Here is a 230,686-nt window from a genome sequence, read left to right as displayed (position 1 = left end):
TTTATTAGCTCATGAACAAAGCTATTTTGATCAGGCGGTAGCCAATATATTTGGCTATAATGCGATACAAATCGGATTACCTCAATTCAACTTCCTACGCTCAAATCGTATGCCCTTACAATTCTCGGCAGGAACTGATTGCGGTGCGTCTTTACGCGCTGCCGCTGATTTCATGCCCATTGAAAGTGGCAGCATGGATCTGGTTATTATGCCACATGTTCTTGAATTTAATGAAAATCCACATCAAATTCTGCGCGAAGTGCATCGAATATTAATTCCAGAAGGGCATGTCGTAATTTCCGGGTTTAATCCATTGAGCCTCTGGGGTGCAAATCGCTATTTTAAACCCGCAAGAAGTGATTTTCCTTGGTGCGGGAATTTTATTGCACTATCAAGACTTAAGGATTGGCTAAAATTGCTTGATTTCGAGATGACAGGCGGACGATTATGTTGCTATACCCCCCCATTCAAGCGAGAAAAATGGCGGGCGTATTTTAATTTTATGGAGGCAGCAGGGGATCGCTGGTGGCCAATATCTGGAGGGGTTTATTTTTTACAGGCTACAAAGCATATGCACGGAATGCATATTATTAAACCTGGATGGAAAAATGCACTGGCTGGAAAAAAAAGAATCGCATCAGCTGCACAAAGATTCAATGACAATAGCATTGAAAAAAAGCTGCACATAAATGGGTATAATCAAATTAACTCAGATAAGCAATGAAATTACAACATGCTAAAGTAGTAGAGATATTTACGGATGGCGCCTGCAAGAACAATCCTGGTATAGGTGGTTGGGGCGCATTATTAAAATATGCCGATTATGAGCAGGAAATTTTTGGTGGTGAGATGCTGACAACTAATAACAGGATGGAGCTGCTTGCAGCAATTCGTGCATTAGAAGCATTGAAATACCCATGCAGGGTGCAATTACATACTGACTCTCAATATGTACAAAAGGGCATTAGTGAGTGGATTAATTCCTGGAAAGAACGAGGGTGGCGTACAGCTAATAGAAAACCAGTTAAAAATGAGGATCTATGGAGGCAATTAGATCATTTAACACAGCAGCATGAAATCGAGTGGTTCTGGGTACGCGGCCACAATGGTCATGCGGGTAATGAACGCGCTGATCAACTGGCTAATCGTGGAGTAGAAGCATTACTACAAACAACGAATCACAGTATTGGTGAATTTGGATGATCTCTCTAGTGCATTCATATCATTCCAATGAATCCGACTCGGTTTCTTGTGACGCTATTATCCGCACGTTTCAAGCTGCATTATGAAACACTCAAATTAGAAATTTAGCTTATGCGTCAAGTATTCTTAGATACAGAAACAACAGGATTGGAACCCAAGCTTGGGCATCGTATTGTTGAAATCGCTGCTGTAGAAATGTGCAATCGGCAATTAACCGGCCGCCAACTTCATTACTATCTTAACCCTGAACGCGAGAGTGAGGCAGGTGCATTACAAATACACGGATTAACTCGCGAATTTCTTCAGGATAAACAGAAATTCTATGAGATTGCTACTGAATTCCTCGATTTTATTAATGATGCTGAATTGATTATACACAATGCACCTTTTGATATTGGTTTCCTTAATCATGAACTGGGATTAGCAAAATTACAAACAATAAATAAATATTCTCCACAGATTACTGACACCCTGAAGTTAGCCAAGGAACTACATCCAGGTAAACGTAATAATCTGGATGCACTGTGCGAACGCTATCAAATTGATAACTCTAGGCGCACATTGCACGGAGCATTACTCGATGCGGAGTTGTTAGCCGAAGTTTATCTTGCTATGACACGAGGGCAAGAAAGTTTACTCATTGAATTAGAAACTTCCGGTCCAGTATTTAATTCAACAGTAAACATGGATAATCTTGAATTAATCGTACTGACAGCGAGCCTTGATGAATTGGCACTACATACACAACAACTCGAAAATATAGAGCGCGAAAGTAATGGCAAATGTTTATGGAAAAATCTAATGTCGTAATTAGTAATTTTCATTAATGAAAATGAGTGGGCCTTCATGCTAAAAAATTTTGGAGCAATAATTAGCCAACAATCTATTACTGAACAAAAATTTAAGAAAAGAAAATAAATGGTTTCATTTCTTTCACTCAACATGATCCCACAGGGATATCAAGTTACGAGTGAATGGCGTGTATAAATAATAAATATAAGAATAGTTAGCGTTACAAGCCATCCCAGAATATATATGAGCATTACATATCGGGCTTTCTTTTTTTCTAACCAAGTACGAGGCCGAATCTTTTTAATAAAAAAAACGATAATAGTGGCCAAATTAATACACACTACATTAATGATCAGTAATAGGCCCGCACTAATAAAAAGATCAGGATTGTTATGCCCTAACATAAATCCCAATGTTGCGGCAGGTGGGAGTAAGGCCACCGCGACCATCACACCAACCAATACACTCGATAGCCCGGTCGTCAAAGAGAGTGCTGCTGCAGCACCTGATGCAAGCGCCAGAGCAATTGATTCAAATCCTGCTTCAGTTTGTGACATAAGCAGATAATTTGTTATATTTGAAGGCCAAATGATACCAAAGCCAGCGGAAAGCGCGATAACCAATAGAATTCCTGCAAAAAGTGTCCTCGCTGATTTCCATGCCAAAGAGATATCTGCTAAAGCTATTCCCAAACTCAGGGCAAGGTTCGGTCCAAGCAATGGTGCAATTACCATTGCACCGATTACGACAGCGATATTATTCTCAATGAGACCAATAGTAGCGACTATCGTTGAAAGTATAATTAACACAACAAAATTAAAATCAAATCGGGCACTTTTTGCAATTTCTTCATATAATGCTTCTCGTGCGGCAGTCGCTGAATCCTCTTGACTGCGCTCTTCTTCAGCCAGTTTAGGCAATGAGGTCTCAATAGGTAGAATCAATATCCGCGCAGTTGGTTGTGCACCCAAAACATTCTGTAAAGCATCCAGAGTTATTTGGAGCTTGTCGTCAGCCACTATCAGGCGCATCTGTTGCATACCATCTTCGCCAACAATTCCAAGACGAAAATCCTGCGCTTTAACTTTTTCCGCAATGGCCAAAACAGTAGCAGAACTTCCAGTATTGGCGACCACCTCGATATATTTCATGAGACCTTTGCAAAACCCCAATAGTTGAAAAACTAACCCTTTATAATCAATAGTAAAAAATCTCTAGCAAGGGCTTTTGCAAAAGTCTCTTCATATTTATTACTTATGATGTTCATCATCTCTATGGTGGCCAGGTAAATGATTTGAGGTAGGCTGTTGCACCGTTGTCCGAATTTGATAAGATGAATGGCACGCTACGCACTTACGCATAGAGTCACTTAACTGTCGCAGCGTATGCTTGGAATCTTTTAAGGATTCTGCATCACTGGCCATCTGATCAAAATCCTGATGAATAGACATACCCAGTTTCATAAACTCTTTGGGTAATATTTCTTTAAGATGGCCCTCCGCTTTATGAGTCATATTCATACCAAGAGGACGAGCGTGCTGAACCACTGCTGCCATATCATTTTCAGAAAGTGCAGCAAGAATATTCTGAGTTCCTGATAATAAGGCTCGCATTTCTTTACGAATATGATCTCGCTGCAGTTCAGTCATGACAAGTGACTGACGTTGATCAAGATCTTCAGCAAATACAGTGGCTGCAATCCATCCAAAAAAAAATAGAAATGCTTTATTCACATTAGCTCCAGTGAGATAATTTAAGATTCATACGCAAAAGTATCAATCGTAATAATAGCCTGCCTTGGCAGCCAAGTAAGATTAAATTACTATGCTTTATAAACCCATGTTCAAAGATATACGATACACAAGCAATGACATCAAGAGCGACTGCATGGCAGTGCAGAATAAGTCCCTACCCGCAATAATTATGATCACTATATTATCTATTCCATATCTGGAATCGAAATATCACACATCAACCTTCCATACGGTATTCCAACTGATTTGTTACAACAAAAATGCGATGACTCAGATAAAGAAGGTTCATTTCGTTTATGGCAGCGAAAACAGTCTCTCCACTTTATCGAAGCCTAGCGCTAAATAACGCGGAATTAGCACATTTATCTGAATAAATTGGCATAATGACTACCAATGTTTTTTTGCTTGATTCCATTTATATAATGCAGCAGCAAATAAATTATAAATTAGTCTTCCAATATGCTTAATAACCGGTAATCTCAATATGTTAGCTTTCCAGTTCTCGCTTGGCGAGTTTCCCCAGATTGCTATAAATGCATCGAGCCCAACATATAAATTGCCATTATCATCTATAACATGTAGACGTTCCCTCACAAATTTGAGGTCAGCATTAATTTCATTTACTAGAGCGTTATCAGAGTCAATATCCTTCCATTCAATCTCACATTTCTCCATTCTATTTTTCTGTTTCTCTATGCCGGCATTACACACCGGACATGCGGAGTTGTAATAAACTTTGATTTTACAATTATTTTTCATGGTTTTCTCATTACGGTATCACGACAATCTGACATCATACGTACCATAATATTATGCTATAAAATGAGATTCATTTTGTTGTAGTGTGATTCTATTAACTCTACTTAGTAGAATAGTCATTTTTGGAATAGCAATCAACCATCTGATGTTAATATAATATTTCTTTCCCTGAGTACTCGTTCCGGCTGGAGAGAATAAAATAATGTCATGCTTTCTGCTCGAACAATTGGAAAACCTGAGTAATGAGACCGTGCTGTACAGCAAAAACAATCCTACCAGGTTTTTGTGGCGTGAAAGAACATCCAAGAGAGTTGCCACGTTGCAATAGAAAGCGGTTATATTTTCTTAAATAGATTGCGGATTATTCGTTGGCAGATCGCGGTTATGACGGCAATGTAATTATTGAACAGGCAAGGAGGCAGGGTATGGAAATCGTAATCCCTTCAGAGAAGAATCGCACTGCACAGAGGTTTTACGACAAGGAGCGCTATAATTTACGGCATCTGGTTGAAAATGCCTTCCTCCATCTCAAGAGATGGCGCGGTATCGCCACAGGATGCGTCAAAAATACCGCCTCATTTCTCGCCGCTGTGTAAATCAGATGTATCGATCTTTGGGCAAGTATCCCATGACGACATCATCTAGTCTATGCAAAGACTTAAGATAAATTGGAAAAATCAGCTCAATATGAAATTCAGATAGAATGTCCTTCCTAGAGCACATAGCGTGCCAAATCTTCACTCTGAGATAGATCCTTCAAACGGCTATCTACATAGGCCGCATCAATGACAACGGTTTCATTACTGTACTTGGATGCATTAAATGAAATTTCTTCCAATAATTTCTCCATCACAGTATGTAAGCGTCTTGCGCCGATATTCTCAGTTTTACTATTAACCGAGAAAGCAATTTCTGCCAGACGTTTAATTGCGTCAACAGAAAACTCTAATCGAATATCTTCCGTTCTCATTAATGCTTCATATTGACGCGTCAGGCAGGCATCTGTATTAGTTAATATTTGCTCGAAATCATTTACACTGAGGCTAGACAGTTCAACTCGAATAGGAAAACGACCTTGTAGCTCCGGAATCAGATCGGAAGGTTTCGTAAGGTGAAATGCACCACTGGCAACAAATAAAATATGATCCGTTTTAATCATGCCGTATTTAGTGGAAACAGTTGTTCCTTCGACCAAAGGCAATAAATCACGTTGCACACCCTGGCGCGACACATCGCTTCCTGAAGTTCCGGAGCGACTGATAATCTTGTCTATTTCATCTAGGAACACAATACCATTCTGTTCGACGTTCTGTACTGCATTTAATTTCAGTTCTTCGTCGTTTACCAGCTTAGAAGCTTCTTCTTCAATGAGCAATTTCCTCGCTTCACGAATAGGTAGTTTTCGTGATTTCTTCTTGTCTCCAGTCATATTCTGGAACATACCCTGGATCTGGGAAGTAAGATCTTCCATTCCCGGGGGAGCAAAAATCTCCATATTAGCGCGCGGAGCGGCAACCTCAATCTCAATTTCTTTGTCATCAAGTTCGCCTTCACGTAGCTTTTTACGGAATTTTTGTCGTGTGCTATTATCCCGTTCTTCAACCAGCTTTGATGAATCCGAATCCCTTGCGGGTGGCAATAGCGCATCAAGAATACGATCTTCTGCACGATCTTCTGCATGAGGCTGCTTTTTCCTGGTTTCTTTATCACGCGATTGCTTAATAGCCGTTTCCATCAAATCACGAATAATCGAGTCGACATCACGTCCAACATAACCGACTTCGGTAAATTTTGTAGCTTCCACTTTAATAAACGGTGCATCAGCAAGTTTTGCCAAACGACGCGCAATTTCAGTCTTACCAACACCGGTTGGGCCAATCATCAGAATATTTTTGGGTGTAATTTCATGTCGCAGTGGTTCAGGAATTTGCTGTCTACGCCAACGATTTCTAAGTGCAATGGCTACAGCACATTTGGCAGTATTCTGCCCAATAATATGTTTATCCAGTTCGTGAACAATTTCCTGTGGGGTCATTTGAGACATAATTAAGATATCTTGAAATTTAAGTAGTTGACAGATGTAAAGGAAGGTATTATTTAAAACCAAAGCCTTATGCAAATTTGGATTTCTCTAAAATGAGAATGCCTCGAATACTTTTATTTTTTGCCACATTTAATCAATTGACTCGATTGCATGATCTTGGTTAGTGTAAATACATAGATCACCCGCAATAGCGAGTGACTTACTAACAATTTCCCTGGGTGTCAACGTAGTATTTTCTAGTAGTGCGCGCGCAGCGGCGTGTGCATAAGCACCACCACTACCAATAGCCGCAAGACCTAATTCGGGCTCAATAACATCTCCCGCACCGGTAATAATAAGCGTAGTCTGCTGATCAGCCACTACCATCATCGCTTCCAGTTTACGTAAGATACGGTCCGTACGCCAGTCTTTTGCTAATTCAACGGCAGATCGCATGAGATGTCCATGATGTGCTTCAAGCTTACCTTCAAAACGCTCGAATAAGGTAAAAGCATCAGCAGTTCCTCCGGCAAATCCAGTTAAAATTTTATCATGATACAGCCTGCGTACTTTACGGGCACTGGATTTAGCAACAACGGCACCCAACGTTACCTGGCCATCGCCACCCAAGGCAACCTGTGTGCCACGTCGTGCTGAAACTATTGTTGTCATGATTTATTTTAAATTTCGTTGCAAAGGGGAGATTATAACGCCGATTCACATATAAAATGTAATCTATGTTGACCCATAATATGGATTGAAGGATTCCTTCGCTTTTTTACGTAAGGTAGCTAGGTCATCAATAGAATATGATATTAAGAATTTAAATAAACGGTATAAACCCTGATAGCACCGATATCAGCATATTCAGGCATTCTTTGAATCACTTACATATCATTTCATCATGACACGATAGGAACAATACAATTACTCATAGGATGAATTATTTCTTGAGGATACCTGTTTTCAGGTCAAAACGAGCAAATGCAGCACTGGTGAGCTCACCTAGTCGCTTCAGATAAAGTGTTCCCATTTCGGAATAAAATCGTTTTGCTTCGGGGCTCCCCAATACCAATAAACCGATAGGATGGAGCACCTTAAGCGGAATCATTGAAAATGACTGCAGATCCGATGCATCTTTACCAAACCAATTCTTGATTTCATCCGCTATATGAGTGCCGCAATATGGATACGTCAAACTTTCAGAGATGGTGTGAATATCTTCACTTGTTACTGTAAACTCAATTCGCTCCATATCATTACAGGATATATCCCACAGGCGTAATGCGACATGGGGAATCGAGAAATCTTCACGTAAGTCGTTATTTAACCCTTCTAATAGCTCATCAATACTGGAAACGGTGAGTAATTTAATTGATAAGCGGTGCATTTTTTCACCAATAGCATCATTCTCTTCGCCAAAATTAATTAGCTCCAATAATCTATCTTGTAAAGCACGATTTTTATCTCTTAATGTAATAATTTGTCGCTCATTAATCGATATAACTTTACTGTCATAAGGGTGTGGCACATGAATATTAGCCAATATGTCAGCATATTCGCTAAAAAACTGTGGGTTATCTTGTAAATATTGTATGACTTCTTCCGATTTCATCTTTATCCCTTGGTTATTACAAGCTAATTTCACCCTGAAATACGGTCACAGCCGGGCCTGTCATCCAGACTGGTTGGTTATCGCCATCCCAACGTATGAGTAGCTCACCGCCCCGAGTACTAACCGTTACATTCGCTTCCAGCAAATTCTGACTGATTCCAGCCACGACGGCAGCGCAGGCACCCGTTCCACACGCAAGCGTTTCGCCAGCGCCGCGCTCGTATACCCGTAATTTAATATAGTTACGATTTATTATTTGCATATATCCAACATTAACCCGTTTCGGGAAACGCGGATGGCATTCAATCAAAGCACCTTCGCTCCGTACTGGCGCTTGTTCGATATTCTGAATGATCCGTACGGCATGAGGATTTCCCATGGAAATAACACTGGCTTCTATCTGCCTATCTTCTATATCAAGCAAATAGGATAAAGCACGTGCCTCAGCAACAAAAGGAATTTCTGATGGTTCAAATCTGGGCACCCCCATATTCACGCTTACCTCTCCATTTGCTTCCAATCTAGGTGTTATTAATCCACTCAATGTTTCTACCCGAATCTCATTTTTATGGATTATTCCATGCTCGTGTACATATCGAACGAAGCAACGAGCTCCATTGCCACATTGCTCTACTTCGCCACCATCTGCATTAAAAATACGATAGCGAAAATCAGCATCACCGATGGCTTTCTCTACTAATAAAACCTGATCGCAGCCAATGCCGAAATGACGATCCGCGAGTAAACGCACTTGCTCTAGACTCAGCGATACGGATTGGCTAATTCCATCAATAACAACAAAATCATTGCCAAGGCCCTGCATTTTAGTAAATTTTAATTTCATTCAGATAATCGTACGGTTCTGAGATCCGCCATTGATATAACAAAATCACTCATCATAATAAAATTACTGTCAATTTTTATGCGTTTTTCTAATTGTAATTGCGCTTGTAATGGACATGTATCGTAGTGTCAAACTGATAACCACTTTTATACACAAACAGCTTATCCAGCTTCAGCTTATCTAATGTATTTCCGCGTATACAGCAGGGGGAGCAGATAACCGTTTCATCCAAAGTTAGTTTATTTCACTATAGTCCTGACTTATTAATCATGTTGTAACAATCATTTAATCTTTCTGCAAGTAAGGATACATAAAACAAAAATTTAGTAGCGCGACAGTATACAGAGTTCATAGCCTTATATGCTGGACGATTATAATTAACGGAAGCAACGGTTATATCTGTCTAATCAAAACGATGAAGATGTGATCAACATATCTTTATGCTAAGAGATAAACAATAAAGATTGCAATACGGACTATAATTTTCGATATTGGATATTCTTCACAAATATTCCGAAACAAGCTAAAAAAATCAAAAATAAACCAGATTTTTGATAAATAAGGGGTTATCACTTGTTGGCCTTCTTAAGTAAGGCATAGTTTGCTATATGCTATACTTTGCTACTCCCAAAACAACATTTAGTTAAAATATGAGTGAATACCTCTTTACTTCCGAATCGGTTTCTGAAGGTCATCCTGATAAAGTATCGGATCAAATTTCAGATGCGGTTTTGGATGCTATTCTGAGTCAGGACGTGAATGCACGCGTGGCTTGTGAAACATTATGCAGCACTGGATTAATTGTTCTGTCTGGCGAAATCACCACACACGCTTCAGTTGACTACAATATCATTGCACGAGAAACAGTCAAAAATATTGGTTATACCAGCTCAGAAATTGGTTTTGATTCGAGCACCTGTGCCGTATTAACTGCTTTTAATAAACAATCACCAGATATTGCACAAGGTGTTAATCGTAGCAAAGAAGAAGAAATGGATCAGGGCGCAGGTGACCAAGGCCTTATGTTTGGATATGCTTGCGATGAAACACCTCAATTGATGCCGATGCCCATTTTTTATGCGCATCGTTTAGTTGAGCGACAAGCCGAGCTCAGAAAAAAAGGCCAGCTTGCATGGTTGCGTCCCGATGCTAAATCGCAGGTATCCGTACGTTATCAGGATGGTAAACCGCAACGGATAGAAACGGTCGTTATTTCTACGCAGCATGACCCGGATATTTCTCAAGCTGCACTTACTGAAGCAGTAATTGAAGAGATCATAAAACCCGTGCTCCCAAAAGAGATGCTATCCGAACAGATTCAATATCTGGTCAATCCGACGGGACGCTTCGTAGTCGGCGGACCAATGGGCGACTGCGGTTTAACCGGACGTAAAATTATTGTTGACACCTACGGAGGAGCTGCACATCATGGTGGGGGCGCTTTTTCCGGCAAGGATCCATCCAAAGTAGATCGCTCAGCAACCTATGCTGGACGCTATGTCGCCAAAAATATTGTGGCGGCAGGAATCGCAAATAAATGTGAGATACAGGTAGCCTATGCGATTGGCGTAGCACGACCCGTTTCACTGTTGGTTAATACCTTCGGCACAGGAAAAATCTCTGATGAAGCCATTGCTAAACTGATTGAACAGCATTTTGATTTACGTCCGCGCGCTATCATCCACACACTTAACTTATTGCGCCCAATCTATGCTAAAACTGCAGCATATGGACATTTTGGACGTGATGACACGGACTTCACCTGGGAAGCAACAGATAAAGTAGCACAACTTCGAGCTGATGCAGGAATTTGAAATAGACGGTAAATTGTTGTCTATTATTCAATAACATAAGAATTTTAAGTTTTACCCTCCAAACTGAGGAGCGCTGCAACGGATAATTCCGTGAGGCTCGGTATGCGAGGACATTGTAACAACGGCGCTCGTTCATACTTAAAAGGATATTCTATGAACGCTGTGCTTAGTCCTAATAGCACTGACTATAAAATTGCCGACATGTCGTTAGCTGAGTGGGGGTGCAAAGAAATTGCTATAGCTGAAACTGAAATGCCTGGTTTAATGGCCTTGCGAAAAGAATATGCGGGCCAGAAGCCTTTAGCAGGCGCCCGTATCGCAGGTTCTCTACACATGACCATACAAACCGCAGTTCTGATTGAAACTTTGGTCACACTTGGCGCAGAGGTACGCTGGGCTTCGTGCAATATTTATTCTACACAAGATCATGCCGCCGCTGCCATTGCAGCTAAAAATATTCCTGTATTTGCCTATAAGGGAGAATCACTGGAAGACTACTGGGAATATGCTCACCAAATATTTGAGTGGTCAATTGATGGAAAACCAAGCTCCGCAAATATGATTCTGGACGATGGTGGTGATGCAACGCTATTACTTATTCTTGGTAGCAAAGCAGAGAAAGACCTGTCAGTTATTGCAGAACCCACAAATGAAGAAGAGGAAGCGCTATTTGCCTCAATCAAAAACAAATTAGCAAAACAACCTGACTGGTATTCAAAAAATCTTGCTAATATTCAAGGAGTTACAGAAGAAACAACTACGGGCGTACACCGTTTATATGAAATGCAAAAGAAAGGTGAATTACCTTTTCCGGCATTCAATGTGAATGATTCCGTCACTAAATCTAAGTTTGATAATCTTTATGGTTGCCGTGAATCACTGGTAGATGGTATCAAGCGCGCGACTGACGTAATGATCGCAGGTAAAATCACCGTCGTATGTGGTTATGGTGACGTGGGAAAGGGTTGTGCTCAGTCTTTACGTGGTCTGGGCGCGACTATCTGGGTCACTGAAATAGACCCTATTTGTGCACTTCAAGCAGCGATGGAAGGTTATCGTGTTGTGACTATGGAAGAAGCCTGTGAGCAAGCTGATATTTTTGTTACTGCGACGGGTAATTTACGAGTAATTACTCATGACCACATGCAGAGAATGAAAGATCAGGCTATTGTATGTAATATTGGTCACTTTGATTCTGAAATTGATATTGCTTCAGTTCAGAAATATCAATGGGAGAATATTAAACCACAGGTTGATCATGTTATTTTTCCATCCGGCCGTCGTATCATTGTGTTAGCACAGGGAAGACTTGTAAATCTGGGTTGTGCTACGGGACATCCCTCATTTGTGATGTCTAGTTCATTCACTAACCAAGTATTGGCACAGATGGAACTCTGGCAAAATGGAGAAAAATACCAGAATAATGTTTACGTTCTGCCTAAACAATTGGATGAAAAAGTCGCTCGACTTCATCTTGGAAAGCTGGGCGTAAAACTTACAGAGCTCACTGATGAACAAGCGCAATATCTCAATCTGGATAAGAATGGACCTTACAAACCAGAAATGTATCGATATTAATTGCAATACTAAAGCATAGATAAGAATAGAATAGCAAAAATGCATATTAGTAGTTTTTTGATTCTTATCTGCTTAGCACCTGGATCAGGCACTCATAATAGTATCAACTGATAACGAAGTTAAGCTCAATCAAAACGGCAGATTTAACCGAGTCTGCCGTAAACTTCCATGACAAACCTAATCAGGAGAGAAATCATCTAGTTGGTAAGCGGTTGATACTATCTTCTTGCTTGTAATATTTTGAGCACAATTTTCTAAACTCGGTGCGACTGTAATCGGAAAAATGGAATCACAAAAACAATTTACACCCACTTTCAGTTTCGAACTCTTTCCCCCGCAAACACCAGAGGGAGTAGAAAAATTGCGAGCTACCCGTAAACAACTGGCACAGTTTAATCCTAAGTTTTTTTCTGTAACTTTTGGAGCGGGCGGATCTACTCGTGATCGTACGCTTGAAACGGTATTGGAAATCCAAGCGGAAGGGCATGTGGCTGCACCTCATCTTTCTTGCATTGGCTCAACCCAGCAAAATATTCGAGCCGTACTGGAAAAATACCGCCTTAGTGGCATTCAGCACATTGTTGCACTTCGTGGCGATTTACCCTCAGGTATGGCACAAGCAGGCGAGTTTCGCTATGCAAGCGAACTGGTGGCATTTATTCGTAAGGAATTCGGTAGTACATTTCACATTGATGTCGCCGCTTATCCAGAATATCATCCGCAAGCGCGCTCAGCACAGGAAGATATAAAAAACTTCAAGCGGAAAATAGAAGCGGGAGCCGATTCGGTAATTACCCAATATTTTTATAATGCGGATGCATATTTTCATTTTGTAAAAACATGCGAAGCGGCGGGTATAAAAATTCCCATAGTGCCCGGTATTATGCCCATTAATAAATTTTTACAGTTGGTTAGATTCTCCGATTCCTGTGGTGCAGAAATCCCTCGGTGGATTCGAAAAAAGCTGGAAGGCTATGGAGATGATAGTGCTTCAATACATGCTTTTGGATTGGATGTTGTAACTGATCTCTGTGAACGTTTACTTAAGGCTGGCGCACCTGGCCTGCATTTTTATACCTTGAATTCAGCAAAATTCGTAGCCACTATTTGGCAACGTTTGAATATCAAGTAACATAATGGTTGATTTCAGTATCATCCACATCTGATAATCAGTTTGTATACGATCATTTTTTCAAGAGAGCAGAAGCCAAGCCAGTATATAATAATCGTTCCTGAAAGAAATTAGCATAAACAAAATATAGCAGAAGGTTGCAATAATGGATGATATAAAAATTGATTCAGAAACAGCGAAAATTGATGCTTGCATTCAGCACGGCAGAGAAATTTTAGCGACACAACTCGCACTTATAAAAGATAAAGGTTATGACTTTGCTCCTGAATTCAAGGAAATGACTATTCATCTCTATTTACTCGGTGTTATGTGGCGCTTTGCTGAAAGCCTAAACGCTTCAGAAGATGCGCGTGAAATGGCTTTCTCGGCGATGCGCTCCATATTGATTTATGATGGCGTACATAAGAAAAACGCACAGAAACGAATTGAGTTTCTAAGAAAGATGTCTCAGATCCCAGATGGTAGCAGCGCACTGGCTGTTGCGATTGGCTATGAATCTGTACTTGGAGATCATAGCCTAGCTGAAGTATTCGATCATTATACTGATGAGGTTCAGGTTTCCGGATCTTTCTGGCGACTCTATGATCGTGGAAAGAAAACAATGCTTTATGGAGGCTTATTTGTCGCCTTTTTGGTAATCTGGTTTATAACTCTCTTCTTGCCAGGAAATAGTGCGATTGCTATTCTTGCAGCTGGGCTTATTTCAGCTATGCTATTCATTATTCCAACGTTCTTAATTGGACTTTTGATCTATCGAATAAAAATTAAAAAATCGAAGCATTCGGATTTACCCTCATCTTAACCATATAGATTGAGTTTGTTATATTATCTGAATTCACTAGATTTTATTCGAACACGACGAAATAAATTTTAGTATTATTAACAAGGCCTGTTTCACGAATGTGATCAATCAGACTTTCTTTTTGATACACATCTCAATTAGGTAGATTAACCTCTAACGTATAATGAGTGCTCAAATCTTAGATGGGACGTTGATAGCAAGAACAGTACGTGCTGAATGGAAGATTCGTGCTGAAAATTTATCAAAAAAGGGCAAAAAACCGGGCTTGGCAGTCATAGTCGTAGGTGACGACCCTGCTTCGAGTATTTATGTACGTAATAAAGTAAAAGCCTGTAATGAAGTAGGGATATACTCAGAGACACATAGTTTTCCAAGCCATGCTAAGCAGGATGAAGTGTTACACTGCATTCAGGAATTAAATAAGGATGCACGAATTCATGGAATTCTTGTGCAATTACCACTGCCGCGACACTTTGAAAGTAATAAGGTGATTATGGCAATCGCTGTAGAAAAGGATGTCGATGGTTTTCACCTTTATAATGTGGGTGCACTGGTAACGGGAAATACTATATTTCCACCTTGCACACCTTTTGGTGTGATGGTAATGCTGGAAAAAAGCAATATCGTCATTGAAGGCAAGCATGCAGTTGTAATAGGACGCAGCAATATTGTAGGTAAACCCATGGCATTAATGCTATTGGAAAAAGGCGCCACCGTCACCATTTGCACATCAAAAACACGTGATTTATCAATATTTACACGCAGTGCAGATATCCTAGTGGTCGCAACCGGGAAGCCGCGCATGATTACGGCTGACATGGTGAAGCCAGGTGTTATAGTAATCGATGTCGGCATCAATCGATTACCTGATGGAAGACTTACAGGTGATGTAGACTTTGAATCACTTAAGGATAAAGCTGGATACATTACACCGGTACCGGGCGGAGTAGGCCCCATGACAATTACGATGTTGTTATGCAATACTATCACAGCGGCCGAAAGAGCAGGAATCGCTAGTTAGATATCAATTTTAGAAAATTATTTAAGTCTAGAAAATGGAATTACAACCTGATATTGATCCACAGGAAACACAAGAATGGCTTGAGGCACTGGAATCTGTATTAACCAGAGAGGGTGCTGAGCGCGCTCATTTTCTACTAGAAAAACTGGTGGAGAAAGCACGGCGTTCTGGCGCATATCTTCCCTATAGTGCTAATACCGCTTACATTAATACTATTCCACCCGGTCTGGAAGAACGCTCGCAAGGCGATAATGCAATTGAGCATCGCATTCGTTCTTATGTTCGCTGGAATGCCATGGCAATGGTACTGCGTGCTAACAAAGCCACCAATGTCGGGGGGCACATAGCAAGCTTTGCATCTGCCGCAACACTCTATGATGTGGGCTATAATCATTTCTGGCATGCGCCTAGTGAAAACCATGGTGGTGACTTGGTTTATGTTCAAGGGCATTCTTCGCCTGGTATCTATGCTTATGCTTTTCTATCAGGACAATTGACACAAGAACAACTGAATAATTTTCGCCAAGAAGCGGGCGGGAAAGGCCTGTCCTCTTATCCACATCCATGGCTAATGCCGACTTTCTGGAAATTTCCGACCGTATCGATGGGGTTGGGACCGCTCATGGCAATTTACCAAGCACGCTTCATGAAATATCTCGGGAGCCGAGGATTAGTCAATACCGAGGGGCGTAAAATATGGGCCTTCATGGGTGATGGCGAAATGGATGAACCGGAGTCATTAGGTGCCATCACGCTGGCATCACGTGAACATTTGGATAATCTGATATTTGTTATTAATTGTAACCTCCAACGTCTAGATGGACCAGTTAGAGGGAATGGAAAGATCATCCAGGAATTGGAAGGCGCATTTCGTGGTGCTGGCTGGAATGTCATCAAGGTCATATGGGGATCCTACTGGGATCCCTTATTAGCAAAAGATACTAAAGGATTGCTGCAGAAACGCATGATGGAATGTGTAGACGGCGAATATCAAACATTTAAATCTAGAGATGGCGCTTATGTGCGCAAACACTTCTTTGGTAAATATCCTGAATTACTGGAGATGGTTGCTAGTATGTCTGACGATGATATCTGGCGACTGAATCGCGGCGGCCATGATCCTCATAAGGTCTATGCTGCATATGCTTCAGCAGTAAAACACAAAGGACAAGCCACTGTAATACTTGCCAAGACAATTAAAGGTTATGGTATGGGTGAGGCTGGAGAGGCGCAGAATATTACCCATCAACAAAAGAAAATGGGTACGACTTCATTGAAAGCCTTCCGTAATCGCTTTGGGTTGGCAATACCGGATGATAAAATAGACGATATTCCGTATCTTACGCTGGATGAAGACTCGCCTGAATATACCTATATGCATGCACGACGACAAGCACTGGGAGGGTTTCTACATCGTCGTAAACAGAAAGCTGAAGCACTACAGATCCCACCTTTATCAGCTTTTGAATCATTGCTAAAAGCAAGTGGCGAAGGCCGTGAATCTTCCACGACCATGGCATTTGTACGCATTTTGAATATTTTGGTAAAAGATAAAGAGATTGGTAAGCGTGTTGTACCGATTGTTGCTGATGAATCTCGAACTTTTGGCATGGAAGGCATGTTCCGACAACTGGGTATTTGGTCTTCGATAGGCCAGCTTTATACTCCACAGGATTCTGAACAGCTAATGTATTATAAAGAAGATAAGCACGGGCAAATTCTACAAGAAGGAATCAATGAGGCCGGTGCCATGTCGTCATGGATTGCAGCGGCAACTGCTTATAGTACACATGGCATACAGATGATTCCTTTTTTTATATTTTATTCTATGTTTGGTTTTCAGCGCATAGGAGATTTAGCTTGGGCAGCAGGAGATATGCGATCCCGTGGTTTCTTGCTAGGTGGCACCGCTGGTCGTACCACATTGAATGGTGAGGGTCTACAGCATGAAGATGGGCATAGTCATGTGACTGCTTCTACTATTCCAAACTGTGTTTCCTATGACCCAACATTTGCTTATGAACTGGCGGTTATTATCCAGGATGGCTTACGCCGCATGTATCAGGAGCAAGAGGATATATATTATTACATTACCGTAATGAATGAAAATTATTCTCAGCCAGAGATTCCGAAAGGAATGGAACAGAATATATTAAAAGGAATGTATTTATTTCAGGAAGGTAACAAGCGGAGTAAAAGCCCACGTGTACAGCTACTCGGTTCTGGCACAATTTTGCGCGAAGTGATTGCTGCGGCAGAAATACTTAAGAAAGAATATAATGTGAATGCCGATATCTGGAGTGTTACCAGTTTTAATGAATTACGACGTGAGGCAATGAGTGTGTCTCGCTGGAACATGTTACATCCGACTGAACCAGCTAGATCATCCCATGTGACTAAATGCTTAAAAGATCGAGAAGGCCCTGTGGTGGCATCGACTGATTATATGAAGATTTATGCAGATCAGATACGTGAATTTGTTCCTGGATGCTACCGTGTGTTGGGAACGGATGGTTTTGGGCGATCTGATACACGCGAAAAACTACGACAATTTTTTGAGGTAGATCGTTATTATGTAACAGTCGCAGCACTTAAAGCACTAGCTGAAGCGGGGAGTATTCCTGATAAACAGGTTGTTCAAGCGATACAAAAATTTGGTATTGATCCGAATAAGCCTGATCCAGTTACACTTTAAGGCCAGTTAACCTCATAATAAAACTAACCATAATTATAATTATCCAATGACCGAATGGAGTTATTCGGTAGTTATCTATATATCTGTAATATATGATTTAAGGAAAATCTGTGGCTGAAGTTAAGCAAATATTAATTCCTGATATAGGCGATTTTAAGGATGTACCTGTTATAGAGCTGCTCGTCAAAGTAGGCGATAAAATTGTAACTGAAGATCCGTTAATCTCATTAGAATCAGACAAAGCTACAATAGAAATACCGGCCCCTCTCTCTGGCATCGTTAAAGAAATATATGTCAAACCAGGAGATAAAGTTTCCGAGAGTACACCCGTTTTATCGCTGGAAATACTCGATACCGAAAATACGAACACAAAAGAATCTGCGCCTGTAGATTCAACTGATATATCCACAGCTTCAATAGAGAGCGAGTTAAAGGAAGTAATACCGCAGCCGGCACAGAAAAGGGAAACAAGGCAGCCATCGCAATTTAACAATAGAGATCTATTGACAAATGATACTGCCTTACATAAAGCACATGCAGGTCCTGCGGTAAGACGTTTTGCACGTGAGCTCGGCGTGAATCTAGCCTTAATTACAGGCAGCGGCCCCAAACAACGTATCCTTAAGGAAGACATTCAGGCGTATGTAAAAACAAGTCTTCTGGAATCCCAGAATAATATCGATACAGGGACGGCACTGAATCTATTACCATGGCCACGAGTTGACTTTGCTAAATTTGGCCCGATAGAGCAAAAACCGCTCACACGCATAAAACAGATCTCTGGCGCCAATTTGCACCGTAACTGGGTCATGATTCCACATGTTACTCAGTTTGATGAAGCCGATATCACTGACCTGGAAATATTACGAAAAAGATCTAATGAAGCTATAGAAAAGAACAAGGTTAAGCTCACTCTATTAGCCTTCTTAATGAAGGGATTAATCACAACACTAAAGATATTCCCAGAATTTAATGCTTCATTGAGCAGCGAAGGCGAAGAAACAAATCTAATTATCAAGCATTATTATCATTTAGGCTTTGCAGTAGACACACCAAATGGGCTGGTCGTGCCTGTAATTAAAGATATCGACCAAAAAGGGGTGGTTGCTATTGCTGAAGAATTAAGCAAACTTTCAGAATTGGCTCGTGAAGGAAAATTAAAACCGACAGAAATGCAAGGTGCAAGTTTTACTATCTCAAGCCTTGGCGGTATTGGTGGTACTGCTTTTACGCCCATTATCAATGCACCAGAGGTTGCTATTCTTGGTGTTTCCCGGGCAAGCTTGAAACCCGTTTACCGTGATAATCAATTTATCCCGCGCTTAATACTGCCACTGTCATTATCCTACGATCATCGAGTGATCGATGGTGCATCAGCCGCACGTTTCACTGCACATCTGACTGAGATGCTAGCAGATATGCGTTTAGCCTTATTATAAAAATATAATTAAGATGGAGCTTTCTCTATACTGTGATACACATAATACCCCATGAGTAATGTCTGAACTGAAATTTTCTCTGACTGGTATTTATGGTGGAACGTTTGATCCTATTCACTATGGTCATTTACGAATAGCAGAGGAGCTTACCGATATTATTGGCTTTCAGACAATACATTTTATTCCCTCAGGTTCGCCTCGTTTACGCTGCGATCCATTCGCATCAAGATATCATCGCCTCATGATGACTCACCTAGCGATACAAAATAATTCCAAATTTATACTTGATGCACGCGAAATTAATCGTGAAGGAAAAAGTTCGAGCGTGGAATCATTACGCGAATATAAATATGAATCTGGAGATGACAAAACTGCTTTATGCTTTATCATAGGGATCGATGCCTTTATGAAATTACCCCTATGGTATTGTTGGCGTGAGTTATTTACTCTTTGCCATTTTATCATTGTGCATCGTCCAGGACGAATCTCCATGATGAATCAAGATACACTGCCACAAGATTTGAAAAAAGAATGTGCATCACGTTGGGTAACCAACTCCAATGATTTGAAGCGCCAATCCAGTGGACTAGTTTTTGTGGCATCCACTTCGTTATTAGATATTTCCGCCACAGCTATTCGTTCATTTTTCAGTGCTGAAAAAAGTACGCGCTATTTACTTCCTGATGCGGTTCTTGACTATATTAATATCCATCACTTGTATTCCGGAGAAGAATGAAAGCAGATACGCTGGTGAAAACAACTATTGCCGCTCTAGAAGACATTAAAGCTTATGATATTGAGATACTGAATGTGACAAAAATAACCTCGTTGTTTGATTATATGATCATTGCGAGCGCTGACTCAACCCGTCAAGTCAAGGCATTAGCTAATAATGTGCAAGAAAAAGCAAAGGCAGCAAATGAGACGGTTTATAGTGTAGAAGGGGAGCAATCCGGAGAATGGATACTCGTTGATTTAGGTAATGTTATTGTGCACATCATGCAACCTGCCACCCGCCAATATTACAACATTAAAGCGCTATGGACAGACCAAAGCAAAGATAATTAGAAAATAAACTACCAACTCGATATTCGGATCAAATATCGTACGATCTCATATCAACAATCCTAAACTATCATTTATTAGGTATAAAATTGAAATTGGAGGTTATTCAATTTCAATTATAAATTTTTACATACAGTTACTAAATAGAGGCACGGTAATTGGTGGCTTAAATTTATATTATATTTATATAGATACTTCATATTATGAAATTCTACATTCTGGCGGTCGGTAATAAAATGCCAGACTGGATCAAGGCCGGTTATATTGAATATATCAAGCGTATGCCTCATGAGATAACCGTCGAATTAGTCGAAATCAAGCCTGAAAAGCGGGTTGATGGAAAGCAAAGTGAACAATTACTATATGCTGAAAGTGTGCGTATACGGGCTGCAATAACATCCGGGTGCCGTTTGATAATTTTAGATGAGCGGGGCAAGCGTTGGTCGACAACCAAATTAGCCGATGTGATAAGCGACTGGATGAGGGTTGGTGGAGATACTGCCTTTATTATCGGTAGCGCAGATGGACTGCATGATAATATCAAAAATTTGAAGAGTGAAACTTTATCACTTTCTACATTAACGCTACCACATGGCCTGGCACGAATAATATTGGCCGAACAGCTATATCGTGCGATATCCATTATCAAGAATCACCCGTATCACCGCAGGTAATTCTGGCATGATAGAAATGGACGATAATACTTTCCTCTTTGATAAAGAGAACATATTATAAGAACTTTCGAATCATAATATACGCGCTGCTTTTTTATAAAGATTATATTCGTCATGACCTTTCTGGAAAATCATATATATCTTGCTTCTCATAGCCTTCGCAGACGAGAATTACTAAAACAAATTGGAGTAAAATATAAAGTATTATTATTGCGTGAAACACTGTGTCGTCCTCCTGACATTGATGAAACACCCTTATCGAATGAGGCACCGATAGACTATGTTTACCGTATTACTCATATCAAGGCTGAAGAAGGATGGAAACGATTAATGCAGCGTAAATTACCCTTATTACCTATGTTAGTAGCGGATACGGTAATAGCGCTTGACGGATATATTCTTGGCAAGCCAAGGAATATGGCTCATGCAGAAGAAATGTTGTGGGCACTTTCTGGACGCACTCACCAGGTACTGACTGCAATAGCCGTCATAATTAAAAATGAATTACAAGTTCGTTTATCAACCACTACAGTACGATTTCGTGAAATTGGAAAACGTGAGATTCGCAGCTGTCTTGCCAATAACAAAATATATGACATGGCCGGTGCTTATGCAATTCAAGGTATAGCATCTGCATTTATAGTTGAAATATCGGGTAGTTATAGCGGGGTAATGGGATTGCCATTATTTGAAACTGCACAACTATTAGAAGAATCCGGAATAGAAATATTTCCATAAACCAGTACTCGTTAAGTCTTGAACTATACTTTTTATGAGTAATGAAATTCTTGTCAATATCACACCACAGGAAACACGCGTTGCCATCATCGAGCAAGGTGTAACACAAGAGTTACATATTGAACGCATCAGTGGCCAAGGTATTGTCGGTAATATATATAATGGCCGAGTCAGCCGTGTACTGCCTGGAATGCAGTCAGCATTTGTGGATATTGGCTTGGATCGTGCAGCTTTTTTACATATTGCGGATATCTGGGGATCAGATCAAAACAAGCAGTCTATAAAATCAATTGAAAAGTTGCTACACGCAGGAAGCAATATTCTTGTTCAGGTGATCAAAGATGCCATTAGTACTAAAGGTGCACGACTTTCTACTCAAATTAGTCTAGCCGGACGCATGCTGGTTTATCTTCCGCAGGAATCTCATATCGGTATCTCCCAGCGTATAGAAAATGATGATGAACGCGAATTATTACGAGAAAAGCTAGAACATGTACTGCCTCGTGATGAGAAAGGTGGTTATATCATTCGGACAATGGCCGAGGCAGCAAATGAGAGTGATCTGCGTGCAGATATTGAGTATCTGCATAAGCTGTGGCACGATATCCAACGGAAATCCTTAATTGTTACCGCACCAGTATTGCTTTACCAGGACCTAGATCTCAGCCACCGTGTGTTACGTGATTTTGTAAATGATGATACTAAGCGGATTTACGTGGATTCCCGTGAAAATCATCAAAAGCTGGTTATATTTGCCCGAAGTTATATGATTAATTTAGCGGAGCGCATCGCCCTTTATACTGGAGAAAGGCCGTTATTTGACTTATATGGCGTAGAAGATGAAATTGAAAAATCTTTAGCAAAACGCGTAAACTTAAAATCGGGTGGATACCTTATTATTGACCAGACCGAGGCCTTGACCACCATGGATGTCAATACTGGCGGTTTTGTCGGGGTACGAAGTTTTGATGACACAATCTTCAAAACGAATCTAGAGGCAGCCCAGGTCATTGCTCGCCAACTACGTCTACGTAATCTGGGTGGGATTATCATTATCGATTTTATCGATATGGATAATGAGGAACATAAAAATGCGGTGTTAAGCGAGTTCAATAAGGCTTTAATGAAAGACCGAACACGCATGACTATAAACGGATTTACTACGCTCGGTTTAATTGAAATGACCCGAAAACGTATTCGCGAAAGTTTGAATCAGGTCCTGTGCGAATCTTGTCCAACCTGCCAGGGACGAGGGAAAATTAGAACAGCGCAAACCATTTGTTACGAGATCCTACGTGAATTACTGCGTGAATCGCGTCAATTTGATGCAAATGAATTTCGTATTCTCGCTTCTCAGCAAGTCATTGATTTATTTCTTGATGAAGAATCTCAAAGCCTGGCTCAGCTCGGTGATTTTATCGCGAAACCGATCAGTCTACAGGTAGAAGAATCTTATACACAAGAGCAATATGATGTCATCCTCATGTAATATAACAGCAATTAGCTAAAGCGTTATATCACGCACATATATTTAACATGATAATTATTTCTGTAAGCAATATCAAAAAAGTAGTGAATAAATTTCATTAAATCGTATTTTAAGTCGGCTCTATCTAGAATCTGAAAGAGGCCTTTGCAAAACCCCAATAGTTGGAAAGACAATCCTTTATAATCAATGAGTTGAAATTTCTAGCAAGGGCTTTTGCAAAAGTTTTTGAAAATATAGCACCTGACCAAGGTGGCTTGGGTGAAAAAAATTAACTCAGTTGAAATGATTGCTCCTACTTGCAATAACCATTCTTCTTGAACCAGAGTATCGCATCTCTAAGAGCTTCAATCGCGGGCCGATGTTGATAGCCTAATTCACGCTCAGCCTTTTTACTAGTGAAAAACATAATTTTTTTGGCCATACGAATACTGTCTACTGTAGCACGTGGCTCAGTATGCGTAATCATTGAAATTCTTTCCATTATCCAGGCGGTGGGTAACATGAAATTTAATGGTAAATTAATTCGCTTTAAGCGTTTATCATTAATCTCATCTATTGCTTGCAATATCTGTAGCAATGTCATGTTATCTCCCCCTAGAATATAACGTTCGCCGGGTTTTCCATATTTAAAGGCTAACAGATGTCCATATGCAATATCATCAGCATGGGCAACATTTAAACCGGTATTTACATAGGCAGGCATCTTGCCAAGCAGTGTATCCAGCACAATGCGTCCAGTTGGTGTGGGTCTAACATCTCGTGGCCCTATCGGCGTAGATGGATTTACAATAACCAAAGATAATGCCAGTTCATCCGTAAGTTGTTTGACAGCTTGTTCAGCCAGAAACTTTGAGCGTTTGTAATGTCCCGCTATCATTGCAAGACTAGAAGGCGTTTCTTCATTCGCCGGTACCCCCCCGTGATTCAGTCCTAATACAGCTACACTGCTAGTATAGACGATACGTTTTACACCGGCTTCAACAGCCGCTAATATTAATGCGCGAGTTCCTTTGACATTGATGTCATACATGATCTCGGGATCAGGTACCCAGAGTCGATAATCCGCAGCAACATGAAATAGGTTATCGCAACCCACAGTAGCGCGTTTTAACGATACAGAATCACGTAGGTCTCCTTCAACGATTTCAATCGGTAGTTTCCCAAGATTACGCCGATCACTCTTTGGTCTAACTAATACTCTAACTTCATGACCCGCTGCCAGCAAACAATGCATGACAGCTGAGCCAAGGAAACCAGTTGCCCCAGTAACCAATGATTTCATAATAAGGTAATATCCTCATGTTTCATTATACTAATTGGCTCCTGAGTTATTAGCATCAAAAGGCTAACTGGATTTAACGCTTTTCGAATATCTAAATAGTAAAAACAAGCATATTTCCAAAGTATGATGATCAATAGTAGAATATTTCTGGCGAGGGATTTTTCAAAAACCTCTCTTAATGAATTTGTACTTAAAAAAACAAACTTTCTCTGTTTAATTTCTTCAATACAGTAACATTCTAATCATGCATTTTTATAATCGCTTAGAAAGCTCAATCAAACTCGTATCAGGTAAATTTCTAGACATTATATTAAAAAGCATATTTAAAATTAGATTATAATTTGCAAATAAGCTTGTAGTTAAGATTGTTGCTTTAACACTACCACGCGTAATCTTAACTTGTCTTGCCTCATTGAAGTCACGGTGTTGATTAATCTTGTTCAGCGTTAGAATCGCCATTCCCAACGCCCATAGACAAAATCGCCGCACTCCCTTTTCCTCTGGGGGAATCATGCAGGTATAAGCAAGCGCATTCTGTAAGTGTTGCCTGGCTACACCAAGCAATACACCTAACCCAGCCTGGAATCTTTCATCAGAGCTGCCGGGTCGTAATTGGCTCAAATCAAATCCTTCCTTAAGGAAAATATCTTGCGGTAGCCAGCATGCACCCCGTCTTCTATCATCCCATATATCCTTAAGAATATTGGTCATTTGCAGACCCTGGCCAAATGATACAGCCAACTCCATTAAAGCCGGTTTATTTCGGTTTATTTTTTCTGAATAATCACAAAATAATTCCGTGAGCATTTCTCCCACAACGCCAGCAACATAATAACAATATTGATTTAACGCCGATAAATCCTTTAATCCTGCTAGCGTTTCCGTATCCTGATAATCAGCCATGCCGCGTCCCATAATACGAATACAGCGCTCTAATGCCACGCGCTGGCTGGCATTAAAACTATGTGTAACACGAATAATAGCGGGCGTATTTTTTATTAATTCGTGTTCAGCCGGAATAGTGTGGTCAGAAAGAAGTGGAAATAATTCTTCAACAAATTCTTCCGCTGCAATATTTCCACAAACAACCTCAATAAATACATTTGAAAGCCTGCGAGTTTGTTCCGGCGTTAATGCATTATCATCCTCTATCGTATCTGCAATGCGGCACAACAGATAAGCGTTTCCGATCACTCGACTCAGTGCTTCTGGCAATTGTGGAATGGTTAAAGCAAATGTGCGTGAGACACCCTGCAGAATGTAATCCTGATATTGTTCATCTTTAAAACTAGAATAGCTTGTCATTTACAGATATGAGCGTCAATCAATATCGCATGTTACTATAACTAAAGACACCGAGACACTCTCTTTCTGTATATCAGCGTGTAATCCTAGTGAGTAACAGCTATTCTTCGTTATTCCATTATTACTCGATGGAAATATCGGATTAAGGGAGTATTTTCTCAGCAGCCATTAACTGATCTACCGATTCACGTTCACGAATAAGATAAATATTATTATCGTCCACCATCACTTCAGCAGCGCGAGGGCGAGTATTGTAATTTGAGCTCATGCTCATGCCGTAGGCACCTGCGGACATGACAGCAAGTAAATCTCCGCTTGCCAGAGTCAGTTTCCGGTTATGTCCAAGAAAATCACCTGTCTCACAGACTGGACCCACTATTTGATAATTAGAGACAGTTCCTTTACCCTTAATAACCGGTAATATCTCATGATAAGCATTATAGAAAGCTGGACGCATGAGATCATTCATGGCAGCATCAACGATAGCAAAATTACGTTCTGGGGTATGTTTAAGGTATTCTACCCGAGTAAGCAACAAGCCAGAATTACCTACCAGCGAACGTCCTGGCTCAATTAGGATACGTTTCTTACGCTGACCGATACTGGCGCATAAAGCTGAAACATAGTCCTTTATGGACGGTGGGGTTTCATCAGCATAACGAATACCCAATCCACCGCCAAGATCCAGATGATTAATTTGTAAACCCTGCTTCTCCAGGCGATCCACTAAATCAAACATTTTTTTACGTGCCTGAACGAATGGATCCAGATCGGTTAGCTGAGACCCAATATGACAATCCAGTCCCATAAAATTTATATGAGAGAATTGCTTGGCAGAACTATAGAGTCTTTCCGCTTCATTGATCGGTATTCCAAACTTGTTTTCTTTTAAACCGGTAGAAATATAGGGATGTGTTTTCGCATCAACATCAGGATTGACTCGTAAACTCACGGGTGCAGTTTTATGCATTTCACTGGCTACCTGATTCAATAACAATAACTCTGCTTCAGACTCCACATTGAAACAAAGAATATCAGCAGTCAGTGCCATACGCATTTCATCAATCTTCTTACCGACACCTGAAAACACAACTTTCCGTGGATCTCCGCCTGCTTTAAGAACGCGCTGTAATTCTCCACCAGAAACAATATCGAAGCCGCTGCCTAAACGGGCAAACAAGTTAAGAACGGCAATATTGGAATTCGCTTTGACCGCATAACAAATAAGATGCGCATGTGAAGTAAACGCAGAATCAAATTCTTGATAAGCCCTCGTTAATGCTGAGCGCGAATAAATATAACAAGGCGTTCCATACTCATGGGCAATCTGTTGCAAAGAAATCGATTCGGCATAAAGCTCATTATTACGATAAATAAAAGATGAGAAACCACTCATTAATTTTCCTTCGGATCCTGTGAAACATGAGACAACGCGTTATCTTGCGGTAGATAAAGTGGCGCTTTCAAGCCACAGGCACTCAGTAATAATATTAATAAAAAAACGGTACAGAACATGCGCATAAAAGGATCGTCAAATCTATAAATATCAGGATATTAACATAAGTGCATCTCGCCGCAGCGATACATAAAACTAATTATCTGTAACAGATTGGGCAGATAGTTTTCGATTAGCTACTTCCTTAGTAAGCCAGTCTAGCAAATTATCGAGCAACTCATTCGTTCCTTCAGTCAAGGCCGTTACAGCTCCTGTGGCATCCGGAGTAAGCGCGGTTATATTTATATGAAAACGGTGTTGAGCCAGTATTAAACGGGTACGCTGCTCAATCAGATGGGCACGCAGGCTAATTACAACATGACTGTTATCAGCAGCATCAAAAACCTGAGAGAATTCTTCAAGTTCGGTGTACAGCCCATAATCAGCCTTTGCGCTATTCTTATCCCTTATGACTTTATTATCAGTGTCAGTAACAATACGACTTCTCATTCTCTCTGTGAGTAAAACCGCAGGCGCAGCAATCCAGCGACTATAAGCATATGCATATGATTGTGAGGAATTATGATAAGCAAAACGATATCGTATTGCCTGACTATCAAGCCATATCGGCGATATCACTTCTGCTACTAGCAAGTTTACTGTTTCTACACGTGATGATTTGACTGCATCAGCAACATGCGGCGAATGGACCAATCCAAGATCATAAATCGCGACAGGAACTTCCGATCGGGGCCCCACAGCGCATCCTGAAAGCAGCAACATAATCAATATAAGAATTTTTCTCATTAGCTGTCGCTTAGGGTGATATAAAGCCATATTCTCCCGGACCTGGCAGCGGCGGGGGGCTACCAAATAATAAGCTTTGTGGGTTTTCCTCCACCTGGCGAAGAACGCGATCTAAATTATAAGTGCTGCGTGTCACTCCATCACTTATTTTATGAAGCTCTGGAATGGCAGCAGCAAGCTCTTCAGTACTTTGAGACAGGTTATCCATAATTCCTCCCTGCTGATTAACTCTCGCTGTAATATGACGAATCTCAAGCAACAATTGATCAAGATGGCCTACAACCGACTCTGTTTCTGTAGTTAAGCCTGAAAATGACTTAAATACAGGCTGTAATTGCTTAGCAGTCTCATCAAACTGGCCCGTTGCTTTTTCTATATTTTTCAAAATATTCGAAAATTGCGCTTGATTTTTTTCGCTCAATAACAGATGCATTTTTTTTACCAATTCGTTTACATTACTCAGTAAGTCTTGCCCAGAGCCCGCGACTTCCTCAAATAATGAGCGGCGCATTGGAATCTGTGCATCATGTTGTAATCGTTCAGGTTCGCTCCCGTCATCATTCAATTGGACATAAGCTAATCCAGTCACACCTTGATAGCCAAGCTGGGCATATACACTCTTGGTAAGCATAATATTTTCATCTACTGAGATATTAATCAGAATCTGGTTTAAATTATCCGGATTAAAACGAATACTTTCTACTTTACCAATATTGACCCCGCGATAATGTACTGCTGCCTGGGAATTAAGTCCTGTGACTGATTCATTTGTTACCACAAGATAATCACTCCGCTTGATAACATCTCCATTGAACCATGTAGCAACGAACATTGCAGCTACACTTAGGGAAATCACAAATAAGCCCGCTACCAGGGCGTGCGCACGATTTTCCATGATATCTCTCTTTTTGTTTACTATTTTCTATTGTGAGTCTACTCTATACAGTCTTAAAGAAGCTATTAATGAATGGATGTTGATGGTGGCGTATGTCCTGTAGATTGCCTATTGCCACGATTTGTTGATCAGCTAATACTGCTATACGATTCGATAAGGCAGATAATGTTTCCAGATCGTGTGTCACCATGACAATAGTCAGATTCATTTCGGCACGTAAAGCAAGTATCAGCTTCACAAAACCTTCGCTAAGCTCAGGATCTAACCCTGCAGTTGGCTCATCAAGAAATAACAACTCTGGATCTAATGCCAAAGCGCGTGCCAACGCGACTCGTTTAACCATCCCGCCGGAAAGATTTGCAGGCATTTTATTTGCATGCTGTGACCCAATGGCAACCATATCAAGTTTGAACATAACCAGGTCACGTATCATTCGTTCATCTAAAGTGCGAAGTTCACGCAATGGCAGTGCAACATTATCAAACACAGATAAGGCACTAAATAGAGCACCTTGTTGGAATAACACTCCCGATCGATTACGGATATTTCTCAGCAGGTCAAAATCACAATCACATCTGGAGGCACCAAAAACCCTTATATTGCCCTTACTTGGCCTTTCTAAACCCAGCATCTGTCGTAGTAATGTTGTTTTCCCACTACCAGAACCGCCAACCAATGTCAGTACCTCGTGATAATGCACGCATAGATTAATATCCCGATGAACTACCAGTTGACCAAAGCGAGTATGTAATGCTTCAATTTCAATGATACAGTTTTGAGCAATCATCTCCTTATAGAAGCCCGACATCTGAAAATACAATAGCAAAAATTGCATCAATAATGATAACAACAGTGATTGCTGTGACGACTGAATTAGTCGTACCCTCACCCAAGCTCTCGGTATTAGGTTTGATTCTTAAGCCGAAATGACAAGCTATCAATGCAATTACCATACCGCAAACAGCTCCTTTTCCTAATCCTAGCCATAAATTAGCTGTTGGCACTGCATCTGGTAATGCTGTTAAGAAATATTGATAGCTCAATCCTAGTTGTAATTCCGCCGCCACTATGCCACCCATTAGTGCAACAGCGCTGGTCCATAATACTAACAATGGCATTGCAATACCTAATCCTAATACTTTTGGCAATACCAAGCGTTGGCTATGAGAAATACCCATCACCGTCAGTGCATCCAATTCCTCGGTTACTCTCATAACGCCTAATTGTGCGGTCATAGAAGAGCCGGAACGCCCTGCTACCAGAATTGCGGCAAGCAAAGGACCTAGTTCTCGGATAATACTGATACCCAGAATATTAATAATAAAGATATCTGCTCCAAACATTTGTAATTGCTTGGAAGAAAGATAACTCAAGACGATACCAATAAGAAATCCTACCAATGCGGTAATACCCAATGCCTGTGCACCAGTGCGATATAAATTTGCAGAAATTTCACGCCAAGGAATATAGCGCGGATATTTGATCAGAAGCTTGGCACTCAGCAATAACTGACCGATTAGAATAACGATTCCAATCAGATGTTCCCATAGCAGTAGCGCGATTCTCCCTGATATCATGATGGGCCATAACAAATCATGAGATTTTGGTTTGTCGAAAGAAGCGGCCTGTTTCTCAAGTCGCTCAAACATTTTTTCCTGCTCTGGTCGCAATAATATGTGCATCGGACGCTGTGAATTCCAAGCGCGCCATAATAATATTACGCCCGCAGCGTCCATTTGTTTGATTTCAGTTAAATCCCAATATAAATCAGGATCATCAGCGTAATTACCAAGATCAATAATTAGTGTTTGTAGTTGTTTTCCAAGAGTAACTAAAGTAAAGTCCCCCGTGAGTATCAGGCGATTTACGCCGTCATCAGAAATGAATCGATACCAATGTGTGAAGGACTTATCAAGGCGAGTTGGCATCAATATCTTTTCCCGGCACTTTATGAGTTGATACCAAGGATTCCTTTTATCATTAAACAGATTGAACAGCTCGTATCATAAAAATGACTATAATTAACTTATTGCTGTTTAACACTACCTGAAATACCTATTTATCAGATAACTAGCCAATTAAGTGACTGTCAACTCATAGTCATACATTGCATTATCGGTAATCCCTTACCACTTAATCTGCTTGGGCCATTTTTTCCCGCGCTAACGCCGGACCCGTAGCAAAATAGCGTTTGATACCTGCGAACATAGCATCGGCCATCTTGTTTTGATAGGCGGCAGTTCTTAATTTTTCTTCTTCGTTCGGATTACTGAGAAAGGCTGTTTCAACTAAAATCGATGGAATGTCTGGCGATTTTAGTACGGCAAATCCAGCCTGCTCAACGTTTTTCTTATGCAGGTGATTAATACCACTAATTTCTTCAAGAACATGATCCGCAAGTTTAGCACTATCATTAATAGTAGCGTTTAACGATAAATCAATTAATAATTTTTGTATATCGGCAGGCTTAGAAGCGATATCAACACCACCCATTAAATCACCATCAACACTGTTTTCCTTTCTCGCTAACCAGCTAGCAGCGGTGGAAGTCGCACCATTCTGAGATAGCGTAAATACAGAAGAACCCCGTGCATGTGTTTTATGGAAAGCATCAGCATGAACCGATACAAATAGATCAGCATTAAAGCTACGTGCTTTATCACGTCGCATAGGCAATGAAATATAATAATCACTATCGCGTGTGAGGACTGCTCGCATATTCGGCTCTTTATCAATCCTGGCTTTAAGCTTTTTAGCAATCGCCAGGGTAATATCCTTTTCGTGCGTACCCTTATGACCAATTGCGCCCGGATCTTTACCACCATGGCCCGGATCAATAGCAACAATGATGGTTCGCGGCGAAGCTGGCTTACGGTTACTGACGACATAAGGCTTACGATGATTAATAATATCAGGTTTATGTTGATTGATGGTTTTAACGGTTTTATGCTGTCTTGATTCAGGGCTTTCCAAACTTTCCGATTCATTTGATCGAGTCAGCAAAACGATTAAATCATCCAGCGAATCCGTTTGAGCTACCTGTTGAGCTGCCTGATAAACATCAAGCACTAGTCTGTGACCAAAATTATCTATCGGCTCAAGTGTAAATGCTTGTGGCACAACATCTGTTTTAACATCGAGTACTAGCCGTAATATATGCGGTTTAAAACGCCCGATACGCGCCTTTTGAATAAGGGGGTCAGTTGCGTTAACTTGCCCCGGCAAGCTTTTCAGTACAGCTGTCAGTTCAATATCTTTTAAATCAATAACCACACGCTTTGGATTATCCAAGGTGAGGAGGGAATACTGGATCGGCAGGTTCGATTCCAATGTAAAGCGGGTACGTTCTGATGATTCCGACCAAACACGCACGGAATGAACTTCAGTAGCCGCAAATACGGTCTTACTGAATAAAAAAAACGACAATGCAACTGCAATTAGTAAATATGTTAGAAAAAAAGATGCTGCAGAAGGGAAATGATCAGCACGTGCCATTTTGATCAGAGATGCTCTGAATTCCGCCATTGTACCAAACATCGATTTCCTGCCTCCGTCCCTGTTTGAATTTTAATACTTCGGCCTGGCTCAGCAATACAGATAGAAAACTGTAAATCTGCAGTGGGCAACAGTTTACCTGCTTTTTCTGGCCATTCCACCAGACAAATTGAATTCGCATTAAAATATTCACGAAAACCCGCTTCTTCCCACTCTATTGGATCATTGAAACGATAAAAATCAAAGTGATAGAAGTATAACCGAGAAAATTTATAAATTTCAACTAAATTATATGTAGGACTCTTAACTATATCTTCGTAACCGAGTCCATGTAGAATACCACGTGCTAATGTTGTTTTACCCGCGCCAAGATTGCCATTTAGAAAAATAGTTAAACCTGCATGCAGAACTTTGGCAATTGCTGCGCCAAATTCCAGAGTTGCCATTTCATCAACAAGGTGGCATGTAGAATTCCGAGTCGAACTATAGTCGAACCCAATACGCTGAAAATTATGCAAGAAAACACCCCTTTAAATGTGTCATATGATTTTATATCTTTAGCAACCATTATTAAAGCCTGGGGTAGGGAACTGGGCTTCCAGGATATTCGAATTGCAGACGCTAATACAGATATGTCGCCTGTTGAATCGAATCTTTTAGAATGGTTAGACAAGGGTTATCACGGCGACATGGATTATATGGCAAAACATGGCGTTAAACGTACTCGCCCGTCAGAACTTGTGCCGGGAACACAACGTGTCATTTCCGTATGCATGAATTACACACCACCATTAGCAGAAAATAGTTGGGCTGTGATCAAATCAGGTGATCAGGCATTTATCTCTCGTTATGCATTGGGGCGCGATTATCATAAAGTATTGCGCGCACGATTACAAAAACTAGCCGATAAAATCGCGCAGGAAGTAACTCCATTTAATTATCGTGTATTTTCTGATAGTGCACCGGTCATGGAAGTAGAATGGGCCCAAAAATCTGGCCTGGGTTGGCGCGGAAAACACACCTTGTTACTTTCACGGGAAGCAGGTTCAATGTTCTTTTTAGGCGAGATATATACCGATTTGCCGCTACCTGTAGATGAAGCCATTGGAAGTTATTGCGGCACTTGCTCAAAATGTATTGATATTTGCCCGACACAAGCAATTATCGCACCTTATCAACTGGATGCCAGGCGCTGCATTTCCTATTTAACCATTGAGCTTAAAGGAAGTATTCCAGAAACACTACGTCCTTTAATTGGTAACCGAGTATATGGGTGTGATGATTGCCAATTAGTCTGTCCCTGGAATAAATTTGCCAAAATAACAAACGAAAATGACTTTTCCGTGCGGCACGGTTTAGATAATGCATCCCTGGTCGAATTATTCTCATGGAGCAAAGAAGAATTCGACCTGCGGCTCGCTGGTAGTCCGATTCGTCGTATTGGTCATAAACAGTGGTTACGGAATCTAGCAGTGGGCTTAGGCAATGCAGCCTCATCTCCAAAGATAATTAATGCATTGCGGGCCCGTCATGATGATGATTCGCCATTAGTCCGAGAGCACGTGCAGTGGGCATTACGACAACACAAATGAAAACAACTGCTCCGATATTTCTCATCAAATAGTATGAGGCACCGAAATAAACTATTTCCATCATTCACCACCCACGCAAATGAATCAGTTTGCATTTAAGGGGTACTATTGGCAATGCTGATTTCTATTGCTATACACGATATAGGCGGCGCGATCAAAAGATCGTGTCATCAATAACAGCGGTGCTATATAAGTACACTTTACATCCGCCATCAATTAATTGGCGTTTTTTTACTATAATCGTGATTCGAATTAACACAAAAAATAAATAGATTAAAAATACATGCAATGCTCTTTAACTCGGCAACCATCTCAAATTAACAATCATCCAAACAGGATAGGTATCATGAATATTGAACATCTTAACGCCAAGTACGGAATATCTGGTCAACTAAAATTTATCGAAGGTAAGGGTAGATTACCTATGATACGGGTCAGTAGTAGCAAAGCCAGCGCACTCATTTCTATCCATGCCGGTCAAGTTTTGTCCTTTCAGCCTGCCGGTGAACCTGATGATTTAATGTTCTTGAGTGAAAAGGCTTATTATCAGGTGGGAAAGGCCATTAAAGGCGGGGCGCCTATCTGCTGGCCGTGGTTTGGCTCGGATCCGGAAGAATTGGGGCGCCCGGGACATGGTTTTGTACGTAATCGACTCTGGAATGTTGTGAAAACTGAGATAACCACAAATGGCGATCTGAGTATAACGCTCGGCTTAGTGGACACACCTGAAACCCAGGTTATCTGGCCACATGCTTTTTCCTTAACACAAGAAATTACGATTGGAGATACTCTAAATTTAGAGCTAGTCACGCGCAACACAGGGACAGAGTCATTCTTTATTACACAGGCATTTCATACTTATTTCAGGGTTGGAAATATACACCAGGCAGTCGTATTGGGCCTGGAAGGCCATGAGTATATCGATAAGGTTGATAGCAGCAGGCAAAAAAAACAAGTAGGGGCTGTCGCAATTAATACCGAGGTGGATCGCATCTATCTTGATGTTCTCAATAAACTGGTTATTGAAGATATTGCCTTAAAACGTCGTATACAGATTACATCAAGCGGCAATAAAACAGCAGTAGTATGGAACCCATGGAAAGAAATAGCCGTTGAGATGGCCGATTTACAAGATATGGATTACCAACATCTGCTGTGCGTCGAGACTACCAATGCTGCCACTGATGTGATAACAGTTACGCCCAATAATGAGTGCCGACTTGTTGCAAACTATCGCATCATACGGGATTAACTAAAGTGATCAAAACACTGCTTAGAGAAACCACAATACTTGATTGATAATATAAGAAAGACCGCTGCATAACTGTGTTTTTAAGCTGTTCTGATTACTTGCAGCATTGATAAATCAAACACTTAAAACCTTGCCCAGCCCGAGATAACCAGTTATGCAGCGGTCTTTAAGAGAAAATCCTGCATAACCAGTAAATAGGCTGCGAGTACGAGGCGTTTTCACCTCGTAGTCTATTTGAGACTTTTACAAAAGCCCTCGACAGAAGTTTTTTACTATTGATTATAAAGGGTTAATTTTTCAACTACTGGGGTTTTGTAAAGATCTCGATAAAATAGTTGCACCAACTGTGAATAATGAACAAATAAAAATAAACCCAAACAAGTTCCTGATAGGGAACTCAGTCACTGATTGATTCATGGCGTTTTCTCCCAATGACGGCCTGTTAAAACGGCAGGTTAAATTCTCATCCAGGGTTTTGAGCCGATATTCAAGTCAGATGGGATGTATTTCTTGAGGATAATTATTCCTTCAGATTATCTGCGCCACATTTTGTTCCAGAAAGACTTGTCGAATAGAGTACGGCACGATAATCTTGCCAGTTAAAATAGGGGCCCGGGTCCGTTTTACGACCAGGTGCAATATCAGCATGCCCGACAATATCTTTAATAGGATAGCGCTTGCACAAAGCATGCGTAAGAGTAACCAATCTTGTATACTGGACTTCAGTAAAGATAATTGTGTCACTCCCTTCAAGTTCTATGCCGATAGAAAAGTCATTGCAGCGATTTCTTCCTTGCCAGCATGATACACCTGCGTGCCAAGCCCGTTGAGTACAAGCAACAAACTGTATAATTAAGCCGTTACGGCGAATAAAGAAATGAGCTGAAACTCGGAGATCACACAAGCTCTGATAATAAGGATGTGTATCTGGGTTAATTTGATTGGTAAATAGCTCAATAACACCTTGACCTCCGAATTCATTAGGTGGCAGGCTGATGTTATGTATCACCAATAAACTAATATCACATCCTTCAGGTCGTTCATCGAAGTTAGGTGAAACAATAAGGCAAGCTTCATCCAAATAACCTGATGTGTCAATTTTCATTTATTAATTTTGAATTTTTCAGCATATTAACTTATACAGATAAGATTCGGAAATAGATAAATCGGTTGAGAAATTTTTATAGGATCATTTGCAGTATGAATCAAGGTCAGCTGATCACTCTTGAAGGCATAGATGGTGCAGGTAAAAGTACACAATTAACCTGGATAAAAGAGTTCTTACAACGCAGAGGAATAACTGTAATCACTACACGGGAACCCGGAGGAACCTCTCTTGGTGAAGAACTACGTGCTATTCTGCTTGATAATAATTTAACCATACATCCTGAAACGGAGACATTATTGATGTTTGCAGCACGACGCGAACATCTGGACAAAGTTATACTCCCCGCTCTGGAACGAGGCGATTGGGTAGTGTCAGATCGATTTACCGATGCCAGTTTTGCCTATCAGGGCGGGGGAAGACAGGTAAAAAAAATCAAGCTAGAGGTATTGGAACAGTGGATACAAGGCAGGATGCAACCCGATTTAACGTTATACTTTGATGTGCCAGTCGAATTAGGTAGACAGCGAATCGGTGCTATCAATTCAACTGATCGTTTTGAAAAAGAACAGGGAGATTTCTTCAATCGTGTACGAGCAGTCTACCTTCAAAGGGCTCATGAGTTTCCTGACCGCATATACCGTATCGATGCAAGTCAATCGTTTAATGAAGTACAAGCCGCTATAAGGCGAATTCTGGAAACAACTCTATTTTCTGAGCCTAATGCATAATATCTATATCTGGCAGCAAGCGATTTGGCAGCGCCTGATGCAGAATCATAGTTTTCGGAATCAGGCATTATTACTCAAAGGAAAAAAAGGAATTGGCAAATTTAGATTTGCTCATAACCTGGCTAAATCATTATTGTGCAGAAACCTATCTGCTCATAATGGAGCCTGCCAAAAATGTATTAGTTGTAACTGGTTTGAGCAAAGTGAGCACCCGAACTTTTATCAGATAGCACCAGAATCAATTTCAGAATCATCTGAGGGCAACATAGAAAAGATAGAAACTGAAAATATAACCAACAGCAAAAAACTCAAGAAAAAAAATAGCCAGCAAATTGGTGTCGAACAGATTCGTATGCTGACCGATTTTGTATATATGACAGGCCATCAGAGTGGTTTCAAAATTATTTTGATTTATCCAGCAGAAACAATGAATCTCGCAGCGGCCAGCGCTTTATTAAAAAAACTGGAAGAGCCGCCTCCACAAATACTATTTATTTTGGTGACACACCGTCCACAATATTTATTGCCGACTATACGCAGCCGTTGCCAGCAGATTGCAATGCCTAGCCCTGACATTGCAACCGCAACGGCATGGCTCAAACAACAAGGAGTTAATGAACCTGCCGCTTGCCTTGCCGCCGCTAGTTTTGCGCCTCTGTCGGCATTAGCATTTAATACAGATGATTACGTTATACAACATGAACAATTTATCGAACAAATCAGCACACCCAGGCATCTAAATCCAGTCCTGCTGGCAGAAACAATGCAACAATTGGAGCTATCAACAGTCGTCGGCTGGTTACAAAAATGGTGCTACGATTTAATGAATTTTCATACAACCGGAGAAGTTCGCTACTATTTAAACCACTGTCCTGTTGTTAAGGAATTATCTTCTACAGTGGATCCAAAAAAACTGATGGCTTATTCACGACGTTTAATTACAGCTCAACGCTTATCTCGTCATCCACTTAACTTTCGATTATTCTTGGAAGAAATATTAATCACTTATGCCATGTTATGGCATAAGTGATTAAAGTAGCATTTTCTACATGGTTGTAGAGTGGTCCAGTAAATTGATACGCGGTATTCAATCAAACTGAAGTGTATAAAATATATCTATAGCACTATCTACCCCGGCTTGAGTAACAATTGATATCCTGGGAGTTAGGCTATACGTCAGTTTTGTTGCACCAACTGTCGCCGCGGTCAGGCTTCGTTCATAACTGATATACGCGCGCGAGGAAAGACGCTTACCAATGGTACCAATCTGATGGGTTAGAGGATTACCATTTCCAGTCTGCCTGACTGATATTTCATCAACACCCAGTGCCTGGCTGATTTGGTCCGTAATTCCACCGCCTGGCTGGCCACTCAGGATGGAGCTGGCAGCAGTCAACAATAATGAAGTATCGACGCCCCCTGCGTGTGGCGGACGACCCAATACTATCCAGGAAAGTTTTTCCGAATCCGGCACATTAGGAGTCGATATCAGGCGTATTCTGGGCCGGCGAACTGTTCCAATAACCTCAATGCCCGCTTCTACCGGTAGTTTCTCACGTACAGCCAATACATTTAATCCCGGATTATCTAATGGTCCATAAAAATTTACGATTCCTCGCTTTACTTTTAAGCGTTGACCATAAGCTTCAAAGATTGCCTTGTGGGTAGCAATAGAGCCCTTGGCACTCAACCCCCGTTTTGCATCATTTTGTAGTCGTAATTGGCCAGCTAGACGACCTTCCAACCCAGAGGCCCGAATATAAAATTGCTTGCCTAAGTCCAGCATAACATTAAGATTCAGTAGTGACTTATCTGGAGTAGATTCCGGTTCTTTGCCAATCAGAATATCATCCGCCAATTGTGGACGGCCAGTCGGTGGCTCGGCTAGCAGGCCTGCGTCCGCAATCATTTCGCCACCGATATCCAGCATTTTTTTATTAAATCTAGCATGGCCATTCCCAGAAACAATAATCCAATAATTGGACTGACGCGCCAAAGGCAAATGATCAAGCTCAATTTTCATATTGCTATCATTGCCTGATAGTCCTATAACACCCGAGATGGTCAGACTCCCGGTTTTCTTTGCTAATTTTAAACGACTTAACAGGCGATCACGCGGTGGTGATTCAATCGGGGCCGTAAAATTTAACTTATCAATACGCAGAGACGATTGATCAAAATCTGCTGCCAATCTACCTTGCTCCAATCGTACACCCTGATCAAGTAACGCAAGAGCCAGGTTCTCACCAGAAATTCTTCCTTGAATTCCCGGTTTGCCGAAAGTACCGTTAATACCCGCCTGTAGACTAAACTGACCGCTACTGCTTATATTATCGTCGAGAATATTTCCAATCCATGCAATATCATCGACATTCATTAAGATCTGTCCATTAAGTAATGCATCAGGAGCTATTGTCCAACCTGTATTTGATTGTGTCAGTGGCAAGGTAATATTGGCTTTCGTTTTTCCAATCCGTTCACCCTCTAAAAGTAATTCACCACTCAATTTTCCATTTGTCGCATTAGCGCTAAGCTGTAAAACCTGCAATCCTAATGATAACGGTGTTTCACCAGGCAAAACCCAGTCACCCTTCTCGCGAACTATTTGTAAGTTGCTTGTCAAGTGCATAGCCGATGTGATATCCCAGTTGCCACCTAAATGTAAAACCTTCTGTTTTTTTGTGCTGTCATTTTTTGCATTCAAAGCGATGCCGGTAAAATCGCCTTGACTAAACCATTTATCAGGTGTCCACTGCGCCATTTTAATATGGGCCTGCCCGCCGGCCAGAGCAAACTTTGACACACCAAGAGAAACATACTCTGCGCTAAGCTCAAGAGAGGTAGGCATCAATAATCGAAAGGGAAGTGGGCCCGTAGCTGAAAATTGCGATATTTTTCCAATCCATCTTAGAACAGAATGAGTCTGTGTTGGATTTGCCAATTCGCCAGTTGCATTTAACTCAATTGCGAAGTCATCATTTATTTGAGCACTGGCCGCTAATGTATGCGCAGATTGAGTACCCGTTACATCAATATTCAAATGCTGTAAATGAGTCTCATTTTCCGTTTGATAATCATCTGCTTCTATTTTAACTACAATAATCTGATCATTAAAATTGCCACTTGCAATTAAACTAGTCAGCTGATGTTTACCAGGCAGACTCAGATCCTTCCCATTAATTTCAAAACCAATCTTCGGTGATACAAAACTACCACTTAGTCTGGCTCGGGCATTTAAAGCACCATTGAGATCAAATCCAATTTGTGACAATGCCGGAGCAACAATATCCAATTGCATAGATTCACCAGGTCGACCAAAACCGCCAAGAGCATGTACATGGTTAGAACCTATACTTAGCTCCAGCATACCTTTAACTTGTTTGAGATCATTAAATGCAATCCGGCCATTGCCTGCTACAGGCTGCTTTTCCAATTTGCTATTTTCTATCTCGAAATTTACTAAACCACTAATTCGAGGCGTTAAATTACCGGTCAAATTTATTGTCGCATTCAGATCAGAGGAGGGCAATTGCAAAAAATCAGAAAGATTAAAATGCTTCACTCCTCCTTTGAACTCAAATCGCTGAGGATTGTTTAAATCTAATTTTCCCTTCCCCGTTAATAGCGACCGATTACGACTCAGATCAAGCTTTTCCAGCATGAGCACATCGGCAGAATGTGATATTTTCGCATCCAGATTAAACGCACTATCTTTAAGTGCAATAATGCCTTGTTGCGTTCTGGCATCGCCAATCAACTTAATACTGCCATTAATATGAGCGGAACGTAAGCGTGTGTCTAATGAGCGTGGATTAAGCTGTTTAACCGCCAGATCGACCCATCCTGATGATTCCTTGATTTGCCAAGAAAAATTTCCTGAGACGACACCGTTATCGACAAAACGTATGAATAAATCATTCAATTCCAGTGACTCAGTGGATAATATCGCCTGGGAATGTGCTTCGAGCAAAGGCAAGCCACCCCTATCCAATGAAGCCACGGTCTTGTTTTTCACCCCCATCTTTCCGGCGAGTTGTCCACTGGTGTTTTTATGTAGTTCAGCGTGTAGTGCTAAATCAGCATCCGGCGCTTGAGGTAAAAAGATATTTGGATTAAAACCAGTTATGGATAAGCGTAAAACCGAAACCGGAAATAGATCATAAGGAAGCAATTGCATATCAGCATCAGCATTTACTCCAGCACTAGATCCATTAATTTTCAGATTCACTTGCTCCAGATTTCCCGTAATCCGCGTATGCAGATCTATTTTGGATGATTCAGCTCCTGCCGAATCCATAGCGCTAATCAAATTCGCTTGAGCTGATAAATCAAAAGGTCGATCCCCATTTATCTGGGCTGAAGCTTTAAATGTGCCGAATTCTAAATTGACGACCAGGTCAGATAAATGATGTCGTTGGCCATCACTTTCTAAGCGTACTGAGAATTCCGTCGCAGAGAAATCGGGGGTATCATTTTCTTTTGTCAATACGCGTAAAGCTACGACACTTAATTTATGTATGTGCACCGATAATGGTAAACGCAAACTTTCTGGTAACGATGCTGATGTTGAAGTTGAAGATGGAAATGAGCGGACTTCAACATCTTGTGCTGATAAGAGATTGATCAATAATTTCCCAGATAACAGCTTGTCAGGTTGCCAAGCTAATTCGGTTCCTTGCAGGGTAAGATGCAAATCGCTGCTAGTGAAGCGAATCAAATTGATACGCATAGAACTCAAAGAACCTTGAATGCCTTCAAATACGACACTACCTGCACTGACGCGCGATACCGTGGACAAAAGCCATTGAAGGCCGGATGGACTGGTTAATAACCAGCGACCACTCATTATCAAAGTTATGCAAATAAACAGCAGGGCGATAAATAACCATCTGTTATTTCTTCCGGCAGTCTGCCTGATTTGATTTGAATTCCCTGGATTTCGCATGATTAGAAAGCGACAGCCATCGAGAAATGCAAGCGCACAGTACCTGTTTCATGCGCTCTAGCCAAATCAAGCGCAAGTGGGCCAGCGGGGCTACGCCAGCGTACACCAGCACCATAGCCAATAGAGGGGTCGAATTTCTGCCAACTATCGGCAGCACTGCCGATATCAGCAAACAGAGCAGCGCCCCAATTCTGCGTAAACCATCGATTGTACTCCAAGGTACCTGTTGCCAGTGCGCGTCCTCCCACTACGGCATTGCCTTCGCGTATACCCAGACTCAGAAAATTATAACCTCGCACAGAATGGATACCCCCCGCCCGGAACAAATATTCCTGAGGGATGCCAAAACGGGACTCAGCCAACGTAAATCCGGCTTCGCCACGCAAGAAAAACACATCACGTTTACCAATTGGCCACCAGCTCTGGTGACTTGCATAAGTTCGTATAAAATCTTGCCCAGATGATACATGCTGGCTTCCGCCGCCAATTCGCACTTCCGTTACATTACCTCTGCGAATATGAAGTGGATCATCAACCTGATGATAACGCCACTGCCAGTCCAACACGAGTGCCTGGTTAGTTTGATTGATTCCGCCCGATGGCTGCTTTTCTTCTCTTTGCCAGTTGAGACTTAGTTGTCTTTGAACCTTCCTGGTCTTATAACTACGGGTAAAACTAATCTTCTGATTGCGCGTCTTCAAATTTTCAATATCAGTCATCTGAAAACTACCTCTCAATGAATACTGAAAATTATTTTTATTTGGTAACGTATCAATTCCGGTAAGAAAAGTTTGGCGTTTTTGTTCCAAACGCAGCGTACTATACATATCCCATGCGCGATCGAGGAAGTTATAGTTACGGAAATTTATTTCGCCCCTAGCCCCATTATTAGAACTAAAACCCGCGCCAAACGCGATACGTTGTGATTTTGTCTCGGTGATAACCACTTGCACAGGTGCCGCTTTATGCAACAGGATATCTGGATTGATGCTCACAGAAATAGAATTAAAATGAGGGACGTTCTGTAGCGCCAATTGAAACGCGTGTAACAAATCTCGACGATAAGGTTCACCAGTGCGAAACGGAGTAAAATTACTGATCAAGGATGAATCATAACGCTCTAGTCCAGTGATCTCTAATTCTCCAAAATAAAAAACAGGCCCAGAATCAAGAGTTATTGCAAGCTTCGCACTTTTGTTAGTCGGATCTACGACCGCTTGGCTCTCGACAATATATGCCGCAGCATAATCCCGATCCGTTATATCCGACAATAATGCTGCTTTAGCCTCTTCCCAGTCTGATGAACGAAAAGGCTGACCGATTTTAAGTGACCAATTAGCGCGCAACTGTTTCATCCGTTTACGCTGCTTTGGCTGATCGTTTACGAGATCGCCTTGGAATACTATATTCACTTCAGTCACTTGTGTTCGCGGCCCTGGATCAACCTTTACCTGTATATCGCCTTGCTTTTGTGAACGGCGATCTAATAACGTAACCGCCGGTGTAAAATAAGCTTCTGTCGCCAATAATTCACTTATTTCCTGTCGCGCCCGATGTAAAAAAGCACTCACAGCCATTTCATCTACCAAGGGCTCGTCAGGTAGTTTAAAGTATGTCGTTAATAGCTCTTGTACAGCTTCGGGTGCAGATAATTTTACAGCCGGTAAATTTTTCTTGTTCTTAGCAGAAATAGATTGCGCCTCCGCAAAATTATTATTTGCTGTAAAAATGATTAACATCGGCCACAATATTAATAAGTGCAATAGACAGCCATGGCGCGCTGGCGGTTTAATATCGTACATAGCAGGCAATCTAATTCGATTTCATCAAGTAATAGAATAGATCTATTTTGAAATCAGGCAATTAAAACTGTTACTGATGCGCACGCCACTCATTAGGCAGACAGAGTATTTCAGTAATACTTTTTTATTTTTCCTTAATATGTTGGGCATTATTCGTTTTGAAGTTTTTAATTTATTGTACGATTAATGTGATGACGGTCACAGGTAGAATTAGGTCATGAAATATTTTCAACAAGATGATTTGAATAAAGGTAAAGTTGCATGGACACGAACTGAAGATTTATCCTGATTTTTAATAAAATTCTCAGCTAAAATTAATGACCTGCAGCCTTCCTATTCATGAGGATATCATGATTCATTTTGTGATAAGGATAGTCCTGTTTTGTCGTTTGGCAGAAATACAAAAATAATTGGTGTGTTCGTGGGAATTTATTAAAAAATTTTAGAATTTATTTTAATATACTCTATTACTAATTGAATTAAAACGAGATTATAGCTTCCAACCCGCGCATAGTAACATCCAATTGCTACAAGATAATGACTGTATTAAAGCAAATTCCGACATGAATCCCAGCTATCCTCAGTTAGTAACTCGCTTGTTATTTCACTAATTAAGATGGCTCTATTCTACTATAAAACAAAAGGATGTTATTCTTTGAAATCCAAACAACCAGAAAATTGTCGCAAATGTCTGCGATTAGCAGAATTTCTAGATGCCGTGAAAATTCAATATCCAGGTTATCATGCACGCCCAGTTACTGCTTTCGGTGACGCAAACCCTAAGCTTCTTATTATTGGTCTCGCACCGGGCATGCATGGTGCAAATCGTACCGGAAGACCTTTCACAGGAGATTTCGCGGGCATCTTACTTTATCAAACATTACATAAATTTGGTTTTGCCAGTCATGATGTATCGACATCTGTTAATGATAGCCTACACCTTACTGACTGCCGCATTACTAACGCAGTGAAGTGCCTGCCACCCAATAACAAACCAGAACCAAAAGAGATTCGCCAGTGCAACGTCTACCTTACATCCGAAATTGTAGACTTCATGTCAGGTAAAGGTGTCGCATTACTCGCGCTGGGTACGATTGCTCATCAAGCCATACTAATGGCCTTAAAGCTTAAAATAAAAGCGTTTCCCTTTCATCATGGTATGGTGCATACATTACCTAATGGGTTGATACTTTATGACAGCTACCACTGTAGTCGCTACAATACTCAAACGAAACGTTTAACAACAGAAATGTTTGAAGAAATCTTTAAAAAAATTAGTGCTGATATTAGCGCTCAGTAAAAATAACTGAATTGTTGGAGAATTATCTATGCCTTATGTCAATATTCGTATTGCCGGTTCGCTTACCCGCGAACAAAAAACAAAAATTGCTGAGGAAATAACCGATACGCTTGAGCGTGTTGCACAAAAACCAAAACCCTACACTTATATCTCTTTTGATGAGATACCACATGAAAATTGGGCTATCGGGGGTAATCTTCTGGTAAAAAAGGAATAAATAAGTTTGTCAGAAACTGCATTTGATGCCAAAAGTTTTTGCTCCAGCCTGCCACTTCAGCCGGGTATTTATCGTATGCTGAATAGGGCAGGTGAGGTTATCTATGTAGGTAAAGCTATTGACCTCAAGAAACGCGTTTCCTCTTATTTCCAAAAAACCAGCCTAGCTCCGCGTACACAGCTAATGGTATCCAAAATTGCCAGTATTGAAATCACAATAACGCGCTCTGAGGCCGAGGCCTTGCTATTGGAAAATAATCTAATAAAAAGCCTGAAACCTCGATATAACATTCTGTTTAAGGATGACAAATCATATCCCTATCTCATGTTAAGCAAGCACAGTTACCCTCGGTTAGGATTTCATCGCGGCATGTTAGACAAGCAGCACCAGTATTTTGGACCCTATCCAAATGCAGGTATCGTCAGAGAAAGCGTTCAATTGTTACAAAAAATATTTCGTATCCGAACCTGCGAGGATAGTGTATTCAATCATCGTACGCGACCTTGTTTGTTATATCAAATAAAACGATGTAGCGGTCCTTGCGTAAACTTAATTACACAACGAGCTTACCTTGAAGATATTAGAAATACTGAATTATTCTTACAGGGCAAGCAGACAGAAGTCGTCAATAATCTTATTGAAAAAATGCAACGAGCATCAGATCGCATGGAGTATGAACAAGCTGCGTTATTCCGTGATCAGATTCAATCACTACGAAAAATTAGAGAAAAACAAGTTATTGATAGCGGCAAAGCTCTGGATGCCGATGTAATCGCCTGTGCCACATTAGAAGACAGCAATGGGAAGATCTGTGTCAATCTAGCTATGATCAGGGGAGGGCGGCATTTGGGAGACAAAAGCTTTTTTCCACAAAATGCAGAAGGACATAATCCTGCTACTATAGTAGAAGCTTTTCTTGCTCAACACTACCTTAATCGTAGTGTGCCGCATCTCATTATCATTGGAGAGAAAATCCGAAAGGAAGCATTACAGACATTATTAGACAGTCAAGCGGGCCATAAAGTGCTTATCAGCCTCAATTCTATTGGTGAGCGACGAGCATGGCTAGATATGGCAGCTGAAAATGCGCGACTGGCATTGAAACAAATGATAAACCAACAGGCCAGTCAGAAAGAGCGGGTGCGCGCACTGCAACAAGCACTCAATCTCTCTAACCTGACCCGTATTGAATGCTTTGATATCAGCCATACATCGGGTGAAGCTACTGTTGCATCTTGTGTCATTTATGACAATTTCTCTATGCGTAACAATGAATATCGACGGTATAACATTGATAATATTACACCAGGAGATGATTATGCGGCCATGCGTGAGGCACTATCACGACGTTATTATAAAGCGATCAAGGATGAAAGCAGGCCACCGGATTTGATTCTAATTGATGGCGGTAAGGGGCAGATCAGTGTTGCTCAAGAAGCATTAACAGAACTGGGGTTAAGTAATGTAAACCTATTAGGTGTTGCTAAAGGCGAGGGACGAAAACCCGGCTTAGAGCAATTAATTTTTCCCGTCACAAAAGCGAAAAAGCCGTTACAATTAATGAGCGATCATGCTGGTTTGCATCTCATCCAGCAAATCCGTGATGAGGCACATCGTTTTGCGATTCAAGGGCATCGTAATAGGCGTGGAAAAGCCAGAACTAGTTCAAGCTTAGAACGGATTAGTGGTATTGGTGTCAAGCGACGCCAAGGCCTATTAAGTCGATTTGGAGGGTTAAAAGGTGTATTAACCGCCAGTATCGAAGAATTACAACAAACGGAAGGCATTAGTCGCAAGCTGGCAGAAAAAATTTATAAGGAACTTCATTAGCTCTTGTTTATTCGACATACTCTAAACCTGTCTCGAAATAGCCAAAAATTGAGATATTTATCGCATTTATTTGTTAATAATTAATAGATTCTATAGTAAAAAAACGGATAAATCGTATATTACGAGACAGTCCCACTCTATAGAGATCAATCTTTTCTTACACAGATAAAACTAACAGAATTTATTTTTTAACATTACAATCAATTCGGTTTAATAATAACCAAATCTGCTTAGTCCTTCGATTGTTGATTGTTTTAGCCTATAGCCGTTAAATCTTATGCCTTCAAACCTCCCTAATCTACTTACTTGGCTGCGAATACTTGCGATTCCATTGTTTGTAGGTATTTTCTATTTACCACACACATGGTTATCACAAATCAATCAGAACCTGGTTGCCACTATCATTTTTTCTGGCGCCGCTATTACAGATTGGTTGGATGGTTATCTTGCCAGGATATTAAATCAGACATCCGCATTCGGCGCATTTTTGGATCCGGTCGCAGATAAGCTAATGGTTGCAGCCGCATTGATTGTATTAGTATATCTGGATAGACTAGATGCTCCAATTGCTCTAATTATCATTGGTCGGGAGATTACCGTTTCCGCATTACGTGAATGGATGGCACAAATTGGTAAATCTAAAAGTGTCGCGGTTTCATTTTTAGGAAAAATAAAAACCACTTCACAGATGGTCGCCATTCCATTGTTGTTATACCATGATAATATTGGTGGTAGCTTTAATTCTCAGCTCATCGGAACATGGCTCATTTATCTGGCAGCTATTCTGACATTATGGTCAATGATCTATTATTTAAAGGCAGCTATTCCACAAGCAATCAGACACAGCTAATAATTTTCACTTTTATTCACTTTTGCTTGCACTTTCCTTGACAAAACAATCAGCATGTCTATAATTCCACTTTTGCTTCTAAAGCATCTTCAGTAGCACAGAGTTTCTTAGTGCGGGAATAGCTCAGTGGTAGAGCACAACCTTGCCAAGGTTGGGGTCGCGAGTTCGAGCCTCGTTTCCCGCTCCATTTTTTGATATGGATAACTATTTTAACAGCTGGATATATCTCTTGTTGTCAAGAATCTATTTATTACCGTCAAATTTTATTATACTGTGCGCTATATAACTGATTATGTAACTATGTAAAAATGGCGGGGTGGCAGAGTGGTTATGCAGCGGCCTGCAAAGCCGTCTACGCCGGTTCGATTCCGACCCCCGCCTCCACCGATCTATAACTTCAATTGCCCGGATGGTGAAATTGGTAGACACAAGGGACTTAAAATCCCTCGGGCTTAATCGCCCATGCCGGTTCGATTCCGGCTCCGGGCACCAGCCAAAATTCTTTAAATTATTAAATCGGCGCACGATCTTGACAAAACCAAGTAGTCTGAGGATATGGTTAGCACCAATCTGAATGCAGTACGTTTTCTGGGTTGGTACCAGAAGATGATGTTCTCAGCTATTCGGCACCATTATATTTCAGAATGACGTGATGAAAGTGATATCGGTCACTCATTTCAGATTAAGATTGTCAGCTATAAAGTCTCTTCTCAGGTGATTTAAAATTAGTACGGGACGTGTATTCGATTTGCGCCGCTTATGCCATTACCGAGCCACAGAAATACCAAGGTTCCTGGCGGCTTCGGAAACGAAAATATTGGACTGCCGCACCCATACCCAAGATGAAATAGTTCGAACCACTTAGCCAATTAAAGGAGATCCCCTCATCCTGCTCTATCAGTAGAGAACTATCATAATTCACTATATTATTTTAGGATAACCCACCTAATTACGCTGATTAATCATTTCATTTGATCAATATACTCAACCCTTACTTTACCAAGGCCGTCCAGATTAATCTTTTTGGCTGCACCTTGAGACAAATCAATCAATCTATTCTTTTTGAAAGGACCACGATCATTGACCAATACATCTACAAAGCGTCCGTTACTTAGATTCGTTACTCTAACCCAAGTTGGCAAAGGCAGTGTTTTATGCGCAGCGGTTAGATTATATGGTTTAAACCGAGTACCCATAGCAGTGCGGTTACCCGATTCGAATCCATACCAGGAAGCTATTCCTTCTTCACTATAGTCAGTTGCCGAGCGTAATGGATAGTAGATATTACCTTTTATTCTATAAGGCTTGTTATAGGATGCTCCAAGGTCAGGCGCACGATAATCGTATAGCACTTCTGGGCGAAGTGGTGCATGCGACGACTTGAGGGTACAGCCACCCAATATGCCAATTATTATGGACATTAGTCCAATAAGCCTGGCATAAAATAATTGCTGCCTTTCGCATAAACAAAACAGCTCTGATTCACGCATAGGAACTATCTCAATGAATTATTCAATATTCTCCGTGGGATTATTGTTATCACTTCTGCATCCTGGATATCTTATCAAGGCCATTTTTCTGGCCTCCTAAAATAGCGCGCTTTTATATAAAACTATCATATCTTGCAGCAATCTCGAAAAGTATAGTGATCATCAAATTAGAATTTATTTTACGGCTGCTTGAAAACAGAAAAATCTAGTCGATGCCTTTGAAGTAATTTATAAAATTCTGTTCTATTACGCTTAGCTATGCGCGCAGCTTGAGTTACATTACCAGCCGTAATTTTCAATACGCGTACCAAGTAATCTCTTTCGAAATGTTTTCTGGCTTCTTCAAATGATGTTAGTTGGGTTTCTTCCTTCTGCATGGCATCATATACCAAAGTAGGTGAGATTAGCGATATGGTACTTAATACAACACATTGTTCAACAATATTCATGAGCTGCCGAACATTTCCTGGCCAGGGTGCGCTAATTAGCATGTGCATCGCTTCTGGTGAGAACCCATTAATATCCTTTGTATATTTTTCAGAAAATAGCTGGAGAAAATAATTTGCTAATAGAGGAATATCTTCGCGGCGTTGTGACAATGTGGGGATTATCAAAGCGACAACATCCAGCCGATAGTAAAGATCTTCACGGAAATTACCTGTAGCGATTTCCGCTTTGAGATTACGATGAGTTGCTGAGATAATTCGTACATCAACTGGAATCGTTTGCGTAGATCCAACAGAACGGATTTGTTTTTCTTGTAGAGCACGAAGTAATTTTACCTGGAGCAAAAGTGGCATATCCCCAATCTCGTCGAGAAATAGTGTACCTTTCTCTGCCAACTGGAATAATCCTTTATGATTATTAACTGCCCCAGTAAAAGCTCCCTTGACGTGCCCAAAAAGCTCTGATTCCAGTAACTGCTCTGGGATTGCTGCACAATTAACCGCAACAAATGGCTCATTACAGCGATTAGACGCCCGGTGAATAGCACGCGCAAACAATTCCTTTCCAACACCACTCTCGCCATAAAGCAATACACTGGCATCACCTCTAGCAACCAGCTCTGCCTTAGTCAGCGCATCTTCCATCACCGCACTTTGTGTAATAATTTCTTTACGCCACAGTGCTTGCGATGCATCAGTTTTAATGGCGCTAAATGAAGTATGCTTAAGAGCCTGACTAATCTGAGCCATTAAGGTTTTGCTATCAAATGGCTTGGCAAGATAACCGAATACTCCGCGTTGTACAGCAGCAACAGCATCCGGGATGGTCCCATATGCTGTAAGAATAATTACAGGTAACGTTGGAATCATTCGATGAATATGCTCAAATAATGCCATACCATCCATACCACTCATTTGCATATCGCTAATAACTAGCTGTGGACGCGCAATATCTAAATAATTAAGTGCAACTTCAGCACTTTCTGCTGCACTTGTTTCATAGCCAACAGCCATCAAGCGAATTGAAAGTAGTTCCAGTAAATCTGCATCATCATCGACAAGAAGTATTTTTGGTTTAGGAGCCATAATTCTTTACCTTTTGCACCTAATATACATCTCTTCTGATAAGATTCTTCTCCATATCTTTAATATCATTAACCTTTTTCTCTAGTGCAGTAGCGCGTTGACGCTCTGTCTTGAGTTTATGAAATAAATTACCGATAGTACCACTCATGCGTTGTTGTTCATTAAATAACATTACCAATAAATTCTTAAAGCTATTCAAATTCGATGACTGCTCTGAGCTTTCCGGCCATTCATTCAATAATTTAAGTGCTCTGCCTACATCATGGAAGGCCGTATTTGGGAAAGAAAGCAATAATATGTATTTAATTTGGTTTTCATCACTTTTACTATTTACAACATCTTGTTTTACAGTACCATACTCTCTAGTGAGTTCCGGTAGTGTTTGATTATGCAAAAAATCGTAATACTCCATAATTTGATCCAGGTGATTAGAAGTTATCACCTGATGCGACAATGCATCAGGAATACACGCTGAATTAGTTTGTGCACTTATTTCCCCATTCCCTCCAGTCAACATTGAACATCCAGATAATATAAACTGTATTAACAGTAGAACTGGCAGTAAAACGAATAGCTTATAATAAATAATACTCATGCTTCCCCCTCCGTGTCATTCAGAGGCAAGGTAAGACGAAAATGTGCACCAACTTCAGACTGTTGGATCAGTTCAATATTACCCCCATGCGCAAATGCGTATTCCCGAGCAATGGATAACCCGAGTCCTGTTCCTCTAACATGCGTATTTGCCACACTGCGTCCCTGATAGAAAGGTTCGAATATCTTCTCCTGGTCAACTTTATGTATACCGACACCCATATCAACTATATCTAATTGAACTAATTTATTTGTTTGAACTACCTTTATTTGAATAACACCACAAGGTGGAGAAAATTTCACAGCATTGGAAAGCAGATTATCCAAAATGATCTTAATCTTTTCGCTATCGCATTCGAGCATCAAGCCTGGACAATCGCGAATAATTTCTAGTCTCTTACTCATTATAGAAAGATTCTGGTTCTGTAATACTTCATCTAGAATTTTTGCCAATTTCACTTGGTGCTTTACAAGTGCGGTTTTGTCTGTTTCAAGAGCACTATAACTTAATAAATCTTCAATTCTCTTTTGTAACTGCAAGCTACTACTGTGCAGTATATTAGCAATCAACTGCTGCTTTTTGGTTAATTGGCCCGTTATGCCTTCAGCAAGTAAATCTGCACCTTCACGTATAGCAGCAAGGGGGGTTTTAAGTTCATGAGAAACATGCCTAAGAAACTGGATTTTTTGATCTTCCAATTTTAATAAACGACGCCGCATCCAGTCTAAACGTATTCCAATATATTTTAAATTCTGAGGCCCCTCAACACATACTGGTTTTGACAGCTCTCCCTGACCCATTTTATAAATAGCTTCATCAATCTGCCGAATAGGACGTGTAATTAGGACTGAAAAGATAAGCGCTAGTAGTATTACAAATGGAATCAAAGCAAGTAACTGCCACTCAACAACTGTGCGGGCATGGCTAGCCATATCCAACATTTCACTGACGTCAACCCCGATCAAATTCTGCCCCATTATAGAAAAATTATTTGCTGATTCCATTAAACCCGTGAAGTTCTCCACCAAGCCGCGTAAATCTTCTGGAGAATCATCGATAGCAGTTAATATTTCCATAAAGATAGTCGTCTCTGATAAACGTATTTTTTCTAATAATAATCGCTGTTCAATATGTGATGAGTGCTCCCATAGTTTCTCTGCAGTCATCTCAAACTTTGAGTGAGCGCGAAAATATCCTTCAAGTAGTGACATATCCCCCAGAATCAGGGCTTGTCGTATACTTCTCTCCATTGTTCGAATTTCATCGATCAAAACACGATTACCAAGTGTAACCTGTGTTGCTTGATGTACAGTTTTACGGCTTTGTTCAGCAAGTCGATCAATAGACATCGCACTGTTTATTAACGCCCCGATCAGAGGTAATCCTATGATTGAAAATCCAAATAGCATTAACTTTAAAAACGATTTGGGATAGCGCTGTTTCTGCATTGGAATCGTATTATGAGATTCAGAACCAGGTTCAACAGAATCTATACGAGTGCTCATAATACTTAACCCTTTAACCTATAATGATCCAATCATTTTTCTTAAATATGTAACTAGAATCTTGAGAAAGACCGAAGCATTCTATTCAACTCAATAGAATGATCTGTATTTTTTGCTTAGATGGCTGATTATTGTCTAAAATAATGCTTAGCTTTGTGGTAGATTCAAAGATTGCTTATTTCCTCGCGAATATCATATCAAGCAGCTATATCAGAAGGGGGACGCATATTCATGAGACGTGCTAGTTCAAAATGAATGAAAGCCAATGCAGCAAATACTGGTGCAAATAGATTTAAAAATGGCACGAACTGAACCATGCCAGTTAGCAGACCTAAACTCCATAATGATAACTGATGCGTAGCAAGCAGCACCCTCATTTCTTCATGGCTGGCATGCTCCGACAGCGCATCATAGCGAAATAATTGTTGATTTAAATAAGCTGCTGCGACAAACGGAACGATGATACCCAATCCAATTAACCATAAAGGAAGCGTAATTAGCCACATTAGAGCAAAAATACTCATGGCAAGTAATGCATTAATTAAGCTTCCTCTGATGCTACCGCCATACTCACGCTTAAGAGACGGATAATGACGATTAGCAACAACATTAATCAATGCAGGCATGGCGAATATAGCGGTAATGAATAACGTAGTAACGGTTACAAGTGAAATGAATAAAATCATATGGGTTATACTCTGAATTCCATGCACAATCCATTCTGGTTCCAAGGCCCCAAGCCAACTTTGAATACCAAGATTAGAAAAGCCTTGAGTTACCCACCCTGAAAAGATATCCCAAAAAATCACGCTTAGGACTAGCCATAGCGAACCAGCCACTAGTACTGGCCAAACCATAATCCACAATACTTTAGGTTGGAATAGATCCCCCAATGCACGCAAAAGTGCACTAAAAATATGAGACATGTAATGCTTCTCCTCGGCTGTCTATCATAGTCTATCCCTAAATGAACACTAAATTCTGAGACTCATTTAGGGTATGTTCATAATTAATAACTTATCTAAATCCAATTATAGGTGTTCAATTAATTACATAATGAGCTAATAAAGTAATTAATAAACCCCTTCCTCTTATGTGCCATGAGGTATAGTAGGCATTTAATTACAAGCTATTATAAGCAGACTGATTCTGATAAAAAGACACCATATATCGTAATTTGTTTAGTTACATCAAATAGTACACAATATGTTCATCTAAAATCTTAAAGACCTATGACAACTGATACAGTATCAATCATATAAATATCCAGACTCAAGTTTTTTTACCAAAATGTCGATAACACGCCCATAAACACTGATTATAAGGGAATTAAATTGAAAGTAGATAATTCAGTCCCGTCTTTGACAAATGTTTCTGCCAGTATTGAAAAGAAACGTACTGACACTACTCCAAACACAAACCAAGAATACTTGGATACAACTGCACATTTAAATCCACGTATTACACAACAAAAAACAATTGGCAGCAACTTAGCGACTAGCCCCGTTATAGACACTGCTCGTGTGCAAGAGATAAAGCAAGCAATCAGTGAAGGCAACTTCAAAATTAATCCAGAAGTAATCGCTGATCGTTTATTGGAAACAGCGAAAGAATTAATTCAATCCAAGAAAGGTGGCTCCTAATGCATCAAATTCGGCATCTGACCGACTTTGTTACCACTCTGAAGAATGAACGCGACACCTTCAGGATATTTATTAAAATTCTTCAAAAAGAACAAAGTGCTTTAGTTCAAGAAAGAATCGAAGATACCGATTCTCTTACATTAAATAAAGTTCATATAATAAAGATGCTGACTCGTTTTGATGAGAAGCAATGCCAATATTTAGTCTCTCAAGGGTTTTCACCTGATAATCAAGGTATAAATGCATGGTTAGCAACACAAAAATCAAGCGAAAATATAAATGTCATCTGGACTGAATTATTGCAATTAGCACAAGATGCTCAACAACTAAATAAAACCAACGGAATACTCATTTCAACACGATTACAATATATTCAACGAACGCTTTCTGCGCTACAGGGTGCTGCGGGCAACATTGCGTTATATGGGCCCCAAGGTCAGACATTCGGATTAGGTATTCCATATTGAGCAACCACGAAACTCTACTGACTTTTATCGTAAAGTAGTTCATTGAGCGTTGTGTACCGCTTGCTCGTTTAGTAATTTTTATATATTTAACTGATTGATTATGTATAGCAAATCAAGTTTCTTTACTAATTTTATTAATGAGCTAATTACTTGGCTAGATACAACCAGATCAATCCTAAATTAATAAAGCAGCGGCAACGCGGCGCCCTTCCTCTATCAATATATTATAAGTACGACAAGTAGCCTTGGTATCCATTACTTCAATACCAATTCCAGATTTGACCAAATGATTTATTAAAGAGTGATGAGGAAAATTAAAGTTGCTACCAGTACCAAGCAGCACAATCTCAGGTCGAAAAGGCAATATGCATTCAAAGTGCTCCGATTCTAGCTGCCCCAGCGCTTTAACCGGCCAATTTTCAATCACTTTATCAGGAAGGACAATCAGACTATGCTCATAGCGTGTCTGGTTAACCATGACATATCCCTCACCATACCCAGAAAATATATTCGTATCTGAAAATTTAGAAAGATGCAGCTTCAACTATTACCCCTATTATATTTTAGAATAGAAAATCCGATTTCATTGCAACCAGTTACCTCCCATAATTGAAAAAACGAGCTCCAAGCCAGAATATTCTTTCTGTTAGAGCAACATAAAACTTGGCGACATATAAATACGGTTAAATAGACCCAATCTGATTGAGTAAAATTCAATTTCTCGTATTAGCTAATTATTTTTCCTATCCCGCAGCTCGTTTAAATCAAACCAGTTTACTCTACGCGCAGCGCCCTAGTACCTATCCATAGAACCAGCCTGAAAATATTTTGTCATTCAAACTCACGTCAAATATTTAAAAATATCGAAAAATAATTTTATTTGCATAAAATATTCTGGTGAGCAGAAACACGCTTAAACCAACTTAATATCTATAAAAGCATTATTTTTTATGTTTAAGTCTGCTTTAATTTTCCAAAATCTCCAAATGAATATGAACAATCTAAATTTGAGCTATATGAGTTAAGCTGCTTCTATTTTGGAAAATTATTTCTTCAAAATTGTATTCTTTGCATAAGGTAAAGTATGCGGGTAATCCTTGCTGAAATGTAATCCACGGCTTTCATGACGCAGCATGGCGCTTTGAATAATTAAATCCGCTGTATCCACTAGATTACGTAATTCTAACAAGTCACTAGTTACACGAAAATTAGCATAATATTCATTAATTTCTTCATGTAATAATTTAATTCTATGTTGTGCGCGTTGCAGGCGTTTTGTAGTCCGCACGATGCCCACATAGCTCCACATAAAATGACGCAACTCATCCCAATTATGTGAGATAACAATTTCCTCATCAGCATCAGTAACACGGCTTTCATCCCATTTCGGCAACTTAACAGCAGGGATAGGAGGCTGATTAAGAATATCTTTACTAGCTGCCTGTGCAAATACCAGACATTCAAGCAAAGAATTACTGGCTAATCGGTTAGCACCATGTAAGCCCGTATGCGCAGTCTCTCCAATTGCATAAAGATTATCCAAATCAGTTTTGCCATTTTGATTTGTAACAATGCCGCCACAAGTATAATGTGCAGCGGGAACAACCGGAATAGGTTCCCGAGTAATATCTATACCAAATTTCAGACATTGAGAATATATAGTGGGAAAATGCTTGATTAAAAAATCGGCCGGCTTATGCGAAATGTCCAAATAAACACAATCAAGACCTCTTTTTTTCATTTCAAAATCGATAGCCCGTGCAACAACATCACGTGGCGCCAGTTCAGCACGTTTATCATGTCGAGACATAAAGCACTCCCCACTGGGGAGCTTTAAGAGCCCCCCTTCACCGCGGACCGCTTCGCTGATTAGAAATGACTTTGCATGGGGGTGATAAAGACAGGTAGGATGAAACTGAATAAACTCCATATTAGCTACTCGGCAGCCAGCACGCCATCCCATAGCGATACCACCACCTGTAGCAGTATCAGGACTAGTAGTGTAAAGATAAACCTTGTTAGCACCACCTGTTGCTAATACTGTATTGTGGGCGGTAAACGTATGAATCTTATCATTTTTCTTGTCCAAGATATAGGCACCAAGACAACACTTATTCTTTGTGTCATGATGGCCTGGTAGTTTATCACTCGTGATAAGATCAATAGCAATATGCTGTTCAAATACAGTGATGTTAGGGTGAGCAGCAATATTCTCAATCAAGGTTTGCTGTATCGCTTTTCCTGTCGCATCCTCATTATGAATGACTCGCCGTACACTATGTCCGCCTTCCTGCGTAAGATGGTAGCCTGTTTCACTGTTTTGGTCTCGAGTAAAGGATACCCCTTGATCAATCAACCATTGTATTGCCCGCGGCGCATTCTCGGCCACATACCGAGTAATCGTTTCGTCGCATAAACCCGCACCGGCTATCAATGTGTCATGAATATGCTTAGTAGGTGAGTCTTCTCTTGATAACGCTGCTGCAATACCACCCTGAGCCCACCCACTGGCACTATCGTATAAGGTTTGTTTAGTAATCAAACCTATTTTCTTGTGCGGTGCCAAGTGCAGTGCAAGCGTAAACCCAGCTAAACCACTACCAATAATTAGTGTATCAAAATAGAAATGTTGCATCCTGACTGGAATTGTTTCCACATATTGAGAACATTAAATCATAACAGATTCAAAAAAACTTGATGAATCCATTCATATATCAAACTTTTTTTATTTAAAAACAAAAATCATAAATCAGTGAACCAATGAAAACAAATAATTGTCTTTATCACTGATTGCTCGTAGTTCCCGAAAGACTCTTGAATAAGTATACTTGGTTTATTGTGTCGTAATATAACACTTACAAGCTGTACAATAGAGATACAATTAATTTAAAAATTCAGGAAACAGGAAATTATGGGTGATCGGGAAATCGATCAGCAACTTGTGGAACGTGTACAACGCGGAGACAAGCAGGCATTTAATCTACTTGTGATTAAATATCAGCGAAAGTTAGCGCGTTTATTGTCGCAATTCATTCGTGATTCTGCTGAGGTTGAGGATGTCACCCAAGAAGCTTTTATTAAAGCCTACAGGGCGTTGCCATCGTTCCGCGGTGAAAGTGCGTTTTATACTTGGTTGTATCGAATCGGTATCAATACTGCGAAAAATTTTCTAGTTTCTCAGGGACGGCGAGCACCAACTACAATACATGGAATTGATAATGAAGATGCCGAAAATTTTGATGAAGGCGGCAAATTAAGGGAAATGAATACACCCGAAAGTGAACTGATGAGTCAACAGGTTGCTCAAACAGTTAACCAGACACTAAATGAATTACCTGAAGAATTACGAATTGCAATTACCTTAAGGGAAATTGAGGGGTTAAGTTACGATGAAATTTCAAACATCATGAGCTGTCCCATTGGTACAGTACGTTCGCGTATATTTCGTGCTCGTGAGGCAATATCTGAAAAGTTACGTCCTTTATTAGGGACCAGTAAAGATAAGAGGTGGTAACGTGAGAAATAAAGTATCGGCTTTGGTAGATGGTGAGTTAGACGTGCAAGATGCCGCGGATGTAATAACGAAATTGGGGAACCAGGATGATCTGCTTAATGACTGGAAAACCTATCATTTAATTGGTGATACGTTGCGTCAGTCAACAGAACTATCCATAGACATTTCACAGCGTTTCAGTATGGAATTGACAACTGAGCCGGCCATAGTAGCGCCTTATCCATCCAGGCAGCAGAGGCATAAGTTATTTGCCTACTCAGCAGCGGCTTCGGTAGTTGCAATGGTCGCAGGGTGGTTAGCTTTACAAACTTTATATCAACCGGAAGAAACGATTATCGCTGATACATCGAATATAGAAAAGAATATACCCATTACACCCATTTTAGTTTCCACGCCATCATCTATTCTTACCTATCCTCCTGTTCCTGCAGAAATTCATGATTATCTATTCGCACATCGGGAGTTCTCGTCTGGTACAGTTACGCACGGCTTAACAACTCATATTCATCCTGTTACTGATTCACAAGAAAGATAAGGTAGATGGCTAGAATTATTCTACTGCTGTTATTGTCGGGTATTGTTCAAACCTCTTTCGCACAGAAATTACCAAATTCCTCCAAAGAAGCACTCGGTTGGCTAGAAAAAATTTCTATCGCGCCACGCCGGCATAATTTCATTGGAACATTTATCTATTATGCTGATGGGCATATGGAAACATCTCGAATAGCACATATAGTTGATCAAAATGGAGAACGAGAAAAAATAGAAGTATTGGATGGTTTACCACGTATCGTTTTTCGCAACAACGATGAAATGAAATGCTACTTGCCCGAAAGTAAAAGGATTGTAACGGAGAAACGCTGGCTACGTAAATTTTTTCCTGATTTATTACCTCAATCGTATGGCAGTCTTAATGACAACTATTATGTGAGCAAAGGCGAGCGGGAACGAGTTACCGGTTATGAATGCCAGGTTATTTTATTAGAACCACGAGATAACCTGCGTTATGGTCACAAGTTCTGGGTAGATGTTGATACCGGTTTAGTACTCAAAGCTGCCGTGGTAGACGCTGATCATGTCATTGAACAGTTTGCATTTGCCCAACTAGACGTGGGTGATATTACCAATACAGAATTATTAGAGCCCAACCAGTCGATTGTCGCATCAGAATGGCATACCACCAATTTAATGGCTTCCGTTTTAAAAGATAATGAACTTGAATGGCAGGTGAGAGATCCTCCCGCAGGATTCAAAAAGATTATTGAAATGAAAAGAAATATCGCTGGAAAATCCACACCTATCAATCATATTGCATTATCAGATGGTCTTGCAACAGTCTCTATATTTATTGAGCCAATTTCAGAAAAAATATCTTCGCCGGTTCCAGGATTTTATTCAAGCCGAGGTGCCATTAATATCTATGTTCGAATACTTGCTGACAATAAGATCACAATAGTCGGAGAAGTACCACTAGAGACAGTAAAGAAAATTGGAGATTCAGTGGTTAAACAGGCAACTAATTTTTCCATAAAAAGTTTAAATCACTAGATCAAAATCATTCAATATTAATGTATTTTATTGTTTCTGAGAATGAAATTTATTTATAAAAAAAATCAGCCTTATAATGATTCACTATCCACTACAAGGCTGGTTTATATCAAGGATAGAAAGAATGCATAAATTTGTTTTATCGCTATTGCTTATAGTTTCACCCGCTGTTTTTTCTAAAACTAAAGACTTACCTGATTTCACCGGACTTGTTGAAAAATATGGTGCCGCAGTTGTTAATATCAGTACTATTCAAACACAGCACATCGCAAGCAACTCGGTTTTCCCAGAGCTGCCGAATATTCCGGAAAGTTCACCATTTCATGAATTCTTCCGACGTCATATACAACCATTCTCCATGCCAAAAAAAACCGAACCCCGATCCATGGGCTCTGGTTTTATTATCAGCACAGATGGTTATATCTTAACCAATGCACATGTGGTCGAATCTGCTGATGAAGTTAATGTCAAACTTAACGATAAGCGTGAGTTCAGCGCGAAGATAATCGGTAGCGATCGTAAAACAGATATTGCGCTCATTAAAATTGAAGCCAATAATTTGCCAAAGGTAACACAAGGCAATCCAGAACTTCTTAAAGTTGGAGAATGGGTAGTGGCAATCGGCTCACCATTCGGATTTGAAAATAGTGTAACGGCCGGCATTGTCAGTGCAAAGGGTCGTTCACTCGCGCAAGAAAACTTTGTACCTTTTATTCAAACTGATGTTGCGATTAACCCAGGCAATTCTGGAGGACCATTATTTAATATGATGGGAGAAGTAGTAGGGATTAACTCACAAATATATAGTCGTACTGGTGGGTTTATGGGGTTATCATTCGCCATTCCAATTAATGTAGCCGCCAGTATTGCCGATCAATTAAAAATTAATGGCAAGGTAAGCCGAGGCAGAATTGGCGTGATGATACAAGAAGTAACTAAAGAATTAGCCGAATCCTTTGGGCTCTCAAATATCAATGGCGCATTAGTCGTTTCTATTCAGAAAGATAGTCCTGCTGACAAAGCGGGCATAGAGGTAAGGGATATCATATTAAAGTTTGATGGTAAGGATGTTGCGACATCTGCGGATTTGCCTCGTATCGTCGGTAACACGAAACCAGGATCGGAAGTATCCACGCAGATATGGCGGGATGGCTCAACCAAAAATATTATGATAGAGGTGGAAGAAATCTTATCTGATGAACGTGCAGGTAACAATCAGCCAAAACAGAGCAAGCAACCGAATACCTCAAATAATTTGGGACTTGCATTAAGCGAATTGACAGCCAGCCAGAAAAAACAATTAGATATCAATAGTGGTTTACTAGTTGAAGATATACGGCCTGGTACTGCCAGTCGCGCAGGTATACATGTAGGCGACATCATTCTTGGACTCAATAATCAGGATATCAGCAGTATTAAGCAATTTAATCGCTTGCTCAATAAGGTTGAAAAAGGACGTAATATTGCCCTATTGATACGACGTGGTGATATGACGACTTTTATAACCATGAAACTTGATAAAATTAATGATAAGAAATCAGTTCATGATGAGTGAATCGGATATACCCATAACTTTTATAGTATACGGTCGCAAAGAGTGTCATCTTTGTCAGGAAATGATACTTGCCCTAAGTAAATTACAGAAGCAAGTATTGTTTCGTTTTCAAGTCATCGATATAGATCATCATCCCGAATTAATTGTACTTTATGGTGACAAAGTACCCGTATTAGTAACACTCGCGGACAAAGAAGAAGTCTGTCATTATCACCTTGACATGGCTGCCTTGGATGCTTATTTTACTAAAATTCGTTAAAATACCATCCGCTTAGAGTAATCCGATCAGAAAAACAATACCAAATCGGATTACTCTAAGACTTCCATATCACCCGTAACTAAAATCTTATTGGATCTCAAATCCTGATGCAACATATCCGAAATTTCTCCATTATTGCCCACATTGATCATGGCAAATCTACATTAGCTGACCGTATTATCCAACAATGCGGCGGGTTATCTGATCGCGAAATGGCAGAACAAGTTCTTGATTCAATGGATTTAGAACGTGAAAGAGGCATCACGATCAAAGCCCAAACCGTCGCTTTGAGTTTTACATCAAAAGATGGTAAAACCTATTTATTAAACTTAATCGACACGCCAGGTCATGTAGATTTTTCTTATGAAGTGTCCCGTTCACTCGCCGCGTGTGAAGGTGCTTTGCTCGTAGTAGATGCATCCCAAGGTGTAGAAGCTCAAACGGTTGCCAATTGCTATACAGCCATTGAGCAGGGTGTAGAAGTCGTTCCCGTATTGAATAAAATTGATTTACCTGCGGCCGAACCTGAACGTGTTATTGAGAACATTGAAGATGTAATTGGAATTGATGCCCAAAATGCGTTACGTATCAGTGCCAAAACGGGTGAGGGTATACAGGAAGTTTTAGAAGCGATAATCTCAAAGATTCCCGCACCCAAAGGAGATCTTGCTGCGCCACTAAAGGCTTTAATTATCGACTCATGGTTTGATAATTATGTAGGTGTCGTCATGTTAGTACGGGTTATAGACGGTACACTCAAGCCTGGGGATAAAATTTTGCTGATGGCTAGTCATGCCGTACAACTATGTGAACAGGTAGGTGTGTTCATGCCTAAACCGGTAAGTCGAGAATCACTCAAAGCTGGTGAAGTGGGTTTTATTATTTCTGGAATAAAAGAATTAAATGCAGCTAAAGTAGGGGACACGGTAACGCAGGCAAATTGTCCTGCAAGTGAGTCTTTAGTTGGTTTCAAAGAAATCAAACCACAGGTTTTTGCTGGACTTTACCCTGTAGAATCCAATCAATATGATGCATTACGTGCTGCTTTAGAAAAACTAAAGCTGAATGATTCATCACTACAATACGAACCTGAAACATCCCATGCACTGGGCTTTGGTTTTCGTTGTGGTTTTCTCGGCCTGTTGCATATGGATATCGTACAAGAACGCTTGGAACGAGAATATGACATGAATCTTATCACCACTGCGCCCACAGTAGTGTATCAAATACTAATGCGTGATGGTACGATAATCGAAATTGAGAATCCATCAAAAATGCCCGATTTGGCTCTAATTGCAGAAATTCGCGAACCCATTATTACAGCGACGATATTGGTTCCAGAAGAATATGTGGGTGCAGTGATTACACTATGCGTCAGTAAGCGTGGAATACAAAAAAATATGCAGTATATGGGCAGGCAGGTTATGTTGAGTTATGAAATACCATTAAACGAAGTTGTTATGGATTTTTTTGATAGACTCAAATCTACCAGTCGTGGATACGCGTCCCTGGATTATGAGTTTAAAGAATTTCATACTGCTGACCTAATTAAACTCGATATACTGATTAATAGCGAGAAAGTAGATGCACTTTCATTGATAGTACATCGTAACAGTAGTCAGCGTAGAGGACGTGAATTGGCACAAAAAATGCGTGAGCTCATTCCACGTCAAATGTTTGATATCGCCATACAGGCAGCTATAGGTGCCCATATTATTGCGAGAGAAAGCGTTAAGGCATTACGGAAAAATGTGCTTGCTAAGTGTTATGGCGGAGACATTAGTCGCAAACGTAAACTACTGGAAAAACAAAAAGCAGGAAAAAAGAGAATGAAACGGGTTGGTAACGTGGAGATTCCACAGGAGGCTTTTTTAGCAATTCTACAGGTTGAAAATAAATAATGAATAATAACAGCAAACATCACATAATCGTGGTGGAGAAAAGAACAGTCTTTTTTCGAATACCTGCTACTATCTACTCAAATTACTAAAGGAAAAGAAATAAAATGAATTTTCCTCTAGTTATGTTTATTTTATTGGTTATTACTGGCAGCATTTGGTTGCTTGACTACTTAATACTACGCCACAAACGTACGCCAGATCAGAGTGAACCATTGTGGATAGAGTATCCCAAAAGTTTTTTTCCAATCATATTAATCGTATTTACTCTACGTTCTTTTATCATCGAGCCATTTAAGATTCCTTCCGGATCAATGATCCCGACATTACTTGTGGGTGATTTTATATTGGTTAACAAATACACCTATGGTCTTAGGTTACCAGTCATCAATCTTAAAATAATGGATATAAATCAGCCTAAGCGTGGCGAGGTCATGGTATTTCGTTATCCAGAGGATCCATCAGTAGATTATATCAAGCGAGTAGTTGGGATACCGGGTGATACTGTTACTTATCATAACAAGCAATTAACCGTCAATGGCGATATGGTAAAAATGCACTATGAAGGGGAATATAAATACGTAGAATCTGGGCTTGGGTATATATATGCTGAACATTTTAAGGAATTTCTAGGTGATCGAGATCATGCGATCCTGATCAATCAAGGTATACCCAGTTTACAGTTATCCAGTGTACGTCATTTCCCATTTCTTGATCATTGCACTTACCATAGAGCAGGATTTACTTGCGAAGTGCCTCCTGGTAATTATTTTACTTTAGGTGACAATCGCGATAGTAGTAGTGATAGTCGTTATTGGGGATTTGTTCCCGAACAAAATATAGTTGGAAGAGCATTTATGATTTGGTGGAATTTTAATGATTTTAATAGAATTGGTTTATCAATTAATTGATAAAAGCTATTTCCGGAAAAAAACAGATGCTTTACCGCTCAATTGAAAAACAGAAAGGAGTTAGCCTGCCTCGTTTGTTAGTCTGGTCAGGGATACTCGTTTTCATTTCTATTCTTGGAATGAAATTAATACCGGCCTATATAGAATATGCCTCAATCAAGAAAACATTAACTTCCATAACCAATGATTCAAACCTACAGAATGCAACAGTTAATGAAATCCGGCAATCATTTAATAAACGGGCACAAATAGATAATATTAATGTCATAAATGGACGTGATATTAAGATTAGTCAAAAAGATGGGCGTAGAATTCTTACTGTTAACTATTTCGTAAAGATACCACTGGCTGCAAATATATCGTTATATCTTGATTTCGATACTGCAAATAGCTCTGGTTATTAGTTACTCGTAAGATTCGGATGCATAACATATAATGCAAATTAATAAAAAAATGCGGCAAGCTGAATTCTGCCGGAAAATAGGATATGTTTTCAATCAACCCACCTTTCTACACGTGGCATTGACTCATCGCAGTCATAGTGCTTCACATAATGAACGTCTCGAGTTTCTTGGTGACAGCATATTAAATTGTTCCGTTGCTGGATTAATTTTTAAGCACTTCCCAGAGCTTCCTGAGGGTGATTTATCTCGACTCCGTGCTAACTTGGTCAACCAACGAACACTATCTCAATTAGCACTTACCCTCAACTTGGGTGAACTCATTAGACTCGGTGAAGGAGAACTTAAGAGCGGCGGTTGTCGCCGCCCATCTATACTTGCTGATACATTAGAAGCTGTATTGGGAGCAATTTATCTTGATAGCAGCTTTGCAGAAGCTGAACAAGTTGTCACTACACTTTACCTGCCCATGTTGCAGAATTTAAATTCAGTCACGCTCGGCAAAGACCCTAAAACATTGCTACAAGAATTCCTGCAAGCCCATAAACTAGCATTACCAGAGTATTCCGTTGTCACCACAATTGGTGAAGCACATCAGCAAAAATTTAAGGTAGCGTGTGTTGTATCAAAATTTAATATCCGCACCTTAGGGGAGGGTGCTAGCCGGCGTAGCGCAGAACAAGCCGCAGCTAAACAGGCATACGAACAAATCATTCTTGTTTAATTGAAACAAGCAGAGCCGCATCCTTTTCAAAACACTCTATCCATATGAAACTCGCTTTCGAAAATAACAACCATTTACTCGTATGATCACGCATACTAATCACCATACAGGTTATATCGCTATTGTAGGACGTCCGAATGTTGGCAAATCTACACTGCTAAACGGCCTGATTAAGCAGAAAATAAGCATTACCTCTCGAAAAGCACAAACTACTCGTCATCGCATCAATGGCATTCTCACCGATCAACAATTCCAATTTATCTTTGTCGATACGCCTGGTTTTCAAAATCAATATACGAATCAATTAAATAGCACCATGAATCGTGTTGTTACACAGAGTATACAAGATGTGGATATCGTGTTGTTCGTGATCGAAGCAATGCGATTCGATAATCGTGATCACTTAATACTCAAGTTGTTACCAGCAAATAAACCTGTAATTCTGGTCATTAATAAGATTGACAAATTAGCTGATAAAAAACGATTACTTCCATTTCTTGAGGAAATGTCCAGGTTATTTACTTTTGCTGCAATCATACCAGTCAGCGCAGCCAAAAAAAATCAGCTACCCGTATTAATCGATATTATTCGTTCATATTTACCAGAAAATTTGCCTCTATTTGATGAAGATACGATTACCGATCGGAACGAACGCTTTCATGCTGCTGAATTATTACGCGAGAAGCTATTTCGCTTAACAGGAGAAGAGATTCCATACTCAGCAAGCGTTGTGATAGATCAGTTTAAACTGGATGGCCATTTGCGCAGAATCAGTGCTGCCATTATTGTGGAAAAGGCCAATCAGAAGGCGATTATTATTGGTAAAAATGGAGAAAATCTTAAAACAATCGCCACACAGGCGCGTAAAGATATGGAAAGGCTTTTTGGTGACAAGGTATTCTTGGAAGTCTGGGTTAAGATCAGAAATGGCTGGGCCGACAATGCAACTATATTGAAAACCCTAGGATATGATTAACTGTCATATAGAAAAATGATTATTAGCGCCCACACTCATTCACTTTCTCTAGGTATAACCAATATTAGATTTCAAGGGAGCGATAACCATTATGATTAAGTTGGGTGTCAATATTGACCATGTTGCAACTTTAAGGCAAGCCCGCGGCACGACATATCCTAGCCCGGTTGATGTTGCATTGATTGCAGAATCTGCTGGTGCAGATGCAATCACATTACATTTACGTGAAGATCGACGTCATATTCAAGACAGAGATGTTGAGATCTTGCGAGGTATGCTTAAAACCCGTATGAACCTGGAGAGTGCAGTAACCGATGAGATGATCAATTTTGCACTCTATATTAAACCGCATGATGTTTGCCTGGTTCCAGAACGACGAGAAGAATTAACAACAGAAGGCGGTCTTGACGTAATCAGACATTTTGAGCAAGTGAAGCGTGCCTGTAGTCGATTGGCTGCAGCAGATATTCGTGTCTCATTATTTATTAATGCCGATCAAGCACAAATTGATGCGGCCGCAAGAACTGGCGCGCCAGCCATTGAGATTCATACGGGCTGTTATGCCGATGCTAAAACTGAAGAAATACAAAAAAAAGAGCTGCTTGATATTCATCAAGCAGTAATTTATGGTAATAATCAAGGGCTGCAAGTGAATGCAGGGCATGGATTACATTATCAGAATGTACAACCCATTGCAGCGATAACTGGTATTTCTGAACTTAATATTGGTCATGCCATCGTTGCTCATTCTATTTTTGTTGGCTTTGAGCAAGCGGTACAGGAAATGAAAACACTAATTCTTGAGGCATGCTAATGATCTATGGAATTGGAACCGACCTGGTCGAGCCAGCGCGTATTGAAAATTCCTTAGAGAAATATGGGGAACGTTTTATCAAGCGCATATTAACAGATCTAGAATACGCTGAATATAGCAGTAGCAGCAAACCGGTTATGTTTCTGGCAAGCCGTTTTGCCGCTAAAGAAGCCTTTTCTAAAGCGATTGGAACAGGTTTACGGCATCCTGTGAATTTTAATTATATTCAGGTAACGCACGACTCTCTGGGAAAACCCTATTTTAAATTTCATGACGATCTTGAAAGATTAATTAATAACCAGGGAATTAAGAATCATTTTCTTTCCATCAGCGATGAAATAAGTTTGGCTTGTGCCTTTGTTATTTTGGAAAAATAGCGATGTTGCTCGGACCTGTCATGCTCGATATAGCGGGGACGCAACTCACTGCCAGCGATAAAAGGAGACTCCAGCATCCATTAACTGGCGGCGTCATTCTATTTACTCGTAACTATTCGTCCTATACACAACTAATAAAGTTAACAACCGAGATACATGCTTTAAGAAATCCCCCCTATTCATCGCAATAGATCATGAAGGAGGGCGGGTACAACGTTTCCGCAAAGATTTTACGCCGTTACCAGCCATGCGCGAGCTGGGTAGAATTTGGGATACGCACCCAGATCATGCACGAGACCTAGCGTGGCAAATAGGCTATGTAATCGCGACAGAGTTAAATGCTTGCGGCATAGATTTTAGCTTCACGCCAGTACTCGATGCTGATCATGGGCAAAGCGGTGTTATTGGCGACAGAGCTTTCCATCATAACCCATATGTAATCACTGAACTTGCTCATAATCTCATGTCCGGTCTAGAATCAGCCGGCATGATAGCAATAGGAAAGCATTTTCCTGGCCATGGCTATATTCAGGCAGATTCACATGCTGAAGAATCAGTTGATAATCGCACCTATGCTGATATTGAGGCAGGTGACTTAATTCCATTTCGACAAATGATAGATTTTGGACTCGCAGGTATTATGTCAGCACATATTATTTATCCAAAAGTGGATAAATATCCTGCTGGTTTTTCCCGCATATGGCTAGAAGATATTTTGCGAAGAAAATTACGATTTGATGGCTGTATTTTTAGCGATGATCTAAGTATGCAGGGCGCCGCATATTTCGATACGATAGATCGGCGTGCACAGGCTTCACTTAATGCAGGTTGTGATATGGTATTGGCCTGTAATGATTCACAGGCCGCAGATCAGTTGTTGGCAAAGTTGCAGTGGAATGCCTCTACCTCCAGCATTATGCGGCTTAACCATATACATGAAAGGCGTCGTTTTAATTCAATGAATAAATTACGTGAAAATACTGATTATATTGAAGCAGTCAAAAAAATTAGTCGTATTGAGTGCAAATAGTGAAGGATAAGCATTCTAACGGCATAATCCGCTAACAGCTATCATTTCAAATCGCAATAATAGCCTGGTATTATGATGAAATAGAGCATCGCTTTATAGATACTGTCCGCAGAATATATTTTCTATACCATCAGCGGATACAGCTTACTTTGTATCAGTATTAATTCCTTCCGTCATGTCATAATTGCCAATTATATAATTCAATTTATATGATGGCTTTTCTCTCTCATATTTGTTCACTTTAATCATAAATTTCATAAGGTATTAATATGTCTGAATCTTTTGATGTAGCCATAATCGGAGCAGGTCCTGGCGGTTATGTGGCCGCGATTCGTTGCGCACAGCTGGGTCTTAATGCAGTCTGTATCGATGACTGGAAAAACGAAAAAGGCAAAGCGAGTCTTGGTGGCACCTGCCTCAATGTTGGTTGTATTCCATCTAAAGCATTATTGGAATCTTCAGATAATTTTTATCGTGCAATAAACAAATTCTCATCACACGGAATTAAGATCGCAGACGTATCGGTAGATGTTCCTACCATGATTGCGCGTAAAGACAAAATAGTCACCATGTTCACAAGCGGCATCGCTTCATTGTTTAAAAAGAATAAAATAACATCTATACATGGCAAGGGGACATTACTTAAACGTGAGGAAAATGATCGATCCTGGAAAATTGAAATAAAAGATACTCATGAAGTAAAAACAGTCCAAGCCAGATACGTCATTCTTGCGACTGGATCGATTCCACGACCACTGCCAATTGCGCCCATAGATAACAAACTGATATTGGATAACGCTGGCGCATTAGCATTAACTGAAATTCCCTCGCGGCTGGGCGTTATCGGAGCGGGGGTGATTGGTTTAGAGATGGGCAGTGTTTGGCGAAGGCTGGGTTCTGAAGTGACGATTCTTGAAGCGGCTCCTGAGTTTCTTATGGCTGCTGACGAACAAATAGCAAAAGAGGCACAAAAAATATTTAGCAAGGAGCCGGGGTTATTGATTAAAACGGGAGTCAAGATCACAGCGGTGGATACTCGTAAGAAAGACATCCTGGTGGAATATACTGACGCTGGAAATAATCCACAAAAATTAGAAATTGATAAGCTAATTATTGCAGTTGGCCGAACCCCCAATACAGCTGGATTAGGAGCAGAGAGAAATGGGCTTAAACTAGATGAGCGAGGCTATATTATCGTTGATCATTTTTGCCAGACTAATTTACCAAACGTCTATGCGGTTGGTGACGTAGTACGTGGACCAATGTTAGCGCATAAAGCATCCGAAGAAGGCGTCTCGGTTGCCGAAGCAATTATAGCAAAAGAGAAAGGGCAAGATGGCGAATCTCAGAAGGTTCATCTTGATACTATCCCATGGGTCATATATACCTCGCCGGAAATCGCATGGGTGGGCAAGACTGAGCAAGAATTAAAAACAATGGGGATTAACTATAAAACAGGCCAATTTCCTTTTATTGCTAATGGGCGTGCACGGGCTATGGGCGAAACAAACGGTTTTATTAAAGTGTTGGCAGATGAAACGAGTGATCGTATCCTCGGCGTTCACATGATTGGACCTCACGTTTCAGAACTCATTTCAGAAGCAGTTACAGCGATGGAATTTTCAGCGACCAGCCAAGATATTGCCTGCATCGTTCATGCGCATCCTTCATTATCGGAAGTATTACATGAAGCCGCATTGGGAGTGGATAAGCGAGCGTTACATATTTAATAAAATATAATAAATTGTTTAACTGCTTATCCCTTCTATTTTTATTAAAAATAATTATTAGTGTTCGACACAATGGCTCTTGTCAGGATCAACGCTACAAGACCATTGTGTTTGGAGAATACCGGCCGCACTATTGAATGTATACTCAGCTTTTAATTCTTTGTATTGAAGTGGAGTCATAGAAGCTTTTTCTGGTAGAAAACGCTTATTACTCCAGAATCTAATTCTGCAGAACTCTTTCTCAGATCGACACAATCTATTAATTGCCGCGCTGTAAATCGTCTTATCAGTGTATTGACTATGATTAATCAATACCATGTGAATCGATTTTCCTGACTTGCCCATTGGTAATGATTTCATAAGCTGCCAACCCAGGCCACTGTCTAGTGGTTCCGAAACCTTTTCATCAACATCTATTACGGGCACCGTTGGCTCTACAGCAGCAAAAACAGAAACTGATATTGCCTGTATTAATACGAGTAATAAAATATTGGTTACTTTTTTACGCATAAATTCTCCTTTCATTATTCTGAATAACAGTCGTACAAAATATCCACATATAGATAATAGATATTTAACAGCGGAGTATACCCCAAAACTATAAAAACCACATTTTGTGAATGCATAATCATCTAACAGCGAGAGTCAAGCTCTGATACATAAAGCAATATACTGATTCGTTCGTTATTTAACATAATGTATTTATCGGGCAGATAGATCGTTATAATAAGTTAAATAAGGATAGATTTGATATTGTCATAAATGACTTTTGCGCTGCTTCGAGATATAGTTTTTGTTGGGTCAGGTTAGATATTGCTTCTGCGTAATCAACATCCTGAATCTGTGAAAGCGATTGCTGGAACTGAATTTTCAAATCATCACCCATATTCCGCAGTGCATCGACTTCCTGTAACCGTGCACCCACCGATGCACGTACAGCAAGGATATGGTCCAGGCCATGATTTATATTTTGTAATGCGGCATTCAAGCCGTTTGTCAGTCTCGTCTCACCAGATGGGATACTTGCCGGTGTTTCTACTACATCAAGTAGATCGTTGATAGTTTTAAATAAGCTTTGATTGGTGCTGGGTGATACAACAAACCGATCACCATTAGCGGGAACACCGTTAATACCGAGTTTCATGCCATCAAACTGAATAGTATCACCATTCGTGTAAGGATTAGCTGTTACAAGGACAGCATCCGTCGTCGTATCTAAAATATCATATGTGGTAGCATCGGCTTCGACCGTAAAGATAATCTCATAATTATCACCCGTTAAACTAGCAGGAGTAATAATCGTTCCAGCATCAATTATTCCACTTCCCTTGTTATCCGTATCAGCCGCCGTAGTAAAAACACCGTTACCATTTTTGATTCGTTCAAAGATATCCACTCCAGAATTATTCACTGCGAGCTGACGTGTTTCACTGACTTGAATCAAACGTTGTCCCTGATCTCCATTATATTGCACGCCGTCTTTAGTCTGAATAAAAGGTTTGATGTCGCCCTGAAAGCCAGAAAATAGAAATTGCCCTAATCCATCCCTGCTATTTGCCAAGCCAACTAATGCGTTTAATTTACCACGCAATTCAATTCCAATACTCTTTCTGTCTGCGTCTGAGAGCGTCGGGTTGCCTGCAGTGATAGCAGTCGTGTGAACACTCTGAATCAGCGTTGTTGCTTCCTTCAAAACATTTTCTAGCAAACCGAGTGATGACATTGCATTATCTCGGTTCGCCGAATATTGTGTATTTAATGAATCAGCTTGAGTAATAGCCAATGCCCGAACTGCCCCAACCGGATCATCCGCAGGAGTCAGAATGCGCTTGCCAGTAGATACTTGTTGTTGTGTTCTAAATAAAGTTTCCTGGTGTTGCAGTAGTGTATTCGTTCCCTTATCAAAAATAGTCGCCGTACTTACACGCATAATATTCACCTATTTCCTAATCATAATTAGCTAATTCGGAGCAAAGTATCAAACAACGTATTACTAATCTCGATTATCTTGCTGGAAGCTTGATATGCTTGTTGATAGCGTATTAAATTAGCAGCCTCTTCATCCAGATTAACCCCTGATAATGATTGTATTGATTGTTCCATCTGGCCCAATAAATTAACCTGCATCTTACTGGTTACTTCCAGTTCACGGGTTTTATTGCCAATTTGACTCACTATTTGCCCATATGCTGATTGATAATTTGCAGTACCCCCCGCCAGAGTATTTTGAGTCTGTAATCCTCCCAGCAGAAGTGCATTACGGTTATCCGAATAACCATGACTATTGGGGTCAACTGTGAATGTATCGCCGGCATCGGGATTACCGTTTATTTGCACTGTAAAGCCATTGAAGCTGATATCATCACCTTCAGTAAAAATTTGATTGCTGGCGGGCAAATGCTTACCCGTTCCAGTTACATCAAATTGGCCATCAAATGGCGTGTGAAACGCAATGATTACTGGTTGCTGGAGATTCGGATCAATCGGCAATGAATTGACCGTACCTGCACTGATAGTTCCTGTTCCGGTATTAGATAACGAAGCATTGGTTCGAATTGGTGTGGCAGCGGCAACTTCTGATACGCCTTTAATATTTAGGGTTATATTTTTAGCGCCGTTACGGGTAGGCTGAATTAAAAAGCTCTCGGTAGCATTAATATCTGCTCCTGTGACACTGAGACCATCGAGCACAAGCGGTGCCGCAGTCGAAGGTGGTATGGAAGAGCGATTAGACGTCTTATCAGACAAGCGTGTCAAAGCATAGTCTGTACCATCAAAAGTAAATTGATAATCACTGGTAGTCAGTATGCCGATATCACTAATTGTCGCTGAAATATTAGATGTCGGATTATTTCCCATAGCGGAAGTTATCTTGGGTGCTGAGACTGTAAAGAAATCGCTGCCGATATCGCCATTTAAATCTTGCCCCAGACGATGCTGTGCATTAAAAGTCTGTGCTAAACCGACCGCAACCCTGCCAAGGGAATTCTGTGCACTATCAAGCGTATCCGCACGAAAAGCCAATAGCCCCCCCAGGCGGCCTCCCTGTATTTGATTCTCTGGAAGCAAGGAAAATTTATTGCCTGTTGTAGCCAGGCCAATAGTCATTTCGGTGGGATCTTCGGGTGAAGGCATTGCCTTGAGAGGCAGATCCTCTGTTCCAACTACTAATGGCTGACCATTTCCAATAAAAATATTGAATGTACCATCGCTCTGTCGGACGGGATTTATGTTAATTAATTGACTTAACTGGTTTGTCAACACGTCACGCTGATCCAACAAATCATTCGCTGACTGACCGCCTGCCTGGCCTTGCGCCAGATGTATATTCTGATTTAAGCTTGCGATTTGTTTTGATAATGAATTAATCGCTGTCACACTACTGGCAATCTGTTCATTAACATGATCGCGAATTTCTGTAAAGCGCTGATCCAGACTATTAAACCGAGATATTAAAGATTCTGCATTACTTAGCATTGCTTGCCGCGAAGGAATGAATGCAGAATCCGTTGCAACATCTTGTACAGCATTAAAAAAGTTGAGTAGTGCCGGAGATAGCCCAGAACCGGGATTCGCCAATAAATTATCAATCTGCTTAATTTGAGTATAATGGCTATCGAGCTGACTACTTTGTGTTTGTACTTGCAATGACTGATTAACAAGAGACTCACTGTAAATACGCTGTACCGTAGATGCTTGTACACCCCGCCCAATGAAACCATTAGCAGTAAGCTGGGGGCTGTTGGTATTTTGAACCACTTGCTGGCGACTAAATCCTGGCGTATCAGCATTGCTGATATTATGACTAGTCGTTAGTAAATTAGCCTGAGCGGTACTCAGACCTGAAATTCCAATACCTAACATACTATTACTCATAGCCTCTTCACCTTCATTTTATGTGGAGTTGCACGCTACCCCCGCTATTTTGTTTAACGACAGTAACAGGATAAAGTCACAGTTTTTTTTAAATTCAACTAACAATCTGAGGCTTTTACAAAAGTCCTCGCCAGAAATTCTTAACCATTGATTATAAATGGTTAATTTTAAAACTACCGGGGTTTTGCAAAGGTCTCGATCTATATCAGTATAAAAATAAAATATTACAGATCAAATTGTTAGATGATTACGAAAGGTATTACTGTTAAGTATCCGTATCAGCTTATCCGCATATTTTGGATCAGTAGCATACCCTGCCTGTTGTAGGCCGTAAGCAAAAGCAGCTGCATCCTGGTTTTTGATTACAGCCGCATATCGCGGATTATTTAACAGCAAATTGGCATAATCACGAAATCCTTCTGCAAATGAGTTATAAGCACGGAATTTTTCAATCCCCCTCTGAGGAACACCGTTGATATACTCAGTAGTAACCGTTTCGACTACGGCACCTTTCCAATCCCTCCCGGCTTTAATACCAAAAAGATTATAGCTTGAGCTATTATCTGCATGACGAATCTCATGTTTGCCCCAACCACTTTCTAACGCTGCCTGCGCGATCATGAAATGAGCGGGAATACCTGTCGCCTGTTCTGCCAGCCTTGCATGAGGCAAAAGCAGGCTTACAAAATCTTCGGGCTGATTTAAGGATGAAGAAAATGAAGCAGCGGGCTCCAACCCAGTCAATGCGGATTGCACCGTGGAATTTGACTCCTTTATTGAGCTTGAAACATCAGTAGTCTTTATACTGGGAGAAATCAAGCCAGATTGATTCTCAGATGACATGGATATCAATTTTTCTCCAGAATCAATTACATCAAGCATAGCTTGAGTGTTAGAGATAGGTGTTTCCGGAGTAACCGGTTCACTCAGCTTACGTGTCAGCTGCTGCACCATAATATCGGCAATCCCCATTCCCTTTGAAGATAAACTTTGCGCTAACTGCTGATCAAGCATCTGGGTATAGAATGCTGTCTGTTGACTATCCAATAACCCGTCCTTTGATGTTGCCTCACGCATACTCTTAAGCATCATGTGCATGAATAACGCCTCAAACTGTTTTGCCGCCTCCTTCAATCCTTGATCCGGACTTTGCTTTGCTAATAAGCGCAAGTTATCAGCATTTTTTGTATCAATCGCGAGCTTGCCTGAAATATCATATGAGTTAATCATGGTATCTATCGGTTATATTTTAAATAATTTCTAGCTCGGCACGTAATGATCCCGCCGCCTTTAAAGCTTGTAATATTGCCAGTAGATCCTGCGGCGTAGCACCAATGGCCGTTAATGCCTTGACCACTTCACCCAGATCAGCGCCATTGGGTAACAGCATGAGATTTCCTTCATCAGTACGAATTTCTACTTGAGCACGTTGAGCAACCACGGTTTCTCCCCGCCCAGAAAATGGACCCGGTTGACTAATTATCGGTTCATTATTGATAATTATTGACAAATTACCATGAGCGACTGCGCTTGACTCCAGCGTAACTGCCTGATTCATTACAATTGATCCGGTTCTCGCATTAACAATAACCTTCGCCAATCCTTTTGCAGGTACGACATCGAGACTTTCAATTTGAGAAATGAACATTACTCGCTGATTATTACTGGCTGGGGCCTGAATTTGAATGAGACGGCCATCTATCGCAGAAGCCGATCCTGGAGAAAAGGAATTAATCGCATCGACAACACGTCTTACCGTTGTAAAATCTGTCGTATTCAGTTCAAGATTAATATAATCACCTTGTCCAAGTGATGAAGGTACTGAACGTTCAACAATCGCGCCTCCACTAATTCGGCCAGCGCTGAGATGATTTATTTGCACACTGCTTCCAGCAGCGGCAGCGCCTACGCCACCCACCAGGATACTACCCTGTGCCATGGCATATACTTGATTATCCACCCCTTTCAAAGGAGTCAATAGCAGTGTTCCACCACGTAAACTTTTTGCATTACCAACTGATGACACCGTAACATCAACTTGTTGTCCCGGTTTGGCAAATGCCGGTAATTTCGCTGTTACCATTACAGCAGCGACATTGCGCAATTGCATATTGGTGCCTGGCGGCAGATTGACACCCAATTGTCCCAACATACTAATAATGCTCTGTATCGTAAATGGCGTTTGCGTGGTCTGATCACCACTACCATCCAAGCCCACCACAAGACCATAACCAATCAATTGATTGTCACGTACACCTTGAATTGTAGCCAGATCTTTAATACGTTCAGCCGCACTTAATCCAGGTAAAAATAAACTGGCAAAAAGTAACCCATAAACAATTACATGATGCAACGTACCCAAGCTAAACTTATTTCTGGAAGTAATCATCATGAATCGGTCATTAAAATGGTGAAATGGTAAGAAAAAATCGGGATAACCACCCCATCGTCTGCGCTTCATCCAGATAGCCATTGGCTCGATATTCAATACGTGCGTCGGCTACTTGTACTGATGAAACGGTATTGCCTATGACATTAATAGGGTTAATTATGCCCGACAAGCGGATAAATTCTTGTCCGTGATTGATACCAATTTGTTTCTCACCGCTTACAAGTAAATTGCCATTCTGCAACACCTCAATCACTGTCACGGTAATGGTGCCGGTAAAATCATTATTACTTGAACTGGCTCCTTTTCCATCAAAGGTATTGTTAGCATTTGCTTCCAGGCTTGTGCCACGTAAGAAACCTATGGGTAGCCCAACAACAGTTGGTATTGAAAAATCAATACCACCGGAACGATCTATATTGCTGCCAGAGCTTTTCCTGGCATTAGTTTTTTCGTTAAGTGCAACGATTATGGTGTCCCCTACGCTGCGCGCACGTCGATCTTCGAATAATGGAATGTAACGGCTCCCAATCTGTGCATTGTAAGCCGTTCGAAAAATACCGCCATTTGAATCAATGACCTTAGCCGATGCGTCTGGACGGGAAGTGATCGGTTGGTGTATCGCGGTAGACGGCGTTATTGCACAACCAGTCACCACACCTGTAAATACGAATAAAAATAAACTGGAATATAAGCGCTGCAATCCCGTGCTGACAGCCATTGTTTCGATTCTTATATTAAAGTTGTGATAATCTTTGGAGCATTTGATCTGAAGTTTCTATTGCTTTTGAATTAATCTCATAGGCACGTTGTGTTTGAATCATACTTACCAGCTCTTCTACAACATTCACATTTGAAGTTTCAACAAAACCCTGATTCAGTAACCCGACACCATTCGTACCGGGCGCATTTTGATTCGGTGTACCGCTTGAAGCCGTTTGTAGATAAAGATTCTCGCCAACCCTTTGTAATCCGGCTGGGTTAATAAAACTGGCCAGCTGAATATTACCCACCTGAATAGGGGATGCTGATCCCGGCACGACTGCCGATACAGTACCATCACGTGCGATTGTTATATTCAAAGTGTTAGGTGGAATAGTGATATCCGGTTGAATGGTAAATCCGCTTGACGTTACAAACTGACCATTAATATCTGACTGAAATGCACCATCACGAGTATAAGCTCTTGTTCCATCCGGTAATAACACCTGAAAAAAGCCTTCGCCCTGAATAGCGACATCGCGCGGATTACCCGTTTGTTGCAAATTACCTTGAGTGAATATACTTTCTGTAGCCACCGGTCGTACACCCGTGCCTAGCTGTAGACCCGAAGGTAATTGTGTCAGTTGCGAAGACTGGGCGCCAGGTTGGCGAATAGTCTGGTAAAGTAAATCTTCAAAAACGGCACGGGCACGCTTAAAGCCATTGGTGCTAACATTCGCCAGATTATTCGCAATGACGTCCATCTTGGTCTGTTGCGCATCAAGGCCTGTTTTTGATATCCATAATGAACGAACCATACTTCACCTCAAGAATTTAATGTATCCAATAAAATAATTATTAGCTGAATTCGGTTTAACCTCTTAAAACCATAATCTCGCTGGCTTGCTGCGAATTACGCTCGGCGCTTTCAAGTATCTTCATTTGCATATCAAACTGGCGCGCAAGGGAAATCATACTGACCATCTCATGCACAAGATTGACATTGCTTCCTTCTAATGCGCCATCAATCAGTGTCACGTTCGCATCAGCAGTGGCTTCCCCTCCTCCTTTTAGCCTAAATAAACCATCACTCCCTTTGATCAATTGATCTTCAGGCGGATTGACCAATTTAATGCGCCCCATAACTGCAACCGTATTAGGTGAAGATACAGTAGGTACAGCTGAAACCGTCCCATCTCTCGCTATGGTAATGCGATTTTCAGGGGGGATTGAAATTATGCCAACATCGCCTTTCACATTCATTCCATTGTGCGTTTGCAAAATCCCACTGGGACTCATCTGCAAACTGCCATGGCGAGTATATGCCTCATCACCGTTTTCAAGCTGTACTGTAATCCATCCTGACCCTTTTATTGCCACATCCAAATCACGGCTTGTTTGCTGAATCGGGCCTGGGGTAAAATCGGCTCCGGTTGTGGAATCAACCACAAAAGCACGTGTCGGCAGGCCATCACCAAAGATCGGTACGGCACGAAATGCATTTGCCTCTGCACGATAACCCGTTGTGGTTGCATTAGCCAAATTATGTGAAACTGTCGCCTGCTGACTAAGTGTGTGCGTTGCGCCCGCCAGGGCTGTATAAATTAAGCGATCCATATTCAACCATTAATTGAATAACAAATTAATTTAAAATTAATTATTCTTATAAATACGGCATCATCATTGGCACTCATAAATTAACTAATGTTTGTAGCACCGCATCCTGAGTCTCAATAGATTTAGCATTAGCCTGATAAACGCGTTGCGCAGTAATCATATTGACCAGTTCATCCGTCAGGTTAACATTTGAGTCTTCAACTGCAGCAGATTGCAGACTACCCAATGTGCCGCTTTGAGGCGGACCAACCAATGCCTGTCCGGAACTTGCCGTTTCAGCCCATTGGTTACCTCCTAATGATGCAAGACCTTGCGGATTACTGAAGTTAGCCAAGACCGTTTGCCCCAGTGTTCTAACCGCTCCATTCGTATAATTTCCACTGATCATGCCATCTTCTGACACAGAAAATCCGGCTAAACGAGCTGAGGAAGAGCCATCTTGCACCAGCGAATTAACACTAAATTTTTCGCCAAATTGAGTTGCTTTGGTAAGATCCAGTTTAAACTTCAAAGGAGAGACCGTATCATTAGCAAGCGTAACAAACACGTCCACGGGTTTGTCAGGCGTAGTTAACACACCATCCTTATCAAAAGTAAATTTTTGAGGCTCACCCTCCGCACCACCCAGTTTAATACTGATCGGCAGACCACTATCTTCATCCATCGCGCCATCCATCGCGCCATCCACCGTTGCATAGGCATTCCATGAATTAGTATCATTTTTTTGAAAGAATAATGAAAATATATGTGAATTGCCTAAACTATCAAAAATTGAACCTGAAGTTGTACTTGCATAGGTAGTCGGATCAGTCGCATCAAAAGCCGAAATGGGGACGGATACGGGCGTACGTGAATCAAGATTCAGTTCGCTGGTAAAGGAGCTTGTAGCTTGAGGAGCCAAATTCGCAGTAGTTAGCTTTAAGTTGGTTGGCGTGGCCGCCGTAATCTTGCCAGCGGGATCTGCCATAAACCCTGTAAGATTCAGGTTATTCGCATTAACAATAAAACCCGCACTATCAACATGAAATTGACCGTTACGACTATAACTGATATTACCCGCATCACTCATACGAAAGAAACCTTTGCCATTAATTGCAATATCCAGTGGATTATCAGTCGTACTAATATTTCCCTGGGTAAATTGTTGAGCTATCGTTGACACCTCAGTACCCATACCAGCCTGCCTATTACTCGTGCTCAGTGAATTGGCAAATACTTCACTAAATTGAGCCTGAGATTGCTTAAATCCAACCGTATTGGTATTCGCTATATTGTTACCAATAACATCCAGATTGGCCGCCGCCGCACTAATCCCACTTAATCCATGCTGAAAACCCATGATTTCCCCTTATTAAAATATTTGCTTAATATTTGCCAATTCAACAAGTCCCAATTCGCCAACATCCAATACTGCACCGTGCATACCGGGCGATACACTATTCACCGAACCAACCGCAAGTGTATCTGCAGCGATATCCCGATCACCTTGCCTGGCACTTACTGAAAAACTGTAATTGCCATTGGCCGCAGCAGCACCGCTACTCGTGATTCCATCCCAGACAAAAGTACTCACGCCTTTTGATTGAGGCCCAATGTCTAGATTGCGTACGGCAACGCCGGCACCGTCCATAATCGTGACGGTCAGTTGATCCACCGCTTGAGGTAAGTCCACACCCGCTACAGCTGTATTATTTTCATATGTCATCGAGGTTCCAGGAACCAGAACGCTACGTCCAATCATCGCAGCAGCCTCCATAGAACGGTTTTCTTCAAAATCAGAGACCAATAATTGAAGTGTGGCATTGAGCTTATCAATACCAGTCACTGTGCTGATTTGCGCTAATTGACTAGTGACTTCGGCATTATCAAGCGGATTAAGTGGATCCTGATTCTGCATTTGTGTGACCAATAATTTCAGAAATCGGTCTTGCGGATTATCGGTATCTTGTTTAACCGAAGTAGCCGCAGAATTACCCGAAGCAAGTAACGGCGAGACACTAGAATCCTGGATTGAATTCATTGTTTATCCTTTTATTGGCCAATTGTCAGTGTCTTCTGCAACAGAGCCTTAGTTGTATTCATCATATCTACACTATTCTGATATGAGCGTGATGCAGACATCATATTAACCATCTCATCCACAACATTGACATTCGGCATCGTTACATAACCTTCTTTATTAGCTAACGGATGATTGGGCTCATAAACCTGTTTCATCGGCGATGGATCGTGAATAACGCCGGCCACCTTGACACCGCTAGCGCCATTGGTGGCTGTTTTGAGTGTACTGAAAACGACCTGGCGGCCGCGATAAGGCTCACCCGTAGAGCTGGTTACACTGTCAGCATTGGATAGATTGCTGGCCACCACATTCAGTCGCTGAGACTGTGCAGCCATTGCTGAACTAGCAATATCAAATACCTTGAATAACGACATACGGATTACTCCTTGATAGCGGATAATAAAGATTTGATTTGACCACTTATAAATGTCAGACTGGCATCATACTTAATTGAATTATCGGCAAATCTAGTACGCTCTGTATCCATATCAACCGTATTTCCATCTGCACTGGGCTGCTGGGGAACCCGGTATAGTATCTGGGCAGCGGATATATTTCCGGAGTCTGAATGAATATGTGCTGGAGAGGTTGTCGCCAGGCCTGGCTTCATATTCTTTGATGACAACGTTTCTCGTAACGTCCTGGAGAAATCAATATCTTGTGCTTTAAAGTTTGGCGTATCTGCGTTAGCAATATTGCTGGATAATAATTCTTGCCGGGTTGTTCTAAGATTTAATGTCTGGTGATGAAAACTCAGTGTGTTATTAAGCTTATTGATCATACGCGTATCCTTAAATGATAAATGAATGACTCTACTTATCGTTAAGCATCTAATACGCCGCATATTATTCTTTATACATAACAAATGATCTGACGAATAAGCCTTAAAATAGCCGCTATCTTCAACTATGCGTACTTTCTTTTGTGAATACCATGTCATGGTGCGATACCAATAATCGTCGTATACGGCAATTATTGGTCAGCAACCAGACCAACAGCCGTAAATCCAAACCATTAATTAGATAAATCGCCATTTATGAAACGTATCTTGATAATCAGTTTCAGTCTGCTTCAATTGGCAGGTTCTGCTATCCCATTATCTGCGGCAGAACATAAGCGCTCCTTGCAATTCCAGGAAACACCCTTGATTTTGAAAGCAGTGGAAAATTTTATTTATAATAAAGCGACTGATCTGTCCGGACAGATCATCGTGCATTTGAGTAAGATTGATTCACGCATTACATTACCTCAGTGTCCGGAGATGGAGCCCTTCATTCCAACAGGAGGGAGATTATGGGGAAAAACTTCAATCGGAGTCCGTTGTAATAGTCAAACGCCCTGGACAATCTATGTGCAGGCTGATATTAAAATCATGGCGGATGTTCTTCATGCAGCACAACCCATTACTCAGGGCCGCCCCATCTCACTACATGATATCGTGCTACAGAAAGTCAATCTAGTTCAGATGCCCGAAGGCGTTTTAACGGACGTAATGCAGGCTATCGGTCAAATACCCCGAACTAACCTCACCTCTGGTCAACCATTACGCCAACATATGCTGCGCGCACCTTATGTCATATTACGCGGACAAAAAGTAAAGTTACACATTCAGGGCCACGGATTTAATATCAGTTCTGAAGGCCAGGCACTTGCCGATGCTGCTGAAGGAAAAATTGTTCAGGTCCGCAATGAGTCTGGACGTGTTATTAGTGGCATAGCTCGCGACAATTCAATTGTGCAAGTACAACCGTAAATTGACAAGGCATTTTTGATGACATCAAAATCAGCCTGAATCGGGAGAAAAGAAGCACATTTCTCAGAGTAGAGCTGACAGCCCACTCCGGATCTACTAAAACTACAGAAAAAATTATAACATTACGGTGTATTTGGCTACAGGATGGCTACTTTATCCAAATTGTTTTTGCATTCATAAATTCGCGAATACCCAGTAATGACAGTTCCCTGCCGTAACCTGAATGTTTAATACCACCAAAAGGAAGACGTGGATCGCTTTTAACCATACCATTAACGTAAACGCATCCACAATCCATCGCACGTGCAAAGTTCTCTCCTTTTTGCGCGTCTTTGGTCCAGACACTACCGCCAAGGCCGAATCTTGTATCATTGGCAATACGCAATGCGGCCTGCTCATCTGTTGCACGTATCACAACTGCGACAGGGCCAAATACTTCTTCATCATAAGCAGGCATCCCAGGCTTAACATGATCAAGCAGCGTAGCGGCATAAAACCAACCCGGTCTGCATGGAATCTTGCCACCCGTTACTTTCACTGCACCCTGATCAATACTGCCGCTTACCTGTTGATGCAGTATATCGCGCAAGTCTTCACGCGCCATAGGCGCAAGTGTTGTCTCGGGATTCAATGGATCTCCCACCTGCCGTTTTTCGATGGCCATATGCAGTCTTTCGATAAATTCATCTGCAACTGAATTAAGCACAATAAACCGTTTTGCAGCAATACAACTCTGACCGCTGTTAAGAAAGCGGGACTGAATCGCTGCCATCACGGTTTCATCCATATCTGCATCTTCAAGCGCGACAAATGCATCAGATCCACCCAGTTCGAGTACCGTTTTCTTTAGATATTGCCCCGCAGTAGCGGCCACGCTCCGGCCAGCCTTCTCGGAACCGGTTAAGCTGACCGCATGAATACGTTTATCCGCAATAATCGCTTCAACTTGATTAGAGGAAATGAGCAAGCTTGAAAAAATATGAGATGGAAAACCGGCCGTCTGAAATAATTGTTCCAGCGCCAGCGCGCAACCCGGTACATTAGACGCATGTTTCAATAGAATATTATTACCCGCCATGAGTGCAGGTACTGCACAACGAAACACCTGCCAGAAAGGAAAGTTCCAAGGCATGATAGCCAGTATTGTGCCTAATGGCTGATAAGCAATATAGCTATAACTGGCATCAGATTCGATTGGTGTATCCGCAAGAAATTGCTGGCCTTTATCCGCGTAGTAGTCGCATACCCAGGCACATTTGTCAATTTCAGATTGAGCCTCGCCAATCAGCTTTCCCATTTCAGATGTAATTAATTCAGCAAGGTTTTTCTTCTGAGTGCGTAATACATTGGCCAGAGACCGTAATAATACGGTACGCCCATCGAGTGATAGACTCGCCCACTCCGATCTTGATCGTGCCGAATTATCAAGAACAGCCTCTACCGCATCATGAGAAAATAAATCATAGCATTTTATTTTTTCGCCAGTTGCAGGATTAGTTGCATGAATGATTGCCATATTTTAATTTGTCTCATATCGTACCCTCTCCTGAGCCACGCATCGAGATATCAGCCCCAGGGTGATTACAATCTATCCTCAAAACATTACGCAGTACACCACTACTGATGGAGAATTACGCTGATCAAAAACCAAGGCCTGTTTAATTATTCATCGATCTAATTGCGTCCAGATTAGCTTGCGCATCAAGATTTCCCTGTGCAGCCGCTTTCTCAAACCAGTGAATAGCCTCATCTACATCTCGGGCAACGCCTTCTCCCGTATAATACAGCGCACCCAGATTATTTTGGGCATCAACATGTCCTTGATCTGCTGCGTTCTGAAATAACTCCACAGCTTTAGCCGTGTCTTGAGAAACACCTTCACCATTTGCATACATCAGGCCCAAATTAAATTGCGCATCGGCATATCCTTGCTCCGCTGCTCTGAAAAACCAGCCTGCAGCCAGTTCCGGGTCATTTTCCAATATTTGGCCTGCCCCATTCTTGGAAATTGCTTCGCCTGTATAATACATGACACCCAAGCCGTTCTGTGCTTTGGCATCTCCCGTTCTTGCTTCTTCCAGTAATTGTTTGAATTTTTCTTCAGCAGCCAATTCATCTGCCGATCCAGAAGGTAATATCTTTTCTCTCAATTCTGCTTTTTCTTCCGGCGTCAACCCCTCTTCCAGTACGGATGGCAGCTCATCAATAGATGTAAACTCATCCATCAGCATCATAGGTGCCTCCGTTTTAGATTTATCATTGAGTGCTTCCTCTCCACAACCAGTCAGTATTAATAGTGGTACAGCAAGCAATGAGACAACAAGAACATTCATTTCGTTTTTCCTCTATTTCTTTTTTTAATTAAATTAATTCAGCATGGTCATTATTACATCAGGCCCGAAAATATCATTTACAAACGATCAAATATTTAAACTGAATATAGCTATACATGAAGATGGGGATCCTATGTTCACTGGTCGGCACCCGCTTTTTTAAGTAACTGCATCGCTTCTCTATGCTGGTACATGGTTGCCAGCATTAAAGCGGTCATCCCATTTTGTGCTTGGGCATTCACCGCTGCACCGCCTGCTAATAATGAATAAATCGCGCCTTGATGGCCATGTTGAGCAGCCAGCATCAATGCAGTCGCGCCATTCTCTAACACAGCATTAGAGTCCGCGCCTGCATTCAACAATGCTTGTATTATCTGTTGATGACCTTCCTGTGACGCCAGCATCAATGCGGTCATACCGTCTTCTCTGGTTACATTGATATCTGCTTTCATGGCAAGTAGTATCGATACAGCCTGCTGTCGGTTTTTTTCAGAAGCCAGCATTAATGCGGTTGTATTATTCTCTGCTGTTGCATTTACTTCAGCACCAGCGGCAAGCAAAGCTTCGACCATTTGATGTCGCCCATCTTGCGAAGCCAGCATCAAAGCAGTATAGTCGTTTTTTGATCGAGCATTGGCGTCGGCTCCAGTGTGCAACAGAATTTGTACGATCGATTTGCTACCCTTTTTAATCGCTGCGATTAATGCAGCATTTCGTTCAGCATCTTCGATCTCTTGAGTATCAAGCAATGCCTTGACTAGTCTAAGATTTCCTTTCCCCGCTGCAATTGCAAGATCATTATTTTTTATATCGGCCCATCCATTTGTTGAGAAATAAGCCAACACCAATAACAAACTTAAAACAAATGTATATTTCTGTACCCTTATCATTTAAGTGCTCCTTCCTAAAATAATATTCCAAACGAATATTAGATAGGTCTAGCCGACCAAGTTCAAATAAACCACGCCAACATTTATTAAAAATGATACCAATATTAATATTTCATGCGTGTATTATGCCATCGCGCCATTAGGAACTATTAACGTACGATGATCATCTCATTCCCTCTCCCTACGACCTGTGCTATCCTCGTAAGTGAAAAGCGATATTAAGAATAAAATTCTTCCAATACAAGAGGCGTACGGTGGGCTTAAGATAGACTGATTAGATTAACAAAAAACAGCCCACAATAATAGGCATAATCCTGCTTTTGTCCTTAGACCTTATAAGCTTATTAGCTTCAGCAGGGCTTTATATAGCAATTTATTTTAGCAAATAATTTCGGTTATTTTTTCTGAGAATTTCCAGAGATTAATCTATGAAGGCCTATCAAACAAACGCGATGACTACTGACTATTACGACATTACAATTATCGGTGGTGGCCCAGTAGGCATGGCATTAGCGCTTATTCTACGAAATAGCGGGATCTCTACGTTATTACTCGAGGCACGTGGTTTGCCCAAGCAAGCTCCGGATCCACGTCCACTCGCACTGGCACATGGCAGCCGCTTGATTCTACAGCGCCTGGGTGTATGGGAAAAGCTGCCTGATACGACACCAATTACGACCATTCATATCTCTAACCGGGGATGTTTCGGTAGGACAATACTGACCACCCGTGACGCAGCTGTCCCTGCACTCGGATATGTAGTTAACTATCATGATCTATTTCGTACGATGTATGAAACGTTGCAAGACTATCAGGCAGATTATCTCGCAGGCATCAATGTAACGCACTTCGAGATAAGTGATGATCGAGGGCAGGTGCAATTTCACTACGGCAAAGAAGAAAAGAAAGTCAATACAAAACTACTGGTTTTCGCTGACGGTGGCCGCCTTGCCGAACGAATCGAGGATATATCTTACTCTACCCATGATTATCAACAATGGGCCATTGTTGCAAATATCAAGGCAAAAACATCACAATCTGGCGTCGCTTATGAGCGTTTCACGCCGAGTGGCCCTATTGCGTTACTGCCTTCAGAGGATGGATTCTCTTTAGTATGGACCCTCACGCCATTGGTAGCAAAAGAAGTACTTGCACTGGATGATGCCAAATTCCTCACATTGCTGCACAGCCATTTTGGTGACCGACTGGGTGAATTCACTCAAGCTGGCAAGCGATCAGGATTTCCACTTTCGCTTCGATATGCCACACCCATTACATCTCGACGGATCGCACTAATAGGAAATGCAGCGCAAACGCTGCATCCTGTTGCGGGGCAAGGTTTAAATCTCGGATTACGGGATGCATGGGGACTGGGTAGTGAAATTCTGACATCAATAACTGACATGAATGAAATAGGCACACCTATAATGCTTTCCAAGTATCGTCAGCGACGTCAAATAGATAGTAACGCAGGACGAATTTTTACAGACTCTCTGGTAAAACTTTTTTCCAATAATCATGCTTTGATAAGAAATACCTGTGGCTTAGGGCTCAGCGCACTGGACTGTTTGCCCCCGTTAAAACAATTTGTTGCGCGTCGTATGATATTTGGCGCCAGAAACTAATCTTCAGGATCTTAAACAAATCTCTTTGTCAAAACAGTAAATAAATTGGTCATTCCAGAAAAAACTCATTAAAACATGTGTTTCATTTCTTTGTATTATTAACATTTTTTATACGGGAATCACAGGGTTAAAATCTTATCGTTTCCCTGTCATGTTTTTTTCTATTTTATTTATCACACTATATATTTCAGCATCATGCAAATAGGCACTCATATTCTCAAAAATAACCTGATTGTTGCGCCTATGGCGGGCGTCACCGATCGTCCCTTTCGGCAGCTGTGTAAAACGATGGGTGCAGGTATGGCTGTTTCAGAAATGGTATCGAGTAATTCATTACTATGGGGTTCAGAAAAAACCCGACGACGCGCCAATCACGTAGGTGAGGTTTCGCCAATCTCAGTACAGATTGCAGGGGCTGACCCTGAAATGATGGCTGCCGCAGCCCGCTATAACATGGATCAAGGGGCGCAAATTATCGATATTAATATGGGCTGTCCAGCAAAAAAAATCTGTAATGTTATGGCCGGCTCTGCGCTATTACGCGACGAAGTATTAGTAAAAAAAATACTCGAGGCAGTAGTAAATGCAGTCAATATTCCTGTTACGCTTAAAATTCGCACCGGCTGGGATACACAACATAAAAATGCGCTCTCTATAGCAAAAATTGCTGAAAAAACAGGGATACAAGCGCTTGCCATTCATGGGCGTACGCGCGCCTGTGCATACGGAGGTCAAGCTGAATATGACACGATTGCAGCTGTAAAAGCTGCGGTCAAGATTCCTGTAATCGCTAATGGCGATATCACAACACCCGAAAAAGCCAAGCAAATATTTGAATATACGGGAGTCGATGCCATCATGATAGGCCGCGCTGCACAAGGCAGACCTTGGATTTTCCGTGAAATTAATCATTATCTTACTACTGGAAAACATTTACTTCCACCAAAGATAACTGAAATTCATCACGTACTTATTAACCATTTAAACGATCTTTACCATTTCTATGGCGAATATTCAGGTGTTCGTGTCGCACGTAAACATATTTCCTGGTATACCAAAGGGCTGATTGGCTCTGCCGTATTTCGTCATACCATGAATCAATTACAGACTTGTGAACAACAAATATTAGCTACCGATGTATTTTTTACCGAGTTAACCGATCATGGATCACGACTGAGCTATATGACAAGTGAAGGAATGGCAACGGTATGAATGCAATCAATGAAAATGAGATCGCATCCTGCGTACGTAAGGCTTTAAATAATTATCTGAATGATCTGGAGGGTGAAAAACCCAGCTCTATTCATGGAATGGTCATACAGTCCGTAGAAAAACCCATGATTGAAGTGGTCATGCAACATACCTGCGGAAATCAAACCCAGGCTGCTGAGTTACTCGGCATCAATCGCAATACCCTCCGTAATAAGATAAAGCAGTATCAAATTAAATAAGGTTATAAAATGACTATAAAACAAGCACTTATAAGTGTTTCCGATAAAACAGGCATCGTTGATCTAGCACAAAAACTCAGTCAGCTTGGAATCATTATTCTTTCCACCGGGGGTACTGCCAAACTATTACAAGATGCGGGTATAGCCGTCATTGAAGTCAGTGATTATACCGGTTTCCCGGAAATGCTGGACGGACGTGTCAAGACGCTACACCCGATCATTCATGCAGGTATTCTGGCACGCCCTGATTTACCTGAACATAAACAGGCGTTAGAGAAAGCCGCCATTTCAGGAATTGAATTAGTCATTGTCAATCTTTATCCATTCAGCCAAACTATTGCAAAACCGAATTGCAGTCTCGAAGAGGCAATCGAAAATATCGATATTGGTGGTCCAACATTAATACGGGCTGCAGCGAAGAACTATCAACACGTCACAGTACTGACTGATCCAGAGGATTACGCTTCATTATTGACAGAGATAGAATCAAATAATGGGATGGTTTCATCCGCGTATCGTTTCCAGCTGGCACAAAAAGCATTCTCTCACACCGCAGCCTACGACAGCATCATCAGTAATTACCTTACCGCCATTGATGTTCATAAGCAAGCAAACGTGTTTCCCGAATATCTCAATCTTAACTTCCACATGGCACAGCATTTGCGCTACGGTGAGAATCCACATCAGGAAGCTGCTTTTTATCGTGATCAAACACCTGTTCCTGGCGGTCTTGCCGATTACACACAGATACAGGGAAAAGCACTCTCATATAATAATATTGCAGATACAGATGCAGCATGGGAATGTGTCAAGACTTTTAATGAACCGGCCTGCGTTATTGTCAAGCACGCAAATCCATGTGGTGTGGCCATAGCAGATACCTTATTGACTGCATATCAGCATGCATTCGCCACGGATCAAACCTCCGCTTTTGGTGGCATTATTGCTTTTAATCGAACCTTGGATAAAGTAACAGCTGAAGCGATTATTAAGCAATTCGTCGAAGTAATCATTGCCCCTGAAATAACGAACGAGGCTATTCAGGTGCTCGCTCAAAAGCCGAATATACGCATTCTCAGCTTGCCAGTGCAAAGTGGACAAAATCAATTTGATTTAAAACGGGTCGGCGGTGGATTATTGGTGCAAACACCCGACAATCACAATATTACCCTCAATGAACTGAAAGTAGTCACAAAAAAACAACCCACTTCTCAACAATTGGAAGATTTGTTATTTGCATGGCGTGTTGCTAAATTCATTAAATCTAACGCTATCGTTTTCAGCGCCAACGGGCAGACGCTGGGTATCGGCGCGGGTCAAATGAGCCGAGTAGACAGTGCACGCATCGCTTCAATTAAAGCCCAACAAGCCGGGTTCACGCTAACAAATTCGGTAGTCGCATCAGATGCTTTTTTTCCTTTCCGAGATGGACTGGATGTAGTGGTACAGGCAGGTGCCAAAGCGGTTATTCAGCCCGGTGGCAGTGTTCGTGATGCGGAAGTCATTGCGGCTGCAGATGAACAGAATGTTACGATGGTATTTTCAGGTATTCGACATTTCCGGCATTAATAACTCATCAATATTTACAATGAAACTACTCGTTATTGGAAGTGGAGGAAGAGAGCATGCGCTGGCATGGAAACTCATTCAATCACCTCGTGTCCTTAAAGTATTTGTTGCACCCGGTAATGCAGGGACAACACAGGAACGGGGTATAGAGAACCTCTCTATTACCGCTATTCCTGATCTGATTAAATTTGCTAAAACAGAGGATATCGCACTAACAATTGTTGGCCCAGAGGCACCATTAGCCGACGGAATTGTTGATGCTTTTCATATGGCTAACCTGAAGATTTTTGGTCCAACCAGACAGGCAGCACAACTGGAAGTATCTAAAGATTTTTCTAAGGCATTCATGCAACGCCATCATATCCCCACCGCTGCTTATAGCGGTTTCAGTGATCCGATCAAAGCGCATCATTATGTAGAAGAAAAAGGGGCACCTATCGTCATCAAAGCCAATGGCTTAGCTGCCGGTAAGGGTGTTATTGTCGCCATGACACCTTCAATAGCCCACGCAGCAATCGATAGCATGCTTGTTGAAAAGAATCTGGGTGACGCCGGGATGCACATTATTATCGAAGAATTTCTACAAGGTGTAGAGGTTAGTTTTATCGTTATGGCGGATGGCCGTCATGTATTGCCACTGGCGACCAGTCAGGATCATAAGCGCCTGCTAGATGGAGACCAAGGGCCCAATACCGGCGGGATGGGCGCATATTCACCCGCTTCCTTTATCTCTCCCGAATTGCATGCCCGAATAATGCAAGAAATTATTTATCCTGTCATCAATGGAATGGCACAAGAAGGCACAAGCTACACCGGCTTTCTTTATGCGGGACTGATTATTACTCCAGATAACAAGATCAAGGTATTAGAATTTAATTGCCGCATGGGCGACCCTGAAACCCAGCCCATTATGCTGCGCTTAAGAAGCGATCTTTCTGTCTTAATAGAACAAGCATTAAATGGAACACTTGATAAAGCAAAAGCAGAATGGGATTGCCGCGCGGCCCTGGGTATTGTCATAGCTGCACACGGCTACCCGGAAGCACCCCGAAAAAACGATGTTATCCGCGGACTGACAGACCTGAATTTAGAACAGGAAAATACAAAAGATTTTCATGTGTTTCACTCGGGAACAGCTTTAGGTGGGAAGAATGGAAAAGAAATTATCACATCAGGTGGGCGTGTATTATGCATCACGGCCCTGGGCGACAGTATTAAAATAGCGCAACGCAACGCTTACAGATTAGCTGACAGGATTGATTTCAATGGTTGCCAAATGCGACGTGATATCGGTTATCACAGCATTAATCCGTATTTAAAATAATCAAAGCTGATCGTTCTGCCAAATGAATCTGGCGCGCTAATTTGGAAAATTTTATGGATTCGGAAATCGTTTAATGGCTGTACAGGCTCTGTGGTTTGTTACCGTCACGGCGGGTTGCCGCGTTGGTGGCAGTATTACATGTACAGAATCCATGTAAGAATTAAACCAATCGTTCTATTCTAATTTTATCAAATAGCGCGTAAAACTTCGTCCTTCAGGGCGGAGATATAAGCGCACAGGCGAAGCCTGTTTAATGCGGTCTTTGCTGTTGTTCAATATATTGCTTAATAATCGAGAGTGTAATCGAGAGTGGTGCTCCACCACAACTACCCGCAAAATAGCTTGGACTCCAAAGCATATTACCCCAAAGCTTATTTTTAATTTCGGGATAATTCTTTTTGCGAATAAGTCGGCTTGAAACGCCTTTCAAACTATTTACCAAGTTAGAAATAGCAATTTTTGGTGGATAGTTAACTAAAAGGTGAATATGATCATGCTCACCGTTAAATTCCACCAATTCTGCTTCAAAATCCAAACACACGTTTTTAAATATTTCTTCCAAATCAATTAATACCCTTCCGGAGAAAACATCTCTACGGTATTTTGTTACAAAAACCAAATGAACATGAAGATTAAAAACACAATGTCTTCCTGTTCTTACATTGTTATTAACTTGCATAGACCAATTCCTTTTTGTATAATTATAACCATGAAGCAGATTATACGCAAAGCCTTTAAATCTCGACTCAATCCAAATTCTGACCAAGTACAGAAGATGGTTGAGTTTGCAGGTGCTAATCGGTTTGTTTGGAATAAAGCCTTAGCAATGAATCTGTTCAGATTAGAGCAGAAACAGCCATTGCTTTGGTACAACGAGTTGTCATTTTGGCTAAAGCTATGGAAATCCTCAGAAGATTATGGATTTCTAAAAACCGTTCATTCTCAACCGTTGCAACAAGCCTTAAAAAACTTAGAAAAAGCGTTCAAAGACGGTTTTGATAAAAAACAGCCTTTAAAACGGATTCCAAAATTCAAGAAAAAAGGTTTGAGTGACAGCTTTCGTTATCCACAAGGATTTAAGCTGGAGCAAGAGTCTAGCAAAGTGTTCTTGCCTAAAATCGGTTGGGTGAAATATCGTAATTCACGCCAAGTCATTGGTGACGTTAAAAATATGACGATTTCCCGTAAAGGCAGTTATTGGTACGTGTCGATTCAGACTGAGTACGAGACCGAGCTAAAGCGTCATAGCTCAACCAGTATGATTGGTGTTGATATGGGCGTTACCCGCTTTGCAACCTTGTCAGACGGCTCATACGTAGAACCTTTAAACAGTTTCAGAAAGTTATCAAAGAAACTGGCTTTTGAACAGCGTAAGCTGTCTAAAAAAGTCCGTTTCTCTGCTAACTGGAAAAAGCAGAAACAAATCATTACCCGACTGCATGAGCGTATTGCCAATGCTCGTTTAGACTTCTTACACAAAACCTCAACCGAAATCAGCAAAAATCACGCAATGGTCGTAGTTGAGAATTTAAAGATAGGAAACATGTCTAAGAGTGCCAAGGGCAGTGTTGAAAAGCATGGTAAAAACGTCAAAGCGAAATCGGGTCTAAACAAATCCATTCTTGACCAAGGATGGGGAATGTTCGTTTCATTCTTGGAGTATAAACAGGCTTGTTCAGGCGGGGATGTATTGAAGGTAAACCCTCAATACACCTCTCAAACCTGCCCTGGATGTCAACATGTTAGTCGTGACAATCGCAAAAGCCAAAGTGCTTTTGAATGTACAGAATGTGGATTTAAAGCCAATGCCGACTTGGTAGGTGCCTTGAATGTACTTGAGCGAGGACATCGCTTGTTAGCCTGTGGAGTTGAAACGTTAGTTTCGTCTAAGAAGCAGGAACCAGTAGGCAGTAGCAATACAAACCTACTCTTAACGGCTTAATAAGTCGCTAGGAATCCCCTTCGTTTAGGAAGGGGAGGATGTCAAAGCGGGCTTTTTGTGAAAAACTACCTGACAAAACTACGAAACAAATGATATATGATCGGCTAAGACTTTTGCAAAAGCCCTCGCTAGAAGCTTTCTACTATTGATTATAAAGGGTTAATTTTTCAACCATTGGGGTTTTGCAAAGGTCTCGACTATCTAAAACCAGATTACAGATCAGTAAATAATTATCGGGAAGAGATCACTCGTGGTTATATATACTATGCTGTTTTGCGACAATATAGATCTGAAAATAGGCCTCGCTATCCCTAATTCATCGAACTATTGATGTAACCATCTGATCGTTTGTAGACCCAGCAGCGTCATAATTAATGAACCACCCATGTGTGTCACAATCATCACTATACTCCAGGCATATTGTCCGCGTGTCAACAAGGTAACCGTCTCAGCAGTGAAAGTAGAAAAAGTCGTCAATCCTCCAAGAAATCCGGTGATAATAAATAATCTCCATTCGGGTAATAAGCCAGGATATTGAATAAAAAAAGCCAAGGCAAGCCCGATAAAATAGCCTCCCAGCAAATTAGCCGACAGCGTTCCCAATGGTAAGTGCGGAAAAATAGAATTAAGCAGCAATCCTAACCCCCAACGTAGCCAGGCTCCAATAACAGCCCCCATGCCAACCGCTACAAAAGCATACAGCGTCATCTCTTTATAATAAAAATAGTGGTAAGTTTAAGAAATAATGAAGAATAGTACTACCCTCGCCTTTTAACCGCCCGAATTACCAAATGAAATTTTTGCAAATGCCCTCGCCATAAGTTTTATACTATTGATTATAAATAGTTAATTTTTCAACTGCTGAGGCTTTGCAAAGGTCTCAAAATATAAGTCATAGACTTGATCAGGCTGTTCCAAAGTCAACCAATTACCGGAAGCATCATACTCAAAGCAGAACCTTGGCATTGAATCTATATTTATTAGCTAACATAGCCATTATGGTTTAATTTATGAATCATCTGAGTAAGTGGATAATGCTATACTCTAGCTTTTAATTGTATTATTTTTGAAACCGTCTTGAAATTCTATTATCTTATAAGGTGATAGGAGAATACCTCTGGCCAAGTACACTAATGCGCTTCAGACTGTTTAAAGAGAATATAAATAATGTCTAATTTTCTCTTGTCAGCAGGATTTTTTAAGCTTTGGATTATATAAAATATCATGTTGACATCTATCGTAGTTTCTCCAATTAACCATGCGCTCCGTGGAGAAAGCTGGGCGTGTAAACGGTTGCAATCCTATGTTGGAAAAACCGCACGGGTTCGGATATTCCCCTTTTTAGATTTTAATTTTATCGTGCAGCCTGATTGTGAATTGGCGCATACAAAAAACAGTATTATAGCCGATACCACTCTTACCTTAACAGCCGGTTTAATACCACGCTTGCTCATGAACGATGAGGATGCATTTCACTCTATTATTATTTCAGGTGATAATGACTTTGCAACAGCGCTGCTAGACATTGGGAAGAATTTACGTTGGAATGCAGAGCAGGATCTGAGCAAAATTGTCGGGGACATACCGGCACACCGAATTACGCGAACAGGTAAGCAGGTTATTCACTGGCATGCCGGGAGCATTCATAATTTAACTCAGACGCTAGTGGAATACTGGGTGGAGGAACAACCTATGCTAACTAAATCGATTTATATAAAAGATTTTGCTCAGGAGATCAGCAAACTACAAGGCGATGTTCATCAATTGGAAGACCGAATAAAAAAATTAAGCAAATAATTATTGTCGTAAGCTGTCGATGCCCGTCAGAAAATCCATAAAATTTTCAACAATAAACTAGTGTGGTGCTATTGGATTAAGATAACAACCTGATAGATATTAATTTTTTAATCTATGGATTGAGTTACATAATCCATGCCATGCCATCATTTTCTCTCTCTATAAATGCGCATATTCCGTCTTCTTAAAATACAATCTGTCGCTTTTCGCTTCGGGCTCGATGAATTTTTCTTTAATTATGGCCGATTACGCTTCCTACAAAAACCAGTTAGATGGCTTACATTCTGGCGGCAACTTGAACGCCCCCGTAGCGAACGATTACGTCTGGCATTAGAAGCATTAGGCCCCATCTTTGTTAAATTCGGCCAAATGCTATCTACTCGGCGTGATATGCTGCCACATGATATTTCAGATGAGTTGGCTAAACTGCAGGATCAGGTTCCCCCCTTCTCTTCTGAGCTTGCACTCGCTACACTGGAAACAGCTTATGGAAAAAAAATTAATGAAGTATTCTTGGAATTTGATACTAAGCCGATCGCCAGTGCATCCGTAGCTCAAGTTCATCTGGCAGTCTTACATGATGGAACCGAAGTTGCGATAAAAATATTGCGACCGGGTATTGCTCCAATTATCGCGCATGATGTTGCTTTGATGGATACAGGCGCATGGTTGGCTGAGGCTCTGTGGCCTGATGGCAAACGTCTGAAATTGCGCCAGGTTGTATCAGAGTTTGCACGACATATTGATGATGAACTGGATCTTATTCGCGAAGCATCTAATTGCAGTCAATTAAGACGCAATTTTCAAGACTCATCACTCTTATTTGTACCTGAGGTTTATTGGGATTACTGTCATTCGAATGTGATGGTAATGGAACGAGTAAAGGGTGTACCCATTAGCCATGTAGAAACATTACGTGCACAAAATACTGACATTCCTCAATTGGCTCGTATGGGTGTTGAGATATTTTTTACTCAGGTATTTCGTGATGGTTATTTCCACGCAGATATGCATCCTGGTAACATCTTTGTCGGCGAAGACGGTCGGTATATTGCAGTGGATTTCGGTATCATGGGCACACTCAGTGACGAAGACAAAAATTACCTGGCCCTGAATTTCCTGGCATTCTTTCGTCGTGATTACGGACGAGTAGCTCAGGCACATGTTGAGGCAGGATGGGCACCCAAAAATACACGGATTGATGATTTCGAAGCGGCTATTCGTGCCGTATGTGAGCCTATCTTTGATAAACCACTCAAACAAATTTCTTTTGGACGCATACTACTTCAATTGTTTCGGGCCTCACGTGAATTTAATGTTGAAATTCAACCACAATTAGTATTACTACAGAAAACCCTGCTCAATATCGAAGGCTTAGGGCGTGATCTTGATCCTGATCTTGATCTCTGGAAAACAGCCAAACCTTTTTTAGAAAACTGGATGGCTGAGCAAATCGGTTTTCGGGGACTGGCAAGTCGATTGCAGAAAGAAGCACCTAACTGGACAACCATGTTGCCACAGTTTCCACGCCTAATACATCAGGCTTTAATTGAGAACCGTGCTCAGGTATTAGAAGAAAAAATGACTGATTTACTGGCTGAAGAGAAACGTCAAAATCGGTTATTAGCACTGATTGCTTTATTACTTACGGCGCTGTTACTTTGGCAGGTATTCCTACCCTGACCCTTAGCATACACCATACACTTTGAGACTTGTGCAAAAGTCCTCGCCAGAAGTTTTTTACTATTGATTATAAAGAATTAATTTTTAAACTACTGGCGTTTTGCAAAGGTCTCACTTTATCAGACGGGATGAAGTATTCAGCCTGATAGTAAATTTTGATAGAATCCCCATTTTTTTAGATAGTGACGTTATGGCGCTACTCGAGATTCGCAATATCACAAAGCGCTTTGGCAATTTTACTGCTGTAGATAATGTCAGCATCGATGTCAAGGCCGGTGAATTTTTTACGCTATTAGGACCATCTGGTTGTGGCAAAACAACTTTGCTACGCATGATAGCAGGATTTGATGCCCCAGATAGTGGTCAGATTCTGCTTGATGGTCGAGATATGGTCGGTGTGCCGCCAGAGAAACGCCCTATTCATACCGTGTTCCAAAGTTATGCGTTGTTTCCACATATGACTGTGGCGGAAAATATTGCTTTTCCCCTTAAAATGTCTGGAAAAATGCGGGATGAAATCCATTCCAGAGTAAACGAGGCATTGAGCGATGTCTATCTTTCTAAATTTGCTAACCGATTTCCCCATGAATTATCAGGAGGACAGAAACAACGGGTTGCATTTGCCAGAGGATTAATCAATCATCCACGCCTGTTATTATTAGATGAGCCATTGGGTGCGCTGGACGAAAAATTACGCGGAGAGATGCAAAGAGAATTAATTGATTTACAAAATGAAATCGGGGTTACTTTCGTATTTATTACACACGCTCAAAACGAAGCATTGGCATTGTCACATCGCATTGCTGTCATGAATCAGGGCAATGTCGAACAGATAGACGAGCCTTCAAGAATTTATAATTTTCCCTCAAACCGTTTTGTTGCTGATTTTATCGGTAAGATCAATATGATGGAAGCCAAAGTACTGGCAGTGACCCCTTTACATTTACAACTGAGCGTTACAGGCTTAGGTAATGTCACTGTTCCCGGAAGAAAAGACATCCAGGTTGGTAGTCAAGGCATCATGGCTATCCGTCCAGAACAAGTCAGAGTCTTACATTGTTCCGAAGAAAATAAGGTAGCCCCATACTTTATTGGTAGGGTGTCTGACTTTCTGTATGTAGGGGATGTAACCACCTATATTGTAGAACTTTCCAATAGCACACGTATCGAAGCATTGCTTCCCAATTCAATCCCCGGTCGCGCAAATTTTTTCGAAATCGGAGATCCTGTCATCGTGACGTGGCAACATGATTCAGGTCAATTCTTGAGTGATTAACGGGCAATTAAGAGCATATGAATAAAGAAAATGGCATCATAAAATGGCTGATCAGTGGCCCACCTCTTTTATTTTTGCTTGTGTTTTTTGCTATCCCCAGCCTGATCATGATCTTCACCTCATTTCGTTTCCCAGGTGAATTTGGTGGTCTGGCGCCTGTTTTTGTTTCATCAGGAGAAAGGAGTGATGAAAGTGGTCTGACGCTAGAAGCTTATCAGTTTTTCTTTAGTGACTTTCTCTATGTTGAGATTTTCCTAAAATCCTTTGCTGTCGCTGCTATAACAACCTTGATCTGCCTCACTATGGCTTATCCACTTGCTTTATTAATTGCACGTAGTGAAAAACGATTTCGTAATTTAATGATTATGCTGGTAGTGCTACCCTTTGCCAGTAATTTTTTGATCCGTATTTATGCCTGGATGATTATCCTTGGACCGGAATCGGCATTAAGCTATTTTATCAATGCTATTCTCGATATCTTTGGAATGGCCCCCGTAACTCTATTATTTTCCCCATTTGCGGTGCTGATCGGCATGGTTTACGTGCATTTGCCATTTATGGTGTTACCACTTTATACCAATCTGGAAAAGCATGACCCCGTTTTACTCGATGCAGCGCAAGACCTGGGTGCAAATAGTTGGCAACGTTTCTGGCGCGTTACCTGGCCACAATCACTACCCGGAATATTTTCAGGCTCGGCATTAGTTTTTATCCCTGTTCTAGGAATGTTCGCAGTTCCCGATATTCTAGGCGGGACAGGTGATATTCTCGTTGGTAACCTTATCAAAGATCAGTTTCTCGGCACCCGAGACTGGCCTTTTGGCTCAGCACTATCAATCATGCTCACACTCTCAGTCTTGGCCATCGCAGCCATAGCGACTTGGTTTGCACGTCCTGCTGTCGGCCGGCGCAGGCAATTTGGTGAGAACTAATCATCAAGCTTTATTTCTTCTATTATAGGCAAGAATAGGATCATTACAGAGGAAATTACATTTATCTCTTGCCCGGTATGATATAGCCGCTCTATCCACAATATTAATAAAATATATGCAACGTCAAAATATCACTTTATGGATTGCTGCTATTTTAGTCTACAGCTTTCTCTATATTCCACTCATTATTGTAGTGATCTATTCATTCAATGATTCCAAGCTAAATGCTGAATGGGTAGGATTCACATTATCCTGGTATAAAGCATTATTCAATAATGAAGAAATGTTATTAGCCGCTCGTAATTCATTAATTATCGCCGTGAGTGCCAGTTTCCTTGCGACAACATTGGGTACGATGGCCGGTTTGGCAATACATCGTTATAGGTTCAGGGTGTTACCTGTTTTGGCCTTCACTCCCGTAGCGATGCCTGAAATCTTATTGGGTGTTTCATTATTATTATTCTTTTTGCAAGTACTCAATTTAACACTGGGAATGATTTCCATTATTATTGCTCATACTACTTTTTGTATCGGTTTTGTCGCCATCATTGTGCGAGCACGATTACAGGGTATGGATGAGAGTATTTTTGAAGCAGCCCGTGATTTGGGTGCCACGCCCTGGCAAACCTTTCGGCAGATTACCTTGCCACTCATTATGCCTGCAGTAATTGCGGGTGCATTGATGTCGTTTACTTTGTCAATTGATGATTTTGTTATTACTTTCTTTACAAAAGGGGTGGGAGAGCCCATTTTGCCAATCCAGATTTACACGATGATCAAGGTTGCTGTCACACCAGAAGTCAACGCGATTTCTACCTTATTAATGTTACTTACATTAGCTATGATTATCATGGCTAACCGATTTGATTCTAATATATTGCGCGGAGAATCAAAATAATGCAGTCGTATTGGTTTAACCTCTATATCCGCATGATACTACTGATATCTTTGATCCTGTCTGTTACCGGTTGCAATAATCAGCAAGCGTTTAGCTCTTCCGCATCTGAATCCAAGAATACATTATATTTATTTAACTGGAATAATTACATTGCACCTGAAACCATTAAACGATTTGAGGAATATTGTCAATGCCATATTTCACAGGATTATTATTCTGATAATGAAGAAATGTTGGCAAAAATGGCTGCGGGTGCAACCGGCTATGATTTAATTGTACCCACTGGTAATGCTATGGATACCCTGATTCGTCAGAACGTGCTAAAACCACTGGATAAAACATTACTGCCTAATTTCAAGAATATCGACCCACTTTATCTCAATACTGCATTTGACCCGGCTAATCAATATTCGGTTCCGTACGCCTATACGCTCACTCTACTTGGTTTCAACCATACAAAAATGCAAGAACTCGGTTTACCCACTGATACATGGGCAATCATTTTTGAACCCGAGTATCTGAAGAAAATTAAAGGTCGTGTGACTGTATTAGATAGCCAACGTGAATTAATGGCTGCCGCACTGAAGTATTTGGGTTACTCGGCTAATGATACAAATGCACAGCACTGGAACCAGGCCAAGAATCTAATAGTACGTGCCAAACCTTATTGGGCCGCGTTTAATAATACCAGTTACATTAGGGAATTGGCTGTAGGTAACTTATGGGTAGCCCATGGTTACTCTAATGATATGTTTCAAGCAGAAAATGATGCGAGAAATACCAAACGTGACTTCCAAATTAGCTTTTCGATACCCAAAGAAGGAGCTGTCTTATCACTCGATAGCATGGTATTACATCAAAGTGGTCTACATACAAATCTGGCACTTCAATTCATCAATTTCATGTTAGAGGGAAAGAACTCAGCTGAACTCACTAATCTGATTGGATCCGGCAATCCTAATATGGAAGCAATGCAGTATATTCAACCCAAGCTCACTCATAACAAAGCTCTATTCCCAGATCAGGCATCACTTACTCAACTGGAAATGTTAGAAGATCTGGACCATAAACAGCGACGACTACTCAGTAGGCTATGGACTGAGATAAAATTACGCTAACATATGCTCTTGTTTATACATATCATGTCGGCTTGGTATTACTTAGATAAAATATTTTAGAGGTATGTCGATGAATTACTATCAATACCACGTGTTCTTTTGTGTTAATCAACGCGAAGCAGGCGCGGCATGCTGCCATAGTTATAATGCACAGGAAGTACGTGACTATGCCAAAGAACGCATCAAATCACTAAAGTTAAATGGAAAAGGTCAAGTACGTATTAATAATGCAGGTTGCCTTGACCGTTGTAGCGAGGGTCCGGTAATTGTCATTTATCCAGAAGAAATCTGGTACACCTATGTCGATAAAGATGATATCGACGAAATCATCGATGAACATCTACAAAATGGAAAAATAGTAGAACGACTTAGAATTTAGAATAATTTAATCAAATAAAAGATAGTGAAGTCATTTATTACCCAAAGATTCCATATTGAAGGCCCGGCAGGCAAGCTGGATACCATTTTAGGCAAGCCAGAAGGTAGTCAGCGTGGTATCGCGATCATTGCACACCCCCATCCATTATATGGTGGAACCATGGATAATAAGGTAGTGCATACGCTATTTAATACCCTGATTGAACTTGGCTATGTTACTGCTAAATTTAATTTCCGTGGCGTAGGCGGTAGTGAAGGAAATTACGATCAGGGTGTTGGTGAAGTTGACGATGTTATTTCAGTAACCCAAGCTATTCATAAGCAATTTAATAATCAGTTAATTCATCAGCCATTGATCCTGGCGGGATTTTCTTTTGGTGGCGCGATTCAATTGCTAGCAGCACAACGGCTTAACCCACAGCATCTCGTTCTGGTTGCACCATCAATCGCGCATTTAAATGTATCACCTCCTACTGAACAGACCGGGCAGACGTTAATCATTCATGGCGACCAAGATGACATAGTCCCGCTACAAACAATATTAAAATGGGCCGAACCGCAATCATTACCCATTGTTGTTATTCCTGGTGCCGAACATTTTTTTCATGGACGACTGGCAGTGCTCAAACGAATTATCCACAATACATTCAGTTTCAGAACATCAAAATAACATGGATGATTCATATCATTTAGTAATATCCTGTTTTTGCACAATTTTCAAACCGGGTAAATTCACCCAAAAAGGTTAGATCAACCTTCCCTATGGGGCCATTACGCTGCTTTCCGATGATAATCTCAGCAATGCCCTTATCCTGTGTTTCCGGGTTATAAACCTCATCTCGATAAATAAAAAGAATAACGTCAGCATCCTGTTCAATCGCGCCAGACTCACGCAAATCAGACATAACAGGACGTTTATTCGGACGTTGCTCAAGACTGCGGTTGAGCTGTGATAAAGCAATAACCGGCACTTTAAGTTCTTTCGCCAGTGCTTTCAATGATCGAGAAATTTCTGAAATCTCGGTAGCCCGATTTTCTCCCTGATTACTAGAGGACATTAATTGTAAGTAATCAACTACAATCAAACCCAATTCGCCATACTGGCGATATAGCCTTCTTGCTCTCGCTCTGAGTTCGAGGGCATTTAATGCCGCGCTTTCATCAATATATATAGGCGCATCATTCAGTCTACCCAATGCATGAGTCAGCTTTGGCCAGTCTTCATCCTGCAGACGACCAGTACGTACTTTATGTTGATCCAGCCTACCGACTGAACCCAGCATACGCATCGCTAACTGCGCCCCCCCCATTTCCATACTGAATACGGCAACCGGCTTACTAAGCTCAAGCGCAACATGTTCAGCGATATTAAGCGAAAAGGCCGTCTTACCCATAGAGGGCCGGCCTGCAACGATAACTAAATCTCCCGGCTGAAAACCAGATGTCTTCTGATCAAGATCATGAAAACCCGAAGCAATGCCTGTTACATCGCTCGGATTATCCTGACTATAAAGCAACTCTATGCGCTCAACCACTTGTTTTAAAAGTGGTTGAATATCAACAAATCCTTGTTTTCCTCTTGCACCCTCTTCCGCAATCTCAAAAACTTTGCTTTCCGCTTCATCCAATAAATTAACAGCCGACCGTCCAGCAGGGTTATACGCTGAGTCAGCTATCTGTGCTCCGACTTGTGCAAGACTCCGCATAATAGAGCGTTCTCGTACAATTTCTGCATAGTGTCTAATATTAGCCGCAGACGGTGTATTTTGTACGATTGCACCAATATAGGCCAATCCACCCGCATTTTGTAATTCAGCTGAAATTTCGAGTGATTCAGCGACGGTCACAACATCAGCCGGCTTATTGTGCTCAATCAGTTTGCAAATATGATGATAGATAAGCCGATGATCCTGTCGATAAAAATCATCATCGCTAATAATATCAGCTACTTTATCCCAAGCATGATTATCCAGCATCAATCCACCCAGAACTGATTGCTCAGTTTCAATTGAATGAGGCGGAATTTTATAAGCTTCTACAGGCTGACTTTGATTGATGCTAATTGGGGATTGAACCATATTATCCAGCTAACGTTACAAGAAACAGAGGGTAAATTCTATCACTTGCTTATGAAGAGATAAAAAAAAAAGGACTGTCACCAGCCCTTCCTTTTTACTAGTCAGCTGATCAGGCTCAAAGCGTTGCTTCTCCTAGCACAGAGACAGTAATATGTGCTGATACATCACTGTATAAGGCAATCGTCAACGAATAGTCACCTACCTGTTTCAATTGCCCTTGTGGCATACGAATCATAGACTTATCAATAGAAAATCCCTGTGCTTCAAGGGCTTCAGCAATATTACCATTGGTAACGGAGCCAAATAATTTCCCATCTCCTCCTGTTTTTTGAGTGATCTGCACTAACAATCCATCCAGCTTTTCAGCAAGTGCTTGAGCGGCTGTTAAAGCAACTGCTTGATTTTTCTCGAGCTCAACACGTTTCAGTTTAAATTCCGCAATAACTGCTTCTGTTGCACGCTTTGCTTTACCTTGCGGTATCAAAAAATTTCTGGCATAACCGCTTTTCACATTAACGATATCACCAAGCTGCCCCAATTTGAGGACTTTTTCCATGAGTATAATTTGCATATTCTAATCCCTTAATGCTGGTCTGTGTAAGGCAATAAGGCAAGGAAACGCGCACGCTCAACAGCGGTACCCAATTGTCTCTGATAATATGTTTTAGTACCGGTAATACGGGCAGGAATAATTTTTCCATTTTCACTGATAAAATCTTTTAAAACCTCAATATCCTTATAGTCTACTGCCTTAATGCCTTCCGCAGTAAAACGGCAAAACTTTTTCCGTTTAAATAAAGGACGATTGGCCTTTTTTTCTCTTTCTTTATCCTTACTATCTTTACGTTTTATAAAACGAGCCATTTTTCTTCCTATCTCTCGATTAAAGTTAAACTACACATTCTTCACATACAGCATCAAATGCTGATTTACTCGACGCTTTCTTGCGAAAAAGCCAGACTTGGCCTGATCCATCATTTACTACTCGCTCTAACATAGAATGTAATATATCTCACTCGGTGAATATATCCGTTTCTTTCAATGTAAAAGGAGGCTCATTTCAGGTTCTGTTATGCCCCTCCTTGCTGGAGTGTTAATGCATCAGGTTTAATAGTTTTCCGCAAATGATGGTTTAGTTACAGCCCAATAGCAATTCTGGCTAAACTTCAGCATCTGTTTTTTCAGGCTTTTCTATCGCTGTTGTTTTCTCTGTAGTTTCTGTAACCGCTTCTGAAGCCTGTGCAGGAGTTGAGCTTGCTTTCTCTTCCTGCTGCATCATTGGTGAAGGTTCAGTTATTGCACCATCCATTCTAATGGTTAGATGCCGTAAAATAGCATCACTAAATTTAAAAGCATGGTCAAGATCATCCAGCGTCTCTTGATCACATTCAATATTCATCAGCACATAATGTGCTTTATGAACTTTTTGGATAAGATAAGCAAGCTGGCGTCGCCCCCAGTCTTCCAGGCGATGAATCTTGCCATTTCTCGTAGTAACAATGCCGCGATAGCGTTCTATCATGGCGGGTACCTGCTCACTTTGATCAGGATGTACAATAAAAACAATTTCGTAATGTCGCATAATTTCCTTATGGGTAAAACCTCCTGTTCATTGATATCAATGCAGTGAGGCAAGGTTCTCAAGAGGTTCGGTATTGTACTGAATTAACAATACAATATCAAACCATACCAGGTTGATCATGATATCAACAATATAGAGGTACATCTTAGAGTCTGTTTTAAAACTTGGCATAGCGAGCCAGCCTGCGTGACATGAGTTTAATTCCATGTCCCCTCCCTTACCCAGCCCCGGAAATACCGGTAAACCGTCTGCCACGGCGGAAAATTACCGGGAAGCATGCCCCATTGGCAGCCTGATTGCAAAAGGTAGAAAATAGCGTTCATGAACGAGCGAAGACAGGTGGTGCCGGGCACCCGGTTTTTGCAGGAGGTGGAAAGTGTGGTTTTATCTTCTCCCATTCCGTATCCCTCATGTTGCTTGCTACCCCTTGTGGCCTCGCGCATAATCCTTGCGAGTGAAGGATGTCCATACCATTTGGTCTTTCTTGTAAAGATTCAACAACTCTACTCGTGAATCAAAGGATTAGCCCTCACTCAACCCTGGGGCAAGCGTTTTGAAACAGACTCTTAAGGGATAAGGATTTTGTCGCGGAGATGCAGAAAAGGATCGAGGAGGAAAAATACAATTTAGATATACCCAAGCAGTAAAAGCGGCCGATCGCAATACCTTTGTCTGAGATTGCCGCGCAATACAAAGGCCGCACAACGGCAATCATTGCAGCCTACAAAACAGGTGCATACAGCCAACGAGAAATCAGAGAGTACGATCAATTGCACCCAACGACAATTGGGGTTATTCTTCGCAAGAGCAAAAATTCTTGATTCTGGACCTGACACCTTTTTGTGCAACTTTGATAATCCTGCTCCCAGTGCTGTTTCAAGCGGCTGATCGTGACTGCTGATAATCCCGTTGCTTCTGGTTCTAATAGATGTTTCAGCGTTTCAGAAAAATCTCCCGTTGAAATTCCTCTCAGATATAACCAGGGCAAAAACGCCTCAATGTTCTGGGTACGCTTCAAATAGGGTGGTATGAGACTGCTGTTGAACTTGATGCCCAACTTGGAGCGATCCCGAGCTTTAGGGACTTTGACTGCAATGTCTCCAAGTCCTGTTTATATCGAACATGCAGGTAAGTATCCATTTCTGACTAATGCCATCTTACCTTCGTCAGTTCTTAAAGTGCCGTACTGCTCGATAAGCCCAAATTTTCCATTAGGAGAACCTATTGAATACATTTGGAATTCTCTAAATTATGGTTGCTTTAATTTGCAAGTTTTTCTTCCTGATTGTTTTGATGTAGGCTATTCATTCCATTAGTTTTTCGTTATTGGGAAATTCCTAATGGAAAATCTGGGATAAAAGTAGATACTTCCGCTTCAATAGCTGCAGCCAGCATTTTAGGCCGCCTTCTCGAAGTACTTCCTGCAATAGATCATTTTTCTCTGGTTTGTTCAGCTTAAAAATATTACTATCTGTCATGCGGTGTTTTCCTTTTTATTGGTTGATCTGCCCAGATCTTTACCAACAGGTTACACCGCTTCTTCCTCTGCTGTCATACACCAGAAATGATCATACCTCTCTACCCTCTCAATTGAGATCAACTAGTGTTAGTGAGTTATGCTGCTATTCATATTGCAATCCTGATATACAGTCAAATGAATCAATAACTGCATATCAGCTATAATTCCTTCATGTGCCGTGAAATCGAATGCTAGGATCATACAGTTTACTTCCCTCAGCCTAATGTTAAGCTGCCAGTGACGCTGCGGTAAGATGGAGTAACCTAGATCACTTGGGGTAAGCGCAAGAATGAGGATTCCGGAAAATTTCCAAATGATGAATGGGCACGTTTAGGTTGCATCAAAAACGGCAAATGAAAACCCTGGCACCCAAAGCCCGTATTAATTTATGCTAAAAGTTTCATGGAAAAAGACCACGGAAAACAATCTCACTGGATAACTTTGACGTCGAGTATGGTTATTCAAGCGCTACTGGCTGAAAGAAATGATGAACAGAGAGCCTTAGTTACCGAAGAACCCCCCATGAGCATTGTTGGCTGCGGTTAAGTGAGTAACTTGAATGAGAATTTAACCGCATTGAGTTATGCGTATACATTCACACATGGCATTGGTAAAATAGCAAGGATAAGTCTAATGCTTGATGTGTTGGCTGCTTTGTGTGCGTTAAGTACGTCAAAGATATACTCTGACTCTGGAAGAAATCTTCTCTAGCGCCAACCCTTAGTACTGGATACAAATAAATTTGGTGGCAAATTGATGGTAATAATAAGGCAAATAAAAATGTTTGCCTTATTATTACTATTGCATACATTGCCTTAGGATATAACATGCTGTTAATGATTGACAACTACGACTCTTTTACATACAACCTCGTACAGTATTTTTGTGAGTTAGGCGAGGAAGTTATGGTATTTCGTAACGACGAGATCACTTTGAATAAAATCTCGCAGCTGAAACCGAAGCATATTGTTATTTCTCCAGGTCCCTGCACCCCTGATGAAGCCGGGTTATCATTGGCCATAGTCGAACACTATAGTGGGAAAATTCCTGTTTTAGGTGTTTGTCTAGGTCATCAAAGTATAGGGCAAGCTTTTGGCGGAAAGATCATCCATGCTAAACAATTGATGCATGGAAAAACCTCCAAGATTTTCCACCATAATACGGGTGTATTTCGCGACCTGCCAAATCCTTTTATTGCGACACGTTATCATTCTCTTGTTATTGAACGTTCAACCTTACCTGATTGTTTTGAAATTACTTCATGGACTGAAGATGATGAAATTATGGGCATTCGTCATAAATCTTTGGTAGTCGAGGGTGTTCAATTTCATCCTGAGTCTATTCTGAGTCAGCATGGATATAAGATGCTGGGAAACTTTCTTGCTCAATAAGAAATCCGTCTGAAAAAGGATTGATCCATGAAACCACAAGAAGCACTGAATCGTATTATTGAACGTCAGGAAATTCTCCACGATGACATGCTTTCACTTATGCGCCAAATCATGCTGGGAGAGTTATCTCCCGTTCTGGTAGCGGCGATTCTCACTGGATTACGTGTAAAAAAGGAAACTATTGACGAAATTACCGCAGCAGCACAGGTCATGCGTGAATTTGTAACGCCTGTCACCATTCAGGATACAGGTCATCTCATCGACACGTGTGGTACGGGCGGTGATGCTTCACATACATTTAATATTTCAACCGCTTCTGCTTTCGTTGCTGCAGCGGCAGGAGCCCAGGTTGCAAAACATGGAGGGCGTTCTGTTTCCAGCAAATCTGGTAGCGCTGACATATTAGAAGCCGTCGGCGTCAATCTGAAACAAACGCCAGAACAAGTTGCACAAAATATCAATGAAATCGGTGTTGGATTCATGTTTGCACCGAACTATCACAGTGCCATGCAGTATGTGGCACCCGTGCGCCGAGAACTGGGCATCAAGACACTATTTAATATCTTGGGGCCACTCACCAACCCGGCAGGTGCGAAGAATCAGGTATTGGGGGTATTCAATACAGATCTGGTCGGGATACTGACGCGCGTATTACAGCGACTGGGCAGTCGCCATGTAATGGTAGTCAATGGCCAAGACGGACTTGATGAAATCACTATAACAGGTGAAACCAGGATTGGCGAATTAAATCAAGGGAATGTGATCGAGTATATCATCAGACCCGAAGATTTTGGTTTACAATCTGCGCCCATTAAGACAATACAAGTTTCTGACAGCGCTCATGCCAAGGCGATGCTATTGTCGGTACTTGAAGATCAGGCAGGACCGGCACGTGATATTGTAATATTAAATGCCGCTGCAGCCATTTACGTCGCAGGTGTAACCGACTCTTTGGAACAGGGAGTAAAGAAGGCTCGATTGGTCATCGAAAATGGCTCAGCCATGAGAAAACTACAAGAACTTGTAAAAATTTCTAACCAGGAAAAAGCGATTACAAATTAAATATGTCAGATATCTTAAGGAAAATATTGTCTGTTAAAGCACAGGAAGTTATTATCGCAAAAACGGCTAAACCATTTTCAGTCATACTTTCTGAAGCAGAATCAGCTGAGCCGGTACGAGATTTCACAGTAGCACTTCGTAATAAAATAGCAGCTGGACTGTCTGCTGTTATTGCTGAGATCAAACAAGCCAGTCCTAGTAAAGGCATATTGCGCGGTCAAACGGCTTCTTCATCTGCATCATCCTGTTCCAGTAAAAGCCCATCTGCCTTGTCAGCAGACCAAAGGAAAAGCGATAGTAATCTCGTTTTTAACCCCATTGAGATCGCGGATACCTATGCACAACATGGGGCTGCTTGTCTATCCGTATTAACAGATAAGCAGTTTTTTATGGGTAGTAATGAATATCTGCAGCAAGCACGCTCAGCCTGTACACTACCGGTATTGCGTAAAGATTTTATTATCGATGAATATCAGATAGTTGAAGCACGTGCAATAGGAGCTGATTGTATTTTACTGATTGTTGCCGCATTTGTAATAGAACAAAATTCTCAAGAGAAAACAACAGGACCTGATCCGCTGACATTAATGCTGAGACTAGAAGCACTCGCTCATTCACTCGGCATGTCTGTTTTAGTAGAAGTACATAACGCCACGGAACTGGAACTCGCGCTACAGCTGACTACGCCTTTGATAGGCATCAATAACCGGAATCTACGGACTTTTGATACCAGTCTAGATACAACACTGCAATTACTTGAGCATATTCCATCAGAACGTATTGTAATCACTGAAAGTGGAATACGAACACCCGCAGACGTTTCATTAATGCGTCGCCACCAGGTCAATGCTTTTCTGGTTGGTGAAGCCTTTATGCGCGCTGATGACCCAGGAATGGAACTAGAGCAGCTATTCAGTTAGTTCCGGTTCCGGTGTTAAACTAAGAGGAATTTCGGTTATTTTCTCAGGCTCTTCAGATAAAATCATTACAGTGACCCGTCGATTCCTTGTTCTTCCTTCATCTGTATCATTTGTTTCTATTGGTCTATATTCACCATAGCCAAGCGCTGTCAACCGATGTGCGGCAACACCATTTTCCATCAATAACCTGATGACACTGCTTGCACGTGCAGTGGATAACTCCCAGTTAGATGGGAAATTGGCCGTATTGATTGATACATTGTCCGTATGACCCTCAACGTGAATGGCGTGGTCATGCGTCTTCACAACTTGCGCTACTGCGCGTAATGTTAAATTAGAGTTTTCAGTAAGTTGGGCTTTCCCTGGTGAAAAAAGAACATTGGCGTTAATTTCTATCGTAATACCACGAATACTCTGCGTTACTCTCACTGTGCCATCTTCCACCAACGGCGCCAATGCCCGCATGATATCTTCAGCCATACTTTTGGTTTCCTGTTGTCTCAACTGATTTTTCACTCTTTTGTCTATGACTAATTGAGACTCAATCTGTATAGGCTGTTGCAGAATAATGGGCGGCACATCGCGCACGGATGACATAACCAAATTCGATTCACTACTTTTAAAAGCATGACTTAATGAATGACTCAAAACGTAATACTTGCTATCGTTTACAGAGGAAATTGCATACATTACAACAAAAAATGCAAATAACAATGTAATAAAATCCGCATAGGAGACAAGCCAGCGCTGATGGTCTTCAGGATACTCGTCCTGCTGAAAGCATCTTTTTCTCATCAGTGACTCTTCAAATAGTGGAGAAAATTCGAATATTTAACATAACCAGTTAAATAAAATAGCCTCTTAGTCTGCTTTCGATTAATCGTGGATTTTCACCATTAGCGATAGCAACCAATCCATCCATCAACATCTCACGCATAATCATATGATCGGTGATAATACTCTTCAATTTATTTGCAACTGGCAAGAAGACCAGATTAGCCAGTCCTACCCCATACACAGTAGCAACAAATGCTACGGCTATTCCACTCCCTAATCGATCGGGATCTGATAAATTTTCCATCACATGAATTAAGCCCAGAACTGCTCCTAAAATACCAATAGTTGGTGAATAGCCCCCTGCTGCCTCCCATATTTTGGCTGACTGACGTTGTAATGATTCTAGAGCGAAGCTTTCTATTTCTAATGCTTCACGTAATTTTTCTGGCTTACTTCCATCAGCTAATAATTGCAAACCCTTTTTTGTAAGGGGATCAGATACGGTCTGCACATGAGATTCAAGCGCTAGCAAACCCTCCTTACGTGAAATATGGGCCCAACCGATAACCTGCATGATCAATGTTTGAGGTGATCGCAACGGGGGGAAAAATACCCATACACTCATTTTAATACCGTTTATAAAAACCTTAATTGGACTTTGCAATAAAACTGCTCCCGCAGTACCACCAACTACAATTATAAAAGCGGCTAATTGCAGTAAGGAACCAATATACCCACCTTCAAGTATCTGACCACCAACAATAGCAGCTAATGCCAGTAAAATACCTGCAATACTATTGAAATCTATTCTTGATATTCCATTCATCACAAAACCTATCCTAATTTTATACGATCAGCTGTGATTACAATTCAATTCTCAAGTGTTTCTCAATCGACTACGTAAACGCGCCACAGCCTGCGTATGCAACTGGCATACACGCGATTCGCTCACACCTAATACCTCGCCGATTTCCCGCAAATTCATTTCATGCTCATAGTGCATGCCCATAACCATTTTTTCTCGAGGAGGCAAATTATCAATTGCGTTAACCAGCACTAATCGCAAACTCTCATCAAGCAAAGTATTTAGTGGGTCATTATTTTTATCTACAAATAAACGATCTAAAAATGGCTCTTCATCATCACCCTGGAAATCCTCATAAAAAATTAATTGAGCACCACGTGCGTTTTGTAACGTCACATGATATTCGTCAAGCGATATATTCAACTCGCTCGCCAGATCCTGTTCGCTGGGTGCACACCCCATACGTTGTTCCAATACATTCACCGCAGTCTCTATTTGCCGCATCTTCTTTCTTATGCTACGAGGTAGCCAGTCCGCTTCGCGTAATTCATCCAAAATCGAACCACGTATACGCTGCGCGGCGTAACTCTCAAACTGCCGCCCATATGAACCCTCATAGCGATTTATTGCATCAAGCAAGCCGATCATACCCACCTGAATGAGATCATCCACTTGCACACTTGCCGGTAGCTTCGTCATCATGTGGTAGGCAATACGCTTGACTAACGGTGTAAATTCAGTAACAAACTGTTCCTTATCGATGGTTCCAGTCTCGGTATACATATATTTTTAAACCGTAAAGTTTGTTACAGTCAGATGACTGGTACGAATCAGCCGTTGCATAAAGTTTTCCATGCCGCCCCCATAGTCATCAGGGCAGCATGAATGCATTATATTCTCTGCTATCTGCCTAAAACAAATAGCTGATTGAGAAGCCGGGAATGCATCTATCACTGCTCTACAGAGTTGTGTGGAACGTTGCAGTTTCTCATCATTTTGGACATAACCGATAAAATCAAGCGTGACGGAAAGATACTGCTGTGTCACTTTTGATACATGATCAAAAATAACCTGAGCATCATGTTCTGATTCCACTTTATTTACGAGCACGAAAAAATGTTGCTTTGCATATCTCTTACTCATAATTTTAATCAAAGCATAAGCATCAGTAATAGATGTTACTGATTTTGAAAGTACAATCAGCACCTTCTGGGAAGCCAAACTGAATGGAAGTACATGACTTCCACTGCCGATCGCCGTGTCAACCAACACAACATCGACCGGTTTTGCTAATTCCCCAAAATGCTTAATAAGCCATTCTTGCTCTGCTGAATTAAGCTTTGCTATCGCATGAATTCCATGCACTGCTGACAATATAAAGATGTTATCAGCCCCCTGTAAAATTACCTGCTCCAAGGTTTTATCACGATTAATGACATGCAATAACTCATAGCGAGCCTTAAGCCCCAGATTATCATTAACATTGTTATGGCATGGGTTTTCATCAATAATTAATACCCGCTTACCCATTTTCGCCAATGCTGTGGCCAAATTTATCACGGCGCTCGTTTTGCCCACACCAGACCTGCCCCCTGTAACCGTTATTACGCGGACCGAATCGCTTGGTTGAAATCCCGCCAACCCTCTTAGCCCAGCTGCTTGATCCAATCTATTTCTAATCATGATTGGCCTCAGCATAAGTCTTATTGGGATCCTGACTTGTGCTATTAATACCCGTCATAATCAAAGCAAATTCGGCATCTTGTAAAGCGAAAGGAGAGTTCTCTGGTGTTAATTTAAAAATACGATGAAGTAAATATCGCAGGTTAGCGGAATGAAGATCTTCAGGCACCTTCTGACCATTAGCCATATAATGGAGTATTAATTTCCGGCGGATGACCACATCAAGGGCCACACCAAGACTAGCTGCCTCATCCACTTTGGTTATGATGCATCCATGAATGCCATTACCTTGATATGCCGAGATTACCTCATCGAGTGTATTGCCACTGCACGTTGCGTTAAGTAACAATAGATGTTTTATGTTCAGGTTAGCATTGCATAGCATGGCCAGCTGCTCAGCAACCATTTGGTCACGTTGACTCATGCCGACTGTATCGATCAGAACCAAATGCTTATTTTTTAATTCGGACAGCGTAAGCTGTAGATCATCACTATCTTTAATAGTACGCACCGGCACGCCCAATAATTTACCATAAATACGTAGTTGTTCATGGCCACCTATCCGATAACTATCGGTAGTTAAAAGCGCCACTTGATCCGCTCCATGTCTTATTACGCAGCGGGCAGCAAGTTTTGCGGTAGTCGTCGTTTTTCCAACACCCGTTGGTCCAATAAGTGCATAAATACCACCATTCTCGATCATTTCATCACTCGAAGCAGTACGTAGATTAAATGCCAATGTAGACATGGTCTTTTTCAGACTCTGCTCATAATCTAAACCTGCTGATAGCTTATCGACTAAATGACGAGATAATAATGGACTAAAACCGGCACCCAATAGGGTACGTAAGATTCTCATCTTTTCTGGTTTTTGCTGTGTATAGTTTCCCCATGCAACCGTTGCCAGCTGATCCTCAAGCGTAGTCCGCATAGCATGAATTTCACCAATGATATTTTGTGCCAACGTTTCTGATACGATTTCTCTCGAAGCATATTCAAGCTGTCGTGTATTTGAATTAGATACTGATGGTGGAATAGTTGCAGGAGATTCCGCTTCTGATTCAACAGATGCATCATTTGTATTAGACATATCCGCCAAATTAGATATTTCGGCATTAGCGAGTGCCATAATTTCCACCCCGTCTTCTGTCTGCCTATTCGACAATATTATCGCATCAGCACCCAGCTCATTCTTAACCTGATTCAATGCCTCGCGTGTGGCTTTAGCTATAAATCTTCTGATTTTCATTTACCACCCCCTCCTACAATAGAAGTAATCTTAATTTTTCTAGAGACTGGAATCTCTGAATAGGAAAATACCCTTAGTTGAGGTAACATGCGACGCAAGAACCGGGAGAGTAATACTCGAATCGATCCGGGGACCAGCAATACAACCGGTAATCCCAACTGTTCCTGGCGTTGTGCCGCAATGCTCACTTCTCTTGATAAGGTATCAGCCAATCCAGGCTCAATTCCACCACCTGCTGATGCGCCAGAATGAATCGTCTGCATTAACACGTTCTCCAATTCATGATGCAGGCTCATTACCTGCAACTCTGCATCCACTACCGGGAAACATTGCTCTACAATTGCGCGACCCAATGCAACACGCACAATCGCTGTCAGTTCTGTGGCGTCTTGTGTTCGTACCGCATGCTCGGTAAGAATATCAATAATGGTACGCATATCACGTATATGCACGTTTTCTGCTAATAAATTGTGTAAGATTTTCTGCACTACTGACAACGATAATAGCTTTGGCACCAGCTCCTCTAGGAGTTTTGGTGATTGACGACTCAGATGATCAAACAACTGCTGCAGTTCTTGTCGACCAAGCAGCTCAGCAGCATGGCTATGAATTAAATGGTTGACATGCGTTGTTACCACAGTACTTGCATCTACCACGGTATAACCATTATTTTGTGCCTGTTCACGTAGAGAGGCTTCAATCCAAACTGCCGGTAGGCCAAATGCAGGATCACTCGTTATTGTTCCAGGTATTGCCATCGTAACTCTTCCCGGATTAATAGCCAGATACATGCCATTATATGATTCCCCTTCTCCAATAACCGAGCCTTTCAGCGTAAATCGATAGGCATTAGGGCGTAATTCCAGGTTATCGCGTATATGTACAGCGGGGGGTAAAAATCCAATTTCTTGTGCAAATTTTCTTCGAATTCCATTAATACGCTTCAATAAATCACCTTGCTGCATTTTATCGACCATCGGAATCAGACGATAACCCACTTCAAGGCCCAGTACATCTATAGGCGTCACATCTTCCCAACTAGCGTCCTGGGCTTCTGTTGTCGGCATTTCAGGTGTGACGGGGTCTGCTGTATTAGTGATTGAAATACGTGTACTGACAAAATAGGCGCTCGTGCCAAGGAGTGCCGCAAGTAAAAGGAATACAAAATTGGGCATACCAGGAACAAGCCCCATCACACCAAGAATACTCGCTGTCAGAATTAACACTTGAGGTTGATTAAATAACTGACCCAGCACTTGCTCGCTGAGATCTTCATCCGTTGTAACCCGACTAACAACCAAACCTGCTGCAGTTGAAATCACTAATGCCGGAATCTGTGCAACCAACCCGTCACCAATGGTCAGTAATGTGTAATTCTTAGCAGCAATACTCAGCTCAAGATCATGCTGCATGACCCCCACAATTAGCCCACCAATGATGGTAATTAACATAACGATAACCCCGGCTATCGCATCACCCCGTACAAATTTGCTAGCCCCATCCATCGAACCATAAAAATCGGCCTCCTGAGAAATGGTAGCGCGACGATTACGGGCCTCATCTTCACCAATCAAACCCGCATTGAGATCAGCATCAATTGCCATTTGCTTACCAGGCATCGCATCAAGAGTGAAGCGAGCACTTACCTCGGCAATACGACCTGCTCCCTTAGTAATCACGACAAAGTTAATCACCACCAGAATGATGAATACAACTAAACCGACCGCATAATTACCTCCCACCAGAAAGTGCCCAAATGCTTCGATAACCTTACCCGCAGCATCTGGACCGGTATGCCCTTCAAGTAATACAACCCGTGTGGAAGCAACGTTTAGAGACAGGCGCAATAATGTGGTAATTAGCAGAACCGTTGGGAATACTGCAAATTCAAGCGGATTTTTCGTATAGAGACTAACTAGTAAAACAATAATTGCTAAAGCAATATTAAACGTAAAAAGAAGGTCAAGTATAAAGGGAGGCAGCGGTAACACCATCATGCTCAAGATCATAATGATCAATACCGGGCCTGCAAGGCTTCTTAAGCTATTACCATTCATCAAAGATGATAAAATGAAGGAATCATTCAGGTTATTCATTATTGACAACGAATTCCGTTCAATAATTTACTCATATCATCTGTCCTTTATCTATTGATAGCAGTTAGGGTAAATCAAGTTCGTCAGGTACGGGCACATCACATGGCGGTTGCGGTATGGATCCACCATATTCCTGATAACGTCGCAATTGAAAAATATACGCAAGAATCTCGGCGACCGCAGTGTAGAGTATTTCCGGTATTTCAGAATCTAATTCAGCATGATGATACAAGGCGCGTGCAAGCGGCGGAGCTGCCAGAATTGGGATGCGATTTTCTGCTGCTATTTCACGCATTCGAGCGGCTAGCAAATGAACACCCTTTGCAACAACTTTAGGTGCATTCATGGATTCACTCTGATAACGTAAAGCTACTGCATAATGCGTTGGATTAGTCACAATGACATCCGCTTTAGGAATCTCAGCCATCATACGACGACGGGCCGCTTCGCGTTGCAGATTCCGGATACGTCCCTTAACCAGAGGATCGCCTTCGTCCTCCTTTGCTTCCTTACGAATTTCTTCTTTTGTCATTTTGAGTTTTCGACTATGTTCCCAGATCTGAAAAGGAACATCGATAGCAACAATTAATACCATCGCACCCGCAATCGAAACGAAGCTCAATCCAAGCAATTCTCCCGTACGCGCAATACCCAAGTCGATAGGCGTGGCTATTAATGACAACACCCCCTCTTTATTCTGCCAAAACACTAAAGTTGCCACACTGCCAATAACCAGTGTTTTAACAATGGCTTTTACTAACTCGGTCAAGCCGTGTGTAGAAAAAATTCTGGAGAATCCCTTCATTGGATTTAAACGTTTAAAATCTGGAATAAGGGCCTTAGAGCTAAAAAGCCAGCCACTCATTAACATGGGTGCGAAAATAGCCACAGTGAGAAGCAAAAACAATAGAGGAGCTAATGCGAATAATCCTTCAGAAGAAAGTTCGTATAATCGATTGAGCATCAGATCAGTTTGAAATGCCAATATGCGTTCTATCTGTATACCCTCTCTCATTATGCTGGAGAGTTTGCCTATCAGACCGCTACCCATAAACCATATACCGGTGGATGCTGCCAATAGCAATGTAAATGTAGTTAATTCTTGAGAACGCGCGACCTGCCCATCCTCCCTCGCCTTTTCCAGGCGTTTGGGCGTCGCAGATTCTGTACGCTCAAGATCACTATCTTCAGCCATGCTAAACTCCAAATTATTACAGGAGCATTATCATTGACTTTCACTAGATTCAATATAGGAAATAGACAAGGATTCGTCCCGTTATTTGGAAAAACCCCGAGAAATGAATAAATTATCGATCCAGACCTGATGGACTCTGATGGACTAATTCCTTGCTAACCTTTTCTGTTTTATAAATGCCCATTCACATCCTTACAATACTCAAAGCAATATGGCCATAGTTCTTCGTTTACTCCGTCAAAGTCTACTTATACTATTTCTCATAAGCCTATTGATCGCTGGTGCGGCCTGGATGCTATTACAGGGCAGCATGCCTCAGTATAACGGTATAGGGTATTGGGACAGGCTAACTGCACCTGTAACCATTGAGCGAGATACACTCGGAAGCGTGACAGTGCGGGCACAAGATCGTCTTGATCTAGCACGTGCATTGGGTTATGTACATGCACAAGAGCGTTTTTTTGAGATGGATCTGATGCGACGGCGCGCCGCCGGAGAATTATCCGAGCTATTTGGGCTAGCCACTGTAGCAGCAGATCGTAAAGCACGTAAATTTCGCATGCGGGCACGAGCAGCAACAATCTTACAAAAACTCCCCTCGAAGCAACGGCAATTACTTAATGCCTATCGTGATGGTGTAAACCGTGGTCTCAATAAGCTTTCGATTAGACCCTTCGCTTATCTCTTAACACGTACACATCCAGCTATATGGCAGAGCGAAGATAGTCTCCTGGTTATTCTGGCAATGTACTTTACATTAAATGATTCCAGTATTTACCGCGAACTGGCTCTTTCTACCATGCATGCAACATTACCCAAGACAGCGTATCAGTTTCTTACTGCAACGGGCGGCTCATGGGATGCGCCCTTAATTGGTACGGCACTCGATTGGCCGCAACCACCCTCTGCCGATAAATTAAATATTCACACATTAGATCCCGCCTTGCTTCAAAACCATTTTACATACAATGATCATATGCCCGGTAGTAATAGTTTTGCAGTTTCTGGAGAATTAACCGATGGCGCCGCACTCGTCGCAAATGATATGCATCTAGAGCTATGCGTGCCTAATTTGTGGTTTCGAACCCGTTTAATCTATCCAAAACAGCATCATGCTAAAGCAGTCCATGATATCAGCGGCGTCAGCTTACCGGGTGTACCCATCATCATTGCGGGTTCCAATCGTCATATTGCCTGGAGCTTCACCAATAGCTATGGCGATTTTGCAGATTGGGTCCGCGTCAAACTACACCCAGAGGATAGCTCACGTTATCGTAATAAAGCGGAATGGAAGCCAATCAAAACATACCATGAGGTTTTACAAATACGTAATGCACCCGATGAAACCCTGATAATTCATGAAACAGAATGGGGCCCCATTCTAGCCACTGATCATGACAAGACTCCACTTGCATTAGCCTGGACCGCACTACATCCTGATGCAGTTAATCTTACACTTGCTGAATTAGAACAAACAGAAACCGCTAATGCAGCCATTATGATTGCACAAAATGCGGGAATACCAGCCCAGAATTTTATTGTGGGTGATCGAGAGGGCAGTATCATCTGGACCATTGCCGGTCGCATTCCCATCCGGACAAATAACTATGATCCCAGACTTCCCGCTGATTGGAGTATGCCAAATACAGGTTGGAATGGTTGGCTGGATGCGACGCAATATCCATTAATCCACAATCCCGCATCACATCGATTATGGTCTGCAAATGCACGCACAGTAACTGGCTCCATGTTAACTCTACTGGGTGATGGAGGATATGATCTGGGTGCACGAGCAAAACAGATCCGTGATGATTTATATGCGCGCGATTATTTTACTCCAATGGATATGCTGGCAATTCAACTGGATCACCGGGCCTTATTCTTAACTCGTTGGAAACAGTTACTCGAAGAAACCTTGGACCAATCTGCAAACACAAATCAATTCCATGATATAAAACAGTCGCTTGAAGATTGGAATGGATTGGCATCAACCACCTCGGTTGCATATTATATTGTGCACGCATTCCGTCAAGAGGTCATCCAAAGAGTACTTGACGGTTTTGCGGCTGCAGTACGCCAAAATAGCCCTGGTTTCAAGCTGCCCCAGTTAAATCAGGCTGAACATGCCGTATGGATTTTAATCAAACAACACCCGCCACACCTACTTCCACCAGGTTACCGCCATTGGGAAGACTTACTGCAAGCCTGTATTGCACAGGTCGCAAAAAGAATGCGAGCACAACCGGGTGGCGTCTCTGCACAAAACTGGGGCAAATACAATGCAGCTCATATCCAGCATCCACTCAGTCCTGCTTTACCTGCACCTATCTCAAATTGGTTAAATATGCCTGCTGATCCGCTACCTGGCGATAACAATATGCCGCGTGTGCAAACACCTTCCTTTGGCGCGTCTCAACGCTCAGCGGTTGAGCCAGGGAATGAGGAATATGGTTATTTTGATATGCCAGGTGGACAAAGCGGGCATCCCCTGTCTCCTTATTACGGCGGAGGACATACCAACTGGATTACTGGAAAGCCGACACCATTTTTACCCGGCCCAGCCGAAAAGGTACTACAATTGCATCCATCTTGAATTTGACATCCTCCCCTTCCTAAACGAAGGGGATTCCTAGCGACTTATTAAGCCGTTAAGAGTAGGTTTGTATTGCTACTGCCTACTGGTTCCTGCTTCTTAGACGAAACTAACGTTTCAACTCCACAGGCTAACAAGCGATGTCCTCGCTCAAGTACATTCAAGGCACCTACCAAGTCGGCATTGGCTTTAAATCCACATTCTGTACATTCAAAAGCACTTTGGCTTTTGCGATTGTCACGACTAACATGTTGACATCTAGGGCAGGTTTGAGAGGTGTATTGAGGGTTTACCTTCAATACATCCCCGCCTGAACAAGCCTGTTTATACTCCAAAAACGAAACGAACATTCCCCATCCTTGGTCAAGAATGGATTTGTTTAGACCCGATTTCGCTTTGACGTTTTTACCATGCTTTTCAACACTGCCCTTGGCACTCTTAGACATGTTTCCTATCTTTAAATTCTCAACTACGACCATTGCGTGATTTTTGCTGATTTCGGTTGAGGTTTTGTGTAAGAAGTCTAAACGAGCATTGGCAATACGCTCATGCAGTCGGGTAATGATTTGTTTCTGCTTTTTCCAGTTAGCAGAGAAACGGACTTTTTTAGACAGCTTACGCTGTTCAAAAGCCAGTTTCTTTGATAACTTTCTGAAACTGTTTAAAGGTTCTACGTATGAGCCGTCTGACAAGGTTGCAAAGCGGGTAACGCCCATATCAACACCAATCATACTGGTTGAGCTATGACGCTTTAGCTCGGTCTCGTACTCAGTCTGAATCGACACGTACCAATAACCGCCTTTACGGGAAATCGTCATATTTTTAACGTCACCAATGACTTGGCGTGAATTACGATATTTCACCCAACCGATTTTAGGCAAGAACACTTTGCTAGACTCTTGCTCCAGCTTAAATCCTTGTGGATAACGAAAGCTGTCACTCAAACCTTTTTTCTTGAATTTTGGAATCCGTTTTAAAGGCTGTTTCTTATCAAAACCGTCTTTGAACGCTTTTTCTAAGTTTTTTAAGGCTTGTTGCAACGGTTGAGAATGAACGGTTTTTAGAAATCCATAATCTTCTGAGGATTTCCATAGCTTTAGCCAAAATGACAACTCGTTGTACCAAAGCAATGGCTGTTTCTGCTCTAATCTGAACAAATTCATTGCTAAGGCTTTATTCCAAACAAACCGATTAGCACCTGCAAACTCAACCATCTTCTGTACTTGGTCAGAATTTGGATTGAGTCGAGATTTAAAGGCTTTGCGTATAATCTGCTTCATGGTTATAATTATACAAAAAGGAATTGGTCTATGCAAGTTAATAACGATGTAAGAATAGGAAGAAATTGCGTTTTTAATCTTCATGTTCATTTGGTCTTTGTAACAAAATACCGTAGAGATGTTTTCTCCGGAAGGGTATTAATTGATTTGGAAGAAATATTTAAAAACGTGTGTTTGGATTTTGAAGCAGAATTGGTGGAATTTAACGGTGAGCATGATCATATTCACCTTGAAGTGGCCTCCTTTAACTAGACAACCTGAAGATAAATTAAGCTCTAACATGGCTGGTTAATCAAGCTCAGGCAGCTTGAGGAATTGCATACTTCTGATAGTAAACTTCATCTGGTGTTAGATTATCAAGACTTTGATGAAAACGTTCTTGATTGTACCAGTTGAACCAAACATTTAAACTTTTTCTTACCTCCTTTAGGTTATTGAATTCCTGGGTATATAAATGTTCGTATTTGACTGTACGCCATAGTCGTTCAACAAAAATATTGTCATAGTAGCAGCCCTTGCCATCCATGCTGATCTGTATACCATTGGTTTTTAGTATTGATGTAAATGCCTCGCTGGTAAACTGCACACCCTGATCACTATTCATGATTTTCGGACAGCCATGATCCTGGATGGCAGCTTCCAAAGCCTGGACACAGAAATCAGCGTCCAGTGTGTTGGATAAGCGCCAGCTCAGTATTTTACGCGAATGCCAGTCCATAATAGCAACAAGATAGCCAAAACCTTTTTCCATCGGTACGTAAGTGATATCAGTCGCCCAAACTTGGTTGGGACGACTAATGGCCTTATCTTTGAGCAGATAAGGATATTTCTTGTGCTGCTTGGCCGGAATACTAGTTTTGGGCTTTGGTGCTGTGCTAATAATGCCCAGCATCTTCATCATTGAAGTGGCTTTCTTGCGGCCTATCATCATCCTCTGGCGCCTGAACCACGTGGCATAACTACGTGAACCATACTGTGGTGTTTTCAAATACTGCTCATCCATTTGACGCAACAAGATTAACTCACTCCCATCTGTGGGTTGTGGCTGATAATAATACGACGAGCGTGCAACACCCAGTAAATGGCATTGACGCGATTGACTTAGTTTCTCGTGGTGCTCGATCATTGTTTTGCGCTCAGCAACACTTAATGATCGAGCTTTCTGGCTAAAAAATCGCGTTCCACCGTCAATTGCCCAATCACGCGATGTAAATCGTCGGCACTATGACCATTCTTATTATTGGCGTCACTATTCTTGCCAAACAAATCACTGGCTTTTTTAATCAAATGACGTTTCCAGCTATTAATCTGCGTAGGATGGATATGATAACGAGCGGCTAGTTGTGGTACCGTTTCTTCTCCACGTATTGCTGCCAAGGCTATTTTGGCTTTGAATTCTGTTGAATATTGCATACGTTTCTTGCTCATGATTATGTCTCTCTATTTATCTCATATCAGAGCTTAACAATTTGTCCAGTTTTGCGGTACCACTTCACCTTTTAGTTAACTATCCACCAAAAATTGCTATTTCTAACTTGGTAAATAGTTTGAAAGGCGTTTCAAGCCGACTTATTCGCAAAAAGAATTATCCCGAAATTAAAAATAAGCTTTGGGGTAATATGCTTTGGAGTCCAAGCTATTTTGCGGGTAGTTGTGGTGGAGCACCACTCTCGATTATTAAGCAATATATTGAACAACAGCAAAGACCGCATTAAACAGGCTTCGCCTGTGCGCTTATATCTCCGCCCTGAAGGACGAAGTTTTACGCGCTATTTGATAAAGACCCACGACCCACTTTTTTATGCTTTCTTAATAGCCCTATCCATTTAGTGCTACCTATTTTATTCGGATAAGAATTCGAGAATTCTCATCAGTTTAACACTATACGTATTGTCCGGCTGCGTAACCAGATGACCAGGCCCACTGAAAATTAAAGCCGCCCAAATGTCCCGTTACATCAATCACTTCACCAATAAAATAAAGCCCGGGAACCTTGCTTGTCTCCATTGTCTTGGAAGAAAGCTCGCGGGTATTAATTCCTCCTCGTGTTACCTCCGCTTTCCTGTAGCCAACAGTACCACTCGGGGTAATCTTCCAGTTCTGTAGATGTTCAACAATCCCGTTTAATTCATTATCGCTATATTGTTTCATCGGTTTCATCGGATTCAGTTCAGTTTGCAACATCACCTGGCTCCAGGTATCTACAAAACGCTTAGGTAAATATCGTGCCAGCAAATTTGTTAATAGTATCGCGCTATGCTTGTATTCAGATAGTATGTCAGTGATAGCATACTGCGGTAACAGGTTTATATGAATAGCATCACCAGGACTCCAGTATGAAGAGATCTGCAGTATGGCAGGACCGCTCAAACCACGATGTGTAAACAATATATTTTCATGGAATGAAGCACCATTACAGCTGATAACTGCATCTATCGAAATACCTGACATCTCTGCATAATGCGTTAAATCTTCCGGCCGAAAAGTAAGCGCAACCAGTGCGGGATGTAAGGATGTGACACTAATATTGAATTGCTCAGCAACGCGATAACCAAAGGCACTGGCACCAATCTGCGGAATTGACAAGCCACCTGTAGCAATGACTAATGATTTGGCTGTTATTGTATTACGATCTGTTCTCAGTATAAACTGCTGATCATGACTGTCACCTTCACCACTTATGTTCACCCGGTCGATACGTTCCACTCGTGATGACAGTTGCCATGCTACGTTTACCGCATTGCATTCTTTTTGCAATAAATTAATAATTTGCTGTGAACTATCATTACAAAATAACTGTCCCAGTTTTTTTTCATGATAGAGAATATCGTGTTTTTTCAGTAGAGAAACAAAATCTTGTGGCTTAAAACGTGCTAAAGCAGATCGACAAAAATGCGGATTATCGGATAGAAAATTTTCTGGGTGGGTATATAAATTAGTGAAGTTACATCGCCCTCCGCCAGATATACGAATTTTTTCTGCAAGCTTCGTTGCATGGTCAAGCAGTAATACCGAGCGCCCGCGCTTACCCGCCTCTATTGCACACATCATACCCGCTGCACCCGCACCAATTATGACGACATCTTTTATCAGTTTCATTATGCGCTTTGATCAATAATGATGCGACAGTTAATACAGTATCAGGCTAGCAACCATTTAATTTATGACGACATGATAAAAATCTATACAGCCATAAAATAGATATTTTTAAAAAATGAATGAATACGTTATCATTCGGGAATTAATATTAGCTTGACAGCATATCCAGCCGGGCAGACACCATCATGATGACAAATAGAATCAGTGACAAAGTGATGCGGATACTGAGTGATTTAACCATACGTGTTGACTGGCCTTTATCTTTAAACATGTAATATAGTGCAGATCCCAGGCTATATAAAATAAAAAGAAATAGTACAACAGCAAAGATCTTCAATGGTCTATTCCTATTAAGAATTAAATTTCGTAAAGTTTAGCCGAGTTATGCAGATTATCCAATGGCTATTTTAGAGAAACAGCGACATACATCGCGTATCTCAGCGTCATCCAAAATACCTGCTTTACATTAATTTCTTATCTACTATCCTATACCTATATTACTATGACGCTGGGGGCACCATATCAATCGTCCGACTCCACAGGACTCCCACCCGCCATTTTTCTAATGGGGCCTACCACGAGTGGAAAAAGCAATATCGCAATGGAAATTGCCAAGTATTTCCCTGTTGAAATCATCAGCGTTGATTCTGCCCAGATTTACCAGCATATGGATATTGGTACTGCCAAGCCTGATGCAGCATCATTAACAAAGGTTCCACACCACCTGATTAGTCTAATCAAACCGGATGAGCGATATTCTGCTGCACAATTTCGAGAAGATGCGCTCACTATCATGCATCAAATCACCCAACGGAGAAGGATTCCACTGCTAGCTGGTGGCACAATGCTCTATTTCCACACACTTCAAGCAGGTCTTTCTATACTCCCGCCTGCAAATCGTGATTTACGCGTTATTATCGAAAACAGCGCTAAAGATTATGGTTGGCCAGCCATGCATACAAAGCTTAACGAGCTAGATCCTGTCAGTGCTGCGCGCATCAAGCCCACAGACAGCCAACGTATTCAACGCGCACTCGAAGTCTGTTATCTTACTGAAAAACCCATGTCAGAGATTCTGCAAAGACCCAGCAAAATCAATTTACCTTATCGTATAATTAATATTACTCTGATACCCAATGATCGAAGTGTATTACACCAACGTATCGCACAACGTTTTGAAGTTATGATGGAAAAAGGATTAATTGCTGAGGTTCAATCTATTCGCGAGCAATTCCAAATTGATAGTGCATTTCCTTCTATGCGTTGTGTTGGTTACCGACAGGCATTGCTTTATCTGGACAACCAAATCGGTTTAACTGAAATGCATGCAATGAGTCTCGCTGCCACCCGGCAATTAGCAAAACGACAATTGACCTGGTTACGCGGTATGCAGGGTGAAGAATTCGTTAGATTCGACTGCCTAGCAAAGAATCTAACAGAACAAGTAATCAGTTTTTTACAAGAGGCCGAATTGAAAGCAACTTAAGCATCTTCACCGCCGAGCACCAATAGGCATGGCAATATAAAACACAGCTTCACCGTATGAATATGGAGTGCTACACTATAGAATTCACGTTTTTTACAGCAGTTTTTTACAGCACCGAGATTCATGTCGTAGCACATCAGTTACGGTACTTTAAGTGTCGCACGCAATAGACAAAGATAAACAAAATAAATGCGCCAATACATATCAGACATCATTCTGAAAACCATTTTGTATATTCATGAAATACCAGCTCACGCGCTACGACCCAGCTTTGTGACGACTAACTCTAATACGGAATAAACGATATGCCTATTTATAATAAATTTTTTATGTTATCTATAATCCTTATTACTAGCTTACCTATGATGGGTTGTGGAGAAAGAGTACACAAATCCTGGGTTGAACCATCAGCAACACCCGTGTACGACGATAACAGTATTCTTGCCAAAATAAATGCTGCGGTACAATCAGATCCGGATCTTCAAAATTCTGATATAAAAATTGAGATTAATAGTGGACTTGTATCCCTTACCGGTTCAGCAAATAGCCAAGACCAGATTGATCGGGTTACGATGCATGCATGGATAATAGACGGCGTAAAAGAAGTAGATAACCAAGTTAATCTTCAATAACCATCATTTCTCATTTAGCCGATTGGGAATCTCCACTCTACTATAGCGGAGATTCCCTGATAGGATCATTACAACGAATGCCTCAAGCAGAACGGTAAATTAAATACCACGTAGTAACTCATTAATACCTGTTTTGGAACGGGTCTTTGCGTCAACCTGCTTAACAATCACAGCACAGTAAAGGCTATACTGCTTATTTTCTGAAGGTAAATTACCCGAAACCACGACAGAACCAGGCGGAATACGGCCATAAGTTACTTCGCCTGTTTCACGATTATAAATTTTAGTACTCTGTCCAATATATACACCCATTGAAATAACAGAATTCTCGCCCACAATGACACCTTCAACAATTTCGGAACGGGCACCGATAAAGCAATTATCTTCAATAATGGTTGGATTCGCTTGTACAGGCTCCAGTACACCACCAATACCCACGCCGCCAGATAAATGTACATTTCTGCCAATCTGTGCGCAAGAACCGACTGTCGCCCAAGTGTCGACCATCGTACCTTCATCAACATAAGCGCCGATATTGACATAGGATGGCATCAGTACAACATTGCTCGCAATAAATGAGCCCTTACGAACAGCAGCGGGGGGAACGACTCGAAAGCCCCCGTCACGAAAATCCCTGGAACTATAATCAGCGAATTTCGAAGGCACTTTATCAAAATAATTGGAAAAACCACCCTTGATAAAACTATTATCCTCGATACGAAATGATAAAAGTACGGCCTTCTTGATCCACTGGTGCGTAATCCACTCGTTATTTATTTTCTCTGCCACACGTAATTTTCCGCTATCCAGCATATTTAAAACCTGTGTAATAGATTCCTTTAAATTTGCTTCGACATTGCGGGGCGTTATTTCAGCACGGCGATCAAATGCTTCTTCGATAGTTGCTTGTAATTGTTTCATAATTTTCCCTAAATAATAATTTTATTCATTCAAGTCTGATTGCTTATCAGACTCTTCATTCTGTCAATCGCCTCAACGCATTCTTCCAATGACGCAACCAATGCAATACGCACAAAATTATTGCCAGGATTAATATCACCTACCCCACGTGCTAAATAGCTACCTGGCAATACAGTCACATTATAGTCACGGTACAGCTGTCGCGTGAAATCAAGATCATTAAACGGCGCCTTTATCCATAAATAAAAAGATGCGTCCGGCATTTTTATCGGCATCAATTCGGCCAGGGAAGCTGTAATTACAGTGAATTTTTCCAAATACAAACGTCGATTCTCTACTACGTGTCGCTCATCATTCCAGGCTGCCACGCTTGCTGCTTGTGCAGCTGGGTTCATTGCACAGCCATGATAAGTACGATAAAGCGCGAATTTCTTCAGTAATGTAGCATCGCCAGCAGCAAAGCCAGAGCGCATACCCGGCACATTCGAACGTTTCGATAAACTATTAAATACGACCAACCGAGGAAAGCCATTACGACCTAAGCGGTACGCCGCTTCAAGTGCACCTAGCGGTGGTTGTGTTTCATCAAAGAAAATTTCGGAATAACATTCGTCTGCTGCGATAATGAAACCATAACGATCGGAAAGGGCAAACAGTTGCCGCCACTCCTCTAAAGTCATCACACTTCCGGTCGGATTACCCGGCGAACAGACATATATCAATTGCGTTCGCTTCCAAACATCATCAGAAAGTTGTCTATAGTCAAGTCTGAAATCACTTTCCGGAAAGATATTAATAAAGTGCGGGGTTGCGCCAGCCAAAATAGCAGCCCCTTCGTATATTTGATAGAATGGATTGGGACAAACCACGATTGGATTAGCAGAAGCAGTATCGACTACTGCTTGCGCAAAAGAAAATAAAGCCTCTCGACTGCCATTAACCGGAATGACTTCTGTATCAGGATTAATAACAGGCAAATTGAAACGGCGCTCTAACCAGGCAGCAATACTAATGCGTAATGATTCCGTTCCCAATGTTGTGGGGTAGCTTGCTAACCCGCCCAGATTATCGGAAAAAACCTGGCAGATAAAATCAGGCGTTATGTGCTTAGGCTCACCGATATGCAAGTCAACCGAATTAAAAGCAGGATTAGGTGAAACACCTTCAAACAATTTACGGAGTTTCTGAAAAGGATAAGGTTGTAAATGATTCAGATTTGAGTTCATATCAATGCAGAAAAGTGCGTTTAGCCACAGGCTTCAGGTCTCAAATATGAATAACTTGATATCATGACCCAAAAATCTGTAAAGTTAAATGAATCGAATTATAAAGGCCAGCTATGTAGTTAAACAAACAAAAAAAGCCTGTATTTTTTATTTTATTGCCTTTGGCATCCTCACGATCACTGCTAATTCGTTATTTCAATCGAAATTCTGAGTGTTGAAATCAGAAGAATTGCGACAAATACCATGCTTCCCCTATTCATAAAATGCTTTCCGTGTCATATCTAGAGTCGATCCCGCAAAAACGATTCAACCAGATGTAGCCTAATAAAAACAGAACGAAACGGAAAGTTAATGGCAATCTCAAACAAACATCATAAGCGTGATTGTCTCCCAATAGCGGCATTACTTTCCGGCGCGGCCATCTGGGGAGTTATATGGTACCCCTACCGCTTGTTGGAGCAAGCTGGAATCAGCGGTGAGATCGCAACCACAGGTGCTTATTTTATTGCTTTATTATTGGGGATACTTTTTTTCCGAAAAAGCATCCGGTTTTCACATATCTTTAATGGCAAGGCACACCTGCTCTTCTGGATCGGGTTTTTTGCTGGCTGGGCGAATATCGGCTATATCCTGGGAATTATAGCTGGTGAGATCGTACGCGTGCTTTTATTATTTTATCTCGCACCATTGTGGACCATACTTTTTGCATGGCTGCTTTTAGATGAGAGGTTAAGCTTATACGGGTATTTTGTCATCATACTTTCCCTTACAGGTGCTGCAACGATACTATCTCAACCAGATAACGAACTACCGCTACTAACATCTTACGCTGACTGGATGGGGTTATTAGGTGGCTTTATGTACGCATTGGTTAATGTACTGGTACGGAAGGACCAATCTCATAATATTCAACTCAAATCACTGGCAATTTGTTTAGGCAACACGCTGGTCGGGCTGGGTTGCAGCTTGATGATTAAATCTCCCTTGGTGTTGCCTGATATTTCTCCCGATTCATGGCTGCTTCTGATCGTCATTGGGTTAACCATGTTTTTACTGAGTGTCATATTACAATATGGCTTAACGCATACAGCTGCAAATCGAGCCATTGTGATTTTGCTGCTGGAGCTATTTGTAGCGACGATTACGGCCTATTTCTTGGCAAATGAAGGCATAACGCTCATGGAATGGATAGGTGGTGCAATGATTATTTCAGCTAGTTTACTATCTGCAAAAATAAATCGCGCTTAATTCTATATTTGAAGAATGCTACATGATTTGAGATAATTCTCGAGATTCATATTACTCAGGTCACATCAATTAGCTTAAAAAATACTCATCGCTTCAATTCTTGACGACAACATCTAGTTTATATATTTTTTTATTTGATTTGTTAAGAAATGATCAATGATATCCGCCTGTTTATTTTCCTACTCTGTAGATAGAAATAAAAATGACGATAAGCTGGTTCTCGTGATATTCAATACTTCGTAAAATACGAACATGAAATGGAGAAAAGGGATGGCAAAATTATCGAATATAAATACAATGCCGCAATAAAAATAAATATTCTTTGCTAAAGAAGATATACTGATTGACACTGGCTAAATTCGACAAAATAATCACTAGGATTGATATCCTCGGAACTTCGATACTAAAATAGCATCATTTAAAAACTCAAACCTTATGTGGTTAAATCAATAACCATAAAATTCATTTATAAAGTGCGAAAAACCTTACATATATGCATGCACTCCGATGAAAGGACTTGCTCTTTAGAGGTAGATTAATCTGCGTTGAAATTAAATATCTAGTTAATCTGAGTCTCTATCTTTTATTACAAAATAATATTAACAAATACATTTTTATTATTTTACATTATAAGGTAGATTTGTTAATTTTTCGGATTGATTAAAGATCAGTTTTTTTATTGAAGACTGGCAGTACACACTTTTCTGGCTAACCGTTAGAAATCGAAGTATTACAGAAATCAATTTAGCCTCTATTACATGGAAAACAATTTGTTGAATGTTCTAAATAGTCCGCTCACCCCAGAACAGGCGGAAACACTAAACCATCTTATTGCTGGATTATCCAATGAGCAGATTATCTGGATCAATGGCTATTTCAGCGGGCTCAATGCAGGCAGACAAGGGATCAGTACAGGGCAAACAGTCATTCCCCAGACTGACCATCCAAATGGGGAAGTCAATATAACCGTATTGTTCGGCTCACAAACGGGCAATGCAGAAAAACTTGCTGAAATTCTGCATAGCAAGTTGCAATCGGCTGGTTTTAATGCCACCTTGCAGAGCATGGGAAGTTATAAAACGAGACAATTGAAGTCTGAGCAATTTTTATTCGTAGTCGTCAGCACTCAAGGTGAAGGTGATCCACCGGATAGCGCACAGCTATTCTATGAGTTTATACAGAGTAAAAAAGCACCTAATTTAAGTGCACTCCGATTTTCAGTTCTCGCACTTGGAGATAGCAGTTATGAGTATTTCTGTAAAATCGGTCAGGATTTCGATACCCGGCTCGAAGCTCTAGGTGGACAACGTTTCTATCCAAGAACTGATTGTGACGTAGACTATGAGGAAACGGCTGACGCTTGGTTTGACGAATTACTCAATCAATTGAGCAAAGAGCGTAAAGTATCAGAAGCAATTGTTTCCAGCTCAACATCATTGGCCTCATCAACAATAACTTCCTACTCAAAGCGCAATCCTTTTTCCGCAATTTTGCTAGAAAATCTAAAGATTACTGGACGGGGCTCCAGTAAAGACGTCCGCCACATTGAATTATCTTTGGAAGATTCTGCTCTTTCTTTTGAACCGGGTGATTCTCTGGGAATTTTACCGAGCAATTGTCCTGAATTGGTCGCCGAGTTAATTGACACCCTCGCAATTAATCCTGAAACTATCGTAACTGATAGTAAACGTGAAAAAACCACACTTCAGCAAGCACTCTTACATCACTACGAGATCACGACAGTTACTCGACCATTTTTGGAAAAAATCGCTGCATTTTCCGGATCAAAGGAGCTTGGCCAATTATTCCAAGAAGAAAATCGGGATCAATTAAGAAGCTTTATTTATGGGCGTGAAGTCATCGATATACTACATCACTATCCTTTGCCCGGAATAACCGCGGAACAATTTATTGGATTATTGCGTAAATTACCACCACGACTTTATTCCATTGCTTCCAGTTATCGTGCGAATCCGGATGAGGCGCACCTAACAGTCGGGATCGTTCGTTATCAAAGTCATGGACGCGACCGCAAGGGTGTGGCTACGACGTTCCTAACTGAGCGTATCGGCAAAGAGGAAGAAACGATACCAATTTATATTGACAGTAATAAAAACTTCCGTTTACCTGAAGACCCTGACAGAGCCATTATCATGGTCGGCCCAGGTACGGGTATCGCGCCTTTTCGTGCATTTATGGAAGAACGTGAAGTCACCGGAGCTCAAGGCAAGAATTGGCTTTTTTTTGGAGATCGACACTTTCACACCGACTTTCTTTATCAGCAGGAATGGCTTGATTATCGTAAGAATGGACTGTTAAATCAGATTGACATAGCTTTTTCTCGCGATCAGGAAGAGAAGGTTTATGTGCAACACTCTTTACTCAAAAGAAGCCGAGAACTATACGCATGGTTGGAAGAAGGCGCCTATTTCTATGTTTGTGGTGATGCCGAAAGCATGGCGCCTGACGTACACGAAGCACTGCTGACTATTATTGAAAAGGAAGGTCAAGTATCTCGAGAAAAAGCTATTGAATACCTGAATAATCTACAGCAAAACAAGCGCTACCAACGCGATATTTATTGATGAGGAAAAACCAGTGACACACGACCTGCAGCAAAAGGGTAAATTAAGCGAAGAAGAAACGCTCAAGGTAGAGAGCCACTATTTACGTGGTACGATCCAGCAGAGCCTAGCGGATCAAGTGACCGGAAGCATTTCCGCAGATGACGCCAAGCTGCTTAAATTTCATGGCAGCTACCAGCAGGATGATCGAGATCTGCGCACCGAACGGATGCGGCAAAAGCTCGAACCAGCTTATATGTTTATGATCCGTGTGCGTATGCCCGGAGGTGTATGCAGTCCGCAACAGTGGTTACAGCTAGATGAGCTAGGACGTAAGTATGCTAATAATTCACTTCGCATTACGACTCGGCAAACGTTCCAATTTCATGGCGTAATCAAACGTCACCTGAAGTCCGTCATCGCAGGCATTAATCATGCTTTACTAAACACTATCGCTGCCTGCGGGGATGTCAATCGAAATGTTGTTTGTCATAACAATCCATACCTTTCGCCTATTCACGCAACAGTTTACGAGTGGAGCAAGCGTCTCAGTGATCATTTCCTCCCCAGAACACAGGCCTATCACGAGATTTGGCTAGATCAGAAAAAAGTAGTGGGGACAGAACCCGAAAATGAAGAGCCCCTCTATGGCAAAACCTACCTTCCTCGGAAATTCAAAATTGGAATAGCTATCCCACCAAGCAATGATATTGATGTATTTTCTCAGGACTTAGGTTTGATTGCAATTGCCCAGGACAATCAATTATTGGGATTTAATGTTTGCGTCGGTGGTGGAATGGGAATGACGCATAGCGAGCCAGAAACCTATCCTCGCTTGGGGGATGTCATTGGTTTCTGCACACCCGAGCAACTATTGGAGGTTGCAGAAAATATCGTCAAGATTCAGCGTGATTTTGGTAATCGCGTGGATCGCAAACAGGCACGGCTAAAGTACACTATCGATAGTCGTAGCGTAGACTGGTTCAAGGCAGAATTAAACCATCGCTTAGGATGGTCACTGGCACCAGAGCAGCCCTACCTGTTTGAGAACAATAACGATCACTTTGGCTGGATCAAAGACTCGCAAGGACACTGGCATCTATCCCTTTCTTTATTGAGTGGCCGAATTAGGGATACACCTGACCAGTCTTTAATGACAGGATTACGAGAAATCGCAAAAATACACAAGGGAGATTTTCGTCTAACCACTAATCAAAATCTGATGATTGCGAATATTTCCCGAACGAATAAACCCAAAATAGCTGCCCTGGTAAAAAAATATTGCTTACCCTTGCCTGAACAATTCAGCGCAATACAGCGTGATGCGCTTTCTTGCGTCGCATTTCCAACCTGTGGCCTAGCTATGGCGGAAAGTGAACGTACTTTACCTGGATTTTTAACCCGACTGGAAATCGCTATGGAAAAGGCCGGTTTAGATAAGGATGAGCAGATTACCGTACGTGTCACGGGTTGCCCAAACGGCTGCGCGCGACCTTATATAAGTGAAATCGCATTAGTTGGAAAATCTCTCGGCCGTTATAATTTATATTTAGGTGCCGATTTTGCCGGTCAACGCTTAAACAAGCTCTATCGAGAATCATTGACAGAGGATGAAATTATTACCGAACTCACCCCAATTTTTGCCCATTATGCCCGCGAGCGGCAGAAAGGTGAGCACTTTGGTGACTTTGTTATTCGCTCAGGTTATGTAGAGGCAGTTCGACATGGCAGTGAATTCCATAAACCTCGGCCGGAAAAAGAAAGAATAACGCAAAATGCCTAAAGCAAACAAAAAAGTTTCATCCAGTACAAAGCTAGTTTGTTTTCTGTCTGATAAGCAAAACGGTTAGATTTTATAATCTGCTTGTTTTATTAGACATCATTTTATTTACCATGACTTTTAACAGGAGAAATAATTATGTCGCTACGAATTGGTGATATTACCCCGGACTTTACTCAAGAATCTACAATAGGCTCTTTGAACTTTCATGAATGGATTGGCAATAGCTGGGCTATACTTTATTCTCATCCTGCTGATTTTACTCCTGTATGTACTACAGAACTGGGCTTAACTTCCAAACTCGACGATGAATTCAAAAAACGCAATGTCAAGGTTGCCGCACTAAGCGTTGATGGAGTAGCTTCTCATCACGACTGGATTAATGATATCAATGAAACGCAAGGATGCGAGGTTAATTTTCCAATTATTGCAGATGCAGATCGTAAGGTTTCTGAGCTTTACAACATGATTCACTCCAATGCGAGCGAAACACTGACTGTGCGCTCAGTTTACTTTATTGACCCTAATAAAAAAATTCGAGCCATTATTACTTACCCAGCCAGCACCGGCCGTAACTTTAACGAAATATTACGTGTTATTGATTCATTGCAACTAACTGATAATTATAGTGTTGCTACTCCTGCTAATTGGCAGGATGGCGATGATTGTGTCATTGTTCCCTCGCTAAAGGATCCACAGGTACTTAAAGAGAAATTTCCTAAAGGCTATAAAGAATTAAAGCCTTATTTACGGATGACCCCTCAACCTAACAAATAAATTTATCCTCTCTCTGTCTGAGAGTCGGCCAGACAATAGATCCGGTCGACTCTCTAGATTCCATTGTTTAAATCACAACTTGAACTGGAATTCTAAAACAAGAAAGGGATATCAATAACGCTAATCAGCTAATCTATGAGACTTCCTGTAAATAAAATATCTAAAGTATTTCTGATGCTGTTTGCACTATTCTTGTCTGTGTCTCATGCGGCAGTCGCTCAAAATTATACCCATACGACTATGACTGAAAGCTATGTGACCACTGCAGGCGAAAAACTGGTAAGTGGCCTTGCAAATGTCGTCACCGGTTTTGTGGAACTTCCAAAAAACATAATCATAACAATACGTCAGGAAGGAGTTCCTTATGGCGTCACCATTGGTTTTGTCACAGGCATAATGCATACAGTTGGGCGCACAGGAGTGGGTGCTTTGGATATCGCAACATTTTTAATCCCCACTAAACCATCAGTGCAACCTCCCTATATTTGGAAAGACTTCTCAAGAGAAACAACTTATGGAAACTAGCATATGAGTAACTCGGGCACCCTGTAGCGATACGATAAATTGTGTTGCTACCTCTTTAACCAACAACAATTCATTTTTACATCCATCATAGATTCAGGTCAGCTGAATTCTGGTCCTGAAGAATATGCATTGGCCTCATTTAAGGCCGCCGCAACCGCGTTATCTACAGAATCCAGCACGCTGTGCGGCCAACACCTTTTCTTTGACCCCTCCTACTGGCAAAACACCAGACCGCGCAGACTGATCTCACCAGTCATCGCTACATCATGATGCAAAGGTCTCTTCTTGTGTATAACCGGGTAAATCAATAACTTCCATACGATCACGTACCGGAGGGGATACACTATCAATCACGTTTGCAGTGGCAATAAAATACACGGCTCAGATCAAACGGAACACCAAGATAATGATCTTGAAAGGTAGAATTTTTTCTGGATCAAGTATCTCAAGTAAGGCTGCTGATGGGTCACCATGCAGACTTGCCGACATTTTATCAACCTCATCTAGCATCATGACACAATTACGTGCACCCGCTTTACGCAAACTTTGTGAGACTTTTGCAAAAGCCCTCGCTAGAAGTTTTCGACTATTGATTATAAAGGATTAATTTTTCAACTATTGGGGTTTTGCAAAGGTCTCTTTGTATAACATTACCTGGCATTGCACCGATATAAGTACGACGATGTCCACGCATTTCAGCTTCGTCGTGCATACACCGCCCAATGATACGCGTACGAACGGTCGCTGTAGTGCGCGTGCAGTGCTTTGGCCAAGCGAAGTTTTTCCTACACCTGGCGGCCCGACAAAACATAGAATGGGTGCCCTTCCTTCAGGCTTTGTTTCTGAACTGCCAGAAACTCGATAATACGTTGCTTGACACGGTCCAGTCCGAAATGATCATCTTCAAGAATCTGGCGTGCAACATTGAGATCAATCGGTATATCATTCGGTAATCGCCAAGGCACCTCGGTTATCCACTCTAAATAAGTGTGAAGCATCGAATATTCACTCGATGTACTCCGCATACGCTACAATCTTTGTAACTCTTTGCGTGCCTGTTTTTCAATTTCGATTGGCATGGCTGCATTAGTAATCTCTGCGTCTAATTGTGCGATCTCTTCATTGCCGTCATCACCCTCACCCAATTCTTTCTGTATCGCCTTTAGCTGTTCACGTAATAGAAACTGACGTTCGCGATTATCCATTTGTTCCTTCGTACGCTCATTAATCTCCTGTGAAAGCCTTAAAACCTCAATGCGGCGTGATAGTATTTGCAATACCTTTTGCAACCGTTCTTCTGTGTTCACGGTTTCAAGTAGCATTTGCTTTTCATTCACTTCGGTATCCAGCAAGCTTGCCGTAATATCAGCCAAATCTGACGGCGCACGCGTGGCCTGCAATGCATACGCAAGTTCTGCCGGAGCGCCAGGTAGTAATGACAAAACTTCAATTGCACGTTCGCGTAACTGTAGAGCCAATACCTCTGCTTGGGTAGATACCTGCATCCATTCTTCGATACGCTTTATCCGAGCAGCTAGAAATGGATAGCTTTCTACCAGTGCTTCAATACGGAAACGTTCCAATCCCTGGCATACGACATGATGTGATCCATCAGCTGAATTCACATGACGGACAACATTAGCTAATGTACCGATACTGCATAAATCATTCAGTCTAGGATCGTCGATAGTTGCGTCTTTCTGCAATACAATGCCTATTGGCATCTTCGACTGTAAGGCCTGTTCAATTGCTGCAATCGATTTGATACGGCCAACAATAATCGGCATCAACACATGTGGAAATAATACAACGTGCGCATCGGTGCAAGCGCAATTACACCATTAGGCAGTTCAAATTGCGTTACAACTGGCTGTTCCATATCAGTCCCCTCTTTTATGAATTGATAATCCATATCGAGATTTAAAAATTCCGATACATTTCAATCATCTGAGAAACCCGAATCATGATAACCGAGTTGATTGTTTGTGAAACCCGTTTTTCTGGGCCATACCGCCTATTCACATTATCCATACAACCTTCTGAGAAGAAGAAGATAAATCTATTCCCAAGACAGGAATATCATTAATTGAATAATACGTAATGCAAATTTTTCTTTAATATCCGCTACTAGCCATGTGCAGTCTAGCACTTCAATACTGATAAATAAGAAAAATCAATTCTATCGTTTTAATAATTTCCCTGCCGTATCCATATCCCTGTTATTATTAATGGTAATTGATCGACCCTATACTATAAGCTAATAACAGGAAAACTGTTCGAACGGGTTACATTCGTTTGTGGTGCTTGTTGTATTAATCTCAATGTCATCAATTTCAGCATAACTGATACGATTAACGTAGTAGTAAATCTAATATACGATCATATTAATCAGTATCAATTCAATATAATGCAAGTAAAGAACTCGTATCGCCTGTAATTATGTTAAGGCCGTAATCATAGTTGTATCCATATCAATACCACTTACTGTATGAAATCTGGAGATATGAACGACCATACGAAATTGACGAAAACTCAGCTGATAGCGCAATTACAAAGCCTGCTGAAAAACATAATCAATACACGAAATGTTTCTCAGGATCGGCACTTCATTCTGGAATTACGAAAAACTCAAAGAAAGCTAGAACAGACACAAAATCGTTATGCTGATTTATATGATTTTATACCCATCGGCTGCGCAGTATTAGACGATCGTGGTCGAATTCTAGATATCAATCTAACAGGCGCACAGATGCTTGGCCATTCACGGAAACAACTTGACAAATTACCATTCGAGTTGTTTCTTAACCTAAACAACCGGAGGCAGTTTCATCGTCATTTAAAGCGAGTATTTTCCTCAAACACCAGGGTAGCTACTGAATTTCATCTTAAATACAACACCAATGATTTCCACTATGTTTGTTTAGAAAGTATTGCCATACAAGAAAATAAAAATATGACCAATAGCTGCCATACGGCAATTGTAAATATCGGCGAAAGAAAACAAGCGGAAGAAATACTGCGATTGAATCATAATAAGCTAGAAAAGAAAATCGGGCAACGCATAGCACAACTGAGTCAATCCAATAAAACACTACAAGAAGAAATTACTGCACGTAAACTAACTGAAACCGAGTTACTTGCAAGTGAAAAACATTATCGCACATTAGTGGAAAACCAGACTGATCTGATATGCTCTTGGGATGTTGATGGCACGCTTACTTTTGTCAATAAAGCTTATTGTCACTATTTTGGCAAACAACCTGATGAGTTGATCGGACACAAATTCTTATTCCTGATTCCAGAAGAAGATCAGCACAAAGCACAACGACATTTTGCTTCACTTAACCAGAGAAATCCAATCACGAAACATGAACATCGGGTAATCGTCGCGCCAAGTAACGAGGTACGCTGGCTACAATGGACCAACCTAGCCAATTTCGATGAAGCGGGTCAAATTATCGGATATCAATCTGTTGGCCAAGATATTACTGATCGAAAATGTACTGAACAACTGCTACACCTATCCGCCATAGTATTTAAAAATACCAACGAAGCTATTATTATTACTAACAATACTAGGAACATCATCCTGGTTAATCATGCTTTTAGCCACATCACTGGCTATCAATCCAAAGAAATTATCGGTAAAAACCTGCACTTACTCTCTTCTCGCCATTACAATAAAAGATTCTTTCAGCGTATAGAAGCAATTCTGGCAAGAAAACGGCAATGGCAGGGTGAAATTTGGAGTCAACGCAAGAGCGGTGAACTTTTCCCCGCCTGGGTAAATATCAGTGTGGCCAGGGACGAACAGGAGCAAATTATAAATCATGTCATCGTCTTTTCCGATATCACCTCAATTAAACAAACTGAAGAACGTTTGAACTATTTGGCACACCACGACCCACTGACTGACATTCCTAATCGATTATTATTCAAAGCACGTCTAGAAAATAGTTTACAGCGCGCGCAACGGCATGATTATCAAGTTGCACTGCTATTCTTAGATTTAGATCGTTTCAAGATTATCAATGATACACTTGGGCACAATGCAGGTGATCAATTATTACAGACCGTTGCATCACGTTTAACAAAATCTATCCGAAATGAAGACACTGTAGCCCGCTTGGGCGGTGATGAATTTGCAGTCATTTTAGAAAATGTAAAGCATTCGGATGATATTGTATATCTGGCCGAGAAAATACTGGAAATCATCACACAACCGGTCAGAATTAGTGGCCAGGATATTATTACCAGTTTTAGTATCGGTATTGCATTATATCCCGCTGATGCAAATAATAGTGATAATCTAAAAAGAGCAGCGGATTCAGCTTTATATCAGGCTAAACGTAAAGGTCGCGCAAACTATCAATTCTACACTTCAGAATTTACTGCACACGCTGTAAACTTATTATCTATTGAGCACGGCTTACGTTTAGCATTGCTAAATAATGAATTTATATTGCATTATCAACCGCAAATTGATCTGAAGACAGAAAAAGTCATCGGCGTGGAAGCCCTATTACGCTGGCAGCATCCAGAACTCGGACTATTAGAACCCGATAAGTTTATTAACATAGCAGAAGATACTGGACTAATTCATACGATAGGACAATGGGTATTGTATACTGCCTGCCTTCAAGCTAAAGTCTGGCACAATACCGGCTTCCCGAAATTACAGATGTCTGTCAATCTCTCTGGCCATACATTGTTGCATGACCCTAAGTTAGTAATGCATGTCAACCAGGCATTGATCGACAGCCAACTCGAACCACACCTGCTAAAACTTGAAATTACCGAAGGTATTTTACAAACTGCAGAACATAGCATTGCAGTATTATTTGAATTAAAATCTCTAGGTATCGGGCTAGCCATTGATGATTTTGGTACCGGTTATTCTTGTTTAAATTCTTTAAAACGCTTGCCTATTGATACTCTAAAAATAGATCGTTCCTTCATACAGGATATTATGCGTGACGAGAACGACCAAGCTATTGCATCCACCATTATCGCGATGGCACGTACGCTCAATTTAAAAGTAATTGCTGAAGGTGTGCAAGATGCCGAGCAATTATCCTTCTTGCGTACTCAAAACTGCAATATGGTACAAGGTTATATTTTCAGCCAACCGATTACGGCTATAGCCATCGAAGACTACTTGAGAAATCATCTTCTCAGTCCGGAGTAGGATATTCACTGAGAATAAGCACACACGTAGAAATGAAAAAAGCAGCAGGTTGTCGATAGTTGGTTAACACCCCCCCCTTTTTACTGTCCGATTGATCGCAAACCACAATTCGAGACCTTTACAAAACCTCAATAGTTGGAAACTTCTAGCGAGGACTTTTGCAAAAATCTCATTCAGGAATATACATTGCATACGGTAAAGGCCAGCTCGTCTACAAAAGCATTATTAGCTTTACTTTCCACGCCAGTGAACTGAATATAAATCATGACGTCGGTCTTTCAGATTTTGCACCGTGCCGGCATTGCGCGCCATATGCAATGTCTCAAGACGTAAATCCGCAATCGCAACTGTCTCCACATTAGGTGTTGTATCCGCTGCAATGCCATCCCGCGCAAACGGAAAGTCACAGGGAGTGAGGATGCAACTCTGAGCATATTGAATATCCATATTAGACACGTTTGGTAAATTTCCTACATTCCCCGACATAACCACATAAACCTGATTTTCCACTGCCCTCGCCTGGCTGCAATAGCGTACGCGCAGGTAGCTCTGGCGCTCATCAGTACAAAATGGCACAAAAATAATGGCAACTCCCTGATCAACAAGATGGCGTGCCAACTCTGGAAACTCTGAATCATAACAAATAAGTACGCCAATCGGGCCACAGTCGGTTTCAATCGCATTGAGCACCTCGCCGCCCTCGATATTCCACCAGTACACCTCATTCGGCGTAGGATGAATTTTAGGCTGCTCATAAACAGAGCCATCGCGCAAAAATACATAGGAAACATTTTCCACATGTCCAGAAGGCATACGTGTTGGATGCGAACCACCAATAATGTTAATGTTATAACGTAATGCCATATCGCGTATCGATTCAGTAAAGCGAGGCGTATACTTAGTCAATGCTTCAATAGATTCGGCAGGTGATAGCGCTTGATCTTCAATGGATAATAATTGCAGTGTAAATAATTCGGGGAATACAACAAAATCTCCTTTGTAATCAGCTACTACATCAACAAAATACTCCACAAATTTTATAAATTCATCGAATGAATGCACGCGCCTTAGCATATATTGTACGGTGCCAACACGTACCGTTTCTTGTAATCGTATTCCACTGCTTTTATGTTGCTTTTTTTTAGATTCCTCTGGCACCTTAGGATTATGCCAGATGAGATGCACCGCGTTACCTAATGAATCCCGATCTGCAGGCAAGTAGTTTCTGATTACACCCAGGACATCAAAACCATTGTGTAATTGAAAAGACAGCACGGAGTCTCGTTGTTTTTTCTGTACAATTTGCTCAACATATTCCTCTACATCAGGAAAGCGGCGTACTTTCTTAACATAGCTGGGCAATCTTCCAGCAAACACAATCCCCTTTAATTCCAGCTTCTGACATAACTGCTTGCGTGCATTATAGAAACGCTGTCCAATACGATAACCACGATAATCAGGATCAACACATACCTCCATACCATATAGGTAATCGCCATGAGGGTCATGGCGCGACGCATAACCATTTCCTGTAATTTCTACCCAGCTATGTCTTTTCAGCGCAAAACGCCCTGCAATCAGGAAAGCAGCACAATAGCCTACTAATTTATCATCATAAATGGCCACGAACTGGCCTTCGGAAAACTGATTAATCTGTCCGGTCAACGCGCCTTCTGAATACCCAGATAATCCCGTGCCTGTATAGGCCCGATTAGTCAGTACTTTTAATGCGGGCACATCTTTCAGCGTGGCATTGCGTATGGTCAATCGTCGTGTTTTCTTTTGAGCCGCCAATTTCGAGGGATCAGAATCCATAGAAAAAACTCCTCATCAGCTGATAACAGAATTAGCATAATGCAGCTTCATATAATTCAATACAAGCATCTCACTACATAAAACTCAGTCTATATTGGGAATCACTTTTCCCATATGTCTAAAAATACTATTCTAAACAACCGGATTCTTTAATTAGCCTGCTTCTTTTCTATTGGGTAAGCTTAAATGTAATATAGAATAAAGCATATACTCACCTCGTTTTGTTTATATTTTATGAATTCAACAAACATATCGTATCGATATCTTTGTGCGGCATGATGCTGTAGCTACATACATACGACCAGCCAAATCAATCCTTTCGTTACCATCTTTGAGTACGTCTACCGTGCAACTTAATTACCTACATAACCTGAGCTAATCCATGAATGTGGATCAAATAACAATATTTCTACTATTGGTTTGCGTTATGGGCCTGTTCATCTGGGGGCGTTGGCGCTATGATCTGGTTGCCTTTGCAGCACTCATTGCTGCCGTTCTACTTGGATTGGTTCCTCCGGCCGATGCCTTCCTGGGTTTCTCTAATTCTGCCGTCATTACAGTAGCAGCCGTACTGGTCATCAGTCGAGGCCTCAGTGCTTCCGGGGCCATTGATCGCCTCGCTCATGTCATGATACCGAAGGTCCAGAGCCTGGCATTGCAAATCTCCGGTCTATCTGGTTTTGCCGCTGTTTTATCCGCAATCATGAATAATGTAGGCGCACTCGCGCTGCTCATGCCAGCTACCATCGATGCAGCAAAAAAGGCAAAACGCTCTCCATCACTCTTATTGATGCCATTATCATTTGGCTCGATTCTGGGTGGCCTCGTCACGCTTATCGGTACCCCACCGAATATTATTATTGCCAGTTATCGCGAAACGGTCATTGGCACACCCTACCAAATGTTCGATTTCGCACCCGTAGGGCTGGTAGTTGCAACGGCAGGCATTTTATTTCTTGCGATATTTGGCTGGAAACTCATTCCGAAAGAGCGCCAATCGATATCGCCAATCGATGAATTACTTAATATCGATGCTTATGTAGCAGAGGTAGTCGTACCAAAAACATCGGCTGCCATTGGAAAGAAAGTCATCGATCTGGATGATATTGCTGATAAATACGACTTATGCATCGCCGGACTCATCCGCAATAATAAACGTATCCTCCGTCCCACGCGTCATACCATAATCGAAGCGAAAGATATCTTAATCCTGGAAACAGGCCCCAAAGAATTAGATAAATTCGTCGAGAAGCTTGGACTTATGATCAAAGGAGGTACTGAAAAATCGCGTGCTTTGTTCAGCTCCGATGAAGTGCTACTTATCGAAGCAGTTGTCTCTGCCGATAGCCGTTTGATTGGTCGCGTTATCGGTAATCTGAGATTTAAATCTCACTATGGTCTTAATCTGCTGGGTATCTCACGTCAGGGCAAGACTATCCGCACACGCTTGCATAAACTCGTATTTCGATCAGGAGATGTACTCCTTTTACAAGTCGATGAAGAGGTGATTTCAACCAGCCTTCCACACCTGGGGCTGCTACCGCTGGCATGGCGTGGCTTACAAATCGGTAAACGTCGCCATGCATGGCTGGCTACAGGGTTTATGTTCGGCGCCGTAGTACTGGCCGCAGCAGGAATAATGAGCCTCACAATTTCCTTATCATTGGCAGCACTTCTAATGGTATTGTCAGGCATAGTGCCCACACGGGATCTTTATGAATCAATCGATTGGCCCGTGATTGTACTGGTTGGTGCAATGATTCCTGTCGGCGGCGCATTAGAAACTACCGGCTCAACCACTCTGATTGCAAATGCCATTCTACAGCTGGCCGATGGCTGGTCACCGATAGTGGTGCTATCCGCTTTATTTATTGTGACCATGACATTATCGGATGTCATGAATAACGCAGCCACAGCCGTCGTCATGGCACCGGTTGGCATCAATATAGCCATACAGCTCCATGTCAGCCCAGATCCCTTTCTAATGGCGGTCGCCGTTGGTTCAAGCTGTGCTTTTCTTACTCCAATCGGTCACAAAAATAATGCACTGATTATGGGGCCAGGTGGCTATGCTTTTGGTGATTATTGGCGGATGGGCTTACCGCTCGAAATAATCGTAACATTGGTATCCATTCCAATGATTCTCATTGTCTGGCCATTGTAGCTGGGTAGAATCGAACTTGTAAGCGCGTTTAATACCCATCACGTTATACACATAACACAGTAATGCTATTATGTGCAAATCGCCCGAGACGGCAAACCAAAGCCGCTATAACCGTCACTAAAAATGGTAACACTGACGGCTTTAGGGTAAGCGTGACCACCGTCGATCAGGCCTGTGCCAGAATCGCACTGAAAGTCTTAGATGTCGATGGCCTATTTGGAAAACAAGAGATTTATAACTTCTGATTATCAAATGATTCTCTGCGTGAGATCACAACTGCTGCCCGCAGCTGTGTACGCCCAAATTTAGCCATTGCGACAAATTCCGGTTTTGATATTGGCACATAAAAATTATCCGTATCATTGGCATACTGTTTCGTATCGACATCGGGATCATGCATATAAATAAAATGAGGATCATGCGCTGTTAATAATACCCAATGCGGTGCCTTATTACGGTTAATGCGGTAAGTGCTGATTAGAATTAATGGAATGCGTCCTTCATCCAGATGTGCCACTAACTCTGGCATCGTAATACTGTGATAGTGCTTTCTCACCTGTGTCTGCTCTAATTGACGCATAAAATCACGCTGCACCAAGCTAATGATGTCGCGCTTTTCAGGATTCCGTACACTGTCAACAAATAACGCTTCTTTATGACTGAGATACATATCCACATCAAAACCACGCCGATAAGCGGCCAATGCCAGCCCATGTGGACCACAACCGCCATGACCAGCGGTCATAAAAATTGTTGTAGATTCGCGCCAGAGTTGTAATTCATGTGCTTGAGACAAACTTATTTCTTGTTTCAAGCCAGCCATCGCCATTAATAATGATGCAGGACCGCAACTAAATTCCGTTGTCTGCCGATAAAAAGGCACCTTCAAACGGGAGACTGGATGCGGATAAATAATTCTTTTTTCAAAGCATAATGCCGCGCTGTGATCCTCATAATAATCTTGTTTTGTATCAAACTGCCTGTAACCCAATCGCTTGTAGCAGGCAATCGCAGTTGTATTATCTGATCGCACTTCAAGCCTTAGATACACACAATCATGTTTCTGTGCTGCCTGTTCGGCATGTTTTAATAGAGCTGTCCCCAGGCCGGAGCCTTGGCATTCAGGCAAGATTGCAATTGAATACAAACGTGCGAGTGACGTGCCACGTCGATAAAGTAACAAAGAGTAGCCCACAATATTATGATCTACTTCTATCAGAATAATATCGGCATGGCCTTTCTCCAGCATCCAGTGGAAACTACGAGCACTCAGTGTATCGCGTGCAAAACAACGATTTTCAATCACAAGCAATTGGGTAATATCTTTTTTTATTGCACTTCTAAATACAGGTCGCGATCTAGTTTTAGTTTCAATGGTCGTGTCCTGGTTCATTCCCTTAATCCGGTAGGATCAATAAGCACACAAACCTGTTAATGCCTGTGTCAGTACTTGCTCACTACGAAATAGAATCATTTCTTTCCAATCTGTTTTATCAGGATAGAAATAATTTCGTAACCGTAGACTCACTGCATCCATTTGTTCGGCATCTATTTTATCCCGATTAAATTCTTGCCAATAATAGTTTTCTTCACGCAAAATTGCGAACATCTCATCAACCGAGTATGTTCCAAACTCCAGTGTAACAAAACAGCCATTCTCACCAAAAGCAGCATGCCAGACATAGTCTAGCAAACCGAACTTGGGGACAGAAGTTGACGTGCCACATAACGGTTCTGTGACACTATCACCGAATAATAGTTTGGCCAATTGCGCTCCTGGGGAGCGAGGCGCGTGATCAGAAATAATTTCCCCATAACCGTAAGGTCCCAAGCCTGAATGAATATCAACCACGATTACCTGATTTCGTTGCGTCAACCTATAGTCTGCAATGATCGTTTTAATTACGAGATGTGACCAGGCTGGTTCAGAGCCGCCGTAGAACAATCCGTCTGGGAATTGATATTGACCACCACTGATTGCCTGCTCAGTCAAACTTCTGCCATATCGTACTTGATAGGCATGTATCTTTTCCTGCGCTATTTGATTTAGCTCATCGTTCCAGTATTCAGGTAATAATACCGAAGCGAGTTCTTGATAGCCATTGTTATCAGGCAGATGCGCAGTAAAATCAATAAAATTACGATTAAGATCAATATTATTTTCATTCACTCGGCGTAGATGAGCAAAGCCAAATGGATTTAATGCATGAATAAATAATATGGCAACATCATTGGTCGGTAACATCACGTGTTGCAGCCAATTGGCCTGTGCGGCTGAGCCACAAAATCCTTCAACACCATGCGTAGCACTCACCACAATCAGAATCTTAGTCGCTTCTTCAGGTCCCAACCAAAAAATATCTGTTGTTAAGGGATAATTGTGATACTTTTCTGTGGGATGTCGGAAAGCTCTTAATTTTCCAGGTAAGCCGGCACACAGCATTAGAAATCTCTCGCGAGCGATACTATAGCTATCGGGAAAAATATCGATATCATATTGCATCAGCATACTTATTCCTTATAGGAAAAAGCACTATATTTACGCTCCAGACGACGAATAAATTCTTCCATAATAATGCGGTACAAATCATCTCCAAGATAGAGATCTTCAACACCACTATCAATACTGGGATTATCGTTGATTTCAATGATGACATTACGCCCCGCAACCTGTTTAAGATCGACACCATAGAAGCCCTCTCCAATTAATTTGACTGCTTTTGTCGCAGTCCTAATAATATCTTTGGGCACTTCATGTATGGCAATAGTTTCAAAGTCACCGCTTTGATCTTCTGGCTTCGCGTTATTATGATTATAAATCTGCCAGTGCCCTCTTACCATATAGTACTTACAAGCATAAAGCGGGCGATTATTTAAAAAACCAATGCGCCAATCATAATCAGTCCGTACGTATTCTTGCAACAACAAAATAGCAGACTCTTTAAATAGTTCTGTACAGTATTTTTCCAGCTCATCTCGGCTGTGTGCTTTGACAACACCTCTTGAAAATGAACCATTAGGAATTTTAAGTACGACGGGATAACCGAATGTCTGTTCTAGTTCGTGGAAATCCAGCATTTTATTACGTAAAATAAGCTGTGTTTTCGGTGTAGGGATATTATGCGTACTAAGCAAATCAGCCAGAAAGACCTTATTAGTACATTTCAATATCGAATCTGGATCGTCTAACACCACAAGACCTTCGCTTTCAGCGCGCTTGGCAAACCGATAAGTGTGATGATTGATTGCAGTTGTTTCACGTATAAACAAAGCATCATATTCTAGCAATCGGGCATAATCATGCTTATCAATGATGTCAATATCCAAACCCAAGTCATTCCCGATACGGATAAAATTTTTAATTGCTTTGTTATCACTGGGTGGCAAGGCTTCATTCGGATTACATAAAATAGCCATTTCAAAACGGAAACGCTTGCGTGATCTAGGCTTCCGCCAGATTTTACGACTATAAGCATCAATTGCCGTCGCAAATTGATTTTGCTCCACCTCGTTCAGGTCAGCTAGTGTGCCGGGTATAACACTGACGATTTCCCAACGCGATCCACGCTTAAAATTAACAGCCAGTATCGGGCAAGGATAAAGTTCAAATAAACGTCGGGCTAATTTCTCCAATGACGGATAAGAAACTCTACCGAAAAATATCTTGATAGCTAAAATTTCAGCGTCGGATTGACCGAATTTCACCAGGTGCTTATCGAGCGATTTATCAAGATTATTATCATACAAACGATAATAATAGTGATTGGCCAAGTCATTAATGCTACGTATCGATGGAATCACTCGCTGTCCACGGGCTTCGGCTAGTAATGAGCAATAATAACCCGTACCTAAGTAATTATAATCACGGCACAAGTTAATGACTTGCGCTTTCCCCGGTTTTTTAGATTCAGGTAATGTCAAATAAACTTCGAACGTCATCAAATCAGCAGTCGGGTAATATGGTGTCCAATCTTCTTGGCTATCAACCAAAATATATAAAGAATGCATAATGACTTTAACCTAAATGAATAGCGCTGATAGAAACAACTTTCATAGACATCGTCTTTCCCGAATATAAAAGATATTTTCTTAAAAATATCGTGTTAAACATATACCATCTGACTCGCCATTTTGCATCTTTAGGAGCTGTTTCAAAATATCTAAAAATTGGATTTCTCCATTTTTGAACTTTTTAACTATCACAGAAAAGAAAGTTTTAGTTTTAGAGTGTAATTCCAATACAATACTCTTCAGTAATTTGCTTTAAATAAAAAGAAATCAGCATAACACAAGCATATACAGGGCCTGTCGCGTAATTCAATTACTCGCACTTTGATGCAAAAAATTGGTTGTTTCTATAAGATTAGCTCGGTTGATATGGTTTTAGCTAATTTTGGATACAATAATCCCTCGAGTAAAAACGAGGCCAAGTGGGTCAGGCTGTAAAATCAGCCGGTTCCAACTAAATTAGTTAACATAAAAAAGTTGATTGTAATTCTAGAGACAAGTAAACATCTGACAGGACATCTTGTCTGATTACTTAACAAGTGCATCATTAATTAGTTATAGATTATTGGATTTAATTTTAAATATTTTGAGGTGTCCTTTTAATCTAACAGCAGACAAAAAGACATGACCATTTATTTCGGTTATCAGGCTATTCGAATAACCGAAAGAAAATTGATCATCTTAGAACAGGAGGGAATTATGGCTCTGATATTGACATCAACATCCTTTACACATCATGGAACCATCCCAACTCGTCATACTTGCGATGGTAAAAATGTTTCGCCAGCACTTACCTGGACAGGAATACCTGAAGGTATCAAAAGTCTAGTATTAATCGTAGATGATCCAGATGCACCTGATCCAGATGCCCCCAAAATGACCTGGGTACATTGGGTATTGTATAATATTCCACCTGATGTCAGTGGCCTGGCTGAAGGCGTAACAGAAAAAAAATTGCCGCCCGGTACTTTACAAGGCATGAACGATTGGCAACATACAGGTTATGGCGGACCTTGCCCGCCCATAGGCCGTCATCGTTATTTTCATAAACTCTATGCATTGGGCACCATGCTCCCAGATTTGCAAATCCCAACCAAGGCTGTGCTAGAAAATACAATGCGGGGGCATATTATTGCAAATACTGAACTAATCGGATGTTATCAACGCCAATCTTCTGGTTAATACCAATGTAATGCTCGCCCCTTACTTATTCTCCAAGCCAGATTCAAGGGTGTGGCTGCTATAACATTTACTAAAGGCAAAGCTACCAGATCATTGCTATCCAATTGTTTCTGAATACGATACCTAGGTAAAAAACCAACTCCCAAGCCATACGTCTGGCATCAATTTTATGTTGCAGGGTCGCTACACGTAGTACCGTTCGCTTATCAAAGATTCGGCGCGTTAATGGCGGCAAATGACGTGATGAATCTCGCACGACTACCGCTCGATACTGCTGCATATCCTCTCTTGTCAAGAGATGATTTATTTTGGTTAGCGGATGCGATCTGATAACAACTGTTCCAATTTGCGGCAAGGGTAGTTCGCAGGAATCAATGCATCCAGTGAGACTTTTGCAAAAGCCCTCGTCAGAAATTTTCCACTATTGATTATAAAGAGTTAATTTTTCAACTATTGGACTTTTGCAAAGGTCTCAGCGTAAGAAATAAGTTGCTCTGATCTCTTTTACTCATCTCACAATCCATCATTGACTATTTTGCCTATTATCTCAAATTATTGTGTATTTTCCGACAGACCCATAATGAATGAAACCAATAGCTTTCTATGTTTATCTGAAGAGGCGCTCCAGAATTTAGAAATCACCACGACGAAAACGATTGATGGCATTGGACATTGAATACGTGATCCAGAGAAACTTCAAGTCTGGAACGCATCGGAATCCGGTATCTTATCTCTGAACCACAGATTTCTGATGGCAATTCTTGTAGTTGCGGATACCCCATCTTTCTTATCAACGAAATCTTTCTCATGTTCTTTGAAGGAATGCGCACATTCAAGCGTAGTAGTGCCCAGCAAGATATTCTGGCCAAAAGACGAAAAAAATGAGTTTGATAGCGATACCAATGATACAGCACCAAAAAACAGTATACGAAGCTGATATTGCCATTTCAGCGGTCACCTTATCCATTCAAACCCTTTCCTGATTCACACCGGTCAAAACCCAGAGCTTTTATATCATCACCGGATCCTGCCAAACTCTGGATACTAGAAAATCTACTTGCCCTCAATCCCATCGTTACTGATAATCCTGAACAGACAGCTTTCATGCCCAGTAAAATGATGAACCTCGATCGAGCGCGGGCTATTATTTTTATCAAAAAGCACGTGCAACATCCCAGGGATTACCCATTGACACGTCGTGATAGATATTATCTGCCCCCCAGACAAGAGACTCCTGATTTTTTTCAAGAATCTCCTGGCTTTCAGGAAAACAGATTACTGTTCAACCACATAAACTTCAACACGGCGATTCATTGCGCGGTTAGCGGCCGTATTATTTGCCACAATGGGCTCATAAGAACCACGACCATCGATGTTGATACGATGAGCAGGAACACCGCGACTTACCAGATAATCACGCGTACTGGCTGCGCGATTAATCGATAATGGATTATTAATCGCATCGCTACCGGTATTATCGGTATGTCCAATAATCGTCACTATAGTATTCGGGTTATTAACCAGACTCGATGCAAAACTATCTAACACCGGTCTCATGTTAGCTTTAACGGTGGCGCGATTTGTATCAAACGAAATATCGCTCGGAATTTCCAATTTCAAACGATTATCCTGTGTTTGAGAAACTTCTACACCAGTGCCCACTGTAGCAGCCTCCATCTGTCTCTTCTGCTCTTCCATTCTTTGAGACCACGCATAACCGGCCGCTGCGCCAACGCCTGCGCCCACCGCAGCGCCAATTGCAGCACCTTTCCCTTTGCCCGCAATCGCACCAATTATCGCGCCCGTACCCGCGCCAAGTGCACTTCCCTGCGTGGTACCACGTTGCGTCTCAGTCATATTGGCGCAGCCACCAAGTGCAAACAGCAGCGCTACAGTCACAATAAGAATTTTTGATTTATTATTACACATCATGCCTCCCTTAATTATGGGTCATTACTCAAATAGATGGAATTGGAAGCTGAATCCTTTTCATATAAACGATTCCCCATTTCTCTGGTAAAGTTTACAGTATTTATCTCAAGCATCACTCATAAAAGGGAAAATCCATAATGAATCAAGAAGGTATATTGTGTGACTTGCACGATTATGTTGAAGTAGCCTGTATGTACCATTACCAGTTGAAATTAATATTGAAAGATAATCAGATTATCGAGGGTAAAGCAATCGATATCATCACCTCTACCGAAAAACAGGAATATCTAATTATTAGCAATGGACAAGAACAATACCATATTGAATTAACTCAATTGGCAAAGATGCAGGCGACTACACCTAATGCCCGATTTAGTGAGATTCTTTTCTAAAACAAACCGTCATCAAAAAAACACCCTATTCCGTTGTTCAAAGTAGATCCTTTTGCATTGCACATGTGTTTAGCACATTGTGTTATTCATGGAGGCTTTTGCAAAAGCCCTAGCCGGAAGTTTTCGAATCTTGATTATAAAGGATTAATTTTCCAACTATTGGGGTTTTGCAAAGGCCTCTCATGGTATTCATCGTTATGAACAGGTTATTAAAATATAGCCTGATTGCGCTCACTGGTACAACTATGCTTGTTATCGGCACGATTGTGTATATCACTACAGCTTTGAATATAAATAATTTCAAACCACTAATTGCGCAACTAATAACAGAAAATAAACAACGCGAACTCAGGATCGAGGGTGACATCAAGCTGACACTTCACCCCAAACTGGGTATTAACCTGAGCGGAATTTCTCTAAGTGAATACGGATGTAAAAAAATATTTGCATCAGCCGAGCAAGTCCATTTATCACTATCATGGCCGGCCTTATTCAGGAAACAATTAATCGTAGATCAAATTACGATTAGAGGACTGAAAACCAGATTGATTCGTTTTAGCGATGGCAGTACTAATATCGATGATCTGATCAATAGTGACAAGAAAAGCAGACAGATCGAATTTCAATCAAGCCATGTTCATCTGAAAAATACGGCGCTTATATTTCGTGATGAAATAAGTCAGAAGGAATTTGCACTGGTCAATTTAGACCTTGAGGCTGACCACATCACCAGATATACACTAAATAATCTGAGACTAACCGCAATCGGCAGAATCAAAGAGCTCGATAACAATAATGGTAAGCACTACTTCAATATTGCGTTTAATATGAAGGGAGCACGACTGCATAATGATAAGCTAACCAGCAGTAGAATCGATCTGACAGGAAAAACTATTCACTCCGAATATAACTGGATCGGAAAATTGACCTTATCCAATATAATCAGCACTGCTAGTCATTTTAAAGGCGACTTGGCCGTCATTCAATTCGCATCAAACAATAATGATCAAAACATTCAGATAAACCTTGCTACTTCACTGATAGGAAACCCAAGTCGCCAGCAATTATTTCTGCCACACTTAACGACTATTTTGAATATTTGCACGCCTGACATACTTAACCAATGTATCGCCGGGCGCTTATCAGGTGATCTTTCCATTGATGCCCTTTCCGAAATAATGCGAGTAAACACCGTTGGTACATTGGAAGACAGCACGTTTAAGACCGCATTAACAATAACAAATTTTACTCAGCCAGCATTCATCTTCAATGTAGATATCGATAAACTAGATATCAATCAATTCTTGCTACCGATTCCAGGAAAAATAAACACAAAGAAGATAACCAGAAACAACTCGGATTTGAACAGATTATTCAATTTATCTTTTTTGGAGAATCTAAATGCGAATGGTTTGATCCATATTGGCATACTCCAAACCGGCAATATTAAATCATCTGGCATACAGTTTAAAATTCAATCTGATTCCATGCCAAAGTAAATTATAATACAAATATTTATGTCCAACATTGCTGCCAGATTAATTAATTGGCAAGAACAACATGGCCGTCATCATCTACCTTGGCAGGGCACACACGACCCTTATGCGATCTGGCTATCCGAGATTATGCTGCAACAAACGCAGGTAGGTACGGTTATCCCTTATTATCAGCGTTTTCTGCGATATTTCCCTGATATACCCAGCCTTTCTCAAGCGCCACTGGACGATATATTGTCATTATGGAGTGGTCTTGGCTATTACTCACGTGCAAGACATTTATATCAGGCAGCGTGTATAATCGTCCGTGATTATCATGGCACATTCCCCAAGGAAAGAGAGCTGATTCAACAACTCCCTGGAATAGGCCGGTCTACCGCCGCAGCTATTATGGTTTTTGCATATGGCCATCGCAGCGCGATTCTAGATGGAAATGTTAAACGTGTTTTCTCGCGTTATTTTGGAATAGACGGTTATCCAGGCAAAAAAAAGGTACAAGATCAGTTGTGGTTAAAGGCTGAGGAATCGTTGCCCAACGGTAATTCAAAAAAGTGTCATCAGGTTTATACACAAGCATTAATGGATCTAGGTGCGACAATTTGCACACGGCATAGACCTCAGTGCCATGATTGTCCACTGCGATCCGATTGTGTTGCATTCAAAGAGAAACGTACAGATCAGCTACCTACTGCTAAGCCACGCGTATCCTTGCCAAAAAAAGAAACTATATTTTTAATATTACTCAAGCAGAAAAAAATACTGTTGGAGAAACGTCCAGACACCGGTATTTGGGGTGGATTATGGTGCCTACCGGAAATACATCTAGAAGAAGATATCGGTGCTTATTGTACACAGCATTTCAAAACAGAGGTAAGACCCCTATTTAATTTTCCACCTTTAAATCACACATTCACTCACTTTAAGCTGCGTATTCATCCTAGATTACTACGTATCACCTCACAAATTGATACCCAGCAAGAAGGAAAAATCTGGATAGAACCAGATGAGGCATTAGACAAAGCAATTCCAACACCTGTACGGAAACTCATAAAACAATATGTTCATTCTGATAACTCAATTAACAACACTGAATCTGTCTGAGTCAGCATTATCTCCGCATCGTTTTTATACATATCCGAATAGAGAAAATGGATAACTGGATAACATGGAGAAAACATCAGCGTGCCAACCTGCTAGCACGCAGAGAAGCTATTCCGGAAGAGACACATCACAACTGGAGCATAGCGATATCCAACATGCTCAAGCAAGGCTTTCCCATTCTTCAGAAAATGAATATTGGGCTCTATTGGCCATTCCGTGGCGAATATGATCCACGCCCTGCCGCAAATTATTTTAAGCAGCGGGGCGCGATACTGGCATTGCCAGTCATAATACGTAAGCATGCGCCATTATGTTTCCAAGAATGGTGGCAGGAGGCACCGATGAAAGATGGGGCCCATGGAATTCCTGTTCCGGATAATACCAAACCCATAGTAATTGATGCCGTGATTATACCGGTGGTCGGTTTTGATCAACAGGGCTACCGTCTTGGCTATGGTAGTGGTTATTATGACCGTACACTGGCGGAAAGTAATCCACGACCGCTGATTATTGGTGTAGCGTTTGAGACACTACACCTAGATAATGTTTATCCTCAGCCACATGATATTGCTATGCATTTTATTGTTACCGAGGCTAAGATTTATCAAACATTAAATAATAAATTAATTCCAATTTCAATTAACCAATGCGCTATGGAGAACACCTTGACTGCTCCCCTCCGTAAACGAAGGGGATTCCCAATTCAACGAATCCAACCCGGACGCACCTAAATGCAAACAGGACTTATAGATTCTCCAAGGGCTGACACCGCCAGTCCAGCGGCCAAAACATTACGCGCTGCGTTGATGTCTCGATCATGGATTGATCCGCATTCCGGACAAGTCCATTCACGCACATTCAAAGGCATCTTGTTTACGGTATGCCCACATCCCGAACAGCGTTTGCTGCTTGGATACCATCGGTCAATACCTACAAGCTCTCGCCCGTACCACAGCGACTTGTATTCTAATTGCCGCACAAATTCACCCCATCCTGCATCGGAAATTGATTTTGCGAGGCAACGATTTTTCTTCATATTGCTAACAGCTAAAGACTCTACAACTATCACTTGGTTTTCGTTCACTAGCCGTGTTGAGAGTTTATGTAGAAAGTCTTTACGAGCATCAGCAATTCCTGCATGTAGTCGCGCTACTTTCAGTCTGGCTTTTTGTCTATTGGCCGACCCTTTGCGCTTTTTAGATAGCTTGCGTTGCAGCTTAGCAAGCCTGGTTTCATTCTTTCGTAGCGTGTTAGGAGACGCAATCTTCTCGCCCGTAGAAAGAATAGCGAAGTGCGTTAATCCTAAGTCAATGCCGACTTTGCCGCTAACCCTTGGCTTTCGCGCAACAGAGTCGTCGCAAAGCATAGAAACATGGTATCGACCCGCTGAGTCTTTAGAGACTGTTGCAATCGTTAGTTTTGTTGCCTTAGGAAGGGTGCGCGACCATCTGATATTCAGTGGATCTTTCATCTTCGCCAGTTTCAGAGACTTACCGTCCCACTTGAAGGCGCTGGACGTGTATTCAGCCGATTGCTTCTCATGCTTGCTTTTGAATGACGGGTATTTGGCTCGTTTGGCAAAGAAATTACCAAATGCCGTTTGCAGGTGGCGGAGAGATTGCTGCACAGGAACACTGGAAACTTTGTTCAGCCATTCAAATTCAGGCTCTTTTTTTAACTCGGTCAACAAAGAGGAGGTAGCATGATACCCGATTCTTTTTTTCTCGGTATACCAAGCATCAGAACGAACGCGCAACATGCGATTATAGACAAACCGAGCACACCCGAATGTTTGAGCCAGAATAGTTTCTTGCTCAAAAGTTGGGTAAAACCTGAATTTGTATGCGCGCTTAATTTCCATTAACACACTGTAACAGAAATAGGTGAAAAAACAGGCTTTAGTATCAGCGAAGCTGACTCCCTATCCATCCCCGGCCTTAAGACCGGGGTTTTCCGGAAGTTGAGATGATAAAGTAAAGATACTTCCACTAACTTAGTTGTGATTCACCCCAGCGTGGTGTTAATGTATGCGTTACACCCAGCTGATCCAATATGCGCGCAACAACAAAATCAACCATATCCTGTATAGTCTCTGGATGATGATAAAAACCCGGATTAGCCGGCAGGATAACAGCACCGCTACGCGCAAGTTTTAACATATTCTCAAGATGGATGATCGAAAATGGCATTTCGCGCGGAACCAATATCAGTTTACGATTCTCCTTCAGCATCACATCTGCAGCTCGTTCAATCAGCTTCTGGTTTAATCCTGCTGCAATGGCTGCTAGCGTACCCATCGTGCAGGGACAAATAACCATCGAATCCGCAGGATTAGAACCCGAAGCAACCGGTGCAAACCACTCCTCCCGTCCGAATACGCGTAATTGCCCTTGAGCTAACCCGAAATAATTATTGAAAAATACTTCTGCTTCTTGAGCACGAGATGGCATTATCAGCTTCATTTCCTGCTGTGCAACAATTTGGGCTACTTTTGAATAAAGTAGGTATACAGAATTGCCTTCAGCCAGCAACATTTCTAACAGGCGGATTCCATACGGCATACCAGAAGCTCCCGTGTAAGCAAGCGTGATGGTTTGAGAATTTTTCATTTTTTACCCGATGAGACCTTTGCAAAACCCCAATAGTTGAAAAATTAACTCTTTATAATCAATAGATTAGAAACTTTTGGCGAGAAATTTTTCAAAAGTCTCCCGATATATACGTAAGCTTAGAACCAACTCTACAAATACGATACTGTACTAAATAATTCTTCAGGCTTATTCTGCTTGAACATCCCTCATTTCTTGATCATGCCGTTCAATAAAATCTTTAGTGCCGTCAATACCTCTTAACTGCAAGACATAATTACGCACTGCGGCCTCCACTAATACAGCTAAATTACGGCCTGCAGCAACAGGGATAATAACTTTGCGAACATCCACATTCATAATGTTTTCATTCAAATTACTTAAAGGTAATCGCTCCAATAAGTTGGCATCTGTACCACCTGAGTTTTGTAAATGTACGATCAATTTCATATTTTTCCGCCGACGTACTGCCGTTTCACCAAAAATAGTACGTATATTCAACATTCCCAATCCACGTACTTCAAGAAAATCACGTAACATCGGCGGACAGCGGCCTTCTAATGTCTCCGGCGCGATACGGCGTAGCTCTACAACATCATCAGCTACTAATCCATGACCACGACTTATCAGCTCCAAAGCCAACTCGCTTTTACCAACACCGCTCTCTCCAGTTATTAATACGCCCATTCCCAGCACATCCAGAAGTACGCCATGCAAACAGCTAGATGGGGCCAAGACATGCCCCAGATAAGTACGCAACAACCAAATTACTTCCAGACTCGGATAAGGTGAACACAATAAGGGTATAAGATTAGTGCTTGCCATCGCTCGCATTGAAACCGGCACTTCCCCACCGTCAGCAACAATAATACAGGCGATTCCGCTTTGGGTTAATTGCTTTATTTTATTTTCAAGGGAAGTAGGATCTAATTGATTTAGATAATTAACTTCAGCATTACTTAATACCTGTATCCAATTAGGATGTATAAAATTGAGATGGCCTATCACCCCTTGTCTAGATTGAGCAATAGCTTCATCATTGAGTTGCTTTTCACCTCCTGCCTGTCCCTCTTCCCAGGTTAAACCCAGCTTCCCTTTTTTATCATTAAATAATTGCGCTATACTAATTTGAGGCATTCGGTGTCCAATCAACAATAAGCTTATGAATCTCTACAGCATCTTTACTACGTAAAAGATTTTCGCGAAAACTCCTATCACTGAACATCTGTGCCAACTCACTGAGGATTTGCAAATGTTTATCAGTCGCTTTTTCAGGAACAAGCAGAATGCAGGCAAGATTCACTGGTTGACCATCAGGCGCATCAAATGGGATTGCCTCTTTCATTCTAACCAATGCTGCTACAGCTTCACGCAATCCTTTAATCCTACCATGTGGAATGGCTACCCCTTGACCAAGACCAGTAGAACCCAGTTTTTCACGAGCAAACAAGCTATCAAAAACCTGACTACGCGCCACCTGTAATGTGTTCTCAAATAATAATCCAGCTTGTTCAAATACGCGTTTCTTGCTAGCAACATCTAAATCAACGATAACATTGGATAGCGGTAATAATTGTGAAATGAGATTCATAGAAAAATAAAGTTATTTCCGTTAAATGGCAATGAAGTATTCTTTTTCTTACTTATTAGCCCTACTACAAAAATTATCTTGGCCAAATAAAAGCCATAGTCATCATTCTCAATAATGTGAGTTATATTTAAATTATTTCTATATCTCAAAATCCTGGTCTTTCAATGCACCTTCATTGCGACGCTCCAGGTTCTTCTCTTTATGTTTAAGTATTTGTCGATCTAGCTTGTCTATCAGGTTATCGATTGATGCATACATATTAGTACCATCCGCTTCAACAAAGATATCCTTTCCCCGCACGTGCACGTTTGCTTCAGCTTTTTGTCCATGTTTCTCCACCGACAATGTCACTGTAACATCGATTACATGATCAAAATGGCGCGTGATTTTATTTATCTTAGAAATAACATATTCGCGCATCGCGGGCGTAATTTCTACGTGGTTACCAGTAAGATTGAGATTCATTATGTCTCCTTAATTCCTATTAAAATGACTTACGAAGATTAGTCGGGGGAATTTGCATTGACTCCCGATATTTTGCTACGGTACGACGAGCCACAACGATATCCTGTTGTCCTAGAATTTTTGAAATCCGGCTATCACTCAGTGGTTTTTGTGGATTCTCAGTTTTTACTAATTGCTTAATTAACTCACGAATGGCGGTAGCAGAGCAAACACCACCCGTATTTGTCGCAACATGACTGCCAAAAAAATACTTAAGTTCAAATATACCACGAGGAGTATGCATAAATTTTTGAGTGGTCACACGTGATACGGTTGATTCGTGCAAATTTAGATTATCGGCTATTTCTCGTAATACAAGTGGACGCATAGCCACTGCTCCATATTTAAAGAACTGTTGCTGGCGCTCAACAATCGCACTGGACACACTCAGGATGGTACTGAAACGTTGATGAATATTTTTAATAAGCCATTTAGCTTCGCTTAACTGGCTAGCCAATCCATGCGCTGAATCATGATGACGCTGGTTCAGTATATTGGCATAAAGACGATTAACACTAAGACGTGGAATAGCATTTAGATTAAGATTCGCCACCCAGATTCCATTCATTTTTTTTACAATCACATCTGGCACAATATAACGCACATCTTCAGAGTTGAATATTGCTCCTGGGCGCGGGTTAAGATGAGTAATCAATTGCTGAACTGAACGTAAACAATCATCATCGCAACTCAGTAATTTTTTAATCTGGCCAAAATTCCGTGATGCCAGAATTTCTAAATATTCATTTACCAATAATAACGCTTGATCGCGATAAGGCGTCTCAACTGGCTGCAGCTGTAACTGTAACATAAGACATTCTCTCAAATTACGTGCTCCAACTCCAGATGGGTCTAGATGCTGTAAGTACGCAAGAGCAATATGCATATCATCCATATCGATTTCAAGCTGCGGCGGCAATATCTCAACCAATTCCTGCAAATCCTGAACAAGATAACCATCATCATTCAGGCTATCAATCAACAAACCTACGATGCTCTTATCGCGTTCAGAAATCTGACTTTGACTAATTTGTACATTCAAATGCTCGCGTAAACTAATCGGCTTTGCAGCCAATTGCGGCAGCTCATATTCATCTTCGCGCGAGCCATTGTAAAAATCATGGTCTTGCTTCCAATCAGATTCATTGTTCTGACTCATCACTGTCGTAGTCATATTCTCTACTGAAATGACCTCTTTAGCTGCGTCATCCTGGAAGTCCGACGAATCTGACATGAGCAATTCTGAATTATTACCTGGTTGCACATCTCTGTAATCAGAGCAATTATCCCATTCCAGTAACGGATTCTCCTGCATTATGCGTTCTATTTCCTGACTTAACTCTAGCGTAGACAACTGCAACAATCGAATGGATTGCTGTAGTTGTGGTGTAAGTTTTATTTGCTGTGATAATTTTAGCTGGAGAGTTGGCTTCATTACTTTAGTAAAACAGCAGTTACATGTAACCTCGGATTAATTCAAACATCATCTTTATAGTCGAAAATGTTCTCCTAAATATACTTTTCTTACACGCTCATTATAAATAATTTCATCAGGCTTCCCGTTAGCCAAGACCGTTCCCTCACTGATAATATAGGCTCGGTCACAAATTCCTAATGTCTCTCTCACATTGTGATCAGTAATGAGCACACCAATATTACGTTCCTTAAGAAAACGGATTACTTTTTGTATATCAATTACAGCAATAGGGTCCACACCTGCAAAAGGCTCATCCAATAGAATAAAGCGTGGTTGTGATGCTAATGCCCGAGCAATTTCTACACGGCGGCGCTCTCCTCCAGACAAACTAATAGCAGGATTAGTGCGCAAGTGACTAATATGAAGATCGTTTAACAAATCATTTAAATGTTTTTGTATCTCATCAGAGTTAAAGTTCTGTAACTCCAGTACAGCGAGAATATTATCCTCTACAGATAAGCGTCGAAAAATTGATGCTTCCTGGGGTAAATAGCTGATGCCAAGGCGAGCACGATGATGAATCGGCATCTGGCTTAAATCATGGCCATCCAAATAAATACCTCCCCCATTAAGCGGCACTAATCCCACAACCATATAAAAGCAGGTTGTTTTACCTGCACCGTTAGGCCCTAGCAAACCAATGACTTCACCACTCGCAAGAGAAAAAGAAACATCGTGCACTACTGTACGCGACTTATATTGCTTTTTTAAATGATTAGCTTCTAATTTACTCATTTCCTAGATCTAAAGCTCGGTCATCGATTAGCATGAGGTTTTACGGCGTATCCGTATCTGCGTTATCAGGTTTATTCTTCGGTTGAATCACCACCCGAACTCGATTATCAAGACCCGTTTCAACACCTCGTTCGTTGCTCCCGATCACCTGGAAAAATTCGCTGTCCATATCATAAGAGATATAATCTCCTTGAACTTCATCCAATCCACGTTTTAAGCGTGCCTTCCTAAACAATTCTATCTTGTCAGTTTTATTGTCCAACTCAACTCGTTTACCCCATCCCTCAATATATTCATTCAGTCCATCACGCTTCTGCCGAAAACTAACGAGATCTCCCCAAGCAGTCGCATATCGAAAACCATAAGCATCCTCTTTCATGACCACTTTGTCAGCACGAATAAGCAGCGTTCCCTGAGTGAGTACGACATTACCTGTGAATACGCTAATTCGATTACCATCTTTTCGATTGACATCTTCCACGGTTGCACGATCAGCTTCTAAATGAATAGGCTTATCGCGATCAGCACGCTCAGCCAAAACGGTCTGTGTAAAAAACAGACTGAATAAGAAAGCTAGAAAATGAGTCTTCATATATTTTTTATTAACAAATCGCCAGCTAGTGTTTATTAGTCAGTATCATTTATCAACAGCTCGCACGCGCGATAACAATTGGACCATACCAGTACGATTATCTAATTCAAACCCAATTGCATCAATCGTAGTATTTGACCTGGAAATAGTTACAGATTCGCCCGTCTTGGCAATATTTTCATCCGGAATAAGATGCAAAAAACTGGTCACCATGGTTATCTTATCTTTTTCATCATCTGACCCTCTCAATATCGTCACATGACCGGTAAGATAAATATCTTCTCCGTTACCTAACAATTCAGCCCGATCCGCAACCATTCGCATCAACGGTTTGCCCGGTTGAGTACTCATAAAATGTATTTTTTCTAGATGAGTAATATCCTCATTTAGATAGTGAAACATTTTTTCTGCAAAATAAGTTCTGCTCACAACTTTCTCATGATCCATGCGAATTCCTGAAAGATTTTCCACAATATAATCAGGATGACGATACGCTTCATTATCTTGCGTTATCGCTGCGGGCTGCACCGCTTGATCCAGCCAGAACGTCAATAACACAATGATAATCAGAAGTATCAGGGGAAAACTGAGATGCAGGCGATTAATCATTTAAATTTAGAATGCATCAATCTATTTAGAATCTAAAATTTTGAATATCAGTCTGACTCCAATAGCAAGAATGTTTACAAAACAAATTATACCAGAACTCATGCGCTATACATGATAGGGCAGCATAGCGTATTTAGCCTAAAAATCCGTTTAATTGACAACTGGCTATCTCATATCACTACATTCGCCGAGATCTCGCCCCATTCGCTTGTATATTTTTAAATCCCAAACTTGAATATGTATCCAAATGTGTTAATGTTCCTTTTTAGACGTAATAAATAAAGAAACGGTCATGTATATGGAAGCCATTAAGTTCGAGCATTTTGATCAGATGCAAGATGATATCTGCGCACAACGTATCACTGCAGCCAAGAATAAATTAGGAAAGCGCGTCATTATATTGGCGCATCATTATCAACGAGCGGATGTCTATAAATATGCTGATCTTACTGGCGATTCATTGAAGCTTTCATATCTTGCCGCTCAGACTAACGCAGATTATCTGGTATTCTGCGGCGTACATTTTATGGCTGAAGTCGCCGATATTCTCTCTAGCTCAGAACAAACTGTTATCTTGCCTGATCTTGCAGCCGGCTGCTCAATGGCTGATATGGCAAGTCTCTCCAAGGTGGAGCATGCTTGGCGTGAACTTGCCGAGATACTCGATCCTGAAGAGGTCATTACGCCCATAACTTACATTAATTCAGCTGCTGATTTAAAGGCTTTTTGTGGCGAGCATGGCGGCATCGTCTGTACTTCTAGTAATGCCACCAAGATTCTAGAATGGTCCTTTGCGCAACGTGAAAAAGTCTTGTTCTTCCCAGATCAGCATCTCGGTCGCTGGAGCGGGCACAAACTAGGTATTCCACTAGATGAGATGTTGGTTTGGGATTTTGATGAGCCAATGGGCGGCCTTACTCCAGAACAAATAAAAAAAGCTAAAATTCTACTATGGAAAGGACACTGTTCGGTACACCAGATGTTTCAACCACAGCATATCCTGCGCTTTCGTAATCAATATCCAGATGGACTCGTAATTTCTCACCCAGAATGTAGTTACGAAGTATGCAAAGCATCGGACTACGTGGGTTCTACTGAATATATTATCAATACAATAAGCAAAGCAAAAGCAGGGACTCGCTGGTTGGTTGGAACAGAATTGAATCTGGTCAGCCGCATCAGTGAAGAATTCAAATCACAGGAAAAAATAGTACAATTCATGTCACCAATGGTTTGCATGTGCTCGACTATGGCACGAATTGACCCGCAACATCTAGCTTGGGCACTGGAAAATTTGGTTAATGAAAAAGTAGTTAATCAGATAAAAGTACCCGTAGACGAATCAAAATTGGCAAAACTTGCTTTGACTCGAATGCTAGAAATATCATAGTCACATATCAGTGTAAAAATACTTAAGCACAAGTAATTAGCAGCTATGCCCATAAAAATATTTTTTGTTCCGGAACAACTTTGTAGTTATCAGACTATTCAAAGTTACTATTTATTCCGTGCTTGATAAATTACATATTGCCACATATAACATCCATAAAGGTTTCTCAAGCTTCAACCAACGTATCATTGTCCATGAGTTACGTAAGCATTTACGAGCACTCAATGTTGATATCGTTTTTTTGCAAGAAGTCGTTGGTCATCATACAGCATATGCTGCTCATTTTAAGAATTGGCCAAGTCTTTCCCAATACGAATTTCTGGCAGATTCAGTCTGGAGTGATTTTGCTTATGGAAAGAATGCGGTATACGATGAAGGCCATCATGGTAATGCAATTCTAAGCCGCTACCCCATCATATCCAGTGAAAATGAAGATATTTCCATGCATCGTTTTGAAAAACGGGGCATGCTTCACTGCCAAATTAATGTACCCGGTTGGCATGAAAATCTACATTGCATCTGTGTCCATTTGGGATTGTTTAAACGCGGACAACGCAGACAATTACAGGCACTCGGTAGGCGTATCCAACAAATGGTGCCATCTCAAGCACCATTAGTGATTGCGGGCGATTTCAACGATTGGCGTGAAATGGCCAGCTATATTTTAGCTGACGAGCTGGGTCTAACAGAAGTCTTTGAATCTACCCGAGGCAGAGCAGCACGCAGCTATCCCGCTGCATTGCCAATGTTACGTCTAGATCGCATTTACGTACGCGGATTTCACATAAAAACGGCGCATATTTACCAAGGTGATCCATGGTCAAAAATATCTGATCATGCCGCATTATCAGCTAAGGTAATTCGCATATGAGTATCCCCCGTTTTATAGGTGGCAACAATATTACCCTCCTACATAACGGCGTAGAATATTTTCCAATGTTGGAAGCCGCTATTGATGCAGCACGATATGAGATACATCTTGAAGTCTATATTTTTGAATATGATGCCACTGGTACTAGGATTTCTGACGCACTCAAACGAGCGGCACAACGTGGGGTATCTGTTCATTTATTATTAGATGGCTTTGGTTCCCAAAATCTACCGAAAAAAATAATACGAGGCATGCTGAATGTAGGAATAAAAATACTTATATTTAGAGAAGAGTCTTTATTTTCAAAACTGCGGCGTTATCGATTACGACGCATGCATCGTAAGCTCGTGGTGCTAGATGCGCAACGGGCATTTGTCGGAGGAATCAATATTATTGACGATCTCCACAATCCTAAGAAACTCACACCTCGTTTTGATTATGCAATTCTGATTGAAGGACCACTTCTTATTACAATTCATGCGGCAGCCAGACGCTTGTGGTTGCTGGTAGCATGGGCACACTTTAGAAAGCGTTGGACAAATCATATTGCCTTACAACCCACTGATAAACCTTGCGGCAACCAACTAGCCGCGCTTGTAATACGCGATAATCTACGTCATCGACGTGATATTGAAGGCGCTTATCTGCATGCAATCATTCATTCATATAGCGAAATCATCATTGCTAATGCTTATTTCTTACCAGGCAGGAACTTCCGCCTTGCTTTGAGTAGAGCTGCCCAACGTGGTGTGAAGGTTATATTATTATTACAAGGTAGGGCTGAATATCGCTTGCAATATCACGCTACACGGGCACTATATCGAAACTTACTCGATGCAGGTATTGAGATTTACGAATACAATAAAAGCTATTTACATGCCAAAGTTGCCGTAATTGATCAGCATTGGGCTACCGTTGGTTCCTCTAACATTGATCCCTTTAGTCTATTGCTTGCGCGCGAAGCTAATGTGGTTATTAGTGACCAGTCATTTGCAGCCACATTGAGATTGAGTTTGAAACAAGCGATCGCTGAGGAATCCATACCGGTATTACGATCAAACTGGGATGGCCAATCCTGCTATAACCATACAATTAATTGGATTAGCTATTATATTGTGCGTATGATGCAAGGATTATTAGGCTATAACTGGGAGGATAGTAATTCCTAATTCCCAGGAAAACTGCATTCCATAATGTGCCTATTTATTATTTTGACTGCTTCCATTCATACATTCATAAAAGAAGGGAATTTTCAATTCAGTGACTGTAGCCCAAGAGCACCCAAATACAAGCAGGGTTTACGCGATCTCCAAAGACTAGCCTCGCCAACCAGACCGCTAGACATTACACACTGCATTGATGTTATGACTATGGATTACTTTACATTTTACACAAACCCCTGTTCGCGTACATAACGACAGCCAGGTTAATGTATATACAAAAAGAGACCTTTGCAAAAGTCTCAAAAAATATATCGATTACTTAATGGATACCGCTTATTTATATCGATCAAAATATGCCCATATCACGGCAATATCGGTATTCAAGCTGCCGAGCGAACTCAAACCAGCTATTCACCGGTTCGGTTTAGTGAATTTAAGGTTGGCTTCGCTTTTACAGAACAGGCTGAGTCCGCCGATTTATTGCTTGTTGAGAGGACGCCCAAGTATATTCAAGCTGATTTTTCAGTCCAGTCGACAAACTGGTCATTTCGTAATGATCGATCTCCTCCTCCCGCTGATAATGAATGTTTGGGCGCAAATGCAATCTATTGTCATAACGAAGCGGGCGCAACCAAATGTAGTATGAAAATCATCCGAGCCGACAAACCAAAACTGCCTCCTTACTTCCCCAACTTGAACACCAGGAATTTTTTGGAGGTACCGATAAATAATTACTCAATTTCGTTTTATACTTGTATCTAGTCAAGCAGCATTACAGATCCTGCAGCCAGAAGTAACTATTTAATACATTTAATATTCTTCCTCGAGTTATCCTTGTTTTAACATTGCCATCAGAATAGTTTGAGCGTTATAACCGAATAAAATAGAATATAATCAATGAGACCTTTGCAAAACCCCAATAGTTGAAAAATTAACCCTTTATAATCAATAGTCGAAAACCTCTGGTGAGGGCTTTTGCAAAAGCCTCTCAATATTCATATAAAATGACTGTGCTAACTTCAGAATTGCGTGATCAGATTATTCATGCGGCAGATCTATTACGAAAAGGTGGAACAGTTGCTTTTCCAACGGAGACCGTTTACGGTTTGGGAGCAGACATATCTATTCCGTCTGCGATACACCAATTATTTAAAATAAAAAACCGGCCCGTAGACCATCCGCTAATTGTCCATTTCTCAAATATATCTCAATTACATTATTGGGCAGAAGAAGTGCCGGAATCTGCATGGCAACTTGCAAAACATTTTTGGCCTGGACCACTTACACTCATATTACAACGCAGCCGCCATATACCCAACAGTGTAACAGGCGGCCAGGATACGGTTGGATTACGCATACCGAATCATCCTGTCGCATTGACCTTGCTTAAAGCTTTAGGCAGCAGGAAAGCACTGGCTGCACCATCAGCTAACAGATTTGGGCGCATAAGTCCCACAACAGCGGCGCATGTTCAGGAAGAACTTGGCCAAACAGTTGATATGATTCTAGACGGAGGACCCTGTCAGGTTGGTTTAGAAAGTACAATTGTTAGCTTTAGCGATCAGACGGCTATTGTATTGAGACCCGGTGGCGTCCCACTAGCAGCACTTAAGAGCGTTCTGAATGAGCGCGTCATTCTGGCAGACAGAAATAACTTAACCGTACGCGTATCAGGCACACTCGCTTCACACTATGCGCCATCCACCCCACTCGAGATTCTTTCATCTGAATCTATATGGCAACGCGCTCTTAATCTGGAAACGCAAGGGTTGCGGGTAATTATGATATTATGCTCCGTTGCAAACAAAACGCAATCAACGAGTAGAAACATTTTGAAATTTTATTTACCCCAAGAATCTGGGGCCTATGGCAAACAATTATATGCAACATTGCGTCGCTTTGATCATAAAGGCTTTGATCGTTTATTAGTAGAAGCGCCGCCAGATAGTACGGCATGGCTGGCCATTAATGATCGTCTACAACGTGCAAGTTATAATACATTAAATGAACACAAATAACGAACTACGCGCAGTACTTTTTGATGTTGATGGGACATTAGCAGATACAGAACAGGATGGCCACCGCACCGCTTTTAATGCGGCATTTAAAGCGTTTGGCCTTGACTGGAACTGGAATATTGAACTTTATGGTGAACTGCTACTTGTCACCGGCGGCAAGGAGCGAATCCGTCATTATATTGAAAAATATGCACCCCACGAACTAAATAAAGATAAATTAGATAGCTGGATCGCCGACTTACATCAGGCAAAAACCAAATACTTTGAAATATTACTCGAGCAGGGAGAAATTCCATTACGCCACGGTGTTGCTCGCTTAATTCACGAATTACATAATCAAAAAATTAAGCTTGCCATTGCAACAACCACGACATCCGAAAATGTCACTAATCTGTTGAAAGCAACCTTAGGTGAAGATTCCATTCACTGGTTTGATATTATTGGTGCAGGCGACATTGTGCCTAAGAAGAAACCGGCACCAGATATTTATCACTGGGTACTCGATCATCTTGAATTGACGGCGCAACAATGTATAGCTATAGAAGATTCAGAGAATGGGTTGAAATCAGCAGCTTCTGCAGGACTGAATACCATCATTACAGTTAATGACTATACGCGTTCACAAAATTTTAATGGCGCTGCTGTTGTACTTTCAGACTTAGGGAGCCCTTCCAGGCCATTTGATGTCATTATGGGAGATACCTTTGGTAAAAAATGGGTAGATGTGCAAATGCTAAATAATTTAATAAAACATTAAATAAATTTATTATTTCGCAGATCTATATTATGAATACAGCCTCTCGATGTGACTGACCCGATGTTTGACCTTTTTTCTCCAAAATAAAATGTCACATGAACTGACTACGGCATACAGGATATTCGATTTACCATTTAGAGAAAACAAAGCATGGTCAAGAGACAAATAGTAACCACGGCTTAGGTCAACAAGCTGATTTGTCTGCCGTATGAATTTAATTATAATGATTACTTGAATTTGTGTTTCAATAAAAATTAATATCCTCTTTCTTAATTTATGCTATAACTGAAGGGCGAACCATTTTTCATAATTGATGAATAGTGTTTGCAGGCTACCGTGGATATTTTTCCTTGATATCCTTTAATTCATAAATAAATAAAGGAGAATTAATCATGAAACTAATCTCAACTACCCTGGTAATTATTGGAACCTTAGCACTTATTCTAAGTGCCCAGGTTCATGCAGAGGATGCTGGCCATACATCACAAGCCATGGAACACGCAGGTATGGCTCAAGCTCACGGAGAGGATGGTCATGCAGAGGCACTACGTAAACACGCAGAAAAAAGTTTAAAGCATGCTGAAGCAGCTGAGAAAGCGCATGCCGAAGCACATAAGCATATGACAGAATCAGTAAAGCACTTAAAAGAGGCTATAAACCATGCCAAGATGGGACATGCTGATGTAGCAACCAAGCACACTGAAGAAGCGTTGCAGCATATGCGTGAGTCAGCACATTAATTTAATAGTGATCATCTGATCTAACAAGAATATCTTTATCATGCATGTGGAGATATTCTTGTTTACCTTACATCTCAAAAATTTTAATACAGTGCTAGCCAGATCTGTTAGGTAAGAATTTTAGTGGATCTACTGGGCTTCCATTCATACGAATTTCAAAATGAAGTTTTACCCCATCGGTATCCGTGTTTCCCATTTCTGCGATTTTCTGCCCTTTGGCTACTGCATCCCCTTCCTTTACCAGGATCTCTCTATTATGAGCATATGCGCTAAGAAAAGTACTATTATGCTTAATAATAATCAACTTACCATAGCCACGCAAACCACTCCCGCTATAAACCACTTTACCCGCGGCAGACGCCAAAATTGATTGTCCAGATTTTCCAGAAATCTTTATTCCTTTGGAGTTTTCTGAAAACGATGCCAATAACTCGCCACTAGTAGGCCACATCCAATCCACATTAGCCCCACTCAATTTAGTATCCGATTCTTTTTTTGGCAAAACAGGGGACGGCGGGCGCGACAAAGCAATCTCAGTTTTAGCGACATTATTCGTAGCTGGATCAGTTTTTATCTTTGGCGGAACCGATGAAGCGGTAGATGAGCTCATTGGCAATACCTTAATTGGATGTTCTAATTGAGCCACAGCCCGCTCAGAATAAGGCAGTTTAAGCCCCTTAGGCTCAGTTTTTAGCTTATTACCTACAGAATTGTTTTCTGAAATAAAATCTGGCGCATGTCCGGGCACATCAATTATTGATGGCGTTGTTTGCTGAGTCAGTGCAAACAATGAAGGCTGCGCTTGTTTAGACGTAGCAGGTACAGATAAATTAATTTGCTGACCTGGTCTTATGGTGCTAGGATCAGCAATACCATTCCATTCGGCCAATTCCTTGTAATCAATACCATGATTAAGCGCAATACTGTAAAATGTATCACCTTTTCGTACAGTATAGAATTGTGCTTTAGTAGCATCTGTACCAGTTGCTTTGCCTAGCGGTTGAGAAGAGTCGATCAATGCACGATCAACTATCGGGGCTGGGCGCGATGTTGACCCACAACTAACTAGAAGGCAACAAAAAATGACTAATAATAAAAAGTGAACAGAAGATAGCAACCTAGACCGGCTATATAAATAAGTAAAAGTCATAACGATGCTCTTATCAAGACTTAATTTTACCAGTCCAATTATATTATCTTTCATTTCATTTTCCTGCATCGTTATTTCCTCACGACACCAGATAGTATCGGTACAAATTTTACTTCTTCCAACACGGTCTCCATATATCCTTGAGAATTACGTTCAATAATACACAGATTCTGCTTCCGGCTTCCTTTAGGAAAAACCATTCTTCCACCCACTTCCAGCTGTTCCAATAGCAACATAGGTATCTCAGCCGTCACGGCTGTCATGATAATACCATCAAATGGTCCAGCTTCACTCAATCCAAACATGCCATCAGCATGCTTTAAATGAACATTTTTAATTTGTAATTGCTGTAAGCGAATACGAGTACGCGTTAGTAATGGACCTATTCGTTCAAGCGAATATACTTCATATGCCAGCTGCGCCAGAACCGCAGTCTGATATCCACAACCAGTACCGATTTCAAGCACCTTACGAAGTTTTAAATTAGCCCGTAGTAGCTCGCTCATACGCGCAACAATCCATGGACTCGATATTGTTTGCCCAAAATTAATTGGTAAAGCGATATCATCATAAGCACGGCTTGATAATGCTTCCTCTATAAAGACATGGCGAGGAATAGAACTCATCACAGACAGCACCACTTCATCAGCGATACCCTGTGTCCGTAAACGCTCAATCATCCTCATACGCGTACGCTGCGAGGTCATACCAGTTCCAGAATGGCGAGCACTCACAAGAAATCAGTATCCATAAAAAAGTCTTGTTACTAAAGGTATCACAAGTGCTTAGATACTAGCCCAGCCACTCTGTTACCACATCCAATTGATCATATCGAGTTAAATCTATCTGCAACGGTGTAATCGATACTCGATTATGTTGAACAGAGAAAAAATCCGTTCCCTCGCCTGCATCTTGTGCCGCGCCTGCTGCACCAACCCAATACACGGTTTCACCTCGTGGACTTTGTGATTTAATTACTCGCTCAGCTTTATGGCGACGACCTAATCGAGTTACTTCAAATCCTTCTAGCTGAGAATATTCGATGTCAGGTACATTTATATTCAATAATACAGGGGCACAAATATTTTTTTCATTGAAACGTTTCACCAGGTCTGCCGTAACAAGCGAAGCAGTTAAGAAGTTGCCATTCGAAGCGCCAACTAACGATACAGCTAAGGAAGGTATTCCCAATAGAAAACCTTCAGTAGCAGCAGCAACTGTACCTGAATAAATAGTATCATCTCCCATGTTAGCGCCATAATTGACACCAGACACTACCATATCTGGAAGAATATCAAGCATTCCTGTTACTGCCAAATGCACGCAGTCAGTTGGTGTCCCATTAACATAATAAAAACCATTATGAGATTTATGCAGGTTTAGTGGACGATCTAATGTCAATGAGTTACTCGCTCCACTCCGATCACGTTCCGGCGCAACCACAATAACTTCCGCAATATCAGAAAGCACTTCGGCTAAACAAGCAAGACCCGGCGCAAAATATCCATCATCGTTACTGAGTAATATGCGCATTTCAATAATTTAAATATAATTAAAGGATTACAAATAGATTTTACTTGTGCCCATAACTCAGACCATACCATATCTAAACTATACAAGGCTATTCATTAAACCAACTGGTCGGGGCGAGAGGATTCGAACCTCCGACCACTTGCACCCCATGCAAGTACGCTACCAGACTGCGCTACGCCCCGAACATAAATTATAACAAACAAAGCCCTATTTAAGGTTAGAAACTATCAAGGAAAAGATAGCGACATAACAATTTTAATCCTATCTCCATAAAAGATCCTTCCACTCACTACACAGAATAAAATAATAAGGCATTATCTTATTAATACTGATTTACTGCGTCTCAATTAATTATCTGTATTACAATGTGGCGAGTATTCTGCGCATAGAATACGCAGAATAGATTTACAATATCCCATCTGTACTAATAATCAATCATTACTTCTTTAATACTTAATGGAAGTTATGCGCTGTAAGCAAGCGATTTCCAGAAACATAAAATATGGAATGCAATATATCCGAGCTCTCCAGCAGAAAAATATTATTCAGCTTTTTGTTTCCCGCGATAGTTTTTTTCTACCATCGTCTTAAGTTTCTGACTAGCATGGAAAGTTACCACACGCCGCGCCGTAATCGGAATTTCTTCTCCAGTTTTCGGGTTACGCCCAGGACGTTGCGGCTTAGCGCGTAATTGAAAATTACCGAAACCTGACAGCTTGACGCCTTCACCTTTCTGTAATGCTACTCGCACCTCTTCATAAAAAGATTCGACCATATCCTTAGCTTCACGCTTATTCAACCCTACATTCTCAAATAACAAATCTGCTAATTCAGCTTTCGTTAATGCCATACTCGGCTCCACTTATAGTTATTAATTTCTTTAGCTAAGCAACTATTTGAGGGTTTTCGGTACAAATATGCAAGAATTTAGTTAGCAACAGCATCTTACAAGTAACCTATTAATGACTCAAATACTAAATCCACTTGTATCTTAAATTAATATGAATTTAAGAAATTCATCGAAAAATACAGCAGCTAATTCTAGATTAACTGCCATATACTATATTCCTAACTAAGTATCAGTTTAAGTATCAGTTGCGTAGCTCCGCACTAAACTCACGTTCCAAAATCCTTATCAAATGTGTCATTACAAAATCAACTTCTTCATCAGTTAATGTTTTCTGAGTATCTTGTAACAAGATTCGGAATGCAAGACTTTTTTTACCATCAGCTGTGCCTTTGCCATGATAAATATCAAACAAAGCAATCTCTGAAACGATAGCCAGTTCCTCAGCATACATACGTTTTAGCAACGAACGAACGCTGACATGATTATCAACTAACACCGCAATATCACGCCGCACCGGCAGAAACTTAGAAATTTCTTTTGCAACAGGCAAAATATTTGTTAACAGCGCATTCAGATGCAATTCAAATAGCACAGCAGGTTTTGGTATATTATATTTCTTTTGCCAACGAGGATGTAGTTCTCCTATCCATCCGACATTCTTATCATTAAGCAGAATTTGTGCAGATCTACCAGGATGCAATGCGGGATGAGAAATCACTTCGAAGTCAACACGTCTAGGTAAAAATAAAGCCTCTATATCAGATTTAGCGTCATAAAAATCAGCACTCCGTGCCTGAATTCCCCACTGCTCAGGGACAATATCTCCATAACAAAGGCCCGCAATATTCTCCATCTGAACATGGTCTTTATCATCATCTTTCAAGAAGCAACAGCCAACCTCAAATAAACGAACCCTAGTTTGTTTACGATTAAGGTTAAATTGAAGGTTAGCTATTAATCCACCAGCCAGACTACTTCGCATCACATTCATTTGGCTGGCAATAGGATTTTCTAAAACAACCGGCATTTTATTATTAGCAAAATCCAATTCCCATGCAGCGTCTACAAAAGCATAATTAATCACTTCCTGATAATCACGCATAGCCATAATTTGTTTCAACTGGACTACTGAACGTCCCATTTCAGATGCTGGCAACATATCCAGATTCGCCCGGGGAGAACTGGCTGGAATATTGTCATATCCATATATACGCGCAATCTCCTCAATAAAATCTTCTTCGATGGTAAGATCGAAGCGATAGGTTGGTGGCGTTACATGGAATATGTCTCCATTAGCTGAAAATTTGAACTTCAGACGTTCAAAAAGCCCGGCAACTTGGCTGTTATCAATCTCGATACCTAATATCCGTTTTATTCGATCTATGCGCACTTTAACCGGAAGCCGCTGTGGCAGCTTACTCTTGACTTCGGTAATTGGCCCCGTCTTTCCACCACAGATAGCCAATATCAAGCGAGTCGCACGTTCCAGTGTATTTCGTGTGGCAGCAAAATCCACGCCACGTTCAAAACGATGTGCAGAATCAGAACTAAATCCTAAATCAAAAGATTTGCCATTAATTGCTTCTGGTTGAAAAAATGCACTCTCTAGAAAAATATCAGTTGTCCCTTGTACTACACTACTATTACTGCCACCCATAATTCCCGCTAGTGCAAGTGGGCTATTCTCATCAGCGATCAATAACATATCTGGCTTCAAATTAACTTTATTATTATTCAGTAACTGTATACTTTCACCTGATCGAGCATAACGTACCTGAATCACACTTGTAATCTTTGCCAGATCGAAAACATGCATTGGCTGCCCCGTTTCCAACATGACATAGTTAATTATATCTACAACGACATTAATAGCACGGATACCACTACGTTCTAGTCGAGAAGCGATCCATAAGGGCGTTAATACTTCGCAATCAATATTATGCATCACTCTACCGCAGTAAAGCGGACAAACCTCTGGCACAGCCACGTCCACCGTCAGAATGTCGTTGATATCATTCTGAACAGGCTCAACTCTTAAGGGGACATAATCCATCGAGGTAACTGCTGCAACTTCTCGAGCTATACCAAATAAACTCAAACAATCTGCTCTATTGGGAGTAAGCTTAAGCGTAAAAATATGGTCATCAAGTTCATAGTATTTATAAAAATCTTCGCCTACCGGCGCATCAGAATGAAGCAATAACAACCCGTCAGTCTCATCACTTAAACCTAATTCTTTAGCCGAACATAACATTCCCGCAGATTCAATCCCACGTAACTTGGTTCTTTTAATAAGAATATCTGATAACTTTGCACCAACTACGGCGCAAGGCACTTTTACTCCAGCACTAACATTAGGTGCACCACAGACAATCTGCAATGACTCATGTTCAGCTCCACCAACATTCACTCGGCAAACCTTTAAACGGTCTGCAGCCGGATGATTCTCAACAGATAATACTTCAGCCACCACCACTTTATCAAAAGCAGGCACAATAGAATCAATACCTTCCACCTCCAGTCCAGCCATAGTTAAGAGATGTGCTAATTCTTCACTTGAATATGATGGGTTAACTAAGTTACGAAGCCAGTTTTCTGAGAATTTCATGGGATTTTTTATAGATACAGTCAATAATGCATTTACTATTAATTAAATTGTTTTAAGAAGCGTAAATCATTTTCAAAAAATAGCCTTAGATCATTTACACCATATCTCAACATTGTCAGTCGCTCCACACCCATGCCAAATGCAAAACCGATATATTTCTCATGATCAATATTAACGTGCTTTAAAACATTAGGATGCACCATACCGCAACCAAGCACTTCTAGCCAACCGGTATGACTACAAACACGGCACCCTTTTCCATTACACATCACACAACCAATATCCATTTCTGCAGAAGGTTCTGTAAAAGGAAAAAAAGAAGGACGAAAACGGACAGACAAATCCTCTCGCTCAAAAAAGTGCTGCATAAAATCTGCTAATACACCTTTTAATGCAGTAAAGTTTGCATTCTCATCAATCCACAATCCTTCTACCTGATGGAACATTGGCGTATGAGTTACATCAGAATCACAACGGTACACACGTCCTGGAGCAATGAGTCTTATTGGTGGATTATTGTTTTGCATATAATGAATTTGTACTGGCGATGTATGAGTACGTAATAAATCGCCGTTATCAACATAAAAAGTATCATGCATCGCCCGTGCGGGATGATTCTCAGGAATATTTAATGCGGTGAAATTATAAAAATCAGTTTCTATTTCTGGACCGGAAGCTACGGAAAAGCCAATTGAACAAAACAAAGATTCAATACGTATTAAAGTTCGCGTTATCGGATGTAAACCACTGACACTTGCCCCTCTCCCAGATAAAGTGACATCAAGCGCATCTTCTGTTAGCTGCGCCTCCATTTTTTTTATCTGAATGGCCTCTCGGCGACGTTTCAACGTAGCTTCAATTTGACTCTTTGCCTGATTAATCCGACTACCCATAGCAGGACGATTTTCCGGCAAAAGCTTACCTAACCCTTTCAGTGATTCAGTTAACACACCATGCTTGCCAAGATAGCGGGCTTTAACTTGCTCTAGTTCGGTCGCATCATCAATACTATCAAGCAGAATAATGGCCTCATTAACAATATCGTCCAGATTTTCCATATAAAGTCAAAATATAGAATTAACTACAGAAACAACGCAAGAAAAAGGGAGGCTTGGGCATCCAAACCCTGCCTCCCTACAGCTTTCCTTTATCGCTTACCCGTTACACTACTAAACTTGCTTTCGCCTTCTCAGCAATTTTTTCAAAAGCGGGTTTATCAAAAACAGCCAGATCAGCCAAAACCTTTCTATCTATTTCAATACATCCCTTTTTTAAACCGTTCATAAAGACGCTATAAGACAGACCACATTCACGCGCGGCTGCATTAATACGTGTAATCCATAGTGCCCGGAACACTCTCTTGCGTTGACGACGATCCCGGTAGGCATATTGTCCGGCTTTCATTACGGCTTGCTTAGCTATACGGTAAACATTCTTACGGCGACCACGATAGCCCTTAGCCAAATCCAATATCTTCTTATGACGTGCATGAGCAGTCACACCACGCTTTACTCTTGGCATCTCTATCTCTCCTATGCGTAAGGTAACATGGCACGAATTGACCCAACATCACTCGGATGCACGTTGACAACTCCTCTTAATTGACGTTTATTTTTTGTTGTCTTTTTAGTCAAAATATGGCGTTTAAATGCTTGCGAACGCTTGATACTACCACTCGCTCTCACCTTAAAACGTTTTGCAGCACCACTCTTTGTTTTCATTTTAGGCATAACATAACTCCTACTTTAATATGAAGCCAGGTGCTTCCAAATCAGAAAACTTTTAAAACCTGGTAATCACTTATTATTACTTTCAACTGCACATCAAAAGATCAAAACAAATAAAATTTAAGAAGCTACCGTAGAACGGGAGACGGTATCTTTTGATTTCTCCTCTTGTGACTTGCCTACTTTTAAGTCTTTTTTCTTCGGTGACAACACCATTACCATTTGTCGCCCTTCCATTCTTGGAAACTGCTCCACTACTGCATAGGACTCCAATTCGTCTCTGACACGTTCTAGCAAACGTACACCAAATTCCTGATGCGCCATTTCACGCCCTCTAAAGCGCAAAGTAATCTTCACCTTATCCCCATCATTCAGAAAACTCACCAAGTTTCGTAACTTGATGTTGTAATCTCCTTCATCGGTATTCGGTCGGAATTTGATTTCTTTTATCTGAACCTGCTTTTGCTTCAGTTTAGCATCGTGTTTCTTTTTGCTTTCTTGATAGCGAAACTTGCCATAATCCATCAAACGACAGACCGGTGGTTGTGCAGTAGGTGCAATCTCAACCAGATCGACACCAGACTCTTCTGCTAAAGCGTTTGCATCAACAAGTGAGACAATGCCTATCTGTTCTCCCTCCAAACCAATTAAACGTACCTCTGGCACATCTATTTCTTGATTTATGCGTGCTGTTTTTTCCTGAGCTATGGCAATTCTCCAAATTATAAAAAATTAATTTACCTTAGTAGATATCTCTAGCTTAAGGCGTTCTATAAAATCCTGTAGCGTCATTTGGCCTAAATTAGAACCTATTCGACTACGCACTGAAATCTTCTGTATTCTTACTTCTTCGTCACCGACAATAACTTGATAAGGTAACTTTTGCAAACTATGTTCACGAATTTTATAGTTTATTTTCTCATTTCTCAAGTCTAAGCTTACTCGAATACCATTATGCTTTAACTCGGCAGCCACTTCACGAGCATAATCTAATTGTCCTTGGGAAATATTCAGCACGATTACTTGATCAGGTGAAAGCCATAATGGAAATGCACCTCCATAATTTTCAGTAAGAATGCCAATGAATCTTTCCATAGAGCCTAAAATCGCTCTATGCAGCATCACTGGTATTTGCCGGGTATTATCGTCAGCGACATACTCTGCATGCAATCGATCTGGCATTGAAAAATCGAGCTGCAGCGTTCCGCATTGCCAAATACGCCCTATACAATCCTTTAGTGAAAATTCTATTTTAGGGCCATAGAATGCACCTTCACCTGGTTGTAGTTCCCAATTCAGCCGTTTTTGATTTAATGCCGCTTCAAGTGCTGCCTCTGCCTTATCCCATTGCAATTCCGATCCAACACGTTTAAGCGGACGAGTAGAAAGCTTAACTAGAATCTCATTAAAACCGAAATCAGCATAGACCTCAATTAACAAATTAATAAATCGTACGACTTCAATTTGGATCTGATCTTCAGTACAAAAAATATGAGCATCATCTTGTGTAAAAGCTCGCACGCGCATAATTCCATGTAACGCACCCGATGCCTCATTTCGATGGCATGAGCCGAATTCTGCCAATCTTAGTGGCAAATCTCGGTAGCTTCTTAAACCTTGATTAAATACCTGAACATGCCCTGGACAATTCATTGGCTTGATGGCGAAACTACGTTCATCTGAATTTGTCATAAACATATTTTCACGAAAATTCTCCCAATGTCCAGAACGTTCCCATAATTCCCTATCCAGAACCTGTGGTGTACGTATTTCCTGGTAGCCATTATCGCTAAGAATATTGCGCATATATTGCTCAATCTGCTGCCAAAGCGTCCAACCCTTAGGGTGCCAAAATACCATACCAGGCGCCTCTTCTTGAGTGTGGAACAAATTCAGTGCTTTGCCTAATTTACGATGATCGCGTTTTTCAGCCTCTTCTAAGCGGTGAATATATGCTTTTTGCTCTTCTTTCTTAATCCAGGCTGTACCATAAATTCGCTGTAACATCTCATTATGTGAATCTCCACGCCAATAAGCCCCAGCAACTTTCATCAGCTTGAATACTTTAAGCCTAGAGGTAGCGGGTACATGTGGTCCGCGACACAAATCAGTAAAATCACCCTGGCTATAGAGCGAAACTTCTTCATTACCTGGAATAGATTCAATAATTTGTGCTTTGTAATGCTCTCCTTGATTCTTAAAAAAATTGATAGCTTCAGAACGTTCCCAAACCTTTCTCTCAATTTTTAAATCCCGCTTACTAATCTCATGCATTCGTTTTTCAATAGCAGTCAGATCTTCTGGTGTAAAAGGCCGCTTATATGAGAAATCATAATAAAACCCATCCTCAATTACTGGACCAATTGTTACTTGAGCTTCTGGAAACAACTCTTTAACTGCATGCGCTAATAAATGTGCGCTCGAATGACGAATAATTTCAAGCCCCTCCGCATCTTTCTCAGTAATCACTGATAAATCAGCGTTCTCTTCGATAAAACTATGCACATCTATTAGCTTACCATTGACTCTACCTCCAAGCGCAGCTCGCGCAAGTCCGGAACTAATCGATGCAGCCACATCCAGAACGGTAACTGGCTGATCAAAAGTGCGCTCTGAACCATCCGGCAATCGAATGACTGTCACAAGTATTCCTTTAGATAATTAAAGTTTAATAATAAACAAAGTGCTTCAAAAAGATTTTATTTCTCATAATTCAGATGACGAAACACAATCAATCAGAAAATAAGTTCGATATTATCAAAATATTTTCCCATAGCGCATTATGATGAGCAACCGAATACACAGCAAAATTCTTATGATTAAATTAAAATAAATATTCGTTCTATTCCAGAATCAATGAATGCTCTTTTGATTATTTTCTGCTCTGTACCAATCACCAATTCTCTTCAAATTATTTAGAATTATGGGTGCGCTACCAATAGCAACAGCATCCACTAAACAGTACCACGCTGCCACCCCACTGGGTGGATTTCCCTGTGACCATCCGAAAACAGGTTCAATTGAAGCCCATTTCCACGTTCCAGCAGCTGTACCAATTATTTCCAGCCAAGTGCATATAAAAAAAGCGCCTAAATAAACCATTGGTGAACGACCTTTAAATAAACAAATTACAAATATCAAGAATAATACCGCACCAACTTGGTCGCCTTGTTTAGGAATACCACTGACACCCCATAAAGACCACAACCCTCCTACGATAATAACAAATGTGGCGATTTTTCTAGCATGCTTTAGAAAAAAACCAGAACGTGCAAGTTTCACTGCAGTCAGATAAACCATACCATGACCTGGCGGTACATAAAGTGGCACATTTTCGAATCTATATGTGTACCCCTCCATATAAATGGAGGCAAAATGCTCACCTATTGTAGCAAACGCTACAGCAATTATGACTTGCATTCTAATTTCTTTATTTTCTCCAAACAATAACGCTATTAAAAAAACCCATGCAATAACACCTAAAATATTTTGTGTTTCTATACTGGCACTGCCATCTATAACCAAACTCACTGCCACACAAAAGAAAGTAAAGGCGGCTATAAAATAGTCACGCATATTATGAGCATAAGCGATATTAGCTTTCGGAAAATGACCTAACATATTTACCCCATCGAAATAAAAAACCCGCCACTAAGACGGGTTATCCAATTCTACAAATAAAGTGAGACCTTGTGTTTTACAATTCCTGCCTGAAAAATCAGTTGTTACCTCATATTATTCTTAAATTCAGAATACGATAACATCCCTAATTTAAACGAGACAAACCGTATCCTGAAAATTTAATACCAATTAGCAACAATTAGAGTATTTAATCTACTGATCAATCAAAGATTATAAAATCAAGATAAAAAGATTATTCTATTCAATATCCTCCTCATCTTCATCTTCATCATCCTCGTCGTCGTCGTCATCGTCGTCATCGACTTCTTCCTGCTTCAAGACTAACTTACCCGCTGCCAGACTCGCATTCAAGTCAGTCATAGGTGCTTCTTCATGAACCAGGTTTTGATGACAATCTATACATGTCGCACCTTCAGTTTCCATCTTTTTATGAGCGGCTTGTGCATCTTCTCCCGGTGGGTCCGGATTTCGATGGCAATCACGGCAAGTCACACTATCCCATTTCTTCAGGTTCATGCGAGCATCATGCGCCATAATCAAACGACGTTCATTAAATTTTTCCAGCGTGGAATAATCGTTCATGAATTCCAAATACAGCTCGCGCGCGCCATCAACCGCATGAGTATATAGCGCAAGATGGAAATTCGAAAATCCCTGTGGAATATGACAATCCTTACAGCTTGGATTGACACCTAACGCGCCATAATGTGTCGATTCCTTCAGTTCCTCTTGCGGATACGTCATGGAGTGACAGCTGGTACAGAACTCTTCCGTAGAGAGAGCAGCCTCGCCTCCAAATACGACCGCGACCATGACTATTCCAAGCAGACCACCTGTAAGCAGCGTACCTATCGCGCCTTTTTGTAGTCCTGTCATCAGTCTTTTCCTTTCTTGTCGTCTTTGGCTACTTTGGCCTCAGCCTGAAATTCATCATGATATTTGAATTTTGGCTCACCCACAAATGTGCCATCCAGTTTGTAATGTTCATGCATGGCGCCTACATCTTTAACCATTTTGTCAAAGTTAAACGTGTATTTTTCATCAACTTCAGGGGTGAACGGTGTATAAGGTGCTTTAGCGCCTTTCCATGGCGAACCCTCATAGTTCAAATGACAGGCATTGCAGCTTTCTTCAAAATGAAAATCCTGTCCTTTGTCCGCCAGCTTCTTGCGAGGTGTTGTCTTACCCGATTTTTCAAATTGCTGACCACTCTTACGGTGATCACCGCGATATTTTCTACCAGGCCCATGACAAGATTCACAGCCCACACCCGTCAACATTTTCTTGGGTGATGCAATCGTATACCCCCCTTTCTCGCCAAAGCCATCTACGTGACAACCGACGCAATCCTTATCTTTGGTATAGTCTTTGGCTGGATCAAGCTTTGCCTTGATCTTGGCTTCTTCTCGGGTATTCGGTTTGAGTGATTCCATTGCTTTGGCATGGGCAGTATCTTTCCATGATTTAGCTTGAGCTTTATGGCAGGAACTACATTTCTTGCGTCCTTCAAATGTATCAGCAGCTACGTTTCCGGAAAAAAAGGTCAACATGGCTAACAGAGCAAATACATAGGTGATTGGGTGTTTCATCCTTCCTCCTTTATAACTTTTTTATCGTTCAAATTATTTGCCAGGTATTCTACGCTATCATTAAGTGGTGTAAATGGACAAGATCACGATTGTGTCCTTTTTTTGTAACGAACTGCTTTATTTTTCGTACGTGTCTGCCCATTGTTTACTGCTTTTGCCCCGATGGGATTTGATACACCCAATAACCACCATGCTGATAAATCAGTTGCGCCGCTTCGAGTTCCAGCGGTGGCTTGTTACTGGTAAATGGCAACATCTGCGCGAGCAAGGTCTGGCTACTCGCTTTATCGCTGAGAAAATAGGCTCTGATCTCATTGTCTGATAGCGATTGCAGCGTGTATGTTTCGTAATTATTTTCTTTCAGATACACCTTCATATGATTGATCAACCCATGCATGTTGCCTGTCAACGGAAAACTTTTATAAGCAATACCGAAATTATCCGGTTGCATCAATCCCAGTTTATAAAGATCCGTGACGTGTACAATGAGATAGGCTTCACGTGGGGAACCGATCAATTCCCGCAGCATGGCAACACCTTTTTCCGGGGTTGCTACCAGTGCTTCACTAAAGCGCTGAAAATCATCCTGTTCTTGTTGAGTAGCGGTATCCTGCCAGAATTTATTTTCGTATGCGCGGATGGCTTCCTGCTGATCTCGCCAGCTTTCCGGGATGATCAGTGGTTCACCCAGATGACTGGTAAAAAAAGTATCCCGTTCAGACAAGAGCTTTATCTGGCGCGAAGTATCCCACCAAGCCAGTATGATTGCCTCGGGCGATGCATGCTTGGCAATCGCATCAGCTAAGACACTGAGTTCAGATGGCTTCTGATCAATTGAGATCAATTGCTCGCTGAGACGGTTTTCCCAGTTGATGAGTACCGGCGAGTCATTTTCACGTCGAGCAAGGTATGCCAGAGCAACGGGTTTATCTATGCCCGCTACCTGTACCTCATATTTACTGAGTGCCAGATCTGGCCAGGAATCAAGCTCCAGCTCACTAAACTGACGTACATCTCCTTCTGCTACCAAATGATACTCATAAGGCGCTGGTACCGGACTAAACCAGAGATAAGCAAACCAGCCAAGTAGAATCAAACCTCCCATCACCAGGAGTATACCCAGTGACGGGAGCAGCTTACTTCCCGGTCGCGTCACGCCAGTGGAGCGACCGGATGTGTTGAAGGAGGTCAACCTTCGATCTTCTTACGTTTACGCCAGCCTGCTAATGCAAGCGTCCCAGCCAGCAACATACCACCACCGAGTCCTCCCAATGAGATTTTCTCAGCCGTGCTGTCCAGATCGAGGAGACTGGTACGTTTGCTTTCAAGCTTCTGTACACGTTCCTGTAATGCCATCATTTCACGGAACTTTGTATTTTCGTCCTGAATTTCAACGTATGAACGGTTCATCGGACCCCAACCTTCAGTATAGGTCCAGCCACCTGGGTTGACGTGTGCCAAGCCCACATGCATTTTCGCCAGCTGATTCTCACCCATTTCAAGTATCTTCAGTTCGAGTGAAGCTGGGTTATTCCCTTTCGACCAGAACAACTGTGAGAATTGCGCAAACCCGGGTTTTTCCGGTGCAGGTGGTGCAGGACGATTAGTCTTCTGACCCGTTAGCAGACCATCGTTGTAAAGCGTTTCTACAATTTCATGGGCTTCCTGGTATTTAGCCAGTCCTTGTAGGGTACCCTTGTCCATGAGCTCCAGATAAGAACGTGCCAGACGCTCAGAGTGACATTGCGTACAAGTTACGACCCATGAGTCCAATCTTCCTTCAGACCATTCGCTGGTAATGTTTTCTGCAATACCCGGTACAAATGGGTAATTTGCCCAACGAATCTTCCTGACCATATTATGCGTGTATTCACCTTCATATTCCATATGGCAGCCAGCACAAGTGGGCGCATTCTGTCCACCTTTTGCATAGGCATCTTTCAACTGCACATCCCAGTTCCATTTATTACCCAGCATCGATACCATTTTTCCATGTTTGGACATGGAATAGGCTTCCCAGTTGTTGTGATCAACACCGCTGTGACAGGTAGCGCAAGCTTCCGGTTTACGTGATTCTGCCGCTGAGAATTCATGGCGGGTATGACATGAGTCACATTTGTTTTGATTGGTATGACACATGGAGCAACCTTCGGCTACTTCCCGTTGTGGCATTGCTGCCCAGACAGTCGTTTCTACGTTGGCTTTATAGTCCAGCGCATGAGATGGACGTCCTGCAGGCCATTGGTCATGCGGCCAGATAAGTGTATCCCGCTCAGATTCCCGTTCAGCAAATTCCTGCAGGTGACAGACACCACAGACATCTGCTGTCGGCATAATCAGGTCTTTGCTGTGATCGGCCTTCTTCTTAGCGTTAATATCCACGTGGCAATCAATACATCCGACTTCTTTCAGATTCTCTTTCTCGCCCAACTTGCCCATGGAGCGCAGATTCTTTTCTACACCTTCCAGTTTGGCTTTCTTGTAATAGGTCGGATCACTTGGCTTAAGATCCCGTATCTTGTCCAGGTTAGCATGGGTGCTTCGTTTCCAAGCCTGTACCCAAACCGGTGATTCGTCTGTATGGCATTCTACGCATTCACTCCGTCCGGCTACTTCTTTCATTGAGCTGGGAGGAGTATAAAAAGTTGCCGGATCCAGATATATACCATAAGGAATGGGTTCCCAATATTCAGCCATGGTCCCTCTTCCAGCACCCTGAGCAGGATCTTTATAGCGCTTTACCAACGCCTCGTGCATTTGTTTGGGTGTAACCGTATTACGATCCAGCTTCAGTGCTTCATAGGTTTCATCCGGAACGCTTGGTATGCTCGCGTGCGCTGCTGCTACCAGCAGTCCGCTACAGACAAGCGATACTATTTTTAGCCAAGACTTGGAAACCATACCTCTCTCCTTTATTGTTCCAAAATTATTGCTTACATTATTTGCAAAATAGTTTTTTGCTTTTACTGTTCCTTTTGTGTGCAAGAACTTTGCTCGCTCGCACATTTTTTCTACCCAGCACGCCTTTTTCTTCCAGACGACATCTTCCCATTTAATGAGATATATTTCACCGCCCGGAACTTTCAAAACATAAGATTATTCTACTAATCGACTAAAGCCAATTAAGCTACCGAAATAACTCACACCTCAAAACTAGAAAGGCGAATATGACTTTGTAAGATATAAAGAAAGTAGAAAAATATGGAATATCTTGATTTAATAAAATATTTATTCTATTTTCTATAACTCTAAAAGATCATGCAATTGCCTTGATTGCAGCAGACAACCGACTTTTATGGCGCGCAGCTTTATTCTTATGAATAATTCCTTTGTCAGCAACCGAATCCACTGTGCTCATAGAATTTTTAAACGCAGTATCTGCCGCCGACTTATCACCTGATTCGATAGCCTTTCTTACAAATTTGATAGCAGTGCGCAATTTAGATCGCAAACTAACGTTATGATCCCGTCGTTTAACAGTCTGCCTTGCACGCTTTCTTGCTTGTGCACTATTGGCCATAGAAATTCCTAGACTCCGTTATTAAAAAATTGTCGCGATACTACTTTTTTTTTATCTATATTGCAAGCTTATTTCCCTTGAGCTCAACCTTACCTTCATGCCACACGACTCATTCTAATTACACAACAAACACAGCAACAATCAGGAATTTGTCGACTATTTTTAATAATTTCTTATTTTATTCTTATTTACATCAACTCATACTTAACTCTGAACTACCTCAAATCAAATGGAATCAGTAAATCCTGGACATCGCCTACAATAACGAATCGATTATTTTTTATTTATCAGCATAAACTCAATTTGTTGACGTGTCACTTAATCAGGATAATCATGCGAATCTCAATCAACCTTAAGGCTTCTTTTCTTAAAAAAACACATACTCACACCTTAATTTTAGAGCATTTATTCATCATCTGCTTTTTTTAAGTTTGTGAATTATGAGGCACTAGGCAATACAAAAATTACTCTACCTCGCCTTCTTGCGCTTGTTTAATATCACGTATTGCAATACCACGTAATAGCCGGCCAAGAATGTCCGCTCCCGTGATTACTCTTTTCTCATCAGCCCAGATTAGAATAAGATCATTATCAACAACATCATCCATTTCAGATTTGGAACATACGCTTAAACGGGATAGCACGCTACCCAATAAAGTACCCGAATCCTTAACGATAATAGGGCGATGACAATAAATATAAGGATTAAACGATCCTGCAGAAAATAGAGCATCACGCAAAAAAGCATTAGCGTTCAACACAACACAGGGTTGATCATGTGCATCCACAATAATAATCCATTTTTTTCCGGAACTATTGATATCCAATAAAAATGAATCCAAAGTGCGATGCTCAAAATCTGGAAATACCGGCATGCCATCTTTTACTGGCAGACTAATGATACTGTTGGGATCAACATTCTCTCCTTCCTGGGTAACGGAGATGTCATCCAATGCAAGAAAATTCAGCGCACCGATACCCTCCAAACGTTCAATATCCGATTCCTCTGCTTCGATATGTTTACGAATCAACATCCTTAAATCACGTTCTCTAAAGTATCGAATGCCCTCTTCACCCAACCACCAATCCAGCACCATCGCCGAAGGCTTAGCAACCGGAAAAAGAATAACCTGGTAAATACGCAATAATGGCGCCAACAAAGAACCCATGCGCATAGCATGACGAGAAAAATAAGCCTGAGGAAAAATTTCGCCCGCAAATGTGATCAGAATTGTTGAGAAAAAAAAGGCCGTTACTCCAGTCATTACGGAATTAGACAACAGTGTCAATAAAACATTAATCGCAACATTACCCCATAGAATCGTAGCCAAAAGAAAATTAAAATCCTTTCGCAGTGCTAAAATTCCTTTTGCAGCAGAATTTCCGGCTAAAGCATCTACCTCCAGGCGTAAACGACTGATACCCAGCAACGCCAAATTCAGGCCGGAGAACATGGCAGACTGACTGATACAAAACAAAATACCAAGCCAAGTCAGAATATTGATCAACACAACATCCATTGAGCGCTTTGTAAACTCCTATTTTTATAAAATTAGAATAAAACTATCGGCATAATCTCTAAAACTGACTTTACATAAAAACTCTAAAAACAGTAATTCTTATTGTTGTGTTTTGTTTACGGGCACATTCTCCCTGTGTCACTAAGCGATGCAATATAATTCAGATACCCTTTTCAAATAATACGCTATAGCCAGCAGCCGATACCAGGCATGTGTTTTGGCTACTCCTGGGGCCAGGAGTTAGCTGTTAAACCGGCACGCCTAGCTGTCAAATGCACGCCAAAAAACATGCTAGAGCTAATTAATCAAACAACTCCATTGTCATTGTCATTGTTGCTCACAGTTAACAACTTACTCTTTTCTGCTTTATTTTGAATGTCGCATTCGATACTACGAAATTTCAAAGCTACTTTATGCTTCCAGCTGCTGTAGATCAATCTGCTTCAACAGACGCCCATATTCCGGCTACCATCAAACGAGCTCTTAAACATGGCTGCATCAAATAGCCGGGGACATCACCCTCCAGAGACAAAGTCAGAAAACACGCCATATGCTTAACTACATTCAACTACTTCGTCATCAAGACCACCATACCATATACCCACCAGTAGCATCCTGAGCAACAATAAACCAGAATCCATACCAGATAATTTAAATTTACGAAAGCATAAATACCTAGAGATTTTTGCAAAATCCCTCGCCATAAGTTTTATACTATTGATTACAAGGAGTTAATTTTCCAACTATTGGGGTTTTGCAAAAGTCTCTATCTCTAGTTATGTATCACCTATCTCTATAGCTTGTATCTAACTATGTCATTTGCACATCTATCCTCTTCCCATGCTGCGTTCGATCTGAACAGAAAATATTATTGTTTGCATTATCTTTATGCGAACCCACCCTTTTCCCTTAACTATTAGCAGATTCTTCACGTAATACACTCATCACCTGTATGAATAAAATGAAATTCACACATTGTAGTATTGTCAGCAATGCGTTATCTTAGTCACTAAGGATGTAAGGATTATATAAAATTAAACTTTTCTTATACTACTCATTAACTAACTCGCAAAAATATATGACAATGTGACGACGTTACTCGAATAGCAATTTCGGAAGCAGACAAACTATTTATACATTTGTAGAGTCTCCTACATGCGCATAGATAGTTAGAAAGATCGGAACCAGAACTAAATAGAAATAACTGTTCTAATATCGTAATAAAACAGCGTTTGTTAAATTTAAATTTTTAAAACCGAGAGGAAACATATGAAAAATTTCTTTTATGTATCAATATTAATGGTAACTCTATTCATTTTTGGTTGTGACACAAAGGAATCAAGTACGCCTCCTGAATCAAGCGCGGCTCCTGAGTCCAGCACATCTCCTGATATGGGCGAGAAGGCTAAGAATATAGAAGAAACAGCCACCGATGCGGCTGATGGGGTAAAGGAAAGTGTTTCAGATATTGTAGATAGTGTTAGCGAAGCAGCTGCTAATGCTGTTGAAACAATTAAAGACACCGCTTCTGACATGTTCGAAGACACCAAAGATATAACATCCGATGCTGTCGAGACCACCACAGATGCCGCATCAGATCTTTCCGAAAGCACGGAAGAAACAGCTGCTGATATTGTGGACCCAGTCAAAGATACCGCTTCTGACACAACCGAAGATACTCACGACATGGCTTCGGATATAACAGATGAAGCAAGTGAAGCAGCTTCTGATGCAGCAGAAACAACGGAAGATACTACCTCCGATACAGTCGAGGATATCGAAAGCATTGACTCTGATGATCGTTAAAAACGATCAGGAAGATTTGAGATTAAATAAAATTAATTACTATACAAAATAAAATAAGAATAGCCTCATAATAGCGATTTTGATGGCTTAATCTAGACTATTTGCATGCTTAAAAAGCTTGGACTATTCGACTCGAATATAGATCGAGTCGAATAGTATTTCAAATTCTTATAGTGAAAATAAATATCCATAAGTTTATAGAGCCCGATTCGTGTCAACCTTCGATGCTTAAATTAGCAGACTCCAAAAACGAAATTCCTTATCTAATATTAAGTCATCGAACTCAATCGACCCAGAATCCGATCATAACCACCCTTCAGGGGCATTCAAAACGGCTGATCTGGCTGGGTTAAAGAATTCTATTCATGTCTTCATCATACTAGACGTTTTTATCTTTATTAGATTTGATAGAGCTAAAAAATAAACTGAAATCAAGATACGTATCAATCAGCACTCTGAATCGTAAAAATAACGAATAAAAGGAAATTAAGATGGCTATCGATGGTATGAATCATTTTACGGTACTCACTAGCAACCTGGAACAATGTAAAGCTTTCTATATCGATGTGCTTGGATTTACAGAGGGTTATCGCCCACCGCTTGCTTCCTCCGGAGCCTGGCTCTACGCAGGAAATCAACCTATTCTACATATTATGGCTGGACGGCCATTGCCTGCTCAGGCCCAAGGCATTATCGATCATATGGCTTTTACTGCATCCGACCTTCAATCTGTGATTAACACACTCAATCAGCACAATATAAAATATGAACTTCGACGACAAAAAGATTCACAGACCTGGCAGCTTTTCTGCTATGACCCTGATGGAGCAAAGATAGAACTCGATTTTTCTGCAAATGAGCCGGAGCCCAAGGGAATCAGTAATACGACTCTCTAAAGTACTCTATTTTGTCACGTTGTCACGTTAGTCCGGTCGCTTTCCTAAGAATCAATTGAACTTGATTATCTGTTTACGCGCGACCACGTGCCATGTTTAACTGCCTCTACACCATTAAAAATAATGAGGGTTTTGCAAAGGCCTCGCCATGAGAATACAGCATAAGATCTGGTTAGAGATAATCCTTTCATCCAGCATTCACTTATCTAAAACTGGAAATTTAGCAATAATTTCGATTAGTTCATTATCACGCCTTACTTTCAGTGGTAACCAAGTACCGGGTGCATGACGCTTGACTACATCAATAATATCTTTCGTTTCTTTTACTTCCAGCCCTGCTATTTCTGTAATGATATCAGCATCCTGAAGATGGGCTGCTTCGGCAATACTGCCCTTCTCAACCTGTAAAATATGTGCACCACCATGTGCAATTTCAAAACGAATACCCAGTCGCTGACGAAGTGGTTGAAATGGCTGAGATATGTGCGGCATAACACCGAATACAGCATCAGCCACACCCACTATAAATTTTTCACAGGATTTACTAGTGTCCCATGGCAATAAAGATGCGATGTCTTTAATACCTAGATCACGTAACTGATGCGGCACGCCATAACCATACAAAATATGTCCCGACCCCATAATACCAACTACAAGTGGCTTTCTCTCCTCGTCAGATCCAGTGTGCTCTGAATACAAAATCTGTGCCATGGCCCGATCCCAAAGCTGTTGGCTTGAAATAAAACGCATAAAATCCGGATCATTATGATTAATCTCACCTTTTTTCCTATCCTTGCGGTCATGTCTTTCATAAATTGGCAACAGGTAATCCAAATAAGCATCGCTCGGTTTAGCCGGACGCGTTACACCCTCACGCTCATCTTCTGGTACACCATCAAAACCCTTTTCAGAAACCAGATGCCTGAGGCGTGTTTCAATATTCAATGCACGCATTGGTATGCGATTCATCCGCGCAAAATGAAATAACGGTAGATAAAGATTTGCATCAGTATTCCAAACCAAATCCCACTCCACTGCAGCGAGAAATGCTTTCTCACTGAGTTTCCCTGCCACCCAGTCATCCAACACGTTCTGAACGCGACGCGGAAACATTTCAAAACCAATAATCATGTCAGGTCGCATCGCATATAATGCTGCCAACGTCTGCAACTGCCAACGATGATGCTCATGATTCACATGAGTTTCTCCAAGCAATACCACAGACTCTCTGGCCGCATGTGAAATAACGTCGAAGTTCGATACCTTACCGACCCCCGGCACAACCCAGCTTGCCAGTGGCACACAGCCAAGCGTGTTGGGTTTACGATCCGGCTTTATTTGTGCCAGTGCAGTATTCAGGCTAATGCTTAATACCAGCAATATCATGCTAATAAATTTACTTTGTAAGGTAACGTTAAAAGCTACCATCTTTGAATTGTTATTCATGATCCATATCAAGTCTTTAGGTTGAATTTATAAAATTAAACAAGCGGTTATCCAACCCATTTTCTGGCATTTCTGAATATCCGCATCCATGGACCATCCTCACGAGAAAAAATAGGTTGCTGGGTTATTTTTTCTGATTCCGGAGGATACCAAGAATGTTGTGCTATTCTAAAAACACGTTCTGGATGCGGCATCAAAATATTAAATCGCCCATCCGCTGTCGTTAGACCGGTTATGCCTTGGGGTGAACCATTAGGATTGTAAGGATACATTTCAGTATGGCGAGCCTTGTTATCCACAAAACGCATAGTAACCAGCGATGAAGCTACTGAAGAAGCGGGTGTGCTGGAAAAATCCGCATAACCTTCCCCATGCGCAACAACGATAGGCATCAAACTGCCCGCCATGCCATCAAAAAATAAAGATGGGCTCTTTTGAATTTCTACTAAGACAAAACGTGCTTCAAATTGTTCTGATCTATTGCGTGTAAAATGTGGCCAATGCCCAGAACCCGGTATAATTTCATGCAAATGACTCAGCATCTGGCAACCATTGCACACGCCCAAAGCAAAAGTATCCTTACGTTGGAAAAATGCCTCAAATTCCTCACGTACACGCAAATTAAATAAAATCGACTTGGCCCAACCTACTCCGGCTCCTAACACATCACCATAGGAAAATCCGCCACACGCAACAAAGCCTTTAAAGTCTTTCAGTGAAATACGACCCGCAATGATATCGCTCATATGTACATCTATCGCAGTAAAGCCAGCTCGATCAAAAGCAGCTGCCATTTCTACATGACCATTTACCCCTTGTTCACGCAAAATAGCAATATTAGGCCTCATACCAGTTTGCACATAGGGTGCCGCTACATCTTGATTAATGTCAAAACTTAATCCCACATGTAAACCAGGATCCGTTATATCCAATATGCGATCATACTCCTGCTGAGCACATTCCGAATTATCACGCAGTCTCTGCATTTGATACGTTGTTTCTGACCAGGCACGATGTAGATCTATTCGTTTTTCTGAGAATATTGCCTTATTGTTGCGCATCAGGCGAATCTCATCTTTATCATTGGGCACACCAATAACAAAGCAGAATTCAAGCAATCCTTCTGCAGATAACGTATCCAGCACATCGTGGCGATGTTCAGATTTAACCTGGATAACAGCGCCCAGTTCCTCATTAAACAAAACGGCAAAAATATGCTCAAGAAACCTACCGGTCAATATTTCAGGATTTAATTCAGAGCCATCCACATCATTGGCAAGCGGGTCAAAACATAGCTGATCAAGATTAATCGTTATACCGGCATGCCCGGCAAAAGCCATTTCACATAATGTCACAAACAAACCACCATCTGAACGATCATGGTATGCAAGCAGCTTATTTTGGCTATTCAAGTGTTGTATAGCAGTAAAGAATGCCTTGAGTTTCTCCGCCCCCTCCAAGCCTACAATATCGGGGGCAATATCACCTATCTGTTTATAAACCTGTGCAAGTGCCGAACCACCCAGGCGATTTTTACCCATGCCGAGATCAATCAGTATTAATTCTGTTTCGCCACAATCCTTTTGTATTTGTGGTGTGAGTGTTTTACGCGTATCAACTACTCTAGAGAAAGCGGAAATAACCAGAGACAATGGTGACGTTACCTCCTTATTGAGCGATTCATGGCTAGATTCCCCTTCTTCCTTCCATGATGTCTTCATGGATAAAGAGTCTTTTCCTACAGGAATACTGATTCCCAGCTGTGGACATAACTCCATGCTGATTGCATGAACGGCATCAAATAAACCGGCGTCTTCGCCGACGTGTCCAGCCGCAGCCATCCAATTGGCGGATAGTTTGATCTCACTAAGTTGCTTAATGGGAGCCGCTGCAATATTAGTAATGGCTTCACCCACAGCCATGCGAGCAGCTGCAGCAGGTTTAATTAATGCCACCAGTGGGCGCTCACCGATAGCGAAGGCCTCTCCCAGATAGGATTGATAGTCCATCAATGTCACTGCTACATCTGCTACGGGCACTTGCCAAGGCCCCACCATCTGATCTCGGGCCGTCATTCCACCCACACTACGATCGCCGATAGTAATCAAAAAAGTCTTATCCGCCACTGCGGGTAATCGCAATACACGATAAACAGCCTCATATAAATTCAAATCAGCAGTATTGAACGATGGTAGCATCTTATCCACATGCACCACATTTCGAGTCATTTTAGGTGGTTTGCCTAACAATACTGAGAGCGCCATATTAACCGGAGGAATATCCTCTTTTTGATCAATAACAATAAGCTGCTGTTCTTCGGTTGCTTCGCCAACAACTGAAAATGGGCATCGCTCGCGCTCACAAATTGCTTGAAACAGTTTTAATGATTTGGGCTCAATTGCCAATACATAACGCTCTTGTGCTTCGTTACTCCAGATTTGCATAGGGGACATACTAGCGTCTTCAGAAGGAATATCGCGCAGACGGAAGCAGCCACCACGCCCTGAATCATGTACTAGCTCAGGAAATGCATTGGACAATCCACCTGCACCCACATCATGAATAAATAAAATCGGATTACACTCCCCCTTTCTTTCCATCTGCCAGCAACGATCAATGACTTCTTGCGCACGCCGCTCCATCTCAGGATTGCCGCGTTGCACCGAGTCAAAGTCTAATTTTTCTGTATTAGCACCGGTATCCATGCTGGAAGCCGCACCGCCGCCCAGGCCAATCAGCATGCCCGGACCACCCAACTGGATCAATAAGGTACCAGGTAGAAATTTTTCTTTAAATACATGCTTCTCAGAAATCTGGCCAATACCCCCTGCCAACATAATCGGTTTGTGATACCCACGCATCTCACCCGCAACATGTTCCTCAAAAGTACGAAAATATCCTGCCAAATTAGGTCGCCCAAATTCATTATTAAATGCTGCACCACCAATGGGCCCAGCCAACATAATGTCTAATGCCGAAACGATACGTGAAGGCTTGCCATACATTTGTGTAGGTCCGTATTCGAACGCCTCTGTCACATCTTTTTCCCAGGGTTGAATATAATCGGGAATATTTAGGTTAGAAACAGCAAATCCGGTTAGCCCTGCTTTAGGTTTAGCACCACGCCCAGTCGCACCTTCATCACGAATTTCTCCACCGACACCTGTAGCTGCGCCTGAAAATGGAGAAATGGCTGTCGGATGGTTATGCGTTTCAACCTTCATAAGCAGATGTGTTGGCTCCGATGCATAACCATAAATATGCTCCTCACCCGGATAGAAGCGCGCTATATTTTCTCCCTCAATAATACAAGAATTATCCGCATAGGCGACTATAGTACCTTTGGCGTTTGATTGGTGCGTATGTCGTATCATCGCAAACAGTGATTGATCCTGCGGTTTGCCATCAATGACCCAGCTCGCATTGAAGATCTTATGGCGACAATGTTCCGAGTTAGCTTGTGCGAACATCATCAACTCCACGTCAGTCGGATTACGACTAATGTGCGTAAAGCTATTAACAAGATATTCAATCTCATCAGTAGATAGAGCAAGGCCCATTTCATCATTGGCATTTTGTAATGTGTCTTTTCCCCCTGCAAGCACATCTATTATTCTTAATAAACCGGGTTCAAAATGATGAAATAATGCCTCAGCCTCTTCAAAAGAATCAAATACCACCTCAGTCATGCGATCATGCAACAGCGTCGGCAGTTTAGCTTTCATTTCAGGAGAAAGAATGCTTTCTATCTGAATATAAAAAGCAAGGCCGCGTTCAATGCGTTCAATCACATCTAGTCCACAATGATGAACGATATCAGTCGCTTTGGATGACCAAGGAGAAATCGTGCCGGAGCGCGGCAATACCAATTGTAATTGAGCATCAGAATGAACAGGTTGTTGTATCGAACCATCATCCAATATTTTTTCTAGAACGATACGCTCGCCTTCATGCAAATCACGAGATACCGCACAGAAATACCAATATTCGGCATAAATATGAGAAACTGGCAATCTATTGATGCGCATTGTATTGATTAATTTCTCAAGACGAAATGAAGAAAGTGCACTGCCACCACGAAATCGAAGCATTAGGAAAATGATCGGTGAATTTAAAAACAGTGATTTTACACGAGAAGAGAAGCTAACCGTTCTACAACTGACTAAACAATCAAAATGAATCATCCGAATCCTGTTTATTTCTCTGCTGAAATTCGTGCAATAGAACAACTTGCTGCAACCTTGCCTGATTCATCCAATCTCATGGAAAAAGCTGGATTAGCTGCAGCCCAGATAGCTCGGAATAGATTACTGATCAATGATAAAACTAATGTACTCATTCTGGCTGGACCGGGCAACAATGGTGGGGATGCATTTGTCGTTGCCCGTTATTTAAAACAATGGTATTTCAATGTCACCTTAGTTTTTACCGGTGACCGCATCAGGCTATCTAATGATGCAGAAAGAACAATGATGGCCTGGCTAGCAATAGGCGGTGAGATACGCACCGAAATTCCCATCAATAGAAACTGGGATGCTATTATCGATGGACTGTTTGGTATTGGATTTAATCAAAAAAAACAGCGTCGCCTCGAGGGCAAATACCTAGATTTAATCAAAACTGTTAGCAGCATGCGGCTGCCAATACTTGCATTAGATATTCCCTCTGGCCTGGAGAGCGATAACGGCTGTATCTACGACATGGCATTACGCGCTACTATCACGGTTACGTTTATTGGATTAAAGCCAGGCCTCCTGACTAATTATGGTCCCGAATATTGTGGTGAAATTTTATTACGTGACTTGGGACTCGATGTAACAACATTGCTTGCCCCCCATGTTTGGACAATTGATCACGCATTAATACCGACATTATTACCCCCTCCCCGGCTTGCCAACAGCCACAAAGGCATGTTTGGCAGCATCGGCATAGTCGGTGGATCAGCAGGAATGGTGGGCGCAGCATTGCTAGCCGGCAGAGCGGCACTACAACTGGGTGCGGGTCGTGTGTATCTCGGCCTGATCGCCCGTAATGCACCAACAGTTGATACCATCCAACCCGAACTCATGTTTCGCCTTGCCCATGAACTGGTTAAACTTAAACATCTGAACTGTCTCGTCATTGGCCCAGGTCTGGGCATGGAATCAGATGCTTATTCCTGCGTGGATTGTGCATTAAGCACTAAACTTCCTTTGGTATTGGATGCAGACGCATTAAATCTGATTGCGACGCATACATTTCTCGCTCAAAAGCTATCGCATCGTAACTTTCCTTCTATTATCACGCCTCATGCTGCCGAAGCAGCACGTTTATTAAACACAGATGTCATCACTGTCCAGAATGATCGCATGGCAGCTGCGCGGCAGTTATCAGAATATTTCAACTGCTATGTCGTATTAAAAGGCGCTGGTAGTATTTGCGCTCTACCTGAGGGAAAATACTATCTTAACACTAGCGGCAATCCCGGTTTAAGTAGTGCAGGTACGGGAGATGTGCTATCTGGCATGATCGGCACGCTATTAGCACAAGGACTCAGTACAGAACAGGCATTATTATTAGGAGTATATCTACACGGAGCTTCTGCCGATACATTATTAAGAAAAAATAACGGGCCATTAGGAATGGTCGCTTCAGAAATTATCATATCGGCACGCACCTTATTGAATAGATGGATTTATAACACCCCCTAAATTTTTATCGGCGGCGCCAGGTTGTCCCTTGAGGCCCATCTTCAAGAATAACACCCGTATCTAATAATCGCTCGCGTATAGCATCAGCTTCTGCGTACAGACCATTTTTGCGCGCACTAATACGTTTCTGAATCATTTGTTCTATTTCTTCCGGAGAGAATAATCCTTTATTCTCCGACAGCAGGCCATATTGCAAATAATCCTGTGGGTTCTGCTGCAGCAACCCCAATATTCCACCTAATGCTTTAAGTAAAGATGCACTTTGCTCGGATTTATTCTTATTCACTTCGCCTGCAAGATCAAACAATACTGCAACAGCCTCGGCCGTATTAAAGTCATCATTCATTGCATTCATAAATGTTTGAGCACGGATATCATTCCAGTCAATTTTGATATCAGAAATTTCATTTCCCTTTAATGCGGTGTACAAACGATCCAGTGCATGCTTTGCATCTTCCAGATGTTGATCAGAATAATTTAGTGGACTGCGATAATGTGCGCGTAAAATAAAGAAACGCACCACTTCAGCTTGATAACGCTCGAGTACATTGCGTACAGTAAAGAAATTACCCAGTGATTTGGACATTTTTTCATTATCAATCCGCACAAAACCATTATGCATCCAATAATTGACTGAACAATGTCCATGTACACCTTCACTCTGCGCAATTTCGTTCTCATGATGAGGAAACTGTAAGTCTTGTCCACCACCATGTATATCAAAATGCTCCCCTAAATAATGCGCGCTCATTGCTGAGCATTCTATGTGCCAACCTGGACGCCCTTTACCCCAAGGTGAATGCCAGGCGGGTTCATCAGGTTTGGCTGACTTCCATAGTACAAAATCAAGTGGATCTGCTTTGTATAAATCAATCTCAATACGTTCCCCTGCACGCAAATCATCCAGAGATTTACCAGAAAGCTTGCCATAATCAGGAAATTTGTGAACCGCATAATATACATCGCCATTACTTGCGGCATAAGCAAGATTCTTATCCACCAATGCGCTAATCATAGCAATCATTTTTTCCACATAACAGGTTGCACGAGGCTCATGCGAGGGCTGCATGACACCCAGCGCCAGCGAATCCTGTTCCATTGCCTGAATAAAACGATCAGTTAATACTTGAATTGACTCATTATTTTCCCTGGCGCGCTTAATAATTTTATCGTCAATATCGGTAATATTGCGTACATATATTACTTCAAAACCAATGGTTTTAAACCAGCGAACCACGATATCAAACACAACCAATACACGGGCATGTCCAAGATGACAATAGTCATACACCGTCATACCACAAACATAGATCTTTACTTTCCCAGGTATTAGCGGGACAAAATTCTGTTTTGCTCGAATGAGCGAGTTATAAATTTTAAGCATTGTGGATTAGATCAGATTGAGATTGTGGAACCAGCTATCTTCTTGATAGAATTCGGAACGCTCTGGACATAATCAGGTAAAAAAAGCGTAATAAGTATAGCATAATTAGATACTTCAAGCTTTCATCCAGATATTATTATCTCTTTAATGGGAAGATTTTATGCATTTTTTTCGGTTATTTGTGTTATTTTTATTCATGTTAAGTAGTGCGCTGGTTTACGCTGCTAATTCGCCGCATATTAAAATCCAAACCAACATGGGTAGTATTACACTTGAGCTCTATCCTGATGAGGCGCCTAAAACAGTCGAAAATTTCTTGCGTTATGTAGAAGATGGATTCTACCAGAACACGCTATTTCATCGCGTTATTCCACGCTTCATGATCCAAGGCGGCGGGTTTGATAAAACACTCAACCAGAAACCAACAAGACAACCCATTGAGAATGAAGCATCTAATGGCCTAAAGAACCAGATTGGGACGATCGCAATGGCACGTACTTCAGATCCACACTCAGCCACCGCACAGTTTTTTATTAATGTAGCAAATAATACTTTCCTTGATTATACGGCACCAAGTCATCGAGGTTACGGCTATACAGTATTTGGTAAAGTTATTAGCGGAATGGAAATTGTTAATAAGATTGCCAGCACTTCAACAGGTGCCAGAGGATCCTTTTCTAGTGATGTACCTAAAGACAGTATCATAATAGAAAAGATTGAACTGATTCAAATAACCAATTAATAAACAAAGAAATAATGATCAAATTACATACAAATTATGGCGTAATCGCATTAGAATTGGATAGTGAGAAAGCACCAGAAACAACACATAATTTTCGAGAATATGTAACGAGTGGATTTTATGATAATACAATCTTTCATCGCGTTATTGATGACTTTATGATTCAAGGCGGGGGATACGAATCAGGAATAAAACAGAAGCAAACACGCGCCCCAATCCAAAACGAGGCAGCCAATGGCCTTAAGAATGATACTTATACTGTTGCCATGGCTCGCACATCTGATGTTCATTCCGCAACAGCTCAATTCTTTATTAATGTGGCAAGTAACGGATTCCTTAATTATACAGAACCGACTTCTCAAGGCTATGGCTATTGTGTATTTGGTAAAGTTGTAGAAGGGAAAGATGTTGTCGATAAAATAAAAAAAGTTAAAACAGGAGATTACAATGGACACAAAAACGTCCCCATAGAAGACGTTGTCATTCAGAAAGCAGAAATCGTTTAGCTATGAAATTACCAATAAAAAGACCGCTGCATAACTGGTTATCTCGGGCTGGGAAAGATTTTTAAGTGTTTGATTTATCAATGCTGCAAGTAATCAGAAAAGCTCAAAAATACAGTTATGCAGCGGTCTTATAAATATTTTCATCAGAAAATTAATCTGCTGCCATGAAATACTATGATAAGCCTCTTGTCAAATCTGCTTGAAGATCTTTCACGGCTTCCAGTCCAACTGCCATGCGTAGCAAGCCCTCAGTGATACCAGCTGCATCTCGTGCTTCCTGGCTGATACGTCCATGTGTTGTACTTGCGGGATGGGTCAATGTACTTTTTGCATCGCCCAGATTAGCCGTGATTGAAATCAGTCGGGTAGAATCAATAACCCGCCACGCAGCTTCCCGCCCACCTTTTACCTCAAACGACACAATACCTCCTCCACTTTTCTGTTGATATTTGGCAAGGTCATATTGTGGATGTGATGGCAAGCCGGGATAGTAAACCCGGCTCACATTGGGGTGTTTCTCTAGCCAATTCGCTACTTCCATAGCATGGGCAGCATGGGCATCCATACGAATCTTAAGTGTCTCTATGCCTTTGAGTATTACCCAGGCATTAAAAGCGCTTAGCGTCGGTCCTGCGGTACGTAAAAAACCAAATATACCCCCATCCATTAATAAATCACGCTTACCTAATACTGCGCCACCCAGTACCCTACCCTGACCATCTAGATATTTAGTTGCAGAATGAATAACCAGATCAGCACCCAGTGATAAAGGTTTCTGTAACATCGGCGAACAAAAACAGTTATCAACCGCAAGCCAGACACCCGCTTTCTTTGCAATCTCTGACAAAGCTGTGATATTCGATATTTCAGTCAGGGGATTAGAGGGGGTTTCCAAAAAGAAAAGCTTCGTGCTGGGTTTTACTGCAGCACTCCAGGCAGCAGTATCTGTCGCTGATACAAATGTTGTTTCGATCTTAAAACGTCTCAGAATATGATCGAACAGATTTACTGTCGCACCAAATAAACTACGAGAGGCCACAATATGATCTCCAGCAGATAATAACCCCATCACGCAAGCCAATATCGCAGACATGCCCGTAGAGGTTGCAACACAGGCCTCTGCTCCTTCCAGCGCTGCAAGCCGTTCTTCAAAGGCACTTACAGTCGGATTACTAAAACGTGAATAGATATTTCCTGGCTCCGCACCAGAAAATCGTGCCGCAGCTTGAGCGGCACTTTCAAAAACAAAACTCGAGGTAAGATACATTGCCTCAGAATGTTCATTAAATTGACTACGGTGAATACCTGTATGCAGCGCTAATGTTTCTGCATCAAAATTATCGGACATGCAAAACTCACTCCAAATTAGAATTCGTATAATTTTTTTTGAAACGATTTCACTTTATCTTTGACATTCAAATAAAATACCACCTAATCTACAACTGCAAAACTTAAATCCAGTTGAGTACTGAATTTAGCCTGTGACTGTGCTGGCTCCGCATTACGCTGTGACTCGATAATATTCAAATATTCCGGTGTTACATTACCCGTTATATAATTTCCATCAAAACAAGAGGTCTCAAAGCTAGTAATCGCTGGATTTACTTTTGCCACAGCTTCATTTAATGATTCAAGATCCTGATAAATAAGGTAATCAGCTCCTATCTCATGACATATATCTTCATCACTGCGATCAGTCGCAATTAATTCTTGGCGAGTAGGCATATCAATTCCATAAACATTAGGATAACGTACCGGCGGCGCAGCAGATGCAAAATAAATTTTCTGCGCACCAGCCTCCCGTGCCATTTGCACAATCTCACGGCTGGTTGTTCCGCGTACAATGGAATCATCTACCAGTAACACATTTTTTCCTCGAAATTCAACGCTGATCGCATTCAGCTTTTGACGAACTGATTTACGGCGTTGTTGCTGTCCGGGCATAATAAAAGTGCGTCCGACATATCGGTTCTTAACAAAACCTTCTCGGAAATTCACACCTAAATGATTTGCGAGTTGTAATGCGCTCGGACGACTAGAATCTGGAATAGGAATTATCACATCAATATCAAGATGACGCATCGTTCTGGTAATTTTATTGGCCAGGCTTACACCCATATTAAGCCGCGTTTCATAAACTGAAATACCGTCAATCACGGAATCTGGACGTGCCAAGTAAACATATTCGAAAATACAGGGGTTTAATGTTGGATAATCAGCACATTCTTTATTGTTATAAAAGTTACCATTTTCATCAATAAAAATTGCTTCACCTGGCGCAATATCACGTACTAATTTGAATCCGAGCGTATCCAGCGCAACACTTTCCGATGCGATCAGATATTCACTACCTTGTTCCGTCTCTATCGTGCCAAAAACCAACGGACGAATTCCATAAGGATCACGGAAAGCCAACAAACCATAACCTGCTATTAGCGCTACAACCGCATAAGCCCCTTGACATCGCCGATGCACACCTGAAACTGCCGAAAAAATTGCCGTAGGATCAAGCTGATAATTACGCGTGCTTTCTTGTAATTCATGCGCCAAAACATTGAGTAGTACTTCAGAATCTGAATTAGTATTAACATGACGTAGATCTGCACGAAACAATTCCTGATTAAGCTGAGCTGCATTGGTAAGATTACCATTATGGCTCAATACGATACCAAATGGTGAATTAACATAAAATGGTTGCGCTTCAGCTGAAGATCTCGCTGATCCGGCAGTAGGGTAACGTACATGACCAATACCCATATTTCCCGTTAAAGCACGCATATTCCGAGTACGAAACACATCCCGTACCATACCGCAGCCCTTGTGCATATGGAATGTATTACCTTCGGCTGTAACAATACCGCTCGCATCTTGCCCACGGTGCTGCAACATTAACAACCCATCATAAAGTAACTGATTCACAGGTGTCTGCGCAACGATGCCGAGAATCCCACACATAGAAATACTCCGAAAATTTGACCTGAATCAGTGACGCATTGGAAGATAAAAGATAATTTGTTCGCGATTGGATGAATAAGAGTACCAATCGCACATGCCACCTAGTCCGCATAGACTGTTACAAATATTCTTAATATGTTTCATCACTTCCATAACTAATTCTGCTCGATAAATCATTTGGTAACCAAGGTCTTACTTCTATCACAAGAACTTCTAAGGGGCGACTTAATAGCGCTTGCTGCCAAAAAGATTGTTGAGGCAGCGTGGTCAATCCCGCCATTAGAACAAGCAACATCACTACTAACATGCCACGTAACAAACCGAAAATTGAGCCTAAGAATCTATCAATAAATCCTAAACCAATGCCTTTTACCAAGGCTGACAGCAACGTTGATATCAACATGGCTATTAATAATACTGACAGAAATACCACAATAAATGCAGTCATTATCCGGAATGATACGCCATTAATCCCTGATGGCAACAAAGGTTCAAATTCTGTTGCATAAGAGCTGGCCACTATCAATGCAACGATCCACCCCGATAACGACAGTACTTCACGTACTAATCCTCGCATAATGCTTAAAATAATCGATACGAAAAGAATACCTAGAACAATATAATCAAAGATGGTCATTTGCTAGAGAACTGAGAATAATAGTTAATAACACGAAATCATTCTCACATGAAAAGGCTTTTATTTCTTTAATCGACTCTGTATCAATACACAGCTTCACCAATAACTTATCTGCTCGTTATAACACCATCCATACCCAATTTTTTTAATTTTACAAGTTCACTCTCTGCTATACCTCTTGTCGGAAAAGGTCCAATTCGTACACGAGTGATTTCGTTATTATCTATCTTAATAGTTTCAGTGTAGGCTCTAATACCATTAAAAACAAGCTGCTGCAATTGTTGCTTAGCTTTAGCATGATCAGAAAAAGCGCCTAATTGCACAACAAATTCGGACGCAACACTACCCACTTCCTTATTTTTAGCGACAACTTCGGTTTTGTTTTTAACTGGGATTTTGGTCCTATTTCTATCAGGTAGAGGCTTGTATCCGGGAATAGGGATAGCAGCATATTCCTGTTCCATCAACATTTCTGAGAAGTTCTTATTACCTTGCGGAGAATCTAAAGATTCAGCAGGCAACCGTTTTATTGAGTCTATTTCTTCGTAAGGATCAACAATAGGTAATTCATCAGTCGGTAAAAGCAAATGGGTTGAATCACTGATCATATCCTCCGAAGGAATACGAATATCGATCTCATACTGCTCCTGCTTTGGTTCATCAAATATCATTGGTAAAATGATAACTGCTATAATCACCAACGTAATCGCGCCAAGCAACCGTCTTCGGGCCCGCTTTCTTAATAATAGCTCTTCTTCACTGATATTTTTTGTCATTTAGAAGTACCTAGTTCATTATCTATACTGTCTCATATTCTGGTATTGTAATACCGCACCAACCGTATAGAATGAGCCTAGGACACAAATTCTATCATTTTTACTCGCATGTTCACAGGCAAATGCAAAGGCTGCGACAGTATCAGAAAAAGCATGAATAATCCCATTCATTTTTGTTATTCCAGCGTCCTCCAACTTTTCCACTAGTTCATCAGCGCTCGCGCCGCGTAACGATGAATCAATAGATGATATCAACCAGACATCTATACTGTATTTTAATGCTTCTATAACACCCGCAATATCTTTATCCCTTAGCATAGCCAAGACCGCATAAGTATATTGATGAGGCTTTGCAGCATCAAGATTAGCTGCCAGAGTGCGTGCGGCACTTGGATTATGAGCGACATCCAGTATAATTAACGGTTGCCCGGGCAATACCTGAAATCGACCAGGCAATACGACTTCCAGCAAACCACGACGGATATCATTCATGCTCGTCGGCAAACTCTCCCCCAGCATGCCCAATGCTGCCAGGCAAGTGCTAGCATTTTGTAGCTGATTAGTGCCGCGCAATGCGGGATGAGATAAAGAATGGCGCCATCCTTTAGGACCCCAGAAGTCCCACTGAGCCTCCTTCGCCACATAACCAAAATCCCTATCGACATGAATTAGGCTGGCACCAATTCTTTCTGCATACTCAGGCACGGTTAGCGGCATTTCTCGCTCCGAACAAATAGCCGCCTTGCCTTTCCGAAAAATACCGGCTTTCTCAAATCCAATTTTATCCCGCGTATCCCCCAGATAATCCATATGATCAAGATCAATGCTAGTTAATATGGCACAATCCGCATCGAAAATATTTACGGCATCTAGGCGTCCGCCTAGTCCAACCTCTAAAATGGCCACATCCACTTCCGCTCGGATAAATAAATGCATTGCAGCCAATGTACCAAACTCAAAATAAGTTAAGGAAACACCGCACTGAATCCTGGCTGATTCCACCACCTCAAATGCCTGGCATAATAAATCATCGCTTATTGGACGCTGGTTTATATGTATGCGTTCGTTATAGCATAATAAATGAGGTGAAGTATAACAACCAACACGATATCCAGCACAGGTTAAAATTGCCTCCAGCATCGCACAGACAGAGCCTTTCCCATTGGTCCCACCCACAATGACAAGAGGGCATGTAGGAGCCAATCTAAGTTTTTTTCTGACATGATTAACACGTTCCAGCCCCAAATCAATAATATTTGGGTGAAGCTGCTCTAGATAAAGAAGCCAGTCCGATAGTCTGCTATTAGGTTCTATGCTTGGATCTGTCATTTACTTTCAATCATGGCTCGACAAAGACAACTATGGTAAACGACTGACTATCAATCATGAAAATAACAAATAATCATATTACAGGAGCTGGCATACGCATTAACAATGTACAAAGATTCACAATTTCGTCACGCATCTGTCTACGATCCACAATCATATCTATTGCCCCATGCTGCAGTAGAAACTCAGCACGCTGAAAACCCTCTGGAAGAGTTTGACGCACTGTCTGTTCAATAACACGAGGTCCAGCAAAGCCAATTAACGCACCCGGTTCAGCAATTACAATATCACCAATAAAAGCAAAACTGGCTGATACGCCACCCATAGTTGGATCCGTCAATACCGAAATAAAAGGAAGTTTCTCTCTACTTAAACGGGTTAATGCGGCCGTTGTCTTCGCCATTTGCATCAAGGAAAACAAACCTTCCTGCATACGTGCTCCACCACTAGCAGTAAAACAGACAAAGGGCAAATGCTGTTCGACACACACCTGTATACCTCGAACAAAACGCTCACCAACTACTGAGCCCATTGAACCACCCATAAAACCAAATTCAAAAACAGCTATAACTATGGGAATCGTCTTAATGTTACCTTGCATAACAACCAAGGCATCATTTTCATCAGTATTTGTTTTAGCCTGAGATAACCGATCAATATAGCGCTTACTGTCTTTAAATTTAAGTGGGTCGATTGCTAACACTTCTACCCCAATCTCTTGACGTCCTTCAGTGTCCAGCAATAAGTCAAGCCGATTTCTAGCAGAAATACGATTATGGCAGCCACACCTAGGGCAGACATTAAGATTCTTAACCAAGTCAGTATAATAGAGTACCGCCTCGCAGGCGCTACACTTGCTCCAGAGACCCTCCGGAACGATTTTTTTTTCGCCGTTCTCCTTACGCTTAATCTTCGGCGGAATAATTTTTTGAAACCAGCTCATGGATAGAATATCCTACAATGAATATTTAATAGTGCTATCACCCTGATCAATAGCGTAGCGCAATGATTTCAATAAATTATGAACATTTGCTAATAATTCTGACTTAGATGATCTTTCAATCTCTTCGATAATGCGACTGCCAATTACCACGGCATCGGCCAACACTGATACCGCTCTGGCCGTATCTGCATCACGAATGCCAAAACCAACACCAATTGGAATCGAGATAAATAAACGTAATTGCGTCAGCATATTTTCTACTTCATTTAAGTCAAGATGTGATGCACCTGTCACACCCTTAAGTGAAACATAGTAAATATATCCTTGAGCCACTTTTGCCATTTGTTGTATGCGTTCTTGCGGTGTTGTAGGAGACAACAAAAAAATTGCATCAATTTCATGACGTTCTAGATGTTTTATCCATTCATCACATTCCTCAGGTGGGTAATCAACAACCAGCACCCCATCTACACCACATTCTTTTGCTTTAGAAGTAAAATTCATATATCCCATCGCTTCTATGGGATTAGCATAACCCATTAATACAACAGGCGTATTCATATCCGTTTTTCTAAATGTCGACACCATCGTCAAAACATCTTTGAGTCCCACCTGATGCATCAATGCTCGCTCGGAAGAACGCTGAATAGTCGGTCCATCAGCCATGGGGTCAGAGAATGGCACGCCAAGTTCTAGAATATTCGCACCCGCCTCTACCATTTCATGCATTAAAGGAACAGTCAACGTCGGATCTGGATCACCTGCTGTAATGAATGGAATCAGCGCTTTCTTCTTTTGCTCTTTTAGTAAATTAAAAGTTCTAGTAATACGATTCATACGATATGAGTATTGTTGGGTTTATGAGAACAGTCCACTTTAATATTCAGAACACAAATAGATATACAATACAGCATCATAACGTTAATCCAGACATCTGCGCTACAGTTGACATATCCTTATCACCCCTGCCCGATAAATTTACCAAGAGTAACTTATCTTTACCCAATGTCGGCGCATATTTAGCCGCGTATGCCAATGCATGGCTGGATTCTAACGCTGGCATAATCCCCTCATAGCGACAAAGTGCATGAAATGCCGATAACGCTTCATCATCAGTAACCGCCACATATTCGACGCGACCAATATCCTTAAGCCATGCATGTTCTGGACCAACGCCTGGATAATCCAGGCCGGCAGAAATCGAATGCGTATCAATTATTTGACCATTCTCATCCTGAATCAGATAAGTGCGATTCCCATGCAACACACCTGGCGTTCCTTTCACCAAAGTAGCGGCATGTTGATTAGTTTCAATACCTTTACCAGCAGCCTCTGCACCAATCATATGCACATTACTGTCAGCGATATACGGATAGAACAATCCAATAGCATTCGATCCTCCCCCAACACAAGCAATCAATACATCGGGTTGCCTTTCATACATCTCCTGCATCTGAATCTTTGCTTCATTTCCAATAATAGATTGAAAATCACGCACCATCATAGGGTAAGGATGCGGTCCAGCAACGGTACCAATGATATAAAAAGTATCCTGAACATGAGTCACCCAATCACGCATGGCCTCGTTGAGAGCGTCTTTCAGTGTCTTAGATCCAGACTCAACCGGTACAACGGTTGCACCCAGAAGCTTCATTCGATAAACATTAGTAGCTTGACGTTTTACATCTTCAGAACCCATGTAAACTACACATTCCATTCCATAACGCGCAGCCACCGTCGCACTCGCAACACCATGCTGCCCAGCGCCTGTCTCAGCAATCACACGTGTTTTTCCCATCCGGCGGGCTAGCAAAGCCTGTCCAATAGTATTATTAATTTTATGTGCCCCGGTATGATTCAGATCTTCTCTTTTAAGAAGAATCTGTGCGCCACCCAGATATTCTGACCATCTTTTTGCGTGATAAATAGGACTAGGACGACCTACAAAATGCTTTAATTCATAGGCAAACTCTGCCTGAAAATCAGGATCATTACGATAATGCTCGTATTCCGCACGTAATTCCTCTAATGCCGACACCAATGTTTCAGCAACAAACACACCCCCGTAAGGGCCAAAATGCCCCTTTTTATCGGGAAGATCATAAACATTCACTATTTCTAACTCCTTGCATGAAAGCAGAGATTTTCGTTTCGTCTTTTATACCTTTGACAGCCTCCACGCCACTCGACACGTCAACCGCCCATGGCCGAGTTTGTTTAATTGCCAAAGCCACATTACCGGAATGGAGTCCACCAGAGAGAATGAATGGTAATGGTAAATCTTGAGGAATCAAATCCCAATCAAACACATGTCCCGTTCCCCCCGGCATATTCACAGAATAGGTATCAAGCAGTAAACCTTTTGAATTGCTATAACGAGCAGCGTATTGTAACAAATCTATTCCACTCCTCACTCGAATAGCCTTAATATAGGGCAATGAAAACTGATTGCAGAATTCAGGTGACTCATCACCATGAAATTGTAGCAGGGTTAGGCCTGCACGAGTTGCTGTTTCCTCTACCCAGTTCCGAGTTGGATTCACATATACCCCTACAGTACTAACAAATGCCGGCAATTTTTCAGTAATCTGGCCTGCTATATCAGGTAAAACGGCGCGCGTACTTTTAGGCCAGAATACAAAACCTATTGCATCAGCCCCTAATCGTGCAGCGGATAATGCATCTTCAACACGAGTAATTCCACATATTTTTACATGAACCGGCATAACCATGTTTATCTAGAAACCTTTGCAAAACCCCAATAGTTGAAGAATTAACCTTTTATAATCAATAGTTGAAAGCTTCTGATGAGGGCTTTTGCAAAAACCTCATCTAATGAAGTAATAAAAACACAGCACGTAAATCAGCATCCAACAATCTGCCGATGCCATAATTCCTCTCATCGCAGTATAGCAGGCAAGCATATCTCAAATGGGTATTCAATAAAATCAGGTAATTGCCATATTGAATCGTAACTAACTCCCGCTAAATATAGTCCGGCAGCAGAAAAAGTCGGCGCAGCATAGGTTCGGTTGCGGCTCTCAAGCAGTGTTTGCATCCATTCAGGCGCGTATTTCCCTTTACCGACATATACGAGACTACCCACTATATTACGAACCATATGTTGTAAAAAAGCATTAGCACATATTTCAAAAATAAAAAAATTATTTTGACGATAAATTTCTAATCTGGTTAACCTCCGTACAGGAGATTTTGCCTGACATGCAGCGGCGCGAAAAGCCGTAAAATCATGCTCCCCCAGTAACATTTTAGCAGCAACCTGCATTCGTGTCAGATCAAGAGAATGATGTAGCCAACCTACCCTAGCGTGACAAAGACCCGGACGGACAGGACGGTTCAATAACAAATAAAGATAACGACGCTCATAGGCACCATAGCGAGCATGAAACTGATCGGATACCACGGATGCCCATGATACAGCGATATCATGAGGCAGGAATCGATTAACACCACGAACCCAGGCATTTAAGGGGCGCTGTGCCTGCGTATCAAAATGAACTACCTGATATAGTGCATGCACCCCCGCATCGGTACGGCCAGCCGTGACAACACGAATAGTATGACAAGCAATCTTTGACAAGGCTATTTCCAGGATGTCCTGAACTGAACCACCTGCCGGCTGACTTTGCCAACCACAATAACGGCTACCGTTATATTCTAGAACCAGCACGATTCTCACAATAAAAATACCGCTATTTCAAATCTAATTCGTATAACCACTATAAATAGGTAATTAATGACAAACACAAAAAAACTATAAATCTTCTAATATCCTTCGTGCAATCTCTTGTTGCTGTGCATCCCCCTCATGCATCACCTCTTCTAAAATCTCTTTAGCACCCTCTTTATCATCCATTTCCTGATAAGCTTTTGCCAAATCAATCTTTGTTGCAACTTCATGCCACTGTGCAGTCTTCTCTACAATGCTTTCATCATCGGATATAGGCGGAGCAGACGGGTCATCCATATTCAGATCAGACAAATCTGACTCGGATGAAGGTAACATAGAATCTGCAGCGATACTAGATTCGCCAGGCGATGGAACCGCCTTCTCACTTGCTTCCGTATTTTTATTCTGGGATGTAGCTTCATCCAGCAATTCCGTATCAGAAACCTCAGTCGTCGGTGTATCAAGCTCAAATACAATACTATCTTCCATATTATTCAGTTCGCTTTCAGATTCTAGCCGCTTAAAAGGATCATCTAATCTTTCAGTATCCATTGAATCTGTCGAAAAATCATAATCTTCTTCATACGTTGACAATCCTTCAGTGCCAGATCTATCCGATGGTCCCGCTCCATCCAGATCAAGATTCATTTCAGCATCTTCCGCCATCTCCTTTACTGAATCTATTTCAGAGCCGAATTGATCTACAGCCACATCAATTTTCGCCTGGTTCGTTTCCTTATCTTTAACTGCTTCAGCACCATTAGTTGCACGATCTAAATTCAGCTCAACATCAGATTCAGATGCGCTCCTTTCCCAACTTCCAGGTTGATCCTGTAAACTGATCGCCTTTTCCGAATCGGCACTATCATTTACAGCATCATGTACATTTTTACTCGAAAAAGAATCAACATCCTGATCAGATAAATCTCTTTCAGCTTCATTAACACGAGATGAGCTGACATCATCAAATCCTGGTGGGACCACATACTTTTTATCAATCCGCGGATCATCTGTATCAAACGAGGAAAGTGAATCAGTTGTCGTCGCTGCGGCCACCATGTTATGGCGTGCCAACGATTCCTCATCAAAATCTTCTATTTCCTTATGACTTGCCTCACTCTCGGATCTTTTCCGACGAACAATAATCAGTATTCCCAATAGTGACAAAACAAGAATCACTCCTACATATTCAATTCTTTCATTTAATTGATTTATCAGAGAAGCACCATCAGTGGTGGGAGAATGATTCTGAGCAAGGCTATCTGCGGTGGATTGAGAAGTCACAACAGATTTTTGCTTATCAGAGGAATTTGGCGACAGGTCTGATGTTGAATCAGATGACGGTGTAACCACTTCAATTAAATCTGATGCTGGTAGTGACTTGATTTCCGGTGTAGTTTCAGCTTGTAATTGCGCCTTTGCCAAAACAGGATCTTCTAATTCCAAGAGTAACTGTAAATTTTCAATACTTTTTTCAAGCATTGCAACACGTTCATTAGCCTCCTTTAATGCCAAATTTCGCGCAATAGAGTCCTCTTCCATCATACGAAGACGATCTAACGTTGTCCCATCAGTCGTATTCTCAGAAGCATTTATAGATTGAGTTCCACTAGAAAGCTTCAATATTTCTTTAGGTGATTCCATCATGGCAACAGATTCATTGCCAACGGTTGTTGATATTTGTCCCGTATCTGTCTGTTTAAGTATATCTCGTGCCTGCGCCCCTCCCGAAACGGTTGCCAATTTGTCTCGATAACCATACCAATCAGTTACCTGCGCTTTTACTTCCATATTCGCATCCGTCTCTTTAATCATCGCTATTTCACCGCTACTGGGTATACGTAAGATAGCACCTACCTTTAACAGATTCATATTATTTTTTATAAAGGCGTCATGATTTGCACGATACAATGCAACCAACATTTGATTAAGGTTTACTCCCTGAGGTGAAACTTCACGGGCAATCCTAGATAATGTATCTCCTCGAGCAACAGGCCCATAAGTATCTGTTACTTGACTGGTTACAACAGGCTGACGCAAGGAAAAATTTGAATCATCGGCCTGCTGACCAGGTAACACAGTCCGCTCATCTAGCTCAGATTCATTCGCAGCAGATATCAGTTTAACTGTGGGTACGACAGGTTCTGGTATGTCTGTCTCAACGGGATCCAATAATATCGTATATTCACGTAACAGACGGCCCGATGACCAACTTAGCTCCACCAGCATATTCAAAAATGGCTCGTTGACGGATTGTGGAGAAACAATTTTGGCATACAACGCACCACTAGAACGTGACTCTATGGAAACCGCGAATGTAGAGAAGAAAGGCTCGTAATTAATACCGGCTTTTTGAAATGCATCACGTGACGCAAGATTCGCTTTTAGGGAAGAAACCTCACTATTGCCTATTGAAACCAAATCGATTTCCGCTCTAAATGGCTGTCCCAAAGCAGAATTAAGCGTTAATTTACCTAATCCCGCAGCATAACCGGCCCATGGCAACATCGAAATGATTACAAACAAGCATATTCTAAAAAAAGATTTATACACGGAGGTACCCTTTTGTGTTCTTAGGAAGACAAAAAATGCTAGCATTGCATGGTGTTTATATAAGCTGAGATTATTCCTTACTTTATATACTAATTTGTTCCGATTGAATGCATAACCAAGAAAACCGCCGGTATGCCAGCACCTTACCTTAGTAAGTCATTAACCCCAGATTAAGCGTTACTCTTCTATTAAAATACGTAACATCCTTCGTAGTGGTTCTGCAGCGCCCCAAAGCAGCTGATCTCCAACCGTGAATACGGACAAATATTCCTTCCCCATAGCCAATTTTCGTATCCGTCCTACTGGTATCGATAATGTTCCCGTAACTGCGGTAGGCGTTAATTTTTCTGTCGTAAGCTCTCGTTCATTAGGCACGACACTCACCCACCTGTTGGATTGAACAATTACATCTTCAATTTCATCTAATGGCACATCTTGTTTTAATTTAATTGTTAAAGCCTGACTATGGCAACGCATGGCACCTACTCTGACACATATACCATCTACAGGAATTGGCTGGTCACGATGGCCAATAATCTTATTTGTTTCAGCCTGTCCTTTCCACTCTTCACGACTCTGCCCATTTCCAATATGCTTATCTATCCAGGGAATTAAGCTCCCCGCCAGTGGTACACCGAAATTTTCTACCGGAAATGCCTTATTACGCAGTGCTCCCGCTACTTTTCGATCAATATCCAGTATGCTTGAAGCAGGATCATCCAACAAATCCTTAGCTGCTCGATGCGCTTCACCCATTTGCTGCAACAATTCACGCATATTTTGTGCCCCTGCACCAGATGCCGCTTGGTACGTTGTGGCACTCATCCATTCCACCATGTCTTCTTCAAGCAAGCCACCTACCGCCATTAACATCAGACTGACAGTGCAATTACCACCAATATAATTTTTGATACCATTATGTACACCCTGCTTAATAACAGGCATATTAACTGGATCAAGTATAATGATGGAATCATCTTCCATGCGTAAGGTTGACGCTGCATCAATCCAGTATCCTTGCCAACCAGACCGGCGTAATTGACCAAAAATTTTTGTAGTGTAAGCGCCGCCTTGACAAGAGATAATGACATCCAATCGCTTTAATTGCGCGATATCATAGGCATCTTTAAGTAATGGTATTTCCTTGCCAATATCAGGACCTTTTCCGCCTATCTGAGAGGTTGTAAAAAATATGGGCTCTATCGATGAAAAATCTTCTTCCTCCCGCATGCGCTGCATCAACACGGAACCAACCATTCCTCGCCAACCTACAAAACCTACCTGTTTCATTAATGATCTCTAATTTAATAGTTAGTTAAGATACTGCTAAAAAATTTGTAATCGCATGTAAACGCGAATAAAAACACACAACATCAATAATTAAGATGTTATCGACATCATTCGATTATTATTGAATAATGTCGATGCGCTATAAACTCGCTAATATTGCATCACCCATTTCCACTGTACCCACCATATTCATTCCTGAGCTGCCAATATCACTTGTACGATAGTTTTGGGATAATACTTTTTTTACTGAATTTTCAATACGTTGTGCAGAATCTTCCTGATTAAAAGTATAACGTAGCATCATTGCAACCGACAGGATTGTTGCCAGTGGGTTCGCCATGTTCTTATCCGCGATATCAGGTGCTGAGCCATGTATGGGTTCGTATAGCCCTTTATTGTTTTCATCAAGTGAAGCAGAAGGCAACATCCCGATAGAACCTGTCAGCATAGAAGCTTCGTCCGACAAAATATCTCCAAACATGTTGCCGGTCACTATGACATCAAATTGTTTGGGATCTCGTATCAGCTGCATAGCGGCATTATCAACGAGCATATGTGACAGTATTACATCCGGGTATTCTTTTGATGTTTCAGTCACAACATCACGCCATAACTGAGTGCATTCCAGCACATTCATTTTATCAACGGAGCATAATTTATGACTTCTTTTGCGTGCAATTTGAAAAGCAACATGCGCAATTCTACGAATTTCGGCCTCGCTATAGATCATCGTATTAAAACCGACACGTTGCCCATCACGTTGTTCAATACCCCGCGGACCACCAAAATAGATATCACCGGTGAGCTCGCGTACAATCATGATATCTAAACCAGACACTACCTCAGGTTTCAAAGTCGAAGCACCAGCTAATTCAGGATATAATATTGCAGGACGCAAATTAGCAAACAAACCCAGCGTTTTACGTATACTCAGCAAACCCTGCTCGGGACGTTGCTGTCGAGGCAACATATCATACCGTGGCCCACCTACAGCACCCAGCAATACAGCATCAGCCTCTGTAACCAGCTTACGCGTCACCTCTGGAAATGGTTCACCTGTTGCATCAACTGCACACCCACCCAGTAAACCTGGCTCTAATTCGAATTTCAATCCGTCACGCTGTAATACTGTTAGTACGCGTACAGCCTGCGCTATAATTTCTGGACCAATCCCATCACCTGCCAAAACAGCAATTTTCATAAAACGTATATTTAACCAATAAAGTTTGCTTTACATAAATAACCAGGGCTGCTCTATTCGCCTTTTCTGCTCAAATTGCCTGATTTTATCTGCAGACTGCAAAGTCAAACCGATCTCATCCAGACCATTCAGCAAACAATGCTTGCGGAAAGAATCGACGTCAAAAGTAAAGGTCATATTATCAGGCGTCGTAATCATTTGGGCTGCTAGATCGACTGTCAAACAATATCCATCGGTTACTTGCACTTCACTAAATAATTGATTCAGAATTTCAGTGTCCAATACAATAGGCAGCAGACCTATCTTAAAGCAGTTATTGAAAAAAATATCAGCAAAGCTAGGTGCAATAATGACACGAAAACCATAATCCTGGAGTGACCAAGGCGCATGCTCGCGACTCGATCCACAGCCAAAATTAGCACGCGCAAGCAATATCTGCGCACCCTGATAGCGTGGCTGATTAAGAATAAAATCGGGATTCAAGCTGCGTTGAGACGCATCCATGCCCGGTTCGCCATGGTCCAGGTAGCGCCATCCATCGAATAGATGCTGACCAAAACCTGAACGTTTAATGGACTTCAGAAATTGTTTTGGAATAATCGCATCAGTATCAACATTGGCACGATCCAGTGGCACTACAAGCCCTTCAACAGTATGAAATTTTTCCATCAGCCGCTACTCGGCCGATCGTTCAATTGCTTTACCGCCTTTCTGCACATCCTTGCCAAGTCCAGCCATCGTATTACAGGCAGATAGATACGACACAGTAACGATCGTTACTATCAGTGATAATATTCTCATCATAATTTTCCTTAAAAAAGCACATTATCTTCTTAAAACTAATTGACCTCTCTTACATCAACAAAATGTCCGGCTATCGCAGCTGCAGCAGCCATAGCCGGGCTCACTAAATGGGTCCGGCCGCCAGACCCTTGTCTACCTTCAAAATTACGATTAGATGTTGAAGCGCAACGTTCTCCCGGAGCTAGACGATCTTCATTCATTGCAAGACACATAGAACATCCTGGCTCACGCCATTCAAATCCAGCTGCCTGGAAAATCTTGTCAATGCCCTCCTGTTCGGCCTGTTTTTTTACCAAGCCAGAACCAGGCACAACCATTGCCAGCTTAATTGTCGAAGCAATATGTTTTCCCTTAACGACCTGAGCCGCAGCACGTAAATCTTCAATACGTGAGTTAGTGCAGGAACCAATAAATATTTTATCCAAGAAAATTTTATTTATCGGTGTATCGGCTTCTAACCCCATGTATTTCAGCGCCTGTTCGATATCATGCCGTTTAACCTTATCAGTTATCTGAGCAGGATCAGGTACAGCTTCATCAACTGTAACCACCATTTCTGGTGAAGTTCCCCAGGTTACCTGTGGTTTAATCTGCGCCGCATCTAACGTCACAGTCTGATCAAAAATGGCAGCTGAATCACTTTTCAGAGTACGCCAATAATCAACCGCTTTTTTCCATGCATCATTTTTCGGCGCGAAAGGTCGCCCCTCAATATAATTAATCGTTGTATCATCTACCGCAATCATACCAGCGCGCGCGCCCGCTTCAATTGCCATATTACAAAGCGTCATGCGACTTTCCATAGAAAGAGCACGTATCGCACTGCCCGCAAATTCAATTGCATAACCGGTACCACCCGCAGTACCGATTTTACCGATAATAGCCAATGCAATATCTTTGGCCGTAATACCAAGGCCCAGTTTACCTTCCACCAGAATCTGCATCGTCTTAGCCTTCTTCATAAGCAGGCACTGCGTCGCCAGTACATGCTCCACCTCCGAGGTACCAATACCAAAAGCAAGACAACCAAATGCACCATGAGTGCTGGTATGTGAGTCACCACACACAACTGTCATGCCCGGTAGAGTTGCACCCTGCTCAGGCCCAACTACATGCACAATCCCCTGGCGCAAATCATTCATTTTAAATTCAGTGATACCGAGCTCGTCACAGTTCTGATCCAGCGTATCGACTTGTAAACGTGAAATGGGATCACTGATTCCATGACTGCGATCCGTAGTTGGTACATTATGATCAGCCACTGCCAAGATCGAATTCACCCGCCAAGGTTTGCGACCGGCCAGCTTTAAGCTTTCAAATGCCTGTGGACTGGTAACTTCATGTACCAGGTGGCGATCAATATATAATAGCGTCATGCCGCCAGATTCAGTATGTACTACGTGCTGTTGCCAGAGTTTGTCGTATAGCGTTTTCATCTTGAGAGATAAGATTTTAGAGAACATAGAATTATCACACAAAGTGACCGCAAGAAACAGGTCAAGATCCTTGTAATGTCGGAAAATCACCCATATTATCAGATGAATGCTAGACAAATAGGCATGCGGAGAAATTCATTTTCCTTATTACACCGGCACACTTACTAATTAAAATAGTGCGACCTATCCGACTCAATCAAACAAGAACAAATCTGCGGAAAAAAAAGGGGACAGTTCATTTACCATCAAGACTTAGCCTAAACTTCGAACATATCTCTATGTAAGATATCAATCACAGCTGGCTAATCAGCTGTGCGTCAAGTTGACTCAGACGCTCTGGTGTACCTACATCAAACCACATGTCATTAAAATATTCGCCACTAATTTTTTTCATTTCAATTGCTTCACGTAATAACGGCGCAAGTTTAACAGCCATATTGGGCTTAACATTATTAAAAAACCAGGGTTGATAGACACCAATACCACTGAAAGTAAGCTTTCTTCTCCCTGCCAGCAGAATTTGGCCCGAGTCGCTGTCCAAAGCAAAGTCACCCTCCACATGATGGCCGGGATTATCTACCAGGACTAGATGGGCTAGATACTTCTCAGGATTTGATTGCATGTACTGCAGTACTGGCACAAGCTTAGCAAAATCCAAGTCACAGTAAATATCAGCATTTATTGTTAAAAAAGGCTGATTTATCCACCCATCTGTTAATAAGGGCAATGCATTCGCAATACCTCCTGCTGTTTCCAGTACCAACGATTCAGGCGAATAATGAATATTTACACCATAGCGCTCACCATCTCCTAATGCGGATTCGATCATTTCACCAAGATAGGCATGATTGATCACAATTTTCACAAAACCCGCACGCGCAAGATTTTTCAGATGATATTCGATCAATGACTGATTCCCCACCCGTAATAGCGGTTTAGGTAGCAAGTCGGTCAACGGGCGCATACGCTCACCGCGGCCAGCAGCCAGAATCATCACTTTAAACGGTAATAAATTAGAAGGTGTAGCCAACTTTGGTATCTGCTTCAATGCCGTCAAGCTCATCCAGTAGATTTAGTAGTGCATGCAACTCTCGATAACGCTCACAAGTTTTGCGTAAATATTCCATTACCAATGGCATATTTTTTAGATAAACATTCTTTCCATCGCGATGGTACAAACGTGCAAATATACCCAGCACTTTAAGGTGACGCTGCACACCCACCCATTCCAAATCACGATAAAAATCGGCAAAATCAGATGCTACAGGCAATCCAACCTTTCTGGCTTTTTCCCAATAGCGAATCGTCCAGTCTAAAATACGTTCCTCATCCCAACGAATGTAAGCATCCTTAAATAGCGACACAAGATCATACGTAATCGGACCATATACCGCATCCTGAAAATCGATAATACCCGGATTGGGAGATGCCACCATCAGATTACGTGAGTGATAGTCACGATGCACAAATACTTTAGGTTGAGATAGAACTTGCTGCAAAATGCGAGCAAAGGTTAAATCCAACACGCCTTTCTGACTCGAAGTTAAATTTATCTGCAGATGCTTGGCTATGAACCATTCTGAAAAAACATTCAATTCCTTATATAATAACGCTTTATCATAATCTGGCAACACGCCCGCACGACTCGCCAACTGGATCTTTATCAAGGCATCGATTGCATCGAAATACAGATCGCTCGCATCATGATTGCCGTCATGCAATGCTTGTAAATACGTCATATTTCCAAGATCAGAGAGCACTAGAAATCCCTGTTCAAGATTTTCTGCCAGTATGGCAGGAACATGTACTTTTGCCTCTGAAAATAAATGGGCAACAGACAGAAAAGGCGTACAATTCTCATATTGCGGCGGCGCATCCATCACAATCAGTGGTTTGTCGTTTATATTATTAAAGAGAATGCGAAAATAGCGGCGAAAGCTAGCATCAGAAGAAGCCGGCTGCACGATATAAGATTGATTGGGAAATTGCGTTTCGACCCAATTCTTTAAAAGCTGCAAGCGTCGCATAAGGATAACCCGATGATTCAATAAATTGAAAAAATCTTATGAAATACTGAAATATGAAAGAGCTATTTACAGCCAGTGATTCTCCTCTAGCAATAAAAAAACCAGCTATCATAATAAACAGAAATAAAAGAAGATATCAGCTCATTTATTCTTACTTATTATATGACCTCTAAAATAATTGCACTGATTGCCTAATCACTAGAAGTATGAGATTTTAACACATCGCAGCCATACCTTATCAGATGAGCAATAAACCAAAGATCATGGAGAATAGAAATATGCTTAACAAAAATATATTAGATGAGATCAACACGAAAGTCAGCGAAATATTGGAACACAGCCCAGCAAAAGACATTGAAAAGAACTTCCGAGTGATGCTGATGAGCGTATTTACGCGATTAGATTTGGTAACACGAGAAGAATTTGACGTGCAACAGCAAGTTCTGCAACGCACAAGAGAAAAATTGATCGCACTGGAAATAAAAGTAGCCGCACTGGAAAGTCAGATAGAATTAACGACCCCGGAAACCGGTATGACGACAACACAGACCGATCAGATCAAGGATCTATAGATATAACAATGCTAAATATGAGAATTGCTCGCGACATCATCTTGGCATGCATTCGTTCATGGATCAATAACAAGCACGTCACGAAAAAGATCTCTTCACATGCCGCTTGCCGTCTTATATAGCCGTGCACTCTCAGGTATGCAAGCACCATTGGTTACGGTGGAAACACATATTGCCAATGGCCTGCCGAGTTTCACGATTGTCGGATTAGCAGAAACAGAAGTAAAAGAAAGCAAGGACCGTGTCAGAGCCGCGCTACAAAATGCACAGTTTAAAATTCCTGCTCAACGTATCACTATTAATCTTGCGCCCGCTGATCTACCTAAAGAAAGTGGTCGCTTTGATCTACCGATCGCACTGGGAATTCTTGCTGCAACCGGACAAATTCCCGCGGACAAACTCGATCAATATGAATGGGCAGGAGAGCTGGCCCTGACCGGTGAATTACGCCCAATAAGAGGCGCCCTGGCGATGACTTATGGCGCTTCCTCCTCAGGCCGCAGCTTTGTACTGCCACAACAAAATGCTGCGGAAGCCGCTTTAGTTAAAGAAGCAATTGTTTATCCTGCCAAATCACTATTACAGATATGCGCTCACTTGACAGGCCACTCGCCGCTGCAAATTTATGCCCGCTCACCAGACAGCGATATTGAAAGTGATTCATCACCCTATCCAGATATGGCAGAAGTTAAAGGTCAGATACAGGCTAAACGTGCATTGGAAATTGCGGCTGCAGGTAATCATAGTGTACTGATGATAGGTCCCCCCGGCACGGGGAAATCCATGCTTGCGGCACGTTTTCCAGGTATTCTTCCATCAATGAGCGAAGAAGAAGCACTGAAAACAGCTGCAATACAATCTCTGAGCCAGGGCAACTTTAATATTGCCAATTGGAAACGCCGACCTTATCGTTCACCACACCATACAGCTTCTGGTGTAGCATTGGTTGGTGGGGGCAGCAATCCACGTCCTGGTGAAATTTCGCTGGCTATGCATGGCGTACTATTTCTTGATGAATTGCCAGAATTTGACCGCAAAGTGCTGGAAGTCTTACGAGAACCACTTGAATCTGGATATATCACCATTTCTCGTGCCGCGCGCCAAGCAGAGTTTCCAGCTCAATTTCAATTACTTGCAGCCATGAATCCTTGCCCTTGCGGATATCTTGGACATTACAATGGCTATTGTCATTGCAGTCCCGATCAAGTGGCACGCTACCGTGGAAAAATTTCGGGACCTTTACTTGACCGTATCGATATTCAAATTGAAGTACCCGCTCTATCCCATAAAGATTTGTTACACCAAATATCTGGAGAAAAAAGTAACGCTATACGACAGCGGGTTGAAAAAGCATATCAACAACAATTAGCACGGCAAGGTAAAGCAAACAGTCTATTAACCGTGAAGCATATCGACCAATACTGTATACCTGACACACAGGGAGCAAACCTGCTCGAACAAGCGATGACACGCTTAAATTTTTCAGCGCGCGCTTATCATCGTATTTTAAAAGTGGCTAGAACTATAGCAGATCTGACCGGTAGTAATAAAATCAGCAGTCATCATATCGCCGAAGCAATTCAATACCGAAAACTAGATAGAAATTAACCAACCATAAATTCTAATTAGCCTCTTCACAGAATTGACCCCATATAAAAATGATCAGTTACTCTTAATCCTGATAGAGATTTTAATCTAGCAATTTACATGAACCATGCCGGGTTTTCCAATGAAATCACATCATGTCTTTCATATAATCCAGACGCACCCAAAATTACCTACATCCAAGGCCGCAGGCCTTGAAAATCCGAAGTGCCAGCACAATACAAAAGCCAGCTATTTTCCTAAGCTATGCCCACGAAATGATTCCACTACAGAAACACCAACAAAATAAGTGAATATAGCCTAATCCGTCACAACACGACAGAAACCAATCTATTTATCGTCATAAAAAACTAAGACATAAAAAATTTTCAGGCACTCTGGCTACCATCTCTTCTAAAATTCCGTTAATCCAATATAGATCTCGCAGGAAGTCTGGATCAACATGATATCCAGAACAATTCGCTTATTCGTAATCATAAACCCACCCCGTTGCTATTTTATTGGCATGAAAATCATACCCACGTTAAACAACAATTTCAAAAGACACCCACCTGCCGAATATAATGTCTATCGGCATAAACAATATGCAATCACATTTTTTCTATATGGTCTTTCCAACCTCAGTTTCTTTCATTACCACGGAATAGTCTGACCATCAAACGCATAAAATTTCCCAGAATCGGCGAGAGTCAGATGGCTAATTACATCACGCATTCCTGTTACGCTCTGTTCTACGGAAATAAGCCCATTGGGGCCTCCCATATCAGTCCTCACCCAGCCTGGATGTAATAAAACGGCAGTAATACCGGTTGGCTTCAGATCAATGGCCATACTTTTCATGACGATATTTACAGCTGCTTTACTAGATCGATAAACATAACTGCCGCCTCGGTGATTATCAGCTATGCTTCCCATTTTACTGGTAAGAGTGACGATCATTTTCAAATTACTTCTGGCCACCTGCATAATCAACGATTCAGCTATTTTGAGTGGCGCCATGGTATTCACTTGAAATGCCCTTACCCATGCCTCATAATCTGTTCTGCCAAAATCATTGACCCGTTCTGATGGATAAATACCTGCATTATTAATTAGTAAATCAATCACTTCATTCGATAACATTTGTGACAAATTTTCGATTTGTTCCGGTTTTTCAACATCAAGTGCATATACCGCAATCAAATCGGCGTATTGCACCGCCAGATTATTCAGAGCATCCGATGCCGCCGGATGACGGCTGCAAGCTAAGACACGCCAACCATCAACGGCATATTGCCGTACAAACTCCAATCCAATCCCTCGATTAGCGCCTGTAATTAAAACAGTTCTCATATCATTTCTCCCGACAGCTCTTAAACTCATTCATTTGGGAAACTATTACTAGTTAAAACACCATATCAAATGTTTAATCAGGATCACTGGCCTTTTATCCTTTACTCGATATTTCCTACGCTCTCTACTATCGGGTAATGGGTTTATACCGAATCCGCTTCGGTTTTGCGCCTTCTTCACCCAAACGACGGCGCTTGTCTGTCTCATATTCCCTATAGTTCCCATTAAAAAATGTCCACTGTGATTCACCTTCTGCAGCAAGGATATGAGTAGCGATGCGATCGAGGAACCAGCGATCGTGCGAAATTACCAGTACGCAGCCAGCAAACTCGAGTAACGCATCTTCTAACGCGCGCAGCGTCTCTACGTCGAGATCATTGGATGGCTCATCCAATAACAATACGTTGCCGCCGGAAATGAGTGTCTGGGCCAGATGTAAGCGGCCACGTTCTCCGCCGGAAAGATGTCCTACATTTTTTTGTTGGTCGCCACCTTTAAAATTGAAGCGACCAAGATAGGCGCGTGCCGGGATTTCATATCTGCCCACAGTTAAAATATCGTTACCACCGGAAATAGCATCAAACACAGTTTTATTGTCTTCCAGTGCATCACGTGCCTGATCAACATGTGCGATCTTTACCGTTGCACCAATCGTAACATTGCCAGAATCCGGTTTCTCCTTGCCGGTAATCATCCTAAATAACGTGGATTTACCCGCTCCGTTCGGACCAATAATGCCGACAATCGCACCCGGCGGCACCTTAAAGCTCAAATTATCGATCAATAAGCGATCACCATAAGCCTTGAAAACATTCTCAAACTCAATCACTTCATTACCCAGTCGTTCGCCGACAGGTATGAAGATTTCATGCGTTTCGTTGCGCTTCTGATAGTCCTGTGAATTGAGCTCTTCAAAACGGGCAAGACGCGCCTTAGATTTTGCCTGTCGCCCCTTCGAATTTTGCCGCACCCATTCCAGCTCCCGTTTCATCGATTTCATGTGCGCATCAATCTGTTTATTTTCTTGCTCCAGCCGCATTTCCTTCTGTTCTAGCCAGCTCGAGTAGTTGCCTTTCCATGGAATACCATGCCCGCGATCGAGTTCGAGTATCCATTCGGCGGCATTATCGAGAAAGTAACGATCATGAGTCACTGCCACCACGGTTCCAGTAAAGCGCACCAGAAATTGCTCCAGCCATTCTACTGATTCGGCATCAAGATGGTTGGTTGGCTCATCCAGCAGCAACATGTCCGGTTTCTCGAGCAATAGCTTGCATAACGCAACACGACGCTTTTCACCTCCCGAAAGATGTTTAATCATTGCATCCCATGGTGGCAATCGCAATGCATCAGCAGCAATCTCCATCTGATGTCCAGTATCACTGCCCGCAGCAACCAGAATTGCCTCCAGGCGCGCTTGCTCAGTAGCGAGCATGTCGAAGTCCGCTCCTTCTTCGGCATAGGCCGCATACACCTCATCCAATTTTTTCTGCGCCTCTATCATTTCACCCAAACTTTCTTCTACTTCCTGACGCACTGTATGATCGAGATTCAGTTGTGGTTCCTGTGGCAAATAACCAATGCGGATATGGGGTTGACGCTGTACCTCACCATCGTATTCCTTATCCACATTTGCCATGATTTTGAGCACGGTGGATTTACCAGAACCATTCAGTCCTAATAGGCCAATCTTCGCGCCCGGAAAAAAACTGATGGAAATATCCTTAATAATTTGACGCTTGGGAGGAACGATCTTGCTCACACGGAGCATGGACATTACATATTGGGCCATTGATTTAATCTTTATAGATAGAAAACTAACAATACGCTTGCAGGTTATATGAATGGAAAGTGTAACGTAGCTTTCTCGACAATGATAGTACTCTAATGATAGGTATGAGACCTTTGCACGGTAGATGGTATATTTGACCGTTCTTTGTGGTAAAATACTGCTTTTAATCAATAGGATAAATGTGTATTGTGAGCTTCTCAGATTTTGATGTCGTGCGTCGCACCCGCAAAGGAAACTTTCTGAATCAAATTGATCACCTGATTGACTGGGTATCCATCGAAAAAGCGATTGGTTAGCATTATGCGCCTGCAACTGATGTTACGGGTCGCCCAGCCTATCCAGGATTGCTCTTGTTTAAAATGCTGTTGGTTGGTATCTGGCATGGCGGCCTCAGTGACGAGGCAGTTGAAGATATGGCTAATGCCAATCTGTACGTCATGCGCTTTCTAGGCTTGTCTCTGGAAGACGATGTTCCCGATCATTCAGTGCTGTCTCGTTTCAGAACACGCTTAACAGCTGCTAAAGCCTGGGATAATCTGTTGGAACAAATCAATCAGCAAGTCCATGCACTTGATGTCACTGTCAAAACAGGCTGTCACATTGATGCCAGCATCACACATAGCCCACGTAAACCGAAGACTAAGCCGCCCTATGAAGTGGTCAACGACCACGAAGGGCGAGATGATGAATCCTCTGCCCAAGCGACCATGCGAGTCATCGTAGTCAATCAACCCGGTGTAGATACAGATGCTCGTTGGGTAAGGAAAGGTGGTAAATCTATGTTTGGTTATAAACAACACACGTTGGTTGATGACAATGGTTTGGTGATGGTGGTTGAGACCACTGCTGCCAATCAACATGACAGCCAGCCTATGCTTAAATTACTCGATAAGGCCGCAATTAAACCAGGTTCCCGAGTGTATGGCGACAAGGCCTATTGTAGCCAGAAGCATCGTGAGGCTTTGAAATCACGCGGCATCAAAAATGGCATTCAGGATAAGGCGGTGAAGAACAAACCGTTGACTCAACGACAATTACAACGCAATCGCTTGATCACCAAAGTCCGGTATGTCGTGGAACGTACCTTTGGTAGTCAGACGCGTTGGTTTGGAAGTAAATTCCTACGTTACCGAGGTTTGGCCAAAGCGCATGCTTGGCATATTCTGTAGGCTATGGCATATAACTTGAAAAGACTACCCAAATTATTTGTACAAAATTTAGTAACGCAGGAAACGTGTGCTTTTTAAACGGTAAATAGGATAATAAGTCGCTTATTCCGCAATTTTTATAATTAAGATCGGCTAAAACACATCAATTATTCAAAGTAACGACCGTACTTGTGGATTTTATTTTAAAAACTGAGTTTTGCAAAGATCTCAGATCTGCAAATCCCTAGATTGCAACCAGCACTGATTTACCATTGAAGACTTTTGCAAAACCCCAATAGTTGAAAAATTAATCTCTTATAATCAATAGTAGAAAATTTCTGGCGAGGGCTTTTGCAAAAGTCTCCATTGGTTACGTTAATTTGGTAAAAAAGTTAAAGCCATTAATTACAGAGTTAATCTGATTAATAGCTAAACATACAATGCAAGCCCTTAATCATCAAGAAATGACAGGAGTTTTCTTTGGGTTTTTCTGCTTCTTTGATAACAGAATCTGTGAACTTCATAACCATAATTATGAGAAACTATTGAGCCATCATTATAGTTACTCGCGTTTCACATAATTGATTACAGATAACAAAAAACCCGATAACCTTATTATTCATGCGGATTTTGTTGGTTCTGCCAAGTGTCTATTGATGTATCTGTGGCGGAGAGAGAGGGATTCGAACCCTCGATAAGCTTTTTGAGCCTATACTCCCTTAGCAGGGGAGCGCCTTCGACCACTCGGCCATCTCTCCAGATACGATACAGAATACGGAAGGATAACGGGTTACAGCATTCCGGTCAAATTTTGTTGTAAGCTTTAGCCAGATGCTAAAGGATTTGATCCAGATCAAATGCCTTATGTAATACTCTCACAGCAAGTTCCATGTATTTCTCATCCACAACTACTGAAACCTTAATTTCAGAAGTTCCAATCATCTGAATATTAATGCCCTCTTCCGCTAGAACACGAAACATTTTACTCGCAATTCCAGCATGTGAGCGCATACCCACCCCCACTACAGACACCTTGGCGATTCTATCTCCACCAACCACATCGCGCGCGCCAATATGAGGCTGAATTTTTTCTCTCAGGATATTCATTGTATTAGCAAATTCGCCACGATGAACTGTAAATGAAAAATCCGTCAAGCCATCAAAACCCACATTCTGAATGATCATGTCCACATCAATATTAGCATCCGCTACCGGACCCAGGATTTGATAGGCAATACCCGGATGATCTGGCACACCCAATACAGTTATCTTAGCTTCATCACGACTGAATGCGATGCCTGAAATTACAGCTTGCTCCATATCCCCATTTTCCTCATAAGTAATCAGGGTGCCTTCCCCCTCATCCTCAAAGCTAGATAATACTCTCAACTTTACTTTATATTTACCGGCAAACTCAACCGACCGTAGCTGCAAAACTTTTGAACCCAGGCTAGCCATCTCAAGCATTTCTTCAAAGGTAATCGTTCTTAAACGTTTGGCTTCAGGCACAACACGCGGATCAGTCGTATAAATACCATCTACATCAGTATAAATCTGACACTCATCGGCTCTCAGTGCAGCTGCAAGTGCAACGCCAGTTGTGTCAGAACCACCTCGTCCCAGCGTAGTAATACTATCTGTTCCATCTATCCCCTGAAAGCCGGCAACTACAACAACATACCCCGCATTCAGATCAATGCTGATCTTATTCTTATCAATATCCAGTATTCGCGCTCTTGTATATGAATTGTCAGTCAGTATCTTTACTTGAGCTCCGGTGTAACTTTTAGCTTTTACATTCAGCTCCATTAATGCCATGGATAATAATGCGATGGAAACTTGCTCACCAGTAGAAATCATCATATCCAGCTCGCGTGGATCAGGATGAGTCTGAACCTCTTTAGCTAAAGCAATAAGACGATTTGTCTCACCACTCATAGCAGAGACCACTACCACGATCTGATGACCCTGAGCGTGAAATTTGGCTACCCTACGGGCAACATTTTTGATACGCTCGGTACTACCGACCGATGTACCCCCATATTTTTGAACGTAAAATGCCACAGTTTGTCAATATCACCTTTAAATGACAGGTGCTAATTAGGAAAAATGGCAATTCTACACTTTTCTGAAAAAGAACACTAATCCACATTTTTAATATCACGATTATGGATCGTTTTACATTCCGGGCAAAATCTTTACTATTCGCCGCGGCGGCCTCTCGTGAGCTTAATTTCTTTCTCACCGAACGGGTTAGGTGCGACAATCCTGGCATCTGTTGAAAAAATGATAGAGTATTCTTGCAAGTGACATAAGAACTG

At 41.4% G+C, this 230,686-nt stretch carries 207 protein-coding genes, 5 tRNA genes, 6 pseudogenes and 1 riboswitch (1 of these 219 cut by a window edge); of the genes and pseudogenes, 93 read left to right on the top strand and 125 right to left on the bottom strand.

The window, feature by feature from the left end:
- From BUQ89_RS09305 to dnaQ, 3 genes are all read left to right on the top strand, one after another.
- Nucleotides 1-724, top strand: partial view of a class I SAM-dependent methyltransferase gene (locus tag BUQ89_RS09305; protein WP_036572272.1) — the 3' portion only. The gene continues 50 nt to the left of window position 1, outside the view; the window shows 724 of its 774 coding nt (coding positions 51-774); its start codon lies off the left edge, out of view; it ends in the stop codon at nt 722-724.
- Nucleotides 721-1,203: a ribonuclease HI gene (gene rnhA, locus BUQ89_RS09300; protein WP_028460505.1), complete on the top strand. Its 483-nt coding sequence runs from the start codon at nt 721-723 to the stop codon at nt 1,201-1,203. The genes BUQ89_RS09305 and rnhA overlap by 4 nt, the downstream gene beginning before the upstream one ends.
- A 111-nt stretch (nt 1,204-1,314) precedes the next feature.
- Complete coding sequence (gene dnaQ, locus BUQ89_RS09295; RefSeq protein ID WP_028460506.1) at nt 1,315-2,013, top strand: DNA polymerase III subunit epsilon; 699 nt, start codon at nt 1,315-1,317, stop codon at nt 2,011-2,013.
- Nucleotides 2,014-2,162: 149 nt separating this feature from the next.
- On the opposite strand, the gene BUQ89_RS09290 is transcribed toward dnaQ, so the two are convergent.
- The 3 genes from BUQ89_RS09290 to BUQ89_RS09280 form a co-directional block, all read right to left on the bottom strand.
- A complete protein-coding gene (locus BUQ89_RS09290; protein ID WP_028460507.1) occupies nt 2,163-3,146 on the bottom strand; it encodes a TIGR00341 family protein in 984 nt (327 codons plus the stop codon).
- A 99-nt stretch (nt 3,147-3,245) separates the two neighbouring features.
- On the bottom strand, nt 3,246-3,728 hold the full coding sequence (locus BUQ89_RS09285) for a hypothetical protein (protein WP_028460508.1): 483 nt from the start codon (nt 3,726-3,728) through the stop codon (nt 3,246-3,248).
- A 408-nt stretch (nt 3,729-4,136) separates the two neighbouring features.
- Entirely contained in the window at nt 4,137-4,508 is a 372-nt protein-coding gene (locus BUQ89_RS09280) for a thiol-disulfide oxidoreductase DCC family protein (RefSeq protein WP_028460510.1), read from the bottom strand.
- 356 nt (nt 4,509-4,864) lie between these two features.
- On the opposite strand from BUQ89_RS09280, the pseudogene BUQ89_RS09275 reads away from it, so the two are divergent.
- Nucleotides 4,865-5,104 (top strand): annotated as a pseudogene (locus tag BUQ89_RS09275) (transposase); the annotation flags it as partial.
- A gap of 116 nt (nt 5,105-5,220) precedes the next feature.
- Here the strand turns inward: BUQ89_RS09275 and hslU are convergent.
- The 4 genes from hslU to dapF form a co-directional block, all read right to left on the bottom strand.
- On the bottom strand, nt 5,221-6,552 hold the full coding sequence (gene hslU / locus BUQ89_RS09270; protein ID WP_028460511.1) for an ATP-dependent protease ATPase subunit HslU: 1,332 nt from the start codon (nt 6,550-6,552) through the stop codon (nt 5,221-5,223).
- Nucleotides 6,553-6,681: 129 nt separating this feature from the next.
- Complete coding sequence (hslV, locus tag BUQ89_RS09265) at nt 6,682-7,203, bottom strand: ATP-dependent protease subunit HslV (RefSeq protein WP_028460512.1); 522 nt, start codon at nt 7,201-7,203, stop codon at nt 6,682-6,684.
- Nucleotides 7,204-7,474: 271 nt separating this feature from the next.
- On the bottom strand, nt 7,475-8,146 hold the full coding sequence (locus BUQ89_RS09260) for a DUF484 family protein (RefSeq protein WP_028460513.1): 672 nt from the start codon (nt 8,144-8,146) through the stop codon (nt 7,475-7,477).
- Nucleotides 8,147-8,162: 16 nt separating this feature from the next.
- Nucleotides 8,163-8,990 (bottom strand): diaminopimelate epimerase, encoded by an 828-nt coding sequence (dapF, locus tag BUQ89_RS09255; protein WP_028460514.1) that lies wholly within the window; start codon nt 8,988-8,990, stop codon nt 8,163-8,165.
- Between the two features lie 650 nt (nt 8,991-9,640).
- Between dapF and metK the strand changes: the two genes are divergently transcribed.
- The 12 genes from metK to rng all read left to right on the top strand — a co-directional run bounded on the left by metK (nt 9,641) and on the right by rng (nt 23,437).
- Nucleotides 9,641-10,804 (top strand): methionine adenosyltransferase, encoded by a 1,164-nt coding sequence (metK, locus tag BUQ89_RS09250; RefSeq protein WP_028460515.1) that lies wholly within the window; start codon nt 9,641-9,643, stop codon nt 10,802-10,804.
- Nucleotides 10,805-10,863: 59 nt separating this feature from the next.
- Nucleotides 10,864-10,941, top strand: a riboswitch (S-adenosyl-L-homocysteine riboswitch).
- 16 nt (nt 10,942-10,957) lie between these two features.
- Nucleotides 10,958-12,382, top strand: coding sequence for an adenosylhomocysteinase (gene ahcY, locus BUQ89_RS09245; RefSeq protein ID WP_028460516.1), 1,425 nt, complete (start codon nt 10,958-10,960; stop codon nt 12,380-12,382).
- A gap of 283 nt (nt 12,383-12,665) precedes the next feature.
- Nucleotides 12,666-13,514 carry a methylenetetrahydrofolate reductase [NAD(P)H] gene (gene metF / locus BUQ89_RS09240; RefSeq protein ID WP_028460517.1) on the top strand — a complete coding sequence of 283 codons (849 nt, stop codon included), beginning with the start codon at nt 12,666-12,668 and terminating at the stop codon, nt 13,512-13,514.
- 145 nt (nt 13,515-13,659) lie between these two features.
- Nucleotides 13,660-14,316 (top strand): hypothetical protein, encoded by a 657-nt coding sequence (locus tag BUQ89_RS09235; protein WP_028460518.1) that lies wholly within the window; start codon nt 13,660-13,662, stop codon nt 14,314-14,316.
- A 163-nt stretch (nt 14,317-14,479) separates the two neighbouring features.
- Nucleotides 14,480-15,337, top strand: a complete 858-nt coding sequence (gene folD, locus BUQ89_RS09230) for a bifunctional methylenetetrahydrofolate dehydrogenase/methenyltetrahydrofolate cyclohydrolase FolD (RefSeq protein WP_028460519.1) — start codon at nt 14,480-14,482, stop codon at nt 15,335-15,337.
- 34 nt (nt 15,338-15,371) lie between these two features.
- Nucleotides 15,372-18,032 (top strand): pyruvate dehydrogenase (acetyl-transferring), homodimeric type, encoded by a 2,661-nt coding sequence (gene aceE / locus BUQ89_RS09225; RefSeq protein ID WP_028460520.1) that lies wholly within the window; start codon nt 15,372-15,374, stop codon nt 18,030-18,032.
- A gap of 110 nt (nt 18,033-18,142) precedes the next feature.
- Nucleotides 18,143-19,471: a dihydrolipoyllysine-residue acetyltransferase gene (gene aceF, locus BUQ89_RS09220; RefSeq protein WP_028460521.1), complete on the top strand. Its 1,329-nt coding sequence runs from the start codon at nt 18,143-18,145 to the stop codon at nt 19,469-19,471.
- 58 nt (nt 19,472-19,529) lie between these two features.
- On the top strand, nt 19,530-20,207 hold the full coding sequence (gene nadD / locus BUQ89_RS09215; RefSeq protein ID WP_028460522.1) for a nicotinate-nucleotide adenylyltransferase: 678 nt from the start codon (nt 19,530-19,532) through the stop codon (nt 20,205-20,207).
- A complete protein-coding gene (gene rsfS, locus BUQ89_RS09210; protein WP_028460523.1) occupies nt 20,204-20,539 on the top strand; it encodes a ribosome silencing factor in 336 nt (111 codons plus the stop codon). The genes nadD and rsfS overlap by 4 nt, the downstream gene beginning before the upstream one ends.
- Nucleotides 20,540-20,739: 200 nt before the next feature.
- Nucleotides 20,740-21,210, top strand: a complete 471-nt coding sequence (rlmH, locus tag BUQ89_RS09205; RefSeq protein WP_028460524.1) for a 23S rRNA (pseudouridine(1915)-N(3))-methyltransferase RlmH — start codon at nt 20,740-20,742, stop codon at nt 21,208-21,210.
- Nucleotides 21,211-21,324: 114 nt separating this feature from the next.
- Nucleotides 21,325-21,948, top strand: a complete 624-nt coding sequence (locus tag BUQ89_RS09200) for a Maf family protein (protein ID WP_028460525.1) — start codon at nt 21,325-21,327, stop codon at nt 21,946-21,948.
- Between the two features lie 34 nt (nt 21,949-21,982).
- Entirely contained in the window at nt 21,983-23,437 is a 1,455-nt protein-coding gene (gene rng, locus BUQ89_RS09195; protein ID WP_028460526.1) for a ribonuclease G, read from the top strand.
- A 292-nt stretch (nt 23,438-23,729) separates the two neighbouring features.
- On the opposite strand, the gene hpnA is transcribed toward rng, so the two are convergent.
- The 10 genes from hpnA to tsaE form a co-directional block, all read right to left on the bottom strand.
- Nucleotides 23,730-24,719 (bottom strand): hopanoid-associated sugar epimerase, encoded by a 990-nt coding sequence (hpnA, locus tag BUQ89_RS09190; protein WP_028460527.1) that lies wholly within the window; start codon nt 24,717-24,719, stop codon nt 23,730-23,732.
- Between the two features lie 252 nt (nt 24,720-24,971).
- Nucleotides 24,972-26,024, bottom strand: a complete 1,053-nt coding sequence (locus tag BUQ89_RS09185; RefSeq protein WP_028460528.1) for a phytoene/squalene synthase family protein — start codon at nt 26,022-26,024, stop codon at nt 24,972-24,974.
- 142 nt (nt 26,025-26,166) lie between these two features.
- Complete coding sequence (gene lysA / locus BUQ89_RS09180) at nt 26,167-27,420, bottom strand: diaminopimelate decarboxylase (protein ID WP_028460529.1); 1,254 nt, start codon at nt 27,418-27,420, stop codon at nt 26,167-26,169.
- Nucleotides 27,420-27,539 carry an LPS translocon maturation chaperone LptM gene (lptM, locus tag BUQ89_RS14240; protein WP_245813048.1) on the bottom strand — a complete coding sequence of 40 codons (120 nt, stop codon included), beginning with the start codon at nt 27,537-27,539 and terminating at the stop codon, nt 27,420-27,422. Before lptM ends, lysA begins: the two co-directional genes overlap by 1 nt.
- A gap of 76 nt (nt 27,540-27,615) precedes the next feature.
- Nucleotides 27,616-28,266: an ABC-type transport auxiliary lipoprotein family protein gene (locus tag BUQ89_RS09175; protein ID WP_028460530.1), complete on the bottom strand. Its 651-nt coding sequence runs from the start codon at nt 28,264-28,266 to the stop codon at nt 27,616-27,618.
- A 10-nt stretch (nt 28,267-28,276) separates the two neighbouring features.
- A complete protein-coding gene (locus tag BUQ89_RS09170; protein ID WP_028460531.1) occupies nt 28,277-29,161 on the bottom strand; it encodes an MlaD family protein in 885 nt (294 codons plus the stop codon).
- 43 nt (nt 29,162-29,204) lie between these two features.
- Nucleotides 29,205-29,948, bottom strand: coding sequence for an ABC transporter ATP-binding protein (locus BUQ89_RS09165; protein ID WP_051537464.1), 744 nt, complete (start codon nt 29,946-29,948; stop codon nt 29,205-29,207).
- A 4-nt stretch (nt 29,949-29,952) separates the two neighbouring features.
- Complete coding sequence (locus BUQ89_RS09160; protein WP_028460532.1) at nt 29,953-31,089, bottom strand: MlaE family ABC transporter permease; 1,137 nt, start codon at nt 31,087-31,089, stop codon at nt 29,953-29,955.
- Nucleotides 31,090-31,294: 205 nt separating this feature from the next.
- Complete coding sequence (locus BUQ89_RS09155) at nt 31,295-32,698, bottom strand: N-acetylmuramoyl-L-alanine amidase (RefSeq protein ID WP_028460533.1); 1,404 nt, start codon at nt 32,696-32,698, stop codon at nt 31,295-31,297.
- Entirely contained in the window at nt 32,662-33,102 is a 441-nt protein-coding gene (gene tsaE / locus BUQ89_RS09150) for a tRNA (adenosine(37)-N6)-threonylcarbamoyltransferase complex ATPase subunit type 1 TsaE (protein WP_051537458.1), read from the bottom strand. The genes BUQ89_RS09155 and tsaE overlap by 37 nt, the downstream gene beginning before the upstream one ends.
- 66 nt (nt 33,103-33,168) lie before the next feature.
- Here tsaE and queG point away from each other — a divergent pair, with 66 nt between their 5' ends.
- Both queG and BUQ89_RS09140 read left to right on the top strand, forming a co-directional pair.
- Nucleotides 33,169-34,248, top strand: coding sequence for a tRNA epoxyqueuosine(34) reductase QueG (queG, locus tag BUQ89_RS09145; protein WP_028460535.1), 1,080 nt, complete (start codon nt 33,169-33,171; stop codon nt 34,246-34,248).
- Between the two features lie 346 nt (nt 34,249-34,594).
- Complete coding sequence (locus BUQ89_RS09140) at nt 34,595-35,500, top strand: D-hexose-6-phosphate mutarotase (RefSeq protein WP_028460536.1); 906 nt, start codon at nt 34,595-34,597, stop codon at nt 35,498-35,500.
- Between the two features lie 520 nt (nt 35,501-36,020).
- On the opposite strand, the gene ampD is transcribed toward BUQ89_RS09140, so the two are convergent.
- Nucleotides 36,021-36,605 carry a 1,6-anhydro-N-acetylmuramyl-L-alanine amidase AmpD gene (gene ampD, locus BUQ89_RS09135; RefSeq protein WP_051537459.1) on the bottom strand — a complete coding sequence of 195 codons (585 nt, stop codon included), beginning with the start codon at nt 36,603-36,605 and terminating at the stop codon, nt 36,021-36,023.
- A gap of 95 nt (nt 36,606-36,700) precedes the next feature.
- On the opposite strand from ampD, the gene tmk reads away from it, so the two are divergent.
- Nucleotides 36,701-37,336, top strand: coding sequence for a dTMP kinase (tmk, locus tag BUQ89_RS09130; protein WP_028460537.1), 636 nt, complete (start codon nt 36,701-36,703; stop codon nt 37,334-37,336).
- Entirely contained in the window at nt 37,329-38,366 is a 1,038-nt protein-coding gene (gene holB / locus BUQ89_RS09125) for a DNA polymerase III subunit delta' (protein WP_028460538.1), read from the top strand. The genes tmk and holB overlap by 8 nt, the downstream gene beginning before the upstream one ends.
- Nucleotides 38,367-38,423: 57 nt before the next feature.
- Here holB and BUQ89_RS09120 read toward each other — a convergent pair whose 3' ends face one another.
- A complete protein-coding gene (locus BUQ89_RS09120) occupies nt 38,424-42,182 on the bottom strand; it encodes a translocation/assembly module TamB domain-containing protein (protein WP_177183560.1) in 3,759 nt (1,252 codons plus the stop codon).
- A 101-nt stretch (nt 42,183-42,283) separates the two neighbouring features.
- On the bottom strand, nt 42,284-44,083 hold the full coding sequence (locus BUQ89_RS09115) for an autotransporter assembly complex protein TamA (protein WP_245812965.1): 1,800 nt from the start codon (nt 44,081-44,083) through the stop codon (nt 42,284-42,286).
- Between the two features lie 616 nt (nt 44,084-44,699).
- On the opposite strand from BUQ89_RS09115, the gene BUQ89_RS09110 reads away from it, so the two are divergent.
- The 7 genes from BUQ89_RS09110 to BUQ89_RS09080 all read left to right on the top strand — a co-directional run bounded on the left by BUQ89_RS09110 (nt 44,700) and on the right by BUQ89_RS09080 (nt 48,772).
- On the top strand, nt 44,700-45,383 hold the full coding sequence (locus BUQ89_RS09110) for a uracil-DNA glycosylase (protein ID WP_051537460.1): 684 nt from the start codon (nt 44,700-44,702) through the stop codon (nt 45,381-45,383).
- 28 nt (nt 45,384-45,411) lie between these two features.
- Entirely contained in the window at nt 45,412-45,600 is a 189-nt protein-coding gene (locus tag BUQ89_RS09105; protein ID WP_028460542.1) for a tautomerase family protein, read from the top strand.
- A 6-nt stretch (nt 45,601-45,606) separates the two neighbouring features.
- Nucleotides 45,607-47,430, top strand: a complete 1,824-nt coding sequence (gene uvrC / locus BUQ89_RS09100) for an excinuclease ABC subunit UvrC (protein ID WP_028460543.1) — start codon at nt 45,607-45,609, stop codon at nt 47,428-47,430.
- Between the two features lie 277 nt (nt 47,431-47,707).
- Entirely contained in the window at nt 47,708-48,280 is a 573-nt protein-coding gene (gene pgsA / locus BUQ89_RS09095; protein ID WP_028460544.1) for a CDP-diacylglycerol--glycerol-3-phosphate 3-phosphatidyltransferase, read from the top strand.
- A 112-nt stretch (nt 48,281-48,392) separates the two neighbouring features.
- Nucleotides 48,393-48,467, top strand: a tRNA-Gly gene (locus BUQ89_RS09090).
- A 123-nt stretch (nt 48,468-48,590) separates the two neighbouring features.
- Nucleotides 48,591-48,664: transfer RNA gene (locus BUQ89_RS09085), tRNA-Cys, on the top strand.
- A 19-nt stretch (nt 48,665-48,683) separates the two neighbouring features.
- A tRNA-Leu gene (locus BUQ89_RS09080) sits at nt 48,684-48,772 on the top strand.
- Between the two features lie 470 nt (nt 48,773-49,242).
- Here BUQ89_RS09080 and BUQ89_RS09075 read toward each other — a convergent pair.
- From BUQ89_RS09075 to BUQ89_RS09055, 5 genes are all read right to left on the bottom strand, one after another.
- On the bottom strand, nt 49,243-49,701 hold the full coding sequence (locus tag BUQ89_RS09075; protein WP_083399482.1) for a septal ring lytic transglycosylase RlpA family protein: 459 nt from the start codon (nt 49,699-49,701) through the stop codon (nt 49,243-49,245).
- A gap of 248 nt (nt 49,702-49,949) precedes the next feature.
- Complete coding sequence (locus BUQ89_RS09070; RefSeq protein WP_028460545.1) at nt 49,950-51,302, bottom strand: sigma 54-interacting transcriptional regulator; 1,353 nt, start codon at nt 51,300-51,302, stop codon at nt 49,950-49,952.
- 19 nt (nt 51,303-51,321) lie between these two features.
- A complete protein-coding gene (locus BUQ89_RS09065; protein ID WP_028460546.1) occupies nt 51,322-51,897 on the bottom strand; it encodes a hypothetical protein in 576 nt (191 codons plus the stop codon).
- On the bottom strand, nt 51,894-53,345 hold the full coding sequence (locus BUQ89_RS09060) for a HAMP domain-containing sensor histidine kinase (protein WP_036572360.1): 1,452 nt from the start codon (nt 53,343-53,345) through the stop codon (nt 51,894-51,896). The genes BUQ89_RS09065 and BUQ89_RS09060 overlap by 4 nt, the downstream gene beginning before the upstream one ends.
- Before the next feature lie 254 nt (nt 53,346-53,599).
- On the bottom strand, nt 53,600-54,328 hold the full coding sequence (locus BUQ89_RS09055) for an EI24 domain-containing protein (RefSeq protein ID WP_028460547.1): 729 nt from the start codon (nt 54,326-54,328) through the stop codon (nt 53,600-53,602).
- Between the two features lie 408 nt (nt 54,329-54,736).
- Between BUQ89_RS09055 and flgM the strand changes: the two genes are divergently transcribed.
- Nucleotides 54,737-55,045, top strand: a complete 309-nt coding sequence (gene flgM, locus BUQ89_RS09050) for a flagellar biosynthesis anti-sigma factor FlgM (RefSeq protein WP_028460548.1) — start codon at nt 54,737-54,739, stop codon at nt 55,043-55,045.
- Entirely contained in the window at nt 55,045-55,512 is a 468-nt protein-coding gene (locus BUQ89_RS09045) for a flagella synthesis protein FlgN (protein ID WP_028460549.1), read from the top strand. Before flgM ends, BUQ89_RS09045 begins: the two co-directional genes overlap by 1 nt.
- A 175-nt stretch (nt 55,513-55,687) precedes the next feature.
- Here BUQ89_RS09045 and BUQ89_RS09040 read toward each other — a convergent pair whose 3' ends face one another.
- On the bottom strand, nt 55,688-56,056 hold the full coding sequence (locus BUQ89_RS09040; RefSeq protein ID WP_028460550.1) for an Mth938-like domain-containing protein: 369 nt from the start codon (nt 56,054-56,056) through the stop codon (nt 55,688-55,690).
- A gap of 501 nt (nt 56,057-56,557) precedes the next feature.
- Nucleotides 56,558-58,147 (bottom strand): L-aspartate oxidase, encoded by a 1,590-nt coding sequence (gene nadB, locus BUQ89_RS09035; protein WP_028460551.1) that lies wholly within the window; start codon nt 58,145-58,147, stop codon nt 56,558-56,560.
- 276 nt (nt 58,148-58,423) lie between these two features.
- Between nadB and rpoE the strand changes: the two genes are divergently transcribed.
- The 14 genes and pseudogenes from rpoE to lpdA all read left to right on the top strand — a co-directional run bounded on the left by rpoE (nt 58,424) and on the right by lpdA (nt 71,249).
- Complete coding sequence (rpoE, locus tag BUQ89_RS09030) at nt 58,424-59,026, top strand: RNA polymerase sigma factor RpoE (protein WP_028460552.1); 603 nt, start codon at nt 58,424-58,426, stop codon at nt 59,024-59,026.
- A 1-nt stretch (nt 59,027) separates the two neighbouring features.
- Nucleotides 59,028-59,561, top strand: coding sequence for a sigma-E factor negative regulatory protein (locus BUQ89_RS09025; protein ID WP_036572283.1), 534 nt, complete (start codon nt 59,028-59,030; stop codon nt 59,559-59,561).
- A gap of 5 nt (nt 59,562-59,566) precedes the next feature.
- Nucleotides 59,567-60,574 carry a MucB/RseB C-terminal domain-containing protein gene (locus tag BUQ89_RS09020; RefSeq protein ID WP_051537461.1) on the top strand — a complete coding sequence of 336 codons (1,008 nt, stop codon included), beginning with the start codon at nt 59,567-59,569 and terminating at the stop codon, nt 60,572-60,574.
- A 124-nt stretch (nt 60,575-60,698) separates the two neighbouring features.
- The gene (locus tag BUQ89_RS09015) at nt 60,699-62,129 is read left to right on the top strand and encodes a DegQ family serine endoprotease (protein ID WP_036572286.1); all 1,431 of its coding nucleotides are present in this window, start codon (nt 60,699-60,701) and stop codon (nt 62,127-62,129) included.
- Nucleotides 62,101-62,388: a glutaredoxin family protein gene (locus BUQ89_RS09010; RefSeq protein WP_083399480.1), complete on the top strand. Its 288-nt coding sequence runs from the start codon at nt 62,101-62,103 to the stop codon at nt 62,386-62,388. The genes BUQ89_RS09015 and BUQ89_RS09010 overlap by 29 nt, the downstream gene beginning before the upstream one ends.
- A 104-nt stretch (nt 62,389-62,492) precedes the next feature.
- Nucleotides 62,493-64,289 carry a translation elongation factor 4 gene (gene lepA, locus BUQ89_RS09005; RefSeq protein WP_177183562.1) on the top strand — a complete coding sequence of 599 codons (1,797 nt, stop codon included), beginning with the start codon at nt 62,493-62,495 and terminating at the stop codon, nt 64,287-64,289.
- Nucleotides 64,290-64,393: 104 nt separating this feature from the next.
- Nucleotides 64,394-65,197, top strand: coding sequence for a signal peptidase I (gene lepB, locus BUQ89_RS09000; protein ID WP_028460556.1), 804 nt, complete (start codon nt 64,394-64,396; stop codon nt 65,195-65,197).
- Nucleotides 65,198-65,223: 26 nt separating this feature from the next.
- On the top strand, nt 65,224-65,601 hold the full coding sequence (locus BUQ89_RS08995; RefSeq protein WP_028460557.1) for a DUF4845 domain-containing protein: 378 nt from the start codon (nt 65,224-65,226) through the stop codon (nt 65,599-65,601).
- Between the two features lie 31 nt (nt 65,602-65,632).
- The gene (rnc, locus tag BUQ89_RS08990; protein WP_074202585.1) at nt 65,633-66,322 is read left to right on the top strand and encodes a ribonuclease III; all 690 of its coding nucleotides are present in this window, start codon (nt 65,633-65,635) and stop codon (nt 66,320-66,322) included.
- Between the two features lie 82 nt (nt 66,323-66,404).
- Complete coding sequence (gene era, locus BUQ89_RS08985; protein WP_028460559.1) at nt 66,405-67,298, top strand: GTPase Era; 894 nt, start codon at nt 66,405-66,407, stop codon at nt 67,296-67,298.
- Nucleotides 67,299-67,389: 91 nt separating this feature from the next.
- A complete protein-coding gene (pdxJ, locus tag BUQ89_RS08980) occupies nt 67,390-68,112 on the top strand; it encodes a pyridoxine 5'-phosphate synthase (protein WP_028460560.1) in 723 nt (240 codons plus the stop codon).
- A complete protein-coding gene (gene acpS / locus BUQ89_RS08975) occupies nt 68,112-68,489 on the top strand; it encodes a holo-ACP synthase (protein ID WP_028460561.1) in 378 nt (125 codons plus the stop codon). The genes pdxJ and acpS overlap by 1 nt, the downstream gene beginning before the upstream one ends.
- A 2-nt stretch (nt 68,490-68,491) precedes the next feature.
- Nucleotides 68,492-69,519: pseudogene (gene nagZ / locus BUQ89_RS08970) on the top strand (beta-N-acetylhexosaminidase).
- A 269-nt stretch (nt 69,520-69,788) separates the two neighbouring features.
- Nucleotides 69,789-71,249, top strand: a complete 1,461-nt coding sequence (gene lpdA / locus BUQ89_RS08965) for a dihydrolipoyl dehydrogenase (protein ID WP_028460563.1) — start codon at nt 69,789-69,791, stop codon at nt 71,247-71,249.
- Between the two features lie 57 nt (nt 71,250-71,306).
- Here the strand turns inward: lpdA and BUQ89_RS08960 are convergent, their stop codons facing one another.
- The 12 genes from BUQ89_RS08960 to flgB form a co-directional block, all read right to left on the bottom strand.
- Nucleotides 71,307-71,759 (bottom strand): hypothetical protein, encoded by a 453-nt coding sequence (locus BUQ89_RS08960; protein WP_028460564.1) that lies wholly within the window; start codon nt 71,757-71,759, stop codon nt 71,307-71,309.
- A gap of 211 nt (nt 71,760-71,970) precedes the next feature.
- Nucleotides 71,971-73,179, bottom strand: coding sequence for a flagellar hook-associated protein FlgL (gene flgL, locus BUQ89_RS08955; protein ID WP_028460565.1), 1,209 nt, complete (start codon nt 73,177-73,179; stop codon nt 71,971-71,973).
- 26 nt (nt 73,180-73,205) lie between these two features.
- A complete protein-coding gene (gene flgK / locus BUQ89_RS08950) occupies nt 73,206-75,125 on the bottom strand; it encodes a flagellar hook-associated protein FlgK (RefSeq protein ID WP_028460566.1) in 1,920 nt (639 codons plus the stop codon).
- Between the two features lie 231 nt (nt 75,126-75,356).
- Nucleotides 75,357-76,355 (bottom strand): flagellar assembly peptidoglycan hydrolase FlgJ, encoded by a 999-nt coding sequence (gene flgJ / locus BUQ89_RS08945; protein ID WP_028460567.1) that lies wholly within the window; start codon nt 76,353-76,355, stop codon nt 75,357-75,359.
- 19 nt (nt 76,356-76,374) lie between these two features.
- The gene (locus BUQ89_RS08940; RefSeq protein WP_051537465.1) at nt 76,375-77,514 is read right to left on the bottom strand and encodes a flagellar basal body P-ring protein FlgI; all 1,140 of its coding nucleotides are present in this window, start codon (nt 77,512-77,514) and stop codon (nt 76,375-76,377) included.
- A 13-nt stretch (nt 77,515-77,527) separates the two neighbouring features.
- Complete coding sequence (locus BUQ89_RS08935) at nt 77,528-78,235, bottom strand: flagellar basal body L-ring protein FlgH (RefSeq protein WP_036572290.1); 708 nt, start codon at nt 78,233-78,235, stop codon at nt 77,528-77,530.
- 16 nt (nt 78,236-78,251) lie between these two features.
- Nucleotides 78,252-79,034, bottom strand: a complete 783-nt coding sequence (gene flgG / locus BUQ89_RS08930) for a flagellar basal-body rod protein FlgG (RefSeq protein WP_028460570.1) — start codon at nt 79,032-79,034, stop codon at nt 78,252-78,254.
- Nucleotides 79,035-79,089: 55 nt separating this feature from the next.
- Nucleotides 79,090-79,833: a flagellar basal-body rod protein FlgF gene (gene flgF, locus BUQ89_RS08925; protein WP_028460571.1), complete on the bottom strand. Its 744-nt coding sequence runs from the start codon at nt 79,831-79,833 to the stop codon at nt 79,090-79,092.
- 73 nt (nt 79,834-79,906) lie between these two features.
- Nucleotides 79,907-81,172, bottom strand: a complete 1,266-nt coding sequence (gene flgE, locus BUQ89_RS08920) for a flagellar hook protein FlgE (protein WP_028460572.1) — start codon at nt 81,170-81,172, stop codon at nt 79,907-79,909.
- Between the two features lie 12 nt (nt 81,173-81,184).
- On the bottom strand, nt 81,185-81,853 hold the full coding sequence (locus tag BUQ89_RS08915) for a flagellar hook assembly protein FlgD (protein ID WP_028460573.1): 669 nt from the start codon (nt 81,851-81,853) through the stop codon (nt 81,185-81,187).
- 11 nt (nt 81,854-81,864) lie between these two features.
- On the bottom strand, nt 81,865-82,269 hold the full coding sequence (flgC, locus tag BUQ89_RS08910) for a flagellar basal body rod protein FlgC (RefSeq protein WP_028460574.1): 405 nt from the start codon (nt 82,267-82,269) through the stop codon (nt 81,865-81,867).
- A gap of 5 nt (nt 82,270-82,274) precedes the next feature.
- A complete protein-coding gene (flgB, locus tag BUQ89_RS08905; protein ID WP_028460575.1) occupies nt 82,275-82,676 on the bottom strand; it encodes a flagellar basal body rod protein FlgB in 402 nt (133 codons plus the stop codon).
- A 267-nt stretch (nt 82,677-82,943) separates the two neighbouring features.
- On the opposite strand from flgB, the gene flgA reads away from it, so the two are divergent.
- Nucleotides 82,944-83,648, top strand: a complete 705-nt coding sequence (gene flgA, locus BUQ89_RS08900; protein WP_245812962.1) for a flagellar basal body P-ring formation chaperone FlgA — start codon at nt 82,944-82,946, stop codon at nt 83,646-83,648.
- 148 nt (nt 83,649-83,796) lie between these two features.
- Here the strand turns inward: flgA and BUQ89_RS08895 are convergent, their stop codons facing one another.
- From BUQ89_RS08895 to BUQ89_RS08885, 3 genes are all read right to left on the bottom strand, one after another.
- Nucleotides 83,797-85,164: an NAD-dependent succinate-semialdehyde dehydrogenase gene (locus BUQ89_RS08895; protein WP_028460577.1), complete on the bottom strand. Its 1,368-nt coding sequence runs from the start codon at nt 85,162-85,164 to the stop codon at nt 83,797-83,799.
- Nucleotides 85,165-85,306: 142 nt separating this feature from the next.
- Nucleotides 85,307-85,981 carry a tetratricopeptide repeat protein gene (locus BUQ89_RS08890; protein ID WP_028460578.1) on the bottom strand — a complete coding sequence of 225 codons (675 nt, stop codon included), beginning with the start codon at nt 85,979-85,981 and terminating at the stop codon, nt 85,307-85,309.
- Between the two features lie 137 nt (nt 85,982-86,118).
- A complete protein-coding gene (locus BUQ89_RS08885; protein ID WP_028460579.1) occupies nt 86,119-86,871 on the bottom strand; it encodes an ankyrin repeat domain-containing protein in 753 nt (250 codons plus the stop codon).
- 428 nt (nt 86,872-87,299) lie between these two features.
- Between BUQ89_RS08885 and BUQ89_RS08880 the strand changes: the two genes are divergently transcribed.
- The 5 genes from BUQ89_RS08880 to purD all read left to right on the top strand — a co-directional run bounded on the left by BUQ89_RS08880 (nt 87,300) and on the right by purD (nt 92,840).
- The gene (locus BUQ89_RS08880) at nt 87,300-88,496 is read left to right on the top strand and encodes an FAD-dependent monooxygenase (RefSeq protein WP_245812961.1); all 1,197 of its coding nucleotides are present in this window, start codon (nt 87,300-87,302) and stop codon (nt 88,494-88,496) included.
- Nucleotides 88,497-88,691: 195 nt separating this feature from the next.
- Nucleotides 88,692-89,708, top strand: a complete 1,017-nt coding sequence (dusB, locus tag BUQ89_RS08875) for a tRNA dihydrouridine synthase DusB (protein ID WP_028460581.1) — start codon at nt 88,692-88,694, stop codon at nt 89,706-89,708.
- Complete coding sequence (locus tag BUQ89_RS08870; protein WP_028460582.1) at nt 89,705-89,947, top strand: helix-turn-helix domain-containing protein; 243 nt, start codon at nt 89,705-89,707, stop codon at nt 89,945-89,947. Before dusB ends, BUQ89_RS08870 begins: the two co-directional genes overlap by 4 nt.
- Nucleotides 89,948-89,956: 9 nt before the next feature.
- Nucleotides 89,957-91,516 carry a bifunctional phosphoribosylaminoimidazolecarboxamide formyltransferase/IMP cyclohydrolase gene (gene purH, locus BUQ89_RS08865; RefSeq protein WP_028460583.1) on the top strand — a complete coding sequence of 520 codons (1,560 nt, stop codon included), beginning with the start codon at nt 89,957-89,959 and terminating at the stop codon, nt 91,514-91,516.
- Between the two features lie 19 nt (nt 91,517-91,535).
- A complete protein-coding gene (gene purD / locus BUQ89_RS08860) occupies nt 91,536-92,840 on the top strand; it encodes a phosphoribosylamine--glycine ligase (protein WP_028460584.1) in 1,305 nt (434 codons plus the stop codon).
- A 250-nt stretch (nt 92,841-93,090) separates the two neighbouring features.
- On the opposite strand, the gene tnpA (BUQ89_RS08855) is transcribed toward purD, so the two are convergent.
- Nucleotides 93,091-93,519, bottom strand: a complete 429-nt coding sequence (gene tnpA / locus BUQ89_RS08855; RefSeq protein WP_074202584.1) for an IS200/IS605 family transposase — start codon at nt 93,517-93,519, stop codon at nt 93,091-93,093.
- A gap of 30 nt (nt 93,520-93,549) precedes the next feature.
- On the opposite strand from tnpA (BUQ89_RS08855), the gene BUQ89_RS08850 reads away from it, so the two are divergent.
- On the top strand, nt 93,550-94,782 hold the full coding sequence (locus BUQ89_RS08850; RefSeq protein ID WP_074202583.1) for an RNA-guided endonuclease InsQ/TnpB family protein: 1,233 nt from the start codon (nt 93,550-93,552) through the stop codon (nt 94,780-94,782).
- Between the two features lie 324 nt (nt 94,783-95,106).
- Here the strand turns inward: BUQ89_RS08850 and crcB are convergent, their stop codons facing one another.
- On the bottom strand, nt 95,107-95,490 hold the full coding sequence (gene crcB, locus BUQ89_RS08845) for a fluoride efflux transporter CrcB (protein ID WP_028462087.1): 384 nt from the start codon (nt 95,488-95,490) through the stop codon (nt 95,107-95,109).
- Nucleotides 95,491-96,006: 516 nt separating this feature from the next.
- Here crcB and BUQ89_RS08840 point away from each other — a divergent pair.
- From BUQ89_RS08840 to BUQ89_RS08805, 8 genes are all read left to right on the top strand, one after another.
- Nucleotides 96,007-96,579 carry a ubiquinone biosynthesis accessory factor UbiJ gene (locus tag BUQ89_RS08840; protein ID WP_028462086.1) on the top strand — a complete coding sequence of 191 codons (573 nt, stop codon included), beginning with the start codon at nt 96,007-96,009 and terminating at the stop codon, nt 96,577-96,579.
- A gap of 165 nt (nt 96,580-96,744) precedes the next feature.
- The gene (gene ubiB, locus BUQ89_RS08835) at nt 96,745-98,262 is read left to right on the top strand and encodes a ubiquinone biosynthesis regulatory protein kinase UbiB (protein WP_028462085.1); all 1,518 of its coding nucleotides are present in this window, start codon (nt 96,745-96,747) and stop codon (nt 98,260-98,262) included.
- Between the two features lie 190 nt (nt 98,263-98,452).
- Complete coding sequence (locus BUQ89_RS08830; RefSeq protein WP_028462084.1) at nt 98,453-99,538, top strand: ABC transporter ATP-binding protein; 1,086 nt, start codon at nt 98,453-98,455, stop codon at nt 99,536-99,538.
- Nucleotides 99,539-99,555: 17 nt separating this feature from the next.
- The gene (locus BUQ89_RS08825; RefSeq protein ID WP_036573569.1) at nt 99,556-100,470 is read left to right on the top strand and encodes an ABC transporter permease; all 915 of its coding nucleotides are present in this window, start codon (nt 99,556-99,558) and stop codon (nt 100,468-100,470) included.
- Nucleotides 100,471-100,585: 115 nt separating this feature from the next.
- On the top strand, nt 100,586-101,368 hold the full coding sequence (locus BUQ89_RS08820; RefSeq protein WP_028462083.1) for an ABC transporter permease: 783 nt from the start codon (nt 100,586-100,588) through the stop codon (nt 101,366-101,368).
- The gene (locus BUQ89_RS08815) at nt 101,368-102,486 is read left to right on the top strand and encodes an ABC transporter substrate-binding protein (protein ID WP_036573565.1); all 1,119 of its coding nucleotides are present in this window, start codon (nt 101,368-101,370) and stop codon (nt 102,484-102,486) included. Before BUQ89_RS08820 ends, BUQ89_RS08815 begins: the two co-directional genes overlap by 1 nt.
- A 70-nt stretch (nt 102,487-102,556) precedes the next feature.
- Nucleotides 102,557-102,865 carry a (2Fe-2S) ferredoxin domain-containing protein gene (locus BUQ89_RS08810; protein ID WP_028462081.1) on the top strand — a complete coding sequence of 103 codons (309 nt, stop codon included), beginning with the start codon at nt 102,557-102,559 and terminating at the stop codon, nt 102,863-102,865.
- 24 nt (nt 102,866-102,889) lie between these two features.
- On the top strand, nt 102,890-103,534 hold the full coding sequence (locus BUQ89_RS08805) for an alpha/beta hydrolase (protein WP_083399548.1): 645 nt from the start codon (nt 102,890-102,892) through the stop codon (nt 103,532-103,534).
- A 19-nt stretch (nt 103,535-103,553) separates the two neighbouring features.
- Here the strand turns inward: BUQ89_RS08805 and dnaB are convergent, their stop codons facing one another.
- From dnaB to BUQ89_RS08775, 7 genes and pseudogenes are all read right to left on the bottom strand, one after another.
- Nucleotides 103,554-104,942 (bottom strand): replicative DNA helicase, encoded by a 1,389-nt coding sequence (gene dnaB / locus BUQ89_RS08800; protein ID WP_028462079.1) that lies wholly within the window; start codon nt 104,940-104,942, stop codon nt 103,554-103,556.
- A 115-nt stretch (nt 104,943-105,057) separates the two neighbouring features.
- Nucleotides 105,058-105,513: a 50S ribosomal protein L9 gene (gene rplI, locus BUQ89_RS08795; protein ID WP_028462078.1), complete on the bottom strand. Its 456-nt coding sequence runs from the start codon at nt 105,511-105,513 to the stop codon at nt 105,058-105,060.
- A gap of 11 nt (nt 105,514-105,524) precedes the next feature.
- Nucleotides 105,525-105,806, bottom strand: a complete 282-nt coding sequence (gene rpsR, locus BUQ89_RS08790) for a 30S ribosomal protein S18 (RefSeq protein ID WP_036573561.1) — start codon at nt 105,804-105,806, stop codon at nt 105,525-105,527.
- Between the two features lie 295 nt (nt 105,807-106,101).
- Complete coding sequence (gene rpsF, locus BUQ89_RS08785; protein WP_036573558.1) at nt 106,102-106,524, bottom strand: 30S ribosomal protein S6; 423 nt, start codon at nt 106,522-106,524, stop codon at nt 106,102-106,104.
- Nucleotides 106,525-106,560: 36 nt separating this feature from the next.
- Complete coding sequence (locus tag BUQ89_RS13730; RefSeq protein WP_177183600.1) at nt 106,561-106,731, bottom strand: hypothetical protein; 171 nt, start codon at nt 106,729-106,731, stop codon at nt 106,561-106,563.
- Nucleotides 106,722-106,847, bottom strand: coding sequence for a transposase (locus BUQ89_RS14635; RefSeq protein WP_425434879.1), 126 nt, complete (start codon nt 106,845-106,847; stop codon nt 106,722-106,724). Before BUQ89_RS14635 ends, BUQ89_RS13730 begins: the two co-directional genes overlap by 10 nt.
- A gap of 443 nt (nt 106,848-107,290) precedes the next feature.
- A pseudogene (locus BUQ89_RS08775) lies at nt 107,291-107,623 on the bottom strand (transposase); the annotation flags it as partial.
- Nucleotides 107,624-108,445: 822 nt separating this feature from the next.
- On the opposite strand from BUQ89_RS08775, the gene BUQ89_RS13725 reads away from it, so the two are divergent.
- The 4 genes from BUQ89_RS13725 (at nt 108,446) to BUQ89_RS08760 (ending at nt 111,416) form a co-directional block, all read left to right on the top strand.
- Complete coding sequence (locus BUQ89_RS13725; RefSeq protein ID WP_177183602.1) at nt 108,446-108,589, top strand: hypothetical protein; 144 nt, start codon at nt 108,446-108,448, stop codon at nt 108,587-108,589.
- 281 nt (nt 108,590-108,870) lie between these two features.
- Complete coding sequence (locus BUQ89_RS08770; RefSeq protein WP_028462076.1) at nt 108,871-109,434, top strand: anthranilate synthase component II; 564 nt, start codon at nt 108,871-108,873, stop codon at nt 109,432-109,434.
- A 27-nt stretch (nt 109,435-109,461) separates the two neighbouring features.
- Complete coding sequence (trpD, locus tag BUQ89_RS08765) at nt 109,462-110,496, top strand: anthranilate phosphoribosyltransferase (RefSeq protein WP_028462075.1); 1,035 nt, start codon at nt 109,462-109,464, stop codon at nt 110,494-110,496.
- 2 nt (nt 110,497-110,498) lie between these two features.
- Nucleotides 110,499-111,416: an indole-3-glycerol phosphate synthase TrpC gene (locus tag BUQ89_RS08760; protein ID WP_028462074.1), complete on the top strand. Its 918-nt coding sequence runs from the start codon at nt 110,499-110,501 to the stop codon at nt 111,414-111,416.
- Here the strand turns inward: BUQ89_RS08760 and motD are convergent.
- The 7 genes from motD to flhB all read right to left on the bottom strand — a co-directional run bounded on the left by motD (nt 111,405) and on the right by flhB (nt 119,221).
- Nucleotides 111,405-112,211, bottom strand: a complete 807-nt coding sequence (gene motD, locus BUQ89_RS08755; RefSeq protein ID WP_036573554.1) for a flagellar motor protein MotD — start codon at nt 112,209-112,211, stop codon at nt 111,405-111,407. The genes BUQ89_RS08760 and motD overlap by 12 nt on opposite strands.
- A 49-nt stretch (nt 112,212-112,260) precedes the next feature.
- Entirely contained in the window at nt 112,261-113,019 is a 759-nt protein-coding gene (locus BUQ89_RS08750; RefSeq protein ID WP_218146765.1) for a flagellar motor protein, read from the bottom strand.
- 51 nt (nt 113,020-113,070) lie between these two features.
- Nucleotides 113,071-113,781, bottom strand: a complete 711-nt coding sequence (locus BUQ89_RS08745) for an RNA polymerase sigma factor FliA (protein WP_028462071.1) — start codon at nt 113,779-113,781, stop codon at nt 113,071-113,073.
- Between the two features lie 6 nt (nt 113,782-113,787).
- Nucleotides 113,788-114,681, bottom strand: coding sequence for an AAA family ATPase (locus tag BUQ89_RS08740; protein ID WP_028462070.1), 894 nt, complete (start codon nt 114,679-114,681; stop codon nt 113,788-113,790).
- On the bottom strand, nt 114,674-115,930 hold the full coding sequence (gene flhF, locus BUQ89_RS08735; RefSeq protein ID WP_028462069.1) for a flagellar biosynthesis GTPase FlhF: 1,257 nt from the start codon (nt 115,928-115,930) through the stop codon (nt 114,674-114,676). Before flhF ends, BUQ89_RS08740 begins: the two co-directional genes overlap by 8 nt.
- Nucleotides 115,927-117,987, bottom strand: a complete 2,061-nt coding sequence (flhA, locus tag BUQ89_RS08730) for a flagellar biosynthesis protein FlhA (RefSeq protein WP_143071270.1) — start codon at nt 117,985-117,987, stop codon at nt 115,927-115,929. Before flhA ends, flhF begins: the two co-directional genes overlap by 4 nt.
- 103 nt (nt 117,988-118,090) lie before the next feature.
- Entirely contained in the window at nt 118,091-119,221 is a 1,131-nt protein-coding gene (gene flhB / locus BUQ89_RS08725) for a flagellar biosynthesis protein FlhB (protein WP_028462067.1), read from the bottom strand.
- A gap of 310 nt (nt 119,222-119,531) precedes the next feature.
- Between flhB and BUQ89_RS08720 the strand changes: the two genes are divergently transcribed.
- Entirely contained in the window at nt 119,532-121,814 is a 2,283-nt protein-coding gene (locus tag BUQ89_RS08720; RefSeq protein ID WP_245812959.1) for a penicillin acylase family protein, read from the top strand.
- A 47-nt stretch (nt 121,815-121,861) separates the two neighbouring features.
- Here the strand turns inward: BUQ89_RS08720 and BUQ89_RS08715 are convergent, their stop codons facing one another.
- On the bottom strand, nt 121,862-123,094 hold the full coding sequence (locus BUQ89_RS08715; protein ID WP_074202485.1) for an RNA-guided endonuclease InsQ/TnpB family protein: 1,233 nt from the start codon (nt 123,092-123,094) through the stop codon (nt 121,862-121,864).
- Nucleotides 123,095-123,124: 30 nt separating this feature from the next.
- On the opposite strand from BUQ89_RS08715, the gene tnpA (BUQ89_RS08710) reads away from it, so the two are divergent.
- Complete coding sequence (tnpA, locus tag BUQ89_RS08710; RefSeq protein WP_074202581.1) at nt 123,125-123,346, top strand: IS200/IS605 family transposase; 222 nt, start codon at nt 123,125-123,127, stop codon at nt 123,344-123,346.
- 46 nt (nt 123,347-123,392) lie between these two features.
- Here the strand turns inward: tnpA (BUQ89_RS08710) and BUQ89_RS08705 are convergent, their stop codons facing one another.
- Together BUQ89_RS08705 and BUQ89_RS08700 are read right to left on the bottom strand one after the other, a co-directional pair.
- Nucleotides 123,393-124,220, bottom strand: coding sequence for an IS3 family transposase (locus BUQ89_RS08705; RefSeq protein WP_074202580.1), 828 nt, complete (start codon nt 124,218-124,220; stop codon nt 123,393-123,395).
- A gap of 20 nt (nt 124,221-124,240) precedes the next feature.
- The gene (locus tag BUQ89_RS08700; protein ID WP_074202579.1) at nt 124,241-124,522 is read right to left on the bottom strand and encodes a helix-turn-helix domain-containing protein; all 282 of its coding nucleotides are present in this window, start codon (nt 124,520-124,522) and stop codon (nt 124,241-124,243) included.
- Between the two features lie 62 nt (nt 124,523-124,584).
- Here BUQ89_RS08700 and tnpA (BUQ89_RS08695) point away from each other — a divergent pair.
- Nucleotides 124,585-124,809 (top strand): annotated as a pseudogene (gene tnpA / locus BUQ89_RS08695) (IS200/IS605 family transposase); the annotation flags it as partial.
- Between the two features lie 166 nt (nt 124,810-124,975).
- Here tnpA (BUQ89_RS08695) and BUQ89_RS08690 read toward each other — a convergent pair.
- Nucleotides 124,976-126,193: a BaiN/RdsA family NAD(P)/FAD-dependent oxidoreductase gene (locus BUQ89_RS08690; RefSeq protein WP_036573426.1), complete on the bottom strand. Its 1,218-nt coding sequence runs from the start codon at nt 126,191-126,193 to the stop codon at nt 124,976-124,978.
- Between the two features lie 148 nt (nt 126,194-126,341).
- The gene (locus BUQ89_RS08685) at nt 126,342-126,530 is read right to left on the bottom strand and encodes a twin transmembrane helix small protein (protein ID WP_028461937.1); all 189 of its coding nucleotides are present in this window, start codon (nt 126,528-126,530) and stop codon (nt 126,342-126,344) included.
- A gap of 228 nt (nt 126,531-126,758) precedes the next feature.
- Here BUQ89_RS08685 and miaA point away from each other — a divergent pair, with 228 nt between their 5' ends.
- Together miaA and BUQ89_RS08675 are read left to right on the top strand one after the other, a co-directional pair.
- On the top strand, nt 126,759-127,679 hold the full coding sequence (gene miaA, locus BUQ89_RS08680; RefSeq protein WP_051537637.1) for a tRNA (adenosine(37)-N6)-dimethylallyltransferase MiaA: 921 nt from the start codon (nt 126,759-126,761) through the stop codon (nt 127,677-127,679).
- A 305-nt stretch (nt 127,680-127,984) separates the two neighbouring features.
- Nucleotides 127,985-128,311, top strand: a complete 327-nt coding sequence (locus tag BUQ89_RS08675; protein WP_028461939.1) for a BON domain-containing protein — start codon at nt 127,985-127,987, stop codon at nt 128,309-128,311.
- A 99-nt stretch (nt 128,312-128,410) separates the two neighbouring features.
- Here BUQ89_RS08675 and dapD read toward each other — a convergent pair whose 3' ends face one another.
- Together dapD and dapC are read right to left on the bottom strand one after the other, a co-directional pair.
- On the bottom strand, nt 128,411-129,232 hold the full coding sequence (dapD, locus tag BUQ89_RS08670; protein WP_028461940.1) for a 2,3,4,5-tetrahydropyridine-2,6-dicarboxylate N-succinyltransferase: 822 nt from the start codon (nt 129,230-129,232) through the stop codon (nt 128,411-128,413).
- 29 nt (nt 129,233-129,261) lie between these two features.
- Nucleotides 129,262-130,458: a succinyldiaminopimelate transaminase gene (dapC, locus tag BUQ89_RS08665; protein WP_028461941.1), complete on the bottom strand. Its 1,197-nt coding sequence runs from the start codon at nt 130,456-130,458 to the stop codon at nt 129,262-129,264.
- 351 nt (nt 130,459-130,809) lie between these two features.
- On the opposite strand from dapC, the gene BUQ89_RS08660 reads away from it, so the two are divergent.
- From BUQ89_RS08660 to BUQ89_RS08640, 5 genes are all read left to right on the top strand, one after another.
- Entirely contained in the window at nt 130,810-131,706 is an 897-nt protein-coding gene (locus BUQ89_RS08660) for a DMT family transporter (protein ID WP_028461942.1), read from the top strand.
- A gap of 773 nt (nt 131,707-132,479) precedes the next feature.
- The gene (locus BUQ89_RS08655) at nt 132,480-134,291 is read left to right on the top strand and encodes an assimilatory sulfite reductase (NADPH) flavoprotein subunit (protein WP_218146753.1); all 1,812 of its coding nucleotides are present in this window, start codon (nt 132,480-132,482) and stop codon (nt 134,289-134,291) included.
- A gap of 13 nt (nt 134,292-134,304) precedes the next feature.
- The gene (gene cysI / locus BUQ89_RS08650; protein WP_028461944.1) at nt 134,305-136,053 is read left to right on the top strand and encodes an assimilatory sulfite reductase (NADPH) hemoprotein subunit; all 1,749 of its coding nucleotides are present in this window, start codon (nt 134,305-134,307) and stop codon (nt 136,051-136,053) included.
- A gap of 135 nt (nt 136,054-136,188) precedes the next feature.
- Nucleotides 136,189-136,827, top strand: coding sequence for a peroxiredoxin (locus tag BUQ89_RS08645; RefSeq protein WP_028461945.1), 639 nt, complete (start codon nt 136,189-136,191; stop codon nt 136,825-136,827).
- A 135-nt stretch (nt 136,828-136,962) separates the two neighbouring features.
- Complete coding sequence (locus tag BUQ89_RS08640; RefSeq protein WP_028461946.1) at nt 136,963-137,352, top strand: exosortase system-associated protein, TIGR04073 family; 390 nt, start codon at nt 136,963-136,965, stop codon at nt 137,350-137,352.
- 159 nt (nt 137,353-137,511) lie between these two features.
- Here the strand turns inward: BUQ89_RS08640 and BUQ89_RS14630 are convergent, their stop codons facing one another.
- Both BUQ89_RS14630 and BUQ89_RS14625 read right to left on the bottom strand, forming a co-directional pair.
- Nucleotides 137,512-137,574, bottom strand: coding sequence for a S16 family serine protease (locus BUQ89_RS14630; RefSeq protein WP_074202662.1), 63 nt, complete (start codon nt 137,572-137,574; stop codon nt 137,512-137,514).
- A gap of 57 nt (nt 137,575-137,631) precedes the next feature.
- A pseudogene (locus tag BUQ89_RS14625) lies at nt 137,632-139,231 on the bottom strand (LON peptidase substrate-binding domain-containing protein); the annotation flags it as partial.
- 624 nt (nt 139,232-139,855) lie between these two features.
- Here BUQ89_RS14625 and BUQ89_RS08625 point away from each other — a divergent pair.
- On the top strand, nt 139,856-142,540 hold the full coding sequence (locus tag BUQ89_RS08625) for a sensor domain-containing protein (protein ID WP_051537638.1): 2,685 nt from the start codon (nt 139,856-139,858) through the stop codon (nt 142,538-142,540).
- Between the two features lie 231 nt (nt 142,541-142,771).
- Here BUQ89_RS08625 and BUQ89_RS08620 read toward each other — a convergent pair whose 3' ends face one another.
- Nucleotides 142,772-144,355, bottom strand: a complete 1,584-nt coding sequence (locus tag BUQ89_RS08620) for a bifunctional GNAT family N-acetyltransferase/carbon-nitrogen hydrolase family protein (RefSeq protein ID WP_051537639.1) — start codon at nt 144,353-144,355, stop codon at nt 142,772-142,774.
- A gap of 382 nt (nt 144,356-144,737) precedes the next feature.
- On the opposite strand from BUQ89_RS08620, the gene BUQ89_RS08615 reads away from it, so the two are divergent.
- Nucleotides 144,738-146,519, top strand: a complete 1,782-nt coding sequence (locus tag BUQ89_RS08615) for an SLC13 family permease (RefSeq protein ID WP_028461950.1) — start codon at nt 144,738-144,740, stop codon at nt 146,517-146,519.
- Nucleotides 146,520-146,751: 232 nt separating this feature from the next.
- On the opposite strand, the gene BUQ89_RS08610 is transcribed toward BUQ89_RS08615, so the two are convergent.
- From BUQ89_RS08610 to BUQ89_RS08600, 3 genes are read right to left on the bottom strand one after another with little or no spacing between them, the layout of a single operon-like run.
- Nucleotides 146,752-147,912, bottom strand: a complete 1,161-nt coding sequence (locus BUQ89_RS08610) for a GNAT family N-acetyltransferase/peptidase C39 family protein (RefSeq protein WP_074202577.1) — start codon at nt 147,910-147,912, stop codon at nt 146,752-146,754.
- A gap of 18 nt (nt 147,913-147,930) precedes the next feature.
- Nucleotides 147,931-149,028, bottom strand: coding sequence for a M14 family metallopeptidase (locus tag BUQ89_RS08605; RefSeq protein ID WP_051537640.1), 1,098 nt, complete (start codon nt 149,026-149,028; stop codon nt 147,931-147,933).
- 2 nt (nt 149,029-149,030) lie between these two features.
- Nucleotides 149,031-150,527, bottom strand: coding sequence for a RimK family protein (locus BUQ89_RS08600; protein WP_028461953.1), 1,497 nt, complete (start codon nt 150,525-150,527; stop codon nt 149,031-149,033).
- 699 nt (nt 150,528-151,226) lie between these two features.
- On the opposite strand from BUQ89_RS08600, the gene BUQ89_RS08595 reads away from it, so the two are divergent.
- Nucleotides 151,227-151,709 carry a YbhB/YbcL family Raf kinase inhibitor-like protein gene (locus tag BUQ89_RS08595; protein ID WP_028461954.1) on the top strand — a complete coding sequence of 161 codons (483 nt, stop codon included), beginning with the start codon at nt 151,227-151,229 and terminating at the stop codon, nt 151,707-151,709.
- A gap of 82 nt (nt 151,710-151,791) precedes the next feature.
- Here the strand turns inward: BUQ89_RS08595 and BUQ89_RS08590 are convergent, their stop codons facing one another.
- Both BUQ89_RS08590 and BUQ89_RS08585 read right to left on the bottom strand, forming a co-directional pair.
- Entirely contained in the window at nt 151,792-151,989 is a 198-nt protein-coding gene (locus tag BUQ89_RS08590) for a type 2 periplasmic-binding domain-containing protein (protein ID WP_028461955.1), read from the bottom strand.
- 995 nt (nt 151,990-152,984) lie between these two features.
- Entirely contained in the window at nt 152,985-153,638 is a 654-nt protein-coding gene (locus BUQ89_RS08585; RefSeq protein WP_036573434.1) for a YiaD family glycine zipper/OmpA-like lipoprotein, read from the bottom strand.
- Nucleotides 153,639-153,778: 140 nt separating this feature from the next.
- Here BUQ89_RS08585 and BUQ89_RS08580 point away from each other — a divergent pair, with 140 nt between their 5' ends.
- From BUQ89_RS08580 to BUQ89_RS08565, 4 genes are all read left to right on the top strand, one after another.
- The gene (locus BUQ89_RS08580; RefSeq protein WP_028461957.1) at nt 153,779-154,033 is read left to right on the top strand and encodes a Rho-binding antiterminator; all 255 of its coding nucleotides are present in this window, start codon (nt 153,779-153,781) and stop codon (nt 154,031-154,033) included.
- 197 nt (nt 154,034-154,230) lie between these two features.
- On the top strand, nt 154,231-155,532 hold the full coding sequence (locus tag BUQ89_RS08575; protein ID WP_177183597.1) for an AsmA family protein: 1,302 nt from the start codon (nt 154,231-154,233) through the stop codon (nt 155,530-155,532).
- Nucleotides 155,533-155,550: 18 nt separating this feature from the next.
- The gene (mutY, locus tag BUQ89_RS08570; protein ID WP_028461959.1) at nt 155,551-156,630 is read left to right on the top strand and encodes an A/G-specific adenine glycosylase; all 1,080 of its coding nucleotides are present in this window, start codon (nt 155,551-155,553) and stop codon (nt 156,628-156,630) included.
- A gap of 47 nt (nt 156,631-156,677) precedes the next feature.
- The gene (locus BUQ89_RS08565; protein WP_051537641.1) at nt 156,678-157,361 is read left to right on the top strand and encodes a 5-formyltetrahydrofolate cyclo-ligase; all 684 of its coding nucleotides are present in this window, start codon (nt 156,678-156,680) and stop codon (nt 157,359-157,361) included.
- On the opposite strand, the gene tnpB is transcribed toward BUQ89_RS08565, so the two are convergent.
- The 9 genes from tnpB to lptC all read right to left on the bottom strand — a co-directional run bounded on the left by tnpB (nt 157,358) and on the right by lptC (nt 164,726).
- Entirely contained in the window at nt 157,358-158,491 is a 1,134-nt protein-coding gene (tnpB, locus tag BUQ89_RS08560; RefSeq protein WP_074202576.1) for an IS200/IS605 family element RNA-guided endonuclease TnpB, read from the bottom strand. The two genes, BUQ89_RS08565 and tnpB, sit on opposite strands and share 4 nt — an antisense overlap.
- A gap of 127 nt (nt 158,492-158,618) precedes the next feature.
- Complete coding sequence (locus tag BUQ89_RS08555; RefSeq protein WP_028462152.1) at nt 158,619-159,239, bottom strand: flavin prenyltransferase UbiX; 621 nt, start codon at nt 159,237-159,239, stop codon at nt 158,619-158,621.
- 168 nt (nt 159,240-159,407) lie between these two features.
- The gene (gene hprK, locus BUQ89_RS08550; protein ID WP_028462151.1) at nt 159,408-160,355 is read right to left on the bottom strand and encodes an HPr(Ser) kinase/phosphatase; all 948 of its coding nucleotides are present in this window, start codon (nt 160,353-160,355) and stop codon (nt 159,408-159,410) included.
- The gene (locus tag BUQ89_RS08545; RefSeq protein WP_028462150.1) at nt 160,342-160,809 is read right to left on the bottom strand and encodes a PTS sugar transporter subunit IIA; all 468 of its coding nucleotides are present in this window, start codon (nt 160,807-160,809) and stop codon (nt 160,342-160,344) included. The genes hprK and BUQ89_RS08545 overlap by 14 nt, the downstream gene beginning before the upstream one ends.
- A 138-nt stretch (nt 160,810-160,947) precedes the next feature.
- Entirely contained in the window at nt 160,948-161,274 is a 327-nt protein-coding gene (gene hpf / locus BUQ89_RS08540; protein ID WP_028462149.1) for a ribosome hibernation-promoting factor, HPF/YfiA family, read from the bottom strand.
- 19 nt (nt 161,275-161,293) lie between these two features.
- The gene (locus BUQ89_RS08535) at nt 161,294-162,748 is read right to left on the bottom strand and encodes an RNA polymerase factor sigma-54 (protein WP_028462148.1); all 1,455 of its coding nucleotides are present in this window, start codon (nt 162,746-162,748) and stop codon (nt 161,294-161,296) included.
- Nucleotides 162,749-162,802: 54 nt separating this feature from the next.
- Nucleotides 162,803-163,525 (bottom strand): LPS export ABC transporter ATP-binding protein, encoded by a 723-nt coding sequence (gene lptB / locus BUQ89_RS08530; RefSeq protein WP_028462147.1) that lies wholly within the window; start codon nt 163,523-163,525, stop codon nt 162,803-162,805.
- Nucleotides 163,526-163,565: 40 nt separating this feature from the next.
- Nucleotides 163,566-164,117, bottom strand: a complete 552-nt coding sequence (gene lptA, locus BUQ89_RS08525) for a lipopolysaccharide transport periplasmic protein LptA (RefSeq protein WP_036573632.1) — start codon at nt 164,115-164,117, stop codon at nt 163,566-163,568.
- A gap of 45 nt (nt 164,118-164,162) precedes the next feature.
- A complete protein-coding gene (gene lptC / locus BUQ89_RS08520; protein ID WP_028462146.1) occupies nt 164,163-164,726 on the bottom strand; it encodes an LPS export ABC transporter periplasmic protein LptC in 564 nt (187 codons plus the stop codon).
- Between the two features lie 292 nt (nt 164,727-165,018).
- Between lptC and nadA the strand changes: the two genes are divergently transcribed.
- The 6 genes from nadA to smbP all read left to right on the top strand — a co-directional run bounded on the left by nadA (nt 165,019) and on the right by smbP (nt 171,665).
- Nucleotides 165,019-166,116, top strand: coding sequence for a quinolinate synthase NadA (gene nadA / locus BUQ89_RS08515; protein ID WP_028462145.1), 1,098 nt, complete (start codon nt 165,019-165,021; stop codon nt 166,114-166,116).
- A 118-nt stretch (nt 166,117-166,234) separates the two neighbouring features.
- Nucleotides 166,235-166,987 carry an endonuclease/exonuclease/phosphatase family protein gene (locus tag BUQ89_RS08510; protein ID WP_028462144.1) on the top strand — a complete coding sequence of 251 codons (753 nt, stop codon included), beginning with the start codon at nt 166,235-166,237 and terminating at the stop codon, nt 166,985-166,987.
- Nucleotides 166,984-168,156, top strand: a complete 1,173-nt coding sequence (clsB, locus tag BUQ89_RS08505) for a cardiolipin synthase ClsB (RefSeq protein ID WP_028462143.1) — start codon at nt 166,984-166,986, stop codon at nt 168,154-168,156. The genes BUQ89_RS08510 and clsB overlap by 4 nt, the downstream gene beginning before the upstream one ends.
- Nucleotides 168,157-169,154: 998 nt before the next feature.
- Nucleotides 169,155-170,168, top strand: coding sequence for an L-threonylcarbamoyladenylate synthase (locus BUQ89_RS08495; protein WP_028462141.1), 1,014 nt, complete (start codon nt 169,155-169,157; stop codon nt 170,166-170,168).
- The gene (locus BUQ89_RS08490) at nt 170,155-170,925 is read left to right on the top strand and encodes an HAD family hydrolase (protein WP_028462140.1); all 771 of its coding nucleotides are present in this window, start codon (nt 170,155-170,157) and stop codon (nt 170,923-170,925) included. The genes BUQ89_RS08495 and BUQ89_RS08490 overlap by 14 nt, the downstream gene beginning before the upstream one ends.
- 392 nt (nt 170,926-171,317) lie before the next feature.
- On the top strand, nt 171,318-171,665 hold the full coding sequence (gene smbP / locus BUQ89_RS08485) for a small metal-binding protein SmbP (protein WP_028462139.1): 348 nt from the start codon (nt 171,318-171,320) through the stop codon (nt 171,663-171,665).
- A 94-nt stretch (nt 171,666-171,759) separates the two neighbouring features.
- Here the strand turns inward: smbP and BUQ89_RS08480 are convergent, their stop codons facing one another.
- From BUQ89_RS08480 to BUQ89_RS08395, 18 genes are all read right to left on the bottom strand, one after another.
- Nucleotides 171,760-172,869 carry a peptidoglycan DD-metalloendopeptidase family protein gene (locus tag BUQ89_RS08480; protein ID WP_051537661.1) on the bottom strand — a complete coding sequence of 370 codons (1,110 nt, stop codon included), beginning with the start codon at nt 172,867-172,869 and terminating at the stop codon, nt 171,760-171,762.
- Between the two features lie 17 nt (nt 172,870-172,886).
- The gene (locus BUQ89_RS08475) at nt 172,887-173,549 is read right to left on the bottom strand and encodes a protein-L-isoaspartate(D-aspartate) O-methyltransferase (RefSeq protein ID WP_028462137.1); all 663 of its coding nucleotides are present in this window, start codon (nt 173,547-173,549) and stop codon (nt 172,887-172,889) included.
- A 58-nt stretch (nt 173,550-173,607) separates the two neighbouring features.
- On the bottom strand, nt 173,608-174,348 hold the full coding sequence (surE, locus tag BUQ89_RS08470; protein ID WP_028462136.1) for a 5'/3'-nucleotidase SurE: 741 nt from the start codon (nt 174,346-174,348) through the stop codon (nt 173,608-173,610).
- 105 nt (nt 174,349-174,453) lie between these two features.
- Nucleotides 174,454-174,530: transfer RNA gene (locus BUQ89_RS08465), tRNA-Pro, on the bottom strand.
- Between the two features lie 359 nt (nt 174,531-174,889).
- Nucleotides 174,890-175,198 (bottom strand): integration host factor subunit alpha, encoded by a 309-nt coding sequence (locus BUQ89_RS08460; RefSeq protein WP_028462135.1) that lies wholly within the window; start codon nt 175,196-175,198, stop codon nt 174,890-174,892.
- A gap of 241 nt (nt 175,199-175,439) precedes the next feature.
- Nucleotides 175,440-177,806 carry a phenylalanine--tRNA ligase subunit beta gene (gene pheT / locus BUQ89_RS08455; RefSeq protein WP_028462134.1) on the bottom strand — a complete coding sequence of 789 codons (2,367 nt, stop codon included), beginning with the start codon at nt 177,804-177,806 and terminating at the stop codon, nt 175,440-175,442.
- Between the two features lie 38 nt (nt 177,807-177,844).
- Complete coding sequence (gene pheS / locus BUQ89_RS08450) at nt 177,845-178,864, bottom strand: phenylalanine--tRNA ligase subunit alpha (RefSeq protein WP_028462133.1); 1,020 nt, start codon at nt 178,862-178,864, stop codon at nt 177,845-177,847.
- A 103-nt stretch (nt 178,865-178,967) separates the two neighbouring features.
- On the bottom strand, nt 178,968-179,327 hold the full coding sequence (gene rplT / locus BUQ89_RS08445) for a 50S ribosomal protein L20 (protein WP_028462132.1): 360 nt from the start codon (nt 179,325-179,327) through the stop codon (nt 178,968-178,970).
- An 11-nt stretch (nt 179,328-179,338) separates the two neighbouring features.
- Entirely contained in the window at nt 179,339-179,536 is a 198-nt protein-coding gene (gene rpmI, locus BUQ89_RS08440; RefSeq protein ID WP_028462131.1) for a 50S ribosomal protein L35, read from the bottom strand.
- A gap of 117 nt (nt 179,537-179,653) precedes the next feature.
- On the bottom strand, nt 179,654-180,241 hold the full coding sequence (gene infC / locus BUQ89_RS08435; protein ID WP_051537660.1) for a translation initiation factor IF-3: 588 nt from the start codon (nt 180,239-180,241) through the stop codon (nt 179,654-179,656).
- Between the two features lie 24 nt (nt 180,242-180,265).
- Nucleotides 180,266-182,176 (bottom strand): threonine--tRNA ligase, encoded by a 1,911-nt coding sequence (gene thrS, locus BUQ89_RS08430; protein WP_028462130.1) that lies wholly within the window; start codon nt 182,174-182,176, stop codon nt 180,266-180,268.
- Nucleotides 182,177-182,386: 210 nt separating this feature from the next.
- On the bottom strand, nt 182,387-183,154 hold the full coding sequence (locus tag BUQ89_RS08425) for a hypothetical protein (RefSeq protein ID WP_028462129.1): 768 nt from the start codon (nt 183,152-183,154) through the stop codon (nt 182,387-182,389).
- A 258-nt stretch (nt 183,155-183,412) separates the two neighbouring features.
- Nucleotides 183,413-184,051, bottom strand: coding sequence for a NapC/NirT family cytochrome c (locus BUQ89_RS08420; RefSeq protein ID WP_074202574.1), 639 nt, complete (start codon nt 184,049-184,051; stop codon nt 183,413-183,415).
- Entirely contained in the window at nt 184,051-184,764 is a 714-nt protein-coding gene (cycA, locus tag BUQ89_RS08415) for a cytochrome c-550 CycA (protein WP_074202573.1), read from the bottom strand. Before cycA ends, BUQ89_RS08420 begins: the two co-directional genes overlap by 1 nt.
- 145 nt (nt 184,765-184,909) lie before the next feature.
- Entirely contained in the window at nt 184,910-185,956 is a 1,047-nt protein-coding gene (haoB, locus tag BUQ89_RS08410; protein ID WP_074202460.1) for a hydroxylamine oxidation protein HaoB, read from the bottom strand.
- A complete protein-coding gene (locus tag BUQ89_RS08405) occupies nt 185,953-187,665 on the bottom strand; it encodes a multiheme c-type cytochrome (RefSeq protein ID WP_074202572.1) in 1,713 nt (570 codons plus the stop codon). The genes haoB and BUQ89_RS08405 overlap by 4 nt, the downstream gene beginning before the upstream one ends.
- Before the next feature lie 355 nt (nt 187,666-188,020).
- Nucleotides 188,021-188,284 carry a 30S ribosomal protein S20 gene (gene rpsT / locus BUQ89_RS08400; RefSeq protein WP_028461712.1) on the bottom strand — a complete coding sequence of 88 codons (264 nt, stop codon included), beginning with the start codon at nt 188,282-188,284 and terminating at the stop codon, nt 188,021-188,023.
- 464 nt (nt 188,285-188,748) lie between these two features.
- Nucleotides 188,749-189,795, bottom strand: coding sequence for a DUF21 domain-containing protein (locus BUQ89_RS08395; protein ID WP_143071250.1), 1,047 nt, complete (start codon nt 189,793-189,795; stop codon nt 188,749-188,751).
- A gap of 1,278 nt (nt 189,796-191,073) precedes the next feature.
- Here BUQ89_RS08395 and BUQ89_RS08390 point away from each other — a divergent pair.
- Together BUQ89_RS08390 and BUQ89_RS08385 are read left to right on the top strand one after the other, a co-directional pair.
- Entirely contained in the window at nt 191,074-191,610 is a 537-nt protein-coding gene (locus BUQ89_RS08390) for a hypothetical protein (RefSeq protein ID WP_028461710.1), read from the top strand.
- 491 nt (nt 191,611-192,101) lie between these two features.
- Nucleotides 192,102-192,506 carry a VOC family protein gene (locus tag BUQ89_RS08385; protein ID WP_028461709.1) on the top strand — a complete coding sequence of 135 codons (405 nt, stop codon included), beginning with the start codon at nt 192,102-192,104 and terminating at the stop codon, nt 192,504-192,506.
- A 198-nt stretch (nt 192,507-192,704) separates the two neighbouring features.
- Here BUQ89_RS08385 and BUQ89_RS08380 read toward each other — a convergent pair whose 3' ends face one another.
- A complete protein-coding gene (locus BUQ89_RS08380; protein WP_245812952.1) occupies nt 192,705-193,952 on the bottom strand; it encodes a ChaN family lipoprotein in 1,248 nt (415 codons plus the stop codon).
- A gap of 47 nt (nt 193,953-193,999) precedes the next feature.
- On the bottom strand, nt 194,000-198,043 hold the full coding sequence (purL, locus tag BUQ89_RS08375) for a phosphoribosylformylglycinamidine synthase (RefSeq protein ID WP_028461707.1): 4,044 nt from the start codon (nt 198,041-198,043) through the stop codon (nt 194,000-194,002).
- Between the two features lie 84 nt (nt 198,044-198,127).
- Between purL and BUQ89_RS08370 the strand changes: the two genes are divergently transcribed.
- Nucleotides 198,128-199,642 (top strand): bifunctional ADP-dependent NAD(P)H-hydrate dehydratase/NAD(P)H-hydrate epimerase, encoded by a 1,515-nt coding sequence (locus BUQ89_RS08370; protein WP_028461706.1) that lies wholly within the window; start codon nt 198,128-198,130, stop codon nt 199,640-199,642.
- A 4-nt stretch (nt 199,643-199,646) separates the two neighbouring features.
- On the opposite strand, the gene cysS is transcribed toward BUQ89_RS08370, so the two are convergent.
- Complete coding sequence (gene cysS, locus BUQ89_RS08365; protein ID WP_028461705.1) at nt 199,647-201,026, bottom strand: cysteine--tRNA ligase; 1,380 nt, start codon at nt 201,024-201,026, stop codon at nt 199,647-199,649.
- A 160-nt stretch (nt 201,027-201,186) separates the two neighbouring features.
- Between cysS and BUQ89_RS08360 the strand changes: the two genes are divergently transcribed.
- The gene (locus BUQ89_RS08360; protein ID WP_028461704.1) at nt 201,187-201,768 is read left to right on the top strand and encodes a peptidylprolyl isomerase; all 582 of its coding nucleotides are present in this window, start codon (nt 201,187-201,189) and stop codon (nt 201,766-201,768) included.
- Nucleotides 201,769-201,782: 14 nt separating this feature from the next.
- Complete coding sequence (locus BUQ89_RS08355; RefSeq protein WP_028461703.1) at nt 201,783-202,274, top strand: peptidylprolyl isomerase; 492 nt, start codon at nt 201,783-201,785, stop codon at nt 202,272-202,274.
- Nucleotides 202,275-202,446: 172 nt separating this feature from the next.
- On the opposite strand, the gene BUQ89_RS08350 is transcribed toward BUQ89_RS08355, so the two are convergent.
- The 18 genes from BUQ89_RS08350 to BUQ89_RS08265 form a co-directional block, all read right to left on the bottom strand.
- Nucleotides 202,447-203,622, bottom strand: coding sequence for an O-succinylhomoserine sulfhydrylase (locus BUQ89_RS08350; protein ID WP_028461702.1), 1,176 nt, complete (start codon nt 203,620-203,622; stop codon nt 202,447-202,449).
- Between the two features lie 83 nt (nt 203,623-203,705).
- On the bottom strand, nt 203,706-205,229 hold the full coding sequence (gene purF, locus BUQ89_RS08345; protein WP_028461701.1) for an amidophosphoribosyltransferase: 1,524 nt from the start codon (nt 205,227-205,229) through the stop codon (nt 203,706-203,708).
- Between the two features lie 130 nt (nt 205,230-205,359).
- A complete protein-coding gene (locus BUQ89_RS08340; RefSeq protein ID WP_028461700.1) occupies nt 205,360-205,866 on the bottom strand; it encodes a CvpA family protein in 507 nt (168 codons plus the stop codon).
- Between the two features lie 107 nt (nt 205,867-205,973).
- Nucleotides 205,974-206,642, bottom strand: a complete 669-nt coding sequence (locus BUQ89_RS08335; RefSeq protein WP_028461699.1) for an SPOR domain-containing protein — start codon at nt 206,640-206,642, stop codon at nt 205,974-205,976.
- 18 nt (nt 206,643-206,660) lie between these two features.
- The gene (gene folC / locus BUQ89_RS08330) at nt 206,661-207,971 is read right to left on the bottom strand and encodes a bifunctional tetrahydrofolate synthase/dihydrofolate synthase (protein ID WP_028461698.1); all 1,311 of its coding nucleotides are present in this window, start codon (nt 207,969-207,971) and stop codon (nt 206,661-206,663) included.
- 73 nt (nt 207,972-208,044) lie between these two features.
- Nucleotides 208,045-208,914: an acetyl-CoA carboxylase, carboxyltransferase subunit beta gene (gene accD / locus BUQ89_RS08325; protein WP_028461697.1), complete on the bottom strand. Its 870-nt coding sequence runs from the start codon at nt 208,912-208,914 to the stop codon at nt 208,045-208,047.
- 12 nt (nt 208,915-208,926) lie between these two features.
- Nucleotides 208,927-209,751 (bottom strand): tryptophan synthase subunit alpha, encoded by an 825-nt coding sequence (trpA, locus tag BUQ89_RS08320; RefSeq protein ID WP_028461696.1) that lies wholly within the window; start codon nt 209,749-209,751, stop codon nt 208,927-208,929.
- A 76-nt stretch (nt 209,752-209,827) separates the two neighbouring features.
- The gene (gene trpB, locus BUQ89_RS08315) at nt 209,828-211,027 is read right to left on the bottom strand and encodes a tryptophan synthase subunit beta (RefSeq protein WP_028461695.1); all 1,200 of its coding nucleotides are present in this window, start codon (nt 211,025-211,027) and stop codon (nt 209,828-209,830) included.
- Nucleotides 211,014-211,640, bottom strand: a complete 627-nt coding sequence (locus BUQ89_RS08310) for a phosphoribosylanthranilate isomerase (protein ID WP_028461694.1) — start codon at nt 211,638-211,640, stop codon at nt 211,014-211,016. The genes trpB and BUQ89_RS08310 overlap by 14 nt, the downstream gene beginning before the upstream one ends.
- 173 nt (nt 211,641-211,813) lie before the next feature.
- Nucleotides 211,814-212,614, bottom strand: a complete 801-nt coding sequence (gene truA, locus BUQ89_RS08305; protein WP_028461693.1) for a tRNA pseudouridine(38-40) synthase TruA — start codon at nt 212,612-212,614, stop codon at nt 211,814-211,816.
- Between the two features lie 75 nt (nt 212,615-212,689).
- Nucleotides 212,690-215,131, bottom strand: coding sequence for a FimV/HubP family polar landmark protein (locus BUQ89_RS08300; RefSeq protein WP_245812950.1), 2,442 nt, complete (start codon nt 215,129-215,131; stop codon nt 212,690-212,692).
- Nucleotides 215,132-215,335: 204 nt separating this feature from the next.
- Nucleotides 215,336-216,448: an aspartate-semialdehyde dehydrogenase gene (asd, locus tag BUQ89_RS08295; protein WP_028461691.1), complete on the bottom strand. Its 1,113-nt coding sequence runs from the start codon at nt 216,446-216,448 to the stop codon at nt 215,336-215,338.
- Between the two features lie 139 nt (nt 216,449-216,587).
- A complete protein-coding gene (gene leuB / locus BUQ89_RS08290) occupies nt 216,588-217,649 on the bottom strand; it encodes a 3-isopropylmalate dehydrogenase (RefSeq protein ID WP_028461690.1) in 1,062 nt (353 codons plus the stop codon).
- Between the two features lie 30 nt (nt 217,650-217,679).
- Entirely contained in the window at nt 217,680-218,318 is a 639-nt protein-coding gene (gene leuD, locus BUQ89_RS08285; RefSeq protein WP_028461689.1) for a 3-isopropylmalate dehydratase small subunit, read from the bottom strand.
- A 6-nt stretch (nt 218,319-218,324) separates the two neighbouring features.
- Nucleotides 218,325-218,453, bottom strand: a complete 129-nt coding sequence (locus BUQ89_RS08280; RefSeq protein ID WP_143071249.1) for an entericidin A/B family lipoprotein — start codon at nt 218,451-218,453, stop codon at nt 218,325-218,327.
- A gap of 35 nt (nt 218,454-218,488) precedes the next feature.
- Nucleotides 218,489-219,889 carry a 3-isopropylmalate dehydratase large subunit gene (gene leuC, locus BUQ89_RS08275; protein WP_028461688.1) on the bottom strand — a complete coding sequence of 467 codons (1,401 nt, stop codon included), beginning with the start codon at nt 219,887-219,889 and terminating at the stop codon, nt 218,489-218,491.
- A gap of 292 nt (nt 219,890-220,181) precedes the next feature.
- Nucleotides 220,182-220,883 carry an N-acetylmuramate alpha-1-phosphate uridylyltransferase MurU gene (gene murU, locus BUQ89_RS08270; protein WP_028461687.1) on the bottom strand — a complete coding sequence of 234 codons (702 nt, stop codon included), beginning with the start codon at nt 220,881-220,883 and terminating at the stop codon, nt 220,182-220,184.
- 19 nt (nt 220,884-220,902) lie between these two features.
- Complete coding sequence (locus BUQ89_RS08265; RefSeq protein WP_028461686.1) at nt 220,903-221,916, bottom strand: aminoglycoside phosphotransferase family protein; 1,014 nt, start codon at nt 221,914-221,916, stop codon at nt 220,903-220,905.
- Nucleotides 221,917-222,194: 278 nt separating this feature from the next.
- Between BUQ89_RS08265 and BUQ89_RS08260 the strand changes: the two genes are divergently transcribed.
- Both BUQ89_RS08260 and BUQ89_RS08255 read left to right on the top strand, forming a co-directional pair.
- Nucleotides 222,195-222,488, top strand: a complete 294-nt coding sequence (locus BUQ89_RS08260) for an accessory factor UbiK family protein (RefSeq protein ID WP_028461685.1) — start codon at nt 222,195-222,197, stop codon at nt 222,486-222,488.
- Nucleotides 222,489-222,587: 99 nt separating this feature from the next.
- Nucleotides 222,588-224,096, top strand: a complete 1,509-nt coding sequence (locus BUQ89_RS08255) for a YifB family Mg chelatase-like AAA ATPase (protein WP_028461684.1) — start codon at nt 222,588-222,590, stop codon at nt 224,094-224,096.
- Between the two features lie 630 nt (nt 224,097-224,726).
- Here the strand turns inward: BUQ89_RS08255 and BUQ89_RS08250 are convergent.
- Both BUQ89_RS08250 and ettA read right to left on the bottom strand, forming a co-directional pair.
- The gene (locus tag BUQ89_RS08250) at nt 224,727-225,425 is read right to left on the bottom strand and encodes an SDR family oxidoreductase (protein WP_028461683.1); all 699 of its coding nucleotides are present in this window, start codon (nt 225,423-225,425) and stop codon (nt 224,727-224,729) included.
- A gap of 127 nt (nt 225,426-225,552) precedes the next feature.
- On the bottom strand, nt 225,553-227,217 hold the full coding sequence (ettA, locus tag BUQ89_RS08245) for an energy-dependent translational throttle protein EttA (RefSeq protein WP_028461682.1): 1,665 nt from the start codon (nt 227,215-227,217) through the stop codon (nt 225,553-225,555).
- Nucleotides 227,218-227,546: 329 nt separating this feature from the next.
- On the opposite strand from ettA, the pseudogene BUQ89_RS08240 reads away from it, so the two are divergent.
- A pseudogene (locus BUQ89_RS08240) lies at nt 227,547-228,386 on the top strand (IS5 family transposase); the annotation flags it as partial.
- A gap of 644 nt (nt 228,387-229,030) precedes the next feature.
- Here BUQ89_RS08240 and BUQ89_RS08235 read toward each other — a convergent pair.
- Both BUQ89_RS08235 and BUQ89_RS08230 read right to left on the bottom strand, forming a co-directional pair.
- Nucleotides 229,031-229,123, bottom strand: a tRNA-Ser gene (locus tag BUQ89_RS08235).
- Between the two features lie 76 nt (nt 229,124-229,199).
- The gene (locus BUQ89_RS08230) at nt 229,200-230,429 is read right to left on the bottom strand and encodes an aspartate kinase (protein ID WP_028461681.1); all 1,230 of its coding nucleotides are present in this window, start codon (nt 230,427-230,429) and stop codon (nt 229,200-229,202) included.
- Between the last annotated feature and the right edge of the window lie 257 nt (nt 230,430-230,686).

The sequence above is a fragment of the Nitrosomonas cryotolerans ATCC 49181 genome (assembly GCF_900143275.1).
Lineage (GTDB): Bacteria > Pseudomonadota > Gammaproteobacteria > Burkholderiales > Nitrosomonadaceae > Nitrosomonas > Nitrosomonas cryotolerans.
Note: the sequence above shows the minus strand (reverse complement) of the source record. Positions and strands in the feature narration are given on the sequence as shown.

What these genes read in the sequence shown, in the direction of transcription:
- rnhA (WP_028460505.1), top strand. Translation starts at nt 721, where the DNA reads ATGAAATTACAACATGCTAAAGTAGTAGAGATATTTACGGATGGCGCC.
- dnaQ (WP_028460506.1), top strand. Translation starts at nt 1,315, where the DNA reads ATGCGTCAAGTATTCTTAGATACAGAAACAACAGGATTGGAACCCAAG.
- BUQ89_RS09290 (WP_028460507.1), bottom strand. Translation starts at nt 3,146, where the DNA reads ATGAAATATATCGAGGTGGTCGCCAATACTGGAAGTTCTGCTACTGTT.
- BUQ89_RS09280 (WP_028460510.1), bottom strand. Translation starts at nt 4,508, where the DNA reads ATGAAAAATAATTGTAAAATCAAAGTTTATTACAACTCCGCATGTCCG.
- hslU (WP_028460511.1), bottom strand. Translation starts at nt 6,552, where the DNA reads ATGTCTCAAATGACCCCACAGGAAATTGTTCACGAACTGGATAAACAT.
- hslV (WP_028460512.1), bottom strand. Translation starts at nt 7,203, where the DNA reads ATGACAACAATAGTTTCAGCACGACGTGGCACACAGGTTGCCTTGGGT.
- BUQ89_RS09260 (WP_028460513.1), bottom strand. Translation starts at nt 8,146, where the DNA reads ATGAAATCGGAAGAAGTCATACAATATTTACAAGATAACCCACAGTTT.
- dapF (WP_028460514.1), bottom strand. Translation starts at nt 8,990, where the DNA reads ATGAAATTAAAATTTACTAAAATGCAGGGCCTTGGCAATGATTTTGTT.
- metK (WP_028460515.1), top strand. Translation starts at nt 9,641, where the DNA reads ATGAGTGAATACCTCTTTACTTCCGAATCGGTTTCTGAAGGTCATCCT.
- ahcY (WP_028460516.1), top strand. Translation starts at nt 10,958, where the DNA reads ATGAACGCTGTGCTTAGTCCTAATAGCACTGACTATAAAATTGCCGAC.
- metF (WP_028460517.1), top strand. Translation starts at nt 12,666, where the DNA reads ATGGAATCACAAAAACAATTTACACCCACTTTCAGTTTCGAACTCTTT.
- BUQ89_RS09235 (WP_028460518.1), top strand. Translation starts at nt 13,660, where the DNA reads ATGGATGATATAAAAATTGATTCAGAAACAGCGAAAATTGATGCTTGC.
- folD (WP_028460519.1), top strand. Translation starts at nt 14,480, where the DNA reads ATGAGTGCTCAAATCTTAGATGGGACGTTGATAGCAAGAACAGTACGT.
- aceE (WP_028460520.1), top strand. Translation starts at nt 15,372, where the DNA reads ATGGAATTACAACCTGATATTGATCCACAGGAAACACAAGAATGGCTT.
- nadD (WP_028460522.1), top strand. Translation starts at nt 19,530, where the DNA reads ATGTCTGAACTGAAATTTTCTCTGACTGGTATTTATGGTGGAACGTTT.
- rsfS (WP_028460523.1), top strand. Translation starts at nt 20,204, where the DNA reads ATGAAAGCAGATACGCTGGTGAAAACAACTATTGCCGCTCTAGAAGAC.
- rlmH (WP_028460524.1), top strand. Translation starts at nt 20,740, where the DNA reads ATGAAATTCTACATTCTGGCGGTCGGTAATAAAATGCCAGACTGGATC.
- BUQ89_RS09200 (WP_028460525.1), top strand. Translation starts at nt 21,325, where the DNA reads ATGACCTTTCTGGAAAATCATATATATCTTGCTTCTCATAGCCTTCGC.
- rng (WP_028460526.1), top strand. Translation starts at nt 21,983, where the DNA reads ATGAGTAATGAAATTCTTGTCAATATCACACCACAGGAAACACGCGTT.
- hpnA (WP_028460527.1), bottom strand. Translation starts at nt 24,719, where the DNA reads ATGAAATCATTGGTTACTGGGGCAACTGGTTTCCTTGGCTCAGCTGTC.
- BUQ89_RS09185 (WP_028460528.1), bottom strand. Translation starts at nt 26,024, where the DNA reads ATGACAAGCTATTCTAGTTTTAAAGATGAACAATATCAGGATTACATT.
- lysA (WP_028460529.1), bottom strand. Translation starts at nt 27,420, where the DNA reads ATGAGTGGTTTCTCATCTTTTATTTATCGTAATAATGAGCTTTATGCC.
- lptM (WP_245813048.1), bottom strand. Translation starts at nt 27,539, where the DNA reads ATGTTCTGTACCGTTTTTTTATTAATATTATTACTGAGTGCCTGTGGC.
- BUQ89_RS09175 (WP_028460530.1), bottom strand. Translation starts at nt 28,266, where the DNA reads ATGAGAAAAATTCTTATATTGATTATGTTGCTGCTTTCAGGATGCGCT.
- BUQ89_RS09170 (WP_028460531.1), bottom strand. Translation starts at nt 29,161, where the DNA reads ATGGAAAATCGTGCGCACGCCCTGGTAGCGGGCTTATTTGTGATTTCC.
- BUQ89_RS09165 (WP_051537464.1), bottom strand. Translation starts at nt 29,948, where the DNA reads ATGATTGCTCAAAACTGTATCATTGAAATTGAAGCATTACATACTCGC.
- BUQ89_RS09160 (WP_028460532.1), bottom strand. Translation starts at nt 31,089, where the DNA reads ATGCCAACTCGCCTTGATAAGTCCTTCACACATTGGTATCGATTCATT.
- BUQ89_RS09155 (WP_028460533.1), bottom strand. Translation starts at nt 32,698, where the DNA reads ATGTTTGGTACAATGGCGGAATTCAGAGCATCTCTGATCAAAATGGCA.
- tsaE (WP_051537458.1), bottom strand. Translation starts at nt 33,102, where the DNA reads ATGGCAACTCTGGAATTTGGCGCAGCAATTGCCAAAGTTCTGCATGCA.
- queG (WP_028460535.1), top strand. Translation starts at nt 33,169, where the DNA reads ATGCAAGAAAACACCCCTTTAAATGTGTCATATGATTTTATATCTTTA.
- BUQ89_RS09140 (WP_028460536.1), top strand. Translation starts at nt 34,595, where the DNA reads ATGAATATTGAACATCTTAACGCCAAGTACGGAATATCTGGTCAACTA.
- ampD (WP_051537459.1), bottom strand. Translation starts at nt 36,605, where the DNA reads ATGAAAATTGACACATCAGGTTATTTGGATGAAGCTTGCCTTATTGTT.
- tmk (WP_028460537.1), top strand. Translation starts at nt 36,701, where the DNA reads ATGAATCAAGGTCAGCTGATCACTCTTGAAGGCATAGATGGTGCAGGT.
- holB (WP_028460538.1), top strand. Translation starts at nt 37,329, where the DNA reads ATGCATAATATCTATATCTGGCAGCAAGCGATTTGGCAGCGCCTGATG.
- BUQ89_RS09120 (WP_177183560.1), bottom strand. Translation starts at nt 42,182, where the DNA reads ATGAGTGGTCGCTGGTTATTAACCAGTCCATCCGGCCTTCAATGGCTT.
- BUQ89_RS09115 (WP_245812965.1), bottom strand. Translation starts at nt 44,083, where the DNA reads ATGTACGATATTAAACCGCCAGCGCGCCATGGCTGTCTATTGCACTTA.
- BUQ89_RS09110 (WP_051537460.1), top strand. Translation starts at nt 44,700, where the DNA reads ATGGCTCTATTCTACTATAAAACAAAAGGATGTTATTCTTTGAAATCC.
- BUQ89_RS09105 (WP_028460542.1), top strand. Translation starts at nt 45,412, where the DNA reads ATGCCTTATGTCAATATTCGTATTGCCGGTTCGCTTACCCGCGAACAA.
- pgsA (WP_028460544.1), top strand. Translation starts at nt 47,708, where the DNA reads ATGCCTTCAAACCTCCCTAATCTACTTACTTGGCTGCGAATACTTGCG.
- BUQ89_RS09075 (WP_083399482.1), bottom strand. Translation starts at nt 49,701, where the DNA reads ATGTCCATAATAATTGGCATATTGGGTGGCTGTACCCTCAAGTCGTCG.
- BUQ89_RS09070 (WP_028460545.1), bottom strand. Translation starts at nt 51,302, where the DNA reads ATGGCTCCTAAACCAAAAATACTTCTTGTCGATGATGATGCAGATTTA.
- BUQ89_RS09065 (WP_028460546.1), bottom strand. Translation starts at nt 51,897, where the DNA reads ATGAGTATTATTTATTATAAGCTATTCGTTTTACTGCCAGTTCTACTG.
- BUQ89_RS09060 (WP_036572360.1), bottom strand. Translation starts at nt 53,345, where the DNA reads ATGCAGAAACAGCGCTATCCCAAATCGTTTTTAAAGTTAATGCTATTT.
- BUQ89_RS09055 (WP_028460547.1), bottom strand. Translation starts at nt 54,328, where the DNA reads ATGTCTCATATTTTTAGTGCACTTTTGCGTGCATTGGGGGATCTATTC.
- BUQ89_RS09045 (WP_028460549.1), top strand. Translation starts at nt 55,045, where the DNA reads ATGCATCAAATTCGGCATCTGACCGACTTTGTTACCACTCTGAAGAAT.
- nadB (WP_028460551.1), bottom strand. Translation starts at nt 58,147, where the DNA reads ATGCAACATTTCTATTTTGATACACTAATTATTGGTAGTGGTTTAGCT.
- rpoE (WP_028460552.1), top strand. Translation starts at nt 58,424, where the DNA reads ATGGGTGATCGGGAAATCGATCAGCAACTTGTGGAACGTGTACAACGC.
- BUQ89_RS09020 (WP_051537461.1), top strand. Translation starts at nt 59,567, where the DNA reads ATGGCTAGAATTATTCTACTGCTGTTATTGTCGGGTATTGTTCAAACC.
- BUQ89_RS09015 (WP_036572286.1), top strand. Translation starts at nt 60,699, where the DNA reads ATGCATAAATTTGTTTTATCGCTATTGCTTATAGTTTCACCCGCTGTT.
- BUQ89_RS09010 (WP_083399480.1), top strand. Translation starts at nt 62,101, where the DNA reads ATGATAAGAAATCAGTTCATGATGAGTGAATCGGATATACCCATAACT.
- lepB (WP_028460556.1), top strand. Translation starts at nt 64,394, where the DNA reads ATGAATTTTCCTCTAGTTATGTTTATTTTATTGGTTATTACTGGCAGC.
- BUQ89_RS08995 (WP_028460557.1), top strand. Translation starts at nt 65,224, where the DNA reads ATGCTTTACCGCTCAATTGAAAAACAGAAAGGAGTTAGCCTGCCTCGT.
- rnc (WP_074202585.1), top strand. Translation starts at nt 65,633, where the DNA reads ATGCAAATTAATAAAAAAATGCGGCAAGCTGAATTCTGCCGGAAAATA.
- era (WP_028460559.1), top strand. Translation starts at nt 66,405, where the DNA reads ATGATCACGCATACTAATCACCATACAGGTTATATCGCTATTGTAGGA.
- pdxJ (WP_028460560.1), top strand. Translation starts at nt 67,390, where the DNA reads ATGATTAAGTTGGGTGTCAATATTGACCATGTTGCAACTTTAAGGCAA.
- acpS (WP_028460561.1), top strand. Translation starts at nt 68,112, where the DNA reads ATGATCTATGGAATTGGAACCGACCTGGTCGAGCCAGCGCGTATTGAA.
- lpdA (WP_028460563.1), top strand. Translation starts at nt 69,789, where the DNA reads ATGTCTGAATCTTTTGATGTAGCCATAATCGGAGCAGGTCCTGGCGGT.
- BUQ89_RS08960 (WP_028460564.1), bottom strand. Translation starts at nt 71,759, where the DNA reads ATGCGTAAAAAAGTAACCAATATTTTATTACTCGTATTAATACAGGCA.
- flgL (WP_028460565.1), bottom strand. Translation starts at nt 73,179, where the DNA reads ATGCGTGTAAGTACGGCGACTATTTTTGATAAGGGAACGAATACACTA.
- flgK (WP_028460566.1), bottom strand. Translation starts at nt 75,125, where the DNA reads ATGAGTAATAGTATGTTAGGTATTGGAATTTCAGGTCTGAGTACCGCT.
- flgJ (WP_028460567.1), bottom strand. Translation starts at nt 76,355, where the DNA reads ATGATTAACTCATATGATATTTCAGGCAAGCTCGCGATTGATACAAAA.
- BUQ89_RS08940 (WP_051537465.1), bottom strand. Translation starts at nt 77,514, where the DNA reads ATGATTACTTCCAGAAATAAGTTTAGCTTGGGTACGTTGCATCATGTA.
- BUQ89_RS08935 (WP_036572290.1), bottom strand. Translation starts at nt 78,235, where the DNA reads ATGGCTGTCAGCACGGGATTGCAGCGCTTATATTCCAGTTTATTTTTA.
- flgG (WP_028460570.1), bottom strand. Translation starts at nt 79,034, where the DNA reads ATGGTTCGTTCATTATGGATATCAAAAACAGGCCTTGATGCGCAACAG.
- flgF (WP_028460571.1), bottom strand. Translation starts at nt 79,833, where the DNA reads ATGGATCGCTTAATTTATACAGCCCTGGCGGGCGCAACGCACACACTT.
- flgE (WP_028460572.1), bottom strand. Translation starts at nt 81,172, where the DNA reads ATGGGTTTTCAGCATGGATTAAGTGGGATTAGTGCGGCGGCGGCCAAT.
- BUQ89_RS08915 (WP_028460573.1), bottom strand. Translation starts at nt 81,853, where the DNA reads ATGAATTCAATCCAGGATTCTAGTGTCTCGCCGTTACTTGCTTCGGGT.
- flgC (WP_028460574.1), bottom strand. Translation starts at nt 82,269, where the DNA reads ATGTCGTTATTCAAGGTATTTGATATTGCTAGTTCAGCAATGGCTGCA.
- flgB (WP_028460575.1), bottom strand. Translation starts at nt 82,676, where the DNA reads ATGATCAATAAGCTTAATAACACACTGAGTTTTCATCACCAGACATTA.
- BUQ89_RS08895 (WP_028460577.1), bottom strand. Translation starts at nt 85,164, where the DNA reads ATGGCAATCATTCATGCAACTAATCCTGCAACTGGCGAAAAAATAAAA.
- BUQ89_RS08890 (WP_028460578.1), bottom strand. Translation starts at nt 85,981, where the DNA reads ATGAATGTTCTTGTTGTCTCATTGCTTGCTGTACCACTATTAATACTG.
- BUQ89_RS08885 (WP_028460579.1), bottom strand. Translation starts at nt 86,871, where the DNA reads ATGATAAGGGTACAGAAATATACATTTGTTTTAAGTTTGTTATTGGTG.
- BUQ89_RS08880 (WP_245812961.1), top strand. Translation starts at nt 87,300, where the DNA reads ATGAAGGCCTATCAAACAAACGCGATGACTACTGACTATTACGACATT.
- dusB (WP_028460581.1), top strand. Translation starts at nt 88,692, where the DNA reads ATGCAAATAGGCACTCATATTCTCAAAAATAACCTGATTGTTGCGCCT.
- BUQ89_RS08870 (WP_028460582.1), top strand. Translation starts at nt 89,705, where the DNA reads ATGAATGCAATCAATGAAAATGAGATCGCATCCTGCGTACGTAAGGCT.
- purH (WP_028460583.1), top strand. Translation starts at nt 89,957, where the DNA reads ATGACTATAAAACAAGCACTTATAAGTGTTTCCGATAAAACAGGCATC.
- purD (WP_028460584.1), top strand. Translation starts at nt 91,536, where the DNA reads ATGAAACTACTCGTTATTGGAAGTGGAGGAAGAGAGCATGCGCTGGCA.
- tnpA (WP_074202584.1), bottom strand. Translation starts at nt 93,519, where the DNA reads ATGCAAGTTAATAACAATGTAAGAACAGGAAGACATTGTGTTTTTAAT.
- BUQ89_RS08850 (WP_074202583.1), top strand. Translation starts at nt 93,550, where the DNA reads ATGAAGCAGATTATACGCAAAGCCTTTAAATCTCGACTCAATCCAAAT.
- crcB (WP_028462087.1), bottom strand. Translation starts at nt 95,490, where the DNA reads ATGACGCTGTATGCTTTTGTAGCGGTTGGCATGGGGGCTGTTATTGGA.
- BUQ89_RS08840 (WP_028462086.1), top strand. Translation starts at nt 96,007, where the DNA reads ATGTTGACATCTATCGTAGTTTCTCCAATTAACCATGCGCTCCGTGGA.
- ubiB (WP_028462085.1), top strand. Translation starts at nt 96,745, where the DNA reads ATGCGCATATTCCGTCTTCTTAAAATACAATCTGTCGCTTTTCGCTTC.
- BUQ89_RS08830 (WP_028462084.1), top strand. Translation starts at nt 98,453, where the DNA reads ATGGCGCTACTCGAGATTCGCAATATCACAAAGCGCTTTGGCAATTTT.
- BUQ89_RS08825 (WP_036573569.1), top strand. Translation starts at nt 99,556, where the DNA reads ATGAATAAAGAAAATGGCATCATAAAATGGCTGATCAGTGGCCCACCT.
- BUQ89_RS08820 (WP_028462083.1), top strand. Translation starts at nt 100,586, where the DNA reads ATGCAACGTCAAAATATCACTTTATGGATTGCTGCTATTTTAGTCTAC.
- BUQ89_RS08815 (WP_036573565.1), top strand. Translation starts at nt 101,368, where the DNA reads ATGCAGTCGTATTGGTTTAACCTCTATATCCGCATGATACTACTGATA.
- BUQ89_RS08810 (WP_028462081.1), top strand. Translation starts at nt 102,557, where the DNA reads ATGAATTACTATCAATACCACGTGTTCTTTTGTGTTAATCAACGCGAA.
- dnaB (WP_028462079.1), bottom strand. Translation starts at nt 104,942, where the DNA reads ATGGTTCAATCCCCAATTAGCATCAATCAAAGTCAGCCTGTAGAAGCT.
- rplI (WP_028462078.1), bottom strand. Translation starts at nt 105,513, where the DNA reads ATGCAAATTATACTCATGGAAAAAGTCCTCAAATTGGGGCAGCTTGGT.
- rpsR (WP_036573561.1), bottom strand. Translation starts at nt 105,806, where the DNA reads ATGGCTCGTTTTATAAAACGTAAAGATAGTAAGGATAAAGAAAGAGAA.
- rpsF (WP_036573558.1), bottom strand. Translation starts at nt 106,524, where the DNA reads ATGCGACATTACGAAATTGTTTTTATTGTACATCCTGATCAAAGTGAG.
- BUQ89_RS13730 (WP_177183600.1), bottom strand. Translation starts at nt 106,731, where the DNA reads ATGGAATTAAACTCATGTCACGCAGGCTGGCTCGCTATGCCAAGTTTT.
- BUQ89_RS14635 (WP_425434879.1), bottom strand. Translation starts at nt 106,847, where the DNA reads ATGAACGCTATTTTCTACCTTTTGCAATCAGGCTGCCAATGGGGCATG.
- BUQ89_RS13725 (WP_177183602.1), top strand. Translation starts at nt 108,446, where the DNA reads ATGGAAAAAGACCACGGAAAACAATCTCACTGGATAACTTTGACGTCG.
- BUQ89_RS08770 (WP_028462076.1), top strand. Translation starts at nt 108,871, where the DNA reads ATGCTGTTAATGATTGACAACTACGACTCTTTTACATACAACCTCGTA.
- trpD (WP_028462075.1), top strand. Translation starts at nt 109,462, where the DNA reads ATGAAACCACAAGAAGCACTGAATCGTATTATTGAACGTCAGGAAATT.
- BUQ89_RS08760 (WP_028462074.1), top strand. Translation starts at nt 110,499, where the DNA reads ATGTCAGATATCTTAAGGAAAATATTGTCTGTTAAAGCACAGGAAGTT.
- motD (WP_036573554.1), bottom strand. Translation starts at nt 112,211, where the DNA reads ATGAGAAAAAGATGCTTTCAGCAGGACGAGTATCCTGAAGACCATCAG.
- BUQ89_RS08750 (WP_218146765.1), bottom strand. Translation starts at nt 113,019, where the DNA reads ATGAATGGAATATCAAGAATAGATTTCAATAGTATTGCAGGTATTTTA.
- BUQ89_RS08745 (WP_028462071.1), bottom strand. Translation starts at nt 113,781, where the DNA reads ATGTATACCGAGACTGGAACCATCGATAAGGAACAGTTTGTTACTGAA.
- BUQ89_RS08740 (WP_028462070.1), bottom strand. Translation starts at nt 114,681, where the DNA reads ATGATTAGAAATAGATTGGATCAAGCAGCTGGGCTAAGAGGGTTGGCG.
- flhF (WP_028462069.1), bottom strand. Translation starts at nt 115,930, where the DNA reads ATGAAAATCAGAAGATTTATAGCTAAAGCCACACGCGAGGCATTGAAT.
- flhA (WP_143071270.1), bottom strand. Translation starts at nt 117,987, where the DNA reads ATGAATGGTAATAGCTTAAGAAGCCTTGCAGGCCCGGTATTGATCATT.
- flhB (WP_028462067.1), bottom strand. Translation starts at nt 119,221, where the DNA reads ATGGCTGAAGATAGTGATCTTGAGCGTACAGAATCTGCGACGCCCAAA.
- BUQ89_RS08720 (WP_245812959.1), top strand. Translation starts at nt 119,532, where the DNA reads ATGCCTCAGTATAACGGTATAGGGTATTGGGACAGGCTAACTGCACCT.
- BUQ89_RS08715 (WP_074202485.1), bottom strand. Translation starts at nt 123,094, where the DNA reads ATGAAGCAGATTATACGCAAAGCCTTTAAATCTCGACTCAATCCAAAT.
- tnpA (WP_074202581.1), top strand. Translation starts at nt 123,125, where the DNA reads ATGCAAGTTAATAACGATGTAAGAATAGGAAGAAATTGCGTTTTTAAT.
- BUQ89_RS08705 (WP_074202580.1), bottom strand. Translation starts at nt 124,220, where the DNA reads ATGATCGAGCACCACGAGAAACTAAGTCAATCGCGTCAATGCCATTTA.
- BUQ89_RS08700 (WP_074202579.1), bottom strand. Translation starts at nt 124,522, where the DNA reads ATGAGCAAGAAACGTATGCAATATTCAACAGAATTCAAAGCCAAAATA.
- BUQ89_RS08690 (WP_036573426.1), bottom strand. Translation starts at nt 126,193, where the DNA reads ATGAAACTGATAAAAGATGTCGTCATAATTGGTGCGGGTGCAGCGGGT.
- miaA (WP_051537637.1), top strand. Translation starts at nt 126,759, where the DNA reads ATGGGGCCTACCACGAGTGGAAAAAGCAATATCGCAATGGAAATTGCC.
- BUQ89_RS08675 (WP_028461939.1), top strand. Translation starts at nt 127,985, where the DNA reads ATGCCTATTTATAATAAATTTTTTATGTTATCTATAATCCTTATTACT.
- dapD (WP_028461940.1), bottom strand. Translation starts at nt 129,232, where the DNA reads ATGAAACAATTACAAGCAACTATCGAAGAAGCATTTGATCGCCGTGCT.
- dapC (WP_028461941.1), bottom strand. Translation starts at nt 130,458, where the DNA reads ATGAACTCAAATCTGAATCATTTACAACCTTATCCTTTTCAGAAACTC.
- BUQ89_RS08660 (WP_028461942.1), top strand. Translation starts at nt 130,810, where the DNA reads ATGGCAATCTCAAACAAACATCATAAGCGTGATTGTCTCCCAATAGCG.
- BUQ89_RS08645 (WP_028461945.1), top strand. Translation starts at nt 136,189, where the DNA reads ATGTCGCTACGAATTGGTGATATTACCCCGGACTTTACTCAAGAATCT.
- BUQ89_RS08640 (WP_028461946.1), top strand. Translation starts at nt 136,963, where the DNA reads ATGAGACTTCCTGTAAATAAAATATCTAAAGTATTTCTGATGCTGTTT.
- BUQ89_RS08625 (WP_051537638.1), top strand. Translation starts at nt 139,856, where the DNA reads ATGAACGACCATACGAAATTGACGAAAACTCAGCTGATAGCGCAATTA.
- BUQ89_RS08620 (WP_051537639.1), bottom strand. Translation starts at nt 144,355, where the DNA reads ATGGATTCTGATCCCTCGAAATTGGCGGCTCAAAAGAAAACACGACGA.
- BUQ89_RS08615 (WP_028461950.1), top strand. Translation starts at nt 144,738, where the DNA reads ATGAATGTGGATCAAATAACAATATTTCTACTATTGGTTTGCGTTATG.
- BUQ89_RS08610 (WP_074202577.1), bottom strand. Translation starts at nt 147,912, where the DNA reads ATGAACCAGGACACGACCATTGAAACTAAAACTAGATCGCGACCTGTA.
- BUQ89_RS08605 (WP_051537640.1), bottom strand. Translation starts at nt 149,028, where the DNA reads ATGCTGATGCAATATGATATCGATATTTTTCCCGATAGCTATAGTATC.
- BUQ89_RS08600 (WP_028461953.1), bottom strand. Translation starts at nt 150,527, where the DNA reads ATGCATTCTTTATATATTTTGGTTGATAGCCAAGAAGATTGGACACCA.
- BUQ89_RS08595 (WP_028461954.1), top strand. Translation starts at nt 151,227, where the DNA reads ATGGCTCTGATATTGACATCAACATCCTTTACACATCATGGAACCATC.
- BUQ89_RS08590 (WP_028461955.1), bottom strand. Translation starts at nt 151,989, where the DNA reads ATGCAGCAGTATCGAGCGGTAGTCGTGCGAGATTCATCACGTCATTTG.
- BUQ89_RS08585 (WP_036573434.1), bottom strand. Translation starts at nt 153,638, where the DNA reads ATGTGTAATAATAAATCAAAAATTCTTATTGTGACTGTAGCGCTGCTG.
- BUQ89_RS08580 (WP_028461957.1), top strand. Translation starts at nt 153,779, where the DNA reads ATGAATCAAGAAGGTATATTGTGTGACTTGCACGATTATGTTGAAGTA.
- BUQ89_RS08575 (WP_177183597.1), top strand. Translation starts at nt 154,231, where the DNA reads ATGAACAGGTTATTAAAATATAGCCTGATTGCGCTCACTGGTACAACT.
- mutY (WP_028461959.1), top strand. Translation starts at nt 155,551, where the DNA reads ATGTCCAACATTGCTGCCAGATTAATTAATTGGCAAGAACAACATGGC.
- BUQ89_RS08565 (WP_051537641.1), top strand. Translation starts at nt 156,678, where the DNA reads ATGGATAACTGGATAACATGGAGAAAACATCAGCGTGCCAACCTGCTA.
- tnpB (WP_074202576.1), bottom strand. Translation starts at nt 158,491, where the DNA reads ATGGAAATTAAGCGCGCATACAAATTCAGGTTTTACCCAACTTTTGAG.
- BUQ89_RS08555 (WP_028462152.1), bottom strand. Translation starts at nt 159,239, where the DNA reads ATGAAAAATTCTCAAACCATCACGCTTGCTTACACGGGAGCTTCTGGT.
- hprK (WP_028462151.1), bottom strand. Translation starts at nt 160,355, where the DNA reads ATGCCTCAAATTAGTATAGCGCAATTATTTAATGATAAAAAAGGGAAG.
- BUQ89_RS08545 (WP_028462150.1), bottom strand. Translation starts at nt 160,809, where the DNA reads ATGAATCTCATTTCACAATTATTACCGCTATCCAATGTTATCGTTGAT.
- hpf (WP_028462149.1), bottom strand. Translation starts at nt 161,274, where the DNA reads ATGAATCTCAATCTTACTGGTAACCACGTAGAAATTACGCCCGCGATG.
- BUQ89_RS08535 (WP_028462148.1), bottom strand. Translation starts at nt 162,748, where the DNA reads ATGAAGCCAACTCTCCAGCTAAAATTATCACAGCAAATAAAACTTACA.
- lptB (WP_028462147.1), bottom strand. Translation starts at nt 163,525, where the DNA reads ATGAGTAAATTAGAAGCTAATCATTTAAAAAAGCAATATAAGTCGCGT.
- lptA (WP_036573632.1), bottom strand. Translation starts at nt 164,117, where the DNA reads ATGAAGACTCATTTTCTAGCTTTCTTATTCAGTCTGTTTTTTACACAG.
- lptC (WP_028462146.1), bottom strand. Translation starts at nt 164,726, where the DNA reads ATGATTAATCGCCTGCATCTCAGTTTTCCCCTGATACTTCTGATTATC.
- nadA (WP_028462145.1), top strand. Translation starts at nt 165,019, where the DNA reads ATGTATATGGAAGCCATTAAGTTCGAGCATTTTGATCAGATGCAAGAT.
- clsB (WP_028462143.1), top strand. Translation starts at nt 166,984, where the DNA reads ATGAGTATCCCCCGTTTTATAGGTGGCAACAATATTACCCTCCTACAT.
- BUQ89_RS08495 (WP_028462141.1), top strand. Translation starts at nt 169,155, where the DNA reads ATGACTGTGCTAACTTCAGAATTGCGTGATCAGATTATTCATGCGGCA.
- BUQ89_RS08490 (WP_028462140.1), top strand. Translation starts at nt 170,155, where the DNA reads ATGAACACAAATAACGAACTACGCGCAGTACTTTTTGATGTTGATGGG.
- smbP (WP_028462139.1), top strand. Translation starts at nt 171,318, where the DNA reads ATGAAACTAATCTCAACTACCCTGGTAATTATTGGAACCTTAGCACTT.
- BUQ89_RS08480 (WP_051537661.1), bottom strand. Translation starts at nt 172,869, where the DNA reads ATGAAAGATAATATAATTGGACTGGTAAAATTAAGTCTTGATAAGAGC.
- surE (WP_028462136.1), bottom strand. Translation starts at nt 174,348, where the DNA reads ATGCGCATATTACTCAGTAACGATGATGGATATTTTGCGCCGGGTCTT.
- BUQ89_RS08460 (WP_028462135.1), bottom strand. Translation starts at nt 175,198, where the DNA reads ATGGCATTAACGAAAGCTGAATTAGCAGATTTGTTATTTGAGAATGTA.
- pheT (WP_028462134.1), bottom strand. Translation starts at nt 177,806, where the DNA reads ATGAAATTCTCAGAAAACTGGCTTCGTAACTTAGTTAACCCATCATAT.
- pheS (WP_028462133.1), bottom strand. Translation starts at nt 178,864, where the DNA reads ATGGAAAATCTGGACGATATTGTTAATGAGGCCATTATTCTGCTTGAT.
- rplT (WP_028462132.1), bottom strand. Translation starts at nt 179,327, where the DNA reads ATGCCAAGAGTAAAGCGTGGTGTGACTGCTCATGCACGTCATAAGAAG.
- rpmI (WP_028462131.1), bottom strand. Translation starts at nt 179,536, where the DNA reads ATGCCTAAAATGAAAACAAAGAGTGGTGCTGCAAAACGTTTTAAGGTG.
- BUQ89_RS08425 (WP_028462129.1), bottom strand. Translation starts at nt 183,154, where the DNA reads ATGTTAGGTCATTTTCCGAAAGCTAATATCGCTTATGCTCATAATATG.
- BUQ89_RS08420 (WP_074202574.1), bottom strand. Translation starts at nt 184,051, where the DNA reads ATGACAGGACTACAAAAAGGCGCGATAGGTACGCTGCTTACAGGTGGT.
- cycA (WP_074202573.1), bottom strand. Translation starts at nt 184,764, where the DNA reads ATGAAACACCCAATCACCTATGTATTTGCTCTGTTAGCCATGTTGACC.
- BUQ89_RS08405 (WP_074202572.1), bottom strand. Translation starts at nt 187,665, where the DNA reads ATGGTTTCCAAGTCTTGGCTAAAAATAGTATCGCTTGTCTGTAGCGGA.
- rpsT (WP_028461712.1), bottom strand. Translation starts at nt 188,284, where the DNA reads ATGGCCAATAGTGCACAAGCAAGAAAGCGTGCAAGGCAGACTGTTAAA.
- BUQ89_RS08390 (WP_028461710.1), top strand. Translation starts at nt 191,074, where the DNA reads ATGAAAAATTTCTTTTATGTATCAATATTAATGGTAACTCTATTCATT.
- BUQ89_RS08385 (WP_028461709.1), top strand. Translation starts at nt 192,102, where the DNA reads ATGGCTATCGATGGTATGAATCATTTTACGGTACTCACTAGCAACCTG.
- BUQ89_RS08380 (WP_245812952.1), bottom strand. Translation starts at nt 193,952, where the DNA reads ATGAATAACAATTCAAAGATGGTAGCTTTTAACGTTACCTTACAAAGT.
- purL (WP_028461707.1), bottom strand. Translation starts at nt 198,043, where the DNA reads ATGCTTCGATTTCGTGGTGGCAGTGCACTTTCTTCATTTCGTCTTGAG.
- BUQ89_RS08370 (WP_028461706.1), top strand. Translation starts at nt 198,128, where the DNA reads ATGAATCATCCGAATCCTGTTTATTTCTCTGCTGAAATTCGTGCAATA.
- cysS (WP_028461705.1), bottom strand. Translation starts at nt 201,026, where the DNA reads ATGCTTAAAATTTATAACTCGCTCATTCGAGCAAAACAGAATTTTGTC.
- BUQ89_RS08360 (WP_028461704.1), top strand. Translation starts at nt 201,187, where the DNA reads ATGCATTTTTTTCGGTTATTTGTGTTATTTTTATTCATGTTAAGTAGT.
- BUQ89_RS08355 (WP_028461703.1), top strand. Translation starts at nt 201,783, where the DNA reads ATGATCAAATTACATACAAATTATGGCGTAATCGCATTAGAATTGGAT.
- BUQ89_RS08350 (WP_028461702.1), bottom strand. Translation starts at nt 203,622, where the DNA reads ATGTCCGATAATTTTGATGCAGAAACATTAGCGCTGCATACAGGTATT.
- purF (WP_028461701.1), bottom strand. Translation starts at nt 205,229, where the DNA reads ATGTGTGGGATTCTCGGCATCGTTGCGCAGACACCTGTGAATCAGTTA.
- BUQ89_RS08340 (WP_028461700.1), bottom strand. Translation starts at nt 205,866, where the DNA reads ATGACCATCTTTGATTATATTGTTCTAGGTATTCTTTTCGTATCGATT.
- BUQ89_RS08335 (WP_028461699.1), bottom strand. Translation starts at nt 206,642, where the DNA reads ATGACAAAAAATATCAGTGAAGAAGAGCTATTATTAAGAAAGCGGGCC.
- folC (WP_028461698.1), bottom strand. Translation starts at nt 207,971, where the DNA reads ATGACAGATCCAAGCATAGAACCTAATAGCAGACTATCGGACTGGCTT.
- accD (WP_028461697.1), bottom strand. Translation starts at nt 208,914, where the DNA reads ATGAGCTGGTTTCAAAAAATTATTCCGCCGAAGATTAAGCGTAAGGAG.
- trpA (WP_028461696.1), bottom strand. Translation starts at nt 209,751, where the DNA reads ATGAATCGTATTACTAGAACTTTTAATTTACTAAAAGAGCAAAAGAAG.
- BUQ89_RS08310 (WP_028461694.1), bottom strand. Translation starts at nt 211,640, where the DNA reads ATGCCGGTTCATGTAAAAATATGTGGAATTACTCGTGTTGAAGATGCA.
- asd (WP_028461691.1), bottom strand. Translation starts at nt 216,448, where the DNA reads ATGAAACAGGTAGGTTTTGTAGGTTGGCGAGGAATGGTTGGTTCCGTG.
- leuB (WP_028461690.1), bottom strand. Translation starts at nt 217,649, where the DNA reads ATGAAAATTGCTGTTTTGGCAGGTGATGGGATTGGTCCAGAAATTATA.
- leuD (WP_028461689.1), bottom strand. Translation starts at nt 218,318, where the DNA reads ATGGAAAAATTTCATACTGTTGAAGGGCTTGTAGTGCCACTGGATCGT.
- BUQ89_RS08280 (WP_143071249.1), bottom strand. Translation starts at nt 218,453, where the DNA reads ATGATGAGAATATTATCACTGATAGTAACGATCGTTACTGTGTCGTAT.
- leuC (WP_028461688.1), bottom strand. Translation starts at nt 219,889, where the DNA reads ATGAAAACGCTATACGACAAACTCTGGCAACAGCACGTAGTACATACT.
- murU (WP_028461687.1), bottom strand. Translation starts at nt 220,883, where the DNA reads ATGATTCTGGCTGCTGGCCGCGGTGAGCGTATGCGCCCGTTGACCGAC.
- BUQ89_RS08265 (WP_028461686.1), bottom strand. Translation starts at nt 221,916, where the DNA reads ATGCGACGCTTGCAGCTTTTAAAGAATTGGGTCGAAACGCAATTTCCC.
- BUQ89_RS08260 (WP_028461685.1), top strand. Translation starts at nt 222,195, where the DNA reads ATGCTTAACAAAAATATATTAGATGAGATCAACACGAAAGTCAGCGAA.
- BUQ89_RS08255 (WP_028461684.1), top strand. Translation starts at nt 222,588, where the DNA reads ATGCCGCTTGCCGTCTTATATAGCCGTGCACTCTCAGGTATGCAAGCA.
- BUQ89_RS08250 (WP_028461683.1), bottom strand. Translation starts at nt 225,425, where the DNA reads ATGAGAACTGTTTTAATTACAGGCGCTAATCGAGGGATTGGATTGGAG.
- ettA (WP_028461682.1), bottom strand. Translation starts at nt 227,217, where the DNA reads ATGGCCCAATATGTAATGTCCATGCTCCGTGTGAGCAAGATCGTTCCT.